The organism is Leptolyngbya sp. AN10 (assembly GCF_050565645.1).
Taxonomy (GTDB): Bacteria; Cyanobacteriota; Cyanobacteriia; order Leptolyngbyales; family Leptolyngbyaceae; genus Leptolyngbya.
This window is the reverse complement of the sequence record NZ_JBNXVP010000004.1, coordinates 115,343-341,635: the sequence shown is the minus strand read 5'-3', so window position 1 is coordinate 341,635 and position 226,293 is coordinate 115,343. Positions and strand designations below refer to the sequence as shown.

253 protein-coding genes and 1 pseudogene (2 of these 254 only partly in view) are annotated in these 226,293 nt (G+C 46.8%); 129 read left to right on the top strand and 125 right to left on the bottom strand.

What is annotated here, in order from left to right:
• From ACQ4M5_RS08240 to ACQ4M5_RS08120, 25 genes are all read right to left on the bottom strand, one after another.
• Nucleotides 1-368, bottom strand: the 5' portion of a protein-coding gene (locus ACQ4M5_RS08240; protein ID WP_430675096.1) for a hypothetical protein. 268 nt of this gene lie to the left of the window's left edge; 368 of the gene's 636 nt are visible here — the first part of the coding sequence; the start codon lies at nt 366-368; its stop codon lies beyond the left edge, outside the window.
• Nucleotides 365-1,096, bottom strand: a complete 732-nt coding sequence (locus ACQ4M5_RS08235; RefSeq protein WP_430675113.1) for an IS1 family transposase — start codon at nt 1,094-1,096, stop codon at nt 365-367. Before ACQ4M5_RS08235 ends, ACQ4M5_RS08240 begins: the two co-directional genes overlap by 4 nt.
• 31 nt (nt 1,097-1,127) lie before the next feature.
• On the bottom strand, nt 1,128-2,258 hold the full coding sequence (locus tag ACQ4M5_RS08230; RefSeq protein WP_430675095.1) for an ABC1 kinase family protein: 1,131 nt from the start codon (nt 2,256-2,258) through the stop codon (nt 1,128-1,130).
• A gap of 237 nt (nt 2,259-2,495) precedes the next feature.
• A complete protein-coding gene (locus ACQ4M5_RS08225; protein ID WP_430675094.1) occupies nt 2,496-2,786 on the bottom strand; it encodes a cation transporting ATPase C-terminal domain-containing protein in 291 nt (96 codons plus the stop codon).
• Nucleotides 2,787-2,789: 3 nt separating this feature from the next.
• Nucleotides 2,790-2,990, bottom strand: a complete 201-nt coding sequence (locus ACQ4M5_RS08220; RefSeq protein ID WP_430675093.1) for a cation-transporting P-type ATPase — start codon at nt 2,988-2,990, stop codon at nt 2,790-2,792.
• A 413-nt stretch (nt 2,991-3,403) separates the two neighbouring features.
• Nucleotides 3,404-5,785 (bottom strand): phosphoketolase family protein, encoded by a 2,382-nt coding sequence (locus tag ACQ4M5_RS08215; protein ID WP_430675092.1) that lies wholly within the window; start codon nt 5,783-5,785, stop codon nt 3,404-3,406.
• Nucleotides 5,786-5,874: 89 nt separating this feature from the next.
• Nucleotides 5,875-7,734, bottom strand: a complete 1,860-nt coding sequence (gene glgP, locus ACQ4M5_RS08210; RefSeq protein ID WP_430675091.1) for an alpha-glucan family phosphorylase — start codon at nt 7,732-7,734, stop codon at nt 5,875-5,877.
• Entirely contained in the window at nt 7,731-8,420 is a 690-nt protein-coding gene (locus ACQ4M5_RS08205) for a class I SAM-dependent methyltransferase (protein WP_430675090.1), read from the bottom strand. The genes glgP and ACQ4M5_RS08205 overlap by 4 nt, the downstream gene beginning before the upstream one ends.
• 35 nt (nt 8,421-8,455) lie before the next feature.
• The gene (locus tag ACQ4M5_RS08200; protein ID WP_430675089.1) at nt 8,456-9,679 is read right to left on the bottom strand and encodes an HhoA/HhoB/HtrA family serine endopeptidase; all 1,224 of its coding nucleotides are present in this window, start codon (nt 9,677-9,679) and stop codon (nt 8,456-8,458) included.
• A 39-nt stretch (nt 9,680-9,718) separates the two neighbouring features.
• Nucleotides 9,719-10,855, bottom strand: a complete 1,137-nt coding sequence (gene cfa, locus ACQ4M5_RS08195) for a cyclopropane fatty acyl phospholipid synthase (protein ID WP_430675088.1) — start codon at nt 10,853-10,855, stop codon at nt 9,719-9,721.
• Between the two features lie 117 nt (nt 10,856-10,972).
• The gene (locus ACQ4M5_RS08190) at nt 10,973-12,223 is read right to left on the bottom strand and encodes a hypothetical protein (RefSeq protein WP_430675087.1); all 1,251 of its coding nucleotides are present in this window, start codon (nt 12,221-12,223) and stop codon (nt 10,973-10,975) included.
• Nucleotides 12,224-12,350: 127 nt separating this feature from the next.
• The gene (locus tag ACQ4M5_RS08185) at nt 12,351-12,860 is read right to left on the bottom strand and encodes a universal stress protein (protein ID WP_430675086.1); all 510 of its coding nucleotides are present in this window, start codon (nt 12,858-12,860) and stop codon (nt 12,351-12,353) included.
• 35 nt (nt 12,861-12,895) lie between these two features.
• Nucleotides 12,896-13,426: a universal stress protein gene (locus tag ACQ4M5_RS08180; RefSeq protein ID WP_430675085.1), complete on the bottom strand. Its 531-nt coding sequence runs from the start codon at nt 13,424-13,426 to the stop codon at nt 12,896-12,898.
• A gap of 21 nt (nt 13,427-13,447) precedes the next feature.
• The gene (locus tag ACQ4M5_RS08175; RefSeq protein ID WP_017292198.1) at nt 13,448-13,966 is read right to left on the bottom strand and encodes a DUF1269 domain-containing protein; all 519 of its coding nucleotides are present in this window, start codon (nt 13,964-13,966) and stop codon (nt 13,448-13,450) included.
• A gap of 39 nt (nt 13,967-14,005) precedes the next feature.
• Nucleotides 14,006-14,320 carry a DUF5676 family membrane protein gene (locus ACQ4M5_RS08170; protein ID WP_430675084.1) on the bottom strand — a complete coding sequence of 105 codons (315 nt, stop codon included), beginning with the start codon at nt 14,318-14,320 and terminating at the stop codon, nt 14,006-14,008.
• Between the two features lie 36 nt (nt 14,321-14,356).
• Complete coding sequence (locus ACQ4M5_RS08165; RefSeq protein ID WP_430675083.1) at nt 14,357-15,010, bottom strand: methyltransferase family protein; 654 nt, start codon at nt 15,008-15,010, stop codon at nt 14,357-14,359.
• Nucleotides 15,011-15,066: 56 nt separating this feature from the next.
• Entirely contained in the window at nt 15,067-15,321 is a 255-nt protein-coding gene (locus ACQ4M5_RS08160; protein ID WP_430675082.1) for a DUF2933 domain-containing protein, read from the bottom strand.
• A 61-nt stretch (nt 15,322-15,382) separates the two neighbouring features.
• Nucleotides 15,383-17,581, bottom strand: coding sequence for a heavy metal translocating P-type ATPase (locus ACQ4M5_RS08155; protein WP_430675081.1), 2,199 nt, complete (start codon nt 17,579-17,581; stop codon nt 15,383-15,385).
• A 134-nt stretch (nt 17,582-17,715) separates the two neighbouring features.
• Nucleotides 17,716-17,913, bottom strand: coding sequence for a YHS domain-containing protein (locus ACQ4M5_RS08150; RefSeq protein WP_430675080.1), 198 nt, complete (start codon nt 17,911-17,913; stop codon nt 17,716-17,718).
• A gap of 210 nt (nt 17,914-18,123) precedes the next feature.
• Nucleotides 18,124-18,810 (bottom strand): DUF305 domain-containing protein, encoded by a 687-nt coding sequence (locus ACQ4M5_RS08145; RefSeq protein WP_430675079.1) that lies wholly within the window; start codon nt 18,808-18,810, stop codon nt 18,124-18,126.
• Nucleotides 18,811-18,948: 138 nt separating this feature from the next.
• Nucleotides 18,949-19,479, bottom strand: coding sequence for a universal stress protein (locus ACQ4M5_RS08140; RefSeq protein WP_430675078.1), 531 nt, complete (start codon nt 19,477-19,479; stop codon nt 18,949-18,951).
• A gap of 137 nt (nt 19,480-19,616) precedes the next feature.
• Complete coding sequence (locus tag ACQ4M5_RS08135) at nt 19,617-22,004, bottom strand: response regulator (protein ID WP_430675077.1); 2,388 nt, start codon at nt 22,002-22,004, stop codon at nt 19,617-19,619.
• A 224-nt stretch (nt 22,005-22,228) separates the two neighbouring features.
• On the bottom strand, nt 22,229-23,635 hold the full coding sequence (gene rppB / locus ACQ4M5_RS08130) for a two-component system sensor histidine kinase RppB (protein ID WP_430675076.1): 1,407 nt from the start codon (nt 23,633-23,635) through the stop codon (nt 22,229-22,231).
• Between the two features lie 471 nt (nt 23,636-24,106).
• Nucleotides 24,107-25,459: a glutathione-disulfide reductase gene (gene gorA / locus ACQ4M5_RS08125; protein ID WP_430675075.1), complete on the bottom strand. Its 1,353-nt coding sequence runs from the start codon at nt 25,457-25,459 to the stop codon at nt 24,107-24,109.
• Nucleotides 25,460-25,661: 202 nt separating this feature from the next.
• A complete protein-coding gene (locus ACQ4M5_RS08120) occupies nt 25,662-26,888 on the bottom strand; it encodes a DUF305 domain-containing protein (protein ID WP_430675074.1) in 1,227 nt (408 codons plus the stop codon).
• On the opposite strand from ACQ4M5_RS08120, the gene ACQ4M5_RS08115 reads away from it, so the two are divergent.
• The 5 genes from ACQ4M5_RS08115 (at nt 26,880) to ACQ4M5_RS08095 (ending at nt 29,530) form a co-directional block, all read left to right on the top strand.
• Nucleotides 26,880-27,083: a hypothetical protein gene (locus ACQ4M5_RS08115; protein ID WP_430675073.1), complete on the top strand. Its 204-nt coding sequence runs from the start codon at nt 26,880-26,882 to the stop codon at nt 27,081-27,083. The two genes, ACQ4M5_RS08120 and ACQ4M5_RS08115, sit on opposite strands and share 9 nt — an antisense overlap.
• Before the next feature lie 630 nt (nt 27,084-27,713).
• Nucleotides 27,714-27,989 (top strand): thioredoxin family protein, encoded by a 276-nt coding sequence (locus ACQ4M5_RS08110; RefSeq protein ID WP_430675072.1) that lies wholly within the window; start codon nt 27,714-27,716, stop codon nt 27,987-27,989.
• A gap of 52 nt (nt 27,990-28,041) precedes the next feature.
• Nucleotides 28,042-28,494 (top strand): heavy metal-responsive transcriptional regulator, encoded by a 453-nt coding sequence (locus tag ACQ4M5_RS08105; RefSeq protein ID WP_430675071.1) that lies wholly within the window; start codon nt 28,042-28,044, stop codon nt 28,492-28,494.
• Nucleotides 28,495-28,804: 310 nt separating this feature from the next.
• Nucleotides 28,805-29,179, top strand: a complete 375-nt coding sequence (locus ACQ4M5_RS08100) for a four-helix bundle copper-binding protein (RefSeq protein ID WP_430675070.1) — start codon at nt 28,805-28,807, stop codon at nt 29,177-29,179.
• A gap of 18 nt (nt 29,180-29,197) precedes the next feature.
• A complete protein-coding gene (locus ACQ4M5_RS08095; protein ID WP_430675069.1) occupies nt 29,198-29,530 on the top strand; it encodes a four-helix bundle copper-binding protein in 333 nt (110 codons plus the stop codon).
• Nucleotides 29,531-29,862: 332 nt separating this feature from the next.
• On the opposite strand, the gene ACQ4M5_RS08090 is transcribed toward ACQ4M5_RS08095, so the two are convergent.
• The 7 genes from ACQ4M5_RS08090 to ACQ4M5_RS08060 all read right to left on the bottom strand — a co-directional run bounded on the left by ACQ4M5_RS08090 (nt 29,863) and on the right by ACQ4M5_RS08060 (nt 38,950).
• On the bottom strand, nt 29,863-33,015 hold the full coding sequence (locus tag ACQ4M5_RS08090) for an efflux RND transporter permease subunit (RefSeq protein ID WP_430675068.1): 3,153 nt from the start codon (nt 33,013-33,015) through the stop codon (nt 29,863-29,865).
• 27 nt (nt 33,016-33,042) lie between these two features.
• On the bottom strand, nt 33,043-33,315 hold the full coding sequence (locus ACQ4M5_RS08085) for a hypothetical protein (protein WP_430675067.1): 273 nt from the start codon (nt 33,313-33,315) through the stop codon (nt 33,043-33,045).
• 87 nt (nt 33,316-33,402) lie between these two features.
• A complete protein-coding gene (locus tag ACQ4M5_RS08080) occupies nt 33,403-34,539 on the bottom strand; it encodes an efflux RND transporter periplasmic adaptor subunit (RefSeq protein ID WP_430675066.1) in 1,137 nt (378 codons plus the stop codon).
• Between the two features lie 48 nt (nt 34,540-34,587).
• Complete coding sequence (locus ACQ4M5_RS08075; RefSeq protein WP_430675065.1) at nt 34,588-35,382, bottom strand: hypothetical protein; 795 nt, start codon at nt 35,380-35,382, stop codon at nt 34,588-34,590.
• Between the two features lie 61 nt (nt 35,383-35,443).
• The gene (locus ACQ4M5_RS08070) at nt 35,444-36,271 is read right to left on the bottom strand and encodes a MauE/DoxX family redox-associated membrane protein (RefSeq protein ID WP_430675064.1); all 828 of its coding nucleotides are present in this window, start codon (nt 36,269-36,271) and stop codon (nt 35,444-35,446) included.
• Nucleotides 36,272-36,664: 393 nt separating this feature from the next.
• On the bottom strand, nt 36,665-37,903 hold the full coding sequence (locus ACQ4M5_RS08065; protein ID WP_430675063.1) for a multicopper oxidase family protein: 1,239 nt from the start codon (nt 37,901-37,903) through the stop codon (nt 36,665-36,667).
• A 51-nt stretch (nt 37,904-37,954) separates the two neighbouring features.
• Nucleotides 37,955-38,950, bottom strand: a complete 996-nt coding sequence (locus tag ACQ4M5_RS08060) for a DUF4396 domain-containing protein (RefSeq protein WP_430675062.1) — start codon at nt 38,948-38,950, stop codon at nt 37,955-37,957.
• 323 nt (nt 38,951-39,273) lie between these two features.
• Here ACQ4M5_RS08060 and ACQ4M5_RS08055 point away from each other — a divergent pair, with 323 nt between their 5' ends.
• The 5 genes from ACQ4M5_RS08055 to ACQ4M5_RS08035 all read left to right on the top strand — a co-directional run bounded on the left by ACQ4M5_RS08055 (nt 39,274) and on the right by ACQ4M5_RS08035 (nt 43,304).
• Nucleotides 39,274-39,627, top strand: a complete 354-nt coding sequence (locus ACQ4M5_RS08055) for a four-helix bundle copper-binding protein (RefSeq protein WP_071596270.1) — start codon at nt 39,274-39,276, stop codon at nt 39,625-39,627.
• 151 nt (nt 39,628-39,778) lie between these two features.
• Nucleotides 39,779-39,973 carry a heavy-metal-associated domain-containing protein gene (locus ACQ4M5_RS08050; protein WP_430675061.1) on the top strand — a complete coding sequence of 65 codons (195 nt, stop codon included), beginning with the start codon at nt 39,779-39,781 and terminating at the stop codon, nt 39,971-39,973.
• 26 nt (nt 39,974-39,999) lie between these two features.
• Nucleotides 40,000-42,306: a heavy metal translocating P-type ATPase gene (locus ACQ4M5_RS08045; RefSeq protein WP_430675060.1), complete on the top strand. Its 2,307-nt coding sequence runs from the start codon at nt 40,000-40,002 to the stop codon at nt 42,304-42,306.
• Nucleotides 42,307-42,315: 9 nt separating this feature from the next.
• Complete coding sequence (locus ACQ4M5_RS08040; RefSeq protein ID WP_430675059.1) at nt 42,316-42,888, top strand: cupredoxin domain-containing protein; 573 nt, start codon at nt 42,316-42,318, stop codon at nt 42,886-42,888.
• A 2-nt stretch (nt 42,889-42,890) separates the two neighbouring features.
• Nucleotides 42,891-43,304, top strand: a complete 414-nt coding sequence (locus tag ACQ4M5_RS08035) for a heavy metal-responsive transcriptional regulator (RefSeq protein ID WP_430675058.1) — start codon at nt 42,891-42,893, stop codon at nt 43,302-43,304.
• A gap of 8 nt (nt 43,305-43,312) precedes the next feature.
• Here ACQ4M5_RS08035 and ACQ4M5_RS08030 read toward each other — a convergent pair whose 3' ends face one another.
• Entirely contained in the window at nt 43,313-44,455 is a 1,143-nt protein-coding gene (locus ACQ4M5_RS08030; protein WP_430675057.1) for a precorrin-8X methylmutase, read from the bottom strand.
• A 54-nt stretch (nt 44,456-44,509) separates the two neighbouring features.
• Between ACQ4M5_RS08030 and ACQ4M5_RS08025 the strand changes: the two genes are divergently transcribed.
• Together ACQ4M5_RS08025 and ACQ4M5_RS08020 are read left to right on the top strand one after the other, a co-directional pair.
• Nucleotides 44,510-46,426, top strand: coding sequence for a heavy metal translocating P-type ATPase (locus tag ACQ4M5_RS08025; RefSeq protein WP_430675056.1), 1,917 nt, complete (start codon nt 44,510-44,512; stop codon nt 46,424-46,426).
• A gap of 232 nt (nt 46,427-46,658) precedes the next feature.
• Nucleotides 46,659-46,853, top strand: coding sequence for a hypothetical protein (locus tag ACQ4M5_RS08020; protein WP_430675055.1), 195 nt, complete (start codon nt 46,659-46,661; stop codon nt 46,851-46,853).
• 36 nt (nt 46,854-46,889) lie between these two features.
• On the opposite strand, the gene ACQ4M5_RS08015 is transcribed toward ACQ4M5_RS08020, so the two are convergent.
• A complete protein-coding gene (locus tag ACQ4M5_RS08015) occupies nt 46,890-47,300 on the bottom strand; it encodes a hypothetical protein (protein ID WP_430675054.1) in 411 nt (136 codons plus the stop codon).
• Entirely contained in the window at nt 47,267-48,370 is a 1,104-nt protein-coding gene (locus ACQ4M5_RS08010; RefSeq protein ID WP_430675053.1) for an ImmA/IrrE family metallo-endopeptidase, read from the bottom strand. Before ACQ4M5_RS08010 ends, ACQ4M5_RS08015 begins: the two co-directional genes overlap by 34 nt.
• A gap of 278 nt (nt 48,371-48,648) precedes the next feature.
• Between ACQ4M5_RS08010 and ACQ4M5_RS08005 the strand changes: the two genes are divergently transcribed.
• The 3 genes from ACQ4M5_RS08005 to ACQ4M5_RS07995 all read left to right on the top strand — a co-directional run bounded on the left by ACQ4M5_RS08005 (nt 48,649) and on the right by ACQ4M5_RS07995 (nt 51,376).
• Nucleotides 48,649-49,791 (top strand): nucleotidyltransferase domain-containing protein, encoded by a 1,143-nt coding sequence (locus tag ACQ4M5_RS08005; protein WP_430675052.1) that lies wholly within the window; start codon nt 48,649-48,651, stop codon nt 49,789-49,791.
• A complete protein-coding gene (locus ACQ4M5_RS08000) occupies nt 49,781-50,242 on the top strand; it encodes a hypothetical protein (protein ID WP_430675051.1) in 462 nt (153 codons plus the stop codon). Before ACQ4M5_RS08005 ends, ACQ4M5_RS08000 begins: the two co-directional genes overlap by 11 nt.
• Before the next feature lie 111 nt (nt 50,243-50,353).
• Nucleotides 50,354-51,376, top strand: a complete 1,023-nt coding sequence (locus tag ACQ4M5_RS07995) for a CBASS cGAMP-activated phospholipase (RefSeq protein ID WP_430675050.1) — start codon at nt 50,354-50,356, stop codon at nt 51,374-51,376.
• A 6-nt stretch (nt 51,377-51,382) separates the two neighbouring features.
• On the opposite strand, the gene ACQ4M5_RS07990 is transcribed toward ACQ4M5_RS07995, so the two are convergent.
• From ACQ4M5_RS07990 to ACQ4M5_RS07970, 5 genes are all read right to left on the bottom strand, one after another.
• A complete protein-coding gene (locus tag ACQ4M5_RS07990; RefSeq protein WP_430675049.1) occupies nt 51,383-51,880 on the bottom strand; it encodes a hypothetical protein in 498 nt (165 codons plus the stop codon).
• On the bottom strand, nt 51,843-52,091 hold the full coding sequence (locus ACQ4M5_RS07985; RefSeq protein ID WP_430675048.1) for a hypothetical protein: 249 nt from the start codon (nt 52,089-52,091) through the stop codon (nt 51,843-51,845). The genes ACQ4M5_RS07990 and ACQ4M5_RS07985 overlap by 38 nt, the downstream gene beginning before the upstream one ends.
• A 114-nt stretch (nt 52,092-52,205) precedes the next feature.
• A complete protein-coding gene (locus ACQ4M5_RS07980) occupies nt 52,206-52,877 on the bottom strand; it encodes a hypothetical protein (protein WP_430675047.1) in 672 nt (223 codons plus the stop codon).
• 9 nt (nt 52,878-52,886) lie between these two features.
• On the bottom strand, nt 52,887-53,426 hold the full coding sequence (locus tag ACQ4M5_RS07975) for a hypothetical protein (protein WP_430675046.1): 540 nt from the start codon (nt 53,424-53,426) through the stop codon (nt 52,887-52,889).
• Between the two features lie 174 nt (nt 53,427-53,600).
• Nucleotides 53,601-54,116 carry a hypothetical protein gene (locus ACQ4M5_RS07970; protein WP_430675045.1) on the bottom strand — a complete coding sequence of 172 codons (516 nt, stop codon included), beginning with the start codon at nt 54,114-54,116 and terminating at the stop codon, nt 53,601-53,603.
• Nucleotides 54,117-54,242: 126 nt separating this feature from the next.
• On the opposite strand from ACQ4M5_RS07970, the gene ACQ4M5_RS07965 reads away from it, so the two are divergent.
• The 3 genes from ACQ4M5_RS07965 (at nt 54,243) to ltrA (ending at nt 57,084) form a co-directional block, all read left to right on the top strand.
• Nucleotides 54,243-54,551 carry a transposase gene (locus ACQ4M5_RS07965; RefSeq protein WP_430675044.1) on the top strand — a complete coding sequence of 103 codons (309 nt, stop codon included), beginning with the start codon at nt 54,243-54,245 and terminating at the stop codon, nt 54,549-54,551.
• Nucleotides 54,552-54,601: 50 nt separating this feature from the next.
• Entirely contained in the window at nt 54,602-54,823 is a 222-nt protein-coding gene (locus tag ACQ4M5_RS07960; RefSeq protein WP_430675043.1) for a hypothetical protein, read from the top strand.
• 545 nt (nt 54,824-55,368) lie between these two features.
• Nucleotides 55,369-57,084 (top strand): group II intron reverse transcriptase/maturase, encoded by a 1,716-nt coding sequence (gene ltrA / locus ACQ4M5_RS07955; RefSeq protein ID WP_430675042.1) that lies wholly within the window; start codon nt 55,369-55,371, stop codon nt 57,082-57,084.
• Between the two features lie 437 nt (nt 57,085-57,521).
• Here ltrA and ACQ4M5_RS07950 read toward each other — a convergent pair whose 3' ends face one another.
• Both ACQ4M5_RS07950 and ACQ4M5_RS07945 read right to left on the bottom strand, forming a co-directional pair.
• A complete protein-coding gene (locus ACQ4M5_RS07950; protein WP_017292085.1) occupies nt 57,522-57,671 on the bottom strand; it encodes a hypothetical protein in 150 nt (49 codons plus the stop codon).
• A gap of 94 nt (nt 57,672-57,765) precedes the next feature.
• Nucleotides 57,766-58,749 (bottom strand): AraC family transcriptional regulator, encoded by a 984-nt coding sequence (locus ACQ4M5_RS07945; protein WP_017292084.1) that lies wholly within the window; start codon nt 58,747-58,749, stop codon nt 57,766-57,768.
• 358 nt (nt 58,750-59,107) lie between these two features.
• On the opposite strand from ACQ4M5_RS07945, the gene ACQ4M5_RS07940 reads away from it, so the two are divergent.
• The 11 genes from ACQ4M5_RS07940 (at nt 59,108) to ACQ4M5_RS07890 (ending at nt 69,513) form a co-directional block, all read left to right on the top strand.
• Complete coding sequence (locus ACQ4M5_RS07940) at nt 59,108-60,199, top strand: alpha/beta hydrolase (protein ID WP_430675041.1); 1,092 nt, start codon at nt 59,108-59,110, stop codon at nt 60,197-60,199.
• 250 nt (nt 60,200-60,449) lie between these two features.
• Nucleotides 60,450-60,878: a (R)-mandelonitrile lyase gene (locus tag ACQ4M5_RS07935; protein WP_430675040.1), complete on the top strand. Its 429-nt coding sequence runs from the start codon at nt 60,450-60,452 to the stop codon at nt 60,876-60,878.
• Nucleotides 60,879-60,952: 74 nt separating this feature from the next.
• Nucleotides 60,953-61,402 carry a cyclophilin-like fold protein gene (locus ACQ4M5_RS07930; protein ID WP_430675039.1) on the top strand — a complete coding sequence of 150 codons (450 nt, stop codon included), beginning with the start codon at nt 60,953-60,955 and terminating at the stop codon, nt 61,400-61,402.
• A 21-nt stretch (nt 61,403-61,423) separates the two neighbouring features.
• On the top strand, nt 61,424-61,918 hold the full coding sequence (locus ACQ4M5_RS07925) for a (R)-mandelonitrile lyase (protein WP_430675038.1): 495 nt from the start codon (nt 61,424-61,426) through the stop codon (nt 61,916-61,918).
• A gap of 116 nt (nt 61,919-62,034) precedes the next feature.
• Nucleotides 62,035-62,805: an SDR family oxidoreductase gene (locus ACQ4M5_RS07920; protein WP_430675037.1), complete on the top strand. Its 771-nt coding sequence runs from the start codon at nt 62,035-62,037 to the stop codon at nt 62,803-62,805.
• Nucleotides 62,806-62,856: 51 nt separating this feature from the next.
• Nucleotides 62,857-63,600 (top strand): SDR family oxidoreductase, encoded by a 744-nt coding sequence (locus ACQ4M5_RS07915; protein WP_430675036.1) that lies wholly within the window; start codon nt 62,857-62,859, stop codon nt 63,598-63,600.
• Nucleotides 63,601-63,718: 118 nt separating this feature from the next.
• Nucleotides 63,719-64,726 carry an aldo/keto reductase gene (locus tag ACQ4M5_RS07910; RefSeq protein WP_430675035.1) on the top strand — a complete coding sequence of 336 codons (1,008 nt, stop codon included), beginning with the start codon at nt 63,719-63,721 and terminating at the stop codon, nt 64,724-64,726.
• A gap of 143 nt (nt 64,727-64,869) precedes the next feature.
• Nucleotides 64,870-65,712, top strand: coding sequence for an aldo/keto reductase (locus tag ACQ4M5_RS07905; protein ID WP_430675034.1), 843 nt, complete (start codon nt 64,870-64,872; stop codon nt 65,710-65,712).
• A 99-nt stretch (nt 65,713-65,811) separates the two neighbouring features.
• Nucleotides 65,812-67,191: an APC family permease gene (locus tag ACQ4M5_RS07900; RefSeq protein ID WP_026149123.1), complete on the top strand. Its 1,380-nt coding sequence runs from the start codon at nt 65,812-65,814 to the stop codon at nt 67,189-67,191.
• A 17-nt stretch (nt 67,192-67,208) separates the two neighbouring features.
• Nucleotides 67,209-67,847 (top strand): SAM-dependent methyltransferase, encoded by a 639-nt coding sequence (locus tag ACQ4M5_RS07895; RefSeq protein WP_017292073.1) that lies wholly within the window; start codon nt 67,209-67,211, stop codon nt 67,845-67,847.
• Nucleotides 67,848-67,893: 46 nt separating this feature from the next.
• Nucleotides 67,894-69,513: a Na+/H+ antiporter gene (locus ACQ4M5_RS07890; protein ID WP_430675033.1), complete on the top strand. Its 1,620-nt coding sequence runs from the start codon at nt 67,894-67,896 to the stop codon at nt 69,511-69,513.
• Between the two features lie 493 nt (nt 69,514-70,006).
• On the opposite strand, the gene ACQ4M5_RS07885 is transcribed toward ACQ4M5_RS07890, so the two are convergent.
• Nucleotides 70,007-70,246 carry a hypothetical protein gene (locus ACQ4M5_RS07885; RefSeq protein WP_430675032.1) on the bottom strand — a complete coding sequence of 80 codons (240 nt, stop codon included), beginning with the start codon at nt 70,244-70,246 and terminating at the stop codon, nt 70,007-70,009.
• A gap of 259 nt (nt 70,247-70,505) precedes the next feature.
• Here ACQ4M5_RS07885 and ACQ4M5_RS07880 point away from each other — a divergent pair, with 259 nt between their 5' ends.
• The 6 genes from ACQ4M5_RS07880 to ACQ4M5_RS07855 all read left to right on the top strand — a co-directional run bounded on the left by ACQ4M5_RS07880 (nt 70,506) and on the right by ACQ4M5_RS07855 (nt 76,759).
• The gene (locus tag ACQ4M5_RS07880) at nt 70,506-71,573 is read left to right on the top strand and encodes a tyrosine-type recombinase/integrase (RefSeq protein WP_430675031.1); all 1,068 of its coding nucleotides are present in this window, start codon (nt 70,506-70,508) and stop codon (nt 71,571-71,573) included.
• An 877-nt stretch (nt 71,574-72,450) separates the two neighbouring features.
• Complete coding sequence (locus tag ACQ4M5_RS07875; RefSeq protein ID WP_430675112.1) at nt 72,451-72,783, top strand: tyrosine-type recombinase/integrase; 333 nt, start codon at nt 72,451-72,453, stop codon at nt 72,781-72,783.
• A 14-nt stretch (nt 72,784-72,797) separates the two neighbouring features.
• Nucleotides 72,798-73,070 carry a hypothetical protein gene (locus ACQ4M5_RS07870; RefSeq protein WP_430675030.1) on the top strand — a complete coding sequence of 91 codons (273 nt, stop codon included), beginning with the start codon at nt 72,798-72,800 and terminating at the stop codon, nt 73,068-73,070.
• 943 nt (nt 73,071-74,013) lie between these two features.
• The gene (locus tag ACQ4M5_RS07865) at nt 74,014-74,862 is read left to right on the top strand and encodes a ParA family protein (protein WP_430675029.1); all 849 of its coding nucleotides are present in this window, start codon (nt 74,014-74,016) and stop codon (nt 74,860-74,862) included.
• Nucleotides 74,862-76,025, top strand: coding sequence for a ParB/RepB/Spo0J family partition protein (locus tag ACQ4M5_RS07860; protein WP_430675028.1), 1,164 nt, complete (start codon nt 74,862-74,864; stop codon nt 76,023-76,025). The genes ACQ4M5_RS07865 and ACQ4M5_RS07860 overlap by 1 nt, the downstream gene beginning before the upstream one ends.
• Before the next feature lie 488 nt (nt 76,026-76,513).
• Complete coding sequence (locus ACQ4M5_RS07855) at nt 76,514-76,759, top strand: helix-turn-helix transcriptional regulator (RefSeq protein WP_017292067.1); 246 nt, start codon at nt 76,514-76,516, stop codon at nt 76,757-76,759.
• 176 nt (nt 76,760-76,935) lie between these two features.
• Here the strand turns inward: ACQ4M5_RS07855 and ACQ4M5_RS07850 are convergent, their stop codons facing one another.
• The 14 genes from ACQ4M5_RS07850 to ACQ4M5_RS07785 form a co-directional block, all read right to left on the bottom strand.
• Nucleotides 76,936-77,181 carry a hypothetical protein gene (locus ACQ4M5_RS07850; protein WP_430675027.1) on the bottom strand — a complete coding sequence of 82 codons (246 nt, stop codon included), beginning with the start codon at nt 77,179-77,181 and terminating at the stop codon, nt 76,936-76,938.
• 113 nt (nt 77,182-77,294) lie between these two features.
• Complete coding sequence (locus ACQ4M5_RS07845; RefSeq protein ID WP_430675026.1) at nt 77,295-77,585, bottom strand: hypothetical protein; 291 nt, start codon at nt 77,583-77,585, stop codon at nt 77,295-77,297.
• 71 nt (nt 77,586-77,656) lie between these two features.
• Nucleotides 77,657-78,244: a hypothetical protein gene (locus tag ACQ4M5_RS07840; RefSeq protein WP_430675025.1), complete on the bottom strand. Its 588-nt coding sequence runs from the start codon at nt 78,242-78,244 to the stop codon at nt 77,657-77,659.
• On the bottom strand, nt 78,222-79,229 hold the full coding sequence (locus tag ACQ4M5_RS07835) for a tyrosine-type recombinase/integrase (protein WP_430675024.1): 1,008 nt from the start codon (nt 79,227-79,229) through the stop codon (nt 78,222-78,224). Before ACQ4M5_RS07835 ends, ACQ4M5_RS07840 begins: the two co-directional genes overlap by 23 nt.
• Before the next feature lie 5 nt (nt 79,230-79,234).
• Nucleotides 79,235-79,678, bottom strand: coding sequence for a hypothetical protein (locus ACQ4M5_RS07830; protein ID WP_430675023.1), 444 nt, complete (start codon nt 79,676-79,678; stop codon nt 79,235-79,237).
• A gap of 345 nt (nt 79,679-80,023) precedes the next feature.
• Entirely contained in the window at nt 80,024-81,160 is a 1,137-nt protein-coding gene (locus ACQ4M5_RS07825; RefSeq protein WP_430675022.1) for a calcium-binding protein, read from the bottom strand.
• 104 nt (nt 81,161-81,264) lie between these two features.
• Nucleotides 81,265-82,830, bottom strand: coding sequence for an FHA domain-containing protein (locus ACQ4M5_RS07820; RefSeq protein ID WP_430675021.1), 1,566 nt, complete (start codon nt 82,828-82,830; stop codon nt 81,265-81,267).
• A 3-nt stretch (nt 82,831-82,833) separates the two neighbouring features.
• Complete coding sequence (locus ACQ4M5_RS07815; protein ID WP_430675020.1) at nt 82,834-84,546, bottom strand: hypothetical protein; 1,713 nt, start codon at nt 84,544-84,546, stop codon at nt 82,834-82,836.
• Nucleotides 84,543-86,414 carry a protein kinase domain-containing protein gene (locus ACQ4M5_RS07810; protein ID WP_430675019.1) on the bottom strand — a complete coding sequence of 624 codons (1,872 nt, stop codon included), beginning with the start codon at nt 86,412-86,414 and terminating at the stop codon, nt 84,543-84,545. The genes ACQ4M5_RS07815 and ACQ4M5_RS07810 overlap by 4 nt, the downstream gene beginning before the upstream one ends.
• 48 nt (nt 86,415-86,462) lie before the next feature.
• A complete protein-coding gene (locus ACQ4M5_RS07805; protein ID WP_430675018.1) occupies nt 86,463-87,299 on the bottom strand; it encodes a CHRD domain-containing protein in 837 nt (278 codons plus the stop codon).
• A gap of 9 nt (nt 87,300-87,308) precedes the next feature.
• A complete protein-coding gene (locus ACQ4M5_RS07800) occupies nt 87,309-88,232 on the bottom strand; it encodes a hypothetical protein (RefSeq protein ID WP_430675017.1) in 924 nt (307 codons plus the stop codon).
• Between the two features lie 15 nt (nt 88,233-88,247).
• Entirely contained in the window at nt 88,248-89,204 is a 957-nt protein-coding gene (locus ACQ4M5_RS07795) for a hypothetical protein (RefSeq protein WP_430675016.1), read from the bottom strand.
• A 40-nt stretch (nt 89,205-89,244) separates the two neighbouring features.
• A complete protein-coding gene (locus ACQ4M5_RS07790) occupies nt 89,245-90,096 on the bottom strand; it encodes a hypothetical protein (RefSeq protein ID WP_430675015.1) in 852 nt (283 codons plus the stop codon).
• A 344-nt stretch (nt 90,097-90,440) separates the two neighbouring features.
• The gene (locus ACQ4M5_RS07785) at nt 90,441-91,922 is read right to left on the bottom strand and encodes a hypothetical protein (protein ID WP_430675014.1); all 1,482 of its coding nucleotides are present in this window, start codon (nt 91,920-91,922) and stop codon (nt 90,441-90,443) included.
• 227 nt (nt 91,923-92,149) lie between these two features.
• Here ACQ4M5_RS07785 and ACQ4M5_RS07780 point away from each other — a divergent pair, with 227 nt between their 5' ends.
• Genes ACQ4M5_RS07780 through ACQ4M5_RS07765 form a run of 4 tightly spaced genes read left to right on the top strand, consistent with a single transcriptional unit; the run spans nt 92,150 to nt 97,938 of the window.
• The gene (locus ACQ4M5_RS07780) at nt 92,150-92,908 is read left to right on the top strand and encodes a peptidylprolyl isomerase (RefSeq protein WP_430675013.1); all 759 of its coding nucleotides are present in this window, start codon (nt 92,150-92,152) and stop codon (nt 92,906-92,908) included.
• Nucleotides 92,905-95,907: a peptidase domain-containing ABC transporter gene (locus tag ACQ4M5_RS07775; RefSeq protein WP_430675012.1), complete on the top strand. Its 3,003-nt coding sequence runs from the start codon at nt 92,905-92,907 to the stop codon at nt 95,905-95,907. Before ACQ4M5_RS07780 ends, ACQ4M5_RS07775 begins: the two co-directional genes overlap by 4 nt.
• A gap of 13 nt (nt 95,908-95,920) precedes the next feature.
• On the top strand, nt 95,921-97,390 hold the full coding sequence (locus ACQ4M5_RS07770) for an HlyD family efflux transporter periplasmic adaptor subunit (protein ID WP_430675011.1): 1,470 nt from the start codon (nt 95,921-95,923) through the stop codon (nt 97,388-97,390).
• Between the two features lie 32 nt (nt 97,391-97,422).
• Nucleotides 97,423-97,938 carry a DUF1822 family protein gene (locus ACQ4M5_RS07765; RefSeq protein WP_430675010.1) on the top strand — a complete coding sequence of 172 codons (516 nt, stop codon included), beginning with the start codon at nt 97,423-97,425 and terminating at the stop codon, nt 97,936-97,938.
• A 108-nt stretch (nt 97,939-98,046) separates the two neighbouring features.
• Here the strand turns inward: ACQ4M5_RS07765 and ACQ4M5_RS07760 are convergent, their stop codons facing one another.
• From ACQ4M5_RS07760 to ACQ4M5_RS07735, 6 genes are all read right to left on the bottom strand, one after another.
• Nucleotides 98,047-98,337: a hypothetical protein gene (locus tag ACQ4M5_RS07760; RefSeq protein ID WP_430675009.1), complete on the bottom strand. Its 291-nt coding sequence runs from the start codon at nt 98,335-98,337 to the stop codon at nt 98,047-98,049.
• Between the two features lie 292 nt (nt 98,338-98,629).
• Nucleotides 98,630-99,397: a DUF2182 domain-containing protein gene (locus ACQ4M5_RS07755; protein WP_430675008.1), complete on the bottom strand. Its 768-nt coding sequence runs from the start codon at nt 99,395-99,397 to the stop codon at nt 98,630-98,632.
• Nucleotides 99,394-99,816, bottom strand: a complete 423-nt coding sequence (locus tag ACQ4M5_RS07750; RefSeq protein ID WP_430675007.1) for a DUF1326 domain-containing protein — start codon at nt 99,814-99,816, stop codon at nt 99,394-99,396. Before ACQ4M5_RS07750 ends, ACQ4M5_RS07755 begins: the two co-directional genes overlap by 4 nt.
• Nucleotides 99,817-100,134: a hypothetical protein gene (locus ACQ4M5_RS07745; protein ID WP_430675006.1), complete on the bottom strand. Its 318-nt coding sequence runs from the start codon at nt 100,132-100,134 to the stop codon at nt 99,817-99,819.
• 96 nt (nt 100,135-100,230) lie between these two features.
• A complete protein-coding gene (locus ACQ4M5_RS07740; RefSeq protein WP_430675005.1) occupies nt 100,231-101,256 on the bottom strand; it encodes a hypothetical protein in 1,026 nt (341 codons plus the stop codon).
• 182 nt (nt 101,257-101,438) lie between these two features.
• Nucleotides 101,439-102,149 carry a tyrosine-type recombinase/integrase gene (locus ACQ4M5_RS07735; RefSeq protein WP_017292043.1) on the bottom strand — a complete coding sequence of 237 codons (711 nt, stop codon included), beginning with the start codon at nt 102,147-102,149 and terminating at the stop codon, nt 101,439-101,441.
• A gap of 126 nt (nt 102,150-102,275) precedes the next feature.
• Here ACQ4M5_RS07735 and ACQ4M5_RS07730 point away from each other — a divergent pair, with 126 nt between their 5' ends.
• The gene (locus ACQ4M5_RS07730) at nt 102,276-103,253 is read left to right on the top strand and encodes a SpoIID/LytB domain-containing protein (RefSeq protein WP_430675004.1); all 978 of its coding nucleotides are present in this window, start codon (nt 102,276-102,278) and stop codon (nt 103,251-103,253) included.
• Here ACQ4M5_RS07730 and ACQ4M5_RS07725 read toward each other — a convergent pair.
• Nucleotides 103,248-104,111 carry a PAS domain-containing protein gene (locus ACQ4M5_RS07725; RefSeq protein WP_430675003.1) on the bottom strand — a complete coding sequence of 288 codons (864 nt, stop codon included), beginning with the start codon at nt 104,109-104,111 and terminating at the stop codon, nt 103,248-103,250. The genes ACQ4M5_RS07730 and ACQ4M5_RS07725 overlap by 6 nt on opposite strands.
• 337 nt (nt 104,112-104,448) lie before the next feature.
• Between ACQ4M5_RS07725 and ACQ4M5_RS07720 the strand changes: the two genes are divergently transcribed.
• From ACQ4M5_RS07720 to ACQ4M5_RS07710, 3 genes are all read left to right on the top strand, one after another.
• The gene (locus ACQ4M5_RS07720; protein WP_430675002.1) at nt 104,449-105,861 is read left to right on the top strand and encodes an AAA family ATPase; all 1,413 of its coding nucleotides are present in this window, start codon (nt 104,449-104,451) and stop codon (nt 105,859-105,861) included.
• 48 nt (nt 105,862-105,909) lie between these two features.
• Entirely contained in the window at nt 105,910-107,625 is a 1,716-nt protein-coding gene (locus ACQ4M5_RS07715) for a protein kinase domain-containing protein (RefSeq protein WP_430675001.1), read from the top strand.
• A gap of 150 nt (nt 107,626-107,775) precedes the next feature.
• Nucleotides 107,776-108,723 carry a hypothetical protein gene (locus ACQ4M5_RS07710; RefSeq protein ID WP_430675000.1) on the top strand — a complete coding sequence of 316 codons (948 nt, stop codon included), beginning with the start codon at nt 107,776-107,778 and terminating at the stop codon, nt 108,721-108,723.
• Here the strand turns inward: ACQ4M5_RS07710 and ACQ4M5_RS07705 are convergent.
• The 3 genes from ACQ4M5_RS07705 to ACQ4M5_RS07695 form a co-directional block, all read right to left on the bottom strand.
• Entirely contained in the window at nt 108,684-111,167 is a 2,484-nt protein-coding gene (locus ACQ4M5_RS07705; RefSeq protein WP_430674999.1) for a CHAT domain-containing protein, read from the bottom strand. The two genes, ACQ4M5_RS07710 and ACQ4M5_RS07705, sit on opposite strands and share 40 nt — an antisense overlap.
• 5 nt (nt 111,168-111,172) lie before the next feature.
• Entirely contained in the window at nt 111,173-113,653 is a 2,481-nt protein-coding gene (locus tag ACQ4M5_RS07700; protein ID WP_430674997.1) for a filamentous hemagglutinin N-terminal domain-containing protein, read from the bottom strand.
• A 102-nt stretch (nt 113,654-113,755) separates the two neighbouring features.
• A complete protein-coding gene (locus tag ACQ4M5_RS07695; RefSeq protein ID WP_316426199.1) occupies nt 113,756-114,913 on the bottom strand; it encodes a transposase in 1,158 nt (385 codons plus the stop codon).
• Nucleotides 114,914-115,301: 388 nt separating this feature from the next.
• Here ACQ4M5_RS07695 and ACQ4M5_RS07690 point away from each other — a divergent pair, with 388 nt between their 5' ends.
• Nucleotides 115,302-116,093, top strand: a complete 792-nt coding sequence (locus ACQ4M5_RS07690; protein WP_430674996.1) for an FkbM family methyltransferase — start codon at nt 115,302-115,304, stop codon at nt 116,091-116,093.
• A 52-nt stretch (nt 116,094-116,145) separates the two neighbouring features.
• Here the strand turns inward: ACQ4M5_RS07690 and ACQ4M5_RS07685 are convergent, their stop codons facing one another.
• Nucleotides 116,146-117,816: a ShlB/FhaC/HecB family hemolysin secretion/activation protein gene (locus ACQ4M5_RS07685; RefSeq protein ID WP_430674995.1), complete on the bottom strand. Its 1,671-nt coding sequence runs from the start codon at nt 117,814-117,816 to the stop codon at nt 116,146-116,148.
• 93 nt (nt 117,817-117,909) lie between these two features.
• Between ACQ4M5_RS07685 and ACQ4M5_RS07680 the strand changes: the two genes are divergently transcribed.
• Nucleotides 117,910-118,146, top strand: coding sequence for a helix-turn-helix transcriptional regulator (locus ACQ4M5_RS07680; RefSeq protein WP_430674994.1), 237 nt, complete (start codon nt 117,910-117,912; stop codon nt 118,144-118,146).
• Nucleotides 118,147-118,452: 306 nt separating this feature from the next.
• Here ACQ4M5_RS07680 and ACQ4M5_RS07675 read toward each other — a convergent pair whose 3' ends face one another.
• The 3 genes from ACQ4M5_RS07675 to ACQ4M5_RS07665 all read right to left on the bottom strand — a co-directional run bounded on the left by ACQ4M5_RS07675 (nt 118,453) and on the right by ACQ4M5_RS07665 (nt 123,055).
• Nucleotides 118,453-118,779: a hypothetical protein gene (locus ACQ4M5_RS07675; RefSeq protein ID WP_430674993.1), complete on the bottom strand. Its 327-nt coding sequence runs from the start codon at nt 118,777-118,779 to the stop codon at nt 118,453-118,455.
• 335 nt (nt 118,780-119,114) lie between these two features.
• Complete coding sequence (locus ACQ4M5_RS07670) at nt 119,115-122,300, bottom strand: plasmid replication protein, CyRepA1 family (protein WP_430674992.1); 3,186 nt, start codon at nt 122,298-122,300, stop codon at nt 119,115-119,117.
• 623 nt (nt 122,301-122,923) lie between these two features.
• Nucleotides 122,924-123,055: a hypothetical protein gene (locus ACQ4M5_RS07665; protein WP_430674991.1), complete on the bottom strand. Its 132-nt coding sequence runs from the start codon at nt 123,053-123,055 to the stop codon at nt 122,924-122,926.
• 688 nt (nt 123,056-123,743) lie between these two features.
• On the opposite strand from ACQ4M5_RS07665, the gene ACQ4M5_RS07660 reads away from it, so the two are divergent.
• The 4 genes from ACQ4M5_RS07660 (at nt 123,744) to ACQ4M5_RS07645 (ending at nt 127,872) form a co-directional block, all read left to right on the top strand.
• On the top strand, nt 123,744-126,179 hold the full coding sequence (locus tag ACQ4M5_RS07660) for a hypothetical protein (RefSeq protein ID WP_430674990.1): 2,436 nt from the start codon (nt 123,744-123,746) through the stop codon (nt 126,177-126,179).
• A 46-nt stretch (nt 126,180-126,225) separates the two neighbouring features.
• Nucleotides 126,226-126,795, top strand: coding sequence for a hypothetical protein (locus ACQ4M5_RS07655; RefSeq protein WP_430674989.1), 570 nt, complete (start codon nt 126,226-126,228; stop codon nt 126,793-126,795).
• A gap of 148 nt (nt 126,796-126,943) precedes the next feature.
• Nucleotides 126,944-127,132, top strand: a complete 189-nt coding sequence (locus tag ACQ4M5_RS07650; RefSeq protein WP_430674988.1) for a hypothetical protein — start codon at nt 126,944-126,946, stop codon at nt 127,130-127,132.
• Between the two features lie 44 nt (nt 127,133-127,176).
• Nucleotides 127,177-127,872 (top strand): DNA-methyltransferase, encoded by a 696-nt coding sequence (locus tag ACQ4M5_RS07645; protein WP_430675111.1) that lies wholly within the window; start codon nt 127,177-127,179, stop codon nt 127,870-127,872.
• Nucleotides 127,873-128,015: 143 nt separating this feature from the next.
• On the opposite strand, the gene ACQ4M5_RS07640 is transcribed toward ACQ4M5_RS07645, so the two are convergent.
• Together ACQ4M5_RS07640 and ACQ4M5_RS07635 are read right to left on the bottom strand one after the other, a co-directional pair.
• Nucleotides 128,016-129,203, bottom strand: coding sequence for a relaxase/mobilization nuclease domain-containing protein (locus ACQ4M5_RS07640; protein WP_430674987.1), 1,188 nt, complete (start codon nt 129,201-129,203; stop codon nt 128,016-128,018).
• Nucleotides 129,204-129,209: 6 nt separating this feature from the next.
• Nucleotides 129,210-129,593 carry a hypothetical protein gene (locus ACQ4M5_RS07635; RefSeq protein WP_430674986.1) on the bottom strand — a complete coding sequence of 128 codons (384 nt, stop codon included), beginning with the start codon at nt 129,591-129,593 and terminating at the stop codon, nt 129,210-129,212.
• 474 nt (nt 129,594-130,067) lie between these two features.
• Between ACQ4M5_RS07635 and ACQ4M5_RS07630 the strand changes: the two genes are divergently transcribed.
• From ACQ4M5_RS07630 to ACQ4M5_RS07620, 3 genes are read left to right on the top strand one after another with little or no spacing between them, the layout of a single operon-like run.
• A complete protein-coding gene (locus ACQ4M5_RS07630; RefSeq protein ID WP_430674985.1) occupies nt 130,068-130,625 on the top strand; it encodes a hypothetical protein in 558 nt (185 codons plus the stop codon).
• Entirely contained in the window at nt 130,622-131,395 is a 774-nt protein-coding gene (locus tag ACQ4M5_RS07625; protein WP_430674984.1) for a hypothetical protein, read from the top strand. Before ACQ4M5_RS07630 ends, ACQ4M5_RS07625 begins: the two co-directional genes overlap by 4 nt.
• Nucleotides 131,382-132,002 (top strand): hypothetical protein, encoded by a 621-nt coding sequence (locus tag ACQ4M5_RS07620; RefSeq protein ID WP_430674983.1) that lies wholly within the window; start codon nt 131,382-131,384, stop codon nt 132,000-132,002. Before ACQ4M5_RS07625 ends, ACQ4M5_RS07620 begins: the two co-directional genes overlap by 14 nt.
• A gap of 691 nt (nt 132,003-132,693) precedes the next feature.
• On the opposite strand, the gene ACQ4M5_RS07615 is transcribed toward ACQ4M5_RS07620, so the two are convergent.
• Nucleotides 132,694-132,891, bottom strand: a complete 198-nt coding sequence (locus tag ACQ4M5_RS07615; protein WP_430674982.1) for a transposase — start codon at nt 132,889-132,891, stop codon at nt 132,694-132,696.
• Nucleotides 132,892-132,921: 30 nt separating this feature from the next.
• On the opposite strand from ACQ4M5_RS07615, the gene ACQ4M5_RS07610 reads away from it, so the two are divergent.
• Nucleotides 132,922-133,086, top strand: a complete 165-nt coding sequence (locus ACQ4M5_RS07610) for a hypothetical protein (RefSeq protein ID WP_430674981.1) — start codon at nt 132,922-132,924, stop codon at nt 133,084-133,086.
• A gap of 152 nt (nt 133,087-133,238) precedes the next feature.
• On the opposite strand, the gene ACQ4M5_RS07605 is transcribed toward ACQ4M5_RS07610, so the two are convergent.
• The 3 genes from ACQ4M5_RS07605 to ACQ4M5_RS07595 form a co-directional block, all read right to left on the bottom strand.
• Nucleotides 133,239-134,000, bottom strand: coding sequence for a TIGR03943 family putative permease subunit (locus tag ACQ4M5_RS07605; protein WP_430674980.1), 762 nt, complete (start codon nt 133,998-134,000; stop codon nt 133,239-133,241).
• A 483-nt stretch (nt 134,001-134,483) separates the two neighbouring features.
• Nucleotides 134,484-134,939, bottom strand: coding sequence for a vitamin K epoxide reductase family protein (locus ACQ4M5_RS07600; protein ID WP_430674979.1), 456 nt, complete (start codon nt 134,937-134,939; stop codon nt 134,484-134,486).
• Nucleotides 134,940-135,151: 212 nt separating this feature from the next.
• Nucleotides 135,152-135,523 (bottom strand): hypothetical protein, encoded by a 372-nt coding sequence (locus ACQ4M5_RS07595; RefSeq protein WP_430674978.1) that lies wholly within the window; start codon nt 135,521-135,523, stop codon nt 135,152-135,154.
• A 131-nt stretch (nt 135,524-135,654) separates the two neighbouring features.
• On the opposite strand from ACQ4M5_RS07595, the gene ACQ4M5_RS07590 reads away from it, so the two are divergent.
• The 11 genes from ACQ4M5_RS07590 to ACQ4M5_RS07540 all read left to right on the top strand — a co-directional run bounded on the left by ACQ4M5_RS07590 (nt 135,655) and on the right by ACQ4M5_RS07540 (nt 146,955).
• A complete protein-coding gene (locus ACQ4M5_RS07590; RefSeq protein ID WP_430674977.1) occupies nt 135,655-137,628 on the top strand; it encodes a heavy metal translocating P-type ATPase in 1,974 nt (657 codons plus the stop codon).
• Nucleotides 137,629-137,761: 133 nt separating this feature from the next.
• Nucleotides 137,762-139,120, top strand: a complete 1,359-nt coding sequence (locus ACQ4M5_RS07585; RefSeq protein ID WP_430674976.1) for a cytochrome P450 — start codon at nt 137,762-137,764, stop codon at nt 139,118-139,120.
• A 53-nt stretch (nt 139,121-139,173) separates the two neighbouring features.
• Nucleotides 139,174-139,803, top strand: coding sequence for an isoprenylcysteine carboxylmethyltransferase family protein (locus ACQ4M5_RS07580; protein WP_430674975.1), 630 nt, complete (start codon nt 139,174-139,176; stop codon nt 139,801-139,803).
• Nucleotides 139,800-140,429 (top strand): cation transporter, encoded by a 630-nt coding sequence (locus ACQ4M5_RS07575; protein ID WP_430674974.1) that lies wholly within the window; start codon nt 139,800-139,802, stop codon nt 140,427-140,429. The genes ACQ4M5_RS07580 and ACQ4M5_RS07575 overlap by 4 nt, the downstream gene beginning before the upstream one ends.
• Before the next feature lie 163 nt (nt 140,430-140,592).
• The gene (locus ACQ4M5_RS07570; RefSeq protein WP_430674973.1) at nt 140,593-140,826 is read left to right on the top strand and encodes a hypothetical protein; all 234 of its coding nucleotides are present in this window, start codon (nt 140,593-140,595) and stop codon (nt 140,824-140,826) included.
• Between the two features lie 71 nt (nt 140,827-140,897).
• Nucleotides 140,898-141,464: a DUF421 domain-containing protein gene (locus ACQ4M5_RS07565; RefSeq protein WP_430674972.1), complete on the top strand. Its 567-nt coding sequence runs from the start codon at nt 140,898-140,900 to the stop codon at nt 141,462-141,464.
• A gap of 10 nt (nt 141,465-141,474) precedes the next feature.
• Nucleotides 141,475-142,116, top strand: a complete 642-nt coding sequence (locus ACQ4M5_RS07560; protein ID WP_430674971.1) for a class I SAM-dependent methyltransferase — start codon at nt 141,475-141,477, stop codon at nt 142,114-142,116.
• Nucleotides 142,113-143,768, top strand: a complete 1,656-nt coding sequence (gene lnt / locus ACQ4M5_RS07555) for an apolipoprotein N-acyltransferase (protein ID WP_430674970.1) — start codon at nt 142,113-142,115, stop codon at nt 143,766-143,768. Before ACQ4M5_RS07560 ends, lnt begins: the two co-directional genes overlap by 4 nt.
• Nucleotides 143,769-143,779: 11 nt before the next feature.
• Entirely contained in the window at nt 143,780-144,268 is a 489-nt protein-coding gene (gene lspA / locus ACQ4M5_RS07550; RefSeq protein WP_430674969.1) for a signal peptidase II, read from the top strand.
• Between the two features lie 23 nt (nt 144,269-144,291).
• Entirely contained in the window at nt 144,292-145,905 is a 1,614-nt protein-coding gene (gene murJ, locus ACQ4M5_RS07545; protein WP_430674968.1) for a murein biosynthesis integral membrane protein MurJ, read from the top strand.
• A 102-nt stretch (nt 145,906-146,007) separates the two neighbouring features.
• Nucleotides 146,008-146,955, top strand: a complete 948-nt coding sequence (locus ACQ4M5_RS07540) for an FTR1 family iron permease (RefSeq protein ID WP_430674967.1) — start codon at nt 146,008-146,010, stop codon at nt 146,953-146,955.
• A 130-nt stretch (nt 146,956-147,085) separates the two neighbouring features.
• On the opposite strand, the gene ACQ4M5_RS07535 is transcribed toward ACQ4M5_RS07540, so the two are convergent.
• The 10 genes and pseudogenes from ACQ4M5_RS07535 to ACQ4M5_RS07490 form a co-directional block, all read right to left on the bottom strand.
• Nucleotides 147,086-148,018 carry a vitamin K epoxide reductase family protein gene (locus tag ACQ4M5_RS07535; protein WP_430674966.1) on the bottom strand — a complete coding sequence of 311 codons (933 nt, stop codon included), beginning with the start codon at nt 148,016-148,018 and terminating at the stop codon, nt 147,086-147,088.
• 222 nt (nt 148,019-148,240) lie between these two features.
• On the bottom strand, nt 148,241-148,915 hold the full coding sequence (locus tag ACQ4M5_RS07530) for a serine/threonine protein kinase (protein ID WP_430674965.1): 675 nt from the start codon (nt 148,913-148,915) through the stop codon (nt 148,241-148,243).
• A 24-nt stretch (nt 148,916-148,939) separates the two neighbouring features.
• A complete protein-coding gene (locus ACQ4M5_RS07525) occupies nt 148,940-149,278 on the bottom strand; it encodes a hypothetical protein (RefSeq protein ID WP_430674964.1) in 339 nt (112 codons plus the stop codon).
• A gap of 108 nt (nt 149,279-149,386) precedes the next feature.
• Nucleotides 149,387-150,175, bottom strand: coding sequence for a TIGR03943 family putative permease subunit (locus ACQ4M5_RS07520; RefSeq protein ID WP_430674963.1), 789 nt, complete (start codon nt 150,173-150,175; stop codon nt 149,387-149,389).
• Entirely contained in the window at nt 150,165-151,019 is an 855-nt protein-coding gene (locus ACQ4M5_RS07515; RefSeq protein ID WP_430674962.1) for a cation diffusion facilitator family transporter, read from the bottom strand. The genes ACQ4M5_RS07520 and ACQ4M5_RS07515 overlap by 11 nt, the downstream gene beginning before the upstream one ends.
• Nucleotides 151,020-151,154: 135 nt before the next feature.
• Nucleotides 151,155-151,898: an MBL fold metallo-hydrolase gene (locus tag ACQ4M5_RS07510; protein ID WP_430674961.1), complete on the bottom strand. Its 744-nt coding sequence runs from the start codon at nt 151,896-151,898 to the stop codon at nt 151,155-151,157.
• A gap of 118 nt (nt 151,899-152,016) precedes the next feature.
• A complete protein-coding gene (locus ACQ4M5_RS07505; protein WP_430674960.1) occupies nt 152,017-152,655 on the bottom strand; it encodes a peroxiredoxin in 639 nt (212 codons plus the stop codon).
• Nucleotides 152,656-153,083: 428 nt separating this feature from the next.
• Nucleotides 153,084-155,594: a heavy metal translocating P-type ATPase gene (locus tag ACQ4M5_RS07500; protein ID WP_430674959.1), complete on the bottom strand. Its 2,511-nt coding sequence runs from the start codon at nt 155,592-155,594 to the stop codon at nt 153,084-153,086.
• A 2-nt stretch (nt 155,595-155,596) separates the two neighbouring features.
• A complete protein-coding gene (locus ACQ4M5_RS07495; protein ID WP_430674958.1) occupies nt 155,597-155,941 on the bottom strand; it encodes an ArsR/SmtB family transcription factor in 345 nt (114 codons plus the stop codon).
• 83 nt (nt 155,942-156,024) lie between these two features.
• Nucleotides 156,025-156,645, bottom strand: a pseudogene (locus ACQ4M5_RS07490) (transposase); the annotation flags it as partial.
• A gap of 103 nt (nt 156,646-156,748) precedes the next feature.
• On the opposite strand from ACQ4M5_RS07490, the gene ACQ4M5_RS07485 reads away from it, so the two are divergent.
• The gene (locus ACQ4M5_RS07485) at nt 156,749-157,228 is read left to right on the top strand and encodes a hypothetical protein (protein WP_430674957.1); all 480 of its coding nucleotides are present in this window, start codon (nt 156,749-156,751) and stop codon (nt 157,226-157,228) included.
• 301 nt (nt 157,229-157,529) lie between these two features.
• Here ACQ4M5_RS07485 and ACQ4M5_RS07480 read toward each other — a convergent pair whose 3' ends face one another.
• The 3 genes from ACQ4M5_RS07480 to ACQ4M5_RS07470 form a co-directional block, all read right to left on the bottom strand.
• On the bottom strand, nt 157,530-157,667 hold the full coding sequence (locus ACQ4M5_RS07480) for a hypothetical protein (RefSeq protein ID WP_430674956.1): 138 nt from the start codon (nt 157,665-157,667) through the stop codon (nt 157,530-157,532).
• Nucleotides 157,668-157,805: 138 nt separating this feature from the next.
• Nucleotides 157,806-158,144 (bottom strand): hypothetical protein, encoded by a 339-nt coding sequence (locus ACQ4M5_RS07475; protein ID WP_430674955.1) that lies wholly within the window; start codon nt 158,142-158,144, stop codon nt 157,806-157,808.
• A 327-nt stretch (nt 158,145-158,471) separates the two neighbouring features.
• Complete coding sequence (locus ACQ4M5_RS07470) at nt 158,472-158,627, bottom strand: hypothetical protein (protein WP_430674954.1); 156 nt, start codon at nt 158,625-158,627, stop codon at nt 158,472-158,474.
• Nucleotides 158,628-158,787: 160 nt separating this feature from the next.
• Between ACQ4M5_RS07470 and ACQ4M5_RS07465 the strand changes: the two genes are divergently transcribed.
• Together ACQ4M5_RS07465 and ACQ4M5_RS07460 are read left to right on the top strand one after the other, a co-directional pair.
• The gene (locus ACQ4M5_RS07465) at nt 158,788-159,024 is read left to right on the top strand and encodes a hypothetical protein (protein ID WP_430674953.1); all 237 of its coding nucleotides are present in this window, start codon (nt 158,788-158,790) and stop codon (nt 159,022-159,024) included.
• On the top strand, nt 159,021-159,644 hold the full coding sequence (locus ACQ4M5_RS07460; RefSeq protein WP_430674952.1) for a hypothetical protein: 624 nt from the start codon (nt 159,021-159,023) through the stop codon (nt 159,642-159,644). Before ACQ4M5_RS07465 ends, ACQ4M5_RS07460 begins: the two co-directional genes overlap by 4 nt.
• Before the next feature lie 192 nt (nt 159,645-159,836).
• Here ACQ4M5_RS07460 and ACQ4M5_RS07455 read toward each other — a convergent pair whose 3' ends face one another.
• The 4 genes from ACQ4M5_RS07455 to ACQ4M5_RS07440 form a co-directional block, all read right to left on the bottom strand.
• Entirely contained in the window at nt 159,837-160,589 is a 753-nt protein-coding gene (locus ACQ4M5_RS07455; RefSeq protein ID WP_430674951.1) for a hypothetical protein, read from the bottom strand.
• Nucleotides 160,590-160,652: 63 nt separating this feature from the next.
• Nucleotides 160,653-160,943, bottom strand: a complete 291-nt coding sequence (locus ACQ4M5_RS07450) for a hypothetical protein (protein WP_430674950.1) — start codon at nt 160,941-160,943, stop codon at nt 160,653-160,655.
• Nucleotides 160,944-161,038: 95 nt separating this feature from the next.
• A complete protein-coding gene (locus tag ACQ4M5_RS07445; RefSeq protein ID WP_430674949.1) occupies nt 161,039-161,323 on the bottom strand; it encodes a DNA sulfur modification protein DndB in 285 nt (94 codons plus the stop codon).
• A gap of 10 nt (nt 161,324-161,333) precedes the next feature.
• A complete protein-coding gene (locus ACQ4M5_RS07440) occupies nt 161,334-162,050 on the bottom strand; it encodes a hypothetical protein (protein ID WP_430674948.1) in 717 nt (238 codons plus the stop codon).
• Nucleotides 162,051-162,176: 126 nt separating this feature from the next.
• On the opposite strand from ACQ4M5_RS07440, the gene ACQ4M5_RS07435 reads away from it, so the two are divergent.
• The 12 genes from ACQ4M5_RS07435 (at nt 162,177) to ACQ4M5_RS07380 (ending at nt 168,252) form a co-directional block, all read left to right on the top strand.
• Nucleotides 162,177-162,347 carry a hypothetical protein gene (locus ACQ4M5_RS07435; protein ID WP_430674947.1) on the top strand — a complete coding sequence of 57 codons (171 nt, stop codon included), beginning with the start codon at nt 162,177-162,179 and terminating at the stop codon, nt 162,345-162,347.
• 12 nt (nt 162,348-162,359) lie between these two features.
• Nucleotides 162,360-162,947, top strand: a complete 588-nt coding sequence (locus ACQ4M5_RS07430) for a hypothetical protein (RefSeq protein WP_430674946.1) — start codon at nt 162,360-162,362, stop codon at nt 162,945-162,947.
• Between the two features lie 83 nt (nt 162,948-163,030).
• A complete protein-coding gene (locus ACQ4M5_RS07425; RefSeq protein WP_430674945.1) occupies nt 163,031-163,585 on the top strand; it encodes a hypothetical protein in 555 nt (184 codons plus the stop codon).
• Nucleotides 163,586-163,647: 62 nt separating this feature from the next.
• Nucleotides 163,648-163,968 carry a Lar family restriction alleviation protein gene (locus ACQ4M5_RS07420; RefSeq protein ID WP_430674944.1) on the top strand — a complete coding sequence of 107 codons (321 nt, stop codon included), beginning with the start codon at nt 163,648-163,650 and terminating at the stop codon, nt 163,966-163,968.
• Between the two features lie 15 nt (nt 163,969-163,983).
• Entirely contained in the window at nt 163,984-165,060 is a 1,077-nt protein-coding gene (locus ACQ4M5_RS07415) for a DNA sulfur modification protein DndB (protein ID WP_430674943.1), read from the top strand.
• A gap of 29 nt (nt 165,061-165,089) precedes the next feature.
• Nucleotides 165,090-165,644, top strand: coding sequence for a hypothetical protein (locus ACQ4M5_RS07410; protein WP_430674942.1), 555 nt, complete (start codon nt 165,090-165,092; stop codon nt 165,642-165,644).
• Between the two features lie 380 nt (nt 165,645-166,024).
• Nucleotides 166,025-166,306, top strand: a complete 282-nt coding sequence (locus ACQ4M5_RS07405; protein ID WP_430674941.1) for a hypothetical protein — start codon at nt 166,025-166,027, stop codon at nt 166,304-166,306.
• Nucleotides 166,307-166,385: 79 nt separating this feature from the next.
• Nucleotides 166,386-166,589 (top strand): hypothetical protein, encoded by a 204-nt coding sequence (locus tag ACQ4M5_RS07400; protein ID WP_430674940.1) that lies wholly within the window; start codon nt 166,386-166,388, stop codon nt 166,587-166,589.
• Between the two features lie 36 nt (nt 166,590-166,625).
• Nucleotides 166,626-166,922 (top strand): hypothetical protein, encoded by a 297-nt coding sequence (locus ACQ4M5_RS07395; protein WP_430674939.1) that lies wholly within the window; start codon nt 166,626-166,628, stop codon nt 166,920-166,922.
• Entirely contained in the window at nt 166,919-167,119 is a 201-nt protein-coding gene (locus tag ACQ4M5_RS07390; RefSeq protein ID WP_430674938.1) for a hypothetical protein, read from the top strand. Before ACQ4M5_RS07395 ends, ACQ4M5_RS07390 begins: the two co-directional genes overlap by 4 nt.
• A complete protein-coding gene (locus ACQ4M5_RS07385) occupies nt 167,119-167,397 on the top strand; it encodes a hypothetical protein (protein ID WP_430674937.1) in 279 nt (92 codons plus the stop codon). The genes ACQ4M5_RS07390 and ACQ4M5_RS07385 overlap by 1 nt, the downstream gene beginning before the upstream one ends.
• A 12-nt stretch (nt 167,398-167,409) precedes the next feature.
• Nucleotides 167,410-168,252 carry a DNA adenine methylase gene (locus tag ACQ4M5_RS07380; RefSeq protein WP_430674936.1) on the top strand — a complete coding sequence of 281 codons (843 nt, stop codon included), beginning with the start codon at nt 167,410-167,412 and terminating at the stop codon, nt 168,250-168,252.
• A gap of 215 nt (nt 168,253-168,467) precedes the next feature.
• Here the strand turns inward: ACQ4M5_RS07380 and ACQ4M5_RS07375 are convergent, their stop codons facing one another.
• From ACQ4M5_RS07375 to ACQ4M5_RS07275, 21 genes are all read right to left on the bottom strand, one after another.
• The gene (locus ACQ4M5_RS07375) at nt 168,468-168,854 is read right to left on the bottom strand and encodes a hypothetical protein (RefSeq protein WP_430674935.1); all 387 of its coding nucleotides are present in this window, start codon (nt 168,852-168,854) and stop codon (nt 168,468-168,470) included.
• Entirely contained in the window at nt 168,855-169,211 is a 357-nt protein-coding gene (locus ACQ4M5_RS07370) for a hypothetical protein (protein WP_430674934.1), read from the bottom strand. It abuts the gene before it with no gap.
• A gap of 51 nt (nt 169,212-169,262) precedes the next feature.
• On the bottom strand, nt 169,263-169,451 hold the full coding sequence (locus ACQ4M5_RS07365) for a hypothetical protein (RefSeq protein ID WP_430674933.1): 189 nt from the start codon (nt 169,449-169,451) through the stop codon (nt 169,263-169,265).
• Entirely contained in the window at nt 169,451-169,690 is a 240-nt protein-coding gene (locus ACQ4M5_RS07360; RefSeq protein WP_430674932.1) for a hypothetical protein, read from the bottom strand. Before ACQ4M5_RS07360 ends, ACQ4M5_RS07365 begins: the two co-directional genes overlap by 1 nt.
• A 31-nt stretch (nt 169,691-169,721) precedes the next feature.
• Nucleotides 169,722-170,210: a hypothetical protein gene (locus ACQ4M5_RS07355; protein WP_430674931.1), complete on the bottom strand. Its 489-nt coding sequence runs from the start codon at nt 170,208-170,210 to the stop codon at nt 169,722-169,724.
• A gap of 95 nt (nt 170,211-170,305) precedes the next feature.
• Nucleotides 170,306-170,587 (bottom strand): hypothetical protein, encoded by a 282-nt coding sequence (locus ACQ4M5_RS07350; protein WP_430674930.1) that lies wholly within the window; start codon nt 170,585-170,587, stop codon nt 170,306-170,308.
• 59 nt (nt 170,588-170,646) lie between these two features.
• Nucleotides 170,647-171,591: a sigma-70 family RNA polymerase sigma factor gene (locus tag ACQ4M5_RS07345; RefSeq protein ID WP_430674929.1), complete on the bottom strand. Its 945-nt coding sequence runs from the start codon at nt 171,589-171,591 to the stop codon at nt 170,647-170,649.
• A gap of 8 nt (nt 171,592-171,599) precedes the next feature.
• Nucleotides 171,600-171,812 carry a hypothetical protein gene (locus tag ACQ4M5_RS07340; protein WP_430674928.1) on the bottom strand — a complete coding sequence of 71 codons (213 nt, stop codon included), beginning with the start codon at nt 171,810-171,812 and terminating at the stop codon, nt 171,600-171,602.
• Nucleotides 171,809-172,189 carry a hypothetical protein gene (locus ACQ4M5_RS07335; RefSeq protein WP_430674927.1) on the bottom strand — a complete coding sequence of 127 codons (381 nt, stop codon included), beginning with the start codon at nt 172,187-172,189 and terminating at the stop codon, nt 171,809-171,811. The genes ACQ4M5_RS07340 and ACQ4M5_RS07335 overlap by 4 nt, the downstream gene beginning before the upstream one ends.
• Before the next feature lie 267 nt (nt 172,190-172,456).
• Nucleotides 172,457-174,070: a hypothetical protein gene (locus ACQ4M5_RS07330; RefSeq protein ID WP_430674926.1), complete on the bottom strand. Its 1,614-nt coding sequence runs from the start codon at nt 174,068-174,070 to the stop codon at nt 172,457-172,459.
• Nucleotides 174,071-174,174: 104 nt separating this feature from the next.
• A complete protein-coding gene (locus ACQ4M5_RS07325; RefSeq protein ID WP_430674925.1) occupies nt 174,175-175,101 on the bottom strand; it encodes an AAA family ATPase in 927 nt (308 codons plus the stop codon).
• A 143-nt stretch (nt 175,102-175,244) separates the two neighbouring features.
• Entirely contained in the window at nt 175,245-176,591 is a 1,347-nt protein-coding gene (locus ACQ4M5_RS07320) for a hypothetical protein (protein ID WP_430674924.1), read from the bottom strand.
• A gap of 437 nt (nt 176,592-177,028) precedes the next feature.
• Nucleotides 177,029-177,226: a hypothetical protein gene (locus tag ACQ4M5_RS07315; protein ID WP_430674923.1), complete on the bottom strand. Its 198-nt coding sequence runs from the start codon at nt 177,224-177,226 to the stop codon at nt 177,029-177,031.
• Nucleotides 177,226-177,453, bottom strand: a complete 228-nt coding sequence (locus ACQ4M5_RS07310) for a hypothetical protein (protein ID WP_430674922.1) — start codon at nt 177,451-177,453, stop codon at nt 177,226-177,228. Before ACQ4M5_RS07310 ends, ACQ4M5_RS07315 begins: the two co-directional genes overlap by 1 nt.
• 9 nt (nt 177,454-177,462) lie before the next feature.
• Complete coding sequence (locus tag ACQ4M5_RS07305; RefSeq protein ID WP_430674921.1) at nt 177,463-177,873, bottom strand: hypothetical protein; 411 nt, start codon at nt 177,871-177,873, stop codon at nt 177,463-177,465.
• A gap of 57 nt (nt 177,874-177,930) precedes the next feature.
• Nucleotides 177,931-178,080: a hypothetical protein gene (locus ACQ4M5_RS07300; protein WP_430674920.1), complete on the bottom strand. Its 150-nt coding sequence runs from the start codon at nt 178,078-178,080 to the stop codon at nt 177,931-177,933.
• Between the two features lie 72 nt (nt 178,081-178,152).
• Nucleotides 178,153-178,875 (bottom strand): IS1 family transposase, encoded by a 723-nt coding sequence (locus ACQ4M5_RS07295; RefSeq protein ID WP_430675110.1) that lies wholly within the window; start codon nt 178,873-178,875, stop codon nt 178,153-178,155.
• A gap of 59 nt (nt 178,876-178,934) precedes the next feature.
• Nucleotides 178,935-179,234, bottom strand: a complete 300-nt coding sequence (locus ACQ4M5_RS07290) for a hypothetical protein (protein WP_430674919.1) — start codon at nt 179,232-179,234, stop codon at nt 178,935-178,937.
• A gap of 16 nt (nt 179,235-179,250) precedes the next feature.
• A complete protein-coding gene (locus ACQ4M5_RS07285; protein ID WP_430674918.1) occupies nt 179,251-180,276 on the bottom strand; it encodes a hypothetical protein in 1,026 nt (341 codons plus the stop codon).
• Nucleotides 180,277-180,318: 42 nt separating this feature from the next.
• Nucleotides 180,319-180,468 (bottom strand): hypothetical protein, encoded by a 150-nt coding sequence (locus tag ACQ4M5_RS07280; protein WP_430674917.1) that lies wholly within the window; start codon nt 180,466-180,468, stop codon nt 180,319-180,321.
• Between the two features lie 410 nt (nt 180,469-180,878).
• Nucleotides 180,879-181,394: a hypothetical protein gene (locus ACQ4M5_RS07275; RefSeq protein WP_430674916.1), complete on the bottom strand. Its 516-nt coding sequence runs from the start codon at nt 181,392-181,394 to the stop codon at nt 180,879-180,881.
• A gap of 327 nt (nt 181,395-181,721) precedes the next feature.
• On the opposite strand from ACQ4M5_RS07275, the gene ACQ4M5_RS07270 reads away from it, so the two are divergent.
• From ACQ4M5_RS07270 to ACQ4M5_RS07200, 15 genes are all read left to right on the top strand, one after another.
• Nucleotides 181,722-182,189, top strand: a complete 468-nt coding sequence (locus tag ACQ4M5_RS07270) for a hypothetical protein (RefSeq protein WP_430674915.1) — start codon at nt 181,722-181,724, stop codon at nt 182,187-182,189.
• A 29-nt stretch (nt 182,190-182,218) separates the two neighbouring features.
• On the top strand, nt 182,219-182,467 hold the full coding sequence (locus ACQ4M5_RS07265; protein WP_430674914.1) for a hypothetical protein: 249 nt from the start codon (nt 182,219-182,221) through the stop codon (nt 182,465-182,467).
• Nucleotides 182,451-182,675 (top strand): hypothetical protein, encoded by a 225-nt coding sequence (locus tag ACQ4M5_RS07260; protein WP_430674913.1) that lies wholly within the window; start codon nt 182,451-182,453, stop codon nt 182,673-182,675. Before ACQ4M5_RS07265 ends, ACQ4M5_RS07260 begins: the two co-directional genes overlap by 17 nt.
• A 206-nt stretch (nt 182,676-182,881) precedes the next feature.
• A complete protein-coding gene (locus ACQ4M5_RS07255) occupies nt 182,882-183,238 on the top strand; it encodes a hypothetical protein (protein ID WP_430674912.1) in 357 nt (118 codons plus the stop codon).
• 36 nt (nt 183,239-183,274) lie between these two features.
• Nucleotides 183,275-184,207 carry a sigma-70 family RNA polymerase sigma factor gene (locus ACQ4M5_RS07250; protein WP_430674911.1) on the top strand — a complete coding sequence of 311 codons (933 nt, stop codon included), beginning with the start codon at nt 183,275-183,277 and terminating at the stop codon, nt 184,205-184,207.
• A 10-nt stretch (nt 184,208-184,217) separates the two neighbouring features.
• Nucleotides 184,218-184,673 (top strand): hypothetical protein, encoded by a 456-nt coding sequence (locus tag ACQ4M5_RS07245; RefSeq protein ID WP_430674910.1) that lies wholly within the window; start codon nt 184,218-184,220, stop codon nt 184,671-184,673.
• Complete coding sequence (locus ACQ4M5_RS07240) at nt 184,670-185,263, top strand: hypothetical protein (protein ID WP_430674909.1); 594 nt, start codon at nt 184,670-184,672, stop codon at nt 185,261-185,263. Before ACQ4M5_RS07245 ends, ACQ4M5_RS07240 begins: the two co-directional genes overlap by 4 nt.
• Nucleotides 185,264-185,274: 11 nt before the next feature.
• Entirely contained in the window at nt 185,275-185,904 is a 630-nt protein-coding gene (locus ACQ4M5_RS07235) for a hypothetical protein (protein ID WP_430674908.1), read from the top strand.
• Nucleotides 185,905-185,950: 46 nt separating this feature from the next.
• Nucleotides 185,951-186,418 (top strand): hypothetical protein, encoded by a 468-nt coding sequence (locus ACQ4M5_RS07230; protein ID WP_430674907.1) that lies wholly within the window; start codon nt 185,951-185,953, stop codon nt 186,416-186,418.
• 1,067 nt (nt 186,419-187,485) lie between these two features.
• Nucleotides 187,486-187,809: a hypothetical protein gene (locus tag ACQ4M5_RS07225; RefSeq protein WP_430674906.1), complete on the top strand. Its 324-nt coding sequence runs from the start codon at nt 187,486-187,488 to the stop codon at nt 187,807-187,809.
• Between the two features lie 443 nt (nt 187,810-188,252).
• On the top strand, nt 188,253-188,687 hold the full coding sequence (locus ACQ4M5_RS07220; protein ID WP_430674905.1) for a hypothetical protein: 435 nt from the start codon (nt 188,253-188,255) through the stop codon (nt 188,685-188,687).
• Nucleotides 188,688-188,697: 10 nt separating this feature from the next.
• The gene (locus tag ACQ4M5_RS07215; RefSeq protein WP_430674904.1) at nt 188,698-189,210 is read left to right on the top strand and encodes a hypothetical protein; all 513 of its coding nucleotides are present in this window, start codon (nt 188,698-188,700) and stop codon (nt 189,208-189,210) included.
• Nucleotides 189,207-190,529, top strand: coding sequence for an IS200/IS605 family accessory protein TnpB-related protein (locus ACQ4M5_RS07210; protein WP_430674903.1), 1,323 nt, complete (start codon nt 189,207-189,209; stop codon nt 190,527-190,529). The genes ACQ4M5_RS07215 and ACQ4M5_RS07210 overlap by 4 nt, the downstream gene beginning before the upstream one ends.
• A gap of 452 nt (nt 190,530-190,981) precedes the next feature.
• Nucleotides 190,982-191,854: a hypothetical protein gene (locus tag ACQ4M5_RS07205; RefSeq protein ID WP_430674902.1), complete on the top strand. Its 873-nt coding sequence runs from the start codon at nt 190,982-190,984 to the stop codon at nt 191,852-191,854.
• Nucleotides 191,855-191,867: 13 nt separating this feature from the next.
• Nucleotides 191,868-192,116 carry a hypothetical protein gene (locus tag ACQ4M5_RS07200; protein ID WP_430674901.1) on the top strand — a complete coding sequence of 83 codons (249 nt, stop codon included), beginning with the start codon at nt 191,868-191,870 and terminating at the stop codon, nt 192,114-192,116.
• Between the two features lie 15 nt (nt 192,117-192,131).
• On the opposite strand, the gene ACQ4M5_RS07195 is transcribed toward ACQ4M5_RS07200, so the two are convergent.
• The gene (locus tag ACQ4M5_RS07195) at nt 192,132-192,926 is read right to left on the bottom strand and encodes a RecB family exonuclease (RefSeq protein ID WP_430674900.1); all 795 of its coding nucleotides are present in this window, start codon (nt 192,924-192,926) and stop codon (nt 192,132-192,134) included.
• A 345-nt stretch (nt 192,927-193,271) separates the two neighbouring features.
• Between ACQ4M5_RS07195 and ACQ4M5_RS07190 the strand changes: the two genes are divergently transcribed.
• Nucleotides 193,272-193,628: a Mo-dependent nitrogenase C-terminal domain-containing protein gene (locus ACQ4M5_RS07190; protein WP_430675109.1), complete on the top strand. Its 357-nt coding sequence runs from the start codon at nt 193,272-193,274 to the stop codon at nt 193,626-193,628.
• Between the two features lie 202 nt (nt 193,629-193,830).
• On the opposite strand, the gene ACQ4M5_RS07185 is transcribed toward ACQ4M5_RS07190, so the two are convergent.
• The 6 genes from ACQ4M5_RS07185 to ACQ4M5_RS07160 form a co-directional block, all read right to left on the bottom strand.
• Nucleotides 193,831-194,730: a transposase family protein gene (locus ACQ4M5_RS07185; RefSeq protein WP_430674899.1), complete on the bottom strand. Its 900-nt coding sequence runs from the start codon at nt 194,728-194,730 to the stop codon at nt 193,831-193,833.
• 545 nt (nt 194,731-195,275) lie between these two features.
• Nucleotides 195,276-195,413 (bottom strand): hypothetical protein, encoded by a 138-nt coding sequence (locus tag ACQ4M5_RS07180; RefSeq protein WP_430674898.1) that lies wholly within the window; start codon nt 195,411-195,413, stop codon nt 195,276-195,278.
• Between the two features lie 27 nt (nt 195,414-195,440).
• The gene (locus ACQ4M5_RS07175; protein ID WP_430674897.1) at nt 195,441-195,893 is read right to left on the bottom strand and encodes a hypothetical protein; all 453 of its coding nucleotides are present in this window, start codon (nt 195,891-195,893) and stop codon (nt 195,441-195,443) included.
• Complete coding sequence (locus ACQ4M5_RS07170; RefSeq protein WP_430674896.1) at nt 195,890-196,075, bottom strand: hypothetical protein; 186 nt, start codon at nt 196,073-196,075, stop codon at nt 195,890-195,892. Before ACQ4M5_RS07170 ends, ACQ4M5_RS07175 begins: the two co-directional genes overlap by 4 nt.
• Nucleotides 196,076-196,297: 222 nt before the next feature.
• The gene (locus tag ACQ4M5_RS07165; RefSeq protein WP_430674895.1) at nt 196,298-196,522 is read right to left on the bottom strand and encodes a hypothetical protein; all 225 of its coding nucleotides are present in this window, start codon (nt 196,520-196,522) and stop codon (nt 196,298-196,300) included.
• A gap of 237 nt (nt 196,523-196,759) precedes the next feature.
• A complete protein-coding gene (locus tag ACQ4M5_RS07160; protein ID WP_430674894.1) occupies nt 196,760-196,960 on the bottom strand; it encodes a hypothetical protein in 201 nt (66 codons plus the stop codon).
• 304 nt (nt 196,961-197,264) lie between these two features.
• Here ACQ4M5_RS07160 and ACQ4M5_RS07155 point away from each other — a divergent pair, with 304 nt between their 5' ends.
• Both ACQ4M5_RS07155 and ACQ4M5_RS07150 read left to right on the top strand, forming a co-directional pair.
• Nucleotides 197,265-197,534: a hypothetical protein gene (locus ACQ4M5_RS07155; RefSeq protein ID WP_430674893.1), complete on the top strand. Its 270-nt coding sequence runs from the start codon at nt 197,265-197,267 to the stop codon at nt 197,532-197,534.
• Nucleotides 197,527-197,772 carry a hypothetical protein gene (locus ACQ4M5_RS07150; protein WP_430674892.1) on the top strand — a complete coding sequence of 82 codons (246 nt, stop codon included), beginning with the start codon at nt 197,527-197,529 and terminating at the stop codon, nt 197,770-197,772. The genes ACQ4M5_RS07155 and ACQ4M5_RS07150 overlap by 8 nt, the downstream gene beginning before the upstream one ends.
• 131 nt (nt 197,773-197,903) lie before the next feature.
• Here the strand turns inward: ACQ4M5_RS07150 and ACQ4M5_RS07145 are convergent, their stop codons facing one another.
• Together ACQ4M5_RS07145 and ACQ4M5_RS07140 are read right to left on the bottom strand one after the other, a co-directional pair.
• Nucleotides 197,904-198,602 (bottom strand): hypothetical protein, encoded by a 699-nt coding sequence (locus ACQ4M5_RS07145; RefSeq protein ID WP_430674891.1) that lies wholly within the window; start codon nt 198,600-198,602, stop codon nt 197,904-197,906.
• On the bottom strand, nt 198,599-198,979 hold the full coding sequence (locus ACQ4M5_RS07140; protein ID WP_430674890.1) for a ribbon-helix-helix domain-containing protein: 381 nt from the start codon (nt 198,977-198,979) through the stop codon (nt 198,599-198,601). The genes ACQ4M5_RS07145 and ACQ4M5_RS07140 overlap by 4 nt, the downstream gene beginning before the upstream one ends.
• A 208-nt stretch (nt 198,980-199,187) precedes the next feature.
• On the opposite strand from ACQ4M5_RS07140, the gene ACQ4M5_RS07135 reads away from it, so the two are divergent.
• From ACQ4M5_RS07135 to ACQ4M5_RS06995, 29 genes are all read left to right on the top strand, one after another.
• The gene (locus ACQ4M5_RS07135; RefSeq protein ID WP_430674889.1) at nt 199,188-199,394 is read left to right on the top strand and encodes a hypothetical protein; all 207 of its coding nucleotides are present in this window, start codon (nt 199,188-199,190) and stop codon (nt 199,392-199,394) included.
• Between the two features lie 70 nt (nt 199,395-199,464).
• Nucleotides 199,465-200,052, top strand: a complete 588-nt coding sequence (locus ACQ4M5_RS07130) for a hypothetical protein (RefSeq protein ID WP_430674888.1) — start codon at nt 199,465-199,467, stop codon at nt 200,050-200,052.
• Nucleotides 200,012-200,191 carry a hypothetical protein gene (locus ACQ4M5_RS07125; protein WP_430674887.1) on the top strand — a complete coding sequence of 60 codons (180 nt, stop codon included), beginning with the start codon at nt 200,012-200,014 and terminating at the stop codon, nt 200,189-200,191. Before ACQ4M5_RS07130 ends, ACQ4M5_RS07125 begins: the two co-directional genes overlap by 41 nt.
• A gap of 5 nt (nt 200,192-200,196) precedes the next feature.
• On the top strand, nt 200,197-200,604 hold the full coding sequence (locus tag ACQ4M5_RS07120) for a hypothetical protein (RefSeq protein ID WP_430674886.1): 408 nt from the start codon (nt 200,197-200,199) through the stop codon (nt 200,602-200,604).
• A gap of 33 nt (nt 200,605-200,637) precedes the next feature.
• Nucleotides 200,638-201,597 (top strand): hypothetical protein, encoded by a 960-nt coding sequence (locus tag ACQ4M5_RS07115; protein ID WP_430674885.1) that lies wholly within the window; start codon nt 200,638-200,640, stop codon nt 201,595-201,597.
• Between the two features lie 5 nt (nt 201,598-201,602).
• Nucleotides 201,603-202,064 carry a hypothetical protein gene (locus ACQ4M5_RS07110; RefSeq protein WP_430674884.1) on the top strand — a complete coding sequence of 154 codons (462 nt, stop codon included), beginning with the start codon at nt 201,603-201,605 and terminating at the stop codon, nt 202,062-202,064.
• A gap of 4 nt (nt 202,065-202,068) precedes the next feature.
• Nucleotides 202,069-202,677 (top strand): GIY-YIG nuclease family protein, encoded by a 609-nt coding sequence (locus tag ACQ4M5_RS07105; RefSeq protein WP_430674883.1) that lies wholly within the window; start codon nt 202,069-202,071, stop codon nt 202,675-202,677.
• A gap of 70 nt (nt 202,678-202,747) precedes the next feature.
• The gene (locus tag ACQ4M5_RS07100) at nt 202,748-203,107 is read left to right on the top strand and encodes a hypothetical protein (protein ID WP_430674882.1); all 360 of its coding nucleotides are present in this window, start codon (nt 202,748-202,750) and stop codon (nt 203,105-203,107) included.
• Between the two features lie 10 nt (nt 203,108-203,117).
• Complete coding sequence (locus ACQ4M5_RS07095; protein WP_430674881.1) at nt 203,118-204,881, top strand: hypothetical protein; 1,764 nt, start codon at nt 203,118-203,120, stop codon at nt 204,879-204,881.
• Between the two features lie 66 nt (nt 204,882-204,947).
• Nucleotides 204,948-205,226 carry a hypothetical protein gene (locus tag ACQ4M5_RS07090; RefSeq protein ID WP_430674880.1) on the top strand — a complete coding sequence of 93 codons (279 nt, stop codon included), beginning with the start codon at nt 204,948-204,950 and terminating at the stop codon, nt 205,224-205,226.
• 91 nt (nt 205,227-205,317) lie between these two features.
• Nucleotides 205,318-205,704: a hypothetical protein gene (locus ACQ4M5_RS07085; RefSeq protein ID WP_430674879.1), complete on the top strand. Its 387-nt coding sequence runs from the start codon at nt 205,318-205,320 to the stop codon at nt 205,702-205,704.
• A gap of 32 nt (nt 205,705-205,736) precedes the next feature.
• The gene (locus ACQ4M5_RS07080) at nt 205,737-206,948 is read left to right on the top strand and encodes a hypothetical protein (protein ID WP_430674878.1); all 1,212 of its coding nucleotides are present in this window, start codon (nt 205,737-205,739) and stop codon (nt 206,946-206,948) included.
• 84 nt (nt 206,949-207,032) lie between these two features.
• A complete protein-coding gene (locus ACQ4M5_RS07075) occupies nt 207,033-207,269 on the top strand; it encodes a hypothetical protein (protein WP_430674877.1) in 237 nt (78 codons plus the stop codon).
• 32 nt (nt 207,270-207,301) lie between these two features.
• Nucleotides 207,302-207,631, top strand: coding sequence for a hypothetical protein (locus tag ACQ4M5_RS07070; RefSeq protein ID WP_430674876.1), 330 nt, complete (start codon nt 207,302-207,304; stop codon nt 207,629-207,631).
• Nucleotides 207,632-207,668: 37 nt separating this feature from the next.
• Complete coding sequence (locus ACQ4M5_RS07065) at nt 207,669-208,139, top strand: hypothetical protein (RefSeq protein WP_430674875.1); 471 nt, start codon at nt 207,669-207,671, stop codon at nt 208,137-208,139.
• A 39-nt stretch (nt 208,140-208,178) separates the two neighbouring features.
• Nucleotides 208,179-208,493: a hypothetical protein gene (locus ACQ4M5_RS07060; protein ID WP_430674874.1), complete on the top strand. Its 315-nt coding sequence runs from the start codon at nt 208,179-208,181 to the stop codon at nt 208,491-208,493.
• A 90-nt stretch (nt 208,494-208,583) separates the two neighbouring features.
• Nucleotides 208,584-209,114: a hypothetical protein gene (locus ACQ4M5_RS07055; RefSeq protein WP_430674873.1), complete on the top strand. Its 531-nt coding sequence runs from the start codon at nt 208,584-208,586 to the stop codon at nt 209,112-209,114.
• 6 nt (nt 209,115-209,120) lie between these two features.
• The gene (locus tag ACQ4M5_RS07050) at nt 209,121-209,948 is read left to right on the top strand and encodes a pentapeptide repeat-containing protein (RefSeq protein ID WP_430674872.1); all 828 of its coding nucleotides are present in this window, start codon (nt 209,121-209,123) and stop codon (nt 209,946-209,948) included.
• A 228-nt stretch (nt 209,949-210,176) separates the two neighbouring features.
• Nucleotides 210,177-210,674, top strand: coding sequence for a hypothetical protein (locus ACQ4M5_RS07045; RefSeq protein WP_430674871.1), 498 nt, complete (start codon nt 210,177-210,179; stop codon nt 210,672-210,674).
• A gap of 537 nt (nt 210,675-211,211) precedes the next feature.
• Nucleotides 211,212-211,820: a hypothetical protein gene (locus ACQ4M5_RS07040; RefSeq protein ID WP_430674870.1), complete on the top strand. Its 609-nt coding sequence runs from the start codon at nt 211,212-211,214 to the stop codon at nt 211,818-211,820.
• A 315-nt stretch (nt 211,821-212,135) separates the two neighbouring features.
• Nucleotides 212,136-212,477, top strand: coding sequence for a hypothetical protein (locus ACQ4M5_RS07035; RefSeq protein WP_430674869.1), 342 nt, complete (start codon nt 212,136-212,138; stop codon nt 212,475-212,477).
• Nucleotides 212,474-215,386, top strand: a complete 2,913-nt coding sequence (locus ACQ4M5_RS07030; protein WP_430674868.1) for a hypothetical protein — start codon at nt 212,474-212,476, stop codon at nt 215,384-215,386. Before ACQ4M5_RS07035 ends, ACQ4M5_RS07030 begins: the two co-directional genes overlap by 4 nt.
• Nucleotides 215,383-216,495, top strand: coding sequence for a hypothetical protein (locus tag ACQ4M5_RS07025; RefSeq protein ID WP_430674867.1), 1,113 nt, complete (start codon nt 215,383-215,385; stop codon nt 216,493-216,495). The genes ACQ4M5_RS07030 and ACQ4M5_RS07025 overlap by 4 nt, the downstream gene beginning before the upstream one ends.
• A gap of 12 nt (nt 216,496-216,507) precedes the next feature.
• Nucleotides 216,508-217,581 (top strand): hypothetical protein, encoded by a 1,074-nt coding sequence (locus ACQ4M5_RS07020; protein ID WP_017291935.1) that lies wholly within the window; start codon nt 216,508-216,510, stop codon nt 217,579-217,581.
• Nucleotides 217,582-217,595: 14 nt separating this feature from the next.
• Nucleotides 217,596-218,363, top strand: a complete 768-nt coding sequence (locus ACQ4M5_RS07015; protein WP_017291934.1) for a hypothetical protein — start codon at nt 217,596-217,598, stop codon at nt 218,361-218,363.
• 8 nt (nt 218,364-218,371) lie between these two features.
• Entirely contained in the window at nt 218,372-219,904 is a 1,533-nt protein-coding gene (locus tag ACQ4M5_RS07010) for a TrbI/VirB10 family protein (protein WP_430674866.1), read from the top strand.
• 9 nt (nt 219,905-219,913) lie between these two features.
• Nucleotides 219,914-220,675, top strand: coding sequence for a hypothetical protein (locus tag ACQ4M5_RS07005; RefSeq protein ID WP_430674865.1), 762 nt, complete (start codon nt 219,914-219,916; stop codon nt 220,673-220,675).
• Nucleotides 220,676-220,703: 28 nt separating this feature from the next.
• The gene (locus ACQ4M5_RS07000) at nt 220,704-223,157 is read left to right on the top strand and encodes a hypothetical protein (protein WP_430674864.1); all 2,454 of its coding nucleotides are present in this window, start codon (nt 220,704-220,706) and stop codon (nt 223,155-223,157) included.
• A 59-nt stretch (nt 223,158-223,216) separates the two neighbouring features.
• Complete coding sequence (locus ACQ4M5_RS06995) at nt 223,217-223,609, top strand: hypothetical protein (RefSeq protein ID WP_430674863.1); 393 nt, start codon at nt 223,217-223,219, stop codon at nt 223,607-223,609.
• Between the two features lie 2 nt (nt 223,610-223,611).
• On the opposite strand, the gene ACQ4M5_RS06990 is transcribed toward ACQ4M5_RS06995, so the two are convergent.
• Nucleotides 223,612-223,776, bottom strand: coding sequence for a hypothetical protein (locus ACQ4M5_RS06990; RefSeq protein WP_430674862.1), 165 nt, complete (start codon nt 223,774-223,776; stop codon nt 223,612-223,614).
• Between the two features lie 15 nt (nt 223,777-223,791).
• Between ACQ4M5_RS06990 and ACQ4M5_RS06985 the strand changes: the two genes are divergently transcribed.
• The 3 genes from ACQ4M5_RS06985 to ACQ4M5_RS06975 all read left to right on the top strand — a co-directional run.
• Entirely contained in the window at nt 223,792-224,433 is a 642-nt protein-coding gene (locus tag ACQ4M5_RS06985; RefSeq protein ID WP_430674861.1) for a hypothetical protein, read from the top strand.
• Nucleotides 224,434-224,529: 96 nt separating this feature from the next.
• A complete protein-coding gene (locus ACQ4M5_RS06980; RefSeq protein WP_430674860.1) occupies nt 224,530-225,231 on the top strand; it encodes a DsbA family protein in 702 nt (233 codons plus the stop codon).
• Nucleotides 225,228-226,293, top strand: the 5' portion of a protein-coding gene (locus tag ACQ4M5_RS06975; protein ID WP_430674859.1) for a type IV secretory system conjugative DNA transfer family protein. It continues 833 nt past the right edge of the window; the window shows 1,066 of its 1,899 coding nt (coding positions 1-1,066); it begins with the start codon at nt 225,228-225,230; its stop codon lies beyond the right edge, outside the window. Before ACQ4M5_RS06980 ends, ACQ4M5_RS06975 begins: the two co-directional genes overlap by 4 nt.

Genomic DNA, 226,293 nt, shown 5'->3' with positions numbered 1-226,293 from the left:
ATATACTTTAATTTTCGTGGTAACTCCACTCCCCACTGAGCAGCATACAAACTGGCTTCACCGATCCGCTGTGCCCAAAGAGTTGGGGAATATTGCCGAAGTAGCAATTTCTCAACATAGGGCATCAATAATGTTGTGATGCTAACAGATGGGTCAAGGTCTGCAACTACTCCCTCATTGATCATTCCTGCCTTGAAAAATAAACTCAAGTTTGATGGCAACTGTAAGTGATGACGGCGCACAATCTCCAAGATATTGTTAAGAACCCTACTGATTGAGATTTCTCCCAGTGGCTGCCCATAGTAGCGAGAAATCAAATATTGGGTAGTGCCTTTTAGGAAATGCTGTAGAAAATAGGCTGATTTCATGCAAACATGTGTCGGCATTGCTCATTGTAGTAGTGGATGAAGTTCCAGATGGCAGCAATATGATTGTTGACATCCTTCGAGAACGATAAAGTTTTCCGCACTAACCGAGACACTCGTTGTCTTAAAGTGTTGTTGAAGCGCTCAATATAGCTCGTCAATCCACTTGCTTTTTCCACGGCATGATGTCGGTTGCTTGGCAAGGCAACGGGGTAAGATGTCCAAAAATCGGTATGGCACACAGCGCACTGACGATAGACCGGAGGCAAGGAGTCCCATAAAGCTTTCGCAGATTCTCCAGAACGATCACCGATATAGCATCCAACGATTTCACGGGTTTCAGCATCCAACGCCAACCAGATCCAGAATTCATGGTCTTTGTCCTCTACAAATGACCACAGTTCATCCATTTGCACGGTCAATCGCTTTTGCGGCTTGGGTTGCACTTGCACCTGGCGAGAAACGGTTGCATAGTAAGCATTAACAAACTGCTGGAGCCAGCTTTCACTCACTCGCAAGCTTCGAGCAATCCCAACCAGTGGGATCTTCTCTCGCAGCATTCGCTCAATAGTTGATTTCGTGTCATCGCTAATTCGTCTCCACTTGGGATTTTCCACAAACTGCCGTCCACAGTCCCGACATTTATAGTTCTGGTTACCGTGCCGAGTCGTTCCGTTTTTATTGATATCGTGTGAGCCGCAGTTCGGACAGGTTAGTAAGGGTTTGATCATCAAGAGTCAGTCAAGTCAATCTCCTTTTCTATTATCGCTTCCTCTCTTTTCTACGTCCTTCCCTATAAAGCACTACCAAATATTGCAAGTCTCGCCGTAACAAGGAGCGGTCTACTGTTTGTTGGGCGAAACCAAGCTCTAGGAAGGCGTCCACTAAACGATCGGCATCTTGACTAATCACTGCTAGAAGTATTCCCGCAAGGTGTTCTTGAGTCTGTGAGTCTAGGCTACCCACCATGCCGAAATCAATTAATCCAATTCGTCCGTTGGGTTCAATGAAAAAATTGCCTGGATGCGGATCTGCATGGAAAAAGCCGTCCTCGAAGACCATTTGCAGATTCAGTTGGGCAATTTGTTCAGCCAGTGTCTTGCGGTTAATTCCAGCCGCATTTAGAGCGGATAAATCGCTAACTTTAATTCCTCGAATGCGTTCCATTGTTAGCACCCGTGAAGTTGTGGATTCCCAAAAAATTCGCGGGATATGAACATTTGGATTGTGAGCGAAATTTTTAGCAAAGCGTTCAGCGTTTCGTCCTTCACGTAAGTAGTCTAGTTCCGATCGAAGAGTTTGCGCGAATTCCTGAGCCAACCCAATCACATCGTACTGCTTGGCAAGTTCCCAACGATAACTAGCACTAACTGCTAGATTTTGTAGAATTTCTAGATCCTCTTCAACCTGCTCAACAATCCCAGGTCGGCGTACCTTGACGACAACTTCTGTTCCATCATGCAGCGTTGCTGTGTAAACTTGACCAATTGAGGCTGCCGCGATCGGAGTAGGATCAAATGTTGCAAACACAGCATTGATTGGTTTTCCTAGTTCTTCTGCCAAGATGTCCTCCATTGCATTGGTTAGGACAGGTAAGGCTTGATCTTGAAGTTTGGCAAACTCAGCCTGATACTCAGGTGTCAGCAGGTCAGCGCGTGTAGAAAGAATCTGCCCCAACTTAATGAAGGTTGGACCTAATTCCTCAAATGCCATACGGATATGTTCAGGCTGAGTGTAAGGCTCTGTCCGGCGGGAATGACCCAGTAATCCCTGATGAAAAGGAACAAAGCGTTCTAATCCGAGGATGCCAACAAAATACCCAAGCCCATGACGAGCAACAATGTTAGCAATTTGGCTATATCGGTTGAAGTGAGAATTTTTAGAGCGTCCCATGACTAGTCCATAGCAGGAGCCTGGTTAAAACCGCTTCTTAGGTGATCTAGAAATGACCAGGATTTAAATGGATGATTCCAGCAAAATGGCAGACGGCTAAACAGGCTATGAACATGACTACTGTTCCAAGCAGACGATTGATCCAAATCAAGAAGTTGCTATGTTTTTTCTGTTGATTAAACGTTACCGAAGCTTCTGCAAGATTGTGTTCATGCATTGAGTTAACCTCTAAAAATTTCAAAACTTGACTCGTTGATAGAAGCGCTTCATAGTATCTGCCACTACAATATAAACTATAATAATTATGCCTATCAGTAAGAAAAACGAGATAGGCATAAGTTGAAAATTAAACGGGGTCGCTAGTGGAGTAAATGGCATAAGGAGCGTGCCTCCTGCAACTAGCAGGGTTGCAATTAATAAAAGTCTGCCAGGTTGACTTTTGAAGAATGGCTTGCGAGTGCGAATCACCAGTACAATCATCGAAGCAGAAATGACCGATTCAATAAACCATCCAGTTCTAAGCAGCAAAGATCAGAATGAGGATATCAGACTTTTGAACCGTGCCAATAGCAACATGAGGATGGATGATCGCTGTTTAGGTTTGAGCCAATTAAACCCGTAGCGAGTAAGCGGTCGTGCTACCTCGTCATTCATTAGCCCATTCGAGGTAGTTTGCAATCGTTGAAGCAATTCCTCAATCGAACTATTAAAAAGCAGTGCAGGGTGATTCATTTACTTCCTCGCAGAATCGTTTTCAACGGTTACTCCTAACAATTGGATCATAATCCTGACAATCAATGGCTTTCTCAGTCATTGTGGTTGTCGGATGAACGCTGCATCGGAGGTAATAGTTGTGGCTAAAATACCGACAATGACGACACGGGACTTTGGAACGGCATTTCAAGTCAAGTGCAGCTTGATGTATCTGTTTAGGTATGAGGACATAAATTGAAATCGCGATCGCTGAGAGGATGACAAAACCAGCCGGAATCAGCAGACTTGGATCTGGGGCAGAGGATGTTACCGCCCCACGATCGCCTGGAGAAGGGGAATGAGATGGCAGTGTTACTAGCAATTTTGGTTCCATGACTTCATTTTGCTCCCTATTCACTTCCAAACAGGTTTATCTCCAAAATAGTGATCAATTAGTGCTGCCATTTCCAGTTGCGGATTTCAGGCATATCCTCTCCATATTGAGTGATGTACTGTCTATGTTCAATCAGCTTGTCGCGGATGAATTGCTGAGTATAGGCGGCTGTGTAACCCAGTTTGGGCACTCGATCAATGACATCAAGAACGAGATGAAAGCGGTCTAAATCATTGAGTACCACCATATCGAACGGAGTGGTTGTGGTTCCTTCTTCCTTGTATCCCCGCACATGAAGATTTTTATGATTGGTGCGACGGTAGGTCAAGCGGTGGATGAGCCAGGGATAGCCGTGATAGGCAAACACGATAGGTTTGTCAGTTGTGAAGATGGTGTCAAATTCTTTATGGCTTAATCCATGAGGATGTTCCTCCTCAGGTTGAAGTTTCATCAGATCTACCACATTCACAACCCGCACTTTTAAGTCGGGAAAGTGTTGACGTAACAGATCAACGGCTGCCAATGTTTCAAGGGTTGGCACATCTCCGGCACATCCCATCACGACATCAGGTTCACTACCTCGGTCATTGCTCGCCCATTCCCAGATGCCAATGCCAGCAGTGCAGTGTTTAATTGCGGCATCCATATCTAGCCACTGTAGCTCTGGTTGTTTTCCGGCAATAATCAGATTGACATAGTGACGACTTCGTAAACAATGGTCAGTCACTGAAAGAAGCGTGTTCGTGTCTGGAGGTAGATAAACTCGAATGACATCTGCTTTTTTGTTAACCACATGATCGATAAAGCCCGGATCTTGATGGGAAAATCCATTGTGGTCTTGTCGCCAAACATGGGAGGTTAGCAGATAGTTCAGAGACGCGATCTGTCTGCGCCAAGGAATATGACGAGTGACTTTCAACCATTTAGCGTGTTGATTGAACATCGAATCGATGATGTGGATGAATGCCTCATAGCAAGAGAAAAATCCGTGGCGACCCGTCAACAGATATCCTTCTAGCCAGCCCTGGCACATCTGCTCACTCAGAACTTCTATCACTCGACCGTCCGGAGAAAGATGGTCATCAGTCGGCAAAATTTCAGCCGTAGAAACGCGATCGGTCACTTCCAGGATTGCATTCCATCGATTTGAGTTGTTTTCATCGGGACTCATAACTCGAAAATTCTGGCGATCGAGGTTGAGTTTCATCACATCGCGCAAGAACTGTCCCATGATTCGAGTTGATTCTGCTGTTGTTGTGCCAGGGTTTGGAACTTCAACGGCGTAGTCTCGGAAGTTCGGCAATTTCAGATCTTTGAGCAGCAATCCCCCATTGGCATGAGGATTAGCCCCCATTCGACGATCGCCTTGAGGCGCAAGTTCTGCCAGTTCCTCAATCAGTTTGCCAGTCTGGTCAAATAGTTTTTCAGGTTGATAGCTTCGCAGCCAGTCTTCTAGAAGTTTGAGATGCTCAGGTTGACTTGCCAACTCAGCCAAAGGAACTTGATGCGATCGGAACGTATTTTCGACAGGAACGCCATCGACTATCTTAGGACCTGTCCAGCCTTTGGGGGTGCGTAGAATTAACATGGGATGGCAAGGACGTTTAGAGAAGCCATTGATGCGGGCATCCTGCTGAATCGTTTTGATTTCGGCAACGATCGTATCCAGCGTCCCTGCTAACAGTTGATGTACCGTTTCAGGATCATCTCCCTCCACAAAATAGGGTTTATAGCCATATCCCACAAATAGAGCCTCTAGTTCCTCCTGGTCGAGCCGCGCCAGAATCGTTGGATTGGCGATCTTGTAGCCATTCAAGTGCAAGATCGGTAGAACTGCGCCATCACGGGCTGGATTGAGGAACTTGTTAGAATGCCAACTGGTTGCCAGTGCTCCTGTTTCAGCTTCACCGTCTCCCACAACACAGCAAACCAGCAAATCAGGATTATCAAACGCAGCACCATAAGCATGAAGCAAGGCATAGCCCAGTTCACCACCCTCGTGAATAGAGCCAGGTGTTTCAGGAGCAACATGGCTGGGAATGCCTCCAGGAAAGGAGAACTGCTTAAACAGTAGTTTCATTCCCTCAAGGTCTTGAGAAATGTTGGGGTAGAATTCGCTATAAGTACCTTCTAGGTAGGTATTGGCAACCAAACCAGGACCGCCATGCCCCGGACCTGCAACGTAGATGACGTTTAAATCATGGCGTTTGATCAATCGATTGAAATGCACATAAATTAGATTCAGTCCAGGCGTTGTTCCCCAATGTCCCAGGAGTCTGGGTTTAACGTGTTCCAATTTGAGCGGTTCACGCAAGAGCGGATTATCGAGAAGATAGATTTGTCCAACTGAAAGATAGTTCGCTGCTTGCCAGTAAGCCTGCATTTTACGCAGTTCTTCTGCGGTAAGGGAAGCGGTCTGTTTTACAGGAATGACTGTCATAATTTATTGAGAGTAATAAACGACTGTGATGAAGATGAAAGCAGTTGTCTGGAGGAATGGTCTAGCTCAACTAGAGTGTTTCAGCCATTTCACGATAGATAGGCATTCGTGACGTATTGTTGTACCATTCGGTGCGTGTTAAAAAACGAAGCATTCAAAGCGATCGAATGCCGCATTACATCTACCCAGCGTTCACGTTCTCGATAAAATAGTGGCACAATGACGTTCTTCAATTTTTGATACAAGTCCTCTGCATCCTCACGATTCAAGTCTTCTGAGGGATTGATTGCTGACCCTTTTGCACCAATTGACCAACCTGTGATTCCCTCGATGTGCCCTTCGATCCACCAGCCGTCGAGAATACTAAAGCTTGGAACACCATTATGAGCAGCTTTCATGCCAGACGTTCCAGAAGCTTCGAGCGGTCTTTGCGGTGTGTTGAGCCAAAGATCAACGCCAGATACCAGGAATTTAGCGAGATCCATATCGTAGTTTTCTAGAAAAACCACTGGGATGCGATCGCGCAGTTGACGCGAAACGTCGAAGATATGTTGAATTAACTCTTTACCTGCTTTGTCTTTAGGGTGGGCTTTCCCAGCAAATACAAACTGTAAGGAACCTACCTCTTGAGCAACGTCTAACAATCGATCGAGATTAGAGAAAACTAAATCTGCCCGTTTGTACTGAGTTGCGCGACGGGCAAAGCCAATCGTGAGAGTATCTGGGGATAATGAATTATCTGTGTGTTGTTGAATATAGTCCAGTAGTTGTGCTTTCGCCGTTCGGTGGGCAGTCCAGATATCAGGTTGGGGAATGTTGATCGCGTGTCTCAGCATGGATGGATCATTGCTCCAGCCCGGAATATAGCGATCGTAGAGCGCTCGAAAACTATCGCACGTCCATGTCCAAGAGTGAACGCCGTTCGTAATATGGTGAATCGGATAGCCAGGGAACATGGCTTGCGAGACTTCTTCATGCCGCTTTGCGACTCCGTTTACGTAATGACTCAGATTGAGTCCCAGTAAGGTCATATTCAGTCGATCGCGTCCTCCCAACATTTGCAGTACCTCGAATGGCACCAATTGACCCAATTCATGCTGGACTAAACCATAGTCAAACTGGTCGTGCCCTGCGGGGACAGGGGTATGCGTCGTGAAGACACACTGGTTGCGGATGCTGCTAAAATCCCAAGTTTCACTGGCTTGTCCATTCCGTTCCCTCAACATTGCAATGACCAGTAAACTAGCGTGTCCTTCATTCATGTGAAATCGTTCAATGCCTGTGTAGCCCAGCGTCTGAAGCATCTTGATTCCACCGACTCCTAGAACAACTTCTTGAGCCAGTCGATAGCGTTCATCTCCACCATAAAGAAAATCTGTCAATCCTCGATCGTCGTTGGTGTTGCCTTCCACATCGGTATCAAGCAAGATTAGGGGAACGCTGTAACCATTGAGTCCTACAATGTCATACTGCCAAGCTCGAACATTGACGCTGCGTTGCTCAAGCTTGATCGAGACCACTTCAGGCAACAGGCGAAGGAAGCGACCGGGGTTCCAACTCACTGGACGTTCTTGCTGCTCCCCCCACGCGGTTAATGCCTGATCAAAATAACCTTTACGGTAAAGTAAGCTGACTCCAATCGCAGGAACCCGCAAATCAGCTAGAGATTTTAACGTATCGCCTGCCAAAACACCCAAGCCTCCACTATAGGTGGGCATCGTTGATCCGATCGCAACTTCCATTGAGAAGTAGGCAACTCGTCTGCTAGTTTTTGCCTCATTGATCTGAGCGGTCGTGAGCGTTGTAAGATAAAGGTCTGGATGCTCAAAGAATTTAGTTTGGCAGAACTCTGAGCAGAAATGAAGGGTGCGATCGCGGTAAGAAGCGGTTATTGCTTGTTCTGCTTGAACAGTCATGCCACAAACCGGATCTTTTAAAATAGCGTTCATCCTACGTTTCCTCTACTTGCTAGCGGAGCAGTGTAAACAAAACCTGTACAAGGCTTGCTTAATGAAGCGTTTCCCAGGTAATTCGGAATCGGAATCCATGTCATCCACTTTTCTTTGCTTGCAATTTCTCCGAGCGATTGATTCATAAAGTCACTGAGTAAAGTTGAAAGCACCGAAGTTTCTGATGTAGGGGACTTGAGATCTAGAATGATCCATCGTTTTCCGGGCGCGAGTGCTGCACAACCATCCCCAACAATTTGCTCAAATTGGTAAAGTAACGGGATGACAAAGGTTGAGAAAATTCCATCAACCTGATTTGGAAAACGGAACAAACCACTTCTGCTATCAACTAGTTCAACATTCGACCAATCTTCAGTTTGTACTCGCTGCCATGCTTGTTTTAACATCACGGTGGCACTTTCCACATCAATTATTTTTCCTTGAGATCCTACAGCTTCTTGAAATAGAGGAAAGTTCAAACCTGTACCACACCCTAAATCAACAACTGTGTCTCCGAGTTTTAGCGAAAGCACCTGAGCCGCTTGCCGGCGGTATACCCAACTCTCGATCGCGATATTGCTACGTAATTGTGCAGTAACATCGTCATAAGCAAGATGTGCTTGATAAAGCTGAATTAATTCTTTCTGAACGCTGATGGTGTCTCCCTCTTGCTCAACTAACTTCATTGTGTGACCTCCAGCTAGAAAAGTTGTGAGTTACATTACTCATTGGTTGCGTCACGTAAATTCCCAACCCGAATGGATAGAGCAAGCGTTTGATCGCCCCGACGAGCTTTGACCCGTAAGGTTTGACCAACCTGGCTTTTTGCTAGCACTTGCTGTATTTGTTCTGCCTTAGTAATGGGCTGTCCATTCAGTTCAACAAAAACATCTCCAGGGCGTACTCCTGCTGTTGCTGCTGGTGCGTTTGGCTGTACTTGTATAACTAGTACTCCAGCAACCTCTGGTATTTGAAACGGTAGATCCGATCGTCGATTGTTCATTTGAGCAATTTCTGGTGTGATGGTTGCCATCTGAACTCCCAGATAGGGATGCGGAACACTTTTTCCATCGGCAAGGAGCGGTTGAACAGCTTTTACGGTATTGATAGGAATTGCAAATCCGATTCCTTGTGCATCAGAGCGAATCGCAGTATTGATTCCAATGACTTCTCCGGCTTTATTGAGCAAGGGACCACCAGAATTTCCCGGATTAATTGCAGCATCGGTTTGAATAAAATCTAATCGTTTTTCTGGAATGCCAACCTGATTGCTCGATCGACTCAAATTGCTGACGATTCCCAGGGTTACGGTGTTGTTTAAACCAAGTGGGTTGCCGACCGCGATCGCCCAGTCTCCAACCTCTACTTGATCAGAACTTCCTAATGGCACAACGGGTAACTCTTGACCTTTTGGATCGATTTTGACGACTGCTAAATCCATCAACTCATCTGTGCCTTGCACTGTTCCTTGAAAAGTTCGCCCATCAATCAAGGTTACAGTGACTTTATCTGCGCCTTTGACGACATGAGCATTGGTCAGAAGAATGCCATTACGATCGACAATAAATCCAGAGCCAATGCCCCGTCGTAATTCCCGTTGCTGAGGCATTGGAGCATTCTCCATGCCAAAAAAGCGGCGCAGAATCGGATTCTCTAACGCTGGATCTTGCGATAGCTGGATCACTTGTTCTGTATCGATGCGAACAACGGCTGGTTCTACTTTTTTGGCTGCTACCGCAACAAAATCGCCATCTCCGCCTCTACCCATGACATTGAGCCGATGGTTGATAGCAGTCATGTTAGGAGATTGAGCAGTAGATTGTGCAGAATTACTAGGATTGGAAATTGACGATCGCTGACTGACAACTGCAACCCCAGCACCAACTAAACCCGCTAATCCGTAACCTAGAATTTGCGACCAAGCAAATCGTGATTGTTTTGTCATCGTCTAACTCTCCTAGCGAAAGAATCGTAAACGCACTCGTCAACGTACTGATTGATATCCGCCTAATACACCATGTTTAGAAAAGACAATCTGCCAAAGGTGAATATTTCTCGTTCTAAAAGAGCCTGCCATTGAACACAGGTAATACCGCCACATTCTGTAGAAGCGATCGCTATAGTTGGATCGAATTTTCTCCCAGTGTTTTTCAAAATTGTTGAGCCAAGCCATTAACGTAAGATCATAATCGCGACCAAAGTTATGCCAATCTTCAACAACAAATAAGCCCTCGGCTGCGGTTGAAATTTGCGCGGCTGATGGCAACATTCCATTGGGAAAGATATACTTGTTAACCCAGATCTCTCCGTAATTATCACTTTCAGCATTACCAATAGTATGTAATAAGAACAAGCCATCATGATGGAGACAGCGCTCAACTATCTCCATAAAAAGCCGATAATTTTTATAGCCCACGTGTTCAAACATTCCGACCGAGGCGATGCGATCAAACTTACCATCAAATTCCCGATAGTCTTGCAAAAGGAACTTGACGGGCAAGCCTTCACATAATGCTTGTCCTAGTTTTATTTGTTCTGCCGAAACAGTTAAGCCGACGCAAGAAACACCATATTTCTCGGCTGCATATTTCATTAAGCTGCCCCAACCACACCCAATATCTAAAAGGGTCATGCCTCTCTCTAATTGAAGCTTGCGACAAATCAAGTCTAGCTTGGCTTCCTGGGCTACATCTAAATCGCTTGCATCTTTCCAATATCCACAACTATACGTAAGTCGCGGATCTAGCATTGCTTGATAAAGGTCATTTCCCAAATCATAGTGATGTTGACCTACTTGAAAGCTTCTGGAACGACTTTGCAGGTTCCATAACTTAGATTTGGCAACCTCTAATAGATTAGTCAAATTTTTATTAATTGAATGGTGATGCAATCTCGCTCTTAATATTCGGTAGAAAAATTCATCTAGCTGAACACAGTCCCACCATCCATCCATGTACGATTCGCCTAACCCTAGAGAGCCATACTTCACAACTCGCTGATAGAGTAATTCATTGTGAACTTGTAGATCCCAAGGACGATCGCCATTGATTTTTACGTCTACAGTTGATAAAACATCTTGAATATAACCCTGAAGTTGATTTTTAGCTGCTAGTAAAACCATTGCTAAATCTCCTAACTGCGCTGGAAGAAAGTTCTTCCTGTAAACTAGCGATGAATTACGAAGAAATCATGAGATTTACCTACAAAAATGATCGCTCTCCTACTTTTAGTCGTCGTGTTAACAACCTCTACGATGATGAGAACTACTGCGTTGATCGCTAGAAAACGGTGAGCAGTACTCCATATCTTCAACGGGTTGGAATGATCCCACTAACAGTTTTCGTTTGAACTCTCCGCCTCTAGAAACTGCTTCGGCTGAGATTTCTAATGTGAATTCTTGGAACGTGCGAAGATGGCGATTTGCGATCGTGACTGGATGTTTCACAACATAGATGGGTGCCCAAGGACAGCAGTAGTAGTGTCCTAAGCGATCTCCAAACCGATCGGTGGCATAGTCAATATCGTGTTGTTCTAAAGCCCCATTGATGTCTGCTTGAATCGCCAATGTTTTTTCTGGTTCGGGATCGTACTTCCAGATTAGTGCGATCGCCGCCTCAGTATCACTTGGACGATTTGGATCATCTCGAACCACAGGATCAGTTAAACACCAACGATCAAAGCCTGCCTCTTCGGGAAGTGGTAAACGAGAAGTCTGTCCAGAAAATGCTTTTTTACTGGCTTGAGTGGAATACCTACGATCTAGCAGTTGCGGCATTGCTAAAATTTGCCCAAGCTGATAGTACTGCTCCAATGCTGTTCTAGCGTGTTGCTCAACTTTTTCATGCACAACTTGAGCAAGCTTGGGTGCCCAGAGTTGCTCGGCATATTCTGCTTCAATCGTGGCGCTGGCTAACAGTTGGTGAATTTGGTTCAGAGCGGTTTCATGTTCAGAGGCGATCGTATCCGATTCAAACCCTGCGATCTCTGCCTCAGTATGAGTTCGGATCAGTTTCGTCGCACTAATCATGCCATCCAAATGTGAATTTGGACAGGGCTTTTCTTCTCCCCAGACTGGTAGATCGGCGGGGAGTGGAACATCGAGCCGATAGGTGGGATTGTTACTTGCTTGGTGTGCCCGACTTAACCATTTTCCAACCTGGTTATAAAAGTTAAGTGCTTGTTCTGCGGTCATTGGTGGAACATATCCGATCGTCGCGGGGTCAGCACGATAGTCCGCTTGCAAAAGCTGATCCCCCACACTTTGCAACACAAACGCATTCCAAGCGCAAAGAAATTGTGTCTGAGTTGCCGTATCGAACTGCCAGGGATTTAAGCCCTGAATTTTGAGCGATAAGCGATGGTCTTCAACTTGCTTCAGGAGATCGTAAACGGCATTGCCTGCACGCTGATAGGCTTCAAGAGTGTCGGCAGGAACCTCTCCTTGGATTAAAGCAAGGAATCTATTTAAAAATCGCGGTTGTTCTGCCATTTTTACTTAAACTATTTAGTAAAATGAATGACTCATTGAGATGAAAAGATCAAAGCCAGAAGAATGATGACAGCAATTAAGAAAACTGCTGCCAAAAGGAGAAATGCAAGAACGCTGGACAACGCTTCTAAACTTTTGCGGGAACAGATCTCGCTCGAATTGGCGATTGATCAGCCAACACAGAACAGGGAGCATTTTGAATCACATAACTGCTGACACTGCCAAGCAATGCTTTCTCCCAACCTGAAAGCCCGCGCTGACCAATCACAATCAGATCCGCCTCCCAATTCCGGGCTTCTTCGCAGATTGTCTGACTTGGTTTTCCACTCGGTTGAGCAAACTCAGCTTGAACCCCCTCGGTTGTCGCTATCTGTACGAGCGATCGCAATCGTTCTAAGCATTTCTGAGAATATTGCTCCCATCCAATTTGTCCATGTTCTGTGGCTTCATCATCAGTGCCTGGATAGTAGTAAGTGCCTAACAGTCCTGATGTATCTGGGCAACCTTCTTCGTCTGGACATAGAACGTGCAAGACTTTCAGATTTGCACCTGTTGCCTTTGCAAGTGCTAAAGCGGTTTCAAAAACGTGCCGACCTGCTTTTGACATCTCGATCGCAACGAGAATTCTACTAAACATAGATTCCTCCTATCGTCTAAAGTGCGTTTCTAATGCTAATGATGATGGACTTGAGCAATGTGAGGTGCTTCAGGAGTAGATTGTAAAAGGGGCTGAACCGTTAGAACCGAGCAGGGTGCATGGTGAATCACATAGTTGCTCACACTTCCTAAAATCATTTCCTTCCATCCCGAAAGCCCGCGTCGTCCAATGATAATTAAGTCTGCTTGCCAATTTCGGGCAACGTCGCAAATCACATGACCTGGATCGCCAAAGCTTTGTGTGATCTCTGTTTTGACTCCTGCTTGGGTCGCGATCGCTTGCTGAGATCGGAGCAATTCCAAGCCGTGCTGGTTGACTGCTTCTACTTCTTGTTCATAGCGTTCCAGAATGGTTTGGTTTGCTTCTTGATAAATGCTATCAACCATAGGATAAACAGGCGGATCTGGATAGCCTGAATAGAAAGGAGACGCAACATTCAGCAACATCAACTGAGCATCGATTGGTTTTGCAATTGTGATTGCTTTTTCCATCAATTGCTCACCCAGATCGAGCTGGTCGATCGCAACAAGAATTTTGTAAAACATAATCACCTCTTGAATCTAAAGTTATCGATCGCTAGAAGCTTCTTGGAGAGCTTGATGAGACTTTGCTAATGCTGCCTGCAATTCCGCTTCATCATGCTTTGAGAGTGAAGTCCGGATTACTTTTCCTTCAAACTTGCTCAAGTCTTCCAGAACTTTGTCCGGAGTAGATTTCCGTACCAGAATGAATAGAGCAGAGGTTCCAGGTTCGATTGTCTCGCCGATTTCACGAATAAAGTTGTCATCGATCCCAATGTCGGTCAGTGCCCCAGAAATTGCTCCAACGGTTGCTCCAAGTGCCCAGCCTAACAAAGGGTTGAAAAACAGAAATCCGAATAGGAGTCCCCAGAAGCCACCGCTCAACACCCCAGAAGCCACAAGTTCTTGAGTTTGTTTGATCTTGACTTTGCCTTGTTGATTTCTCACCACAACAGCAGCATCTTCTAGATCAATCAAGTATTCGAGTTCGAGTTTTCGCAGATCAATGAGAACTTCATCTGCTTTGAATTCATCTTTAAAGCCAATCACGATTAAATCACTCATGGGTCTTCCTATTCGTTGTGCATCGTGTTTTTAAGCGAACTATCTGGTTGAGAATGAATTGTAGAAGCGGGCTACGAGGGCAGCATATAACGCAGGCGCGATCGACCAAAACAGCAGACCCGCCACAAAGCTTCCGAAGTTCACCGTTCGCATGATTCCGCTTAGATCAGCGTGCAGAATATAGCTAAAAAATCGCATTGCTGCTTGGGGAGCCAGCGCAATGAAGAGAATGCAGAGCAGATAGGCAAGACCTGTAGCAACTCCGACAGCAAATGCTAGCGATCGAACTCTCAGTCTTGTACTCGTGTTACGAGTGAGATGGCGTTCTTCATGGTCATACGTGGGCATTGTCATATCAACCTCCCATAGTGTTAAACTATCATGCAAAAACTATGATGTCGTGCGACTTCTAGAGCTTCCCCAGCGTGGGAAAAAGCCTGATGTATTTGCCATATAACGGCTGTATTCGTCTCCAAATTCTGCGCGTGCTTCTCGCTCTTCTTGCCGTGCTAGTCGGACATACATTACCACTAAAATGGGAAACATGATGAGCGTGATGATGGTGGGCCATTGAATTAAGAAGCCCAGCATAATTGTGATGAACGCCACATACTGCGGATGGCGAATCACTGCATAAGGACCTGATGTGGCTAATGTATGGCTGCGCTGGGCTTTGTAGAGAACTTCCCAAGCCGATCCCAACACAATTAAGCCGCCCACAATGAAAATATTACTGAGCCAGTGAATCGGATTGAGGTGAGGATCACCCTTCATACCGAGAACTGTCCACCACAGATGTCCAGTGTCATGACCGAGCAAATTCATTCCTGGAAATCGATTTTGCAGCCAACCCGACAGCAGGTAAATCGTGAGCGGAATCCCGTACATCTCTGTGAATAGCGCAACAATGAAGGCAGAAAATGCTCCAAACGATCGCCAATCACGCGCAGTTTTGGGCTTCGTGAAACTAAAGGCGAACACAATGAAAATGAGTGAATTGATTAGGACTAATCCCCATAGTCCATAAGCGGGCATCGTATTCATCAGGTGAACCTCATTGACAGTAAAGTTGAACAGAATGATTGCCTAGTAAATTGTGCTTAACGCGGTTGGTTATTGTTCCCTCCACCGTGTCCGCCATGTCCACCGCCATGCATGAATAGGTGCATAAACAAACAAATAAACAAAAGCGAGTACGGCAAAAAACCGATTAAATGGGCTGTGTGTTCTGTGATCAGAAAAAACACAATAACGCCGATCGTGACATACATAACAATCCGAATAAACGATCGGCTTGGGCTAATCTGTTGATTGCCGCGTGGGGCGTTAGAAGAATGATCATGTTGATGAGTCATTGCAGCCTCAGTAATTAAGAGAACAATAGATTAGGAACAAAACGGTGTTTCACGAAGCTTCTTAAGTTGTCGCGATCGAATGCTCATCAGGTTTGACCTTGAATCCTTTTAAGAGCGATGAATTGACGATGACCGACAGCGAACTAAGCGCCATCGCCGCTGCTGCAATAATTGGACTCAGAAAGCCAAAGGCAGCAATCGGAAGCCCGATCGTGTTGTAGATGAACGCCCAGAAGAGATTTTGTTTGATCTTCCGCAAGGTGGCGCGAGACAATCGAATCGATGCAACCACATCCCGGACATCGTTTTTGACGAGAATAATTCCACCCGTCTCTTTGGCAACATCTGCCCCTGATCCGATCGCAATCCCAATATCAGCCGTTGCCAGAGCCGGAGCATCATTAACTCCATCTCCGACCATTGCAACAACCTCACCTCGCTTCTGCATCTCTTTGACGACTTGGGCTTTATCACCTGGTAGCACTTCTGCAATTACGCGATCGATACCCAATTGCCGAGCGATCGCATCTGCCGTGCGCTGATTATCTCCGGTCAACATCACAACTTTTACTCGTTCTCGCTTCAAACCTGTGACTGCCTCGATCGCTTCTGGTTTCAGGGTATCTGCAACCGCAATGACACCCACTAATAAACCATTACAGCCAACCAGCATCGCCGTTTTGCCCTCGGTTTCGAGTTGAGTTAATAGATTTTCAACCGCAGAATTGATCGCATATCCTTGTTCTCGAAACAATCGCCGATTGCCTAAGACGACGCGATCGCCATTCACCTCACCCCGAATCCCATGTCCGGGAATGGCTTCAAAGTTTTTTACGCTAGGAAGGTCTAAGCGATTTTGTTTTGCAGCCCGCACGATCGCTTCACCTAATGGATGTTCTGATCCTGCTTCTACCGAAGCCGCTAATCGCAGGACTTCATCTCTAGGACGGTCTGTAAATGTTTCAACATTAGTGACACTCGGTTCCCCACGTGTCAAGGTGCCCGTCTTATCAAAAATCACCGTTGAGAGTTTTTGTGCTTGTTCCAGTACCTCACCCCCCCGAATCAAAATACCAGCTTCTGCACCCTTGCCTACACCAACCATCAACGCTGCTGGAGTTGCAACGCCCAATGCACAAGGGCATGAAATAATTAATACTGCGATGAATGCCAACAGAGCTTGTGGGAAATTTCCGACCAATAACCAACCAACAAAAGCAAGAACTGCAATAATGACAACAGCCGGAACAAAGTAGCCTGTCACTGTATCTGCCAAGCGCTGAACTTGTGCCGTACTGTTTTGGGCTTCTTCCACAAATTTGATAATCTGTGCGAGTGCCGTTTCTGACCCTACGCGAGTTGCCCGAAATCGAAATAATCCGGTTCGATTCAAGGTGCCACCAATGACCTCAGACCCTGGTGCCTTCTCGACTGGGATTGATTCTCCAGTCAGCATCGATTCATCGATCGAGGAATTGCCCTCAGTAACTATGCCATCCGTTGGAACTTTTTCGCCTGGACGCACAACAATGGTTTCCCCAACCATGACAGTTTCTGCGGGAATTTCCATCTCTACTCCATCTCGGATGACTCTAGCGATTGGTGCTTGCAAATCCAGTAGCTTTCGTACCGCCGCCGAAGAGTTTTTCTTAACGATTTCCTCCATGTATTTGCCTAATAGTACAAAGGCAATAATGATCGCAGAGACCTCAAAGTAAACCTCACGCTCTGCAACTCTGATAGGCAGAATGTTGGGAAAGAAGACAACAACAACACTGTAGATGTATGCCACTGTCGTTCCCAAAGCAATGAGAAAATCCATGTTAATGTGGCGTGTCCGAATCGCGTTCCACGATCCTACATAAAATGACCATCCACCGATAAATTGCACCGGGGTCGTCAGAAGAAACAGCCACACGCCCCAAGTAAACCAGGGAAGTGCCGGAATCGGAACCCAAGTGACTAGTGTGACTCCTGCGGCTAATCCCAGGAAAGCAGCCGCTCGCATAATGGCTAGTAGCACAACTCCGGTAAGTGCGATCGTCACCCGTCGTCGCATGGATTTCAGTTCGTGTTCCGGGTTCTCAAACGTATTCAGGCAACTCTGACTACAGAAGTAGTAGGTGCGCCCAGCCCGTTCAGTTTTAAGCGCGGTTGCCTTTTCAACGACCATTCCGCAAATGGGATCTTTCGCCATTTTGTCTGCGGTTAGGGTTTTCGTACCGCCATGTGAATGGCTGTGATGTCCGTGTGTGGTCATGCTCTAACAAACTCCTTATATCAAGGGGAAATTTAAAGAGGCAATTGATTAGATGTGAAGGTTCGGAACACGAAGCTTAGGGTTAGGCGTGGAAAGGGTTAAAACTCAAAGCAACAGGAAAGCGATCGAGCGTCTCATTCGCCGGATTCAGCTTCTTCCTTGAGTTGTGCGACAAAAATTTGCTGGCAGTGGGGGCTACAAAAATAGTAGGTTTGTCCCTCATACTCACCTTTGATGGCAGTCGCTTTCTGAACCGTCATGCCACAGATTGGATCAACCGCAGTCTTCCCGTCGTTTTGTTTCCGTCCAAAAAGCCCAGAAAATACAGACATAATCAATCTCCACGTTGTTTGTACTCTTCTTCAAATGTGTTGCACAGCGATCTATTTATCGGAGGGATCTGCCGTTGTGAGTGTAGGGATCGGGATGCGAGTTAACTCGTTTAGGGGGTTGAGGGTCAATTATGTTCACCACAGCGACACCAAGCAACACGCCAAAACTAGCAGCAACAACCCCCAGAATTAGCTTTGTCCACATCACGCTTACCTTGTTTGAGATTGGCGACTAGCATTGGGATACCAAGCTTGATACCACTGGCGCATTTGATTGATTTCAGCCGTTTGGCTTTGAATGATTGATTGAGCCAGGTTTCTCATCTCAGGGCGATTTGTCCCGTTGAGCAACATTTGAGACATCATTACTGCCATTTGGTGATGCGGAATCATCTCGCGGATAAAGGCTTGATCAAAGTCAGGGGCAGTTCTCAGAGTCTCCAACTGCATCTCAGTGTCCGCCATCATGCCTGAGTGCGTAGACATATTTCCCATGCCTTGTCCGTGCCCCATCATGCCCATATTTCCCATCGACATTTTAGGGACTTCGGTTCCATACCATTGCTTGTACCACGTCCGCATTTGCTGAATTTCACGGGTCTGATCTTGCTTGATCGTTTCAGCCAACCTCTTGATGTCTGGGCGCTTGGCACGAGTCAAGGCTAAATCTGCCATTGCGATCGCGCTTTCATGATGCGGGATCATCATCTGAATAAAATGCTGATCCATCTGCCCCATCATCATCCGTGGCTGAGAAGGATTCGTGCGCGTAGCAGGACGTTGAGCAAGCATCGAGTTTTGGGGATCGGCTTGTGCGTTACTCATGATGACAAGTCCAACAATCGCACTACTAGCTAATAAACCTGCTAGACCATAAGTTAATGTTTTTCGACTCATAATTTCTCTCCTTTCCTTCAAGTAGAAGGGGATGAAGACAACAGGCGTGAATTGAAGAGATAGCATCCTGATATCTTTTATCAATACGCTAAACCTTACAGTTCACTGGAGGGACAAGTCTTTGCAATCAATCTTTACTTAGGGAGATAGCTCTGTGGCTTGAAGCGGTTCTGCGTGAACATTCTTCTGCACAATAGATTGCACCGTTAGAACATTACAGGGCGCATGATGAATCACATAGTTACTCACACTACCCAACACTAACTCTCGCAAGATTGATAATCTCCGCCGTCCAATCACCACTAAATCAGCGCCCCACTCCCGTGCATTCGCACAAATGCAAGCACCAGGACCGCCCAAACACTGAATGTATTCGGTTGGAACTCCGGCTGCGGTTGCAGTGGTTGTTCGCGATTTCAACATCTCAATCCCCTGGTGTTCATAGGCTTGCCATTGCTGGTCAAATTGCTTTATCGCTGAGTCCATTCCCTCCGAGTTATAGTTCAAACTCGTATGTCCAACCACGATCGGATAGTCTTCTTCCTCAAATGATAGAACGTGCAGTAACAGCAAGCTGGCGTGATCCGATTTCGCCAAATCTAGAGCCGCTTGGAACACCTGATTACTAACTTCTGACTTATCTAAAGCCACCAGAATTTTTTGAAACATAGGCTCAACCTCTTCTGAGAGAGCGCTGAATTTCCTTACACTCCTGAAGATAGTGAGAAAATCCGAGAAAGTTATGAGGAACCTGGCAAAACCGCATTCGGTGCAATAACTTGTTACAGAAACAAGTTGCGTTTGCGTCAGGTTGAATGAATGGTTCCGGGAGTGCCAGCCGAAAAAATACAGTCACAGCCTGCCAATTTGGACTGATGGAGAGCAGTTTGCGCCGCACGATTCAAAGCGTCCAAGTCATCTCCATCGTCGGGGTATTGGGCAACACCAGCACTAAATGTCACTCGAAATGGACTGCCGTTGCTAGATGTGAATAAATGTTGCCGAAGCGTTTTCAATACTTCAGAAAGCTGCTCGATTCCTTGAGCTTTTGTCACGCCATAAAGCACAATTACAAACTCTCCACTTCCCCAACGGGCAACGATCGATCGCTGGTTAAACGTTTGTCGAAGCATCTGCCCGAATTGGCGCAAGACAGCATCGCCAGCCATCTGACTGTGGACATCGTTCACTTGCTTGAAGCGATCGAGATCTAGAATCGCGAAACACAACGGTTGCTGATTCTGATTTGCCAGCCGCAGAAATCCCTGAATGGCTCGGATGGATTGTGGACGATTTGCAACCCAAGTTAGCGGGTCAATTTCTGCCCGACTTTGCAACAGCTTGATGCGCTCCAACCGCTTGATAATGCGGGTCACGAGTTCTGCACCCTCGATCGGTTTACTGACAAAATCGTCCGCTCCTACAGCAAGGACTTGATTCACCGTAGTAGTGTCAGTATGAGCCGTTAAGAAAATGACGGGCAACCCACTCCAATCTGGGTCATTCCGAACCGTTCGACACAAATCAATCCCGCTAATATTCGGCATTCGGACATCTAGAAGTAACAAGTCTGGATGGGCTGCTTCTAATGTTTGCCAAAAGCGTTCTGGCTCACTCAATGTCAGGACTCGAAATCCCCACGGCTCCAGGAATGTTTGCAGTGCAACCAAAATTTGAGGATCATCATCGACTGCTAAAACGGTGATTCCCGCAGATGCCGGTAGTGTTGCTCGTTGAAATGCATCAATTCGCTGCACCTCAATGGCAGTTTCTAAAACCTGTGCTGGTGTCGTTGGCTTATGCAGAAACGCTTTAGCGCCCAACCGTGCTGCGTCTAATCGATCGGTCAGTTGATGTTGTGCTGTCCATACCAAAACTGGGATTGAAGGGGATTGACGGCTTAATTCAGCCAGCCACGTCAAACTCTCTTGAATCGAGTGTGACACAGTTGGATCAAGGACAATCACAGCGGGAGCATCTTGCTCCACCAGGGTTTGAGCTACCGTTAAATTACGTGCGATCGCTCCTCGGAATCCCCAATTTCCAGCTTCATGAACGACTTGTTCTGCTGTGATTGGATCGCGATCGACAATCAGTAACAAAGGGCAATTTTCTTCGCGTTCTAACCCGGAATCCTCTGAGTCGCTTTCCTCTCTTGGTGTATTAATTTCTTGACGCAAGGCTGCAACTAATTGACACAGGCAAGCAATCTCGTTCTGCTGAAGCGATGCTCCGACTTGCAGCATTTGCTCAATTTGTTGGGCGAGCCGAGATCCTTCTGAAAATCCAAAGGTTCCGAGAGCGCCAAACAAGGTATGTGCTTCTCGAACCGCCTGCTGTTGTAGCGTTTCGTCCAGGGATTGGTTTGCGATCGCTTTTGTCGCTCGATCCAACAGCGCCAGTTGTTCTTCGACCTTTCCTCGAAACCGATTCCAAACCTGGGTCAGTGATGCCAGCATTTGTTGAGGAGTCTCTGGGGACGAACTCAGTTCACCTTCCAACGCTTGAGACGCTGGCTGATTCTTCAGCGGGTTAAGACGGTATCCAATCCCATAGACGGTTTCAATGAAATCATTCGCTGCGCCTGCATTTTTCAGCTTTTGTCGTAATCCGCGAATATGCGCTCGAATGGCATCATCGCTAGGTGCTTCTCCAGCCGTCCATAAATGATCCAAGATGACGTTATAGCTGAAAACTCGCTGCGGATTGCGGAGAAATAATTCTAGCAGCGCATATTCTTTGGGAGTCAGTAATAAAGCGTGACCCGCGTAACTCACTTCTCCTGTTGCAGGACTGAGGCGTAAGTCACCCCATGTCAGAACTGGCGATGCAACATTTCCCCGGCGCAATAATGCCCGAATCCGCGCCAAAAACTCCTGTGGATTAAACGGTTTAACAAGGTAGTCATCGGCTCCCGCATCAAGTCCTGCTGCTTTGTCTTGGCTACTATCACAACCTGTTAACAGGAGAATGGGCATTTTATACCCTCGCGATCGCAGCCGACGACAAAGGCTGATTCCATCTAAGCGAGGCAATAAAACATCTAGTATCAATAAGTCATACTCATACACCTCAACGAGTTGCCAAGCGGTTTCTCCATCCGGGGCAATTTCAACAATATAATTTTGACTAGTCAGCAATAGACTCAGGGAACTGGCAACCGCTTGATCATCTTCTACAATTAAGATTTTCATGGCTGACCTCAGAAAATAGAAAGGATTGTTCTTTCTAAGAAAAAACGGCTCTCATTTCCAAGCTCTCAAAAAAAAATGAAATCAGCATGAAATCGAGGATTCAAGAAATAAATTGGAACAAATCAAAGAAAGCTAAGGATTGTAATTCCATTCTAATTTCATAGTTGACGAGTAGAATTATCGGTGAGAATCCAAGCAAGGTTTGACATTACTTTGTCTGGGTCTCACACCATTTTCGAGTCTGTGGTTTTCCATCTGAAAGTTACAGGCTTTTTATTGCTGGATAGGTGATGTGTGTTTTGCAGTGGGAGGCGAACGGTGAATGTGCTACCTTTGCCGACAGTACTTTCCACCTCAATTTTGCCATCATGAGCTTTTGCGATCGCTTGAGCGATTGCCAGTCCTAAGCCTGATCCACCCGTCTGCCGAGAGCGATCGCTGTTGACTCGATAAAACCGATCAAAAATTCGAGCTTGATCCTTGGGCGCAATCCCAATTCCCGTATCGCGAATTTGAATCACAGCCTGATGCTCATCTTTCTCTAAGGTCACAATCACTTGACCGCCAGGAGGAGTATAGTGCAAGGCATTTGTGATTAAATTTGAAAATAAACGAATCAGTTGATTCTCATCGCCCATCACATAAAGTTGTTCTGAAACTCGAATTTGAACACTCAATTGAATCGGGGCTGCGATATTTAATGTTGATAGATCTTCAACCAAATCACTAATGAGATCATTTAAACAACACAAGCGTGTTTGAGAAAATAGTGTTTTTTGATCCATTCGAGAAAGTAGCAACAAGTCTTGAACGAGTTGGGCTAATCGATCTGACTGACGATTCAAGATTGACAGCAAATTTTGCGTTTCTTGTTCTGATATCGGTTGGCTATCTTGAGCCGTCTCAACGGTGGCTCGCAGCGTTGCGATCGGGGTTCGTAGTTCGTGGGCAGCATCAGCAGTAAACTGCTGCATTCTTGCATACGAATCATACACAGGCTTCATTGCCAGTCCCGCTAACCACCAGCTTGCGATCGCAATGATCAAAACAACTCCTGGAAACCCAAAGAGAAATAAGATCCGAAGCATCGCTAAGTGTTCGTCGTATTCCCGCAGCGATCGTCCAATTTGCAGATAACCCCACGGCTGTCCTGTCGAGGTTTTTAGCGTTAATGAATATTGATGATAGCGTTGTGATTCGTGATCGCGAATCACTTGCCATGTTTGAATATTCCCCGGCGAATTGGATTGACCTGGAGATGCTCCAGCCGTTGCTAATAAACGACCCGACAGATCAAGAAAACGAATATAGTAACCGCCATTCTGAACAATACCGAGAATGTGGCGATCGCCATCCGAAGCCGTTGAGCAAGCTGTATCAACTTGACACAACCCAGGTAGGACTTGTTCAACCATTGGCTCTAATTTTCCGGGTTGTTTCAGCTTTGGCTCTAAACTGTCATGAAGCGTTCCAGAAATAGACTCTAGCTCTCGATCGACGGCTTGCCAATGAGCATATGCCACCATCTGATACGTTATAAAGCTAGAAGTACCCAAAATTAAGCCTAGAATGACAGCATACCAGCCTGCCATTTTTGCGCGAGTCCGGTTAAATAAGCTACTGTGGCGCATGAGGCAAATTTAGGCAATAGCCCACTCCATGGACGGTTTCAATCAGAGTAAAGTAAATAGCTGAAGTAGTGGAATAACACCGACTTCGAGACCGAACACTCGAATCATTGCATTATTATACCGCTATAATCCAAGTGTTAGTGCGATGGTTCCATGATTGTTACACTATACTGATGCCGACGATCGGCATCAGTATAATTTGCCTTCAAGCTAAATGAGTAATTCAGCGATCTCTCTGCGTGAAAGACTTGCTAAGCCAATAAAGCGCCGTGATGTAAGTGGCATCCGCGATCAAAGCTAGTCCACAGAATCGCCATGTTTGAGCAGCAGATTGACTAGACGGTGCATAAGGGAACATTTGTAGCATTTTCTAAACAAAGCTTAGGTGGAAATGCGGCTCCGAGGGGCAGCAACAAAAGCCCTCTAGAACGTAGTTGGGTCATAAGCATTACTCACGGTTCGGTCAATCTGCTACAACTTTTCACGCATTGTGAAAAACTCCTCCCCTAGCGAAGGATGAATCCCGATCGCTTGATCAAAATGCTTTTTGGTGACTCCAGCTTTCATCGCAGGCGCAATCATTTGAATAATCTCACTCGCATACTCACCCACCATATGAGCGCCTAAAATCCGGTCAGTCTGCTGATCGACCACAAGTTTGAGCAATGCTTCTTGCTTCGATTCTCCAATTAGATTAAACAGTGGTTGAAACGTTTTGCGGTAACATCGAACCGCATCTCCAAACTTCTCGCGGGCTTGTGTTTCGCTAAGTCCGATCGTTGCTGCTTCGGGTTTTGTCGAAACAACAGCAGGAATATTCTCATAGTTCACAGCACAAAGCTGATCACCAAATTCTGTATCAGCAAATGCCCGACCGGACGCGATTGCAGCGGGAGTCCAATGCGGACGAAGCGTACAATCTCCGATTGCGAAAATGTTTGGTTGCGAAGTGCGGCTGTACTCATCAACTGCGATCGCACCTTGATCAAGGTCAACATTGATTTGCTCTAGATTCAATCCATCCAAATTCGGGGTACGATTCTCAATCCAAGCAACCGTTGTTGTAGAAATTTCATCTACGGCTTCACTAGAAACACTAATTTTGATGCAGGACTGTTCGCGCTCAAGTTGTTGTACTTGCGATCGACACAAGATTTGAACTCCAAGCTGGGAAAGTTGAGTTTGAATAGTCGAGCGCAAATCATCGTCATAGCCTGGAAGAATTTGAGTTTCCGGCGTAATCAGCGTGACTTTAGGGATCAAAGCGTTCATGATACCTGCGGCTTTCACAGCGATATGATTGCTGCCTACGATCGCTAGATGATCCGGTCGAGCATTCAGTTCTAACAGTTCGCGAGTTGTGATTGCATTCTCAATTCCAGGAAGATTCGGTTTAACCGCCCTTCCACCCACCGCAATCAGAATCTTATTTGCTGTAACTCGACGATCGCCAATTTCTAACGTATAAGCATCTAAAAAACGAGCTTGTCCATTGATCAGTTCCGCCTTTGCTTTTGTTAAATGCTCGATGTGAACTTGGCTTAGATGCTCAATGTGCTGCTCTTTGGCTTTCATAAACTGAGACCAATCGAACTGGGTGGAGACGTTACCCCAACCATAGTCGTCAGCATTCTGAAAGAATTGCAAAAAGCTGGCAGCATAGGTCATCAGTTTTTCAGGAATGCAGCCATGAACCACACAGGTTCCACCCACTTGATCGCATTCCACGATCGCCACCTTAGCGCCATAGCTAGCGGCTCGCTCTGATGCCGCTAGACCACCCGGACCCGCTCCAATCGCAATTAAGTCATAGTCATAATTCATAGAATTCAATCATTCCATCATGAAGAGAACAATTGCTACTAATCTTCAGTTTCTAACATCAGCATGAAACGCAGATGAAATGGCTCTGTATCCATAGGACGAGATTGAAAGGTTCTAGGCAAAGTAAAACGAACTTTAACGCAAGCCTTAGAAACTAATACCTGCGTTAAAGCGAGATCAGCAGAAATTGCAAGACGATTGTTTAGGCAGAGACAAGTTTGAAGTTATCTAGCAGCACGGCAGAGTCAAACAACGGATCGCCAACATTCGCAACGCCAATTCCTAACGTATAGGTACCAGATTGGGTGATTCCAGCTGAGAAGGTTTGATACCCGGTTTCATTCGAGAACATGGTTCTCGAAGAGTTAGAAGCTGAGTTAGGATCGGCTGCGGTGAGTGCTAACGGTTCGAGCGTGACGAAAAGGAAGTCTATGCTAGGATCAACCAGGGTTGAATCTAACTCATTGGTCAGGAAATTCCAATCAAACGACACAGTGTCTCCTGCTTTTGCATCAAAGGTAAGTTTGATTGCGGAGCCTTGATCAATGTTGCCGTCGCCAAGATTATTCAACACGCTTGAATCTACGCCTAGAAACGATGCGAGTTCTGAAGGAGAAGCGGTTTCTCGCTCAGTGGTCAGAAGCGCCTGAAAGATGCCGTCCGTTGGGAAGACTCCGTAATCTAAAGGTTGAATTTCAGCTTTTCCAACTGTTGACCAACCTGTAAAATCTCCGTTCTCAAAACTACCGTTCGGAATTGAGGAATCGTTGTAGTTTTCTAGTCCACCCATTGCAGGCATCATCATGTCCACGGAGGTTTGATAGCGATCGCGTAACCACTGCCGCATCTGATCGGATTCACTCTGCTGAGTTGAAGCAATGTTACTACACAGATCTTTTAACTCGGCGTGTCCTGCCCGTTCAGTACAAGGAACTGCATCACTGATGCCCGCCTCATGGTGCATGGTCATTTGACGCATAAAGTCGATTTCAAACTCGGCACCTTCCATACGAGACATTTCTCGGATCATGCGTTCTTCGCCAAAGTTGAGATCAGGACTGTAGTTGAAACCGTACCAATCTCTGAGCCAAGTCTGCATTTGCGATCGCTCTTCCGTTTGGGTATCAACAATCCCTTGCGCGAGGGACCTCAAATCGTCATTCACTGCCTTATCGACTGCGAGTTCTGCCATCTCGATCGCCATTGTGTGATGATCGATCGTCTCTTGCAAGTAGCGCACATCAAACCGGGCTGCTGAGTCGTTCGGTGCAACCGTTGAGGCAGCGCGAGGATCGGCTGAGCTTGGAGTATGGCTTTGTAATGTAGAATTCGCAGTAGTTAGTGGGTCAAGCGTCAAAGAATTCAAGGAAGAAACCTTTGTCGAGAGCGGAATATCCGTTAGACTTGATGCGCTATTGCTATGAAACATGCACTTTCTCTTGAAGATTTAAAGTTTGTAGAATATGAGAAGCAAGATTGGAAGTGGAACAAGCTGAACTATCGTCATTGTTCAACCCGTCGTCTTGCAGATTTTCAGTTTAGTAAGCAATCAGCTATTCGATTTACGGCTGTCGCTTGTGTTGCTCTAAGCTCATCGCTGCTATATTATCTACTGCTCTTGTAATATTCAATGAAGTACGTAAAAATGAAATTGGAATGAAATGTAAGTCTATCAAAAGTAGGAATGTTGCTGCTAAAAAATGCACTTAAACTAGCTTGGAGTGCCAAGAAACACAATTGTTTCTCTGAGATCTAGGAAAGCAAGCAGTCTGATTTCTAATTGCGTGGTCTTGATCGTGTAAAACAGTGATAGCGGTACATACAAAGTTTGTCTAATTAAAGCTATGGGAGCTAATCTAACAAAAATGTAGAGTATTCGAGCGAGTGAACCCCCGAATGCACCAAAATGAAGCGATTTAAAGCTCTGTAAAATATAATCGCTCAAGACTAGCAATTGACTATCGTGAAGCTGCACAACTTCACCTCGATATTGCTCAGGAAGTTACATTTGTGCCCATAACGAGAAATTGTCCAATTCTCAGAGCTTTTCTTTACCCTTGCCTGTGAAACGAGAAATTCTCTAGAAGTCAAAACTGAAAGTAAAAGTTGCCCAAATGCCTGTGGGGTCAGAAGCTTCAAAAAAGACTGGCTCAAGTTTCTCCTTATACTTCGTTGGTGACAACACCTACCCCTTGACCTTGAAGTTAGGTACAAGGTTTAGACTAATTTTAGAGTTCGTAAGGAGAAGTTTGAGATGGCAAAGCGTATAGTCGAGGTCTTTACGGCTGGATGTCCTTTATGTGATGAAACCGTTAAGTTGGTTAGGGAGTTAGCCTGCCCGAACTGTGAAGTGCAGGTGTATGACCTGCGCGAGGGTTGCGCTACCAATGAGTGTCGTGAGAAAGCAAACCAGTATGGTATTCATCGCGTTCCTGCTGTTGTTGTGAATGGCAAGCTTGCTGAATGCTGCTCCAACCAACAGGCAGTGTCGCGCGAAGCACTCGTGACTGCTGGCGTTGGACAAGGATAGAGCAAGTATGGGGAAGGGTAGCTTCCTTCCCCATCAGAGCAAAGGAGACGGTATGAAAGTGAAAGAAGGATTGTTGATTGGTGAATTAGGTCAGCAAGTAAACCTCCCTACCCAAACCATTCGTTATTATGAACGCTTGGGCTTACTTGACCCACCTGAGCGAACACAGTCACGATATCGTGTTTATTCAGAACAAACTATAGAGCGTCTGCGGTTCATCCAAAAAGCTAAGCTCTTCGGGCTTTCCCTTGATGAAATTAAACAGCTAATTGAAATTAGGAATAGAGGTGTTTCTCCCTGTGCCAATCTCAAGGCAATGGTGAAGGAGCACCTCGACGAATTAGACAACCATATCCAGGAAATGCTTGCATTCCGTCAGGAATTAGCCAGTCGGTATGAGCAAATCAATGCCTTGCTTTTAGCCTCACCTGCTGCACACTCTGAGGCAAGCTTTAATGGCAGAATCTGTGGATTGATTGAGCGAGAAAAAGAGGATAAGACCTAGAATTGTACATTAATGAATAATTACTTTGATTTGCTGGAGAAGGTAGGAGAAAGTGAAAGCACAAAGTGTCCAATTTGGACAAGTTCTTCCTACAAGACATTTATGTTCGGTAAGTAATTAGATGTGCAGATTTTAGCGAATTGACAATGTGCTTCAACGAGGACATATCAAGATGAAATAAGGATGAAATGCTGCTCCTCCCAATGCCAGAGATTATCTGTCTATCGGTAGAGAGACGCGATCGTAAATTGCTTTCCCTACGGTTATGGCTGAGAGATGACTCTCGAACAATTTCACCCTGGAGAACTTTATGACTGTTCAACAATTGACTTTCAGCCAAACTAGCCCAGATATGCTGAAGTGCATCCAAGATTGCCTTGACTGCCACAGCATTTGTCTCAACACGGCAACCTATTGTTTACAAAAAGGTGGACATCACGCAGAACCCTCGCACATCAAGATTCTGATGGATTGCGCTCAAATCTGCCAAACTGCCGCAGACTTTATGCTAAGAGGATCAGAGTTGCATCGCGAAGTATGTGGTGTGTGTGCTGACGTGAATGAGCGTTGTGCAGATGATTGCGATCGACATAGCGATAACGGTAGTGATGCCCAAATGAAAGCTTGTGCAGAAACTTGCCGTCGCTGTCTAGAATCTTGTCGCAAGATGTCAGGCATGGCTTAATCATGGAGTAAAAGAACAATGCCCCATCAAGATTATCAATCAATTTTGGATGCCGCAATTCACTGTGCTTACGAATGTGAACACTGTGCAGATGCTTGTTTAGGTTCAATGCCCGACTGTGCGAGAGTTTGCACAGATTGCGCTCAAATTTGCTGGGCTTCAGCTTCCTATATGAGCCGTGGATCTCGCTTCATTCCTCAAGTTGTTCGCGCTTGCATTGAAATTTGTGATGCTTGTGCAGCCGAGTGTGAGAAATACCCAGACAATCCGCATTGCCAGAAGTGTGCCCAAGCTTGCCGTCAAGCTTCTGCGGAGTACAAGAAAGTGGCAAGTGTTGCAGGAATTGCATAGCACATTTTCCAGACTGTTCTACTCAAACAGGTTGCCTTTCGCTGATAGATAGGCAACTTTTTCCTAATACAGCAGATTCATTTCAAGATGCAATAGGGATGCTAGAAGAAAAAATTACTGAACAAGGCGGCAAAACGGTTGGCTACTGATCAACGAAGGTTACGACTTTACCGAGTCGAAAGCAGTGCGGGATGGCAAGTTTATTGAACTTGAGATCGACAAAGATAATCAGTCCGAGATGAGCGACGTTTATCGTGAAGCGCAACTCAGTAGGAACCGCATTAAAGCCTTAATCGCTCACTTAAGCAAGAGCATAAGGTTTGATCGAACTGTTAAGATGGTTCGATGGATTCTCGTTTGCGGCGTGGTAGCCCCATCAGCTTGAATTGAATCGACTTCACCACAATGTACAAGATGGGAACCACAAATAAGCTCAGAAACGTTGCGACAAACATTCCACCAAACACAGCCGTACCGAGCGATTGGCGGCTGGCGGCTCCGGCTCCAGTTGCTACTAATAACGGATAGCTTCCGAGCAGCGTAGAGATGGCGGTCATCAAAATCGGGCGCAAGCGTTCTTGAGCCGCTTCGACGACTGATTGAACGAGCGATCGTCCTTGAGATCGCAGTTGATTCGCAAATTCCACAATCAGAATCGAGTTCTTGCTGGCAAGCCCAATCAGCATTACCAGCCCGACTTGGCAATATACGTCGTTATACAATCCTCTCAAAGCCTGAACCGATAGCGCACCGAGAACCGCGAGCGGAACCGACAGCATAATGATGAGGGGATCGATAAAGTTGTTGTACTGTGCTGCTAAAACGAGGAACACAAAGAAAATTCCTAAACCAAAAATAATGGGTGCTTGTCCGCCAGATTCGAGTTCTTCTAGCGAAATTCCTGACCATTCAAATCCCATATCAGGCGGAAGGATTTCAGCCGCTAGTTTTTGCATTGCTTGAATGGCTTGCCCAGAACTAAATCCAGGTGCGGCTGCTCCGTTGATTTCGATTGATCGATGCAAGTTGTAGTGATTAATCGTTTGCGTTCCGGTAGTGGGAACAAGCGTGACTAGAGTTTTCAATGGAATCATTTCACCTCGCCGCGATCGCACATACAACTGCTCGATATTTTCTGGAGTCGAGCGAAACTTCTGATCCGCTTGGACATACACGCGGTAGGTGCGACCAAACGCATTAAAGTCATTCACATAGCGAGAACCAATGTAAGTTTGCAAAGTGCTAAAAATTTCATCGACTGAGACTTGTAATGCTTCAGCTTTGGCGCGATCGACTTCAAGTAAAAGTTGCGGGGCATTGGCAGTATAGGTACTGAAGACCGCTTGTAGTCCAGGCGTTTGATTTGCTTTCTGAACTAACTGAGTTTTGATTTGATCGAGCTTCTGAATATCAGTTGTGGTGCGATCGCTGCGATCTTGCAATTGAAACACAAATCCGCCAACACTTCCCAAGCTTTGAATCGTGGGTGGATTGACTGCTAAAACAGGTGCTTGAGGAATTGACATCAATCCTGCTCTGGCGCGATTCAGAATTCCAGAAACGCTTTGATCTGGGTTTTGCCGCTCGTCCCAAGATTTAAGCGGCGCAAACATAAATCCACGATTCGGAGCATTGCCGCTAAATCCTACGCCCCCGACTGCAAAGGTGGCTCGAACTTCTGGAACCTTGAGAAGCTGCTGTTCTGCTTGACCTACAATTTGCTTTGTATAGTTCAAAGATGTTCCATCGGCTCCTTGAATCAGATTGATAAAGTAGCCTTGATCCTCTTCGGGTAGGAATGATTGAGGCAGGGATAGATAGAGCCAAGCTGTAACACCTAAAGAAGCGATAAAAACTACCATGACGATCGCTCTAATGCGCGTCAGTTTTCCCAATACCTGAGCATATCCTCGACGTGACCAGTCTAGAAACCCATTGAATCGAGCCGCAAGCCATCCTAACCAACCGCTTGGTCTGGGTTGTCGGCGCAGCAAAAGAGCCGAGAGTGCGGGCGTTAACGTCAAAGCGTTGATGGTTGAAATCGTGACAGAAAATGCGATCGTCAACGCAAACTGCTTGTACAACTGACCTGTCACACCTGGGAAAAAGCCAACTGGAACAAAAACCGCCATCAAAACTAGCGAAGTCGCAATCACTGCTCCGAATAGTTCGCGCATTGCCTCAATCGTGGCTCGAAACGGACTCAGATTCTTCTCCTGAATCAATCGAGTTACATCTTCGACAATGACGATCGCATCATCCACCACCATGCCAGTTGCAAGCGTTAATCCAAACAGTGTCAGGCTATTGAGCGAGAAGTTAAAGGCTTTGACAAAGATAAATGTTCCAATCAACGAAACTGGGATGACGATCGCTGGAATAATCGTCGTTCTCCAGTCTTGCAGGAACACGAAAATCACCAATACAACGAGAATAATTGCCTCAAACAAGCTTCTAATGACTTCTCGAAATGACGCTTCAACAAACAGCGAAGAATCATACGGGATATCGTAAGTTAGTCCAGGTGGAAAATTTTTAGACAGTCGCTCCATTTCTGCCTTGACTGCTTTGGCAATATTTAAAGCATTGCTTCCTGGGATCTGGATCACCTGATACCCAACAGAAACACGACCCCGATAGCTGGCAAATGAACTGTAGTTTTCGGCTCCAAGTTCAACGCGCCCGACATCTTTGAGCCGAACCAGTGTCCCATCTGACTCGGCTTTCAGCACAATCTCTTTGAACTCCGTTGGCTCTCTTAATCTACCGCTTGTCTGTAAGTCAATCTGATACAGTTGCTCACTTGAAACAGGCGGCTGTCCAATGCTTCCGATCCCAAGCTGTACGTTTTGCTGATTTAGTGCATTAATCACGTCTTGAGCCGTCAGATTTCGGCTCACGAGTCGATTCGTATCGAGCCAAACGCGCATTGCATAACGTCGTTCACCAAAGGTCAGAATATTGCCAACTCCCTTGATACGTCGCAGCGCGTCTAAGACATAGAGATCCGCATAGTTGCTAATGAAAGTGTCATCGTAACGATCGTCTTCGCTGTATAGCGCCATTGCGAGAACGATCGCGGTTGATTGCTTTGAGACACTCACTCCAGTTTGTTGAACTACTTGCGGCAGTTGAGCTTGAACTTGCAGCACTCGATTCTGAACATCCGATGCCGCTACATCAATGTTATAGCCTTGCTGAAACGTGACCACGATCGTACTTGTTCCATCATTGCTACTGGTCGAAGCCATGTATCTCATCCCTTCAACGCCATTGATTTGACGTTCTAAAATGGTTGTTACCGTGTCCTCGACAACTTGAGCATTTGCACCCGTATATCTTGCCGTGACTGTAATCTGAACGGGACTGATATCTGGATATTGTTCGATAGGTAGAGTGGGCAGGCTAACGAGTCCGACAACGACCATCACTAAGGCAGTGACGATCGCGAAAACAGGTCGCTTGATGAAAAAATCAGCAAACATACAGCTTATTCAGATGAAGTGGATAATTTAAGATTCAGGCGTAACTGGCATTCCATCTCTAAGCGCCAGCACACCGGACACAATCACTCTTTCTCCTGCACGCAAACCATCGAGAACCTGATAATCGTTACCCTCGATCGCGCCTAATTTCACAAGCCGCTGTCGTGCCACAAACCCAGACTGAGCAGGCTCAACGACATAAATAAAAGCCTCTCCGCCTAATCGCGTAATCGCTGTTGTGGGAACAACGACACCTGGACGCTGACTCTGGATGATTCTTGCTCGAATATTAAATGACAACTACGATCGGCGGGACGACAGCCAGAAATCCTGTTCTAAAAGTGCGATCGACAAATGATACTCCTAAATGTTGATAACTCAGATTCCCTACCATATATACCTTTCGGCTCCGATCATAGTTGTCGCGACAATCATGATCGGTCGTTGGGCAGGATTCCTAGCTGTCGCCAACCCGCCAGTGTTGCTGTCACTTGATACTCGAACAAATTGTTCAGTTCTTAAGCGTCCATCAGGATTATCAATCAACGTTTTCACTAAAATCGATTGAGTTGTCCCTGTTGCATTAGGAGCGATGAAGAACACGCGGCTCGTTCCCAAGCGCTGTCCGCGATTGTCTACTAGCTCAACTGAATCCCCGATGTTCACTTGAGAAATCTGCTCGGCTGGAATTGAGAAATTAACTTCTAGGGCAGTGTTATCAGCAACCATTGCGATCTGAGTTGAAGGATCAACTAAATCGCCAACTTTTGCAGGAATGTCTCCTACTGTTCCTTGAAAGGGTGCAGTAATTTGAAAGTACTGAAGCTGAACTTGCTGTTCTTGAGTGCGCGATCGCGCTTCTTGCACTCCTTTTTCTGCCTGAATCACAGTTGCCTGCTGTGCTTGAACTTGTTCTTCAACCGCCCCAAGCCCCGCTCTCGCCACTTCTAATCGATTGGCATACTGATCACGGGTTTGCTGTGAAATCGCGCCTGCTGCTGCTAACTGAGAATAGCGGTTATAGTCTTGTTGAGCCAACTTCACGTCAGATAGTTTTGATCGCCGTTCTGCTTCGAGCGATCGCAAAGTCGCTCTAGCGGTCCCCACCTCTGCCTGAGCCGACTCGGTTGCTGCACTGCTACTGTTGACGGCTGCTTGTTGTTGAGCCGGATCAACTTGAGCTAAAACCGTTCCAGCGCTGACTTGCGCTCCTGGCGTAACGAGAATACGGGTGACTCGGCCTTGGATCTGGGGACGCAGCGTGACAGAACGGCGCGATCGCAGATTGGCAATAAACTCCGATCGTTCTTGTAGCAGGCGCGATTGTAAGGTTAGAGTCTTAACAGGCATTGCAGGCGGCGGGGCAGTGGTTGGAACTGGCTCCCGCCTTGCCAAAACTTGCCAAACTCCTAAACCTCCACCACTGAGCAACAACAACCCAAGCAACCACCATACGCGAGGGCGACGAGAATTAGATGCTCTTTCAGAAGGTGAGTTTGTGGCTGAAAAGTTAGATGAATCCATGACTTGATTGTTTGGTAAACGCTTGCTTCTGAAACGCGATCGAATAAATTACTCAGCAACCCGCACTACAAAAGAAACTGTGATCACTTGCCCATGACGCTGGAACTGTGCCCAAATCTTGTACAGTCCAGCGCGAGGAAAGCGAGTATGGGCACTAATTTGGGAGGCGCTAGAGTGAGAGGCGTGATCAGTCGAAGAATCTGCATGATTGGAATGATCGGAGATTAAAGGCTCGTGATGCTCCATTGGGTGAACATGCAGAAACTCGCTGCCATCTTCACTGATCACGACGAGGTGAGCAAGAGCGCCTAAATAGGGTTGAAGATCAGACACGGGCTGGCAAGTCTGCTCATCTTCAACCGCAAAATCGAGCATGATTGCTTTACCTGCGCGTAACGGTTGATTCGCTGTTATGGTGAATCGTAAGCCATTTACACTCTTAGTTAGGATGTCATCTTCAATCAGCGCGATCGCGGCTCGTGCTTCTCCATCAATGTGTAAACTCAACTGATCCACAATTTGATCAGCACCAAGCGGAGCGTAATCCGCATAAAGTCGATAGTGACCAGCTTGCGGAAAAGTGTAGACAAGATGAAACCGACCATCTGCTTCTTGCTCTGGATGCAGGTGATAGAACTCGCTGAGATCTTCAGAAACAACTAGCAAATGGATCGCTCGCTCATGCACGATCTTCAGATCATGGGCAATTTCTCCAGTTGAGTTCCGAATCGTGAATGCTAGTTCTACGGGTTCACCTGCTTGAATGCGGGTAGGCTTAGATTCAAATTCAACGTGATAAGCGGTAGCTGAAACTGAGATCGTCGTATTGTGATGTACTGTCATAACTCCAATCCTCCGACAATGACTTTAATTTCCTGAAATCTCTTTGATAAGACAATGAAGCTCACTGTGCTTGATTCGGCTTACTGTCTTGCACCTGCACAATGGCGGGTGGCAGTGCTTCTAAGGCTCTCATCGGCTGAATATTTGCCTCTGATAATGATGAGAAGGTCAACATGCCCCCCATTCCTGCCATGATTGCGTTCTCAGCAAAGCTCACAACACCCAACGGTGCTTTGGAATTGCCACCCACACAAGCACAATTCAACGCCAACTTATCAATGTAGACTGCTTTGAACACTGAAACTGCTCCACTAACCCCGACAACCAATGAGCTAATGCCAGTCGTCAACGGTGCAATACCAGAAAGAAATCCAAGCCCGATTAGCAACTCAGCAAACGGGTAAATTTTTCCGTAGGGCTTAAAGCGCTTAGTTACGAGATCATACTTCTCGAAACTCTCAGCAAACGCATCTAGATCCATCAACTTGAGGGAAGCCAGCATCGAGAGCGAAAATCCCATGAAGCCAGGAATTCCGAGCGATGTTGCGAGTGCCATTAATCCAGCCGTTGAGAAAACTGCGGCGACTGGTGTGTAAGAATATTCAGCTTTTTCAGCTTCTACTTTTAGCCGTTCCGCGAGATCTGTGTAGCCTCCGATTCGCTCTGCACCAAAGAAAATTTGAGGCGTGGTTGCAACTCCATGTTTTGCTTTAAATTGATCGACTTCTTCGCGCGATCGCAGTTTCACATCCTCGAATTCGATGCCTTGCTCTTGAAGGAGCTTGACCGCTCGAAGTCCCCAAGGACATTCGTGCTCAGGCATCGACATCCGATAAACCGTGACATTTTTCGTATTAGTTTCTGCCGTTTTATTGTTCAGCATCGTCATATAAACCTCTCAGAAGTAGTTAGGGAGTAGCATTGGAAGCTTTGGAGAATGATCTCAGTTCTGCAAGTTCAGACAGTGCTTCTAAGCAGCGCATACTTGCAGTAGGATTCTTTTCTCAACTGCTCATTACTGTAAAGTATCCGGTGAACTGGAGAGTCAAGCAGTCTTGCAAATGATTTTGAGAAAGTAGAGATCACCTTTTCAGCACTTTCAGGCGCATCTTTACAGGAACTCGATCGAAATTAGAGGCTGCTAGTTTGACATGACACATCAAAATGAAACTGAAGTGGAATAATGCTCTACTCAAAGATAGAAACACTCAATTCGTCCTACTGAAAAAGGTTGCCTTTCACAATAGATAGGCAACCTTTTCTCAAAAGAATAGAATTCGCTTTAGGTAACGTTGATCAACATCGTTAATCCTCCTGCACCTTGCACTTCAACATTGTCATTCGTGGCATGGTGAGCAATGTGACAATGCAGTAACCACTTTCCTTTCTCTCGTGCTGTCCAAATCACGTCGTAGCGCTCACCTGGAGCAACATTGATCGTGTCTTTCTCAATCTGGGCAGCGACAGGAACCGGATTCCCATCGGTTGCAACAATTTTGAAAGGTCCGCCGTGAATATGCATTGGATGAATGAACGCATTGTTTGAACCGATAAAACGGAAGCGAATCTTTTCGCCAACTTTAGCATTCACAGTTTCAGTAGAAGGATAAGCTTTACCGTTGATGGTGAAGAAGTTGGGTAATAAACCTTCCATTGGCATTGAGGGAAAAGTGTAGCCTTGTTTCACCGTCCATTCTTGCAGTTGCACAGTCACATCTTGATCGAATGCAGGAGTACTGGCTTTATTTTTCGGTTCAACAATCAACGCACCATACATTCCTAATGTTTGCTGCCGATCGACATCTTTGTGCGAGTGGTAGAAGTAAGTGCCTGATTGCTTAACCGTGAATTCGTAGGTATAACTTTCACCAGGCGCGATCGGCTTCTGAGTCACATCGGCAGGTCCATCCATGTTATTTGGCAAAATCATGCCGTGCCAATGAACCGTTGTGGGTTCAGGTAGATTGTTCTTGACGATCATCCGAATGCGATCGCCTTCTGTCACTTGAATTCGCGGCCCAGGAACTTGGCGATTAAACGCATAGGCAGCCACTTGCGTTCCGGGGAGAATGTTCCAATTAATTAAAGAGACATCTAGATTAAAGACCTTGAAACCCTTTTCTACCTTGGGTTCTAGAATTTGATCACCCCGTGCATCCGCAGGAGCAGTATAGGCAATTTTAGTTAAATCGACTGCTGCCATATCTTCCATCGCTTCCATACTCGTATCGGCAGTCATGATCATTCCCGGCGGCATCACCAGTCCGTTCATTTGAGAAACGCTACTCATGAGTGCAGTGGGCAGTGATGCAACTGGCGCGGGAGCAGTTGTGCCTTTCATGTTCATTCCCGGCATCGATCCATTACTTTGGTTCATTCCTGGCATTGCAGTCTGAGGCATATTTTTGCTGCTCATGCTGAAGTTGCCATAGAGAGCCGCGATCAGAACGCCGATCGCAAGTGCTAACAACGTTAAAAGCATGACAGCGAAAATCTGCGCTCTTGTCGCTTTTGGCTTCATGCTCATCTCCCTATGCGAACTTGCAGATTGCTGATTTGAGTGAGCTTTCATTTATTTTCGCTCCGTATTAGAGATGTCAGGCTGCGATGCTTGGTCAGGATAGTTGTTGGTAGAGGTGTTAGATGTGAGTTGTTCACCAGAAATTGCAGCAATCCGCTGTCGTTCAGCAGTGAGGCTGTGACCGCCTTTACCCAAAGCTCTAACGGTTCCCATGCCATGTTTTAGACCAACAGCAACCAGCCACATATTGACCGGAAAAGCGACCACCAAACCAACTAATGTTGCAAGTGACATTACACCCCAGAAGCGAAGAGATGTTGCTTCCATTGCCTGCATATCACGACTCATCAGAATTACCATCACAGGGATCATGCCTGCCATGACCGCATTCATCGAAAGCCATTCAGGAATAAAAGACCGTCGAACGGCTTTTAGATACGAACCACCGAGCATATCTTTCATAAACAAGGATTGAAAGATCAATAGCCCAAATGCAAAGCCAAAGACATACTCAGAAATGACATCCAGCCACATCGGTAGTCCTAAAACTGCTGTGATAGCCGCCGCGACAATAATCCCTGTTGCATCTCCCGCCATACAGTGAATTGTTGATCCGAGTGTTTGCTTCCATAAGGGTTTAACAAACTCTTCGTGTTCTCCGGGGGCTGGTTCTTGGCAAGACAAGATGTATAGGGCAGCCCCAACGATTCCAGTGTAGAGTGTCACTAATATCCATCCCCACTTCATAATTGTGAGTTCAGGATTGCGGGTAAGGGCATCCCAAGCAACGTAAATAACCGCGATCGCGCTTAGACTAAACCAAACCAGCAAAACTTGATCGATCAGCATTGTGCTTTGAGGCTGTGGTGCGATCGCGGGTGACATTTCAGGCATATTCATTCCAGGCATACTGGAATCTGTTGGAGATTGAGCAATGAAGCGATGAAGGCTGGGTAAGCTTTGAGTTGATCCCAGTTTGGGAGTGAGAAAGACAACTGCAATCGTTGCTGTGAATAAAATTATCCACAAAGCGAGTTTAGAGCGCATATCTACATTGCTGAGGTGAGAATTGAGATTCAGCAGCAAAAACGATTTTTTATTACTGAGCAAAAGACTGCTAACTAATATCTTGATACAAAAAGATGAAATGAGTATGAAGTGTTTTAATTGAATCAGAATTCTTTCATTCTATTTAAGTTCATACCAGGCGAAAATGAAATCAGCATGAAATGGAATTCCATCAATAGTGTTGATTTTTTATAGAAAATTGTACTTCAGACGCTAGAGGCGACTGGAATCAGTAACCTCCTACCGTGAAAGCCGAGGACTAAATCGTAGTTCTTTGAACTTTACATTTTAGGAGTTTCATCATGACTGCAACCCAATCTCATCAATCTCAACTCGATGCTTGTATCGAAGCTTGTCTGGACTGTTTGCGAGAGTGCGAAACCTGTGCAACTGCTTGCCTTGATAGCGATATGGTACAAATGATGGCGCAGTGCATTAAGACCTGCCGCGACTGTGCCGACACTTGCGATATTTGCGCTCGGTTTATGGCACGTAATTCTGATCTTCATGCTCAACTCTGTGGCGTTTGTGCTGAAGCTTGCGATCGCTGTGCTGCCGAATGTGAAAAACACGATCATGACCACTGTAAGCGATGCGCCGAAGCTTGTCGTCGTTGTGCTGAATCCTGTCGCCAGATGGCTACAGCAATGGCTTAATCAACGGGTTCGATCAAGGCTGTCTCCTAATTGAAGAGACAGCCTCTTCTCATTCTATGGAGGGATTTTGAAGCAACCGCTTGACTCTCCAGCCCACTAGAGGGTTCAAGATAGAGACAGTTCAACTTCTCGCTTCAAGGAAGCTTCAATTATGTCCCTTCAATTTACCGTCCCGAATATGGCTTGTTCTGCTTGCAGTGAAACGATTACCAGTGCAATTAAAGCGATCGATCCCACTGCAACCGTGAGCGCTGACCCGAAAACTAAGCAAGTCAACGTTGAAACCCAAGCTTCAGAAAACCGCGTTAAAGAAGCGGTAACAAATGCAGGCTATACCGTCGCGTAGGTTCATTTCTCGTTTCTTCTTAAATCATGGAAACCAATACGCTCAAATTGCAGGGCATGAGTTGTGCATCCTGTGCCCGCAGTGTCGAAGTTGCGATTCGATCAGTTCCCGGTGTGGCGGATGTTAGCGTCAACTTTGGAGCCGAACAAGCCACGCTGCAATATGATCCCAAGCGCACGAATCTAGAGCAGATTCAAAGCGCGATCGTCGATGCTGGATACAGTTCCTATTCCTTACAAGACCAAGAATTCATCACGGATGAAACCGAGGCTGAAAAAACCGCCCGATTGCGAGAATTTCGGCATCTCAGAACAAAAGTGATTGTTGCAGGCATCATCAGCGCTGTTTTGGTCATTGGATCATTACCGATGATGTTAGGATTGCCGATTCCATTCATTCCCGCATGGCTGCACAATCCTTGGTTGCAATTGATTCTCTCCACTCCGATTTTGTTTTGGGCGGGACGAGAGTTCTTCGTCAATGCTTGGAAAGCCTTAAAGCGTCATACGGCAACGATGGATACGTTAGTGGCGCTCGGTACGGGAGCCGCTTACCTATATTCGCTGATCGCAACGCTGATTCCGAACTTTTTTCTGTCGCAAGGACTGAACCCGGATGTTTACTATGAAGCAGCGAATGTGATCATCACGCTGATTTTGCTCGGTCGGTTGCTCGAAATGCGGGCGCGGGGGCAAACTTCTGATGCGATTCGCAAGCTGATTGGATTGCAGGCGCGAGATGCTCGGATCATTCGGAATGGACAGGAACTTGAAGTTCCGATTCAAGATGTCCGCATTGGTGACATTGTGATCGTGCGTCCGGGTGAGAAAATTCCGGTTGATGGTGAAGTTGTCGAGGGCAGTTCGCAGATCGATGAATCGATGGTGACAGGTGAAAGCGTCCCGACGAAAAAGCAACCCGGTGATGAAGTGATTGGAGCCACAATCAACAAAACGGGAAGCTTCAGATTTCGAGCGACTCGCGTGGGGAAAGATACGGTTCTCGCTCAGATTGTTCAACTTGTACAACAAGCACAGGGGTCAAAAGCGCCGATTCAGCGACTAGCCGATCAAGTTACTGGATGGTTTGTTCCGGTAGTGATTGCTATTGCGATCGCAACCTTCCTGATCTGGTTTAACGTGATGGGTAACGTGACGCTTGCTCTTATTACCACTGTTGGCGTATTAATCATTGCTTGCCCCTGTGCATTAGGACTTGCCACTCCGACTTCGGTGATGGTTGGCACTGGCAAAGGTGCAGAGAACGGCATCTTGATCAAAGGAGCCGAAAGCTTAGAACTGGCACATCAGATTGAAACGATCGTGCTCGATAAAACTGGAACCCTGACCGAAGGCAAGCCCACAGTCACCGACTTTATTCCCACAGTTGGAACTGCAAATGAACTGAAGCTATTAAAGTTGGCGGCATCAGTCGAGCGCAATTCTGAGCATCCTTTAGCTGAAGCAGTTGTTCGATACGCTCAGTCCCAAGAAGTCACCTTAGAAACGGCTCAGAATTTTGAAGCGGTTGCTGGAAGTGGTGTTGAAGGGAAAGTAAATAACCACCTAGTTCAAATCGGCACACAACGCTGGCTAAATGAATTAGGAATTGATACCACTCTAGTGCAAGCGGAAAAAGCCCGATTAGAGTCATTGGGTAAAACAGTGATTCTAATTGTGATCGATCACCAACTTCAAGGCTTAATGGGCATCTCTGACGCGCTTAAACCGTCCTCGGCTCAGGCAGTCCGCGCTCTACAACGATTAGGGCTTGAAGTCGTGATGCTTACTGGAGATAACCAACAGACTGCAAACGCGATCGCTCAAGAAGTTGGGATTCAAACCGTGATTGCTGAAGTTCGACCCGACCAAAAAGCCGCTGTAATTTCAGCGATTCAAAGTGGTCAAATCGGCAAGCAATCAACGACTCAAACAAAGTCACGACGACACGCAAAATCAAAAATTGTCGCAATGGTCGGAGATGGAATTAATGATGCACCTGCATTGGCTCAAGCAGATGTCGGAATTGCGATCGGGACTGGGACAGATGTGGCGATCGCGGCAAGTGACATCACGCTGATTTCTGGGGATCTGCAAAGCATCGTGACCGCGATTCAACTAAGCCGCGCTACCATTCGCAACATTCGGCAAAATCTGTTCTTTGCCTTTATCTACAACACCGTAGGGATTCCGATCGCCGCAGGCATTCTCTTCCCGATCTTTGGCTGGTTGCTGAATCCCATCATTGCAGGTGGTGCAATGGCACTCAGTTCAGTATCCGTTCTCACCAATGCGCTGCGACTCCGAAATTTTAAACCGAAAGCAACTGCATAAGGAGAAGTCATGACGCGAAAACATTGGATGATTGGAAGTTTAGCGGGATTTGGATTGGTGCTGGGTGTTTCTAGTACCTCAATCGCACAAATGCCCCATGATGAAATGCAGCCGTCTGGAACCGCACAAACAACGAGCTTTCGCCGCATTGATCAGCCGCTCTGGTTAAAGAGTGCGGTCACTGCCGGAGGCATCGGATTAATCGGTGTAGAACTCTGGTGGTTTTTGTTCAGTAAATCTAAGTCTCGCAAAGCGGATACAAACCAGGGAATTCAAGAAGTGACGATTACCGTTGATGATGGCTATGAACCCAATCGAGTCGTGGTTACTGCTGGACAACCTGTGCGATTGAGCTTCGATCGACGTGATCCTTCTAGCTGTCTTGAAGCCGTGCGAATTCCTGGCTTTCACATTGCCAAAGATTTACCACTGAATCAAGTGACCACGATCGAGTTCACTCCAACTGAACCCGGAGAATATGAGTTCACCTGTGGGATGAATATGTTTCGTGGCACGATCAAAGTACAGGGCAATGCTACACCTATCGAATCCACTCAAACGTTAGTTTCTCAACGGAGTTAATCATGATTGTTCAAGATGAGCCGAAACTGATCGGCGCGATTTCAAAGGAAAGTGGGCTTCCGGTAAAAACGATTCGATACTACGAGGAACTAGGACTCCTCAAGACGATCGGACGAACCGAAGGCGGCTATCGATTGTTTCGCTCAGACGCACTCTCGCGATTGCATTTCATCAAACGCGCTCAAAGTCTCGGATTAAGTTTGTCAGAGATCAAAGCTTTTTTAGAGGTTCGAGAACAAGGAGAGTTACCCTGTGTTCATATCAGACAAACTCTCCAAGAAAAGCTGAGTGACATCGATCGACAAATTCTAGAACTACAACGATTAAAGCTAGAACTGACGGAACTCTTGAGCGATCAGACTTCCCAGTCGAGTGTTTCTGAAACCATCATTTGTCCGATTCTTGAATCGACTTGATTCTAACTTTACGGTGAGGATAAGTAGCAATGACAGTCCGGCTTTTCAATTAATGATTCAACCAGTGCATTCAGCGAGACTGCTGCTAACAATCCACCGCCCAATGTTCCTGCGATCGTCAGGTAAGGAACCTCTGTTTTCATCAATCGCCGTTTGGCAGCAGGGGCATGACTAAACCCAATCGGCATTCCAATCACCAGTGCAGGTCTGATTTTTCTCTGTTCAATCAAGGTACAGGCGGACATCAGAACCGAAGGAGCATAGCCAATCACTAAGATGCAATGCTCCGGAAGTCGCTCTAAACGGTCTTCCCATTGCTTATGATTCCAGAACGCTTTTTCGGCTTCATCAGCACTATTGATGTGAGCATCCGCAATCAGGGTTTCAACTGAGCAGTTGAGATGAGCAAGGCGAGTTTGATCCAATGCCGAAACCACCGGGAAGATATCCCCGATGATCGTACATCCAGCTTTGAGCGCATCACGAGCGGCTACAATCGCATCTCGACTCCGACGCACAAACTGAATTAAACTCACATCTCCACAAGCCAGTACAAGCTTCGATAACAGATCAACTTCAATCTCCGAACGATCAGACAGATCCGGCAAGAGTCGTTGCAACGATTCCTCAAACGCTTCAGGATGCGATGTAGTTTCTGAATCCAAATGCTGCCAGAGTTGTTCCAATTCTCCGAGTCCGCTTTGAGTTTCGGCTTCCAACCGTCTCAATTGTGCCAGAGCTTCTGCCTGAACCATCTGACAATCCCGATCCCGCCCCAGTACGCCTTCTAATGCTGCCGCCGTTTGGCGTAATCGGGCTAACTGTTGCACGATCGTTTGATACTGTTGTTGTAGTTGCACCATCAAAGTGGGTTCAGCTTCGGTTTCGGACTTGTTCTGGATTAACTGCTGAATATGAGAAAGCTGAAACCCTTGCTGTTTGAGTGCGACAATCTGCTTGAGTTGCTGAACATCTTTTTGGCTGTAGAGACGATAGTTACTTGCAGAGCGCGAAGGCTGGGGGAGCAACCCCAAGGTATGGTAGTGCCGTACCATTCGCGGTGTAATACCACTCCCGACCGCCTCAGTTAATTCTTTAATCGTCAGATCCTGTGTTTTCATACCTTCGATTTTAGGCGAAGAGGTTGACATTAACACTAATGTCAAGGTTTAGAGTGAAAGCGTGGTTTGCCTCGATCAATACCAATGTTTTCTCTCATCCTTCCTCGTGTTCCGACGCTGCTCAAAAATCATCCTGATGCCATTGCAGCACTTCTTTGCGGCGTTTTAGTTCTGCTCGGCTGGTTGACGCTACAATCGGGCTGGCTGAGTCTCGCACTGCTGATCTTACCTGCTGCTTATGTGATTGGCGGCTATGAAAGCGCCCGTGAAGGTCTGATAACCTTGTTTGAAGAAAAAGAGCTTGATGTTGATTTGCTGATGATTGTGGCGGCTTTGGGAGCGGCAGCATTAGGATTGTGGCAGCGAGAATATTCTTTTATTGTCGATGGTGCAGTTCTGATTCTAATCTTCTCGATCAGTGGTGCATTGGAAGGTTACGCGATGCAGCGCACTGAGCGAAGTATCCGAGGATTGATGAATTTAACGGCGGATACGGCACGAGTTTGGCGTGACGGGCGAGAAGTGGAATGTGCGATCGCAGATCTCCAAATCGGCGACGAAATCATTGTCAAACCCGGCGAACTCGTTCCGACTGATGGCTTGATCATCGAAGGATTCAGTACCCTCAATCAAGCGCCGATTACTGGGGAATCAATGCCCGTTGAAAAGACGATCGGGGATGAAGTCTTTGCTGGAACGATTAATAGTAACGGTGCATTGCGGCTTAAACTGCATCAACCGCCAGAAAGTAGCCTGATTCAGCGTGTGATCCGCCTCGTTGAGCAAGCCCAAACCGAAACGCCACCGTCACAACAATTTATCGAACGGTTTGAGCGGCGATATGCAAAAGCGATCGTCATTCTCGGAATCTTGTTGACCCTACTGCCGCCGTTTCTTTTGGGGTGGAGTTGGGAAACGACGATTTATCGTGCTTTGATTTTTCTGGTGGTTGCTTCGCCCTGTGCATTGATGGCAGCGATTATGCCGACATTGTTATCTGGAATTGCAAATGGAGCAAGGCAAGGAATTTTATTTAAGAATGGTGCTCAATTAGAATTAATCGGACAAGTGAAAGCGATCGCATTTGATAAAACTGGAACCCTCACCACTGGCAAGCCTCAAGTGGTTCAAGTTATTGCGGTTGAATCTGAAACACAGTTGCTGCAAGTGGCGGCAGCTTTAGAAAGCTTGTCTGAACATCCGATCGGAGAAGCAATTGTAAGATTTGCCCAGCAACATCAAATTGCCTGGAGCCAAGCAACGAATGTTCAGTCTCATACAGGTCAAGGAATTACTGGAGAACTGGATCAACAGCTTGCGATCGTCGGTAAAGCCGCCTTTGTTCAAGAACATTGCGACAATGGGTCAGAAAAATTAATTGCTTCTGCACAGCAACTCGAAGCCACTGGAAAAACAGTCGTGTGGGTGGCTTATGCTGGAGAGCTACTAGGAATGATTGCGATCGCGGATCAAGTTCGCCCTGAAGCAGCAAGCACGATCGCTCGATTAAAACAGCTTGGCATTCAAGAGATAGTAATGTTAACTGGCGATAACGATCGCACTGCTCACAGTATTGCCGCTGAACTCGGAATTGCTCAAGTCTATTCAGAACTGCTGCCTGAGAACAAAGTCGATGTTATTCGATTATTGCAACGACAATATCGCACCGTTGCAATGGTCGGAGACGGCATTAATGATGCGCCTGCATTGGCTCAAGCTTCGGCTGGAATTGCAATGGGAGCGGCTGGCAGCGATGTGGCACTCGAAACGGCGGATATTGTATTGATAGCAGATCGGCTCGAACGCTTGATCACTTCAATCCGTCTCGGTCGCCGCGCTCAGCGGATAGTCAAACAAAACATTACGTTCGCACTGAGTTTTATTGTGCTGCTATTGGTGACGAACTTTGTGAGCCATATCACCTTACCTTTAGGAGTTGTGGGACATGAGGGATCGACGGTGTTAGTGACGCTGAGCGGGCTAAGACTGCTGAGAAATTAGCGATCGTTGTCACCCTGATGCACCTTGAGAATCAAGATAGGATTGAATCATAGGGTGCGTCAATTTGCTCAATGTATAGTCCGCTGCTTGCCACAAAATTCTATGTTCCGTTAACCTGATCGCTCTTAGTAAAGCGTGAGTATTTGATTGAGCAATTGAATCAAGGTATCGATCGCCGACTCATTCTGATTTCGGCTCCCACAGGCTTTGGCAAAACAACATGGTTAAGCGAATGGCAACAGCAAACAACCTGCAAACCAAGTGGCTATCTCTTGATGAAAGTGATAACGACTCTACCCGGTTCTGGACTTACACGATTGCGGCACTGCAAAGAACGCATCCGAATCTCGGAGCCAGCACCCTTGCAATGCTACATTTGATCAATTATCCTTCGTTTGAAACGTTTCTCGTTCCACTGAATCAATGAAATAACCGATCTCACCGATGAGAAGCTGGGGAAAAATTAGACCTTGCAGCCAGAGTACCGCTCCATTAACCAAAGCATTGTTTGTGTTTGAACTTTCTCTTGTTGACACTTGACCTGCAAGGGTGGCTCATCTGTGATTAAAATTTTTCTCACAAGTTTGGCATAGTGAAGGTTAAGCGCGTCTTGTAGGCTTAAACATCCGTCGCAATAACTTCGAGCAGGTTCTAACCAGGCAGTTTCACTGGGCACTAGACAGAGTTGAAGATGATTTGCCATACCTGATAGATCACAGCAGGATGGGCAAAACTCAGCTAACACAATGTCTAGTACTGCGATCGATACGTGTCCAGCGATGATTTTTAGTTGGTTAAGATCGTGCAATTCGATCAACGTTAATGTATCCAAGAGATAGTTCAATTCAGTTCCTCCCCATCTTGGTGCAGCCATTCCAGCAAATCCTTTTGCACGATTCTTAAGTTTTCTTCCAAAATCTCGGCGGCACGAGAGGCTGTAATCTCTTCTTTTACCAATGCCGTATACACTAGACGTTTTAAGCGCGTGAGACGCTGAGGCGATGGCAATTTTGGTAGTTCTTCTTCGGCTCCATATTTTTTATTGAGGATGCCAATCTGTTGTCCTTTCTGTTGTTTTGTGATTAATCCAGCTTGCTCAGCACGGTATAGAGTTGTGCGAAGACTAACACCATAGCGACGCTTGATATCTTGTAGAAGGGGTTCTGGCAACCATCGATTTTTGTAAGCGTGTAATTCTCGCTGAACTGCTCCCAATGGCAGAAGAACAGCTCCGGCTAAATGATTGGCAGCTTTTTCGCGTGGATCAGTTGGACGAGATCGCCCCTGTGGTTGTCGATATTCCCGTCGGTGCAAGATTAGATGAGCGAGTTCATGTAGTGCCGTGAAGAATTTACGCTCAGTCGGATGAGAGGTATTAATGAAAATAACCCCACCCCAGTCATCGGTATAAGCTGAAAAACCAGAGATTTGATTTTCTAGAGAATATTCAATTATCTTTAGGCTCTTCGCTTCTAGTAACGCTAAAACGTCTCCGATTGGGGCAAACTCTCCAACACCCAGCCAGTTACGAACCTCTTTAGCAAGGTCTTCTACTACCGTTTCTTCATACTCTTCAATTGGTCGCGAGACGGGCAGAACAGGAACTTCTCCAACCATCTTCTCAATTTGGCTAAAATCTACTGCCTTGCGAGTTAAATGTTCTCTCACAATTGAAGTCAGCGCCAAGGGATCATCTGCTCGAAATAGTAGACTTAGACTGCCTGTGGTTATCGGAGTAATTTTCTGTACTTCGGGTTGCAGCAGCAGATCAGGCGGAACTCCGAAAACTTTTGCCACTTTTGAGAGCTGGATAAGAGAGGGTTGTCGATCACCCCGCTCCCAAGTCGCTATCGTTTGACGAGTGACTCCAACCTGCTCACCCAACTCTTCCTGAGACAAGCCATACTGCTCTCGGTAAGTTCGGAGCGAGTTAACATCTGACATTAGTTTTTTGTGATATTATAATCTGTAATGTTAAGCATAAACGATAACTGCTGTTCTGAAAACCTAATTTGAAGCCGATGGCACTTCCTTACGAAGTCTGAGTTAGTTTGAATAAACGAATAGCCTTACAAGAATTTAGCGTTATTTCGGGCACTCAGTTGGGAAACTTAACGGAGAGCCGATGAGAACTTAGATTACTTGTTAACTTATTCTCATGATTTAGGCTCGTCACCCGCAACCTTGTTGTCTCAAGTTTAGTTACATTGGAGAAAATTTCTATGTTCCAAACGTCACGAACTGATGCAGAGTTTCTGACAGCCTTAGACAGGCTGCTCCAACTCATTTGTCAAAAACTGCAACTCACGAAGACCCAGTATAAGCTTGCTGAGAAACACTATCGTGCAGTAGGACGATGGCTGGAGCAAGAAGGCTCGATTCTGGCTCCCTACCGTCCTATCATTTATCCTCAAGGTTCGCTACCAATGGGCACAACCAACAAGCCGCTAGGTCGTGAAGAGTACGATTTAGACTTTGTTTGTGAACTCCTAATTGGATGGAGGCAAATTAAGCCAGACGATCTTCTGTCGAAGGTGGAGTTCCGCCTACGAGAGCATGAAGACTATCGATCGAGAATTGAACGGAAAAATCGATGCGTCAGTTTAAAGTACGCTCACGATTTCCATCTCGACATCGTTCCAGCGTGTTCAAATGCAGCTTTGGGTCAAGGACAAATCCGAGTTCCTGACCGAGAACTAAAATCTTGGCGTGACAGCAATTCCAAAGGGTATATCGCTTGGTTTGATCGCATTGCTGAAACTTATTCGATTAGTGCTAGGCGTTTGGATCATGCTGAACCTTTGCCTCAACAAGAATCTTTGGAAGAGAAAGCACCACTCAGATGTGCGATTCAGCTTGTAAAACGCTGTCGAGATTTAGCCTTTGTCGGCGAAAAGTCAGATTTAGCGCCTGCAAGCATTCTGCTCAGCACCCTTTGCGCTGAATCCTACCAGGGACAAAAATCTGTCAGTGAAGCAGTCTTTGGAATTTTGCAAGGGATTGTTAGTCGAATTGCAAATACTCAAGGGCGACTCCAAGTGTGGAATCCTGCCAACCAAGTTCCAGAAGATTTAGGGGAGCGATGGGATCGTAATCCTCGTGCTTATCAAGAGTTCGTTCACTGGATCGGAGATTTCTCCCGATTGTGGGAGCAACTGATGAGTACAAGAGGTCATGCTGCAATTGCAGGCATTCTTGCAATTCTATTTGAGGAAAATCTAACTCAAGCTGCCATGCGTGACTCGGCGAACTGGGTTGATCAGGGGCGTTTAGCAGGTCAATTAGGAACTGTTCCAAAAACGGGTGGTTTAACAACTCGCCCTTGTCCGATCGTTGTTCCAAAGAATACGTTCTATGGCGATTAAAGTTACGTTTCCGCCGGAGAAACCCGTGCCAATTCGCGAGCAGATTGCCTTCATGAAGCTGCTTTTTCCGAACTTTCAAACCCGATGGAGAAAAAATCTCGTCACTTGGATTGGAGAAGTTCAGCCGGATGCTTTAAGCGATAGCTATCGCGTGAAGATCACATATGGACTTCAACAGCGCCCGATCGTATCTGTTCTAAAGCCTGCTTTGCAAGCGGACGAACATATTCCTCATCTCTATCGAGATAGTAGTTTGTGTCTGTACCGTCCTAGTAAAGGCGAATGGACTCATAGAAGGCACATTGCTACAACGATCGTTCCTTGGACAGTTCTCTGGTTGTACTACTACGAAATTTGGCAAGCAACGAAGGAATGGCGAGGGGGAGGCGAACATCCTGACCAGACTAACGTTTCAAGGCAGACCAACTTTCAGCACATTCAGGGTCTCTAGCAATCTGCTGAGAAAGAGCAGCTTGTGGTAAGTTAACGTCTGGAGTTTAGCCATAGCGCATCATATCTAGGATGAGCTATGGCTAAATGATTTGCATTCAGTGAGCATCTTATGATGAGTAACAGTGTCGAACAGCTAAGCAGGTTTCAGATCCTTTCGCTAAGCGGGGGCGGTTATCTAGGACTTTATCAAGCGACAATTCTGTGCGAATTGGAAGAAAAAGCTGGAAAACCGATCGCTCAATGCTTCGATCTTTTAGCGGGAACGTCGATCGGTGGAATTATTGCACTAGCTTTAGCATTAGAAGTACCCGCGATCCAAATTCGACAAGCTTTTGAAAAACATGGACAGCACATTTTTTCTAGTCGTTCTGCGCCCAAATCGACGATCGCAAAATTGATTGACTTATCGCGTTTGCTATTTGGAGCTAAGTACCAACAAGAAGGACTTCGGCAAGCATTAAGGGAGTTCATTGATCCTTCGACGCTGATGGGAGACTTAAAGCACCCCATTGTTGTCCCAACGATTAATGTCACAAAAGGCAAGCCCCAGATTTTCAAAACCCCGCACCACATCAGGTTTGAGCGAGACCATCGAGAACTTGTTCATAAAGTGGCATTAGCGACCTCAGCAGCACCAACATTTTTCCCGCTTGCAGAAGTTGGAAATGAATGGTTCACGGATGGTGGGCTGTACGCTAATATGCCAGATTCAGTCGCGCTTCATGAAGCTGAGCATTTCTTGCAGGTTCCAACAGAGCAAATCTCGATTCTAAGTATCGGCACAACCACATCTGACTTCTCCTTTTCGCACAATGTAGGGCGAAATTTAGGAGTTTTAGATTGGTTCTACGATACACGATTAATATCAGCAATCATGTCTTCACAGCAAGCAATGACCGGATATATGTTGCAGCATAAGCTTGCAGAGCGTTATGTTCGCATTGATTCAGTTCAATCAGTGGCTCAAAAACAAGATTTGGGACTAGATATTGCAACGTCAGCCGCTCAATCAACACTCAAAGGATTAGCTTGTGCAGCATTACGCGAAGCTATCTCTAATCCTGAACTTCAAGCCATCCTGAGTCACACCGCTCCAGTTCCTCAGTTTTTCTATGGACGATTTAGAAGTTAATTAGAGTTATGGTTCAAACCCTTCAACGTCATCCCCTCGTTCAGCAATTGATCGAATTTCTGTTCGGTGTTTGCCCAACAGGAAAGCCAGCCACAGCTCGATCAAACAGTCTTTGCACTTCGACTGGATTCGGGAAAGCTCTAGCGTACAGATCAAGTCAAGCAGCGAGATCGACTTCCGTTTCCGGCTTTGCAGTTTTTCCAGCATTGAGACGAGTTCTTTCGTCCAAACTTCAATCTCCCCACCATGTAAGAGGTGCATGAGCGCATTAAAATTCTGCTGCTCTACGTTGCGGTCAGCTTGCGCTGTGCCAGAGGCATCGGGTAACGCATCGAGCAGTGCCGCTGCATCATCGATCATCGCATCGCGAGTCACCTGCACCATCGCGGATTCTGAGATGTAATTCGCGCTCGGAGTGTTGAGCATCGACCACTCCACCTCTGACTGTGAAGGCAAGGGCAGCAGATCAATCGGCTCGATAAACTGCTCGAAATTTACCACCATCGACTGCCGCAGAAAGCGTTGCCTTTGGCACACGCAAAGCGTGACCGAAGAAGTTGATCGGCACAATTGGATCTCTCGATGCACTTGATCGCAATCGTGCCTTCACTTCTTCGATGACACCGATGTACTTTGCTTCTACGATCGTCGCCAGTTGCAGAATTGCATCTGCCGCCACTTCCAGTTGATGTTGACCTCTATTTCCAGTGTACAACTCTATTTAAGTTCCACAAATCAGACCAAATGACCTCGCTACCAACATAGCCAACACTTAGGGAACAAAAATATCAGACTGTTCCCTAAGTTAGCAATTTAGAAAAAGGGCTGATCAGCGGTGAGTTATCCATACGTCTGACTCATAAAACTGCCCGGATTGCTGCAACTCAAATCCGCCTAACACCAACCCTAACCAGACTTCGACCCACGGCACCTGTAGCTGCTGCCAAAGTTCTCGCAATGAAATCGGGTCTTCAGCCTTATAGTCTTGGAGCCATTGATGAATCATCGATGCCCAAGCTTTCACATCTTCGTCACCTGCTAACGATCGCACCATGTCTGCTGCACTTTGTTCTCGCTCCATTTCATCGAGCATCTGCACAATTGCAGCAGGTTCTACTTCACCGACAATTGAATCGGTCGGTGCCAGCTTTACCTTCACAGATCTTCGCCGAGTCGAGCGCGGCTGCTCCACGAACGCATCCAGGTTGACTGCCATCGATTGACGCACCCACGCATCCACCAGTGCCATTTCAATCGTCGGCGCTTCTCGTTCTATTCCAGAATGTGCGGCTTCCCACTCGGAGATTAGTATTGTGGAGCGCAATCGAATAATCTCTGCCATCTGCTCGATCGCCCGTCCTGCGATCTCTAACTGTTGTGCTTGGGGCAAAGGTGCGATCGCATCTTCCAACATCGACCACAACAAATCGAAGTTCACGAACCGAGGCGCTTGCGTTGCCTCGTCGAGTTCCTGCCAAAGTTCGAGGGGTTCAGAAGGCATCTTCTCTCTCTATGATCGTGAATCAGACTGAAACGGAGAAACAATCGGACAATCGCGAATGTGACGATGGATTTTTGCGGCAAACTTATAGAACGGTCTGCCGTCATTGTAGGGCTTGGCAAATTGCTGCGTGAACGCTTCGAGAATTTGCGGAAACAGTGCCGTGACTTTATCCCCGCGCATTCCGAGACACACGATCGGTTCAATTTCCGCTTGCTTTTGCGTCCCTGTCCAGAGTTCGGCTGCGATCGCATGAATCGGGGTATCGTCTCTGAATCGTTCTGGCTGCTCACTGTAGATAATCAGAACAACGGTTGCGATCACAGGCACATTGATCGAGAACCGCGCCACTTCACTGATCGAATCTTGCACTCGTCGTTGTACCACTCGTTTGGCATTCCGATCACTTCTGTGCCGATAATGCGATCGTCGTTTCTTGCAGCGTTCGGCATCCCAACAACCGTCTCCTTCTGCTCCATGCAATTGCTGCGCTTCGTCGGCTGTGAGCGCGGCACAAGCTAAACATTTGCGGTTAATCGATCGAGCCATACCTGCAAATTCATTGAAGACGAATTGAAGACGAATCGAACATCAGAGCGAAATTCTTGAAGTTGGTCGCAGCTAGTGGAGATTGCAGCTTCGAGAATCAATCTCAGAAGAATTACAGAGTCAAATCATTTCTAGCATCTTGATAAACGAACCGAGAATCATCGATTCACAAGATTAGGCTTCCAATAAAGCTTCAAATTCCGCGATCGCATTCGTTGTCACCGCTTCACGCAAGAGCTGATCCAATCGTTCGCTATCCGACACTTGCTCTAATCGCTCGATGATCATCGATGGCACCGGACCGAATCGAGCCTCTAAAACTTGTGCGATCGAGCGCTGTTGCGCTCGCATTTGGGCAAATCGCTCAATGGTCGTTAGATAGGGCATAGCATTTTCAGCTCCAAAGCGACGAATTTCCGCATCAAACGCTCGGTCAAGCTCTGGTGGTAACGTCATCATCAAATCGATGAAGCGATATAACTCCAGAATCGTGTCTTCACTATAGCCCAATCCTTGCATTCCTTGAACCAGTTGCAGTTTCCACAACAGGCGCTCCTCAGCATTTCCCACGGTTGCCTGCGTTTGCAGATGGGCATAAACGACTCTTGCAAATGGGTTGAGACTTTGCGCTAATTCCTGAGTGCGAGTCGCATAGTCAAGCAGCTTGACAATTGGAAATTCGATTCCCACGCGGCACCCCCAGCGGTCGATATGATACGAATTCGGTCGCCAGTTTTGCTCTGCGTTGAAATGACCCCAAAAATCTAGACCACTCCAAAAGCAACAAAGAACCGTTTAAGGAGTAGGATCAAGTGCATGTCAAATCAAGCGAAGAAATATACGCCCCAATTCAAAGCCAAAGTTGTGCTCGAACTGCTGCGTGGAGAAAAGACGCAAACCGAGATCAGTCGAGCACATGGCGTACATCGCAGTGTGTTAACGCGATGGCAAAACGAATTTGTCGAACGATCTCCGTCGGTGTTTGGCGAAGTTGGGCAAGCTTCGGAAGTCGAGTCGCGGATTGCGGATCTCGAACAGATGGTGAGAAAATTGACCATAATGCAGTTAGAGATCGCAAAAAAAGCATCGAGCATCTCAATGACGAAACAAAGTGGCAAATCGTAGTTGAGCTTGAACCGAACTATTCAGTGCGGCAGATTTGTGAAGTGTTATCGATGAATCGGAGCAGCTTGTACTATCAACCTGTTGAGCAAGATCTTGAAGCAGAGACAGAACTGAAAAGCGCGATCGACAAAATTGCAGGTGAGTTTCCCAGTGTAGAGATCGAAACAGATCGAGATCCGGAACTAAATCGATCCCTATGCGCGACCTTCAGCGTTGCGCCTCTACTGGGAAGCCGTCTTCCCCTTGGGTTCCTGCCCCATGTTCCCGTGTAAAAGGGTCACTGACCCCGCCTACATCAGCAGTAAGTAATGACCCTGATGGAGTGCAAGGCACAAAAGCCTGAACCATTCCTAACCTCCAGGAATGTCAGGGCAAGGGAAAGCTGGATAAGGTGAACATCTGTGAATCAACATCAGTTCCGTTATCGACTAACAGGTGAAATGAGGTTGTCACACCTGAACCAAAAGGTACGTGAGCAAACTGAATCACTCGCAAGAGTTTCAGGAGAGGTTTGCTAGTTATAGGAGTAGCGAACAGCAGGTCTCAAGTCTCACCGGAATAGAGTTGGCACCTAAGTCCGAAGCGAAGGTAGAGCGCAGCGAAAAGGGTAAGCCCGATAGATTCTCAAAGCTAGGTCGAACCTTTGAGTAAGTCAACCGTAAGGAAGGCAGAATCATCTAGCGGGTAAAGGAAACGGGAGAAAGCGAAGGCTCTTAGTAACTTAAGAGATAGGGGTTCTAACTTTGCCCCATCCTGAAAGGGAGCAGACTTCCCAATGGTCTCAAACGATAAACCAACGTAAAGGAATTGAACCAGAGTGAAAGATAGATTCAACCTTGAAATCGGAGCAAAGGCACCACTGACGGATTGGACAACCATTCAATGGAAGTTGATCAAAAAGCGGGTGAAAAACCTGAGACAGCGGATTTATCGTGCGACACAGAACCACCAGTGGAATCGGGTGAGAAGCCTGACAAAACTGATGTTACGCAGTTACGCCAACCTGCTGCTATCGGTGCGACGAGTCACACTCGAAAATCAGGGCAAGAAAACGGCTGGGATTGATGGTCAGCGAGCCTTAACACCCGCTGACCGAGTGAAGCTAGTTCATCAGATGCAGGAATATACGATGTGGAAAGTTCGCCCAACTAAACGGGTTTATATTCCGAAATCGAACGGAAAACAAAGACCGCTCGGAATTCCTGCTCTGCAAGATCGCGTCGCCCAAGCAATGGTCAAAAATGCACTCGAACCGAGTTGGGAAGCTCGATTTGAAGCCAACAGCTATGGGTTTCGCCCCGGAAGAGGATGTCACGATGCTCTAGTGCAATGCCACAATCGGTTTAGCAGAGCGCGGGATAGCTGGATTCTTGATGCGGATATTCAGGGTGCGTTTGACAACATCAGCCATGAATCGATTCTGAATGCTATTGGAGCAACACCAGGCAGAGAATTGATCAAACAATGGCTGAAAGCAGGGTATGTAGAATCCGAAGTCTTCTACCCAACCGTAAAGGGCACACCGCAAGGGGGAATATGTTCGCCACTTTTGGCAAACATTGCTCTGACCGGATTAGAAGACCTTTTATCTCAATACCAAAAATCTAAGCCTGCTCCGTTCTTTGATAAAGGTCGGGGAAAAGTCAGAAACAGAACGAGAAAGTCTAACGCATACGGTTATATTCGCTATGCAGATGACATGCTGGTAACTGCAACGACGAGGAAAGATATTGAGAAGATTGTCCCGGTGATCCAGCAATGGTTAGCGGAAAGAGGGTTAGAACTGAATCCAGAAAAGACAACCATCAGAAATATCAATGATGGCGTGAATTTTCTAGGAGTGACTTTTCGGCAATTCAAAGGTAAAACTTTGGGAATGCCTGAAAAACAAAAGGTTCTCAACAAGTTGAAGGAGATCAGAACCTGGCTGAAAAATCATAAACAAGTCAGTCCGGAGACGGTCATCAACTACCTCAATCCCATCATTCGGGGGTTTGGAAACTACTACCGCATTGGCAGCAGCAAACAGGTCTTGTCCTACTTTGACAAACAAGTCTGGCAAGCACTCTGGCGTTGGGCAAAACGAAGACACCCGAACAAAGGTCGAAAATGGGTCAAGGAAAAATACTTCCGCACTCATCAAAACCGAACATGGGCGTTCTTCGCACGAACACGCAATCGACGGGGAGAGACGACCTTCATCTACTTATTTCGAGCAGCATCGATTCCCATCGAGCGGCACGTTAAGGTTGAAGGCATTGCTTCTCCAGACGACCCCAGCTTAAACGACTACTGGATGAAACGCTTGACCAAGTTCGGCAAGATCCGGTGGGAGAATGGCTCGAAACTGAGGAAAGTGGCAGAAAACCAGCAATGGCAATGCCCCCTCTGTGGAGAGCATCTGTTCAATGGGGAAGCACTGCATACCCACCATCGCAAAGCTGTGAAAGTAGGCGGCACGGATTCGATCGACAATCTTGTGCATTTGCACGTCGCCTGCCACAAACATCTTCATGCAGGTGGAGTTCTGTGAAGTATGAGGCTTGAGCGGCTTGATGCGAAAGTATCACGAGTCGTTCTGAGGGGAGGGAGACAGGGCGACCTGTTCTCTCTTACCCGACCCTTGATCGAAACTTTAACATTTCAGTCTCTGATTGCTACAACTCTCAGCAAACAAGCTTTTTAACCCATATTCACGGCTTTAACGTGGTTGAAGTTAACCCGCTCGAAATGCCCATTCTTGCGGGCTGACGAGATAGTTTTAGATCCAGGTTGAGCATAGCACTCTTTCTTAAATCCTCACTGCGTGAGCGTTTCCAGATGTAGCTCAATTCAAAAAACGCATCAATGCAGCGTAGCCCTATCTCAAACTCTATCTGTCCGTTTCTAAGTCTATCTTGAACCCTATCTTTCTCTATCCCGGTTACGATTCTCGGTTAGTGCCGCTTCATAGGGTGTTCGTCAGTTCCATCAGGCCGAATCCTGCTCGTCTTTTCGCACAACCTTGATGCCCACCTCACTGTAGAAATCGTCGTGCTTGCGCCGCAGTTCATAGGGATGGTCGCCCAGCAGCAGCGCCAGCCGAATTGCACTGGCTGGAAGATCCAATGCCTCAACCAACGCTGAGAATGACGTTGTTTCTTGAGGACGGGATTCTAAATGGGCGCTCAATTGTGCTGACCATCTTTCTACGTCTTCTTCATGCGACAGGAGATCATGTTGAACTCAGGGTCTCTCTAGCGGTTTCCCGCAACCGAGCCACATCTCGCATCGGTGGTACACCGAAGAGCCGTTTGTACTCCCGATTGAAGTGCGAAGCGTCGTCATACCCGACTCGGTAAGCTGCACTAGTCGCGTCCAGGTTTTCCCCCAGCATAAGGCGACGAGCCTCCTGAAGCCGTAGTTGCTTCTGGAACTGCAAAGGACTCATCGCCGTAACCGACTTGAAGTGATGATGGAAGCCCGAAACACTCATGCCTAACTCCCGTGCGATCGCTTCAATCCGTAGCGGCAGGTTAAAGTCTTGACGCAGCCGATCAACAGCCTTAGCAATGTGGTGGGTGTAGCCACCGAGAACGGCAATCTGACGCAGCCGATTTCCTTGCTCTCCCATTAGGAGTCGGTAGAGAATCTCCCGCTTAATCAGGGGTACGAGCACATGCGCTTCAGCCGGGGAATCTATTAGCCTGACGAGCCGTACAGCAGCATCCAACAGGTCTGCATCTAATGGACTCACATCGATGGCTTTGACACTCACCCCCCTTTGTCCTGAAGGATAGCCCGCCTCAACCATGACTGAACCAACCAGAGTGGGGTCGAGATCGAGACGAAGACCCAAGTACGGTTTCTCCTGGGTTGCTTCTAGAATTCGGCTGGCAATCGGCAGTTCGACTGTCCCCAGCAAATAATGCATTGGGTCGTACTGGTAGCGATCGCTGCCCAAAAGCACTTCTTTGCTGCCCTGAGCAATCACACAAAAGGAAGGAATCGAGACACTATGCAGGCACTCCGAAGGGAAGGAGGTGCGATAGAAGTGCAATCCTTTCAGCGGTTCGATAACGCCATCGTGACGAATCGCCCGTGCCATTCGCTCGGTCAGTTCCTCCCGGTTGGCTTGCGATCGGTCTGCCTCGCGCTTTGCCTGAGGGTCATTCATCAAAGCTCTACCAGACTTTTCACTCGTTCTTGCAGCGTTCATTTCTTATACTCGTTCCAAATAGATTTATAGACACATCAAGGTCTAGAAAGGGTTTGGCAGTTAAGCCTGTATAGAATCTAGCGTGGCTTGAATCGAAGTTGGTGCAAGTTTGCAGGATTGTACAACCATCCTAGACAATCATCCTATTGCTTGCTTTCCAGGATGCCTAGAATGAGGTTAAAGCAATGAAACGTGATTCCGGCTTCTTATAATCGTCTGGATTTCTCTTCAAGAGAACACTCAGGTTTGTTTGGTCAAGCGCTTCTCAGAATTGCACGAGAAGCATCCTCAAATCCACGGCAGGCATTGGTCGCTGTGGGAAAGCTTTGCGTGATAAAGCATCAACATGGAGAACTCAATGAAACACCGCGTTCTAATACCAACCCTCTTGATGAGTGCAATCTGCACAACAGCAGCATTTGCGATCGACAAAACACCCGTCTCGCGTCAGAGCGCTCAAGCACCCGTGCAACAGTCCGCTGTGGTCGAGGGAGCAAACAATTTCTACAAAAGCGACAAGGTGAACATGCAGAAGATTACGTTCAGAAACCAATACAACATGCAGGTTGCCGGGAATCTCTTCATTCCCAAAGACTTAGATCAGAACACCCAGAATCCGGCAATCATTGTTGGGCACCCAATGGGCGCAGTCAAAGAACAGAGTTCAAATCTATATGCCCAAAAGCTGGCTGAGCAGGGATTCGTTACCTTGTCCCTCGATTTGTCCTTCTGGGGCGAGAGTGAGGGGCAGCCTCGCAACGTTGTTTCGCCGGATATTTATGCCGAGGATTTCAGTGCTGCGGTCGATTTTCTGGGCACCCGACCCTTCGTTGACCGAAATCGGATTGGCGCGCTTGGGATTTGCGGCAGCGGCAGCTTCGTGATCAGCGCCGCCAAGATCGATCCACGCATGAAAGCCATTGCGACGGTCAGCATGTATGACATGGGTGCAGCCAATCGTAACGGGCTGAGGCATTCTACGACCCTTGAGCAGAGAAAGCAAGCGATCGCAGCGGCAGCCCAGCAACGCTATGCGGAGTTCACGGGCGGCGAGACCCAATACACAGGCGGAACCGTGCATCAACTAAATGAGAACTCCACTGCCATCGAGCGTGAGTTCTATGACTTCTATCGCACTCCCAGGGGCGAATACACCCCCAAAGGTTCGTTGCCGAAACTGACAACACATCCGACACTGACCAGCAACGTCAAATTCATGAATTTCTACCCGTTCGATGACATTGAGACGATTTCGCCTCGTCCCATGCTGTTCATCACGGGTGACAATGCCCATTCGAGGGAGTTCAGCGAAGATGCATACAAGCGTGCAGCCGAGCCGAAGGATCTCTACATCGTTCCGAACGCGGGACATGTCGATTTGTACGATCGGGTGAACCTGATCCCGTGGGATAAGCTTGTGTCCTTTTTTAATCAGCATCTCGGTCGGTAAGCGAACTAGCAGGAGAAACCATACTACCCAACTCGAATGGAAACTTCACAGGCAAGGTGGCTTTTGTCACCAGAGCAGCAAACGGCATTGGCCGAGCTACAGCGCTAAAGCCTTCAGGTTTGATTGAGCAAGGATTTGCTGATTGACAACTCGAACGGTAGAAAGGCTAACCTTGCTGCTTAACAATTTTCATCCCTGCTTATAGAGGAAGCAGCCAGTACTCAATCTCTACGATTGGACAGCAGCCCGTGTGGCATTAAGTAACCCAATTCAGACAATGGACATCAAACGAAGTGGCTCACAGCCTTCTGCCAAAGGATCAACCGAATATTTCACGGGCACGGTTCGCATTGATCCCCTATTCGAGGCGCATGATCCAGCCCGCACGTCCGGTTCCAGTGTCACGTTTGAGCCTGGTGCTCGAACGGCGTGGCACACCCACCCGTTGGGACAGACCTTGATCGTGACAGCGGGTTGCGGTCTAGTACAGCGATGGGGTGGAGCGATCGAGCAAATTCGACCCGGAGACGCGATTCAGTTTGCGCCGGGTGAGAAGCATTGGCATGGTGCCACACCTACGACAGCCATGACGCACATCGCCATTCAGGAAGCACTCGACGGTAAGGCGGTGGATTGGATGGAACAGGTCAGCGACGAGCAGTATGAAGGAAAATCCTAATGCTTTTCAGAAGGTTCTCTACCCAGGGAAAAAACTACCAGAAGAGGCTGCTAATTTGGGTTTTTGCTCTAGCGATGTCTCTAAGTTACTCAGCCTGCCATGCCGATAACAGGATGCCGAGCAGTGCCGCATCGAAGCTGCCGACTGAACTATCAACCCCGCAAGCAAACAGCATGAAGATCAACATCAAGGTCGGAAACCAAGTTGTGACAGCTACCTTGATCGACAGCAAAACGACGCAGGATTTTGTTTCCCTGCTGCCGTTAACGCTGACGTTAGAAGATTACGCGAAGACCGAAAAAATTAGTAATTTGCCCAAAAGATTATCGACAGAAGATGCACCCCCAGGCAGTGATCCATCTGTTGGAGATATTGCTTATTACGCTCCCTGGGGGAACTTGGCGATCTATTACCGAGATTTTGGATACTCAGACGGACTCGTGATCCTCGGAAAAATAGACGGTGACATCAAGGCATTGAATGTGCCTGGCTCTGTAGAAGCGATGATCGAGCGAATTCAGTAGAAACCGTTAAAGGAGATAGAAATGAAATTGCTTGCGACCGCGATCGTGTCATCTTCTCTGCTGGCTTTGGGTTTCGCTCCGGTGGAACAAGCACAAGCCCCGTCGAATAACACACCAATCGTAGAGGTGAGGCGAAACGGCTCGCAGCCCTCCACGAAAGGACTTGCCGAAAACTTTACAGGGGTTGTCCGCATCGACCCGTTGTTCGCAGCACGCGATCCAGCCCGCACATCTGGCGCAAATGTAACGTTCGAGCCGAATGCGCGAACCGCGTGGCATACCCATCCGTTAGGGCAGACGCTGATTGTGGCGGCTGGCTCCGGATATGTCCAGCAATTGGGCAGACCCATTCAGGAAATTAGACCCGGTGATGTGGTGCAAATTCCGCCAGGAGTGAAACACTGGCACGGTGCCACACCGACGACAGCCATGACGCACATTGCCCTTCAGGAAGCACTTGATGGCAAGAATGTGGACTGGATGGAACAGGTCAGCGACGACCAATATCGCCCTTGATCTCCGTGCTCGAAATTCTTGGGCATCGAGATGCACGTCCTTGGCTCCACCACCCAGCAATAAATCGTAGAAATCCCGGTAAAGACTTTCCGAATTAGCAACACAAGGAGTAGAAAATGACAACGAACGAGAATGGAAACTACATAGGAAAGGTTGCGTTTGTAACCGGAGCAGCGAACGGCATCGGTCGAGCGACAGCACTGGCATTTGCCCGTAAGGGTGCTGATGTGGTGGTCGCTGACGTTTCAGAACAGAGCAATCAAGAAACGGCACAGATGATCGAAGAACTCGGCGGACGATCGCTCGCTATTAAATGCAACGTAGCGCAAGCCGAAGACGTGAAGGCGGCTCTGGACAAGACGATCGAAACCTTTGGGCGGCTGGACTTTGCCTTTAATAACGCTGGTGTGGAGCAGAAGAATGCAGCAACAGCGGAAATCGAAGAGCAAGAGTGGGATCGGATCGTAGACACCGACCTGCGCGGCGTTTTTCTGTGCATGAAGTATGAAATCCCGCTGCTCCTCAAGCAAGGTGGCGGCGCGATCGTCAACACATCTTCAGGTGCCGGGGTCATCGGCATCAAGGGTGGAGCTGCATACACCGCCGCCAAACATGGCGTGGTTGGACTCACCAAGTCGGCGGCTCTTGACTACGCCTCGCAGAACATCCGCGTTAATGCCGTTGCCCCTGGTTATATTGATACCCCGATGATGGGGCGCTTCACTGGCGGCACTGCTGAAGGACGCGAACAGGTGATCGCAGAGGAGCCGATCGGACGGATGGGGCAGCCCGAAGAGATCGCCAATGCTGTCGTCTGGTTGTGTTCGGACGCGGCTGCCTTCGTCGTCGGACACGCCTTGGTCGTCGATGGCGGTCAAACGGTGTAGTGATGGTCGGAGCAGAGAACTTAATAGTTACTCAACAAACAGAGGAATCAGATGATTAAAGACAAAGTTGTGATTATTACTGGCGCATCATCAGGCATTGGTGAAGCAACTGCAAAATTGCTTGCCAGCGAAAGCGCTAAAGTCGTACTAGGTGCGCGTCGTGAAGACCAACTAAGACAACTGGTTGATGAAATTCAAAGCGCTGGCGGACAAGCAGCATATCAAGTGATGGATGTGGTGAACCCATCAGATAACACTGCGATCGTTAAGCTTGCTCAGGAAACCTTTGGTGGCGTTGATGTTATTTTCTTGAACGCTGGTATCATGCCAAATTCTCCACTGTCTGCCTTGAAAACCGATGAATGGAATCGAACCGTGGATATCAATATCAAGGGTGTCCTCAATGGTATCGCTGCGGTGTTGCCAACGTTTATTAGTCAAAAGTCTGGGCATGTGATCGCCACTTCATCGGTGGCTGGATTAAAAGCTTATCCAGGAGGTGCAGTGTATGGTGGGACGAAATGGTTCGTGCGCGATTTCATGGAAGTTCTCCGCCTAGAGTCGGCTCAAGAGGGAACGAACATTCGGACTGCGACCCTTTATCCTGCTGCCATCAACACTGAGTTGTTAGGTCAGATTACCAATCAGGATATGGCTGAACAAATGACAGCCTTGTATCAGCAATATGGCATCTCACCGGATCGGGTCGCCAAGGTGGTGGCGTTTGCGATCGACCAGCCAGAAGACACAAACGTGAACGAATTTACAATTGGACCCACCCCGCAGCCTTGGTAAGGATGAAGACGCGCTCCGTCTTGGTGCTGATGAGTTGCCGTTTCCCACAATCAAGATGAGATGCAGCTGCACAGCAACCAAGGTGGAACCTCCCACAGCTACCTGATGGAGCAAAACAATGCAAAAACGCAAACTTGGAAACAGCAACTTAGAAGTTTCGGCAATTGGCTTGGGCTGTATGGGCATGAGCTTTTCCTATGGTCCGCCCAAAGACAAGCAGGAGATGACTAATCTGCTTCATGCGGCTGTTGATCGCGGCATTACATTCTTTGACACCGCTGAAGTTTACGGTCCGTACTTGAATGAGCAACTGGTAGGTGAAGCCCTTGCTCCCTTCCGCAACCAAGTAGTAATTGCCACCAAATTCGGATTCGACCTCAGTCCTGATAAAGATCCTCGTGGAATGGCGGGTTCACCCGGACTCAATAGCCAACCGGAACACATTAAGGCAGCCGTGGAAGGCTCGCTCAAGCGCCTCAAAGTAGAGGCGATCGACCTGCTCTATCAGCATCGGGTTGACCCGAACGTGCCCATTGAAGACGTGGCAGGAGCAGTCAAGGAGCTAATTCAGGCAGGCAAGGTAAAACACTTTGGACTCTCGGAAGCAGGTGTGCAAACCATCCGTCGCGCCCATGCCGTTCAGCCAGTCACCGCGCTGCAAAGCGAATACTCGCTGTGGTGGAGAAAGCCTGAAGCAGAAGTAATCCCGACCCTTGAAGAACTTGGAATCGGTTTGGTTCCTTATAGCCCACTGGGTAAGGGCTTTCTCACAGGTGCGATCGACACAAACGCAACCTTCGATAGTTCCGACTTCCGCAGCACCCTGCCGCGCTTCACATCAGACGCGCTCAAAGCAAATCAGAGCCTGATTAATCTGCTCAACAACATCGCGCAACGAAAGCAGGCGACTCCGGCTCAGATGGCGCTTGCGTGGCTCCTAACTCAGAAGCCGTGGATAGTTCCGATTCCAGGAACTACGAAACTGCATCGCCTAGAGGAGAACATTGGGGCAGTGTCAGTCGAACTCACGCCCACCGATCTGCGGGACATTGATGATGCCGCTGCCAAAATCACGGTGCAAGGGGCAAGATACCCCGAAAAGTTGGAGCAACTGACAGGTCGCTGAAGCTGATTGCAGGATTTGGGTCTAGCATAACTGCCCCTCAGACCAGATCATCCTGACAGATTGAGCCGAATGGCAACGGTCAGCCCTGAACCATAGCAGGCTTGCTAACTGCTACGGAAAAAAGCACAGCTTGGAGAGAAACGATGCAAAAGGTTGTCTTAAATAATGGTGTCGAAATGCCCATTTTAGGGTTCGGTGTTTTCCAGGTACCTGATGCTGAAGAGTGTGAAAGAAGCGTGTATGAAGCAATACAGGTTGGCTATCGCTTGATTGATACCGCCGCTGCCTATCAAAACGAAGAAGCCGTTGGCAAAGCGATTGCAAGAAGTGGTATCGCCAGGGAAGAGATCTTTATCACCACAAAGCTTTGGATTCAGGATGCTGGCTACGAAAAGGCAAAAAAGGCTTTTGAACGATCGCTCAAGAAACTGCAATTGGACTATCTAGATCTCTATCTTATTCATCAACCCTTTGGGGATATCTACGGTTCCTGGCGAGCAATGGAAGAATTGCATCAAGCAGGCGAGATTCGAGCGATCGGGGTGAGCAACTTCCAAGCGGATCGAATCATGGATCTGATGGTTTTCAACGAAGTGGTTCCTGCGGTCAATCAGCTCGAAACCCATCCCTTCAATCAGCAAATTGAAACCCAGAAATTTTTACAGGAAAACAAAGTTCAGATTGAATCCTGGGGACCGTTTGCTGAAGGCAAGCACAACATTTTCCACAACGAACTCCTACTTTCGATTGCTGGGAAATATCAGAAGACGGTTGCCCAAGTGATTCTGCGCTGGCTAGTCCAAAGAGAAGTCGTTGCGATTCCAAAATCCGTTCGGAAGGAAAGAATTGCTGAAAACTTCAACATTTTCGATTTTGAACTGAGCGCTGAAGATATGAATACGATCGCAACGCTGGATACGAAGAAGAGCAGCTTCCTCGACCATCGCGATCCGGAGATCGTGAAATGGTTGGCTACCCTACACTAAAGCCGGATCAAGAAATGATGCAAGGACTCCAGCCGAAAGCGATCGCATCGAAAGCACAGAAACGACTCGTCGCAACTGTTCGCATCAAGGAGCAGAATCTTGAAGTTACTCTCTCGTCAAATGACTACGCTAAAACCTACACTGTCCTTGCTGGATGCGATCGCACTAATCGTCGGCTTAGTGATCGGTGCAGGGATCTTTGAAACACCTGCATTAGTGGCTGCGAACGCGGGCAGTGCAACTGTTGCACTCCTCACCTGGGTTCTAGGTGGAGTCCTATCGTTGATTGGGGCACTTTGCTATGCTGAACTGGCGACCGCCTACCCCCATCCCGGCGGCAACTACTATTACCTGAGACGTGCATTTGGCAGGGCGATCGCGTTTCTATTCGCTTGGACGCGGCTGAGTGTGATTCAAACCGGGTCGATCGCATTGTTAGCGTTTGTATTCGGCGACTATGCTTCGCAACTTTGGCGGCTCGGCACTTATTCTGCTTCGATCTATGCTGCGATCGCGATTGTTATTTTCACCGGATTAAATATTCTGGGCGTTCAACAAGGCAAGTGGGTGCAGAATGTTTTAGCCGTAGCTCAAGTCGCTGGGCTGTTAATCGTATCCGGGATTGGTCTTGCCTTCTCATTTGGAGCAACTTCGGGGGTTCCGATTGATCCCGCAACTTACACCTCTGTTCAAGCGTCGATCACCGCTCAAGCCAGCCTTCCCGCTTCTAGCAATCTTGGGATTATTCTGGTCTTTGTGTTGCTGACTTATGGCGGTTGGAACGAAGCAGCCTACATTTCGACAGAAGTGCGAAACGGACAGCGCAACATTGTTCTTGCTCTGGTTTGGAGCATTGCAATCATCACAGGGGTCTACCTGTTGATTAACTGGGCATTAGTTCGAGAATTAGGATTGGTTCGGATGGCAGCATCGGAGGCAGTCGTGGCTGAGTTGATGCGATCGACGGTCGGGATTGTTGGGGTGGTCTTGATCAGTGGATTAGTCGCGATCGCAACCCTTTGCTCGATCAATGCCACCATTTTTACAGGCGCTCGAACGAACTATGCACTAGGGCGGGACTTCTCAATTTTTTCCCTGCTGGGACGCGGACGCGAAAGTAATCCGACCAATGCACTGCTGGTACAAAGTGCAATTGCCCTGTTGCTAGTCCTTGTCGGGAGTATCACCCGACAAGGATTCGAGACAATGGTAGACTACACGGCTCCTGCGTTTTGGTTCTTCTTTTTACTCAGCGGCATCTCGCTGTTTGTCCTACGCAGGCGCGAACCGGATGTTGAGCGTTCATTTAAAGTTCCGTTGTATCCCCTGACTCCACTTTTATTTTGCGGAATTTGTCTCTATATGCTGCAAGCCAGTTTAGCTTATACCGGATGGGGCGGTTTACTTGGGGTGGTTGTGCTTTTGCTGGGATTACCTTTGCTGTGGTGGACGAATCGAACTTCATCGAGTCAACGTTAGAAATCTGGAGAATAGTTATGATTTCACTGTACCGAGCGATCGTGATCTGCGCGATCAGTATCAGTCTCATCAGTACTGGCTGTAGTAGCCGCACTAGCGATGCAACGGTTGAATCTGCTCCGGCTGAAGCACAATCGCCTCCTGTCCAGTCTCCACCGTTACGTTCGCCCGATGTGGTGTATGTGCCAACTCCACCCCAAGTCGTTGAGCGCATGTTAGCAATCGCCAACGTCAATCAAAACGATGTGCTGTATGACTTAGGGAGCGGCGATGGACGCATTCCGATTACGGCGGTGCAACAACGGGGGGTACGCCGTGCAGTGGGAATTGATATCAATCCGGAGCGAATCAGCGAAGCAAATGCGAATGCCCAACAAGCAGGCGTAACTGACCGCGTTCGCTTCCTCAATCAAGATCTCTTTCAAAGCAATTTTAGTGACGCAACGGTCGTCACGCTGTACTTGCTACCCGAATTAAATGTCAAACTTCGACCCCAGCTATTGAGTCAATTGAAACCTGGAACGCGGATTGTCTCCCACGATTTTGATATGGGCGAGTGGAAACCCGAACAAACAGCACAAGTAGAAGTGGATGGACGAACTCACAATGTCTACTTTTGGACTGTGCCTGCAAACCCACCTGCTAACTTACGTTAGGAAAATTTGTTCGAGAAAACCTTGGTGTGAATAAACTCAACTCCTAATGCAAGACATTTTCATTCAATATATTTGCCTGATCTTGATTATTCTCGGACTGGTCATGCTCGCGAATAAGCTGCAATTGGCTTACCCGATCGTGCTTGTATTGGGTGGACTCGCGCTGAGTTTCGTTGCTCCGTTTTCAAATATCACCATTAATCCAGAGCTAGTTTTCCTTATTTTTCTCCCGCCCTTGCTCTATGAGGCAGCGTGGCAAGTCTCGTGGAAAGAATTCTGGAAATGGCGAGGGCTGATCATCGGGTTTGCGTTTCCGATCGTCCTCTTAACTTCGTGCGTAATCGCAATCGTCTCTAGTGCAATTATTCCCGGTTTTACTTTAGCGCTGGGCTTTTTGTTGGGTGGCATTGTCTCACCCCCTGATGCTGTTTCCGCAACGACAATCATGCGGCGGGTCAGCGTGCCGAAATCGCTCGTCAGCATTGTCGAAGGCGAAAGTCTACTGAATGATGCCTCGTCGCTGATCGTGTTTCGCTTCGCATTAGCGGCAGTCCTCACCGGACAGTTCCAATTTCAAGCCGCAGCCGTTAACTTCGTCGCTGTTATTCTCATCGGAATCCTGAGCGGACTCGTGGTTGGCTTGATTTTCTACGGCATTCATCGCTTATTACCGACAACGCCTAGTATCGAAATCGTCTTAACACTGGTCACGCCCTACTGTCTGTATTACTTTGCTGAACACTTTCATGTTTCGGGCGTGCTAGCGGTCGTTAGTGGTGGACTGCTCTTATCGAGCAAGCGCAATAGTTTACTGAGCTACCGGAGCCGGATTGAAGGCGTGAATGTATGGACGAATCTAGTCTTTGTCTTGAATGGGTTGATTTTTCTGCTCATCGGACTCGAATTGCCGTTTGTCACTCAGCAGCTTGGCAACATTAGTTTAGGCAGTGCTGTTGGGTATGGATTGATCATCGCGATCGTGCTGATCGCAACCCGGCTGCTTTGCACGTTAGGAACTTCTGTTTGGATGAGAGTGATGAGCCGTTTTATCCCGGTGTCAGACCCGAATCCGGGATGGCGAGGTCCGCTGATTTTTGGCTGGGCGGGAAAGCGCGGCGTGGTATCGCTCGCATCCGCGCTTTCCGTCCCGATACTAACTGAAGTAGGACAGCCGTTTCCCTACCGTGAACTCATTCTCTTCATCACGTTCATCGTCATTCTCATTACTCTAGTATTTCAAGGATTAACGCTGCCCTGGCTGATCCGCAAAGTCCATCTCAGAGATCGCTTCACTCTTATCCCTCAACAACAGCAGGAGATCATCATTCAGAAGAAAATCGCACTGGCTTCGCTTCGATTTTTGGAAGAAAAGTATGGTGCAGAGCGATCGCGAAACGAACACTTGGATAATTTGTTCTCGAAGCTCGAAATTGATCTGAAGTTTTTCGATCGGCAACTCGCAGAATCAAATTTTGCATGGCAGAACTCATTAACAGGCTACCAATCGATTTACCTGAAAGTGCTGGAGCGACGACGCGAGTTACTGAACAAAATGAATCGCCGTGCCGAGTTTGACGAGGAGTTGATCAGGAAGTATCTTTTATTAACCGATGTGGAAGAATTCAAAGTTCGGGAGATAGGGGCACAGGAATCCGATACCGAGTAAGGAGAAATGATAAGGGGTTGGAAGCAACGCCTGAAGTCGAAGAAATTGACCTCGAAGTGTAATGCACTAATGGAAGTGTATTGCACTAATGTATGAGGAGGACATAGAAGCGTAGGCAAGGCGATTTCAGCGTATTTTGGAAGTGGCTGAAGTAGAGTTGGTTTCTTTATAGACGTTTGGGCAATCGATCAACTTGCCGTGGATTGAAGTGTGGATAGGGCTGTTACTCGGTGGCGATCAATTAGAAGACCAAGGAACGGACTGCTATGCTGGCGAGATTTAGGGTCATCATCGACTGTCAGTTCCGAAAGAGCCTGAGTGCTGAATGAAACGAATGATAAGCTTAGATCGATTTAGATTCGGATCTGGATCTATTTCGACATCATCTGATGAAATACTTGCGGTGCAATGATTGCAACATTTATGAATGGAACAGTTCTAAAATCTTGAGCTTCTAAAACCAGCTCACAATTGAGGTTCTAAAAACGATAAATCAAAATAGATCTGGATCTCGATTTGTTTCGATCTCCACAACCAACTTATCGACAAACCGCTTGCCTACCTCAGCATCTCTCACCACTTGCTGAAACTCGGAATCTAAAAATTCACAACCGTGCTGCCAATCCACTTCGATGTGAATGTTTGGAAAGAAAAAGGCAAGAAATTGCTCGAAGTAGCGTTCAAGCGCCTCTTTCCAAGATGCGTCGTAATTGGCGGGTGGAGATGAAGTCATGATGGAAAAGTCGAACAAATGTTCTGTATTCTACCGCAGTTCGCCGGATTGCATTCAAGATTAAAGTCAGAAGACCTGATCTAAATCCCCTCAAACTGAGAAATATAACGATATTGCCTTAGTAATACATTTGTACTAAAATTTCTTATTGTTTTGTATAGTCAGACTTTAGTCAGACCGAGATATTGGTCACATATCTTACACGATGGTCATGGTACATTTGATTTGTAAGCATTAGGTGAGCCAGACGAGAGGCGGTATGACAGCAGATTTTAATCCCTTAATTCGGATGGTGGTTGCCAATTCAGAAGCGCGAGCATTCGTACCAATCAGCGCTCGAAAAGTCGATGGGGCAGAGCGATCGCGGGTTGAAGTCCCAGATTTACGTCTGGAGCGGATCAAGGAGTTTTTGCAAGCGAGTAATCTTGCTCCCAATAGTCAAAAAGCTTATCGCATCGAGCTAGAACGATTTATCGCTTGGAGCAGCAAAGCATGGATCGATGTGACACCAAGAGAGATTGCTCAGTTCAAGCGATATTTGATCGAAGATTGTACGACTCGACAGGGAAAACCTCTGTCTCCGGCTGCGATTAATCAGGCACTGACTGCACTCAAAAGCTTTTACCGCTGGTTTCAATTGGCGGGCTATATGGACATTACTGCGGTGTTACCGACTGCTGCGGTGAAGTTTCAAAAGTTGGGCAAACCCTTGCCCCGGCATTTGAGTAAGGAACAGATGGAAGCGATTTCACAGGCGATCGCACAAGAGCTTTCCGGCGATGAAGAAGTGAATTGGCGCGATCGAGCGTTGTTAGCGGTGCTAACGCATGGGTTAAGAGCTGAAGATGTGGCGCAATTGAACGTTGGGAATTACGACGGCACGCGACTGCGATTCGTGAGGAAAAAGGATGGCGAGGAAGCGATCGTTCCCATTCGGCAAGCGGCGCGAGAACAGATTCAGGCTTATCTAGAGCGCAGAAGAGGGCAGCGCGAAGTTTTGAGCGATGACAGTCCAATGTTTTTGTCCTACGATTTCCACCATCGCGGGAAACGCCTCGGCTATCAAGGCATTTACTACTTTGCCAAACAGCGGTTAGGGGAAGCAACAGGGATTGAGAACTTGACTCCTCATCGGTTTCGCCATACTTATGCCTCAGAGTTAGTGGAATTGGGTATTGACTCGCTACTGGCGCGGACGCTCACTGGGCATCGCTCTGAGAAGGTGTTTGAACGCTATATTCAGGGCAAACGGTTAGCAGCAGCGGAATCTGCTTTTTATCAAGCAGTTGGGGAGAAAGCGCCGGACGTGGAACTGCTGGAGAGATAATGTTTGTCGTGGAGAGATTTGGGGTCGCAATCGACTTCCGACTTCAGTCGAGTTAGAACTTTGAACAAAATAACGGATAGGGTTTGGACACGCTTCGCGCGAGCCAGAGGCAACGAAATAGATCCGGAGCTGGATCTATTTCGACACTTTCGGGTAAAATGCTTACACAGTAAGACTTACAGCTTCTACGAGTGTAACAAATCCAAAATCTCGAACTTTTGAAACTGGCTCAGAGCAAAGGTCCCAAAAACAGTTAATCGAGATAGATCCGGATCTCGATTTGAATCAAAATCCACACGCTCTATTGTCTTTAGAAAATACTGCTCTGCATCGGTCAGATAATCTTCAGAAGAAGTATTCTCAAGCAATCCTTCATCTATAACTTAACGAATTTCTGAACTGTCTATTAGGACAAACAGATTTAGGCACAACTCGCCGTACTCCATCCCAGTGCAGCAAGGCTCTCTTTAAGCTATTGACATCTTGATTTCGATGTAAGGATAATAAAGCGCTTTTCCGAATTGGGAGGCTTGTGGGGTACTTATAAGGGAGTGAAGCAATGATTAATAGAGACAATATCTAAAAACAGCAGTGTTGACAATGGCTCATTATTGCATCAGCATTAATTTTCCCTGCATATCACTCTTGATTGATTGAATATAATTTGCTCAAGTTGCATAATTCACCGATTGGATAAATGCACCTTAGGCAATGGTAAGTCCTCGACTTGTAGCACAGTTCAACGAACATTTGATGCGCGAAAAAAGTGATCAATGAGTGCTATTAGATACGACTGTAGGGCGAATCTTAGGCACATTAAGAACTTTTTCGGTTGAATGATGCGGAAAGCTTTGCTTAGCCGAAGGCACCGCGCTACATCGACTTTGATCCCACACTGGAAATCGATCTACCGAAACTGCCCGAACCCGAAGCGAGAAATTTCTCGGACAAAGCAGTTGAAGAAATCCTGGCAGCGGTACTTTTAGAAATAACTCTATCAGAGCGAAACTTGGCGATTCTGCTGCTCCTGCTGTATGGATTGCGAGCTAGTGAGGTGTGCAAGCTGAACATGGAGGATTATATTGATCGCACTCGATTACGAATTCGTAAAGCAAAATCAGATAGCAAAAGGACAATTCCGCTTAATCAGGAAGCGCGAGAAGTCCTCGATCAATATCTGGAATGGTGTGAGGCGCAAGGACAAGAATAAGTCCTGAAAATCCGATGCTTGTGTCTTACTCGCCTCAGAATGCAGGAGCGCGACTCACGTATGGAGGCATTCTTACCCTGGTGGACAGATTGCGTCATCGCACTGGCATTGACTTCACATCTGACCAAGGAAGGCATACCTTCGGGACAAATCATGTTTTGATAGGCATGAACCCGCACCACATCATGACAATTATGCGCCAAAAGAACCCAATTAACTTTCGTCGTTATACCAAAGCAGCCGAACAAGCAGCGGCAGAGAGCGAGTTTTATAAGTTTGAAAAATAATGTTTAGGAAGTTCGTCTGCGCTCTGTACAACGTACCGACGCTCATTGCTAGGCAACAGAGCGCAAGCTTATGATGCTGTGTAGAGAGGTCAAAACTTCCTTCGAGGTACTGTTCATCAAGATTCCTAGCTACATTCCTAAAACTGATATATAGCTGTGAGACTGTAGCTGAGCTTCGAGCCACTGCGACAATTCACTTATGAGACAGATTAAGTTTGCTACATTCAACCGAAAGTTAGTTGCGAATCGGCTCCTTGAATTTTTGAGGAAAAACCCGATTTTACCTTCGAGGTCTTTGATCGTTTGAGCTTGCTCCAATACAGGGATCAACCGCCTAAAATCATGAATAATCAATACCTAAATGTCTTTGCCAGTCTCCATCACTGCGTAGTGATCAAAACCTGGCTTATTTCGCTTGAACATAGGTTCAAGATAACTAAAAAGTTCTTCTGCAATAAATACGGAATTTAATTCCAAAACTTGCCCTTATATTTACCTGGCACGAGTTCAAGATAAGCTGTGCCGTGTAGATTATTCAAGTTTAGAATAAGGCGTATTCGTTCGATGCTTGCTTCTTCAATCAAGTGTTACCCTCCTTACAAGACAGACTTTCCATTAAGCAGATTGAGTGTGGCTCTATATTCTATGATGTTTGCCTATACATAACAACGCACATACGGCTAAACTGTCGCTTGGTCTCGCTGTGAATTCTGGTATTCCACATGAATTTAGAAAAACATAGTAGGAATTTAGTTCAGCATTAAAGAAATGATGATATTGTGTATTTCATCTGTGGAATACCAGAATCCACATCCTTCAATTTTTGACCTGATGAGACTGCAAACCGTTGCTCATCGGAACTTCACGGTCTGTCGCTTGACAAAGACAAATAAAGCACTGTCTTTCAGAAATTTAGTTCGGCAACTCTACAAGTAATAGCTCTATGGCATCTTTAAAGCAGACAACGTTCAAAAAACCAGTCGTTTTGTCGATCGAGACGAACGCAGGTGGTGTCAGTAAGTCTACCATTGCTTACAATCTTGCTTATGAGCTTGGAGTAATGGGATTTCAAGTCGGTTTAATCGAACTCGATCCAAATCTATCCCTTGCCTTATTCTGTGGTCTGATAAAACAAGGGAAATTAGCAAAAGAAATTCCTGGAACAACGGCTGACGTTCTAGATTCCGAGTTCGACGGAACCTACCCCTGGCTCGATATCTGGGAGGACAAAACGAAAAATGTTCAGATGTGTGTTGGTGGAGATCCGCTCTATGGGAGCATTCGTCAGATCGATCGTGACCCACTGGGAATCATGACGCTGGCAAAGCGATTCAAACAGTACCCGATCAACAAAGATTTCATTATCATCGATTGCCCCGCAACGTTGGAGCCACTCCCTTTCGTCGCGCTGGCTGCCTCGACGCATGTACTCTTGCCTATTCATCCAGAGTACAAAGCAGGATTTGGCACTGCGACAATGCTGGCATGGTTTGACAAGAAGATTAATGACCTCGATCGCGATCCTCCTCCAAAAATCGTTGGTATGGTTGTAAGCCGAATCAAATCTGAGTGGGAATTTCAGCAAAAGATTGCGAATTCAATCGAAGTTGTGGCGAAACGAAGAAAGCTCCGATACTTTACTCCAATTCCAGAAAATGCCTATATTGCCAAAGCCGCTGGAAAAGGACTTCCGCTGGGCTTATACCGTCGCAACGAACCTGTGAGAAAGCAATACTTAGAAATTGCTCAAGCTTTGGTTGACGAATTGAACACAAGTCGAGGATTGGTGTAATGGTTAAGGAAAAAAGTCGTCGAGTCGATGAAGACTTCTTAGGGCTGTTTGGAAGTGATACAGAGTCTCAGGTTGAAGAATTACAGGCAGAAATCCAACGGCTGAAACAAGAGAATTCTCAACACCAGTTGAGTGAAATTGATCGTCAGAAATATGAGTCTCTACTCGCTGACCTGCGCCAACAATTAAGCTCAAAAGGAGTCGTCCGAGTCTCGATTAAGGCGATCAAACGGAATCCCAAGCAGCCAAGAGAAACTTTTACAAGCGCGATGATTGCTGAAATGGCAACCTCGCTTGAAGAAGAAGGGCAGCTTGATCCAATTATTCTGCTACCCGGAGAGATTTTATTCGATGGGGAATGCCGTTGGCGTGCAGCGACTGAAATCCTGTTTCCGACAAATCCAGAAAGATGGTCAGAACTCGATGCAGTTTATCTAGGTCAAGAATTATCTGAAGAAGAACTACATGGGAAGGTTTTAGCTGCAAGTATTCGCAATGGGCTAAATCCTCTAGATCTTGCCAAGGCACTTATGCAGCAGTGCCGATACGTTGTCAATTTAAGCGATGACGAAGTTGTAAGAGCTTTGAGAAATGCGGTGCGACGACTAGAGCGGCATGGAGGGCTTGCTCAGTTGAAAGAGATTATGGGACTTCCGCTTAGTGATCGAGAGACTCGATTAAAAGCTTTGGATCTCGATGAAGCAGAATTGAGAATTTTTCAAGTTCTCATGCGGTTTAAGCAAAATCCCAGCTCTGTCAATGCTAATGTGTTTCCTAAACTTAAACTTCCTGAAGATTTGAAGAAAGCAATTCGACTTGATGGACTAGAGGTATTTGCAGCAGATGCACTTCAACGTGTTTCTGCAAAGAACTTAGGGCTTGAGTCGGAAGATGAAGTTGTTAAAATTCGAGCGGATGCAACTGCACACGTCATCAAACACAAGTTAAGCAAAGCAGAGACACAACAGTATGTTGCAAACTTGATTGCAAATTACAGCCCAACTGCTATGTCTGAAGCGGATAGAAAAGTCGAGCGATTCATTCAGACGATCGAGCAAGTGAGCTTCAATGATTTTGAAGAAAGCCATCTCAAGAAGATTCTGGCAACCTTCAATGCAAAAACACGCGAGCTAAAGCAGTATCTGAAATCCGAAAAAACCTGACTAATCCCATCTAGCTAGGCAATCGTATGTCGCTCAATTCGAGATGCCCCTGCTTGAATATGAATTCAAGCAGAATTGTTTTGCCGTGGCAAACTACTCACAAACCCTTGATTAATTTACGACAAGGAAGCAGTTACGTTCTGATTTTCGTCAAGACAAGATCTGAGCTTGAATCAATTAGAGCGCTTGAAGTCAAAGCGATGACGATCACGCTAAAAATCGATTCGCTCAAAACTTTTATGCCAGAGCGATCCCCAAACTGCTATATAATTTTCCGCAACTTTCAGGAAAAAGCAAAATCTCTGTAATTATCGATAAGTGATCCACTCTAGGAGGATAACGATAAAATTCTGGAGTCTTCCAGTGGATCAGAGAATCTTCAACTACAGCAAAACGTTTCAAGCATTTTGTTAAAATTTGCGGTATTCTTATGGCACGTCTTTTGTCTCCATTGGTATGAAGGTATGAAGCTGCCCGTATCAACACCTATGGCTTTTAACGAATGGCTCCGACTCAAACGATGCCGGAGCGGTTTAAGTCAGAAAAAATTGGGTGAGGCATTAAGTGTCAGTTCTCAAACTGTTAGCAGTTGGGAAACGGGCGAAAGTTTTCCAAAATTAACTCCTCATCAAATGAGAGAACTCTGTCAGTTGCTGTCTTGCTCACTCGATGAGCTTGCGGATTATCAAATTGGAATGCTCGGCATTGAAAATTTTGCTCAGAAAGCATCTTGAGCAAAAATAGGCATTGAGGATTAGAATTATTTTTTCTCTTTAATATTCAAAGATATGCGATCGTTGATCGATCAGTTCGTGGGACACCGAATATGGATGAGGTCGTTCGATCGACGATTAGCAGTGCCTCTAAGTTTTAGGGATAAGGCAGTTTGCACACGACGGGTTAACACTGCCTATGCCGGATTCGCGACTGTCAATGGGTTCTTCAAATCGAGGGAGGTTGTATCGTATGTCTTCCGTCCATACGAAAACAATAAAAATTGCCAATAGTTCCTCAAGTTGAGGGAAGTCGCACAGCACGATCGCACAAAGCGAGCAAGGCTAGTCGTATAGTCCTGCAACTCTCCTTCTAATTCTTGAGGAGCCGGATAAATTTGATAAGGCTGCAACTGCTTCTGCTCAGGGGACAGCATCGACATTTGCAGCAAGTCTGTCGCCTAGCTTTGAGTGTGCAGGCGGTTTCTCAACATTTGCTTTGAATGAACGCTTTCAAAGTGCCAAAGCAAGTGATGTTGATGCACATAGGAACCGATTAATCCTTCGATTTCGGCAAGCATTTTTCGCCCCAACCGTATAGGCTAGTGTTCAAACAAGCAATAAAGCTATCGTTTGCGAGCAGTCCTGCAACGATCGGGTAAAGTTCGCGATCAACCGTCGTGCTACGGTTCAGTAAGCCACTAATCAGTTGGTGCTGCGTCCCAATTAGAATAGCTGGACACTCTGGTTGCTTCACCCAATCGATCGATTCGAGAAACCAAACTTGAGTGTCAAGCGAACGTGCTTTGATCAAGCCTTTTAACTGATCTCGAATTGGGATCTTCATTCTGAACTCGTGCAGTTAACCATTCTTGCGTGATCGCATCAATAACCGTGCGCTCACAGCCTTGAATCATATCATGACTCAGAAATTGTTTCATTGCTGTTTTCCTTCGATACATTAAACTGAGGCTCAGAGTGCTGTAGATTCAAGATTAGCTGTGCAGCAAGTTCTGTCATTTCTGTTCCTGAGTTGTAAGGGAGCATCGCAGAAATGATTAATGCAACATCTTTTTGGAAAGAGATATCGATCGCATACCCACTCTCAAGCTCAAAGTAGAAATCTTCTAAAGCCTCTTTCAAGCGAAACGTTGGTTCTGAGGCATTGTTCGGATAAACTTCAAGAAAGGCTTCTACATTTGGCGGATGATGACCAGGGCTTGGCAATGGTGCTGTTGGATATGCAGGAGGAGTTAGCGACACGACAAGCCTACCAATCCCTTCAGCTAAATTATCTATTTGAGCTACGATGACTTTTAAAGTAAGCAACTGGAATTTAAAGTTAAAACGAATCTTATAATTTGCACAAATTAGTGATAAACAATGCACATTTAGATCTAGCAGGAAAATTGGCGTATCATCAACCGTGCCACCTGTGGGACGAAACAGATCATTAGGATGAGTACCGATTGTGTGAACTACATCACTGGAGGATAGAGAGTCCATAGGCGTTTGTAATGATTCGCAGTCGATTGAGTGTGACCAGATTTGCTTCGACAACATAAACAGGCTCATCGTCCCAGAACATTGCCACATTCGTTAAGTTTTGAGCAGCCAATGGGCGATTCGCGTCGAGCAACTTTCCGTTTTCAATCCGAATAACCTCAGTTCCGCCAACTTGGATGGAAGCCGTGCGTGGAGCGTAGTAGGGCGGAAGTTGACTGTAACTTGGAGACTGAACTTCAGTCCAACTCGCAAGATGATAGTTTCGGTCTTTGCCTTTAACGCTAAAGCAAACGTCGCGAGGCGTTGCATTAATCCCAACTCGATGCAGTGCTTGTGCAACAATTTGATTTAATTGAGCAGGGGCGAGTCGGGTTCCCCTTGCTCCATGAAAAACATGCTCATCGAGCGATCGTCCTTTTCTCAGCGCAATCAGTTCTGACCAAATTGGATTACAGAGAAACGCCTTGCGCGGTGCTTCATTTTGGCTTGCTGGTAGAGTATGGTCACGCAAAATTAGACAGCGTTCTTGGGGGTCAACATCTTGCCATCTGAGTCCTAACACTTCGATCGTGGTGCATCGGACGACGATCGTTAACCAGAGCAACACTCGATTCCGAGCATTGTCTTCTTTTTGCATGACTTCATTGAGCCGGAGATCGATGTATAAGTCGGGGAGCTTGCGCCGAGGTGGATGAGCAATGCTCAAAGGATGAAGCAGATCAGGACGAGCTGAAATGTATTTTAGAAATGAGCGAATTGCAGCTTTATACGATCGCAACGAATTAAAGGCAAGTTTTGAATCGCCTTCTAATTTCTGCACAAAACGCTCAACGTCTTCAGGTTGAATTTCGGTGATCGAGCGGTCTCCCAAAAAACGAGTAAATAGCTCCCCTGCTGTTCGATATGAATAGAAGGTTGAGGTAGTCTCTCGATATTGTTCTAGCCACTCTGATAGGAGACGCTCATTAATTCTGCTAGTCATCATTTGAGTTATCCGGCTATCGTTTTGGAATGATGTTGATTCATCATTGTTTGACGGAATCTGTCTTTCTGAGCGGAGTCTGGAGATGTTGCGAGAAGCTCGACAAAATCATATTTGCTAATAGTTGGTTGCTGTTGCAGAATTGTGAGCACTAGCATTCCAGCTACCCTGTCAACATATCTTTCGAGAATCTCCTCACACGTTTTAATGAACGCTGGATCATCGATCGCTCTTTCAACTAGCCAAAGAGTTTGTTGGTGAAATTTATTTCTCGTAGCTTCTGGAATTTGCTGTTCTAGCTTGGATAAGAGTTGTAGCAGCGATGTACAGTCTGCGAGTGAGGCTTGCAGCAGGGCTGGCGCAATCGGTCCAACGATCTCTCTTAGGACTTGAGTGAGTCGATCGACTTGAGATTTTGCAAGCCAACTTGATTCAGGGCTAAACTCTAACATTAGTAAAAATCCTGGCTCAATTGTGCTAACCGAGCAACTTATCAGCACAACTGAGAATTAGAAGGGGTGAGAAGCGTTGCTCGACCGCTACCCGATGCAAGCCTTCAACTTCGCTTCAAGGTGATGCGAGAATTTCGATCGCAGTAACGAGAGATGTCTTTACCACACTCATTGAAAAGCTTTTCGTTAAGCGATATCTTTCGGTAGAACGCCTCAGAGCGATATCTGGTCGTTAGACGCTCTTTATGACGTAAAAAACGCTTTCCGTAGAATTCGCGCTTTTGATCCGCCTGAGAGAATTGGAGGTTTTTCCAATTCTCCCTGAAAACGACGATCGGATCGCGGCTACGCGACCAGTGCGAAATTTTGATCGCTTAGTGCTGGAGCGCCTGCAACTACGGCAAACTGCGCCCCATTGCCCAGTCCAGCTTCAGCACCGTTAGCATTATAAAACAGCTTGCCAGAGCTACTGCCAGTCGGTTGAACATAAGTAATCTTGGCAGCACTTAATGCTGCTGCTTCGTCGCTATCCACACGCGCGAAGTCAGAGACTCCGAGTGTCTGTCCGGGTTGAGTCGCAATCGAAGCAAACGTCGCTTTACTCAAATGAATCTTGTCTTGAGTCGGGTTGAAGTTTGTGATCGTGTCTACGCCGAGGTCAGTTGTATTGAACGGCTTGCCTGAACTCAACACGAAGCGATCCATCCCTTGATTGCCAACGAGAAAATCATTGCCGCTGCCGCCCTCGATCGTATTCATTTTCTGACCGCCGATGAGGATATCATCGCCTGCACCGCCTGTTGTGGAAACCTCGGTATCCACGGTTCCAGCAAACAAGACATCGTTGCCTCCGCCGCCTGAAAATGCGAGCAGCGACGCTCCTGAACCTGCAATTTTGTCTGCGATCAAAATGTCATTCCCTTCGTTCGACTCGACCTGAACAACCTCAGTTCCGTCGTGCGTTACGCTAAACGGAGTCTGAGTCAAGCGATTGAACACAGCGGTTCCGTTGTTCATTCGCAGCATGGAGATCTCGCCTTCAGCGCCACCATTGATCACCGAAGTATCTAACCCTGCGCCACCATGAACAATATCTGGTCCGTCGCCGGGGTTCCAAATAAAGAAATCATTACCACCATTCCCAAAGATCGTATCTGAACCTTTACCAGCCGTGATAATCTCAGCCTGCTCGGTTCCATTCAGCGTATCATTGCTCGGAGTTCCTGTGAGCGGTTGAATTGCGGGTGTCGTCGGTGCAGGCGGTGTTACCGAATCTGGAGCCGTAGGTATCAGGGTCGGTAAAATGAAGCTAGAAGCATCGCCGGATAACAGCACATCGTTACTGCGCCCGCCAACGATGCGATCGCTACCACCGTTGCCGACCAAAGTGTTACCGCGATTGGAGTCACCGAGCAAGACATCGTTATTGCGGGTTCCACCACGAGTGGGAACTGTGGGAAAAACTGGAGGATTCTGAGCCATGATGAGTTTCTTGATTTGTACAAAAAGTTTGCAAAGTGGAGGATTGAAAGCTGCTCGACAGGATAACGAGCATCAATAAAGATTTTGGTGGATAGAAAATCTGCTCAAGCGTCTACTTCAACGCTGCCGATTGGATAAGCAATGCAAGATAAGACGTAGCCGTTTTGATGTTCTTGTGCAGATAAAGCAGCCGGATTGGGCTGTTTATTCGGATACTCGATCGTGCCGCAGACCTTAACCTTGCACGCCCCACATCGTCCTGCTCCACAGCCATTCAGGTTAATATCGGCTCCGAGCTTTTCAGCCGCATCGAGAATGCTCGTTTTTACATCAACTGCCATTGACTTGTTGGATCGCTTAAATCGAACGGTGGGCGCAGTCGTCGATGACGGACTTGATGCAGACGGAGCAGTACTCGGTTGAGGGACTGGCTCAGGCACGATCGTGTCGGGTGAAGCTACCTCATTAGAGTTAAGTTCTACGGTTGGAAGCGGAGCCGGATCGAGAACAGGCACGTCATCGATCGTCTCCGGAATTGGCTCTACCGGAATGCCTTCAACTTCACCAAAACTTTCTTGGTGATACTGCGCGATTGGAAAGTCGATTGTTCCAAACAACTGCCTGACGTGATTCATAAAGCCATCGGGACCGCAGACAAACACATGACGTTCTGTGACATCCGGTGCGATCATTTGCAGCATCGCTGTATCTAAATGTCCGGTAAATCCAAGCCAAGCAGATTTAGGCTGTGGTTGCGTCAACGCAATCTTGAGATTGAAGTTGACGTTTTGACTCGCAATTAACGCTAACTCGTTGCGAAAAATGCAGTCGTCAAGCGTCCGGGCGGAATGGAAAAACACGACATCGATCGTCGATCGCAAATCAGACAGATACCGAGAAATCGACATCATCGGCGTAATGCCTGAGCCAGCAGAGACAAGCAGTAATTTTGGTGGAAACTGCGGTGCGGGCGTAAATGATCCTTTCGCACCTCCTAAAATCCGAATCGAATTGCCAACCTGAAATCGATCGTGTAGCCAATTCGATATCGAAATGTCAGTTTCAGAGCGCACAGCACGTTTCACCGTGAATTGTAGCAGGTCAGGTCGAGATGGGCTTGACGACATCGTGTACGCCCGAACGATTCGCTCTCCCTCGATTTGAAACTCTAGCCGCGCAAACTGTCCAGGACGATAAAGAAACAGAAGTGCAGGATCTGCAACGAACGAGAACGTTTTCACATCCGGGGTTTCATCAATAATATCAACACAGTGAGCATCGATATCTTGATTAATCCACCAAGAAACATTCACGCTTGATGTGTGAGTCGCAGATGGAAGCAGCATGACTTCATCAACGTGCAACAAGGTTTCCCCTACTGCAATTTCGTCCCCTACTGCAATTTTATGCAAGGTGTTGGGGGGCAACAGGTCGCCGTTGACGATCGAGCCATTGCTACTTCCCACATCCATAAAGTAGAAGTTGCCGTCGATAAACTGAACAATCGCATGAGTACCACTAATTTTGGCATCATTCAGTGTTAAGTCACACTCCGGAGATCGCCCAATTTTCCAGGTGGTTTGATTGTGGTCATTCTGAGCTAACAGATGCTTTCCAAAGCTAGAGCCTGAGAATAAATCTGGAAGATAGCTTGATCGCAGTCTTAGCATGGTCTATTTCCGTTGATAAGGAACGGTCTGCAACGCAGTCGATGTTGGACGTTGACGGTCTTTAAACACCACGGTTGCAGTTTGTGTGGAAACGGGCTGCGGAGCGGGAATGCGATACAGCAGATGACTGGGGATCTGTCGAATTACATCTTGGTGATCCCCGTCCGAGAGTCCCAAACTTTGACGGAGATTGCGGCAAAAGTGGAGCGAATCTGATGCTTCGATCACCCCCTGTTCAAGCAGTTCTTGCACCACGCCAAGATATGCCTGTATGCGGGACCCATGCGAAGCTTTGATTAATAAATGGACTTCATCGGCACTCAAATCCTCGATCGATCGACCATCGAGCCAGGAATCAGGAAGATCAAAATGGTGTAGCTGTCGGCGCAGCATGATCGAGGTACGTTCACGATCATAATGAGCGCGTTTACGATTGATCGTTTTCAAGAGCCATAATATCCCAACAATGACAATGACGACATTAATTGCCGGAACAATCATCGGAAAGCGGTTCAGAGTCGGACGTGAGCCAAAGACAAAAAATGCCCAGAACGAAACCACAGTGAACAAGCTGAAAATGACGTGCTGTGCTTGCTCTTTACTCACAGGCTGCTGACAACGACGACGATACGATCGATACTGTTTTTCTAACCAAATTCCCAGGGAGTAAGTAGCAGTCACAGTAACTGCAAATAGCAACAATGGGGCAATAATCTTGGGAATTGGAACGGCAACGCCACTGATGTAAAAACCAGGATCAAGTAATCGATCGAGCAAGGTCTCTTCATGTGCCCAAGCCCCACTAAAGTAATAGTTCCAGTTGCCAGCGTACAGATAGAAATACCAGTAAAACGCTAGCACCATTCCTAAATAGCCGTACTGAATTAATTTGCGTCCTGGCTTGTTCAACTCCGTCCAGTATGTATTTTCTGAATCAGTATCGATGCACGAACGCTTACAACCCACACAAGCAGATTGTTCAACGCCGTCAGTACCGACAGTACGACACATTGACTGCGTTACAGTTCCTCTAGGCTGTAAATGAGCTTTAGACCCGAACAGTGCTCGCGGTCCGGTGTAAACCATCTGTACCGGAGCCATCGGACAGAAATACTGACACCAGGATTTCCCGGCATATAGATAGCCCACGACGATCGCGCTAATGATTGTGGCAATCAAAAAGCAACCCAGCGTGAATCGATGCCCGTTCACAAATACAAGTCGTGCCCACAATCCCAGAATGAACAAGCCAAACTGAACGATTAGATGGTTTTTACCCAGCCAGGAATTCTCGTTGATGATCACAGGTTCTCGTCGAATCTCGCCGCTGATCGGATCGATCAGTTTGCGTGTGCGTTGAATGCCCAATGCACGGGGGATCTGCGACACAAATGACAACGGACAAATGCGCCGCCAGAATTCATGTCCAAGCACGAGCAGAATGAGAATTGCCGCTGGCACAATCGCTGCCCACCAAAGCAAGGTTCCAAGCGAAAAAGGTTGTTCAAGAATGCAGTCGGTGCGGATTTTGACACACCGATCGACGTTCAGGTAGATGTCTGGATTGAGCCGAAACGGAGATCCGATCGCGATAGGGTTAGTGAAGTGAGGCGTGATCGGGTCCCAAAACATCGATAGGATGATTGTTGCCCAACCGAGAAGCAAAGCAGTGCGAATCCAATGGAGTTTACCTTCGCTAACGCGGAAAAAGTTCATGGTTCTGTTTTAGATAGCTGCCAAATTTCGAGTTGTTGAGGCGTGATTTGCACGACATAGTGAGCGTTAGCAGTCATTGCAACTTTGCTTTGAAGATAAGCGAGGGACTTAACCAGTTTTCCAGTTGATTCCCACAGCCGGACTGTCCCATCTTCATGCTGAGTTACAAGATAGTTCGGCAAGATTGCAGCCGTTCTTACCTTGGTCGGCAACACGCGCAGGAGTTCTGAAGTCTCCAGATTCCAGACGATTGTGCCGTCGCTCGCTGTACTGGTTAATCCAGTTCCATTCTCACTAAAGTTAAACGCTGTAATATTGCCGAGATGTCCAGCTAAACTTTGCTGCAATTGAGTGTATTCAGCATCCCAAATATCAATACGCGATCGCGTGGTTGCACAAAACAGCCGATTATCTAGGGCGTACTGTGCGGCAGTGATCCCAGGAACAGTTCGCAGTAACTTTCCGGTCGTCATGTTCCACACTCGCAAAGTGTGGCTAGGACTTACGGTTGCGAGGTGCTGTCCATCTGCACTCAGCGATGCAGTGTTGGCAGGTTCGGGCAATGCAATCTGGTGAAGAACGTTTCCGGTGGAGAGTTGCCAAACGGTCAACGACTCGTCGCGCTGGCTCACTAAATGATTGCGTGTCATTGTTAGCATTTCGATCATGCCTGGAGTCGTCCAGCCTTGCTGAACTTTTCCGGTTGATAAATCCCAAACTTGAACCTGATTGTTGCGATCAAACGTCACGAGCTGACGATCGACAACGAGAAACTGATCGATCGTGCTGGAGAGCGGGAGCTTGTGAATCAGCGATAAATCAACGGCTGGCTGATTTTGTATCATGCTCATTTGTGCAGCGATTGTATCGGTCATACGCGGGAGCAGTGGAACAAAGCCAAAGCCACAAATAATCGCCAAACCGAAGATGGTTGGAGTTACGAGTGATTGTGACTGTATTGAACGGCATTTCGAGAAAATGGGCTGGGAAGCTTGGAGAATCGAACGAAGCACTGAATGACTGATTCGATTCGGAAGTGCCGCGAGCCGAGACTCAACGCGCAGTTGCTGTAAATCTGCCAACACATCGATTGCTCTTGTGTAGCGATCCGCAGGACGCAAAGCAACTAGGCGATCAAGGATTGCTGCAACTTTTGGATGAATCGATGCACCGAGATGCTCCTGCCACTGTAGCTTGCCTGAATTTGGATGGCGTTCAAGCTGTTGTGGCGCGACCTTGGATAACAACTCTATCGCCGTCATGCCTAGTGCATACAAGTCGGTATGAAAGTCAATTTTGCCGTCTTGCTGTTCGGGTGGACTATAGCCAGGTGTGCCGTAGATTGAACTGTCTTCGACGAATTCATCTAAATCGATCGCTGCGCCAAAATCGATCACCGAGATCGACCCGTCGTTGCGACGAATCAGGTTGCTCGGCTTGATATCTTGATGAACGACACTATGGCGATGAATCACATCCAGAACCGACAACACATTTTGCAGGAATGAAACAATTTGTGCTTCGCTAAAAGGCTGCTGCTTGAGAACTTCCAGGACGTGACCTTCGATGTACTCTTCAACAAGGTACACGGGATGATGATGTTCGGGACATGCCAGAATGCGTGGAACATTGGCAGTTGATCCTTTGAATCGCTCTAGAATGCGAGCTTCTTGAACGATTAACTGTCGCCGCAATTCCGCCATGTTGCCAACTTCGTTTGCCGCATCCAGAGTCAGGCACTTGACGACGCAAAGTGGGTACCCAACCATTTCGAGATCGCGAGCGAGAAAGGTTCGGCTGAATCCTCCAGAACCGAGTTCCTTGATGACGAAATAGCGATCGCAAAATTGTTCAATTTGCTCAACCATTGCTTTGAATGTGTGGCGACAGTACGCAATTGCTCACTGAGCAATTGACTATTTTCTAACAACGTTCTGATTAAAGTTGACGCGATTCTCCCCAGTGGGAAAACCTGCATTCCCATCTTTATTCACGTCAACGTTCGAGTGAACATTGACGTAAAGATTTCCTGCTGCAAAGGCGGCTTGTTCTTCTGGCTTGAGTTTAAAGTCGCCGGAAATCGTACCAGATTTGCCATCGCTGTTCACTTTGTTATCCAGGAAGCGAACAACAGTAGCATCCGCATTGTTTCCGCGTTGATCACCAGAAGGCGCGAAGTGCAAATGTGTTCCAGAAAGTGGATTACCTTCAACATCGTGCGGCACTTTCAGAAATCCATCGACTAGCGCCTTCGGATCTGATCCATTGAGAATCTTAGCTTTAGGATCAATCTCCTTTTCTTCCTGGCTAAACAACGGAGCGCCATCAAAATCTTTGAAACTGCCGTCGATCTTTAGGTTGCCATCTGCTTTCAATGCAGCAGTGAGGGTTGTCGTTCCTTTTGAGTCGTTGGGAAATGGAAACTCTCCAGATCCAGTGCCTGTTGCCGTTCCTTTAATTTCTCTTTTACTTGCGTTCAGAAAATCATTGCCATCGCTACCAAACAGCTTGCCTTGTTTCAGCAAATCTTGCTGTTTGTAGCCACCTTTGTCGGTGCGCTGTAGCTCGATCGTTCCCTCTGGAATGGCATGATTATGCTCGTCTCCGCCCAAAGCTTTATTCAAGCTTTTTGTCGCATCTTCTTTCTGAATCGACGACCCCTGGCTGCCATGACTGTGACTGTCCGATTTGTGTTGTTCGATGCTAGTATCAGCGCCAAACTGAGTTCCTTTTTTTTCTAGGGTTGCTGCCATGTGTCCCTCCTAAACGGTTTGTGCAACTTTATTCAAGTCATTGTCCCGAACCACAACGAAATTCTTCTCGCTCAAATCAACAGCTTTGGTGAATGCGAGACTGCCTAAGATGTGGTTTTCGCCGTTCTTGTCAAAAATCACTGTGGCATTGCTGTCTAATGGCGAGTCAATGCCTGCTTTCGTAGGATTTGTCCCTTGTCCAAACTGAATGTCTGCAACTTGCAATCCGTCTGTTAATCCGAAGCGGTCTTTGGTCGGGTCAAAGTCGAAAATGCGGTTAGTCGTTTCAGAACCGAGGATGAAGAGGTTTTCACCACCGCCACCTGCGATCGTATTAAAGCCTCCACCATCACCGCGAACAATATCATTGCCGAAGCCACCGATCACGGTATTAATTCCACCGCCAGGATCAAGGAAGTCTCCGTCTTTTCCAAGCTTCTTCTCAAGGTCTCGCTCAATGTTGACTTTGCTTGCATCGAGTGACTTCACATCTTTGAGCTTCGCCGGATCAATGTGGAGGGCTTCTTCGGGAATGCCTAGATCAGTTTCTTTAGATTTTTGATCGCTGGACTTTCCGGATGGTTTTGATTGATCTTTACTGTTGGTGTTCGATTTAGGGTCAAAGTTGGCATCGAGCTTTTTCGTTTCTTCTTTGTTCCCGGTCGATGGAGCTTTCTTGTCTTTGTGGTCTTTATTGTCTTTGAAGGCAGCATTGATCGACTTCGATTCGTCTTTCTTCTGCCCAGATGACGATGATTTATCTGTGTGGTTTTTAACATCAATATTGATGTTAAAAACATTGCCAAGTACTCTTTTGATCTCTTTATCTTGGCTAGCGAATCCGCTAGAAGAATGATTCTGGCTAGAGCTATGTAATTGCTCTAGTGTGACCACTCCCGCGCTGTTGCGGTCGGTCTTGGAGTTTTGTTGCATTGTTACGTCTAACCATCATGAAGTGGGCGTTTGAAAATTGAACATACGGCGTTGCGGGGTTGCTTCTGGGATTTGAATCCACATCGGTGAGCGATTTGCGCGAATGGTAGCGCGTAGAACACCACCAGGTCTAACCACAGTTCCATGCACTAAGCTTGAAAACTGAACAGGAATGCGACGCTTATTCCGATCAAAAGCCACGATGCGGTTGGGAAAAACCCCAAAATCGCTTGTAGTATTGTTGCTAATTTGAATGTCAAACTGATTTGCTTTCTTCGGAACAACTGCGATCGTAATTCCATCAATTACTTGAATCATGCCGCTTGGCTTGTTCGCTTGCGGTATCATTGCAGGCTGATTTACATTCGCAGAACAACCAGCGGCTGAGAATTGAGCTTTAATGGCATCAGCGGTTCGCCCTGACGGAAGGAAGGTATTCAAGTCAGGTGGAACATTCTGAAATGCCAGGGTGAGAAAGCGCGATCGGGCTTTGTTCGGATCATACAATCCCCACACCAAAAAAGACTTACCGCGATACTGTACTGGAATGAATAGATCTGAAGCAGCATACCGCAAGAACTGCTGACGTTCATCAGTAAACAGTGGATTCGAGGTTCGGATCACTGCGCCTTCAGTTTTTCCGTCTGCATAAGCGACGGTGCTGCTCGACTTTGTGATCAAACACACTTTTCCAGGTTTTGTCGCTGGGTAAACTGCCACGAACCCGTCTTCGGTTGCCCATTGCCCGATGTACCAAGCAGTCGTCGAATCGCGCTGCTTCAAAGTTTTGACCAGTGCTTGATGATCAACTTGTGAACGAACGTTGGGCAGCGATCTTGTACTGATGCCTGCAAGATAGTGCCGAACATCTTCGAGGCTAACTTGCGGTTCAGCCGCCGCAGGTGGGTGAAAACTGAACATAGCTAATAACGCCACTACCGGAGTAATCCGATGCCAGTTAAGTAGAGCCATAATCGAGTGAGGTAATAGAACAAGGAACAAACAGGCTCAACTAATTAAAGCCTGCAAACTCGCATTCTGGACGACCGCAAGAAGACTGCACGGAACGGGGTTGGACAATCGATTCGCTACGCTCTGGGGTAGAAATCGCTGAATGATAGGGAGACTGACTTGGAACCGACCAAATTGATGCCGATTCAGGTTCAGTCTCCGAAGGCGGCTCTACTAAGGGTTCGCTTTCGATTGAAGCTTGTGGCTCGTGTGATCCGGGCGAGGCAATTTCGGGTTCGATGATTGATTCGGGCGGAGCGACCGCTGCAACAGGTTGACTCGCTTGCATTTCGGCTCGCAGAGATCGCACTAATCTGCTCGATTTTAGAGTTGGGTCATGGATTTGATCAATCAAATCAAGCGCGATCGAGAATTGACCTTGGCGAAAATAAGATTGCGCCAAATCCACAATTGTTCGAGATCGTAGCCAATCGGCTTGCACTTTTTGATAGCGAGAGCGACTGGGTGCATCGGATGGAATCGATTCTGCAATTTGAATCGCCTTTGCAACATTGCCATTACAATACTCATTCAAGGCACGATCGTAGATTGATTGAGCTAGCCGCTGCTTCAGCATCACTAACTGTAATGCGACAGACGGTGATGCCGATTGAATCGGCTCCAGCACATTCAGCGCTTGCTTGAACTGTGATTGCTTTTCCAAATGAAGGATTTGAGCGATTAGTTCAGGTGCAAGCTCAGATGCTGTTGCTTGATTCTCCGGATTGATCGATGTTGATGTTGGTTCAGATGGCTTTGTTAGCGCAACTGAACCAGCAGCAACACAACCAACAGACAACAAGAAGGCAAAAGGAACTTTTACCGAAGAAATAGCAGCGACAAACTGTTTCATAGTGTTGATGAGTGTCCAGCAAGGACTGCTAAGCGTGACGCAAAATCAGAAACCTACAGATTTAACTGATCGATCCACAGTTGCTCAAATCATTCAAACCGGAGACCGCTGTTCTCTAGCGATTTCTATGTTGAGTATATGGGGGACATCTCTGCATTCGCAACCCCAAAGCTTAAGCTTTTTCATCGAATAATAAACAATATCAATTGATATTTTATAATTTTAGAAAATCTTAAGATACAGATAAGCTAATTTAGAAAATATCAATTGATATTTTCTAAATTTAAGTAAAAGAAAAGCCGACTCTAGCGCTAGAGTCGGCTTGCATAATGGAGCAATGCACATCAAATCGAATTGTTTAATTCCTCAGAATGCAACCGAGGTTTTGGCTCAGCGAGATCAGTCACTTGCTCAGGAATTTTAGCCGTCGTTGGTGGGATAAGCGGTTTAATCGATAGGGTTGCAGTCGTGTTATTCTCGGTCAATTTTCTCTGCATTTCAATTAATAGGCGACTTCCAGAGGTTTGTCTCGCTGGATGTTGGCTCGATTTAAAGGTGGAGGCAGATAGCATCTCTTCAACCGATGCTGCGGGTAAGGGAACCGTTTCATATTTCACAAGCGTAGTCATGTTCGATCGATCAACGACGGGGGCTGTAATGGGGCTAGGAGCCTCATTCAGCCTTGGAGCTTTTGCGGTTGCTGCTACTTCACTGGATGCTTGCGAATGATTCGGTCGGGTAGACACCGTAACGGTTGTCGGGGTCGGTGGTAGTTCCCGTTGTACAGGCGGCTTAGAAGCTGTGTCCGCTGTTGGACGAGGAAGATCTGCAATTGAACGATCGTGCGGCTGCCAATGATTAGAAACGTGGGGTGGCTGCGTGTAAGTAGCAGTCCTCATCGGATCAGGCACAGTCGAGATCGGGACTGAGTTAACCGATGCTTGATCGAACTGCGGTTCAGAACGAGGCGATTTAGAAGCAACGGCTTGAATCGAACTCGAAGTTGGGGCTGCGGCAACTATTGAGGGCGGTAGAGGGGGTAAAACGCGAGCAATCGATACAGGCGGATCTGGAGGAGCGATCGGGATGGATACAGGCGGATCTAGAGGAGCAACTGGGACTGAGCCATCAAGCCTTTCTGCCGTAGATGCCAGTGTTCGATCAACATTCACAGCGGTTGCGTTTTCTGGTGGAGGAGGGGGAGGAACGGCATCGAGAGTTGGAGCCTGCGATAGCGTGATAGGAAGTGGAGCCGGAGAAGTTGTGGCAATGAGTGAATTTGGCGTTTCACCTGTTTGAGCGATCGCTTGTTGCAGAAGTGCTTGGACAGGCGGGGTGTTGAAGACTTCGCTTGATCGCAGTTTTTCAAGATCCTGCATCGCTTGGTTCCAGTTGCCTTGCGAGGCGAAGTGTTGAATTGCTTGTAGCTGTTGCTCTTCTGTTGTCCAAGTTCGCCGTAACTGCTGCGACTCAGAAGCCGCAGTGGTTGCTGCTGGAATCACTTGAAGCGCAGTCAGAGCTTCTTTAATGTTTCCACGACGGTATTTTTCTTTGGCTTGAGCCAAGATTTGCTGTGACAAGGATTCTTGTAGCACTTGCGCGGATTTGAAGTGCTTACTGTTGCTTGGGACTCCGATCGTATTTTTAATTGCATCGAGCGGTAGATTCTTTCTGTTTAGAGCCTGAGCTTCGTTCAGTTGATCCTGAAAAAGCTTTTCACGGTTGGGGGGAATTGCTTTTGATGACAGCGGGTTCTGCGATAACGCATAAACGCCTAAAGACGCGATCGATACAACAGCACTACCGCCGAGTAGCAAACGACTCATAGATTTTGTTTCTCCATTACTTTTTGCAAAGCTTGCGGGGCAAGATCGATTCAATCGATCCAATATCAAATAGGGTTGAAACTTGTAGACTTATTGTAAGCACAATTTTCGTGTTCCAACGCTAGCATTAAGAAAAAATTGAGCCAGCTAACTGGATTGATAATCTTCAAAGACTGGCAACAATGTCAGGATTGATCCTACTGAAATTTCAGCAAAACAGTTTCAATATGTCTATTTGTCTTACATTCGGCAAATTAGAGCTAACTGGTGAGCAGCTTTATAACGCGATCGCGCATTATGGATTACTCAGCACCTTGCTCGAACAACTCTTTCTTGACTTCCAAGTTCTTCCTAATATCGAAGTGACTGGAGCAGATTTATTTGAACTACTCAGTGGACGCGATCGTGCGTCAATGCCTGATCCTGAAGCATTGGAGCAATTTTTGAGCGAGCGGGCACAACAGTATGAGATGTCGATCGATCAACTAAAGTCCAAGGCGATGCGCGAAATTCGGATGCAAAAACTCAAGCAACAGTTTGCACCCCAGGTTGAATCAGAGTTTTTGCGATCGCGATCAAACTACGACCAAGTAGAATTTTCACTTGTGCAAACGAGCGATGCTAACTTTGCCGCAGAAGTTTTGTTTCAAATTCGCGATGATGGCAAGGATTTTGGTGAGATTGCTCAGCGACATTCAGAAGGATCTGAGCGATCGACGCAAGGATGGGTGGGACCGATGAAGCTAGCAAACTTACCGGAGTCGATTCGAGTGTTGTTTTGCACCGGGGAAGTCGGCAAAATATACGGACCGATCGAGATTAACGGTCAGTATTGTATTGTTCGGTTGGAGCGATTTCACGGCGCGCGATTAACCGAAGTCCTCCGTACAGAGTTAATCAATTCTTTATTTACGCGTTGGCTGAGTGAGCAAACCGTTCGGGCGCGACAAGCTGAAATCGCTCAAATCAATGCGGGTGACTTATGAGTGAAATGCCGCTTCAGCCGCGATCGTTTCTGCCGACCTTTTTCAGTGCAGCGTTGTTCGAGGATTTGCTGCCAAACACTTGCTATCAGATTTCGTCAAAAGTTCGGATTAATAGTTTTCGCCCAGGACAGGTCATTCAGCCGGAACATTCATTGCCGATCGAAGTATGTTGCGTTGTCCAAGGACAAGTGCGAGTTGTCGGACCTGCGGATCAAGAATCACCAACGCTTGGAGTTCTGCATGAAGGGGAGGTGTTTGGATGGGAAAGCGTTATTCGGCGGTCTACGTTCGGATCAGTACGTGCCGCGGGTCTCGAAGAAGTCATTACACTCGGTTTAACGATCGAGGATTTTGAATCGATTCTGCAAGAGTTACTGCCGACGCTCTCAAAACACGTTAGCTTCGTTGAAGTGTACGATGTGCTACTGCGCTTTTGCAATACCATTCCGACGAAACTCAATCTGCCGGATCTAAGCGAAGTGAGTCGTCATATTGTGACTCAAAGTTGTGCGACCGTGAGGCATTGGTTTGGACAAAACGATCCGACGTTTCATCTTTCATCTAGATGTTTATGGTTTGTCAGCAGCAGTACACATCAGTCGTTACCGATTGGAACGATTGTTGAATCGATCGCAGACTTACCGCAGTTCAAATCTCGATCGCTCCCAATCCGGCTGCTAGGCATTGATCGCACCTTTTTGAGCGCAGCACTTTCGACCGGATTGTTGCCTGCACCAGACGTGATTATGGCAGATTCAGGAAGCGGAGAGTTAGTGTTGGCGCGACTTGAAGCGTTGGCAAAAACTTCTGTTCCGAAGCCTCTGCCTAATCGAACTCCCAAACTTTATCCAGCGCACACAGCGCGGAATCAAACGTTTGCGGAATCAGTCGTGACCGCGTTCTGGAATGCGTGTGAATTATTAGAAATTCCATACAAACCAGAATTTTTGCGGCAGTGGAGTCAACAGCTTGAATCGCAACCGCGAGATCGGATGGATTGGTACGCTGCGATCGCAGATGCGTTTGGATTAAGCGCTCAAACAGTAAAGTTCCCAACGACCGCAGGCGGTATATCCCGGCTACAAACGCCTGCTTTGATTCAGATTCGAGATGAATTGTGCGTTTTGTACGAAGTCAGCGATCAGGCGGTGGTGTTTGCGGCTCCATCGGGATTAGTGCGGCGTTCTTCGCGTGAGATTGCCGCTGTTCTTCAGAAGAATACGACTGGCACTGCGATCGTTCTCGGTCGTCAAGCCCAAAGCCGTACTGATCGGTTCGGTTGGTGGTGGCTAATCGGCGCATTTATGCCACAAATGCCAATGCTACTGTCCGTTTTGATAGCTTCGATCGTCGTGCAGCTTCTAGGATTGGCTAACCCGCTTCTGACGCAGCAAATCGTTGATCGTGTGATCATTAATTCTAGTCCTGGAGCGCTGCCAGTTTTTGGGGTTTTGCTGATGGGATCAAGTGCGATCGAAGCGGCAATAACTGTAGCCCGAACCTACTTGCTAAATAACACGACGAACCGCGTTGATTTACTGTTGGGATATCAGATTATTGAGCATCTGTTTAATCTACCACTGCCCTTTTTTCAAAAGCGCCCTGTGGGTGAAATTGCTGCCCGGATTAATGAACTCGAAAAAGTGCAGCAGTTTATTACAAGTACATTCTTTACAGTTGTACTAGACGTACTGTTTTCGATCATCTATGTCTGTGTAATGCTACTTTACAGTGGCGTTCTAACATTCTGTGTACTGGCGACAGTTCCCGTGATCATCGGTTTAACGCTGCTTGCGGCTCCAGTGTTTCAAGAACTGATTCGCAAGCGATCCGATCAGCACGCTCAAATGCAGTCTCATCTAATTGAGATGCTGAACGGAATGTTTACTGTCAAATCGCAGCGCATGGAATTTGCCATTCTCGCAACTTGGCGGCAACAGTATCGGGCATATCTCAAAACTGGACTCAAAACGACGATGTTAGGCACATCGTTTCAGGCAGTGAATAGTTTCGTCAGTAACTTTAGTAGCCTATTGGTGCTATGGGTCGGCTCAAATGCGGTACTCAATGGCGATCTCACACTCGGACAGTTAATTGCTTTCCGCATCATTGCGGGATACGTCACACAGCCATTGGTCCGGTTATCTGGGTTATGGCGCAATGCTCAAGAAGCTGATGTGTCGATGAATCTGTTGGCAGATGTGAAGAACGAACCGCCAGAGTTTTCAGAAGCTGATGCGCGGCGATTGGCACTTCCTCAGATTGTGGGTCATGTACAATACGATTCGGTTGAGTTTGGCTTTCAGCCTGGTCAGCTACAGCTTAATAAAGTGTCGATCGACATTCCGGCTGGAACTTTTGTCGGAGTCGTCGGGCAGAGCGGCTCCGGGAAAAGTACACTATTAAAACTGCTACCGCGCTATTACGCGCCGATGAGCGGGCAGGTTTATATCGACGACATTGATATTGCCAAAATCAATCTCAAATCCTTGCGTGAGCAGATCGGGGTAGTGCAGCAAGAACCCAACCTATTTCGGGGCACGCTGCGATCGAATATTGCAGGCGGGAACGAAGATGTTGATGAAGCAGCCGTTGTAGAAGCGGCAAAAATTGCTGAAGCGCATGATTTTATCTTAAGTTTGCCTGATGGGTATGGAACAGAAGTCGGAGAACGAGGCTCATCGCTGTCTGGAGGACAACGCCAGCGAATTGCGATCGCGGCAATGGTATATCGCAATCCGCGATTAGTCATTCTCGACGAGGCTACCAGTGCGCTCGATGCTGAAACCGAGCGGCGAGTTGTGGATAATCTCATGCGGCGATTTGCAGATAAAACTTGCTTTTTTATTACTCATCGACTCTCAAATTTGCGACGAGCGGATTTGATTTTGTATATGCAGTCCGGATTGATTGTCGAGCAAGGCTCACATCTGGAATTGATGGCTCGACGGCAGAACTATTACTGCTTGTATCAACAGCAATCACAACAACCGAGTTAACTGGAGAAGAATTATGCTGAAACGTTGGCTTTGGCAGTTGACCTATCGCATTAAGCGTCCATTAAGTTTAATCAAGCGATCCGAAGCGGAACAAGAGCAAGTTGCATCGACGTTTGAGCCGGAATATGACAATCGCCCCCGGTGGGTAATGATGGTGATCGGATCACTTGTGCTGACACTTAGTGGAACCGCTGTTTGGGCGTGTGTAGCTGAACTGGATGTCGTTGTTTCGGCGCGGGGTCGGATTGATTCATTATCCTCGGCGCAAACGCTCAAATCAATTCGGGGTGGGCGCATCACAGCAGTTCTTGCCAAGGACGGCGATGTGGTTCAATCTGGGCAACTATTAGTGCAGATTGATAAGTCAGAGTTGTTTAATCAGCTATTGTCGCTGAAGAAACAGCGCGAACCGTTTGCAGCGCAAGCAGCAGTGCTGCGGCAGGCAAGTGCAGTGCTATTCGTGAATCCGCAAGATTCAGTGCTGGCAACATTGCCAGAAATTGCAGCACTCTTGCGGCAACGCAACTTAATTAATGCTCAATTGACAAACAATCCATCGGCATTGGCTCCGGATCAATTGATTAGCTATAACTTGTTTGTGCAGCGATTAAGAACGATCGAATCAGAGCGACAAATTCAAATTGCTCAAGCGCAAGTGCAATCGATTGGCACCAATGCACAGCTCGAAAATGCAAGTGCCCAATTAAGGATTGAGCGCGATAAGCTCTCGCGTCTAGGGCAACTGTTCGCGCAAGGTGGCATTTCCCGCAACGGAGTACTTGATCAGGTTGGGGCAGCTAATGAAGTTCAAAGCCGGATTATTCAAGCACGGACGCAGCAAGCGCAAGTGCTGGCAGAACAGCAAAAGACTCAAACAACGACGCAGCAACAGCTTGATGAAGTTTATCGTCAACTGCTTGACGCGAAAGTTCAGGCAGATAGCCAAATTGCTAACAAACTCCGTGAAGCGCAAGAGCAACTGATCAAGCTTGATGCTCAGATCAGGCAAATTGATCTTGACTTAAAGGCTCAAGAAGTTGTGGCTCCAACTGCCGGAACGGTGACAGGATTAGAGGTCACGCTGCCTGGAGGCATTGTGCAACCGGGTCAGCCGTTGCTCCAAGTGATTCCGAACGAATCGATGGTTGCAACAGTTGAAATTAGTCCAACAGATATCGCCAATCTCAAAATAGGAACTCCGGTGGAAGTGCGGATTGATGCGTTGCCGTTTACTGAGTTTGGTGCGATCAAAGGGTCGATCTCGAATATCAGCAGCAACACGATTCAGAGCCAGAATGGGCAGCCTTTCTTCCGTGCTCAGATTCGACTAGATCAACCGATACTTGAGCGAGGGGCACAAAAGCATCCGTTAAAAAATGGCATGACCATCAGCGCCCAAATGAAAACGAGAACTCAACGCCCGATCGAATTAGTGTTGGGGTCGCTGATGAATTTAGCAGATTCGGCAAAGTCCGGGCGATAAGAATTGATTTTTTGTAAATCCAACTTTCAATCATGCAATACACAGATTCACTCGCACAGCCAATGGTTCCGATCGAACCATCGCTACACCACAAAGTGTTAACGCTCTCTACGCTAGATCAAACGCTTAACCCTCAAGTTCAATACCAACTTTATCTTAATCACATTGCCTTAGAGATGGGTTTCGACTGGTTGAGCGACGATCTGATGCCATATCTAACGATTCCTTATCAGAACTGGAAGCAGGTCGATGGCAGTGCTTTGCGATTCAGAAGTCGAAAGACAGTCGTAATCATTCCTGGAGATACGATCGATGCAGAAACGATGAGCATCCCCGATTACTGGTTATCAGGAACGAATCAGGGAGACTACTTTCTCTGGATACAGATTGACTGTAATGAGTTATGGCTAAAGTTTTTTGGATTCACCGATCGCAAGACGGTGGAACAATCGCCCTACAACTCGGAAAAAGAGTCTTATACAGTCCATTCAAATAATCTGGTTGCGGACATCGCGGTACTTAGCGTTATCAATCAAATTTGCTGTTAATTCACATCATTAGGCATGAAATAACAGCAAGGCTAAGTCTGGTGATTATTTGCCACATGCGCCAGTTGTGGAGAAATGTCCACAACTAGCGTTTCTTTAAGCTGTGCTTCAAATCTTGGTTGAAAAAGAGCTAGAAGAAGCAAACAAAGTTGTCTGCGAGAAACCACCAGGAATCTCGGTGGTTTGAGTCGTAGACTGCGGCTGACCTGTAGCCTTCGACTTCTCTAACAGACTTGAAAGCTGAGAACTGACATCGCCTCCAACAAAGCTAGAGCCAGCCGAAGTCGATAAATTAACAGAATACTGCAATTGGTTGCCTGCTGGCAGGAACACAGCATTCGAGCTGGCTCCTTTAGGTCCAACCGAAACGGAACCATCAGAACTGGTAATTCCACTCATAATAACTCTCCACTGATAATGTAGTGACGCAGCAGCTATGGGATTACAAGCCTATGCTTGCTTATTCAATCTTTGTCTAGGTGAAGGGATGGATTTCTAAATTGATGTCTTGCTGCTTGCTCACAATTGTAAGTCAGTTTAGTAAAAATGCAAGTATTTTGTGCTGCTATCAATAACATTGTTAACGTTTAAAGTCGATCGAAGCCGCTTGAAGTTATTAATGCGGGAGCGTGACTATCTTGATCAAAGCGATCAAGAAAAGAGTAGAAGATTCAGCAATGGAAGTCACTGCTTAGTTAATCTGAGGATAGACCACAAGCACGATCCCAAGAGCGATCATAACAACACCAATCCAGATGGATAAGTGTTCTCCGTACTTCCAAAGTCGCTCTGAAGTCATAATTGCGGTGAAAATTAGCATGTTGCTTAAATTCTCCATGCCAATCGCCGCGCATCCAACCATGAGTGCCCAACAACAGCCAAGGCAGTATAATCCATGCTGCCATCCTAAATTCCAGCTACCAATCATGCCTTGCGGATAGTACTGAGCGATAAAAGCAGACACAGAACGGCATCCTTTTAAGCAGGCTTGTTTCATTGGAGTAAATTGAAACGCTCCAACTCCGATTAGAATCAGAGGCGGAAACAATACATGATGTTTGAAATGAGGAGAAAGCCAGAAATCAAGTCCAATGTTGATCGCAATCATCGCGATCGAGAAGCTTGACCATATCACTAGATATGCAATCAGAAACAAGATTTGATTACAGGTAGCTTGAGTTGTCCCTTCAGCTTGTCGGGCATTAATTTGTACAAACTTCTCAGCGATTGGCACTGTACTCGGCAACATCATCGCAACGGTCATGAGCAGCCAGGAAGCGAAGGATCTGGTAATCGTTTCCGTCAACGGTGTGACTGATTGGTGATGCCTCGTGAGGTGCTGATGATCATGTCCAGTGAGCATTAATAGAAGCCACGCGATCGCAACAATAGTCCAAATAAGTAGGCGACTGCTCCAGTTAATCCAAGCAGTAGATCCGAATGGACGTGATGAATTCATGATGAATAGGTAAAAGGTTTTGACCGATTTTTTTCACGGATGCAACTGCCGCCCATCCATAGTTGGGCGAATCCATGCTGTGGTTTGTATTGAATTGGAAAGACATTTACCGATTGGCAGGGCGGAAGTGCAAGATTGATGTCTGCAAGAATGCCGCCCAGAGAACCATTAAATGCTTGCACTAATTGAGTAATCTGTTCGCTTGTGGCGCGGTCGTCGATCATTAGAATTGAGGTTTGATTCGCTTCTTGTATCCATCGCACGATCGTCAAAGAATCAACTGAAACAGATTGAACATTGCCAGACTCGATGTAATAAGCGACAAAGCTATCACAAGCGGTGAATTGATCCCAGCACGCGCAATTGATTTCTATTCGACAGCCGCAGCTTCCGATGCTTTGCCCGATTAGCTCGTACATTTAGAACAATTTGGGAGAATACCACTCAGAGGGTGAAGTAGAGTCGAAGGAAAGCGGTTGAGTCGTTGAATTACTGCTAGAACAGCCACAACTACATCCTCCACACGCGATCGCGCAGCCACAGGAACTCATGCTTGAGATTGCAGAATCATCAATTCTGCTACCACCGAAAATGGAGCGAAAGCTGTCTAAAACTTCTTGATTTTGATCAAACGCTCCTAGTGAACTTGCGATCGCAGCGAGAATTTCCAGGCGCTCAGTTGGTAAGACAATATTTTCAAACGGATGAGAGTCCGTTCGAGCAGGATCAGAGTTCATAAATTTCTTGAAAGCTAGTAACGAATTGGAATCGCTGTTTGTTCTAATCCTAAATCGAAGTTCTAGAACTTTGACGCTTAACTTAAAAAAACATTATTAAGAAGATCGCTTTTTAGGTTTGTGTGCAGGCTTGAGCTTAAACACTGACTGCATGAAACTAGCTATTGTGTCGGTGGGTGCATCTTGTACGCGAACGAGAACTTCGTTCGCATATTCAATCAGTTGTCGATCGTGCATTGAAGATAATTTATTTGGAGCCTTGAGTGCAATCTGAGTCATCTTTTCTTGAAGAACCAGCCCTGACAGCGAGGACCCGATGCGGCAAGATTCTTCAGTCGCTTGATACTCAAAGATGAGTCGATTCGAGTGATCCCGAACGACGAAGCCTGCATCGTTAAATTCAATCTGCCAGGAGTCTGAAGTTGCTTCCGATAATTGTACCCAGCGCTTAAGAATTTCTCGAACTCGATCCTTATCAGATTTTATAAATTCAAACTGTTGTTTAGCACCAACAGGGGATGGCTTGGGTGCTGGTGGTGTGGAAGCAGAATTACGCTTAGCTTGCGTTTTTTTCAGTTCAACAATCTCTAACCCTTTGTTGGAAGGTGAGTTCTTTTGAGTTAGGTTCGATCCGAAATCGCGAGTCGGAACAATCGGCTGAGTCGATACGGAAACAGCGCCTGCGGGGGGTCTCAGCGGATCAACTTGACTAGATTGATGCGATAAGGGTTCAATGGCACCAGGTAATGGAATAATCACGTCGTTCAACGATGCAGCCTGTTCAGGAGCATGAACGGTTTTAATTTGCCAGTTTTCCGGCGATAAACTGCCATCAAGACATCGCGGAAACCGCACACGACTTAATGAACGGGGGATGTGAGTATAAGGATCAAACGACCTGATGACTAAATCGACTTCGACCTCAGACATGTCTTCAGGAAGATGGTACTCCAAAACTGTGAATAACTTTGGCGTTATTGCATTGTTTCTATGGGTAAGTGCATAAGTTTTCCCAGGAATGTACACCAATCGACCTAAATAGCGATCGCGAATCGATGCTGCGGGAAAGTCGATAAAAATCGCAGCGTCTTTCGCATAGATTTTTGCTTGAGGAGAAGACATTGAAGAAACTCTAGGGAAAGGTCTTTAAAGCATATCTATTGATATAGTTTCCCCTATAAATGGCAGATCTAAGGGCGACGAGTGAGGAAATGCTACACGTCAAAAGGATTTAATCTACATACTATCAAAGGTTTCTCAATCCACAAGTAATTTTTCCTTGCTCTTCATCATTCGCTAGTGAGCTACAAGAGAATATATTCACGCTTTTTTGTGCTCGTAGCGCCGTAGAGTTCTCCAGGCTCGGCATCAATGCCTACTCTTTTTAACGCGGTTTCGATAATGCCATAGACTTGTGTGGAGCTGAGCTTTCTGCCTCTAGCGCCATAAAATACATAGTCATCGAGCGATCGACCTTGACGTAACTGGATGAATTCCGACCAAATTGGGTCATCTAAGACAATGGTGCGCTCGTACTTTTTGTAGCGTACTTTGATTGATTTCTTGTCTGGATCGACATCAAACCAAGTGAGCGGCAAAATCTCGGAAATCTTGCACTTGGCGATCGTTAGCAATAAAATTACTCGGTTGCGGAGTTCTGGTTCACCATTGATGAGCAAATCTTTTTTAAAGACGATATAAGTATCGGGTCGCTGTTTGCTAAAAGATTTAGGGTTAACTGAAACTGCTTGATATAAAGCGCTGTCGCAGAGTCCTTTACTCCCCATATCTTTGAGGAACGCCCGAATCGCCGTTCGGTAGGTACGCAAAGAGTTTTCAGATCCATTCAGATCACCAATTTTGGCTTGAACGGATTTTGGTGACAATTGCCTTAGCTGGTCTAGATCTAAACTTAAGCAAAATTGCTTAAGTCCTCGTTCATAAGTGGTCTTAGTGTTAATAGTTCCAGGATGGTTTTCGAGCCACTCTGAGAAAACTTGTTCTAATGACAACATAATGAAATGGATTGATTACATATCCCATGATATTGAATATTTTTTGTTTTCTGATCGTCGTTATACAATGAGTCCAAGCAGAGAAGCAACATTACCGCTCTGTCCCTAGTCTCGCAGTTTTTTATCATGCCTAGATCTATCGCTGATTCAGCGGGAAATTTGCTGTTTCTTGGATTCAGTGCTGTTCTTCAATTAACAACACCGATTGCAAATAAAGAGCCAGCTTCCTCAACGATAATTCCACCGTCAGTGTCAAAATCGAGTTTGGATCAACAGTCTCGATCGACTTCAACCCAAAAAATGGTTGATCGTTCAGCAATGTCTGTAGCTCAACCAAAGTTTTCACGATTGGGAGATCGTCCTTCGCCAATGGGGTTACAATCGCCTGCTCCCCAGAAGTCCATTCGTGACGTTCGCATCCTGGTTGCTGAAGCACAAACAATTTCGATCGGAGGAACAAATTCTGTTCTCATCCGCGACACATCTGGAAGGGGGATCGCAAAATTACAGCCGAACCAGGCATACTGGGTAAGCCAGAATACAGGTGGAATTCAGATTGGCAACGGACAACTGACAAACGATCTGTGGCTTGAATCAGACGGACCGATTTGGGTTAACGATCGCGCTTATCACGGTCGAGTTCGATTAATCAACAATGGTGACGGATTATTAGCGATTAATACATTGGATTTAGAAACTTATCTAACGAGCGTAGTGGGCGCAGAAATGCCATCAAGCTGGCATACAGAAGCTTTGAAAGCGCAAGCGATCGCCGCTCGATCCTATGCAGTTGCGCTGATGCAGCAGCCACCGAGCGATTGGTACGACTTAGGGAACGACGAACGCTTTCAAGTGTATCGTGGACTTGAAAGCGTCACTCCGGAAACGATTGCTGCTGTTGAATCAACTCAGCATCAAGTGTTAGTGCAAGATGGGAAAGTACTCATGTCAGAATATGCTTCAACTGAAGAAGTTACACAGGAGGCTCATGCTGGACAAGGAATGTCACAGGCAACAGCGCAACAATTAGCAAATATGGGATATTCCCACTTGCACCTCTTAGGGAACTTTTACCGAGGAGCTGGACTCGCTCGACTATTATGAATGAGACGATCGTGGAATTTTTGTGGTTAATGAACCTACGTTAACTTTGCATGATCGCAGAACGAGACCCCCAACAATCGATCGTTCATCACAGACAATTGTTTCTAAATACACCCAGTCATTTTGACGACTTTGAAGGCGGTAAAGGATTTGAGGATCAACCTTTTGAGATTGATGAATTGCTTTGAGGGTTTGAGCAACGCGCGATCGATCTCTTGGGTGAACAAAGGCTAGAAACTCTTCGCCTAACAGGGCATCCGCAGAAGCGCCAAGCAACCCCTCGATTGTCGAATTAACGTAGGCAATGCAATTGTTTTCATCGAGAACAACGACTAATTCAACTCGACTTTGCATTAATGTTCGCCACTTCGTTTCTTGGCGGCGATAAGCTGACTGTAACTGATTAATCCGGGTCACGTCGCGCGTCATTTCGATCAGCATCGGGTTCCTGCCTGTGATCAAAACTTTGCCTTTTGATCGTAACCAGCGCTCTTCGCCGTCGCAATCCACAATGCAAAAATCTAATTCAAATTCGTTTCCACTTGAGATTGCGCCTTGGATTGCTTGATCCAATCGCACTCGATGGTCTGGATGCACAAATTCTAAGTACTGTTGATAGTGCCCTTCAAAGCGATCGTTACCCAGGGCATACAACTCCGCCTGTCGCTTTGACGCTTTAACTGCGAGAGTCTTCAAATTCCATTCCGCAAATCCGGTTTCCTGGGCAAGTTCAACCAGTACAGCGCGATTGTAGCGTGCCAGTTCGGAGGGTTTGAGAGAGCGGACCTGAAAGTATCGCACGAGGTATCCAACGAAGATACCCAGCAGAATACCGAGCAGAAGAATAAGGAAAGACATTATTACTGGCTTCTAGGGGCTAGGCTCATCAAGCAAAACGGATTGCTCTTGGACATTTATTTGTACTGGTAGTCTCTACTTCTAAAAATCACCTGATTTTATTCTTATAGCGTAGCTAGCAGAATTCCGTAAAGACTCTCAATATTCCTTCCATAAAATTAAACGGTTTTTAGGCTGAGATTACTTGCTTAATACGAGTAAAATCAGCTTGCCTGCTTTTAATTCTCGGTCAACTTACGAAGTTTTGAGAAGCATGGCAAGATAGAAGATAAATCTGAGTGTTAAGAAGGGAAACCTTATTTTAATCAGGTGATTTTCTATGAGTAGGGTTTGAAGTATGGAAAAACCGAGAAAAACCGCCATTTCTAGTCAAGCCCCTACTTTAGAAGAGCCGCAAATCGATGCGAATATTCTGATCCGATTGCTACAAGTCGCGATCGGTCGAGATTTTGAAGCGGCAGAGGTAGCGCTACTCAAGACCCTGATTCAAGATCCGTGCCTGAATTTTCAAGCAGTAGCAGACAAAACCGGATATCAGATGTATTATCTGCGGGGACAAGTTGGACCGAGACTCTGGGCAGATTTCACAGAGGTCTTCGGTCGATCGTATGGGGCGGAAATCGGCAAGCGAAATTTTGGCGACTTCATTCATTGTTTCTCCGAGAAGTTGTCACTGATGCCCAACTCCTTTCTACAGCAAGACTTAGAGCAGCATCAGATTGCCCAAATCTTCGAGCCTGGTGAAGGCGAATGGGCAATCGCCCCCTTAGAGTCTTGGTTTTACGGCAGGTCAAAAGAACTTGATTCCTTGGGTGAGTTGCTGAGCCAGTATCGGCTTGTCGCGCTCATCGGTGACGTAGGTGTGGGAAAAACAGCCTTGGCTGCGCGTTGGACTGAGCGGTTTGGCGCAAAGAGTTTTGATCGTGTTATTTGGAAATCGATCGCTCACGCCCCGGAACCAGACATACTACTCAATGAGCTGCTTCAGGAGTTTGAAGTCAAAGAATTGCCTCAGAAGTTATCTGAGAAGATGAGCGCTTTGATGCAGATCATGAAGCAGCAGCGGTGCCTTATCGTGCTTGATAGCGCGGAGAGTCTGATTAAAACCACTGCGATTACGGCACTTGATCCCTATACGTCACCAGATTATGGGCGAATGATTCGGTTTTTTGCCGAAGAGCCGCATCAAAGCTCCTTACTGTTCATCAGTCGTCGCAGATTCAACGATGTGCTGCGATTAAGTCGTGCAAATCGGGCGGCTGCTACAATGCGGCTAGAGGGATTACAGCCAAAGGAGGCACAGCGAATTTTTGAAGCTTACGGGTTAAAAAATTCAAGTGACTGGCAAAGGTTGGCTCAAATTTACTCTGGAAATCCAGAGTACTTAATTTCTATTAGTGAATATATTCAAACTGTTTTCAGTGGAAACGTGCAAGAGTTCTTGCGCTGCGACACTGTTATTGTGCCTGATATCGCTTGTCAAGAGTACATCAATCAAATTCGGGAAATTAATGCAGAGCATCGTGCGCTTTTATTTCATCTTGCAGCGCTAAAGGACCCGGTTCATTTTGATCAGTTGCTCGTTAGTCTGGCTACTTCAATGAAGTCGCAGTCTGCTTTAATCAAGGCACTAAACGATTTAGCTGAAATGAATTTGGTTGAAAAACAGCAGAACAACGCGCTACTATTTTGTTTAAATCCTATTGTAAAAAAAGTAATTCTGTCGTTTCCATTTATTGATGGATCTTGATTTGTGTGTTTCAAGCTGTAGTGATTGATATAACCACTAAACAATCGTGTGTATTGCATTAATCCAAACTGTCCTGATCCTCAACGCAGCGCTGAAGCAAATCAATGCTTAGCTTGTGGCGCACCCCTGTTGTTTCATGGCTATCAAGCCATTGCGTTGATTGAGAAAACGCAGCACAGTGAGATTTTTGAAGTTGTAGCAGAGAATAATGACGGTGGGACGATTCGCCGCATTATGAAAGTAATTCAAGCGGAGACGAGCGATCGCAAGCGCATCGAGTTGTTCGAGCGAGAATATGCGGTACTGTCGTGGCTGAATCATCCAAATATTCCTCGTGTTGATCTGGATGATCTCTTTCGAGTTTCAATGCCAAATGGTCATGAGATGCTGTGTCTTGTGATGCAGAAGATGGAAGGTGAAACACTAGAGCAATGGATTACTCAGAACGGACCAATCTCTGAGAAGATGGCTCTAGAGTGGCTACGACAATTAGTTGCACCTGAGATCGAGCAAGATCCAGAGTCGTCTCCGGGCGTACTGGCGTACTTACATCAGAACCACATCGTGCATCGAGATCTCAAACCGAGCAATCTGATTTTGCAGCCGAGCGGGAAGCTGGCACTGATTGATTTTGGTGGAGTGTGTGAATTAACGAACACTTACCAAGCAGAGATTGCTGCAAATCGTCGCAGTGTTACTGTCATTACATCACCCGGATATTCAGCCCCAGAACAAATTAACGCTCAAGTCTTGCTTGCTTCGGATTTCTATGCGTTGGGTAGAACGTGGGTCCGTTTGCTGACGGCACAACTGCCGATTGATTTGATTGATCCCCAAACCAACCAATTGCAGTGGCATCGGTGCGCGCCCCAAATTTCAAGACCGTTTGCACGTTGGCTTGATACGTTAATGTCACCCACTCCGGATCGTCGTCCTCCGACAACGATTGCAATTTATGAAACATTAACTTATCAACTGCCACAGCGAATTCGCGTGAGTCGAATTCTCAATTCTTGGGCGTTTAAGGTAACTGCAACCGGAGTTTCTGTTGCGATCATCATCGGGGCGGGCATCATTTTTAATTCCTGGAGATCTGATGAAGCTTTGCGGCGCGGTCTTCAGAATCTGCAAGCTGAGCAGTATCAAACAGCACGTAGGGAGCTTGAAGTCGCGGTTCGCCTCAACGATCGCTCCTCAGATGCTCACTCAAATTTGGGGCTGGCGTGTTACTACCTCGGCGATGATCCTTGCGCGATCAAGCAGTACAGGCGGGCGATCGATCTAATGCCGGACAACTGGCAGGCACACTACAATCTAGGAGCACTTTACGATCGTCAAGGTAAGATTCCTTTAGCAATCGAGCACTACACAAAAGCCACAAACGGCTCGAATGACCTAAAAGCCCTAGCAATCAACAACATTGCCCGTCTGAAGAACCGACAGCGGCAGTACGCCGAAGCAGAAGCACTCGTGCGATCAGTCCTTGACTTAACACAGACAAACTCGACCTTGGCATCTCTGTATAAGAATTTAGGTTGGGCATTGTTTGGATTAAAACAGTATACCGAAGCACAAGTGGCACTGGAAAAAGCGTTGCCGCTCGATCCAACCCGGATTGACACTTATTGTCTACTGGCGTTTGTTAAACAAGCACGAAATTTTGACGCTGAAGCTGAAAGAAGCACCTGTAAGTTCTCGGTTTCGAGATTGCCTTTGCCCGAAGTTAAGGAATGGCAACGACAGCTTGATAAGCAAAAGGGATAATTGATTTATGCTTTTAGAGCTATGGTGAAATTTAAAGAAGGATAAGAATATTGACTTGGATAGATTGTCTTTCTTTATGAACATAGATTAACTAATCAAGTAGTATCTGCCATCGCTCTGTTCGTAAGTCGTGTAAGAATTGAGAATTTCGTGATTTATCTGGAAAAACGCAATCCATTTTTGTTGATTGGACTGTTTGCCGCTGCGATTGTTGACCTGCTTGCTCCCCAGCCTGCGTATTCTATTCCTCGGCAGTGTATTCCGATCGCGTATGTCCTCAGCGATGGCGATCGCAATTTCAAACGGGGATCGCTCTTATGCCAAGGGGATACAATTCAGCGATCCCTCACCGTATTATGTTTTGCCACTGGGAAAATCGTCGCTCTCGGAAGCGGAAAAATTCCGCCAACCGGATGCGGACTTCCGAAAGAAACCGGACCGCAAGCGTGTGGAACCCGCTTCCAATTTTGTGTACGCCCACGAGGAACCAACGCCGCGAACTTGCAAATTTTACAGCCTTACGGCAGCAACACCACCAAATTACGTCCGCGATTTAGCTGGCGAAGCGTTCCGGGAGCCACAAGTTACCGGGTTCGAGTTTTGGGAACTGTATCGTGGAGCATTGCAACGACTCAATCCCAGCTTGCTTATCCTGAGAATCAACCCGCATTCAAGCCAGGGGGGGCTTATCGAATTGTCATCACGGCACATCGCGAGAATCAGACGTTGCTGAGCGGTGAACAAACGATCAACGTCTTGCCGCAATCGCGAATTTCAGAGATAAACCGCGCGATCGCAGCGCTGCAACAACTCAACCTTGACCCCGATGAAGCGACAGTACTGGGGATCGATTCAATTTACCGAGCGAATGGACTAATCGATGAATCGATCGGGGCACTCGCGGCACGAGTGAAAGCAGGCAGTCGTTCCGCTCAGGTGTATCGGTTACTAAGCGAACGGTATCGACTGGTGGGAGAGGATGAAATGGCAAAACAGTTAGACCAGGCAGCGCAACGCCTAACTGTATCAGAAAGCTTAGATTCGCAACAATCCGCAGATCAAGCCGCCCCAACCAGCACGAACGCACTCCAAAAGTAAGGGTTTGAATACGGGGAGTTTTGCAGGCTAATTTGAGCTTGTTGTAAGGCGATCGCCTTTGACTGTCCGGCTGCCAGATTTCTGTAGAAATTCTGCACCAGTAATGCGGTCGCCGCATCATCGACCAGCCAAAGACTCGCGACTGTGCTGCGAGCGCCTGACTGTGCCGCGATTCCAGCCAGTCCGAGTGTAGAGCGAACGTCGCCCTTCGCCGTTTGGCACGCGCTTAACACAAGCAGATCAATCTCAGCCGATGTCCGGGATTTCAGTAACACGCTTAGTTGCGGAGCGGTAATTAACCGATTCCAAGCAACGACAAATGTTTCGTCAGGGACTGAGCTAAATTGCCCGTGGGTCGCAATGTGAATGATGTTGTAGTTGCCCTGCTGGATTTTGTCCTCCAATCGCTCCAGAGTGAACTCTTGATTAAGAATTTCGCTACCCGGAAATGCAGATCGAATTGCTTGAACTTCTGACTCAACGTTTGTAAGTGGCGGTAGTATCTGGTTGATTCTGCGATCGCGAAGGCTCGGACTGCTTTCGCTCAGAGCGGCAATCAATGTGTTTCTTCCTCTGGAACGCTGATCTTGAGCAATTTCAGAGCCGATTGAGAGTCGTAGGGGATACCGTTGACTCAAGTAAGTCTTGCCATCATATAGAAGTCCAACTGGCATTCCTTGTAACGTGTTATCCAAAACAAAAGCAATCCGACCCTTCTTCGCTAAAAATCCAGCGCGTTCAGCCGGAGCAATGATCTGGTCATAGAGGGTTTGACCATACTCTTTAAGGATAGTTTCATCGGGCAGCACGACACGATCGTTTTGAACAACATTTTGCAGATTAAACGTCAATCCATTCAGCGCATTTTGAACAGCATCCGCATCTGCGCGATAGAAACGCTGCGTTCCTAGAGCGGATTGCACAATTACGCCAATGCTTCGATTCAAATTAAGAATATAAAAAATCGTCTCATCCGGAGATTGCGGTTGCTGCGAGAGTGGAACCAGCGCTAAACGTCCACATTGCAAAAAATTTTCAACTTCTGCAATTCTCAATCGATTATACGTTTCGATAATCGGCGATAGATTTGATTGGGACTGCTCAACCAGTAAATCCATATACTCACGGTAGATGGGCTCAACTTGTTCGCGGAAGGACAATTGTACGTCAGAGGAGATCGGCAGTAGATTCCCACGGACCCGATCTAAATTCTCGATCGCTGACTGGTAATACCTTAATGCGAGGGCTGCGTTTCCTTGCTGTTTGGCAATTTTTGCAAGTTCTTGCTCCCACTGGTAAGCCGCATCGCTGGCTTGCGCGGATTCCGCCATTGACAGCGCTTCACTCAGTTGCGATTGTGCTGTTTTCAAATCTTTGCGCTGATGTGCCAATTGTCCAAGCGTTCCGAGGCTATATGAAATCGCACGGGGGTTTGAGAGTGTTTTTGCAGTGACGAGTGCTTCAGTGGCAAGCTGAGTGGCAGCAGGATTAATGGATTGCCCGACCTGCGTTTGCTCGATTAAACTGTTCACGACATTCAAGCGAGCGTACACCTGCTCGATCGGCGAAAATGCAGCAAAGTTCGTTTGAACCACGATTGAGGATAACTTAATGATTCGATCGCGAGCCGCTTGATCGAGTGCCACAATTTCAGGAAGCTGATTATTTTGCTCTTGCTGAGTTGTAATCCATTGCGATAGATCAGCTAAGAAGCTGAATTGATTGATTTGGGCTTTCAATTTGCTCGAATCAACAGCGGCAGCTTGTTCATAGCGCGTTAGAACCGTTTCGGCTTGCGATTTTAGCTCGATCATGCCCGTTCCCAAGGTTTCTGAATCGCTACTCCGAGAAACGCGATCGCGTAGTTGGCTATAAATAGCACGTTCCACATTTCCCAGCGCTAGTTGAATTTCTCCACGTCGTTGTGGCGCGGCTGTTTTTTCGATTGATTGCAAGGCAAGCTTTGCATTCGATAAATCCCCAATAAGTTGCAGCGCTATTCCTAAATGCTGCACAGCAAGCTGCTGCGTTAAATTCGGTCGAATACGCGACAAATCGAGTGACGACACTTCAGTAGAGCGAAGCTGTTTTGAACACAATGTGTTGGCACTTGGCAACTGCAGCGCTTCCTGCGCCAACACTTGACAAGCCTGGGGATATTGTCCGAGTGATCGCAGCGCAAGGCTTTGATTGATTGCGCTCCCAATCACTCCTTCTTGATTTTTGGTCTGGCGGTATGAATCACTTGCAGCTCGCCAGAGTTTTAGGGCAGCCGTCGTATTGCCTTGATTAAATTGGGTAAAGCCCTGAGCAGTCAACTCATCAGGAGCAGTCATACTCGCACTTACGTTATTTCCAAAACTCACGGAGAGTGCTGAGCAAGCAAGTACAAGCGCCAATCCAAGCAAAAACTGAACGAAGCGAGTAAACAATTTATACACCATAAATATTACGGTTTTGCTGAAGTGGACGAGAGTTGACACGGAGAAGTGTTGGACTGAGCTACATCAGCCGCGCCTGGTGATGCAATTAGCTCGACAGTCTTTTTGTCTGGGCTAAATCGCCAACTTCTAAATTCAACGATTGGCGATTTTGTTCGAGTTGTTAAAGAGCGAACGGTTGGATCGGCTAACGTAATATTTCGAGGCATCCAACCAGCAGAATCTGTGAGCGGAGTGCTAGAGCTTAGTGGTATTCCACCTGTACCATTGTTAATAAATTGGCTCACGTTCGGATCAGATTGCGTGGGGCAAATTGCTTGCACGCTCATAGTGGATGGTGCCGCAGGTTGTCGAATCGCCGTTCGATTAACGCCCGACTCGATCGTATTAATTTGAACAGTTCCATCAAAAGTACGACCGAGGGCAGAGGTTGCTGTGATTCTACTATCTGGGGCAATGAATACCCCTTTGCTGTTAATTGCGATTTTGCCACCCCTCCCATCTGCTGCATTGGCTGAGATACTGCTTTGACGCAGAGCGGCAAAAACACCGCTCTCGATCGAGATATTGCCACCTTGTCCACTTGTACGCGATGATGCTGAAATCTCACTATTACTTAGGTTCAGAGCTTTACCAATACTCAGAAGAATATTGCCACCTTGCCCTGTTTGCGTTGCAGCGGTGATAGAACCACCATTTGTTAGAGCAAGTCGATTCGTTTGAACTTGTAAGTTTCCACCATCGCCAATTCCTTCATTGATGACTCGAAGTTGAGCGGAATCGCTAATTGAGATTTTTTCAGATTGAATTCTTAGCGTCCCTCCACGTCCAATAGGTGTGCCGCTCACGTTAAAAATAGGACGAACAGTGGGTTCAAGCAGTACGATCGAAGTCCCAACTGCACTAGGCGTAGTTAAAATCGGATTTCGTCCCCGGAGGATGATCTCTGAGGCTCGAATCGAGATATCGCCGGAATCTCCAGCCCCTGACGCAATTGAGGTCAGTTGTCCCCCATTCAGAACATCGAGGCTGTCAGTATTAAGCAAAATATTTCCAGCGTTGCCTGTTCCAATTGAACCTGTTGAAATCACGCTTGCCGTGAAGGGTGAAGCAACACCCTCGATGCGCGTTCTCTGTGTGTTGATGACAATATCGCCAGTGTTTCCACTTGAGTTTGAGGAATTTACATTAAATACAGCCCCACCCTCACTGAGATTAAGCTCAGGAGTGCTAATTGTAATATTGCCAGCTCTCCCTGCACCAAAAGTCGCCGATTGAATTGAACTCGGACTGATGAGTGGACCCCTTAAGGAGCTTCTCTTTATATCAATTTGATCTGTAGCATCAACGCGAATCGTTCCTGCCGATCCTGAAGCAGAGGTCGCTGTTCGTACTCCTGCCCCCTGATTCATTGAGAGAAGCTTTGTACGAATGCTAATATCCGCTCCAGTGCCAAATAGTGTGTTCGTAGCAAACCCAGCGCGATAGTAGTTATCAAACGAGGTCGGGCGTTCAATTAAGGCATCAGTTGTCCCAGTAATGTCGAGGCGATCTTGAACGGTTGCTTGAATAATTCCACCAGCACCAGCACCTTGATTCAGTAGAGTGACAAACGAACCATCGGAAAGACTGAGCGACTGAGCTTGAATGTTAATTTTTCCGGCAAGCGGTCCGGTAGCATCAATGAGCGATAATTTTGTAAGATCAACGGGTGCAAACTGAGCGACACCCATGTAATCGAAGTTCCATCCCTGCACATCCGGTTGCACGGTAACGACACCACGATCGATAGCCCCAACTTCAATTCGACCAGATGGTGCAATCAGGACTCCACCAGTCAAATTGACAGGTCCACCGATCAGTGTTAGAGAGCGACCAGGATCAACGTGTAGTCCAGGTGCATTTTGTCCAGCACTTTGAGATTGAGGATCTTCGATGTTGAAAGCATACCCACCACCCTGAACAGAAATTGGCTTTGTCTCACCATCAAAAATTAAGCCTATCGGTGCAGCCACGGTCAAAAGTGGCGGGGTTTGTGGATTGGTGGCGCTGAACTCACCATTAGGAAATTGGATTGATTTTGCAGTACTGGCAAGGAATGAGCCACGTAAATCTAGCCGTGCCTCTGAACCGAATTGAATTCCATTGGGATTGATAAAGATAAGGTTAGCTTGTCCAATCACTCCAAGCGTACCGTTAATCGTCGATGGGTTAGCACCTGTTACTCGCGTAAAAATCGTTCCAATTCCAGTTGGGGAAGCGAAATATACTCCTCGTCCCGTTCCAACATTAAATTCGCGAAAGCTATGAAAAAGAGAGGTTCCGTGAGTGAGTCCTCCATCAATTCGTCCTGAAGGTACGCCGTTGATAACTAAGCCAGAGGTTTGCTGCGACGAATTTGTACCGAGCGTCGAATCAGGAATAACTTGAGCAAGCGTTACCAAGGGAGTACTCAGTAGTAATAATGAGACAAGAAGCGGTCTGATCATAGTGAAATGAGTAGTAGAAAAACGATCGGCACAGCAGATCAACTTACGAATTCATCGAAATAAGTCGCTCATCCTTAGTGATGTAGAAAACTTTTTGCTGTCTCACGATGAGAACGTGGTGACTTTGGAGAATAGAATCCTTTGATTTAAACGGTCGCGCTTACTTTGAGAAGCACATGCCGTCGGTGGACTCCGACGTGGCAGAGGCTCAAATCGGGGCAAGGGTTGACCCAAATGACGAAGTTGTTTGAGATAGCGCAAACCAAGTTGCAGAAAACTCAAGCCTCGCTCTGGATGGGAATCGAGCCGTTTGCGTTGACCGCAACGCACGAGCAAAAAGCCCAAAACCAAAGCAATCAGCGTTGCCATATCGAGCAGCATGAACAGACGGGTAAGCCCTGTGGCATCGCGTAAATGAGAGCCAATGATGTCAAAGGCAGCAGATTTGTAGTCTTTAATGTGCGGTTCAATTCCGCCAAAGCGATGACCATAGCGCTCAAACGTCTGTAATGAAGGGGGTTGGCTACTGAGGACAGCCCAAGGCTCTTGTCTCCCTGGCAGTGTAGCAGTGGCGAGATGGCAGGGGATGTCTTCGAGAATTGTCACGTTCGGGAACAAGTAAGCCTGCTCGACTGGAGACAGCAATTGAGCAACGGACTGAGATACACCGGGAGCGAGGGTAATCGTGAGATTGCTTTTAGCCCGAATCAACCAGTCCCATGCGTGTCGATTGCACCACCGCATCAGTTCGCCATGCTCAAAGCCACGGTCTGCCAGCAGCGTCACCCGACAATCAGAGGGCAACAGGCTGAAAACTTGCTCTAAGACAGGAAGATAAGCTTCAAAAGCAACTGTTGCACTGCCATGTTCCAAAACCATCTGAGCTAAGGTGAACGAGCGTCCACCCCAAACAAAGCAGACCCCAATCCAACAGAACTGATCCCACAACACACTGGTATCGAGCGTCAGCAGCAAGTCTGCCCCGGCAAAGGCACAGAGCCATTGCTGCAATAATGGAACATAGAAGGTTTCAGCATTGACCTGCGGATTGGTCAGTAAGTAATTCAAGCGAGCATGGTGGCTGCGGGCGGTACAACCGCGATGGCTCAAATAGGGCAGCCAATGATTCAAGCAGGCACTCTCGGATTGTAGAATTGCAGCAACCGCTTCGGATACGCCCTCTAAGTGCCGTTGGTCACGCGGTTGAATCCATTGACGGAATTGGTCGATTAGTTCACGATACAGATGGGGCAGTTGCATGAGATTGTTTTTGTGTAGGAACTTAAGCCTCTCACAATTTGCCCCGCCTAAGCCATTCTTGTCTCACATGAGACTCTCGATAAATCAGACGTTTCAGGACTTTTCTACATCACCAAGGTCGCTCATCTTAAAATGATTTTGCCTTCAAATCAATTGGCTTACAGACTGATTCAATTAGAGAATTAACTGTGTTCTCAAATTGGATACTAGAATTGCATTTTGCCAAAAAAGCGATCGTGTTTCATCAGAGCGTAGAATTATAAAATGTTTGATCTGGGTACAGATCCACGACAACAGACAGCTTTGCTTAGACATATGTCCAAAGCAGTAGTTCTCCTAAGAAAAAGGGACTGATATGGGAATCTCCGAGACGAAACTTCCTAATGGCATGAGAGTATATTATTTACGTGAAGCGGAGGTACCAGTCTTATATGAACAGGTTCAAGAGTATTTGCGTTATGGCATTGAACTGAACCCAGGCGATACTTTGTTTGATGTTGGAGCCAACATTGGATTATTTAGCCTCTGGGCATATGAACGATGTCAACGTAATTTGCAGATTTATGCGTTTGAACCTATTCCGGAGGTATTTGAGGCGTTAAAGCTCAATGCTCAACGACTTGCTCCGGTGACAATGAAGGCGTTTTCTTTCGGATTGGCACAAGAGAGAAAATCTGTTGTATTTGATTACTACCCCAACGCAACAGCTCTATCTACGGCATATCCTGAAGGTAATCAAACACGAGCTACGGTTGAGCAAGCAATTAAGACAGCGCTTGCAAATCCAGACCCAAGAGAACCCTTCGATATATGGTTGCTGCGACTGTTTCCGTCATTCATTCGGTCATTGCTCATTAACTATAAATTAGACGAATTATTTCAAGCCAAACCTGTGTATTGCAAGATGCACAGATTATCTGACGTTATTCGGGACCATTCAGTGCAGCAGATTGACCTGCTTAAGATCGATGTAGAACGAAGTGAACTCGATGTTCTGATGGGAATTGAGCCGCAAGACTGGTGCAAGATTAAACAGATTACAATCGAGGTTCATGATCACTCCCAACGGGTTGATCGCGTGTGTGAGCTACTAAAAAGTCATGGCTTTAGCAAGATTACAATCAAGCAAGACCCGCTTTTACAAGGCTCCGATATTTTTAACTTGTATGCCATTCGTTAGTTTCGCAGAATATGCTTCTCATAGAATCTGTAGTAGAGTGCTTCGATTCTTCTCAGAAAGAAAAGTTGTAGCGTACAGAAAAATCAAAACCCCGCTCTTGCAAACTGTTACCCTCGTTTGGAAAAGTCGCCAACGGAATTGCGTAGTTAGCTCTTAGCTGTAGTTCATTCTGAATCCATTGCAGCCCGACTCCGACAGAGCTAATTGTATTGTTGCGAATTGAGCCACCACTAGCATTCCAAACAGTCCCTGCATCAATGAAAGGAATTATCTGCAAGCCACCCGCAGAACTCCGAGTCAGGTGAATGCGAAGCTCAGCGGAACCGAAGATTCCGTTATCACCAATCAACGCATTTTGAGCATATCCGCGCACAGATCCAGGTCCACCCAAACTGAACTGTTCGATCGGAACAAGCGAACGATCGCTCAGTTGCAAATCGGATCGCAATAACAAATCTAAGGTTTGGTTGATGCGTCGGAACCACAGCGCTTGTCCCCGCCATGTGAAGAATCGGCTATCTGGAGCATTACCATTAATCGTTGAGTTAAAGGCACCTACACCAAAACTAAACTGTGATCGCAGCGACAATACTTGCTGATCAGTGCTGTTCGTGTACTCCTGAAATAGTCGCAACGCTGAGATGCGTGTGCGTCCCTGATCGTCACTACCCGCAGATAATGGAAAACCAACGCCGAGAATCGAACTCTGGCTATCTGATCTTGAAGCCGTGATGCCAACAGCAAGTTCTTGGGTTCGCCGCTCATTCGATCGCTGAAGAATCGGTTGGCGAAACGTCAACTCGTAAACGTTAAACGTAGATCGAATATCTAGCGCATCGAATGGAGAGCGAATGATGCGGCTATTAAGCCAGGTGTAATTCAAACTAACCGCACCATTGCGGGGATTAATTGGAATCGTGTAAGCGGCTCCAACTCGATTCGAGCCATCGGTATTGCCGTAATCTAGGCTAAGAGTATCACCGAGTCCAAGCAAATTTGCGTTATTGTATTGAATCCGCCGCTCGAAGCTTCCTGTGAGCGGGGAGCGGGCATTATTCAACTCAATTTCTACTGTTGAAGTGGGATTGGTTCCGATCTCCACATCTAGAATACGAGTATTCGGCTCTGTGCCAGGGTTGAGCGCGGCGGAAATTCTTCTAATTCGCGAATCGCGCTGAAGCAACCGGAGCGCTTCGAGCAGGCGATCGTATTGCAAAACAGGCTGAGTCGCAGCATTGAGTCGTTCACGCACATATCTAGCAAGGCGATCACCGCCGACGATATTGATTCGTTCGATTTTTCCTTCGAGAACCTGAATCACAACAGAGCCATCTTGGATGTCGATCTTTTGGGGTGGAACGATCGCGCCTGAAGAAATGTAACCACCATCCGTATAGAATTTTGTGATGGCTTCGCTTACCTGTTTCAGATCCGAGACATTAATATCCCGGTTTTTGAACGAAGCAACTACTGCTTCGAGCTGCGATTGAGTAAAAATAGTGTTTCCTTGAAACAGGAATCGCCTCACTCGAATTGTGCCCGACGTGTTTGTGTCTGGTGCAATAATTGGGGGCGTTGGTGACGGAATGACCGGAGACGGTAATGGCTTTACGGTCGGTGGAGATGGAGAAGGAAGTCGATCAGAGGGTGTAACTGGAGGTGGAATCTGAGGGAAGACTTGCGCGACAAATTCTGTCGCGGGCAGCGAAGGAAGAATAGGCACGGTTTTTTCCGCTAAAGCTTAGAGCATCTGAATCGCAAATGTCGTTGAAAAATCATAGCTGCATAAACTCGTTTATGCAATACTTTTGAACTTGTGGACTTTAGAGAACTACGTCAATCGAGGAGACTTTCCCAGCGTCGAGTTGCGGAAGCGATCGAGGTATCTACACAGACGATTCGGAATTGGGAGAAAGGGCGATCTGAGCCATCACTGAAAGTGGATCAGATCGAATCCCTGTGCCAAATCTTGCAGTGCTCGCTTTCAGAGCTTGCTGAAGCAATTCGAGAAAGTAAGCGGAATCGTTCAAGTCAAAACTTGAATCAAGATTGAATTGAAATAGTACCGAGATCGCAAATTTGCTTGTAAGCAACAGGATTCACTGTCCTCAAACTGATTCCATATCACTTGATATGGAATCAAACTTTAAACAAAATGGTCGCTCTTACTTATGCTGGGGACTGAATTCTGAGCAACTTCAGATTTGGACTGTAATCGCAGTTTCAGAATACGATCGCAGTGTGGACAGATCCAAAAATCAGCGCCTTCGAGAACAGAAACTCTTACAAGCGTTGTTCCTCCTCCAGAGCATAGATTTTGCCTGCGTCGATTCAATCTTCCAGCCATTCTCCCTCCTACTTAAACTAAATGTGCTGTGTCGTTGACAGCTTGGATAAGTTCTTCTAAGCTCCGACACTGCTTTATTCGCTCTAAAAATGTCTCCTTTAGATCATTCTTAGAAGCAACTTCACATGCCAGAACAATCAAGGCAACTTGTAACAATAGCTGCCGTTTATTGCGAAGCAAAATAGGCGCATCCGATGCAAGCTCAGACAAAGCCATTTTTGCAGCAATTTCAATTGCGTCTTGTGACGCAAGATAGATTGAATTTGCGTGGTCTAGCGTAAGAAATGTTCGATGTGCTGCTGCACAGTCTTGCAGAGTTCGAGTTGCTGAACGCTGCAACGCTTGTGCTTTCGCCGCATTTGAGCAAGGCTGATATCTTCTAGAAGTATAGAGTGAAATGAAATTGAGTTTCTACGACTACGATCGTCTCCCCAGAGAAGACGCAGAGCGGTTCTTTTAACTGACGCATCGCCATAACTCTGAGATAAATACTGTTTAAGTGACTTCAGACTGTTCGATGCCTGTTGCAACAGGTTAGAAAATCAGGTGATTTTCTGAAATCCTAACGAGTGTCTCGAAATTTGTAAAGGTTAGCAGATTTCTTTGCTGCCTACGTTTCCTTTTCTCGCTTTGCATTAGTCTTAGTCAAAAAACGCTCTTCACCTCACTCGCATTCATCTTGTCTCCTGTCTAGGTACGTGTGAGGCTTCTGCTGTTTGAGCTAAATACCGCAAGACTGGCTCCGGTATTGATTCTCGGATTGCGGCTAATTGCTCCGGATCTGATTGTGCTGCCTCAAGCATTTCGCGAACATCATCTAAACACTCCTCACCAAACCAGCCAGAAGGATCACCCCCTCCTTGAGAATTTTCTAATGGAGGGGATGATCCAAAGCCCTCTGCGCTTCCGGTTTGCATTTGTGCCTGAAACTGTTGCCGTTTGAGATCCCGACGCTGAAGAATGCCCCAAAGATTCTGCCAATGCGCTTGATCGAGCGAGTAAACCCGCAGCTTCTCGCCTTCGTGTCCGGGGACTGAGCGCGACCACTGTTGCTTGAGAACAATGCCCAATTGGGACAATAGTTGGTGAACGATTTGGACATCGGAAACGCGATCGCTAATCGTGAAGTGTAGTGTGAGTTTGATATCGGCGCTAAACTGCCGCGCACGATCTGCATACCCTTGCAGATCGTATTTGCACCATTGCTCTCCATTGCGAGCACGATCAAGAAGTTCAGTTAACCCAATTTGTTCACGCACCCGTCGCCGCAGCTCAGTATGAGAGAAGTCCCAAGGACAATAGCCTTGATTCCAGGTCGCTTGCCTTTCTAGAGACTTTGCTGATCGATCAAGCGCAACATCTGGAAACAAAAGTGATTCTAGGTTCAGAATCTCTCTGCGCCGTCGTCCATTGTTGTCCCGGAGGCAATCGTCGATCGTCAGATCCTCAAGGCAGTAGAAATCTATTAGGTAAAACTTGGAGAGTGCTGCTTGCTCTTCCGGTGTGATCGCAGATCCAGATGCTTGCCTTTCTTCGAGTTGCCGAACTTGTAGATAGGTGAGTGATGGCACCTGCACGAGGGTTTCGGCTTCCAACATTTGTGCTTCTTGGCGCGATCGCGCCAATTCCCGCCTAATGACAGAATTTGGGATTCGTTCTTCGATCATCACATGATTGCCCTCGAATCTGATTCTGGCTAACACGGCATCTCGAAGGTGCTGCATTGAGCGATTCTGTGCGGCTGCTAGGTGGCAATACAGCGAGATGTGGGGATCAGACTGCCAATCATATTGCTCGATGCCAGAGATCGCCTCAGTTCTCAAGCTAGTCCGAATCAGTTGCACGGTTGCCGTTGATAGAGTTTGGAGATGGTGACGCACTTCGAGGGGATTTGCAGAACGGCTAACTTTTGAACGGTTCGACCCAAACCTTGCAACCCACACCACCCGATCTACAGGCTCCCGCACTCGGCTCAGTGATTGAGCAATGTCGCCATCGTTCGAGCTTGCACCTGTAAAAATGCCATATACGCGATGGACAATTCCTTGACATTCGATCGAGACCCCAGTGGCTAATGAAGGTGAGCAGATAATAATGTCGTAGTGCTGAATTTCGGCATCCGGTGCAGCAGTAAAAGCTCGCTCACACTCGCCACCACTGGTTTCAGAGTTAAGCAGCAATACCCGTTTTTGAGGGTGCTGTTCGGCTAAGAGTCTTGTCAGCGATTTGCTTGTGGCTTTGCTATCGGTGGCAACAAATAGCACTTTTCCTTGGGGTAGCGTTGCGACTTCTTCGAGAAAATCTGCGGTAATGACGGTGCGATCGCGAGCCATGATGAATCGACAATCATAAGGCTCAGGCTTGAATAGATTCCGAATTAGATACGGTTTTTGCTCCTCGCCGCGCAGGTCTCGCAGATAGTTTAATGCAGCGTTGTCTAAATCTGCGTCTGCGACAATAATGCGCCGTGCATTGCGAACCAGTTCGGTGAATCGTGCCAGAATCACTGGGCGCTTGCCATCGGTGGCACAAGTCGCAGACGTGAGTTGATGCCGCAGCTCCTGAGTTACTTCGTCTAAAATCAAGTCGCAATCTGTGAATTGTGCGGGATCGATCGCAAGTAGCCCATCGACGACTGAAACAATCCGCTGAGTAAATCCGGCTTCTGAGATAAATCGACCTTGCACTTTATCGGCATCACTGCGATAAGTCAGATTTAAGCGTTCTCCTAAATTTCGTGCTAGAGCAATTCGATGAGACAGTGACAGCACTTTGGGATTATCCTGGATCAGGAGGTTGAGCAATTTGGTTTTACCTGTGCCCTTTTCGCTGGAAATGCCGACGATTCCTGCTTCGGGAATTTGCTCGATTTGGGCGATTGGCAGTTTTGAGAGATCCCCGATATCTGTGAGCAAATTAGCCGGGTACGTTAGTCTGCGCTCTAGTCGCTGTGTAAATTCCCATTGAATTAAGGGGAGCGCATTATTGTAGGCGGTGTGCCATGCGTCTGCACCAGCATTCGCGACTAAATCATCCAGCCCTTTGCCTTGCTGCGATCGCCAGGTGGCAACCAGAACTTCGCAGCCGCGCTCAGCCAACAATCGACCGAACCTGGCGATCGCAACGCCGACCTGCCGCCTAGTCTTCTCGCGCTCGTCCTGGTCAAACGCCAATACAATCCGACGACCTGGAACTGCAAATCGCTCTATATCAGGAATGAGATAGGGCTTTACTGGATTACCCAGTGCATCTTTTGAGCGATAGCCGCCTGTACAGCCGAACAATGCAAGCGCGATGTAGCCTTGTGACAGAGCGCACTCTGCTTTTTTCCCCCCTTCGGTAATGACGATCGGGATCTGAGGAGTGTCTGCGACCCACCTCCAGAAGCTGCCGTCTGTTGGAACCGGAAACTGGAGATGTTGAGTTATAATCTCTCGGATCGCCGGAGGAATTGGGGGCAAGAAAGCGGTTGAGCCTCCACCTTTTCGACATTCATATTTGCGCTCTTTTCCACGATCGTCGATGCGGGGATGGCTGAGTTTGCTTTGCCAGAACGATCCATCTTCGTTCTTGAACAGTGCAGCATACAAAGTCGGCTGAACAGAATTGCCGAATCGGGTGTAGTTCCATCCAAGTGCATCGTGAATCGGAGTGCTAACTTCTCCGCCAAACGCGACTTCAAGATCTCGAACCAGTCGGATCGAGGCTTGGTAGAGTGCCGGATGGATTACGCTGCCCGTTAAGAACTCCACAGCCATCTTCTCCTTGAATTGCTCAAAAGAGAGAGAGTCAGCAGTACCGGAGTGACCGCTAAACAGTTTAGGGTTGACATTGAACCCACGTGGAACGGTTGCAATCATGATCCCCCTCCAAGCAGGCTCAGTTGGCTAGCCACTGTGAGTTCTAGGTTCGTTGACTTAGAGCAGGGCTTACTCGGTGAGAGCGATGTCTTGACAGATGAGGATTGGATTATGGGTGCCCACTCAAAATTTGCATCATTGGGCATCCACCGCTCACAATCTTTATAGAACGAGCGTTTAAGTCCAGGAATAACTTTCCTAGACAAACAGGTTTTACAGTGAATCATGGTTCTAAGTCCAACAGGGGGCAGTTGGACAAAGAGCAATGAAGTAGAGATGCCATGCTCAAGGCAGCATCGCGTTCATAAGCAATTACAGCGACGAGATACGTTCGCTTTCACTGATTTATCGATTTAGCCCGGATCTCAAAAACTTTCAATTGCTCTCTATCCCGGTAACGAAGTGAGGGGGAGAGAACCACGCAGATTAAATCTTGAAAAATGACCAGCAAAAACTGTTGCCAAGTTGGTCAAATTACCGCATAATACTAGACATGGCACTTTGGGAGACCTAACTTCTCGCCGTCCAAAGCTTTCGGTTAGTGTCCCCGCCCTCGGTTATTCAAATTGAATATTTGAGCTTTCAAATCCCTCTCTGCTGCAAACAGAGGGGGATTTTTGCTCCTAAAGTTCTAGAGCATGATGTTGACCTCCTGCTTCAAAGGTGAAAACTTGGTGCGTCATGAAAGCTCCTTCACGCTTCTGAAGTGAGGCAAAGCGTGCCAGAACAGTTTCTCTAGTCGCAACTTGTTTCATGACCGATATCTTTAAAGGAAATGGCTTCTCTACAGCAAAGCGAATTGACCTTATAACTTGGCAATCTTTCACTTTTTCAAAAGAGGCACTGAAAGTTCTAGAGAAGTGTCTGCCTGATGAAAAAGCACAATCCCAGTACAAACCCTATCCACGCAGCAAAGAGCAGAAAAGGACAAGCTATTGTTCTAACTTTTGCTAGAGATTAAGAGCATGATCACAAGGATCAATATCTCTCCTCTTCCTATTCTTTGCTGCTTAGATAATTCAAGCAATTAGTTTCTAGACTTGTTCGGATCGCTTCGGCTAAAAATTATTTGTGGGTCAAGTTACTCCTTGTTATCAATAAACTACTTCTAATCCCCAGAGCGTTTAACTGGCACTGAATACTTCCTCAATCGATCAGAGGTCTGCCATATAAGACTCTTAATCGACTGACTACAAAGATACATCAAAATCACCTGATTTTAAACCGACTTCTAAAAGTCTCTCTTTAGAAGGTCGATCGTCTCTAATCGCTCTAGATTACTCCTGCTTTTGTACGAAATCACGATGCTGAATCTACTTTAATGTTCAATAACCTTGGTTATTGCATTATTTGAGCTTGGTGTTTAAGTTTTGATCTTCCACTACGATGTTAGAGACGCATTGCCTTTCCGGGTCATTTTATCGTCCTCCTTTGGAATCATTTGTGCCGTTGCAAACCTCCTCAACTGCTGATGTCTCTCCAGATCTCAACAATCCTTGGGTGATTATTTTTGATGCACTGAGATCGCAAGAGTTGCAGCAGTATCGTTCCCAAGCGATTGCCGAGATCGCCGAGAGGTCGCAATTAGCAGGAGCAGATTTGACTCCTCCAGACTTCGTTGCGATCGCGCCCTACCCGGTACTTCTCCCTGATGTTCATGCTCAAGTAGCTGATACTCCTGGAATTCACCCCAACGGAAAAGTCCATAGCTGGAGTCCCGCGATCGCAACGCTAATGCGTGATGGAACAGGAACAGCAGTGGGGATTAACTTACGGTTTCTGAAGGCGTATTTAAACGAAGACGATATCAAAACCGTTCGGCTTGGCGGTGCTGGGAAGCTTTGGCAAGAAAGAGCTGGCTTTCTGCCTGGGGATTCTCATAGTAAAATCTGCCTTGGCTGTGAGGGTGCAGATTTTCAATCGTTTTATCTGAATCGAGCGTTTCGCCTGCCCACTTATCAAGGATTAGGAAGTGCAGGTGCAATTTATCGAGATATTGAATCGATCAAGGTAGACAAAGAAGCAAACGGATGGACTAAATTCATTCTTTGCCTTGATCGTCCCTTTAGAAAGGACTCTGACACTGAAATTAATCGTTCTGTTGCAGCAAATACAGCAAAGAATATTATTGCTTTGCGGAAAATTGGATACGACGTAAAGCTGATGGCATTTTACGATCACCAAGGACGATGGGTTGCCTGTGATGATGGATGCGATCACTTTATTGAAGTAGAGCCGGAAAATTTCAAGTGGGTTGCCGAAGCAATTCAGGAACAACAAACCAAAGAAGCTAAAGCTCAAACAGAACGTCAGTCGGTCTATGTTCCGAGTCTGCACGCATCTCATCCAGCCGCCGACAAAAAAAATCAAGACCTAATTAACGCGATCGCGGATCGGATTGATGTAGGTGAGTTTGATCGAGAAGAGCGAATTTTAATTGCCGCCTTCTACAAATCGATCAATGATCGCCCTGGTTTTGACAAAGCTTGGGCAAACAAACTTCCAACAGAGCGCAAATATGCGACTGAGATGGAGTGGGACTGGAAGCGAGCTGAAGTGTCATCTGGCAACAAACTAATCAGTTTGACCCTTGCAATTGCGAAAAGACTTCAGTTTGACTTATCGAGTTGGTCGAAACAATGGTGGGCGGATCACCCAGAATTTAAAAGCTCAAATCGAGTCTCTCGCTCTAATTCAACTTCTTCAAAAGTGCGAACACCGATTCTGAGAACACGACCGACAAACACCAAGGTTGCACCAAGCAGTTCGCAACCTCTAGCCGCACCATCTTCTCAGCCTGAACCAGCAATTCTATACAGGCAACCTAAACCGATGACTCAAACAACGCTTCAGTCGCCATTAGCGCCCCTGCCGCTGTTCAATCTAGCTTCAGAGCTTGTACAGAACATTATTCAAGGGAAACAGCTTTACAAGAACAATACCGAAGACTCTTTGTACCAGGTGGCGCGAGAACTACGAGGCTGGCAAAACTGGACTCAAAGCAAACAGATTCGCCTTGATCAAGCTGCTCAAACATTCGTTGATCAAGCTGCCAATGTTCTTGAATTGTCACCAGAGAAAGTCACAGCAATTCTTGATCGAGTTGATGAAATTGGGGATCAGCATATTCCTGGTGTGATTTACAAAGCGGATGGTTCAGAAGTGCCTGCATGGGTTCAAATTCATCACCTCGATAAAATGGTCTTTCAAGCAGCGTGTCCGGACGAACTCAAGCCAGCAGTCCTTGATGCTATCCGTCAGTACCGAGAGCGAGTGGAGAAGACGGTTAGTGTCGAAACCTCTGAGCCAAAGAAGCGAGTTTTGCCTCCTCCGACGCGCATTGCATCGATTCCGAACTCTCAAACAAAGCCATTTGAACCAAGCAGTGAGGAAGATGTCGAAGATCGATCTCCTGCTGTCGATGTTAGTACACAGGAACACGATCGTTCAGAATCTGCTAGCACAGATCACGCAGCAGTGAGTGAAGCTTCTAGCAGCAATGAGCCAACTCAAGAACCATCGGAAATAAAAGTTGAGGTTCCCGTCCCTGTATCAACAGGACAAGCAAAGTTAAATACAACGCTGGCTCGATTGGGTAGAAGTATTGCAGCACTTAAACCTTCCGACCCAGATGGTGATAAAACCATTGCTGGTAAAAACAAATATACGATCGTGCTAAACGTGCGAACGAATACGTTGAAGATCTACTCGAACGATCGAGGCAAAGAGCCGATACTGTTCGATGCTGATGGAAAGATCGATCACGCGAATTCAAAAGTGACTCAGGCGGATGTAGATGCTTTTCGTGAAGCGTTGAAACAGGGCAACGAAAAAAAAAAGATAAGTGAAAAAACAGTAGTCACTAACTTACAGCGCTAATTTTCACCTTTAGGAAAAGTGATTTTATGAGCTGGAGAGGTCTCTTATGACTGATAGTGGCATCCGTTCCTATGTTGAAGCAATGTCGCTCAAAAATTTACGGAAAATTGCAATTAAAGCAATTGATCCCGATTATGATCCGATCGAGCGAGTCATGAATATTCCGCTCGACGATCGTATCTATTACGGACTTGATCTCGCTCAACGTTTGACTCACGCCTTGGCGGAAAAAGAATCAGCAAACCAACCAATTCCTAATCCGAATGCTTTACCACAGGCTTGGCTGCTTGTTGAGCAAGTGTATCACTTGATTGCGAATGGTCAATCTGAGCTGCTAACTAAAAGCTCTCGACTAAAACGCTACGGTGATGATTACTATATTGCAAATCTCATTGTTATCTTGCAAACGCCTGCTCATAATCGCGAAATGTTTGGCGATCCAACGGAGGTTGAGATTTGGGATGACCTATTGTGGCGGATCGGCTCAAACGCTAACCTATTTCCGAGTACCCAACGCTTAACGCTAGAAAATCGTCAAAAAGCGATCGATCTCGTTCGTCAACGCTTTGATGTCGTTCTGATCTGTCCATCTGACACGAATTCACCAGCTAATTGAGGTTTCTTGCGATGATTAATCTTGAAGGGCGTTGTTGCATGAATAGGGGTTGCGGATGCGGTAGCTCATTGCTGTGAAGGTTCGTTGGTGGTACTTTAAACCTATCACGCTGCTGCTCTGATTAAAGGCGCAGGTGTGGGGTGTGTGGATGCTGACTGCGTTCATGTCTGGGGGACGCGGCATGATTATCATGAAATTCGGGAAGAAGTGCGACAAGGTAAGAGTCGCGCGAGCGATCGCTTTTATGGCAAAGCATCTCGCAGGTTTAATGGAAACCACCAAAAGCATTTTGCTGGAAGCTTCTGTACAAAATGCAATGCTTAGCTGGGTCAATTAGGACAAGAGCCACAATTAAGTTTGTAAGTTGATCATCTTGTTGAAATCTTCAACGAGGTGTGGCGAGTGTTGCGGTCAAACGGAACAGTGTGGCTGAATCCTGGAGATAGCTACGTGAGTGCAGATGGCTCGAACAATGAAGCAGATCACTTCCAGAACAAAGACCTGATGCTGATTCCCCATCGCGTTGAGATCGCGCTACAAGACGCAGGGTGGTGGGTGCGAAACAATAATTTCTGGATTAAAGACAACTGTATGCCTGAGTCTGTCCGGTCACGATGCACTCGCAATCATGAATATGTGTTTCAACTAGCAAAATCCGAGCAGTATTACTTTAACGCTGAAGCAATTAAAGAGCCTGCGAAATGGGAGCGATGGGGCAATCAAACCATCAAAAAAGATTACCGGGGAATTCGCCCCATTGATATGAAAACTCTCGACGATCGGCGCAAGGCAGGAAGAAACAAACGATCAACCTGGCACATTAATACTGTGCCTTATCCTGAATTTCATACAGCCGTTTTCCCGCCAGAGCTTCCACGGCTTTGCATTTTGGCAGGTTGTCCTGAAGGCGGAAGAGTGCTGGATCTGTTTGTTGGAAGTGGAACGACGGCTTATGTCGCGGCAGAGCTTGGACGCAAATGTATCGGTATTGATCTGAGCTTAGATTATTTGAAACTTGCAGAAAAAAGATGCCAGCAGTTAACGATATTTGGAGCTTTGCTAGAGACAGAAGAGTGATGAAGCTGTTGCCTGCGGAGATCGCAATGGTCTTTCAGGAATCGTGGATTTGTACAAAATAGGGCTGGTGCGACATCTTTTTAGCATAAAACTTAGGGTACAAACCGCCTCTTGTGTTCCCTAAGTTTAGAAGAGTTTGCTTGCTAGTAGTGCTCCTGATCAGATCTTTTAACGTTTCCTAGTGTTTTGAGATAATTAGTCCCGTCCCGCATCAGTAGCTCTGCAAAAACGATCGCTTGCTGAATAATTTGGTTGACGTATGCGATCGCTGAACGTCGTCCTTGCTGCTGATCAACTTTCTGGGCTTTGTCCCCGTAGAATATCATCAAGCTTGTCTCATCTTGATGGATGTCAGAAAGCGATCGAGCCGCGACGATCACATCACGGCGTTCTGCCTCAATTTCCGCCAAATTAGTCTCTGACTGCCGCAAGACAGTCTGCCAGTATTGTCGATACAATGCTTGATACTTTTTGCGCTGCTCTTGACCTCTCAGCCACTGCTGACATTTCTCTCGCGTCATTTTCTGCATCAGCAAGAGTAACTGGTCTTGAGCGGGGTCGTACTCGATCTGTCGGTGTGCTTGCAGTCCTCCAAAGCTGTAGGCAGGTCCCAACTTATAGCCAGCGAACGCGACCCCATCAATTTTATAGCTAATCCCTTGAATCATGCCCTGTGCTTGGCGAAATCTGACTTCGACTTCTTCTTCTTTTAAGCGAGCCACGAATTCTGTCATCGACGGGGGATCGGCTGACACTCGATCAATGATGTCCCACAGTTTTTCCTTCGGAATCGGCTTTCCTGTGCGCTCTTTTAGTCGGTACTCTCCAGTGCTGAGATTCTGTCTTTGAGCCTTTGGACGAATCGGGTGATTGCTCAATCTGAATTCTTCCTCCAATTGGCGTTCAATCTGTAGAAGTTTGAGCTTGACAAAACTATCTCTAACCCATCCCGCTTTGAGGGAGACAGCAGACGTTGCAATGTGCCAGTGCTGCACATGATTTCGGTGTTCGCGATCGTGATGTCGCACCACAAGATACTGACAATCTTGATGCCCAGTTTTTTGCAGCAGCGATCGCGAAATCTGAGCAATTTGATCGTGTGACACAGTTTCTCCAGGTGGTAGTGAAACTGCAAAGTGAACCATTGTTTTTTTCACTCTAGGGTTTAGGTCATGCGAAAAGCGAAACTCTTCGGCTCGCTCCTCACAATCACGCCCACTCATGTTCGTTCCTAGGACTGGATTCGCTTCGGGAGTGATCTGCTTTGCTGGCTCATGTAAGTACAGCATCAGTCCCATCGGGTCATTGCCTTTAGCATAATTAATTTTCATCCCAACTCATAGGCGATTAACGGCGTTCTTTAGGCGATTCAAAGCAATCTCCCGCCTTGTCTCATGAATTTGTTCAATCAGTTCTTGCAACAGCGATTGAGCATCTGGTGATGCGCTGAACAGAGAATCTTTTGAAGTCGCACATAACCTTGTCTCTAAAAGTTCAATCATTTCTCCCAACCGCTGGTACGTTGCTGCATTTACCAGCGGACCGTCAGCTTTTCGACGCATAAATCCATAGTCATCGACGTTGCCTTTCAGCGCGATCGTCAAGAGGTATTCAGAGACCGATTTTGCCCCGACTGATTGAGATCGAGCTTTAATTGCTGTCTTCTGGCTCGGTGTGCAGGTGATCTCGATCGATGCGGTCTTTCCTTCTCGCTTTGCCATATTACCCGGTAACTTGCCACGACTTGCTGCGGGGCTAGCACTATTGCAGTTGTCTATTTCTAGATTGACGAATCTGCGATCGCGTACTCATACAGCATTGCCAGTATAACGCCAATCAAACAGGTACATTTCGTTTAGATGAAACGTAACAAATCAACCCCAAGAAATTGATTCATTAACCTGGATAAAAGACAAAAGAAAAAACAGGAGCAAGGCGTTACTATGCCGAAAAACTAACTATCTGTTGCCGAAAAGCCTTGTACCTGTAAATGAGAACGATCGTGCAATCACAGGCGACTCAAATGTTATTTTAACCTTGATAAAATTGCAGTTTGTTAAATTAATTCAATGCCATTTCCTATTCAGCATTACAGGGATAAGATGGCTAACAAGATAGATTTTGACGGAAGGTGAATTTTGCCAATCAAAGTTAGTAAAAGTTCCTTCCACAGCGCACTACAGAAGCTAGCGGAGATGAGAAAGGCTTCGCCAAGTCAGTTAAATCTGCGCCAAATTGTTGATCAATCATTTTCGATTCTGAAGCGATTGCGCGATCGAGGATTCACCTGGGAAGAAATTGCATCTAGTCTTGAGGAGGCGTTTGAAGAAGAGGTTAAAATCAAACCCAAAACGTTGCGATATTACTACTGCCAAGCTGCCAACAAAAAGCAGAAGAAATCAACGGCATCGAAGAAGCCGAGGGGTGCAACGCAGGTTGATCAAGGTGCAATTTCGGAGCCGACAAAAGTGCCAGCGCGAGATGAACATCAGGGACGATCAAAATCAACGATCGCAGAAACTTCTTCGCCTGAAGTTCCCGTAACATCAATGAGCGAAGTAGAAGAAAAAGCGTTTGATCTAGAAGCGCATTTTGCCAGCATTCCAGAAACATCCCCGAAAGCGATTTTATCTGAAGCGTCATCAAAGTCAGATGCGATCTCGGAAAACTCAGGCTGGGTCAACGGGGAATGGATAGAGCCAAACTTTAATATCAACCGAGTTCGACCCAAACGAAATAGGACTACATCATGACAACTTCCGCACAAATGAAACGAATTATTATGATCCTGGGCGGCAAAGGAGGGACAGGGAAAACCCTGCACTGCCGACAGTTGTATTTCTTTCTGATTCAATCCGGCGTGAACTGTTTAGCCTTTGATGCCGATGTCGAGAACCCGGAGTTTCAGGAATATCACACCGAGGCATCACAGTCAGTGACCTTGATCGATTTTGTTCAAACTGAGCAAGCGAAAGCCTTTTTTACCCAGATTGAACAGCAGAAACCCGATGTTGTCTTGATCGACATGCCAGGTGCGTCAGGACGGGCAACGCGCGATCAGATCAAGCGCTTTGGCATGTTTAAAATTGCTCAACAGTTGGGCTATCGCGTCACGCTTGATACGGTCATGAACAATGCTTACAACACGATTAATAGTTTGCAGATGATGCAATCTTTCTGCGGCGATCGCGCGGATTATGTGGTAGTCAAGAGTGATCTTTGGAATCAAGGAGCACTTAACTTTGATCGCTGGGAGCGCTCTGAGACTCGCAAACAGTTCCAAGCGCTTAAGGGCATTGAGATTTCAATGCCTGTTCTAGAATTGAGTACGTTTGACGTGATTCACGAACAGGGGCTGTCATTTTTCGAGCAGGATCAGTTGCCGTTTGGTGATCGCATTTTGCTCGAAAGCTTTCTCGATCTCAGCCGTCCGCAGCTTGAAGCTGCCACTGACTATCTGGGGCTTGGATTCAAAACGCCAAAGCCCATCAAAAAAGCTGAGGTGAGCAATGCCGGAAAATAGCAATCCCCTCAGCGACTTAGAAAATGAAGTGGCTGAATTATCTCTCGCTCTTAGCCAGCAAACGACCTCGATCGGCGAACTCAAAGAAGTGGTTGGCAGGCTTTGGAAAGAGGTTGATGCCAGCAAAATTGCATCTCATCAAGATGCGGTCAAAATTCACGACAAAATCGATCAATGGATAGAAACCAACCGTCTAATTCTCCAATCGAGCCAGCACCTGATCAAAGTCATCATGGTGAATTCCGAGGAGACCCAGAGATCCGCGAACTCCTACGACAACGTTACGAAATGGGGCGAAGAATTCAAGCCGCAACTGATCAAATACGACGACACAATGACTCAATTGAACGCAGCATTAGGCGGATGGAAGAGCTTTCACGAAAACCTGAAAACAACCAACGAGAAGCTCACCAAGCTCAATCAGAAGAGATCGGCAGGCATTTTCCCTATTTGGAGAGCTGATTCGTTTGTGGCACTGGGGTTGTGCGGGGCACTTGCGATCGTAATCTGTGGCTGTTTCTTGTGGGTCACTCCAGTATTGAATCGCATCAATAATCAACTTGCTTCAACTGCTGCCCGGATTCAGAAACTTGAACAGAAACAGTAACACGAAAGCTTTTTTATTCAGATTAGTTGTTTTATCCTACCATGTTGTCATGAAAGTCCTGAAGTTAAAGTTCTACGGCAGTACACTGCCCACTACTAATTCCGCTCCGAATACTGTTCCGGTTTTGTAAAGCAACAATGTTAGAACCTGCTCATCTTCAGAATTGCACATTCCTAGCTGTTCACACGTTGTGGGAGCAATAAACCCGATCATCCCTCAGAGGACAATCACAGAAAGCAAACTGCTCACTTGTAAGATGAAAATCATGATGCTACACAGTCTACGATTAAAGGGTTGCTATCTGTGCTCCCACGGGATGTGCAACGAGGTTGAGGGGAAGTGTGTGAAACTGTTGCTAGAAGGGCGATAGAGGGAAGGATTGCATTGAGAATGATCCCTGAAATGCCGAATTCAGGAGACTTCAGATAGGTCGGAAAAAACCGATTTCTGGAATTAAGGTAGAAGCGGGAACGGAAAACCAGCCGCGCATCCCGTCCTGGTTTAGCGAAGCGGTACTATTTGGGAAATACTGGATCGACAGTGGGTTAGTCGGGTATTTAGAAGAAGAGGTTCGGGTCGAGCGCGGACGGATGGGTATTGTGCGATGAATTGCTCCACCATCGACTCCGCATCTTCGAGACTTCGGCTTTGCTGACATGGTTCTCTAAGCGAGTCATCGTCGGTTGACTGGCTAGCAAGTCTTGCTGCGCAAAGGCAATCGCGCACAGGCGAGTTTGTAAATGGGGTCATGCCGCAACCGATTACTATCGTTAGCATCTTCGCCTCCCATCAATTGATACACCCGTTGGCTCACGAGTTGCTCCAGACTGTGCATAATTTTTGAGGGGTCACGCCACTCCTCGATACAGGTTGCCAATCCCTCACACACTTTGACGTTTCATATCCACTCGATGTTCAGATGACGACGCTGAATATTATTGGGATCTGTACGTTTTACGCCAATGCTTATGACAGCGTGAAGCATCTCACGTCCGATGGGGATCTATTGAGTCAGGAGATGATTGAACGCTATACACAAGCATCAATCAAGTTGGTACTGAGTGGTGTTCAAGCAATTGCTTAAACACAGTTTCTGGATGCTTTTTATAGTCAAAGCAGTATTATCGTACTCCCCTAACCTATTTATTCGCCCGTTTGACCTTTATATAAATTTAGATAACAGTTGCTAAAGAGTTGAATTAACCCTATCCCTCAACGAAATCTTAATCTTAGTTCCTAGTACTCGTAAGGATCTTTAGGTTTTGGAACAGGTTTCAGCAACTTTGCATCAATAGCAAGTTGACTTTGACCTTTCACATCAACCGTGATCATTTGTCCCTCAATCTCCAACCAAGAAGCTGGTGGATAGTCTTGGCGGTTTTGGGTTAGTTGAACCAGCAAACCAACCGGGTAAGCATCCAACGCGCAATGACCAATGACAAATCGGGTGATAATGAAATATTGCTCCGGCAGATTGGGTGGATGAACAATAAATCCCAAAACTTTAGCCTTCTGCCCAACATAAGCACTAGGTTCGGGATAAACAGCGAGTGTTTTCGCCCAATCCAGAAGGGATTTCTCCTTACTTCGTGTTGAACCATAAAATGCTTGCCTCTGAGTCCGAGTTAAAATTGATAAATCAGTAATTCCCCCTTGCATTGCAGCTTGACTATTGAGTACTTGTGGGGAGGTTATCAACCCTAAAGTTGCAACAAATATTAATAGTCCACTTGATAAATTCGGTGGAAAGTAAGTAAAGTGTTGCGCTTTAGCAGTAGGACGTTTTCGTCGAAATCCTGCAACTTTGAAGCCAGCAATCAGCGATAGAAAAGCACCAGCAGAGATAACGATCCAGAAATACCTGCGATGAACCAGGAGTCTCAATTCTCCAGTCAACCAGTATTTCAACAACAAAATTCCCCAGAGTGCGACCATCAAAGTGTCCAATAAATCTGAAATAGGGACTGATTGAGTGAGTCGAATTGGTTTTGTCGTCATTACTCTGTGCAGTGAATTGATTGGTTGTATTGCTGTTCGATGTCCTACGCTATATCATGCTGTATTGATACTGATTACAGGCTATGAACCAGGTAGAGTATTGCTGAAGTACGAGGACCCGAATAGCCTGATGCATTTGCTAAAGCTTCAAAGACTGGGTTCCAGACTGAAGCAACTGCCCCTTGATTTCCCAGGTGGGAATCCTTGAATACCTCGGTCTATACACACTTGTGCTGGAGGGGCACCTTGACCATTCGGAGAACACTCAACGTAATCAATCTTGCTAAATGCCTCTCACCCAAAAAGCTGCTTCTGCTCATGGCAGTGAGGACACCAAAATGCTCCATACATCTTAGCTCCAATCTGCTGTAAATGAGCTGCCAAGGCTAATTCTGCCTCTCCCGAAGGTGTTGTGATCGGTGGACCTGCTGTTTCTGAGGCAGACTGTTCTGCTAGAGATGGATTGTTAATGTTGGCATATACTCAGAGTGTTCCGACCAACACGACGACTGCCACAATAATGCCCGTGAAGAAGAGTTGCCCGATTTCCTGCCAATCGCGTCCAATGATGGCTAAGACAAACAGACTGGTAGATAGAATGGCTGACCCGACACAGTAAACACAAACTGCTTTAATTTCAGCCGTGAGTAGATACATTAGATAGCCACTGAAGATCATCATGGCAGTTGCGCCCATGAATAGCAGCAGCCCAGTCCATGTGTCTAGTTTCTCCCGAAATTGCTTTTGCTCTGGAGATCGCACGAGGAGGGAAGCGATCGCAAAAATGACCATGCTGATATAAGCAAGAAAGCCAAATAAAGCTAGGGGCACTCCAAACACAGTAGCGTAGGGGCTGGAAAGTACAATATCGTAGCCCCCAGTGGGGCAAGCCGTTGAATTTCCGGTCAATTTAGCAATCGTCAGATAAGCAGTCACCACTGCTCCAATCGACGCGATTCCTGCCTCAACGGACGTGACCAGCGATGAATTTAGGGGATAGAACGTTTACGTCTCATATGGAGAAAAAGTAAGCAATAAAACAAGAGTTGAGAGGGAGAGCGATGATGCACTTCCTGCATCGTATCCGGCACAATGGCATCTGCTTGAGTAGTTACGACCTTGTGTAAGATATCTTTTGATAAGAAGCAGATTTACAAGTAGGGAGCCTGCCCTCGTAACTGGCGAAGTGCATTGACACAAGCGGGACAATCGCATCCAAACAACGCGATCGCTGCATTACTCTCTTCAATGGTCATAGGATACTCACTGTACGTCGGTTGTGCAGCCGCAACGATAGTTGCTTGCTCAAAAACGACTTCTCGAATAGGTGCTGTTTGAGTGGATGCAAGCTGGCTTGATGAAACACAACGAGCGTGAGAACAAACTCGCTGTTCAATAGGTGTAGACCCGGCTGTTGTGGATTGAACTGAAACAGCCGCAGCATGAGCCGCGTTTGCATTCAGCACAACCGAACTGAACAGACTGGGGCTGGTTAATAAAGCCGCTACAAGCTTTTTGTTCATTGTTTACTCCTCATATCAATAAATTTCTTAACGAGAATACATCAGTTTATCCAACGCGCCTCGATCATTCACTGAAATTAACATATCATGATCTACTGATATACTGTTTGTGAACTTCCAAGGGTGATGCTATGTCTTCAGACGAAGAACGGAGAGCGCTCCAGTTGCAGCGGTCTGACAACCACAATCACGACGCTGACCATGACGTTGATGATGACGACGTAGAAGGGTTTGAGGGTCCCTGGTATGCGTTTCCTCCCATTCGGAATGCGTTGATTGCCGGAGCGTTACTGGTTACAGGCTGGTTGGTCAGCCAGTTTCAGATTCCGGTTTACGTCCCCTATAGCATTTTCGGGCTGGCTATTTTGATTGGTGCTTATTACTGGGCACGAGAAGGTTGGGAAGAATTTGTGGAAGAACGGGAGATTGGTATTGAAGCATTAATGGCGTTTGCTACTTTGGGAGCTGTCATTTTGGGGCAATGGTTTGAAGCTGCCTTTCTGGTGTTTCTCTATGCTGGAGCTGAGTCAATCGAAGAATACACGTTTGCCCGCACTCGTACTGCTATTCGAGCGTTGCTGGACTTAGTGCCAGAAACCGCGGCTCTTTTGACCGATGCGGGAGAAGTACAGATCTCTGCGAAAGAGCTTGAGGCTGGCAACCTGTTTCTGGTTCGTCCGGGTGAACGCATTCCAACAGATGGAGAAATCATCGAGGGAGCCAGCAGTATTGATGAAGCAGCCGTTACCGGGGAATCAGTTCCAGTTGAAAAAGCTGTGGGTGACAAAGTGTTTGCCGGAACGATTAACACGACTGGCATTCTCAAGGTGCGAGCAACGACCAGCTTTGCTTCTAACTCCCTGCAAAAAATTATTCAAACAGTTGAGGAAGCTCAAGGTGTAAAGTCCAGTGCTCAACGCTGGATCGATCGCTTTGGACGCCGCTACAGTCCTACTGTCTTGGTTGTTGCCCTGCTCCTGGTCGTTATCCCGTTCCTGTTGAAGGCTAACTTCGCCCTCTGGTCGGTTCGAGCGGTCGTCCTGCTTGTGGCAGCGGCTCCCTGTGCTTTAGTGATTTCGACCCCCGTTGCGATCTCAGCCGCGATCGGTCGATCGGGTCGAGAAGGTGTGTTAATCAAAGGCGGAATTCACTTGGAGAACCTGGCAAAAGTCCGAGTGGTGGCGTTTGACAAAACTGGCACCCTCACTCGCGGCAAGCCTGTTGTAACGAATGTTCTCTCAACGACCAATGAAACTGCCTCATTACTGCGTTACGCTGCCAGCATCGAGCATTTGAGCGAACACCCGCTGGCGAAAGCTATCGTAGAAAACGCGCAGGCGGAAGGCATTGCAATTGCAGCCGTGCAGAATTTCCAATCGCTCACAGGAGCAGGTGCAAAAGCCGACATAGACGGGCAGACAATTTATATCGGTAGTCCAGGTCTATTTCGACAACTGCGCGTTCCCTTAGAACGATTAGAACCTGAAATTGAGCGATTGCAGGTAGAGGGTAAAACAGTTGTTCTGGTTGGAACTCAAGATCGGATTGAGGGCTTATTCGCTATTCGAGACGAACCCCGCCCAGAAGCGAAACGAGCGATTCAACAACTGCACAAGATGCAGGTCAAAGTTGCGATGCTAACTGGAGACAATGCCCGAACTGCTAAAGCGATCTCCGCTGAACTCGGTATTGACGAAGTTCGAGCTGATCTCAAACCCGATGACAAGGTGAAGGCAATTCAGGAGCTTGAACAACAGTATGGTCCGGTTGCGATGACTGGAGATGGAATCAATGATGCGCCAGCACTGGCAACGGCAACAGTCGGCTTAGCAATGGGCACAGCCGGAACCGATGCAGCGATCGAAGCTGCTGACATCGCCCTCATGGGGGATGACCCTAGCCGGGTTGCCTATGCATTGAAGCTTGCCAAAGCTAGTCAGCGCATCAGTTTTCAAAACATTGTCTTCTCTATTCTGGTCCTGGTCATTCTAATTCCCGGTGCAATTCTTGGATTGTTGGGAATTACGGCTGCGGTATTTGCCCATGAAGCCAGTGAACTGTTGGCGATCGCCAATGGCTTACGGATTACTCGGCAACGGGTATAGCGGTTGCTAGACACTCATGCTCTTGTCGATCGCACCAATATTCAGCGCGGTTTAGAACGATCGCTTTGATACAACAAAACCCTGCTTCATCTAGAAGTCTGAATGTTTGTCGTTCATCAAAAGGAATTTTTCCATGACTCAAGATATCTTCGACCTGCCTGGACCTCAAGGTAATTCCATCGTCGGGAGTTTGGTTGATTTAGGTAACGATCCATTAGCCTTTTTAACTCGCTGTGCCCGTGAGTATGGCGATATTGTGCCGCTGCGATTGGGCTTAACACCTGCCTGCCTCATCACCAATCCCGACTACATTGAGCAAGTGCTGAAAGACCGGGAAAAATTTATTAAGAGCCGAGGATTTCGGATTCTAAAAACTTTACTAGGCGAAGGATTGCTCACGGCTGAAGGGGATTCCTGGCTGCGGCAGCGCCGTTTAGCTCAACCTGTATTTCATCAGTCGCGCATTCAAGGCTATAGCGAAGCGATGGTGAACTATGCCGAGCGCATGGTTAATACTTGGCGCGATGGAGAAGAGCGTGACATTCATGCTGATATGATGCGTCTCACGCTCAACATCGTCATGAAGACGATTTTCAGCCAAGATGTCGATGAGGGAGAAGCAAATGCGGTTGCCCGTGCGCTAGATGTAACTATGAACTGGTTTGAAAGTAAGCGCAGGCAGGGCTATCTGGTACTGGAATGGTTTCCCAGACCAGAGAATATCCGATACCGTCAGGCGATCGCCGAAATGGATGAAGCCATCTACACCCTGATTCGTCAGCGCCGCTCCAGCAATGAGGAGACTGGCGATTTGTTGTCAATGTTGATGCAAGCTCGTGATGAAGAAACGGGCAATCAGATGGATGACAAGCAATTGCGCGATGAGGTGGCGACTCTGATGCTAGCAGGGCATGAGACAACTGCCAACGCTCTCTCATGGACCTGGATGCTCTTGTCAGACAATCCAGAGGTGCGAACCAAGTTGCAGAACGAGTTGCAAGAAGTGCTGGATGGTCGCGCTCCTACGGTCGCTGACCTGCCTCGTTTGAATTACACGAACATGGTCGTAAAAGAGGCAATGCGGCTCTATCCGCCTGTCTCCCTTTTTGGACGAGAAGCTGCCGAAGATTGCACGATTGGAGATTACATTGTGCCTGCTGGAACTGTTGTGATGATCAGTCAGTGGATCATGCATCGCAGTCCTAAGTATTTCGACAATCCAGAAGCGTTTCAACCGGAGCGATGGGCAGACGATCTGGAGAAAAAGCTGCCGAGAGGCGTGTACATTCCCTTTGGCGATGGTCCGCGCATTTGCATTGGCAAAGGCTTTGCCTTGATGGAAGCCGTTCTGCTGCTGGCAACGATCGCACAGCGCTTCCAACTCGATGTCACGCCAAGCTGTCCCATTATTCCCCAAGCTTCCATTACACTTCGTCCTGAATGTGGCATCTTGGTGCGGCTGCGATCGCTAAATCTTCAACCTCAGTCCTAAGAACTTCCGTTCATTTACGCCTGCCAGCAAATAAACCATGAGGGTTCAGAAGTATGTTGAACGAAACCATTTTTCAAATTATCCTTGCAGCCGCTCTTGCTATATTGGCGATCATGCGAATTTACTACCGCGTCAAGAGTGGAGCTTTTCGCGAGAGCCAATTTACAGAAAGGGAAAGCAACTGGTTTCCGGTACTAGCAACCTTAATCAGTATCACCTGGTTTGGGAGCCTTTTGGTTTGGATCGCCAATCCTGAATGGATGAGGTGGTCTGCTCTAAGTCTTTCAACGTGGCTTCGTTTGAGTGGAGCCGGTTTGATGGTATTTGCGCTGGCTGCATGGGGATGGGTTCACCATTCCCTGGGTAGGAATTTTAGCCCCACTTTAGTGGTACGAGAACATCATCAGTTGATTACGCATGGATTGTATCGTTGGGTTCGGCATCCCATGTATTCAGCTTTTTTTCTGTTTGAACTTGGCATTTGTCTCCTAACTGCAAGTTGGTTCATCGGACTAATTGGGACCCTATTGATATTGCTAATCGTTGTTCTACGGGTTCCCAAAGAAGAAGCAATGATGATTGAAACGTTCGGCGATCAGTATCGTGAGTACATGAAACACACGGGTCGTTTGATTCCGCGCTTTACACACAGGCAAGCATTCTCAAATCCAGAATCATTATGAGCAAAGTAACTAACGACTCAAACAAAGACAAAGCCGATGATGTGACGACACGCCGAAAGCGCCGCGTTCTATTTCAGGTTCTGGGATTGAATCTGCTATTGTCACTTTCACTATTCATAACCGGCTTACTGGGTAACTCCAGTGGGTTGATTGCTAATGCCTTGGACAACTTATCCGATAGTGCTGTTTACACAATTAGTCTTTTGGCAATCGGGCGATCGCCAAAGCTGAGAATTGTTGCCGCACGGGTATCGGGTGTGCTCTTGATCGTCTTCGCGATCGGAGTTTTGATCGACGCAGTTCGTCGGGTCACGACAGGCACCGAACCTTTAGGAATCTTCATGCTTGGAATGAGCGTGGTCTCGATAGCGATAAACCTGCTCAGCCTCAAACTGCTGAAACCCCTGAAAACTGCTGATGTCAACCTTCGTGCAGCCCAAACCTTCAGCATCAACGACTTTGTCTCTAACCTGGGCATTCTGGTCGCTGGTGGGCTGGTTGCCTGGATTAATCAACCTTGGCCCGATCTGCTCGTCGGTGTCGCGATCGCGGTGATCGCCGTGAAAGGTGGAATCGATATTCTGCGCGATGCGGCACGAGAGTCACGCTCTGGAGCAAGGCGATGATTTGCATGAAAACCAGATATATCAACACGATGCTGAGAACGTTTAGTTATTACAAAGGAGTGCGATCGTAGCCGATGTCCAATTTCTGAGGCTACTGTATTAAGCCAGTCGTCAATTCAAGTGATTTTACGAATAGAAATTTTAGTACTTGAGGAACACCAAAATGAAACGAAGAATTGCAAGTCTGTTTCTCGTAACAATTACACTAACGATTCTAGTTGCTTGTCAGCAGCCTAGTAATAGAGATACTGAGAACAAGCCTAGTCCTTCTAATAATGAAGAGGTGAAACCAAACAGTAGTCCCAGTCCCTCTGGAGATCAAGATGATGACAATCCGAACAAATCTAATGGCGATCGCGACCAAGATAGAAATGATGACAACAAGCCAGACTCTTAGTTATTCCAGTTCATGTAATAGGTCAAAGTCAAAGGGTTAATCCATCATCTAATTTTTGAGGTGTTTGAACAATGGATTTTTTAAATAGTTTATGGACGTTTGAAGAGCCAGTCCTAGAGAAAGTCATCCGGTCAATTCTGATTTATCTTTTCTTGCTGGTGGCACTTCGTTTAGGAGGTAAACGAGAATTGGGTCAAACAAATAATTTTGATTTGGTAGTACTGCTAGTAATTTCAAACACGGTACAAAATGCGATTATTGGTGATGACAATTCTTTGATTGGCGGAATAGTTGGTGCAACAACTTTACTCATTATCAATTACCTAATTGTTCGGATTGCCTACCAATTTCCCAAATTCCGAAGATTGATTGAGGGGAAGCCAAGACTTCTGATTCAAGAGGGTCGAATCATTGAAAAAAACTTGAGAGCAGAAGCGATTACTGAACAAGAGTTACTCACGAGCCTGCGCCGTCAAGGAATTGAAGGTCTTTCCGAAGTTAAGTCTGCCTATTTGGAAACAGACGGTGACCTTACTGTCGATCGCCTCAATCTAGGCGATGATGCTCAGAAAAAAATCATTGATCGCCTTGACCGAATAGAGTCAGCTTTGAATCAAGTTGCTCAACAAATGAAGTGAATTTAGACATATGAAAACAATTTTGTTTGATATTGGGATACCCTTTGCCATTCTGATTGGGATAGGTCTATGGTGGCGGTTTGCTGCTCGACAACGATCGCTGCCCTGCCCACCCTGGCTAGGCTGGTCGTTAGAAAATGGATACGTGAATGCCGTTGCCAGCAGTGCAACCCTTCTCGACCGGCTTGAAATTGCTTCCGGTATGCACGTTTTAGATATTGGCTGTGGACCGGGGCGAATCACCATTCCGGCGGCTGAACGGGTAGGAACCAACGGCGAGGTTGTCGCATTAGACATCCAGCAAGGCATGTTGGATCAGGTAGCAAAGCGAGTGCGTGAACGAAACCTGACCAACGTGCGACTGATACGGGCTGGAGCGGGCGAAGGCAAACTGGAGCATCATGCCTTCGATCGGTCATGGCTAGTGACGGTGCTGGGAGAGATTCCAGACCGGGAAGCGGCACTACGAGAGGTCTATGAAGCGCTCAAACCTAACGGTGTCCTATCAATCACCGAAGTCATTCCCGATCCCCACTATCAAAGCCAGAGCACAGTTCGCCGTTTGGCTGAAGAAGTTGGATTTCGCTTCGATCGCCTCTACGGAAACTGGCTTGCATTTACGATGAACTTTGTCCGCCCGACGAATCCATGACTGAACCTAAGCCCCTGAAGCTGAATCTCAAAAAACGGCTCTGGCAGCATCAACCTCTCATCATTGTGCTAACAAGTGGCATTTTAATGGGGTTAGCACCTGCTCCCCTTAACTTCTGGGTTCTGGCATGGGTTGCACTGGTGCCGTTATGGGTTTTAGCGGTGAAATTCAAGAGCAGTTTCAAAGCATTGCTCTTACAAGGATTGGTTTGGGGAATCGGGTATCACGGACTGGCACTGTTCTGGATTACTGGCATTCACCCCATGACCTGGATGGGAGTCAACTGGTGGGTAAGTCTGGCGATCGCCCTCTTCTGCTGGATCTTCATCACGTTGTGGGGGGCTGTCCAGGTGGCACTGTGGGTAGGAATATTTGGATTTGTTTGTCGATCTCTGTCTCAAACATCCAAGTTCAGAATTGCTCTCAGTCGTGTCCTGATTGGAACAGCCCTTTGGTGTAGCCTGGAATTTCTCTGGAGCCGAGGACCGCTTTACTGGAGTTCTCTGTCCTACACGCAAAGTCCCTTCAACTTGCCACTCCTGCATCTAGGGCAAATTTCAGGTCCTCTCACCGTAACAGCCGCCATTATTACTGTAAATGGATGGATTGCTGAGGCATGGATTAACCGCAAAAATGTAACTCGCCCTATCTATTTCAACTGGAAGTATTTGTGTATCGCGGCTGGAACAGTCATCACTCTGCATTTAATCGGCTTTACCTTATATATTCGTCCACTCGCTCAACCTCCAGAATCAGCACTGAAAGTTGGCATCATTCAGGGCAATATTCCAAACGAAGTCAAGCTCTACGAAGAAGGCTGGCAACGCGCTCTCAAAAACTACACTAAGGGGTATCAGATACTGGCAAATCAAGGGGTTGATGCCGTTCTCACTCCAGAGGTTGCTTTACCCTTTCGATGGACTGAGCCAAACCGCATTCAAACTCCCTTTTATCAAACCATTTTGGAAGAAAAAGTTGTGGCGTGGGTTGGAGCCTTGGGTACGCAAGGAAATCGCTTGACCAATAGCTTGTTTACCGTTGCGGGTAATGGGCAGACCCTCAGTGAATACCGGAAAGCCAAGCTAGTGCCATTGGGCGAGTACATTCCCTTTGAGCAATGGTTGGGTCAATTCGTGAATCGCCTCTCACCGCTCAAAGCAAATCTGATTGCAGGTCAATCCAACCAAACCTTCGATACTCCCTTCGGTCGAGCGATCGTGGGAATTTGCTATGAGTCTGCCTTTGCCGAGCATTTTCGCGCTCAAGCAGCGGCAGGTGGGCAGTTTATCCTGACCGCTTCTAACAATGCCCATTACAGTCCAGCCATGCCTGCTCAACATCATGCTCAGGATGTCATGCGAGCGATTGAAAGCGATCGCTGGGCAGTACGTGCCACTAACACAGGTTATTCCGGCATCGTAGACCCGCATGGACAAACCCTATGGCGCTCCAGCTTAAACACCTATGAACTTCACATCGATACCATTTATCGCCGCTCAACTCAAACTCTCTATGTTCGGTGGGGAGACTGGCTTACCCCCTTGTTGGCAGTAGCAGGATTGACAGTCTGGTTGCTCAACAGTTTCAAACGAAACCGCAACCGATTATCACATAAAGCAAAAAGTTGTCCGAATGTTGTTTTTATGAAGTAGGTCTGAACCAAGTGAGGATAAGAGTTAAAAATAAAACCTTCTGGTATGCAGCTTTGCTCAGTTTCACAATCGATCAAGCCAGCAAATTTTTGACCGTTCAATTTTTTGATCTGGGTCAGACTTTGCCGCTTCTTCCAGGTGTATTTCACCTGACCTATGTCACCAACAAAGGTGCTGCGTTCAGCTTGTTCTCTAATAATGGTGGATGGCTGAAATGGATTTCTTTAGGAGTCAGTTTGGGTCTCGTTGTGCTGGCGCTCCGCGCTAATCTCAATCGTTGGGAGCGCGTGGGTTACGGTTGCATTTTAGGAGGAGCTTTGGGAAACGGGATCGATCGCTTTGTCAAAGGGGAAGTCGTGGATCTTCTAGACTTTCGCCTCATTCATTTTCCAGTTTTTAATTTGGCGGACGTGGCAATCAACATTGGGATTGGATGCTTACTGATTGCCGCGTTTCGAGAAGGGCAGCGCAGTGATCGAGCACAAAGAAACAAGCGTTAGAAATTTAGCTGAACCCTCCTCGAATGGATAAACATCAAAAATTGTCTCGTTCTCTGGTTAACGTTGCTGGAATTGTGGCGTTTGCAACCTTAATCAGCAAGCTTTTTGGGCTGGTGCGTCAGCAAGCGATCGCAGCAGCATTCGGTGTTGGAGCCGTCGTTGATGCCTATAACTATGCTTATGTGATTCCAGGTTTTCTGCTGATATTGTTGGGTGGCATTAATGGACCCTTTCACAGTGCAATTGCAAGCGTTCTATCCAGGCGCGAGAAAGCGGAAGCAGCACCTGTCGTTGAAACCATCACAACCTTGGTGGGTGGAGTACTGCTGTTGGTCACGGTTGGACTAATCTTCTTTGCTGAACCATTAATTGACCTGGTGGCTCCAGGGTTAAGCCAAAATTCTTATGGATTAGAAGTGCGGACGATCGCGGTTCAACAGTTCCGCATTATGGCACCAATGGCATTGCTTGCTGGCTTGATTGGTATTGGGTTTGGTGCACTCAATGCCGCACATCAATATTGGCTCCCTTCACTCAGTCCCCTGTTTTCCAGTGTTACGGTACTACTGGGCTTGGGAGTTCTGACGCTTTTTCCAGGAAGCAAAGTCACAAATTCTCAATACGCCCTGTTGGGCGGATTGGTGCTTGCTTACGCAACACTGGCAGGAGCGTTACTGCAATGGATCGTGCAAATTCCTGCTCAGTGGCAGGCTGGAATGGGTACGTTACGGCTCCGGTTCAATTTCCGCCATCCAGCCGTGCAAGAAGTTATTCGAGTCATGGGTCCCGCAACTTTCTCTTCCGGTATGTTGCAAATTAATGTTTACACAGACTTATTCTTTGCCTCCTACATTCCTCAAGCGGCGGCGGCTCTGAGTTATGCAGGGCTGCTTGTGCAAACCCCACTCGGAATTATCTCCAATGTTATTCTGGTACCGCTGTTGCCTGTATTTTCTCGACTGGCAGACCCCAGTGATTGGACAGAGCTAAAAGTACGGATTCGGCAAGGACTAATTCTCACGGCTTTGACCATGTTGCCTTTGAGTGCGTTGATGGTGACATTAGCTGTCCCGATCGTGCGAGTTGTTTATGAACGCTATGCCTTTGATCGATCCGCTTCTCAAGTTGTTGCCTCTGTTCTGGTTGCTTACGGGATTGGAATGTTTGTCTACTTAGGGCGGGACGTGTTAGTGCGCGTGTTTTATGCCTTGGGTGATGGAGATACGCCTTTTCGGATCAGTGCGATCAATATTTTTCTGAATGCGGCATTGGATTATGTTCTAGTCAAGCCGTTTGGAGCACCTGGCGTAGTTCTGGCAACGGTAGGTGTCAATCTGATTTCAATGATCATGCTGCTATGGGTTCTCGATCGTAAACTCAAGGGTTTACCGTGGCGAGAATGGAGTTTGCCAATTTTAGGATTAACGGTCGGCAGTGTCATTGCAGGGTTTGTCTGCTGGGGCACCCTTTGGGCTAGTAAGCAGGTTTGGGGGGCAGAGGGACTACTAGTTCAACTTTCTGAACTGAGCCTGTCAGGATTGGCAGGTTTAAGTATGTTCGCCTTTCTTGCCACCCGATTGAAACTACCAGAGGTTGATCTGTTGATGGTTCGCCTACGTCAACGCTTTACCAAGTAAAGCAAACTCAGAAACGTCTCTTCACTGAGCAATCAGATTGCCCCCTTTTTGAAGACCCCTTTTTGACTAACATTCTTAATAACTGAACTCGAAGGAGCGTGTATGGATTTCAGCCCTGCCTTACCCACTTTCATCATTACCTTACGTGAAGGTGTTGAAGCTGCTCTGATTGTTGGCATTGTGCTGGCTTACCTCAAGAAAGCCAAACAGACTCGCTTGAATGTATGGGTCTACGCGGGAATTATTGTTGGTATTCTAGCGAGTGCATTCGTAGCAGTGCTATTCAGTTGGATTATTCAAGGATTGGGAACTGCCAGCAAGCAATTTGCACCAGTCATTGAGCCACTGATCGAAGGGGGTTTTTGCGTGTTGGCGATCATCCTCCTCAGTTGGATGCTGATTTGGATGACTCAGAATGCACGACAGATGAAGATAGGGGTAGAAGAAACGGTTGGAACCGCTTTGAGCCACAATTCCAAAGCTGGATGGGGAATTTTTATTTTGATTTTCTTCGCCGTATTACGGGAAGGATTTGAAGCGGTCGTTTTTATTGCAGCTAAATTTCAACAAGGGGTGATTCCAACGTTGGGTGCGCTGCTAGGTTTAGCAACAGCGGCAGGAATAGGAATGCTGCTGTTTAGATGGGGCATCAAAATCAATATCCGTCGATTCTTTCAAGTGATGGGACTGCTGTTGATTCTGATTGTTGCAGGACTGGTTGTGACTGCGTTAGCTCATTTTGATGCAGCAGTCAGTGCTTTAGCCCAAATGGATCGTCAATCCCAAGCGTTCTGTGTCTATTATCAACGGTTTGCAAAACCTCAAGACCGTGACTGCATTCTGGGTCCAATGGTGTGGAATACCAGTAAGATTTTGCCGGACGATCGCTTTCCTGGCATCATTCTAAATGCTTTATTCGGCTACACCCAGCGGTTATATCTGGTTCAGGCAGTAAGTTATGTTTTCTTCTTAATTACAGTTGGTGGACTTTATTTTCAAAGTCTATCTGGTCGTGTGTTTTCCTTACCTAGAAAGCGTAAGTCAGCATGAAGTTCTTGAGGAGTCTCAAAGTCCTTCACATTATCCTATGCAGAATTTCGCGATCGTTAACAATGAGCGACTTGACCTGCGACGGAAGAGAAAACAGTAACTTTTGCGAATCTAAGCGTTAAAGTCTACCCTAGCGTTCAGGCAAAGCATTCTGGAAATCTTTTGCTCCCGAATAGCCTGACATTGCTGCTAACTTCTCTAGCGACTGCGTACCTGATTCCGTTTGCCCATTGACAACCCAAGTTGGATACCCTTTCACGCCTGCTGCCTGACATTGATCCGGCTGTGGGTTTTTTCCGGCAGGATCACATTCCACATACGTGATTCGACTAAACGCTTCTTTGCCAAACAGTTGTTTTTGGGCATGACAATGGGGACACCAGAATGCTCCGTACATCTTACCTCCGACCTTTGTGAGATGATCGGCGAGGGCAATCTCAGCCGCTCCAGAAGTTGTTGTAATCGGTAAGCCAGATTGTCCGGGGGTCGATCGTTCTGCAATTTCGGGATTTTTTACACCTGCGTAAACGCCGAGCGTCCCGACTAGTACAATCATGCTGACTACAATTCCGGTAAAGAACAGTTGCCCGACATCTTGCCAGTTGCGACCGACGATCGACAAGATAAACAAACTTACAGACAAAATTGCAGAGCCAACGCAGTAAACACAAACCGCCTTGATTTCAAACACAATCAAGTACATTAAGTAGCCGCTAAAGACTGCCATCGCAGTCGCGCCCATAAACAGCAGCAGCCCTGTCCGCTCCTCAAGTTTGGAGCGCAATGATTTATTTTTTTCGGGATTAACTAGCAACGGCGCGATCGCAAATCCGATCATGCTGATATATGCTAGAAAACCAAACAACGCTAACGGTAAGCCAAACACGGTGGCATAAGGACTTGCCAATACAATATCACAGCCATTCGTTGGGCAAGCCGTTGAGCTTTGAGAGAATTTGACGATCGTTAAGTAGCCAGTCACGACGGCTCCGATCGTTGCCAATCCTGCCATGATCAGACGCGACCAGCGATAAATCCAGGGAATCGTTCGTTGTTTTGGCATAAAACACCACTCTTTCGCTAAATACAAGTAGGGACGAAAACTTTACCCCTAAGTTCAATCTGATTAAAGTCGAGAACCGCTCATTAGCAAACTTTATTTCGTGGCTTAGTAGAATTGCGAACAGCGCTAATCATTTTCACAACATCAGACGTTTTGCAGCCCTGTTCAGATCAAAGCACAGCTTGCATCATATCCAAGATCTCGCCATTGTTAATGCAGTTGCTAATGCAGTACGTGCCGATAGCCCGGTGAACGACAGAAAAGACGGTAACTTCTGCGAACCATATCCAAGAGAAAGTAGGGAACTTGGAGTTTAAATGGTGCAAGGATAGGACGGTACACCCAATAGTAAGCTCGCTTTAGATGAGTCCACTTCAAACAAGTGCCCTGACGCAAAAAATCTGATACGTCCACCACGAATCCTCTGCCCTTCCACATCATCACATTGCGTCCATGCACATCATACGGATTTAGCCCTTGACTTCGAGCATATTTCAGGGCTTGGTCAATATCTTGAATCACTTGCTTTGGAATAGTTAATCCTTTGTGCAAGCAATCATAGAGCGTCGTTCCATACAGCCGCTTAAGTACCAAAAAGTTCTTCCCAACATACAAACAGGTAGAAAAGGTAGGGTGAGCGCCAAGGCGACGATAAACTTCTACCTCCTCATCAAATCCTGGACGACTAGAAGCATAAATCTTGATAACTTGATCTGGAAACTCAGGGTGACAAAATACGGCAGCATAATTCCCTGCACCAAGCAGTTGCCAAGGAGCAGGAACAGAATGAACTTCTACTGGATTATGGGGAGTTATGCTATTGATTTGAATCGTAGGCAGTAACTCTTGATCAACCCGCTGAACCAGCAATCGAAGAATTTGGGCTGACTCAATCATATTCTCAACCCTCCGTAATCCTTGCTACCAAAATGACTGCTCTTGCTGACTTGTTTCGGCTTCCATTGTGGAGCCACAGATAGCCGCATACCCTGCCGACACTCCTAGACCAAGCACAACACCAAAACTAATTAACCCCACCTTTAATGATTGCTGCCATCTGCGAGTTTTGCTTTGCTTGACTTGAGTCGCTTGAATTTGTTGTACTGCCTGATGGATAAACTCTGGCTGAATATTCGCCTCCGCGCCAATTTGGGTTAGCTCTGACAAAGAATAATGCTCCTGTTGCGCCTGTAACCGGGCTGCCAAAGCAAACACTTCTGGAAGCTGTTCGGGAGAGATTTGGGGTTCAGAGTTGTTCATGAGAGGACTCCAATAAGAAAGTTTTCCATTACATTATTACCAATTTTTTAACGTTTGCTCTCCGATTTGCAGCCATGTAATCCAATGGCGACGCTCTTCTATTCTGTGCTAATACTCATAAGGCTCTTTGGGTTCAGGAATAGATTTAAGGGAATTTGCTTGGATCACAAGTTGTCGCTCATTTGCCACTGTTTCTACAATCATTTGCCCTTCAACCTCCCACCAGGTATCAACCGGGTAGGCTTGCCGACTTTGAGTGAGTTTCACTGGAATTCCAACTGGGTAGGCATCTAGTGCACAGTGGGCAATCACAAAACGACTGATGACAAAGTACTGATCTGATAAGTTAGGCGAGTGCAAGGCAAAACCTTGAAGCTTGACTTTCTGTCCTAAATAGCTATCAGGTTCAGGATAAACGGCTAGTGTTCTTGCCCAATCCACTAGCGATTTATCTTCTGAACGCACAGAAGCTCGGAATGCTTGAGGTTTAATGCGAGTTGAGGTGATAAGAGAGTCCGGCAATCCCTGCTGCATTGCCGCTTGGCTGCCAAGCGTTTGAGGTTGTATCAGCATTCCTAAAAGTGCCGCAACTAAAAGCACTCTGCTCGTCCATTCTGGAGGCAAAGTTGATAGATGTTGAGTCTTTATAGTAGGCGGATTGTATAGAATCCTCCAAGCTTTGAATGCTGCAAGTAGCAGTAAAACAATGGCTGTGACTAGACAAACAACAACATATCTAGGATGAACAAGCAGGCTAAGTTTGCCAGTAATCCACAGCTTTAGTACCAATATACCCCAAGCTGCAATGCCCAAAGCCTCTATCCAGTCATTGATGTAGGAAGACTGAATTGGTCGTTTAATGGATTGTTGTCTCTTGCTTACTCGATTAGGGTTCATTGCGATCGCACTCCTGAAAGGCAGTAAGTTGCAGAGTTAGCTCATGAATACCAAATTCTTGATTCAGATAAGTTTGGAGTTGCTTCAACAACTGGTCACGCTTCTCGGTGGTCATCAATTTCACCCCTAGATGAGCATTGAGCGCAATTTGATCGGACGTAATTGTCCAAACATGGAGCTTCTCCACTTGACACACTTCAGGAAAGGAATGCAAAGCAGCTTCGATCGCAGTTACATCAATTGAGTCAGGGGCAAATTCTAGCAAAATTCTTAAACTATCCATCACCAGAGGAACTGCACTAATGCACAAAAATGCAGCAACTAGCAAACTTGCCACAGCGTCTGCCCATAGCCAGTTGAAGTAGTAAATGCCTAAAGCTGCCAAAATAACACCTATAGAACCAGTAGCATCGGCAAGGATACGGAGAAAAGCACCCTTCAAGTTGAGGTCGTGGCTGCTCTCGTCATGCAAAAGACGAATAATAATGCTGTTAAGAACCAAACTTACACCTGCTGTAATCAGCATAGGTAGCCCTCGAATGGAATCTGGTTCTTGAAAGTGATTGATTGCTTCCCAGGTGGTTAGGGCAGCGATCGCAAGAATTCCTAGTCCGTTGAGCAATGCTACCAAAATTTCAATGCGTCGATACCCAAACGTTGCCGTCTTCGTAGCAGGACGTTGTGCCAATGTTGTTGCACCTAGCGTCAGACTGAGGGCAACCATATCGGAAAACATATCGCCAGAGCTAGCTAATAGCGACAGGCTGTGAGTCCAAAACCCGATCATCAAGACAAACAGAAATAGGCTACTCCGCAGCCCCAAAACGATCCAAAGGAGCCGCATCTTCAGTTGACTTGATGCGACCTTTGAATCGTTTGAAGAGGAATTAGCGAGGTTTGCTTCGGCAACTGAGTGACAGCTTTCAGCAGCCTTACCAGAAGAAATCATAATATTCACGCTCTAGCAAAGAATAAATCATTAGCCCTGTTTGCTGGATGAGAAGTCTATTGAAATAATGTTGGTTGTGTCAGGAGAGGCAATTTTGCCACATTGCTCGTTGGCTGGAACCGCTTCCATGATCTTTGTGGGCATCGGTAAGCCTAGATTCGCCATGAATTCAATGAACTGGTCACGATCGCGTCCGACAAATCGGGAATTCCATCGTTTTTCTTCGCCAATAGTAGATACTGTGTGACCTCGATAGTCATGTGCTGGATAAACTAGCGTGTCGTCTGGTAACGTGAACAATCGCTGCGTGACTGAATCAAATAACGTTCCCGCATCGCCGCTCTGAAAGTCGGTTCTTCCACAACCTCGAATGAGTAAAGCATCCCCAGTCAAGATTCTGTCATGATTGACCCGATAAGTCATGTGGCTGTCGGTATGACCTGGTGTGGCGATCGCTTCGATCGCAATGCCATCTAACTGCAACGTCTCACCATCTTTAATATGGCGATCGGCACAATTGGCTTGAGCTTGGTCTGGAACAACGCCGAGACAACCCTTCACTTCACGCAACTTGGCAGTCCCTGTGATGTGGTCAGCGTGAATATGGGTTTCTAAACAGTAGCGAAGATTTAATCCTAACTCTTCAAGCAGCTTGATGTCTCGCTCCACCTGCTCTAGGACTGGATCGACCAGGAGGGCAGTCTGAGTCGCGGGGTCTGCAATTAAGTACGTATAGGTACTGGATTCTTGATCAAACAGTTGTCGAAAAATCATATTTAGCTTTCCTTGAACGTCAGTTTAGGACAAGCAACACCAAACAAGTTCTATCTGGGCGGAGTCAGCAGCACATCTGAACCGAACTGCTGACTTCGCCCAACAACCTGGAATCAACTTACTTATTCGGTTGAGGAGTCATTCGCAGGTAGGGCTTCACCGCTTCGTAGCCCTTGGGGAATTTCTGCTTCAGTTCTTCCGGGTCTTGAATCGAAGGAACAATCACACAGTCTTCACCATCCTTCCAGTTAGCTGGAGTCGCCACGCTGTAATTGTCTGTTAGCTGCAATGAATCAATCACCCGCAGTAACTCATCAAAATTACGCCCCGTACTAGCCGGATAGGTCAAGGTCAGACGCAGTTTCTTGCTAGGGTCAATAATAAACACCGAACGAACAGTTAAAGTATTGTTAGCGTTGGGGTGGATCATGTCGTAAAGGTTGGAAACCTTTCTATCTGGATCTGCCAAAATCGGGTAGTTAAGGTTTGTATGCTGGGTTTCTTCAATATCTCCCACCCATCCTTTGTGAGATTCAACATCATCAACGCTAAGCGCTAGTACCTTAACGCTGCGTTTGTCAAATTCTGGCTTAAGCTTGGCAACTTCTCCTAACTCCGTGGTACAAACCGGAGTAAAGTCAGCGGGGTGGGAAAACAACACAACCCAGCTATCTCCTGCCCACTCGTAGAAATCAATTTCACCAGCAGTCGAAGCTTGAGTAAAGTTTGGCACGGTATCGCCTAATCGAAGAGACATAGAAAAACTCCTGTGATGTAAGGACAAATGCGAACTCAGACTAAATTTTTAGTCACGCCTGCCAATACACTGACTCTGCTTAGTCAATTGGGGACACTGGCAATTTGGCTGCCTTCCTAGCATTCAAAGGGCTAGGGATGTTTTTCATTTCTTCACTCGAAAGTCAAGTGAAATACCTGTGAATCATCATATCATTGTATGCTGATATAACTCAGACTGCAATGGATCATTCGTTATGTGCTTAATTCTCACTTGAATCTTTTAACAAAGAATTGTTCTCTGATGCCCATTGGATTAAGGGTTCCTAGCGCGCGCTCTTTGAATACCAAATCACCGATTCAACGAAGGGGCAACCCCCACCAAAGTTTAGTGAAACTAGATATTGAACTTGGCGAGAGTTGAGAAAATATGCCCTAACCAAATTGCCGCTACTTCTGACGCAGCAGGCGTGCTGAGTTCGCAAGAATGCCTATATCTGGAATGGATTGCGCTGCTGCTGCAAAGATGGGTGGCAGGAAGCCGAAGGCAGCCAGCGATAGCCCCGCTAAGTTAAATACAGCCGTAAATGCAATGTTCAAGTTCACTACTCTCATCGTGCGACGAGCGATTTGCAACACCTCTGGTACAAGCTGCCAATCGTCACGCATCAGAGCAATATGAGCCGCTTCGATCGCCACACTGGTTCCCGCTGCTCCCATTGCAATGCCAATGTCTGCTTGTGCCAAAGCTGGAGCATCATTCACGCCATCGCCAACCATAACCACCGTGTGTCCCTTCGCCTGGTACTCTCGCACGATCGCAATCTTGTCTTCAGGAAGAAGATTTGCCCGATAGCGAATTCCCAGATTGCCAGCAAGAGCAGCGGCTGTCCGCTCGTTATCTCCTGTCAATAGCTCAATCTGTTTCAGTTGCAGTTTACGGACCTGAGCAATGGCAGTAGGAACCTCGGTACGTACTGCATCCGTCGCAGCTAGAACCCCAACCAACTCACCATCACGGGCAACAAACAGCATGGTTTTGCCCTGCTCCTCAAATCGCTTCACAACAGTCAGGGAGGCTCCGCCTGGAATCATACGATGATTGCCAACAGCAATGACGTGCCCATCGACTAGTGCTTGCACCCCCATGCCTGGAAATGCTTCAAATTGTTCTGGCTTATTCAGTGGTGCGTTGCGTTCCTCTGCAAGCGTTAGCACCGCTTGAGCCAGTGGATGTTCGGAGTATCGTTCTGCACAAGCTGCCCACGATAAAACATCAGTCTCAGATACTCCTGATAGGGGCACAACGTCGGTAATTTGAGGACGACCTAGCGTCAGGGTTCCAGTCTTGTCAATCAACAGCACATCGGCGCGAGCGAGAGACTCTAAATATTTTCCACCTTTAATCAGTAGACCTCGTTTTGCTCCTGCCCCAACCGAAGCTAGCATGGCGATCGGCGTTGCTAATGCAAATGAGCAGGAACATGCCACAATCATCACTGCTGCAGTTGCTAACGGATCACGGCGAACGGTAAAGGTGAGTGCCGCAATCCCTAAAACCACTGGAAGGTAATAAGCCGAGAATTTGTCTGCGATCCGTTGCACATCGGCGCGACGGGCTTCGGCTTCTTCCACCAGTTTGATCACGCGCCCGAATGTTGTATCGGCTCCAATGGCTGTGGCTCGAATCCGTAAACTGCCCAACGATGCCAGAGTTGCTGCAAACACGTTTGTTCCAGATCTGGCTTCGATCGGCATTGACTCGCCTGTAATCGCTGCTTGATTGACCGTTGCCTGCCCACTGATGACTTCTCCGTCTACAGGGATTTGTTCACCGGGACGCACAACCACAATCTCACCGACCGCAACCTGCGAGATTGGCACCTCAACCTCTTGTTCACCACGCTCAACCCGTGCCATGCGAGGGGCAATGGATTCCAGATCGGTGACCGCACGCCGCGCCCGTTCTGTGGTGAAGCGTTCAACGTACTCTCCTAGATACATAAAGAACACAACTACCGCCGCCGTTGCCCATTGCCCGACAACAAGGGCAGCAATCAGCCCTGCTGTCATCAACGTGTGCGAAGTAATCTTATTTTTGAGTGCTGCCCGTACCACATTAATCAGTAACGGATAGCCTCCCGCTAAAACCAGAATCGTTCCAACAAACCAGGGAACACGAGCCGTCAAGGATTCAAACAGCCCTAACCGCTCACCCACCAGCACAACAAAGAGGACAGCCCCGATCACAATACCAAATAGTGTGAGAATAGGTCGGGTGATATCGTCGATCGACGCTTGACTACGTGGTTCTTTGGGTTGGTCAGCAACGGAGTAGCCTGCACCTTCAATCGCTTGGTAAATCTCTTGACGAGAAAGTTTTACCGGATTCAGTTTCACGACCACCTTTTTAGAGGTCACAAACGGCTCGACTGATTCCACACCATCAAGCTTTTCAAGTGCCTGTTGCACATGACGAGCGCAATCCGAACAATCCATGCCATTGACAGAAACTTCAAGGATCGTTGTTGGCTCGGCAACGGAGTAGCCTGCGGCTTGGACAGCCTGAACAATCTGTTGCCGATTCACTTGCGTCGGATCTAGCTCTACGACCGCTTTTTGGGATGCCAAAAACACCTCAACCGATTCAATACCATTCATTTTTTCGATCGCCTGTCGAACATGCCGCACGCAATCCGAGCAGTCCATCCCGTGAACCGTCAATTCCAGCGTTGTGGTTGGCTTGGTAACCGCATAGCCTGCGCTTTCTACGGCTTTGTAAACGGTTCGTCGATCGATCCTCTCTGGATCGAATTGAACGATCGCTTTTTGAGAAGACAAAAGGACATCCACCGACTGCACGCCCTCTAAGTTCTCGATCGCTTGCTGGACATGCCGCACGCAGTCAGAACAATCCATTCCCTGCACCGTCATCTCGATCGTTGTTTGCTGTGGCTTCACGGTCACTTTTCCTCCGGTACGTTATAACGAGTACACTCGTAAATTCCTTTCATCACATCGGCTAGAAACTCATCAGCTAGGTACAGTAGTCGTACTACTCGCTCATCGCTCAAGCCATAGTAAACATAGGAGCCTTTCTGCTCCCGATAAACAAGATTGCAATCGCGTAGACAACCAAGATGATTGGAAACATTTGATTGAGTAAGCCCTGTAGCTTCCACAATCTCAGTCACCGTCAAAGGTCCATTGCGGAGAGCTTCCAGAATGGAGAGGCGCGAGGGGTCAGAAAAACCTCGAAATAATTTGGCTTTCAGGTTTAGTCCAGTGGTACGGGCGTTCGGATTCATTGATTTGGGAAGAGTTTCTTATATCAGAATATCACTTACTACTGATATGACAATCTTCTTGTCGAGTCTCAAATTGACAGGACTTACGCAAAAGCCATCTGAACCGAGGGAGCTTTGAGCTGTGCCTTCAAGTAATCGGATAACATGCCGTGTTTGATCTGATAAACAGTACGATTTGTCTGATAGGCAAGGGTTTTTAACCGAGACCAGACCAAAAGCGCACAAGCAATGTGATTGCGTTGAATGCGAGCTTTGCGACACTGGCAAGCTTCGATGCCCGTCAGTTGTTTGAGTTCGCGGTGAAACTCCTCAATCTTCCATCGGATACTGCTCACTTGTTGAACCCCATCTGTCGAATCTTGAGACAAGTCGTTGGTGACGACAAAGTCCGTCCGGTTGGTAGAAACCGTGACCCGGAATAGCTTCACCTTTTTGTCTTTGGGGAACCCGCGCACTTTGATCAGTTTGCCGTGTTGCAATTCTGCGTCACTCCAAGTGAGTTCATCAATGCGCTGGTAGGGCAGTGTTGCCTCGCTGTCATCGACGCGGCGATTCGTCTTCAATGGGCAGTAGTAGACTTTACCGAGTTGCTCGACCTGCGTCATCAGCTTTTGAGTCGCATACCAGCTATCCATCAGCACGGTCGCAAATGGCAGCTGTTTGCTGTACACCACGCCATTCAGCATCGCGGCGACATGCTCTAGCCCTGCTGGAAATACGATGCAGCACCGTGTGACTCGACCAAAGGCAAACGGTGACTTAAGCATCCAATTTGGGATTCATGCCAAAACTTGTCAGAGTTGCCTGGTGAAAAAGCGATGTCTAGCACCGAAAAGTAAAGGGATTGTCGGTCGGCGTGTGACTGTGATTCAACAGATGATCAGTGAAGAAAAACCGGGGCTACCCGCGATGGAAGTCCCAACGACTTCCGCGATCGTACGGTCGGTCCCACGGTGGTTATGGGAGAAATCGTCAAAACGAGGACAGCCAATCTTTTGGTGCGATATTGCTGCAACACGAATGCGTCGAGCTTGGCATCAAGAATTAGCATTACATGAGATTAAAATTGAAGCGATTCCAGGAACAATGTTGCAGCGAGGTGATGAAGCGAAACTGCTAAATCGACGGCAGCGCGAGCATCATCGATTAAGTTGGTGGGAACGCAACCAGCGAAACGCACGAACGAAAGATCAGGCACGATGGAAAGTTGTGATGTCAGAAGTAGCAACAGTGCTGCTAACTGGGTTAGTAAAATTGAGTCAGCGATCATTTATGGCAACGGGATAAACTGAAGTGAACAGAGAGTATCAGTAATATTTAAGTCAAATAGCTGGACGGCATAAGTATTAGTTTTATGCTGATGTTTTTCATGTTTTAACTTATTTAGGTCATCAAATCTTAAACAAATAGTGATAAAAAACGAAAATGCAATTAGGAATTAAAAGAAAGCAAAACAATCAATAAAACTGTTAGTACTAGAAAAGCAAAATTTAGCGAGGTCTTCAGGGGCTATAATGCAGTGAAATCAATAGTTTTAGGCTTCTAATTGTCACCCGTCGCACATCTCATGGGGTGCTCTATTTATTTTTCAAGCGATCTCTGCAAGTTCACGCGCTAAATACTCGATCAAAGCTTGATCTTGAACCCGATGAAGCGATGCAATGGCTGTGTTTAACTGCGCGATCAATCCAACTACTCGTGGAGCAATTTCTGTGTCTACTAGCATGATTGGAAATCTCTTATGAAGCTTTCTCTATTATCTTTGTAAGTATATACGCATGTAAATACAAATCTAATTAATTTTAGTTGTGTTTTGATTGCTGATGTGCGATCGGATAAAGACTCAGCAATTTGTACAAAAGTGCTAGGTGCTGCTAGCAGGTGCGACTTTTCCTAAGTAGACGCTGAGCAAGGCTTGCTTTCCTGTTTTTCGACTAATTCCTCGATAACGCAGATAGCGATACGGACCGTATTCCCTTCCGGTTTTGCTGTCGCGAATCATCTTATGCTCGATGTGCCCCTTCCCGCCGCGTTTCCCGACGGCGGTTCCGTCCAATCGCATATTCGGTTCCGCGTCGTTCGGCTCCCGTCGCGCCTCTAGCAAGCCTTGAATCATCGCTTGCAAATCTTCGAGATCGCGATCGTCCCATGCTTGGATCTGCTGAATCAGTTCTTCTGCTGGGCTACTAGGTTGGCGTGGCATAGATCCCTCTGAGGATTAAGCTTAGGGAACAAATAAGCTCTTTTGTTCCCTAAGTCGCTAAACGTGATGTCTTATCGATCTGTGGTTAAACGGATTGTAAGTTGAAAATAAAGTTCTATACTAAGCTGATTTTCCCACTTCACAAGGCTTTGGCTGATTGAGTATAGACCTTTATCCCAAAACCATGAACGAGAGAACAAGGGTTTCAAGCTTTGACAGAATAGAACTTTATTTTCATTCCACACGGATCTCCATTCGGATCTCATTATGCTCAGTGTCTGAACTTAGGGAACGTTCAAGATTATGTTCCCTAAGTTAAAAGTCCGTTTATTCTGCTGCGTCGTACATATCTTGTAGAATCAATAGCTGCTCATCACTTAGACCCAGTTCGCTCAAAACGGTGAATTGTGCTTCGGCATAATCTATGCCACGATCGATGAGTTGCTCTAATCGAACTAACGCTGTCGATAAATCGCCTTTCATAGTTTACTCCTTCCGCTATGAGACTATTATAGCGCATATATGCGCCAGTATACCGATTTAGGCGCTGAGTGTAATTAGAATAACTAATCGCGTTAGCCTTTTGTTTAGATGTAGGATAAGATACGCATATATGCGCTAATTAGCAAGGAGGAGTTAATGTATGGCAAAACAATCGACCGCCGAGCATCTACGCGATCATCGTTTCCAAGGAGATGGGATCGGAATCAAGCACAGCCACGCGCCTGTGAGCGTCAATTTGCCTTCCGACCTCGATCGTTATGTGAGATCGAAGCAGAATCGATCGGCTTGGTTGCGATCAGCGATCGAGGCAGCGGCTAGAGCCGAAGGGTGGGCTGCAAGCGATGATCAAACGCAGGCGAATCCGTCAGCTTTATGAGCGATCGCGTCAAACAAGAAGCATTGAAGATTCTGAAGCTGCTATCGAGTCTTGAGTTTGAAAACTGCTACCTGCTCACTAAAGACTTCAAGGAACTGCCGCGTCAACCTGGACTGTACGCCATTCGACAACGTGACACAGTGGTTTATTTAGGGAAAGCGCTTAATCTGCGCGATCGCTTCAAAACTGGACACACCGCACTTGTCAGCGCGTTCATCGATGGCGCAACTGCCGAAGATCTTCGCATTGCTGTTGTGACCGTTTCTCCATATTGGCTTGCGAGTCTTGAAGAACTCGAAACACGGATGATTCTGCATATTAAACCACGCTATAACAGTCGTGTATCCTCAATTAAGGCTGAAGCCATCATGCTTAGTACGGATAAAGTCAAAATCCTAGATTCTCTACCTCCTGCCATTCGGGAAGCTCTGGAAGACTACGGTGCAGAAACAGGACTCAACCCAGATCAGGTCGTCGAGTTAGCGATCGTCAATTTTCTCGATGTGGACGCAGCAACGTTCCCTAAGAGTTTCAAAAGTATTGGTCAACTGAAAGAAGAAAACGCCATCCTCAAGCTGAAGCTTAGAGCAGCGGGTATTGAGGTTGACGAAGACAAGTAATGACAAAAGCCGCAATCATCGATAAGTTGATGTCGTTATTTTGTACAAAAAAGCTAACGCGGCGACTGATAGGGGCGATCGCTTCAGCCTACAAACTGAATGCTCTACAAGGCACTGCTCTCGCCCTGTTTCATTTTTTAACTTAGGGAACGAATCTAATAAATGTTCCCTAAGTTAAGTCATGCCGCACCTCTAGCAGCGGCTCACTGCCCAGACTGCAATCGAGATCGCTACCACAATCCCTAGATACAGCCATCGCTTTGCACGCCGGAGCGCACTGTTCTCCCACAGCAACCGATCGTTCTCGCGTTTTATCAGATCTGCCTCTGCTGAAATTGCAACGGTTACATCAGAAAACGCTCGAAGAAACTGCCATTGACTCATCTTCTCAACCTTATGAGAATTTCGATACTGGTGAAGCTCTAAAACATTTGCTGCCGATGCAGATCCCTCCCGTTCTTCTGCATCGGTGAAATGAAGTTGGAACCCGAATTTGCGGTAGAAATGATTTCTCAAATCTCGGCTTTTGTTGTCGATCGCATCGTTAGCTGACAGATGAAGACGTTTAACCGTGAATGGAATGTCATAGTTCTGCGCCCACTCGATCAAATCGCTAAACATAGCAGATCCTAAGCCGCGATTTCTAAGATCATCGATCACTTCGATTCGCCCAGCCTCGTTGAAATCAACCTGATTCAAGTCAAACCTAATTTCTGCTGTCCAGGTTTTAGGCTGCCATTGCACTGGATACAATCGATCTCGACTGATCATGCAGAAGGGAATTGCTGTAATGCTCAGCGATCGGTGATAGCCAATCTCGCTCAGTTGTCGGTGCAGCAAAATAAAGTAAATCTTCTCATTAGGTTGAGTCGCATTCAGTCGAAGATACTCGAAGCCTTCAGTGTGCCGCTCATCGTCGCGATAGTGTTCTGAGTCCGATCTCATGAGAGGGTTCACCTCCAACAGTAATTTAGGGTTGTTTGATCATCGATGTAAATGAGTAAGCAATCAGTCTTCCCAAGCAATTGTGCAAATCAGATTGATATCTGCTTCATCCTTGCAAACTTGAATTCGAGGAATGAGCCAAGCTTCAAAATCTGCAAACGAGGAAAATGTATGTAGCAATAGTGCAACTTGATTCGTTGTGCAAGGAGCATGGTCAAACGGAATCAGGGTGTAAGCTTTTAAATAAAGATGCTCCGCTTCGTCTCTCGTAATTCCGCAGCTTCCTGCAAGAACCGTTAGCATCGATTCCCGCACGATCGATGCCGTTTGCAAATCCATATCTTTCTGATTCATTGCTTCCTCTTCTCTTTGCTAGCTCCTGTAAGCATGATGTCGCTTACAGGAGCAACCGCCGATTAATAATTGTCGCACTTGCTTATCAGCAAAATCTACAGCGCACCTGTTTGTGTCGCAATGTACTCCGCTAGCGCTTTAGTTGTGTGCGAATTTTTGACAATTCGTTGACTGAAACGAATCAATCCGTCCCACTCTGGATTGGTCGCGCTCCAGTCAATAAGACCGAGCTTCGTTAGCCATTCATTCTGATCGCCCTGCTGATTGCCGACGATCGCGATCGCATTTAGGGTCAGCGCCAGAAAACTAATCGTCGATTGTCGTAATGTCAGTCCATCATCACCCACTTTCTGCCAGTTAGGATGGTGTGCTGCAACCATCCCCCAGAATTCAATCGCTCTCGCTCGCCGATCTCCCTCGTACCGTAGGTAGTTTTAGCGGAAGATTGAGCGGTTGAATTCCATAGTATTCTGGATTCTTCGCCAGTGCTGCCTGGAGCGCTTCTTCGTAGAGTTCGGGAATGGTGTATTTCTTCCAAAGACGTTGTTCCAACAGTCTCAGTCGGTTCTTGATTTTGCGCTCCTCTGACCATTTCCGCGCTTCAACAATGTGGTCATGCTCTAGCGTCGTTACGCCGAAGCAATAGCCTGGAATGCGAACGAGAATGGCATCGATCTTCTTTTGCTGATTGACTGTCGGATGACTCGATTCAGAAACATATCTGAGTAGCTCTCGCGGCAGTCCTTTCGGTGGTTCTGTATATGGATTTTGCCATCTTACTGTGAAAACTTTATACCAACCTTTTTTGCAAGGTTCAGGTTCATGATGAACGGGCGGAAGGACTTTTTCAGGATACCTGCGATAATACTCTTTGCAGATAGTACGATGCTGCTCTAATGGAAAATCTTTTAATCTTTCATGTTGATGCCCTGGAAACAATTCATGAGCGATCGCCATGAATTCCGCCGCTTCTGCTCTTATCTCAGCAAGCAACTGCTCAAACTGTGGGTCTTTTGTCAGAGTTGCTTGAGCTACCTTGAACAAGCTTAACTGCTGCTCGTTTGACTCAGGGAGCGTTTCTAGATAGTCAGTTTTGATTTTTCCCATGCTCGAAGCCCTTTCTCTTTCTAATTTTTAGATTGACGTTTGTGTATACAAATGTCAATATAGTAAAGCAGACTAAAACAAGAAATTAGGAGCAAAGCAATGGTTAATCGTTAGGTTGTAAAGCAGATGGAAACAGACTTTTATTATCATGGAGACTATCTTCATTCCATCAATCATCAAACAATGTCAGCGTTGTGGGTTCCGTTCAATCAGTGCGCGACGTTTGAGTATCATGACGACGCTGATGCAGTTGCAAAAGCCTATGGTGGGGTCGTAGTTCAAAATCCGCTCTACTAAGGTTAAAACACGATGAATTTGCAGTCTCCCCACAATCCAACCTATTCTTGGCTACGTCCATACATCGAAGAGACGTTGATTCCCAAAAAGACTACCCGTGATGCTGTCCCTACGCTATCCGGGTGGGCTGATAACATTAATTGTTTGCTCTTCGAGCCGTTTGTACGTTCTGACCCAACTATATCCTTACGGGTTCAGGAGCGCTGGCATAGCTTTCTTCATCTCAACCATCTAAGCCTCGAACGATTGAAGGCAATCGCGAATTTTATGCGCGATCGTGAACAGATCTGGCAACAACGGCAAGCACTAGCAAGCGTAAAAAACCGTCAGCATTGGAAAAATCACCTGGTCTTTCATCTGCATCAACCGTATGCAACCTCCCATGTAGCGCGAATTATTGATCATGCGGCAAATCGCTATCACAAACACTTGGGAGACTGCTGGTTAGTACAGTTCAAACGGGATGAAGGATGGGGCAATATTTACTATGTCGAAGCTTCGGAAATCTTTTCGATGTCGCTTCCTCGCTGGCAAACTGACTTAGAGCCGCTACCTGAAGCAGAACAAAACTATAGCTTTGATCAGCGATCGATATTCTAATTCAATGCTTTTGCTGAAGATCCGCAGTAATCTCCTCAACTAAGACCGATCTCTTCTGAAACCTTTATCATTCAGACGTAACGATGCAGGACTACACAATCAAACAAGGCAAGCCAACTGAGCAAGACATCAATTCGCTTGCTGATTTTCTAGAATGGCTTGAGACTGAAGCTCAAGAACCTAGCTCGACCATGCCTGATGAAGTTTGCGATCACCTCAAAAACATTTCTGGATGGCGACGAGTTATTTACGCCTGCGTCACCTTAATCGATCAGTGTTGTGATCCAGCGCTCGACTATCTAGACTGGAAACCGGAAATTAAGCAAGCTCAAGAACAACACGCACTAAGTCAGCAGTGGTCAGAATCTATTCCAAATCAACATCCTGAGCTAGTTAACGCTGATTCTGACGCGATCGAGGGCGAGGCTTATGAAATTGAGCTTTATGTATTAGCGCATGAAGGAAACGCTCATATTTGGTGGGAGGGAGAGTATGTTTACGTCTCCACTAAGATTCCCGAAGCGTGTGCCCGACAGTTCGCGATCGCTGCACTCAAATCTGAACTAGACCGAGAAGAGAAAGATTACGTCGATGTTGGTGTTTATCACTTCAATCCCGACGACTTGTACGAGCAATGACAGGGTGAGAACTTAGATCTGTCCGAAGCTGAAATTTTGGAGACATAGATGGAGGAGACAACATGGCGCAATTTCAAGCGATCGATCAATTCAGTCTGCTTCCGTGTCCTTTCTGCGGAGGTGTCGATTTGGAGTTTTTCGAGTCCCTATGCGATACAGATGAATTTGGCTATGGAGTAGAAGTTTGTTGTGTTTGCGGTGCGTCTGGCGCAGCCGGAGCGACTGAAGCGATCGCAGCTCAACGCTGGAATCAGCGAGTTCCAGACAGTAAGCCGCACTCAAAAGGGAAAGACTTATTGAAGCTTGCAACTGGGTGGGCAGGAGATGATTTGCGATCCTGCATCGAAGCGGTTGAGCAAAACAAATCTGAGTCAGAATTTTAGAGGAGAAATCTAATCATGGAACTCGTTCTTCAAGCTGTCCCGGTACGGCGAGGACAACTGAATGAGCATCAAAGCTATATTGTGAGTCTATCGTTTGGTGACATTGCTCGGCTTCTCAATGTTGATTGCCTGTATGTGCCAAACGATCCAGCGCTGCCTGATTTCGCTCAACGCAAGCTCAATCCAAAGAAAGTTAAAGCGATCGCGCAATATATTCTAGATTCCTATGCAGATGGCAGTATCTTTTTTCCGCCCATCTGTATTAATGTTCAACCTTTTCCCCTCTACCGAGACGGCAGCATCGTTCTGCCTTACTTCTCTGTCAGCCTTCGTTTGACTGATGGACAACATCGCTGCCTTGGAATTTGTCAAGCACTTAAAATCCTTGAAGATGATCCGATCAAGGCGGCTGAACTTGCCAAGCTAGAAATCGGCGCTTTAATTTATGCGGGTCTTTCGCTAGAGCAAGAACAACAAGCCTTTCGCGATCAGAACTTATTAGTACAACGACCCAGTGCCTCGCTCAATCATCTATTCGATCATCGCTCTCCCGCAGTACTGATTGCGAAAGCGCTGTGCGATCGCGTTCCGCAATTTCAGAACAATGTCGAGATGATCGAGAACAGTCTGGGCAAGCACAATCCCAAATTGATGACCTTTTCAACGTTAGTGACTGCAACCCAACATCTCTATTTGCGATCACCATCAGACATAGAGGGTCAATGCGCCTGGGCAGCGGCTTTCTGGATTGCAGCGGCGATCGCGTTGCCTGATAATCCCTGGAGGATTGTTAGCAAAGCGGAGCGAGATCGACAACGACAGGAAAACTTAGCTGTTGCAGCCGTGACCATTCAAGCTTTGGGGTTGATCGCACGCGATTTGTGGATCGAGGGAGTTCCCATTGAGGATTTGGGTAAACGTCTGTTTTGGCTGAACAAGATTAACTGGCAGCGAGAAGATTCGCTCTGGCACGATCGTGGGATCACTCAAATTGGAGCAAAGGGTAGCCCGATTTTGCAGAACACGCGCACGACGATCGATGCCTGCCATCGCGTACTCCGCGAGTTTCTTGGCATCGTTCCTGAGATTTAGCAAAAATATCATTCACAAGGACATCAGTTATGCCAGATCATGATTCGATCACAATCGCTCTCAAAACCGCTTCGCAAAGCATTGATTTACCGATCGTCCCCGGTGCTACGTCTGAAGAAATTCTTTTTCTCGGCAACGATCGTAGCTATCGAGTTATCTGGGACAACGGCTATGCCCTTGAACAAGAGCAGAATTATCAATGGGTGCGATTAATCGACCCAGGCATGACCGTAGACGATTTTGTAACGGCTGTGATTAATGAAATTGTTAGCGTAGAGCCAGAACCATCGCAGCACAGTCCCTCTCCCTGGCGAGTGGCTAGCGATTGGATCGCAGATGCGGAAGGACAAACGATCGCCTACCTCAGCGAACATCACAAGCAACTATCTCCCGATGAGACGGAGATAAATGCGCGTCTGATCGCTGCTGCACCTGAGATGTTTGAGGTTCTGTGTCTCGCTCAGCCTGTCATTAGCAAGATGGAAAGCACTTCGGGAGAACTGCTACTAAAGGCAATCAAGGTGATTAAAACGATCGAGCAGATTCGTGCGAAAGTAAATCCACCACAAAACGAAAGTATTTGATAACGATATACCTGCTAGCTGCGTCCGAAGTCCCACTGCTCGTGTATGGCTTAACTTAATAAGGTATGTATATACAAATATCAATATTAAAGTATTGACACATTATGAATAAAGCCTTATATTAATGGTTGAAGGATAGCGTCTAACGACTTGCGAACCTTACAGGGACGTGCAAGCCCTCAAGCCGAGAGAGGATATGAAAGCTTGAACCGGATCGTTGACTTAGAGTATGCCGGGAAGCAGGGAAAATGGTGAAATGCCGTAGACTTTCAAAAGTAGAAAAGACGTAACAAGGAGATCTGGCACTCCGTCTGCATTCAAGGGGCTTACTGCTCAACGCTCCCAACTGCGTAGAGCAACTTCCTTAATCAATTAGCCGCATGACTATCATCGACTTACCTCAGCCTAGTGCTACAGATCCGAATGTAGATCCCAGTCGAATTTCAATGATGGTTGTCCCGGTGTTTGAGAGAACCGGAACTTCCGTTAGCTCTAAGCAAACTTGGCTCTACGACGCTTATTCATTATGGTATCCTGGATTGCCTTCGGTTTCGATTCAGTGTGACGTGGCGGATAAGAAGATGAAGCAATGGACGAGTCAAGGCTATGGATACCGTCAGCAAAAATGGTTTTTGTGGCAGGAACTGAACGGCTGCAAATAAGAAATCGTGAGTTCGCTCACAGCAGAATCGCAACTTGAGCTTTGTAGACAATCGCACTCACTTATTAATAGGAATAGCTATGCAAGGTAAATACGCCGAAGAACTACAAAATGGGGATTCAGTCAAAGTAACTCATTACGATCAACCCGCAATCGCACTTGTTGAAGATGTTGAACTACAAAGCCATCGCGTTATTCTTTCTGTTCGAGTAAACAGTGTAAAAGAAACTCTATCCGTTCCTCATGACGCTTGGGCTGAATTTCCCGCAGGTGTCGAAGTTTAGATCAATCTTGCGAAGTGGCGCTGTATTAGAGAAATCATGAAAGAACTTCAAGTAAAAATTCTCATGTTTTGGTTTTGGGTTCGATTTTCTGTGAATCGATCGCGTAAAAACTGCCAAAACTGTGCGCTTGCGTCTGCCTCTGCTTACGGAGATGGTTGGAACGAACCTCGATTTTATGAGTGGAAATGTCCGCATCAAGAGCGTGAATTAAAAACGCTGGTTGATGCCTACGAGTATTTTGCAGGTGAAGTGGAATGGGAATTTGCAACAGTCTGCCCTTTATACCAGGAACTAACTGAAGCCGAACAGCTTGCAGAATCGTTGAGTGAATGATGTGGACTAACAACCGAAACGGGGACTGGCAAATTCTAAAAGATACTTCAACCTTCAATCGCCCCTTTGTGCTTGAGTTTCAGAATAAAGTGATCAAAACCAAGAATGGTCGAGATCGACGGTTTAAAACCGAAGCTGCGGCAAAGAAGTGGGTAGATGACTGGATTGCTAACTCCGATGACTCAGGAGCAGATTGATGTTTAGAACTAGCCTTAATCACTTAGCATCGGTTGATGCAACTAAGTTAAGAGTGCTGCCGTGGTCGCATCAAACAAAGCGCTATTACATCAACGAGTGGATTACTGCGGGGATCGAAGAGATCGCAACCGCAAAGGCTTATGTCGATCGCATCAATGCGGTCGGGTTTGCATCATTTCCGCTCGGCGCACAACGGCTGTGTCTATGGTACGAAAAATGGCTGACTAGCGCTGAGGATGGATTGCAAAGGCTTCATGAGTTTGAGAAAGAACTTTAGGTGGCGTAAGCGATGCCAGTTCCTTACTTCGGCTGCAAAATCAAGCTTGCACGATGGATAACAAGCTATTTCCCAAATCATTCTGCTTATGTCGAACCTTTTTGCGGCAGCGCTTCGGTATTTCATACAAAACGACGATCTCGATCTGAAACCTTGAATGATCTCTACGCTCCACTAATCAATTACCATCGCTGTTTGAGAGACGATGTGGAGCGATTGATTCGGACGATCGAAGCGAGATCTCTAACGTATAAACTGATGCTGCCAGAATACAATCCTGCTTCTCCCTATAATTCAGCCTCAGAGTTTTATCTGTATTGCTGCCGCAGTTTTTACGGTGGTGGGACACGATGGGCTACAGGAAAGCGAAAAAACCCACGCAAACTCAACCTCAATGGGTTGCGTGGTGAATCGCTGCGACTGCAAAACGTCAGCATTACGCAACTCGATGCGATCGACGTTATCGTATCAAGCAGCGATCCAGACACATTGATGTACGTTGACCCTCCATATCGAAAAGAGGTCCGCAAATCCAAGGACAATCGAGTAAAAAATCAGGTGCAATCACAACCGAGACGGCAGTACGCTCACGAGTTAATGCAGAGCGATGAACATCAGCGGTTATTAGCCGCGATCGTCAAAAGTAATTCAATGCTGATTGTGAGCGGTTACGATTCGCAATTGTATAACGATATGCTCGACGGCTGGATGATTGTGCGGCAGAAAGCTCAAAAACTTTCTGGCGAAGCTGAAGAAGTGCTATGGATTTCGCCGAATGCTTGGAGTCGGCTACCAAAAGCCCAGCAAACACGGCGTTCACCAAAATTACATCAGTTCACTTTGGATCTGAGCTAGTTTTGCCGCTCGATCCAAAGTGAACTGATGAATAATACTAGCATCAACGCGAGTATGGCAAAGCCTGTGATCGACATCAGCGCGATCGCAGGCTCCGAAGAGGAGAGGATCTATCACTCACACGACCGCGAAGGAAATTCCTCGCCGTCTTCGGACTGCCTGAGAAGTCTGCACCAAACTTGAAAAAGTTGGTGCGGGAGCGTCACTTGTCATTGCTATTGCTCCTTGAAAAATTCAAACTCAATCCGGCACTGAATCACTTTCCCGATCACCTGTCGTCTATGCGGTTGCGCCAACATCTCGTTTGAGGCTTGCGCCGATGATCCCATCTCCCAACTGATAGTGAGATGAGGATGCTCATTCTGGCAAGGAATGTTCACGGGCAGCGCAACCGCGATCGCGTGATTCCAGTGATCGAAACACTCAGCAATTGCGATCGCCTCAAACTCAACTCCAATCCAATGCTGTACTTCGTCGATTTCAACGTCATACTTCAATGTAATGTGCAGCGTTTCTGGTTGGTTCCGATAGAGTGGGGCACAGCAGAAAGGGAGTTGAGGCACTGCCCATAGAATGCCTTTAGTTTGCATCTGCTGATTCATTCAGAGATTTCTAATCAATTTTGCGTAGCGATCGTCGTAATCTTTCTGGTTGTTTTTTCCAAGAATCCAATTAATTTCACCTAGAGAGCATTCTTCAGGATCAAAATCAGATGTAGTTAAGTTTTCGAGTTCTTTGAGAAATTCATTAAAGCGATCAGTTCCAGTGCAATTTCTCCGATAGTAGTGATCTTCTCCAAGTTTCTGAACAATGCACTGATGTGAATGTCGAATTAAGGGATCGATATCGGTTGCATACGAGACTTCTAGCAAGAAGTCGATCGCATCGCCAACGCTTCCCTGATAATGTTGCAATGCAGCTTTGTGCAGGTTGTTGCAATAAATTGAAAATTTAGTCATGGTACAGTTCTTAAGCCTGGGATGATGCCTAACCCTAGTTAGTGAGGTTGTTCACTCATCGAAGTCGTTTGAATTGATTGATATCCGAAAGATTGTGCCTGCGATGAATCCAATCATACTAATGACAGCGGCATGAATGACCATGAGCGATATTTCTTGCGCTGAAGCGGGTAGACCGTTTCCCAAACTTCCAACAATTCCGATCGAGATCGAGGCGATGAGATATTTTCGATTCAGCATTACAAGTTCTCCACTTTGTAATTCATTGCCGTAATCGTCACAGTCACGCTCTGTCCTACTAAAGCAGCAGGATCAAATCCGTTCCAGTCGATATGCTCGTCATGTTTGCCAGTATAGCTATCTGCAAATTGAAGCCCATCGCGTATCGGTTTCGCTTGAGTTCTCCCCCAACCTGATCCGAGCGCAGCTGTTGCCTTAAGTAAAATGACTGTAGCTCGTTCTTGTTTTGCGCCTGCCATTGGTTTTTCCTGTGAGGACGCTTCTAATGTTCTAGAGAGTTACGATGCCAAGTTCGTCAACACCTTCGATCCATTGAATTGTGCTGACTTTTCCGGTTGTGAGATCGCGCCATGCTCCAATAATCTCATCATTCTTTGGAAGCTCTGAGCGACATTCATTCATCCCGCTCACCATACAAGAACTTGCAACATCCGAGATATCAACGTCGTCATCAGTAACCCAAATGTAGTCGGCAACTTGATTCAAGTGGTCAAGCACTTCGCTTAAACCCAGATAGAGTTCTGTTACTTCAGGACACTTGACGTTTTTCTTGAGAACAGCAAATGCGGCTTCATCTGGTCCAAGAGTTTGATTCCAATCTCCACCCAAGCTTTCTGCACATGAGCCGTAGATAGTTACTTTCCCAGTTTTACTATCTATGTGTACATCTCTCACATTCCACGGGGAACCGATCGGTGGATTAAGCCAGTAGTAATCTGCTGTTATTTCAGACAGAAGGATTTTTTGTTGATTGATCACAGTTCGCATTCGATTAGACGACTTATTTAGAGAACAAGAATCGATCTTCTTTCGACAGTGCTAGTGGCTGCCAGTGCGATCGTATTTTCCTGCAATTAGTATGGAACGTTATTTAGAATTGCGTTCAAAATCGCTCGGTCTTCATAATGTTCTTCTTGAGAAGTAGAATCGGTGAATTCTGCTGCTAGTTTGTCGATCTCGACGCTCATTGAATCGACAAAAGCTTGAATATTGCGCTTGCCGAAGATTGTATATTTTCCCTTCTCGAAAACAACATTCCCAGAATAGCTCACTTTTTGCAATTCTGTATCCACGAGAGCTTTTCCGAAACACCGGAAAATCATTGGATCAAGAGTGGTTTCATTAACTTGGGGCATTTTTTATCCTATTTCGTTCACTGAATTGGTGCAAGCTAATGTTTCTTCTCACGCTTTGCTCATAAGAGGTCTCTTAATCGAGGATCTCTCACTCTTAGCTTTCGCAGTGCTTTCGCTTTGAGCAATCGAACTTGATTATAGGTTAGATTCATATGCCTGCTAATCTCCTCATGCTTCTGCTTCCTGCATGACAATCCAAATGCTCGATTAAGAAGTTCACACTCTTGATCCGTGAGCAGCCGTTCCATTGCAGATTGAAGCAAAATTCGTCTTTCTCGATCGCTTTCGGTCGTAATCGGGTCGCCGAAGGATGAGGGCAACAACTCGCCAAGCGCTGTATCTTTATCGTCTCCATTACTCCCAACCAAATGATCGAGCGAGGCTGGAGCTTGCGTGAACAACAAAACATGGGTCACTTTTCCGGGCTTCCATGCCAGCCTTGCCTCAACCTCCGCAATTGTAGGTCTGCGTCCTAGCTCTTGGCTCAACTGACGCTGAGCTTTCTTAATTTTGTTCAGCTTTTCTGTGATGTGTATAGGCAGTCGAACTGTGCGAGATTGTTCAGCGATCGCTCTGCGGATTCTTTGTTTAATCCAGAACGTTGCATACGTTGAAAACTTATAGCCGCGTGTTGGATCGAATTTTCCTGCCGCTATCTCTAATCCCAAATTTCCTTCCTGAATCAGATCCTCGAAAGCCACTCCACGATAGAGATATTTTTTAGCGATCGAGATAGCAAGGCGTAGATTGGATTCAATCACTCGCTGACGAGCGTGTTCTCCCATTTGCATGGTTCGCTGCACGCTCTCTTCCGTCGCGTTGATCTTGCTTGCGATTTCAGAGATTGTCGGTTCTCGGTTAAACTCTTTTGCCAAGTTGGTCTGCACAGCTTTGATGCTGACCATTGCTTGAATGCTTCGGCAGTAAAGAAGTTCTTCTTCTTCTGTTAGAAGCTCTGAACTCACTGCATTGCAGATCTGCATTTGCACAACGTTTGATGCCATTCTTCCTCCTACCCTCTGCTAAATCGCAAATTATCAAGCAATTCCTGCAAGATTTGTGACAGTTGCCGATCGTGCCGTAATCGGCAAATTAATTGACTTACAAGCACGATCACTTCGTCTTCTTCGATTGAGATTCCGTGAGAATCAACGGTTTCACGAACTCTATCTAGAAGCTGATGAAGTTCCTTCTTTAAAGGATTGGCTGGAGCCTCGGTCTTCATAATCCACTCTCCCATATTGAATCGTACTCCTGCCACATGAGAGTTCTGTTCCCCTGAAGCCAACCAAACAGAAAATGCCCTGGTTGCATTTCCGCAATGATTTCGGCTCCGTTTCCATCACTGATTGCTAGCGTGGTTTCTGAAGTCCAGTTCTCAAACGACTCAGAGAAGCTTAAGCGGATGCCGTCAACTTCAGTTTTCTGTAAGCGTGGCTTGTCGTCATCGCCGCACATCTCTGAGAATGCTTCTACTGCACGATCGAATGCTTCAAATCGAATCAACTGGCTTGCTTGAGTCAGTGTCAGTGACAAGTCTTCCTCGTTAATCTCAGCCATAATTGTTGGCTGGTTTTGTTGTTCAATCTCAGTGCAGTTCATCTGAAGCGCTCCTATTTGTACCTTCCTTATAATCTTAAATGTATACACTAATGTCAATACTAATTTCTAGGCTGCTAGCTCTATCGCCTATTCTTTGTGTCGCGTTCTTCTCTATCCATTGCTTCTCCCATTGTGATAATTCCTATTTGATCCAGTTGCGGTGCGTGATCGCCGTTGATCGAGGCGTTGTATGATGGTCAACGCTCTACACATAGATTGAGAAAAAGAACCACGATAGTAACGTGGTTCTTTCTAAACTCCCTCCTGCTATGTCGGATCTTCACTTGCTTTTACAAAGTCAATCATTTTCTTCAGGTCATCTGCCCCAAAACCGTTAGCATCTTGGATGTGTAGAACTGGATGGTTCTCAAAGACGGTTCTAAAAGCACGATCCATGCTGGGAGCAATTAAGACCGGAAGCACCTCGATGTTAGTATGAAGCGCCATTAAAGCTTTTAGCTTTGCGGCTTCAGTCTCCGTTTCTCTACCCATTGTTAGCATTCCACCGTCTGACATGAAGATGATGGAAACTTTCTTTCCAGCTTGTCGAGAAACTTCGTGAAACACCTCGGTAAACGTTGTAACTTCATCGTTCTGTCGGGCTTGCGATCGTTGATAAACAGCAATCTTCTTCGCTTGAATTGACGCTTGCGACTCCGAAGGAGTAAATGTTTCAACTTTTGTCGTACCTTCGTTGTACCAATAGATCGTGATCTTGCGATCGCTTTTAATTGCCGCATCAATCAACGCAATGTTGATTGCCTCTAGCAGATTACAAAGCCCGTAGCATCCGTCCGGCAATGTAGAGCCAGTGGCATCACACAGCACAATTACATCGCCTCCAGTCGCAATTGATTCGCTTTCGCGATACTTTTGGCGCAAGCTGCGATTCTGCATTTTCTGCTTAATGATCTGCTCTCCGACTGGCGATCCCCCGTGCATCTGCTCACGGCGCGTCATTTTAGCTAGACTTGAACCATAAACGACAACGCCAGGTTTCGCCGCACCTACACCTTTGATTGTGTTTTTATGCACACCAAACGTTGCAACTTTCGCACCGATCGACAGTTTGATCAATCTTTGAGTAAAAGCTTCGATGTTGCGGATTTGCGCTACGCCAAGCAGCGTAAACAATCGCTCAACCCGCGCACTGATCACAGCTTCAGCATCCTTCGCATCGCTGAGCGATTCAGGATTACGCTGAATTAAGCCAAACTCTAGATCTACAATCCCAACGATCGACTGTTGATATTGACGTGGCGTTCGATCAAAATAGCTCCAGTTATTCCAGCAAAGCGACCGTAGCATTTCGTGAATCGTCAGCTTGAGCAATAGACGAATAAACTCAATCACTTCGCTGCGCGTGTTCAGACCGTTCTCGTCTTTGAACTCTGGATGAATTTCTACCAGGTACGACAGTGCATTTTTGATCGAGACTTCCACACAGCCACGCACTGAAGTCCAATAGTGATCGTAGTAGTCCTTCTGTAAGTTGCTATTTGGAAGCGTTGCGGGAACAGTATCGATTCTTAAAAGAACGTAGATGGCATCCCACGCAATCATTTTCACAAGCATTGAAGCGGCTGTGATGTAAGCGTTGTAGTTCGCAACTACGCTTGGATCGTTCGTTGCACGTCCAGAGATGTATCTGTACTCCGCAAGAACTTCAGGTAACTCGATTCCGGTTAAACGCTGAATTAGTTCCCGATCGCGCTCTAAACGCTCAAACGCAACGTACTGGTCATAACGAATTAGTTCTGCTGCTGCTTCGCGAAACTCACGATCGCTCAAAATTGTGCTGAAAAAAGCTTGATCAATTCTCGTCACTGGGTACAAGACTGGCGTAACGTTCAGTGGCGCATCGCTGGATGAATCAGGCATTACAAAACTCCGTTTTTTGTCTTGTTATTAGTATATACAAATGTAAATACACATAAAAGAGGATCGAAGATATTTTTGTACAAAATTTTCAATCCTCTTTAGCTTCACGAATGAGTTAGCGTCCCGATCGCTTCTTTAACACACCGCCGCTGTTCGGGATGCTGCCAGAGAGCGTAAGCGCCAACCTTGAGATGACGAATCTCTGGAACGGTGGCATAGTCAAGCCATGTATAGGCTTTCACAAAATCCATATACTGATCTAGACTGCGCGAATCGACATCAACGTTGAGCGCTAGAATCTCACCCAAACTCACCATCAAATCGATCAATTCTTCAGGCAGTTCCATTTGGCGAATGGCAGCTTGTGCCAATTGAACCGTTTCAAGGTCAATCTTGTACTCCTCTGGCATCGTTAGGACAATGCGCTTATTTCGTCGTTGCATCATTTCTTTACGCTGTGGAGCGGTCAGTCGATCGCATTGCAGCTTTAACGGAAAGCGCGAGTTAAATCCTTGAATGTTGTTGTGAATTTCATTTGAGGCAGCGATCATCGAAATCAGTGGAATTTCAACCTTTTCAGTTCCATTTACGTAAACGCGCTCGTTGAGGACAGTGAACAACGACTTGTGGAGATCGTCGCTGCCTTTATAAATTTCATCGATAAACGCCAAATGACAATCTGCAAGGGTGGATTCAAGATTGCGGCGGACTCTGCCTGCCTGCATCTCAGCGTAGATCAGTGTACCGAAAACTTCATCTTCGTCGGTTCCAGGCGACAGCGCCTTGAAGAACGTTTTAACCCCTGTAATGTTGTTAATGAGTGTGGACGCTAACATCGATTTGCCTTCCCCGGCGGGACCCAGCATCAGTATGTTTGATCGCGTTAGTAGTGCGACCATCAGTATTGTGATCTCGTTCGTCCTGCCAATAACGATACGATCAACACATCGAGCATAATTTACCACTTTCGTTCTTAACTCAGCGTCGGTCTTGGTCAGTGAGACTTTTCTTGTACTGGTACTCGTTGCCATGATCACTTCCCAATATGTCTTTTGTCTTCCTATAAGTATACACAAATGTAATTACAAAATCAAGATAAGCGAGAATAGTTTGTACGAATTTCTTATTGCTTAGTCAAAGCACCAGTTCACAAACGGACTGGTGCATCGAATTACTAAATCAGTAGATTGTTTGAATCGAGCGTTAATTCAATCATTTCTTCCCTTTCAGGGTTGGGCTGAGACGGCTCAACGGCGAGTTCTACCCAGTCGGGCAATTGATTGTCGATCGTAATTTCGATTACGTCTTCTGCGCTCGTTTGAGGTGCTTCGTCTACTTCAACGGTCATTGACTCAACCACTTTACGGCGACTGCGGGCTTTCTTTCCGGCTTTTGCTGTGTTGTAGTCATCAATCCACTGCTCTGCCATCTTCTTGAACACTTGAAGATTGTTGATCATCGTGTGAATTTCTTCTAAATCCTCGCGCTCTAAAACTTCAGAAAGCTCTGGTAGCGATGCCGTTAAATTTGTGATCAAGGTGTCTGACTCTCGCGCTAGAAGCTGATAAGAATTCACGCCATATCGTTTATCCTTCAGGTTTTCAGCATGTGCAGTGATTCTAATCTGTGTCACGTTTGCGGGTGGTTGGGGATCGGTGCGATCTGCGTGATCTTCACAGTCGTCTTCTAAGGTTAATCCTTGCAAGTCGCAGTCGTCTTCCTCCGAATCTGGCAGTTCAAGTCCGTTTGGGTGAGCGATCGCGAACGCAAGCTCTTCATCGAGAAAACGCACCGTTAATGCCCCGACCGCAGAAAGTTGCTGAAACGCCTCGATAAACCCGATCGCAGCGCGACTTTCAAGATCCGCATAGTTTTCGGCTAACAAGTCACGAATGCGTTTTACGTTGTCACGCTGCGTCGCTTCGTAGGCAGCTTGGGCTTCTCTGCTCAACCCTGGCGGCGTTGCTTGCTTGAACAATCGCGGCGGCTCCACAACGACGCGGCACTTTTTCTTGATCTTCTCTTCAGTGGGGAACTTTCGGCTCATATAGAACTCAACGAGTTCATTCGCCTTCGCTTCGACATCCGTTCCTTCTTCGCGCAGATGCTTCTTTCTCGCCGTGCAAATCTCTTCCCACAATCGAGTTGCAAAGTCATCGCGAATCTCGTCGTAGTCGTCCAAAATACAGTCAATCTCATCGGCTAAATCGTGCTTGAGCTGATCGCACTGAAGCAAAAACTGCTCAAGCTGCGACTGAAAAACTAAATATTTCGCTCCATCAAACAGTAAGGATTGCAGAATTTCAGTTCGCCGATTACGAAACACCTCAATCATCTGCGTAATCCTTTCACTAATCTCTAGGGAATATTTCGACTTGCCACCTTTGCTTTCCCAAGATTGATGAAATTCTGGATCAACCAGATCCTGTGCATCGACCGTAATGACCGCTGTGGGGAGCGGTACTGTTAGGAATGTGACATAAATTGTTTCTTTCAATTCCTCGCTCAGCAGGATTGCCATGTCTCAACTCCAATGCTGTGTTTTTGTCTATAAATTAGTATATATTTTTGTAGTTACAATTTCAAGGCGTTTTTGTACAAAAAAACGAGAAGCAACAATAAAAAACCGCCTGATCGCTCTTGGTGAAAAGCGCAGGCGGCAAATTAGACAAAAAACACAGACATCACCAATATTCAATTAGCGCTTAATGCAACGATTCGGAGGAACCGGACAGGCTTGGCTAAAAGCGTTCGTTTATTTTAGCGGAACTACCTGAAGTTCCGTGAGCAGTCTCACCGATAGCGGCTCCTAATTGCCGCTTCATAGTTCCGTTGAGCAATCGACCCTGGTGCTTTGCCCCCACTGCACCGCTTCTGGGTCTAGCAATTGCTCTAGCGTAACGCGGATTCCAGTAGTTGATTCTAAAACCTATATTCAGCCTTCCTGTGATCACTGGATTATGGTTTGGAGCAATTGACGATATATTGAGCCGCTTTTGCGATCGCTTTTGGTCTGCCATGACTGCGCGAATGCGAAATTCCAATCTCTTTGAGTTCTGCGATCAATTCATCGATCGTCAGCGCGTGAAGCTCTTCGGTCACTTTTGCTCCATCTCCAGCTTTGTAGCGATCGTGAAACTCCTTTAACTTGCTCATTAGTCGAAGCTCAATATCCAAGTGCAAATCGCTCCAATCGCCACTCTACTCCAAACGGGTAGCCGATCCATCGGACAAACCGCGATCGCTAACCCGAAAAACGCACATCCATACCGTACACCACCGCCATAAATGGCAACAATTCCCAATGCCACACACAGAAAGACTGCTGTATAGCCCAACCCTTTATGCAAGACGATGAGTGAATGTTGTATTTTGGCGTTCATACTCCCTCTCTACTCTAGAGTTCCATTTCGCGCTCGGTGGCTTCGCCTAGCCGTAGGCAACGCTTTCGATTCCGCAGGAGACAGAATTTGATAGCCACAAACACTGCCTCGCTTGAGCAAAATCAATTCATCCAGACAAAAATCAACATAACAGGGAATGACGCATCTGCGATCGCTCCGCTCCACGAAGTGTTCGCTCATGTGAATTAATTCGCTTGGATGAAGAGATGCAGCGCACCACCGACCGAGATAGCGGAAGCTAAACGTTTGTGTTAGCGATTGAAGCGATCGTCGCCGCAATAAGCGAGAAACTTGCAAAAGAGCAACTCGCCCACGTACACCGCTCGATTGCTGCGTTGATAGAGAATCTGATCGAACGGATTGAAGTTGCTCAAGACGGCAATTCGCGGAAGATCCCATACCAGCGTTCGCCAGCAAAGACCCAAGATGATGAATTTACTTGCAATACCCGTTTCATCAGTTTCTTCCAAATCCGGTGGTGATTCGATAGTAGTCGAGGATAAAGCCTTCATAGTAGAACTCAATCTCAACTGCGGTTTCCGGAGTATATCGACGATCGATGTCAAGTACTAATCCAAGCCGAGTTTGCAGTTCAGTGAAAATCAAGCCGTTTTGAAACTATCTAGCATCGCGACGCTGGTAGTACTATTCTGTAAAGGATGTAGAAAAACATCTACTTCAGCAACTGGATAGTGCAGTGCGAAGGCTTTGATTGTAGTCATGGATGAAGTTCCAAATTGCGCCAATGTGATTGTCCAACTTCTTCGAGAACGACAGCGTTTTTCTAACAAGTCGCGACACCCGCTGGCGTAAGGTGTTGTTGAAGCGCTCAATGTAGCTTGTCAATCCTGTTTCCTTGCCGACTGCTTGATGTCGAGTTTTGGGCAAAGCACCTGAATAAGCAGCATACTGATCTGTGTAGAACACGGCACATTGTCGATATACTCCTGGTAACGACTCCCAAAGCGCGGATGCCGAGTCTCCAGAACGGTTGCCAATGTAGCACCCAACAATTTCGCGAGTGTCGCAATCTAGGGCGAGCCACACCCACTGCTCATTGCCCTTGTCATCGACAAACGACCACAATTCGTCCATCTGCACAGTTAATCTTCCTTTTGCTTTGGCTTGCACCTGAACCTGCTGCGGCATGGTGGCATCGTGAGCGTTGACGTAGTGCTGCAACCAATCCTCAGACACCTGCATCGCTCGTGCAATGCCTGCAAGCGAGATCCGCTCCAGTAACAACCGGTCAATTGTGGCTTTGCTATCGGGTGGAATCCGCTTCCATTGTGGGTCTTCCACGAACTGTCGTCCGCAGTCGCGGCACTTGTAGTTTTGCTTGCCTCGACGAGTGGTGCCGTTTTTGACGATATCATCTGCTCCACAATTCGGGCATTGCAAATAAGGTTTCATAGCTGATCAATCATGCGATGACTAAGGATAGTTCCATTATGTGCAATTCAACTTTTCTCTGTCCTGTACACAATTGCACTACCGCGACGCTGGCAGATGACGGGATGTGATCCCCACTCAGATTTATACTCGACGAGAACCGCATTCTCATCGAACAACAAAAACTCTCCGCTTCCTGGCTCAGTTTTGAGCGACGAGTTTAATCGAGTGCTGCTGTGCCACCAATTAGCGCAAGTAGCGCCGTTTGAATACTCAAGATGAATTTGATGAATCTCATCAAACATTGCTTCGAGGCGGGAATCTCCAATCTCCTGACCTAGCGTTATTGTGGCTTGTTCAATATTCATTATTTGGTGACTCTCGCTATTTGTTTACTTGAATTGCTTCAATTTCGTCATCATCTTCAGGATAAACATCATTCAGAACTTGCTTCACTGAAATACCAAGGCTCTCAGCGCGAGTACGGGCAAGACTGAGAATCGTGTCTTTCAGTCCATCGATCGGACGAGTCTCTTCACGAAGAACAGCCTTGATGTTAGTATCAAATCCCGATTTGAGCAGTCCTTGAATGTCTAGCAGCGTTTTGAGGCAGAGATCAGGCAATGGAACTCGGTCAGCCTTAAGCCGTTTGATCCAGACAGGATGCTCGAAGCATTGAGCAAGTTTGTTCAATTGCTCTGCCACTGTATCAGGAAGAGTTTCTGGGCGATCGTCATCAACGTTAAGCGCTTCAATCAACTCAGCAGCATTGGCGGCAGTGAATTGAAGAGCGAGATGAATCAGACGGTGCTGCTGTGGAGTGAGAAGATGAGCATCCTCCTCCTCATCTTGTGTTAACGCTGCGACCTCGCTAACCGTTCCTTGATACACAAGCGCTTTGCTTGGCTCAGACTTCTCGTAAATTTGCCACTCTCCGTAATAGCTCATTACACGCTCGTCACAGTCGCCCATCCGTGCCAAAGCCTCAGTCTTAAATCGCTCGATCGCATCCTTGAGACTTGTGCCTTGAACACTTCTGATTGAATCATGATCAATAGAAGGATTAGGGCTAATCAGCAGAAAGGTTCTGAGCGGACGATCTCCCCCAACCTTTTGCCGAATGAGCAACTCAATTTGAGTCCACTCCTTGATCGAGCAACCAAAAGCATTCGCCCACCATTCAGGAGAGTCAGGCAAATCGGAGCGAAGCTTTTCTGGCTGAAAGAGTATAGTTGCCGTATTAATTGCTTGCCGAGCTTTTTGAACAATATCTATCGGGAGCCGAGCCTCGTCTTCGTTTATCTCACCGCACCAATTGAGAACTTCTTGAAATACATCCAAGACTCCTTGGATTGAATCAACTTCAACTTGGCGCAACTTCGGGTTCTCTTGTTCGGATGACATTGACATCTGTGAATCTCCAGTAATTATTAGTAAATACGGTCAAATTCTTTAGTTATCGTTGAACGGTTGAATGTTTGCGTTTATTGTCAACAGCTTCGCACAGTCATCAGAAACGACAGCAGGACCAATTAAGCGAACTTTATCTTCTGAAACAGCGACATACTCAGTTGCGTAGATTTGCCCATGCAGCGCTGGCATTGAAACTGATTGATCGAGTTTGACATCTACAATGCCTTGATAAAGACTGTCGCCGCTTGCATAATTGGGATTCTCCCAGGGGTGAACAACAACCCGGCGCTATCCCAGTGATCGCAAGAACCATCATCTCAAATTCCGGTTGCTTTGTGTCAAAATGCGCCTACCCGTAACCATCGTAAATGCCGCGTCCAACGATCGTGCGGGGGCGGTAAATGGCATCAACATCAGATTTGTCGTAATAGCCCTTGAGAAGCTGTTCAACAAGCATTATCCCAACAAGATCGCCCTCTCGAATCGGGCAGTTTGTGATTCAACAGACTTCGCCATAACTTCCCATGTTTATCCTTAATCAAATTCGACTGGAACACTTTCTTTCTCGAATGACTAAGCGGAGCAGAGTTTGAATTCATCTAGCTCAAAAGATGTTCGCTCCAGAATTCTGCTTGCTGTAGGTTTCCATTAGTCTTTAATCCATTAATTCCAGAACTATCTTCAATTACCTCCTCGATCGTGCCGTATTCTGTTTTCTTGGAGTAATGCCAATCAAGAAATAAGATTGCTATTTCATCCGTAACTTCAGATTCAAAGCCGTACAACTTAGCATTATCTCTTGCTGCTTGAATTTGCTGTTCTGAATAATCCCTTTGGATCAGGTACGGGCACTTTGCAACGAAAGAATTGAACTCCTCAAAAAGCGATTCTAGCGATTCGTCACTCGGAGCAGTTTTGCACTCTTGAACCTTCCAGCCGAGTGGAAAGCCATCCCAGGCGTAATAGTGAATCAACGCGCCTACTTTCATATTGCGCCCTGACTGAATCCGGGTAGCCGCACAGTTTCCGTCCTCGGACACATACTCAACGACCGCGACTCCCTCTTTTTGCTCGTCTACCCAGACTTGCCCGACGTAATACTCTCCGTAGCTCATTGCTGCTCTCCTAGATGCAGTCTATGTTATTAATCAGCGTAATTTTTGTATATACAAATGTCAATACTAAATGTTAAAGTACTTGCATTCATAGTTCGTACTTGAGCTTTTGAACTACTCACTTAAAAAGTTTGTACAAAAAACTAGCAGTTCAGGAACGACACGTATCTCGCTTCATTTACTGAATTCCCTATCCCTGATTTTATTGCTTAGAAATTTTATACAAAATAATATTTGAGATTATTTATATTAGTGTTGACATTTGTGTATACAATTCGTATATTGATACTCATGAGGGTTAGTTAATATCCTCGAACCTAAAGACAGATGATGAAAGACGAACAGTACTACTCAATTCAGGGGCTTGTGCCCGCAACCCACAGTTTGAGCGGGAAGGCTTACTGGCACGAGCTTCGTCTCCCCGATGGTTGCTCTCGAACCGAAAACCTGGAGTATGCAAAAGCCTGTTGCGAGATCGCTCGCAAGCATCAGAAAGTTCGGCTTGTCGTCGTTCGCACGACTGTGATCAGCGGTGAATCGAACACTCCACCGATCAACGACGGAATCCAAGTAGATTGGGAAAACGTTCAGCATCTTGTCCACAACAAGGCAAACAAAAGAGATCGTACCGGACTGAGCTACGGTGAGAAGAAGATTGGTCTGCATCTCCCCCTCACAAACACCGCTCTCCAGTGGCTCGAAGGGATCGCAGATCGAACAAAAGTCAATCGTGGCGATGTTCTTGAACTGTGGGCACGCGGATTGATGAGCTTCCCCACAAACAATCAAAGTTGATGAATCATTGTAACGATTGGAGTACGTGAATGAACGGGCAGCAATTAACTAAGAACAAGAAAAAGCTCGACGCAGAACACGCAGCAGCGTGCGATGTTTGGGATAAGTGCAAGGATGCCTTTACGATTGCATCAGACAGATTCAGTCGAAAATCTACAGATAGCAATTTTATTGCTCTAACTGAAGCAACTTTAGCCTTATACAACGCCAACAAAGTTTGTGATGCTGCCTTTGAAGCTTTGAAGACTGGTGGAAAACATCATGCACCCAACACCTAACTTCTCGATCGGAAGGTCTGGAGAAACGTGTTACCTCTCAACGACCTATACAACTGATTTAGGCAACGAGCGCATCATCGAAATTGCAATTTCTGACGCTGGAGTAAATATTCCGGCAACTGAAACACTTAATAACGATGGATTGAGTAAATTTCTCAAACTGCTAACGATCGCAGCCAACATCAAACAGCTAGGAGAGAAGCCGTAGATGGCGAGATCAAATAACTGGTGCATAGGAAGTGGTTCTACCTCCGATCGCGCCTCTGACTTTAGGATTATCGAGAGTTCACACACCGCACCTAAACAAGTCATTTGCCCGCACTGTAAACGCACGCTCAAGCTTACAAAGCACTTTGGGCATCCCCGGTTTTACTGGATGATTCCGCGCCACAAAACATCGATCGGAGAAACGAAATGAAGGACAGATGGCATAAAACCGCACTGACATTGACGGGCATTGCAGGTGTGTCACTACTTGCAACTGTCATTCTTTTTGTCACAGGTAATCGGCTCTATCGTTTAAGCACTATTATGACTGCCATTACTTTTGGAACTGCTGTTATTGCCCGCATCATCGACGATGCACAAGATGAAGCCGTTGTTCTCGAACTAATGGCGGCATCTATCTCGAAGAGAACCATTGCGCCTGGTACTCGTGACAAAATGGGCGCACAACGCGATCACCGAATTTGGATCGAAACTCACACTCGATCGACCGCTTTTCCTGATGGAACTCAAACCGATCGCGCCATGAACATTAAACATTGTTAGAACACAAATTTTTAGTCAGGTTAAAGGCAATCTGCAATGAGTAAATCAACCAAAGTAGAGCCAGAATTAGAGGTTGAATCCCTAGATCTCGCTGATTTAGAAGGAACACTCCGTCAACAGTCTAGCGCAGATTTAGGACTGACAGATGACTCAGTTGGAATGTTCCTGAGAGAGATGGCACGATATCCACTGCTAACACAAGCCCAAGAAATTGAGCTTGCTAAGGAGATTGCGAAAGGTGGAGCGACAGGAGAACGGGCAAAACGTTGCATGGTGCAATCTAATCTGCGCCTTGTCGTCTCGGTTGCTAAGAAGTACCTGAATCGGGGTGTTCCATTCCTCGATCTCATTCAAGAAGGTGCTGCTGGATTAATGCGAGCCGCTGAGAAGTTTGAACATGAGCGGGGCTACAAGTTTTCAACTTATGCGTACTGGTGGATTCGTCAAGGCATAACTCGCGCGATCGCTGACCAATCTCGCACGGTACGGCTTCCGGTCTATATAGTTGAAAATCTTAGTAAGCTTAAAAAGGTACAGCCTGAACTTCGTCAAGAACTCGGACGCAAACCGACTCAGCAAGAACTTGCTACTGCGCTCAACATGGAGGAAGGCAAGTTTGAACAAATGCTGACCGCAGCCCAAAAAATACAATCGCTCCATAGCTTCGTTGGACGTGATGAAGACACCGAATTAATTGATCTGATCAATGCCGACGATGCGACTAGCCCGAATAATCGTCTCGACTGCCATCTGCTGCATGAAAAACTTAATGAGATTTTGTCGGATTTGAGCGATCGAGAACGCGACATTATCGAGCTTCGATTTGGCTTAAATGGACAAACACACACGCTCGAAGAGGTTGGTCAACTGTACAATTTGTCCCGTGAGCGAGTTCGGCAGATTCAGGCGAAAGCGATGCGAAAACTCCGCCATCCTCGTCGTCAAGCATTGTTGAAAGATTGGATGTAAGGAGACACAAATGACTACAATGATCGAAGAGTACAAATTTCCTCCTGGCGAATACGTTATCGGAGATCCGAGTTACTGCTTCAACACTGTTGACTGGAACGCTGTGAAAGAAGCTTCACGACATTTCTATGAGTCGATCGTCAACTTTAAGAATACAACAATCTTCATGGTTAGCACCGCTCATGGCGATGGTTGCTACACTTGCGCCTTGACCGAACAAGTCTTTCTAGTAGATGCAGGATTAATCGGGATTGTGCCGATCAAGGTCGTTTTCGGTGGGCGCAAGGAGATTGATTCAAAGGGTTTGATTGTTTTTGAGAGCAAGCATGGCGGCATTGCTTTCTACGAGGAAGGCACGTTTTACATTGAGGGATTGTACGAGATCGAAACTGATCCCCAGATTGATTGTGAGGATGACTTACAGGACGACGATGAGGAGATTCAAGACGAAGGAGAGATTGCGTGACTCGCTTAGATAATCGACAAACGGTTGCGATTCTTGCGGCACTGCGCTGCTATCAACAATACGCGCCGGGGATTTACGATTCGGAGACTAGAACATTGCTCAGGAACATTGCTAATGGTGGTGGACAGTTCGAGCCGCTCGATTTTTATCAAGAACTCGATACTCTCTATGAAACGATCGCTGCGGCAGATGCAATTGAAATTGTTTCATCTCAGGACAATGTTTGCTATACCTTGGCAGAAATTGAAGTGCAGGACGGAGAGCATCAATACACAACGCCCATTCTGTTGCAGGTTGAACCCAGTCAAAATGCTATCGATGTCGCCTGGGGAGCAGTGATCAATTGGAATGAAGATTTAGACGATCGTCCAGTCGATCGCGACAAAATGTATTTCTCGCCAGAGTACTGCATTGCCGTTTGCGTCGCAAGCTGTATCGAAGTGAATGCTTTGCAGTTCCAGCATCTCCAACTCGCTTGCGCGGTTCATACACCTAGTGAGACCGACATTCAACGCGCGATCGCTTACCGCTCCGGCGCAGCATCAGAACTGTGGCATCGAGAAGCGGAAATTAATTCAACCAATCAATGAGGACAAATACTATGGCTAGGCGAGTTATCAACTTTGGCGGCGATGAACAATTCCCATCTGGAGCGATGCCGGGATCGCCTGAATGGAACGATTTTTTTGGGAAACTGAAGCAACGCGCAAATCAACACTCAGGAAGCACGGACAAGGTTGCAGGTGATGAAAGAGTAATCATCGGTGACGGGAATTACAGCTACACACAGCATATCGAAGGGGACTACGTTCAAGGCAACACTAGCTTCACACCACGATCGACCTGGAATGAAAACACTCAAGCAAATTGCAGCAATTCCGCAAATTATACTGAGCAGATTAGGGTTCATGGTCGAGTAATTAAAGGCGATATGATTAATGGGGTTGCGGGTGGAGATAGCTATGCTTGGGACGAAAATAACGGAGCGCAAGCTCCTGGAACTGCGGCATATTCGATCAATCCGCTCACCCCTGATTCACCTTGCTATAAAGCACTTCTTTCAGTTGCGCTTTCACCAGAAAATCCAGAGAACGTCGTTCGTCTTTATCAATACATGAAGGAGAACTATCCGGAGGTTGCCGCCGACGAAGCCGGAAATGACCTTGAAGAAGATGAGTTTTGGGAGAAAACGCTTGAGTTTGTTGAAACGATCGGATTACGAATTGTCTAAGGCATAAGTAAGTTTGTAGCGTCAGGTTTTAATACAAGGTTTCAACATGAGCAAATTTGAACTTTCACAGTGGCAATTCAAACTACTGATTCGAGTTGGGTGTCTTTGCTCGATCGCGACAATTGCAGGATTCATTATCAGCGTCGGCGCTTATGCAACGTCGATCGCGTTTAAGTCTTCTAACCCGTCTTACTCAGAACAGGCATCGGCACTTTCAGAGAAAACCACGAACATTACCCTAGTATCTTTGATTGGTGCGATCGCCGTCGCTCTAACTGCCAGCCGTCAAAGCGACCCAGACAATGAAGAAACTCGCGTTAGGCAGAATATCTCATTTCTCGACGATGAAGATGTCTCATTCTTTGAAGAATCTGACCTTTTTCCTGTCGATCAAGGAATTCCTTATTCATCGTGCCGATTTCTAAATCCTGATACAGTTACTCGCTGTTACTTGTGGTGTTCCGAAGAACCTCTACGAAAGACCTGCGATGGATGTACGAAGTACACAAATTAAACCCTGATGACTCGATCGACTTTCTGAAGCGCTCTTATTGGTAACGGTTAGAAGTGCTGAAAATACTATTGCTTTTCATCGTTCAACCACTTGTACAAAATAATTCTAAAAATTATCAATAAATGTATTGGCATTTGTATATACAAACTATATATTGATATTACGGCGGGGGAGGAACCCCAGACCGGGGAGAGCAGGACTCTCCAGCAGGGCGAAGCCTGTAGCGAAGTGAAATTCCTCACAAATCTTGAACCATTACACTGAACCGTCGCAACAGAATGACCCCGTAAAGCGAGATGAGGCGGCATCAAGCCGATAAGTCCAGGGACAACAAGACAGCCAGCAGTTTTCTGACTGGTGTTTCACTTGGGGGTTAGGCTCCAAGCGTTTTATGTTTGCCGTGTTTCCTTGCTGCGTGAACAAGCGAAACCGGGTAGCCAGAAACGCAGGCTTTAGTAGTGCGACTCAGGGAACTGTACCCACAATTCAGTAGCATCGCCTTAGCCTCTACCTACAGGGTATGTCAAGTCGAGACTAAGAAAACGACAATTCCGACCCTAACATTGGTGCTTGTACTCCGATACATGAGCTTTATAGGACTGCAGATCGGAATCGCCGTGAGTGCTTTGGGCGATTAATCAAATTCTCTCTTCCTACTGCGCCAGACAAGACGGTAACGAGAACTGGCAATCCTCTCACGACCAGGGGAGGTTAAGCAAAAGATGAGAAGCGGGTGTGAGTTGACGCTAATGAATGCAACTCCCTGAGAATAGGCACGACATCTAACATTAAATTTGTAGGCAGTCAATCACTTATCAACCAGCGAAAGACAGCAAATGAAACGCACTCAAAGCCAAGACAACGTGAAGCAGCGTGAATGGTCGCCGCTAGAAAACCGCTCGGTTGAGTCGGATGCAGGCATCGAGTTCGAGTCTCGATCGCGCTTTTAATCTTTTAGTCAAGTAGTTCTTATTACGGTTATTAGGGTTCAGCGATCGTGCTTCTCTAAGCAGAAGTCGATCCGCTGGACTCTCCAGCCACCGAATACTATGGAGGATTTTCTTCTCATGTTTACATTCATCATGATCACGTCTCTTGGAGCGTACCTAAGCCGTAGAATCGATGTTGTCTCCAACCCGAACTCGGCAGATATTTCGGTTAACCATCATCAGATGTGGCAAGACCTAATTGCCATGTTCACTCTGATCGGTTCTATCTCTAATTGGCTCGTCAATGCAAGTCGCAATGCTCGGAAATATTGCGACTTGGCGCTTCTGCCCTGGTTAAGTAAGTACGGTGTTCAATTGAGCATTCCAACGATCGACCTTCCAAGAATGCCAGCATCAAGCACGTCCAACAGCTTGAATGAACTGGTTAAGCAAGACATCTAAGCTTCGTAGAAAGCCGTCTCTACTCAACGGGCGGCTTTTCTGAACTCAAAGATGAGACTGAGTATAGATTCGACAATACATTTCCTGTAGACAGATCGATCGACTTCATTGCTTTGAACGGGAACAGCCCGCACTCTCCAACCTCGCGGAACGCAGAAACAGCGTAGCGTCTTTCGGAGTGGAGCAGGTTGGAGTCAAGGGCGAAGCGGGTGACGAATTGACCTCTTGATCAATGGCAAGCGTAGCTTGTCGAGGAATTGAGGTCGATGAGGAATCCGCTAAACTTCTAGAACGTAGCGAGTATCAAGATTCGATAACGTAGCCCGATTTTGTACAGGCGTACTGTTATAATCTCTAAACAAATGCGCCTCGGTGTTGTGCGTCAACACAACATCGAGACGACTACCCCAAAGTCCGAAATCACCAGACTGCGAGGCAAATACATGATACGAAAAATTCAACAAATCACAGCAGTTGTTTTGGTTGGGTCTATCGCGATTACAGCAACCCCAAGACCTGCAAAGGCTCAAGTCCAGATTCTTGCACCTGCATTATGTTCAACAGGCGTAGGGTGTATTTTTGTCGGCGTGGCGGTTGTGGGCGGGATTGCCTATTATGTGTGGCAAGGTCGCAGTACCGGAAAACAACACTACCTGAAAATCGAAGATCCCGGAAATATTGAGGGGCAGAGAGAGACTCATGCGGTTGCGACGCGCTCTGCTTGTCGAGAGATGGAGAAGCGATTTCAGCAGCAAGGAAGAAGAGTTACGCTAAGCGAAATCCTCGACTCAGGAAACCCAAGAGATCCGCTAAGGTTTGTTTGCGTGTTTCAAGGCAAAGACGCAACACCTGGATACTACGACCGTTATCGTCGATAGGAGAAACAGTATGAATTTGCTCATTTACTTAGCCTGCCAAGAATCCGTCTGCCTCGAAGGAGAGACAAGCATTCGCGTTGAGTGGTCGGGAGTTGAACCCAGCATCGAAGATCTGATTTCGATGTGGAGAGACAAGAACTGGAGCGTTGTTAGAAAGGTTCGGTATAGCAAACAAGGAAACGATATAACGCCCGTCGTTGTTTTTGTTCATCCAAACTCGCTTGATGTTCCACCTACGGAGCAGTGGGATCTGTTTGACACAGAAGAAACCTTTGAGGTTGCGATAGAGGCGATGGGTAAGCCTTCCCTTCAAAACAGTTTCAAGGTTTTGGGACAAGCACCCACGGTCGGAACACGATTAATGAACTACAGCCGAACTGATCATGAAACGCTGGTAGAACCTACTCCGAGAGACTGGATTGTTGAGTCATTCGACGAGTTTATACCGCAACAATCAACGACTCCTTTCAAGGCGGTCTACTTGAGTTGGTGTAAAAACGTCTCTCTGGGAATTGCCGCATGAGAAAGACGGTAAGAACTGATAAGTGGCAACTTCGCCCCAGTGCTGATGATTTATTAGCACTCAGTTCTACCGTCTCTCTTTTTCGTTCCTATTGCCGAGCGTTGATCGGTGTTGTCTATACGCATTGGGATACGCTTGGTTCGCTCGATTCTGACAGGGTTGTGCCTGCGGTCGAAAGACTCATTCATAGCACAAAAAAGAATCCGGGCGCTAGATATGCTTGGTACTTTGCTAGACGCTTCTACAAATTTCCAAGCTACTATCGCCGCTCCGCAATCATGTTTTGCATGGGGCAGGTTTCATCATTTGTTTCACGCTATCGAACTTGGCAAAGCGGCGATCGCAAGCGACGTGATGCACTTCCACCCAGACTCAATGCTGATACAGGCTGCTATCCCGCTCTCTATGCAGGTCAGTGCATCAAGTATCAGAAAGATGCGGTAGAAATCAAAGCATTTAAGAATGGCGATTGGGTGTGGATCACAATCCCAGTCGCAAAAAGAGGATTGCGTCATCAGGTCGAAAGCAATTCTCAACAGTCTCCCCACCTCATCGTGAGAGACGATCAAGCAACCTTGTCTGTGCCGTTTTGGTGTAAGCCTCAAAGTCGAACTGAAACCAATTCTGTTGTTTCAGTCGATCTAGGTATTAACATCACGGCAACCGTAGCAGTCGTTAGTCTTGATGGCACTGTAAAGCACCGTGAGTTCATTCACATGGGCAGAGACATAGACCAGAGAGATCAACGCCTGCAACGGATTAGCAGCAAGGCATCGCTCACGATGGGGAAAGGAGGCAAACTGCACAAAGGCTTTAGCCAAGCCTTGTACCGTAAATCTCGAAACATCAACACCCAGATTAGTCGCACTGTTGCCCGTCGCATTGTTCAGATTGCTCTACAGCACAACGTCAAGACGATCGTGTTTGAGCATCTCAAAGGATGGCGACCGACAGCCGGAAAACGCGGCTCCACCTTGCGGCAACGCTTTCATGGTTGGCTGCATCGTGGCATCGTCAATCAGACTGAGCAAATCTGGAAAGAGCAGGGTGGAAAGGTTGCGTTCATTAATCCTCGCGGTACAAGTAGTTATGCTTACGATGGAAGCGGCAAACTCAGACGCGATAGTGATAATCGAGCAAATGCGACATTCAGCACTGGGAAGCGCTACAACTGCGATCTGAACGCTGCTTATAATATCGGTGCAAGATATTGGCTAAAGCTTAAGCCTGTGGCGGAAACGACCCTAGGGAATCAAGGGACAAAAGTTATCCCTACTTCAGCGAGAATCCCGCCTTACCTTGTCTGGACTATGGATTAACTCAGGTGATATTGATGTTAATTCTAGAGGATCAGGACACCCCCATCTCAGTGACCGAAGCGCGTAGCGCGTAGGGAACAGATGGGGGAGGATTCATCTGTGATTAGCATAACTGGGCGAGCGCAACCGTCCTCTAACCTGCCCTGAGCGCCCTAAACGCGAGCAAAAAAGCCATTCATGCGCGTGCGCGAGGTAGCCGTCACCAATCTCATTGATAACGCTCAATCCTGAATTTGTACGAATTATTGAAGCCCTTTTCGTCAATGAGCATTTACCCGTCATTTTTGGTCCACGCCGAAATCGGGCTTCTGGAGATTTACCCGTCATATCTGTTAGATAACCGTCACGTCAGTTGAGTAAAGCCATAAGACAGCTAAATTTTTGTGCAATACCTGATTGACGAATTAAACTAAGTGCATCAGGTGTGTGACCTCAATCGAAATTTTGAGCTTATGGCACAGTATTCAAGACAAGAACGAACTGAAGACGGTCGGATTATCAGTCGCGCTACGATCGAAGAAGCGCTCGGTGAACTCAAAAGCTATGCGCGTCGTCCTGGCGTTTGGCGCGAACCTGAATACTTTTCCGGCAAGGTACGATTTTGGCTAGGAACCATGATTCTTGGGCAACCCATTAGCGATCGCCGATGGAAGTTGATTCGTCGCCTTGCAACGACTGTGATCACTCGGCTTGATAATCCTGAACCCAGTAAGCTCAAGGCTGGAGATACGATCGTCACGGAAGTGCGCCCGGACACTTTCAGTGGGAAGCCGATTCAAATCCATCGCCCCCGCCGTAACGGTGTGCGATCGCTCTATGTCCTCGATCTGCGCTGGCTGCTGTATGTTTGCGTATATGCGTCTGAAGTGCGGCTTAACAGTAAGTTTCATGGCGCAAGCTACACCGATCGTTTCCTTGCTTGGTACAACAACGATGCTCGGCATCGCTTGTATCTCTGTGAGATTGCGCTAAATGCACCGATCGGAGAATTGCCGTGGAATAAGTATGGCGCAACTTATCAAGCAACCTGGGAAGAGTTTAGTCAGGCATTGGGGCTAACGTATCCGCAGTACGATGGCACTGTGCCGAGCGAAAGCTATTTGTACAAAATGTTTCGCTCAGAAAAGCGCTCAGTGCATCCGCATCCTCGCAATAACCATAAGTTCACGGGACTGCACGACTGGACGTTTAGCATGGCGGACTTTAACCGCGTGTGCCAAGCGATCTCCACTACTCCACGATTGCGAAATCGATTGCTGATTGTGAATGACCTTCAATCTTGTGATTCACAATCTTCGACAGTACGCGAATTGACTGCTGTTTGATTTGTACAGAAAAATGCCAATCAGAGGGCACGATCGCTCTAGAGCGATCGTGCCCTCTGCCTTGATTCTGTTCTATATGAGACGCAGTTGCAGCAGAACTTCAGGCAGCATTTCAACGGCTCAAAGTAGATGTCAATTCGGCGTGATTCTCTGGGCACGGTACGATCCACGCTCCTCTACCAAGCAGGAGATTTCAACTGGTCTCATGTCGATCGCTCCAATCGAACCTACACCCTCAAAGCTGCACGATTCGCTCACCTAGAAAACGTCATGCCCTTTAGAGTGTTAGCGACAGTTGCAATTTTCTTACAGACCTTGCTTGCTCTGGCAGTGGTTCTGGTGCATCTGTAACTGCCGAACAATGAGTAGTGTAAGCACAGCGATTGCAGTATTCTCCTGGTCTTGCTTCCCAGATCTCTCCGTCTCGCAGCTTCACGGCGAGTTCACTTAGCTTTGCTCGAACCTGCTGAATTTGCACCTCACCCGCCTGAAACTCAAACATTTGACCAGTCCGAAGGTGAATCAGTGTCATCTGCTTTAATGCTTGCTGATAGCGTTGCTGGAGCGCCAACGCATAAAGCCCTAACTGCATATCGACTTCTTGCGGATCAAGCGTCGGCAGATTTTGACTCGACTTGTAATCGATTAGCGCTAATCCCTCTTCGAGCCAATCTAATCGATCATACCTGCCACTGATTATGAATTCGACGCTCTCAACCAAGATTGAAGCTTGAATGCGTCCTTCTACGGCTAATGGTTTTGTCATCTGACGATCGACAACGAAAGCTGCGTAATAATCTTGCAGCATTTCTAAGCCTTCTTGCTGCTGCTTGGGAGTGAGATCAGTTCCGCATGAATTCCAGCATTCCTCAATCCAAGACATCGAAGGATAGGATTCAGAATAATCCCAATTCCAGTAAAACTGAGCTAAAGCTTTATGTAATGCTGTTCCTAATTGAGCAGCCCCACCGAACATCGTTACTTTATTGAGGCGACATTCATATCGAAAGTAGAACGCCTGTGGACAGCGATCAAAAAGCTGTAATTTTGTTGCTGATAACGGATAACTCATCGCTCATCCCCTCGACAACTCCTTAATCCCTAGAATAGCTCATTTGCTCTACTCTGATTTTGTACAAATCTGACTTAGCTTAGTTTTGTACGAATCTAGTGGCTCCCTCCATAGGTTCTCGATCTCAAAGGAGACGATGAACAAAAGAATTTTTATTAAATTTGTATTGACATTTGTATATACAAAACGGTAATATAGAAGAGTTAAAAGACTGTTGGGCAAGAGATGTACACCGCCTCGGCTCGGTTCCCCTCGCTGCGTTAAAAATGTCTTTTTGAGACTACGCAGATTGCTATCAGTCGCATTCAGATGCTTGAGTGTGCCGTGCTGCTTCCATAATCATCTCTGTTACTCTCACCATCACTTTCAATCTCGCTATCTCTACCGCTTCCACCTTCAATCCTACTCCTGCTCCGGGTCCTGGGCAGTGACTCGTCAACACTGCCCACTCTTTTACTCATATTCAGGGGACACTACTATGAATCTGTTTGTGCTACTTCGGCAATCGATCATCTTGAAATCAGGAATGATTTAACCGCGAAGATCATTACCAAGCTTATTCTTTCCGCTTGCCCCTTTGAGCGCAATATTGTCTTTGGTAGACACACGATCGCTCATGTCCCGCCACTTTGTAAGCTTAATCCCTTCTATGAGCAACTTGTCGGGTTGCGCTTCAGGGCACTACAAAAGCTCGAACATTAGTTCTTTAGAGGAACTATCTATTTCTCGCAATCACTATAAGACCTTTCCAGAAATTTACAAGCGTTACTATTCCTGGATTTGAGGGCGATCTCACCAGGATAGTTGCCGAACGCAATCATGCAGGTTTGCGGCAGTTTCTATCAGAAATGAACCATCAAGATTCAGCACTTACATCGGCATCACCTCCAGTTTTTTCTCATACTTAAACAGGTAGTTCAATCGCGCCTAATCGCAGTCGAACTAATCCACAGATGGCTAAGATCACATCTGCATAATGGTCTTTTCTCAACCGCACAACCTCTTTGGCAGCCCGGAAGATTTTCAGGTGACGCATCAGATGTTCAATCACAATCCGTTCGCCTGCAAAAATGCGATTGGCTTCGGTTTGCGCCTCACTCAATTCTCGTCCCTTCGGCTTTTTATGCGGGGTGCGAGTGCGGTCTGCTCCTTGATAGGCTTTGTCTCCTGCAAAGGTCTGAGCGGTGCGAAACCGCGATTGTTGTTGCCGAAACAAGGTGACATCAGCGCTCGGTCCGGGATGAGCAACCGTGGCATCGACCATATCACTGCCATCGGGAAAGCCAATCACCGATTGCTTGTAGGTCGTTTGCTTTTTCTTGCCAGAGTCGTGTTGCTTCTGAAGTTCTGAGTCACCGGGACGTTGCCGCACCTGCTCGGTACTATCGACAATCAACTCCCATTCGCTCAACATTTCTGTGACAATAGACCAAGCTGCCTCGCAGTTCTCAAATTCCTCGCACAGACTCGCAGGCAACGCTTGGCGCAAAAACTGCATCCAATAGTACACCACTGCATGAGCTTGACTCGAACTCACCTCAAACGTTAAGTCCAGAATCTCAAAGGTCGGATAGTGCCGCAGATAGTACAAGCACAACAGAATCTCAGTTTCGGCACTCAACGCGGTTGGACGACCTGCTCCGGGGGCATTGACTCGAATCTTGCGGATGTTCTGTTGGGCTTTGTGGTCTGCTTCTAACTGTTGAAGATAGGTGATTAAAGCGGTCAATTGCTCATACTCAATTCCTAAAAGTGAGCGACTGCGATGCGGGGAAGTGTGGATATAATCAAATAAGTTTTTCATTTGATGGTGAGCGGTAAAAATTCCGTTCTACCATCTTTTTTCTGCCTCATTTAATTTTTGAATACGTCTATTGTCTGTTATTAGTTCAAGAAATTCGCCGCCCTGCTCCATGATCGCTACAAGACTGCTTAGCATAGTATTCTGGCAAACAGTCTGAATCTGACGATGAATGTCCAGAATTAGAAGCCTGTTTAGCGCAGTGTAAGCGGCACTACAAGTACAAGTAGCAGAACAGTCTCTGCTGCTTGCAAATCCCCGCAGGTGATTGTTTACTCAGTCATCTGCTTTCTATAGACTTGTTGGGTAATAAGTCCGAAAACCCTTGAAACCCTCTTCTGGTAGGCGTTTCAGCGATTTTTACTCAAAATCCTTGAAACACAGTCAGCGTAAGCATTTCAGCGATTTTTCTCATTATTTCCCAACAGGTCTATTGCTAAGTTCGACGATCGTGAGAATTACGGATCGTTTTTGAATTGAGCCACAAGAGCTTTCTACGATGGCGTAGCTCGACAGTGGAGCTTCACAGTCGATTGCTGTTCTTGCGGTTAAATGAGCTTGAAATGAACAAAAATTTGCTGCTGCTTAAGCACGAATTCAATATGCGAAGCATGAGGAATATGTAAGCTTGGCAAAGTTACAGATTCTTTCCATCCCGCGACTAATTGATCTGACTGTTTTTTCATTATCTTGAAACTGTAAGGGCAGTAAACTTACTGCGACGCTTCGCGAAGAAACACCCCATTCTGTAGTGTCCCAAAGATCGAGTTCAGACAGAATGGCTGTCTTTCAAGACTTGCTAGTACCACGGGTTTATAATCAGGCTGAAAATACACTTCGACCCAACCGCGATCGCTGTTCGCGTACCCTCCAGATGTTGCTGAGTGAACGACTTGCGAAAATTGTTTGAGTAGAGTGGCAGCACTCATCGCATCACGAACTGTTGGGCAATACAAACTTGCTCCTAGCGACCAAAAACTAAGCTGATCGACTTTGATTCTGTAAAATGGCAACGCTTGCAGCGTAATGGCAATTTTCATGCTGTAGCACCCACTATACCCACAGATTTTTGCTCCAGCAAGTCGATCTCCCACCGTATAGATTGCAGATCGATAATGAATAGGAATAGGTTGCACTACCGTTCCGTCTGTAATTTCGTGTCTCATGAAGGGTACAAAATGACTGCTTTTTGACCGTCGATTACATCTTCTTCAGTGTAGCTATTAGCAACATCTGCTTCTGTGAGTTCTAGCAACTCAACATTCTGAAAATTTGAGTTCCAAGCTCCAACGTCTACTTGACACAGCGGTGAGTAACGATTGCCTTCTGCATCGCTGGATAGAATCACGATCGCGCCTGGATCTTTTGCTGAAGTTGTTCAATTAATTGCTGTACAGTTATTGAGGTCATTGGTCTTTTCTCCAAATGCTAGAAGAGGGATAGTTAGCGCGAGTTAATGCGAAGTGGATTTGTCAACCTCAAATTTCTCTCGGTTGAACTACAAAATACTAGTTAAAAGCAGCTCCAGCAAGGAATGCAAGAAGAATGTAGAGCAAAGTACGATTCCTAATCATTGATCGTTATTTTGAGGGGGTAAAGGTGCAGGCGGGCGAATCTGTTCAATGTTTGGGCTGGGAGCAAGTGCAGGAGACTTGTGATTGCGCGAACCAAGCCACGACAGCACCACGCTTCCAACAATCGTACCAATCGCTCCATATATCAGAATGACTTTTACATCTTGAGGTGTGATTCGTCCTGCGGTGTCGGGAAATAAAAACTTGAGAATCCTTAACACGATCGTCTCCGGTTAGGTCTATGGGGTTTGCAAAATTGTTGGTGCAATCGTTTTAACTCACGATCGCTCCCACAGATAACAAGCTTTGCAAGGTGGGGTAGCCACTCTTGCGATCGTTGCGACGGCTGCGTATGAGAATAGATTTCGTCAGCAAGTTGTTTAAGGCGGGAATCGATAAAGCAAGATTCGATTGTGTTCATCGGGCTAACTCTCATGTGCAAGAACTGGGGTTAAGCGTTATTCAAGTGTTTGAACACGCTGATCGACTCCCCATTCTGCTGCTTTCAATAAACTGAGTTCCGTTTGCAGTGCTGTCCTTAGTTGTTGCAGCGCTGCTCCATTAAGTTGCGTTTCAAACAAAAAGCGTAGCTTCTTTACAGGTTCGATCGCGGTTTCGATATTGTCTTCAACCTCTTTCGCTAGTGTTTCTAACGGCATTCCTTTCTCCCACAATTTCTCTGCTTCGGAAGCGTTACTCGGCAATTTCGTTTTTGCTCGTAGCTCTACTGTAGCCGAATTCTTTTCAAAAGTAACTACTTTTGATATTTAATCCCGTTATCAATGAAATCTGCTTCAGAGAAAGCCCGATCGTGCGCTGCAACAGGATTGAGTTAGATTGCAGCGACATTAGAAATCCTCACATCAAAAGTAGTTGCTTTTGAATAAATGACGAGTATGCTGGAGGTGTTGATTCAATCTGTGTTAAATGAGGGGGAGGAACTATATTAGGTTAACGATCGCGATGGCTCGACAACTCATTACTTACAGACTTGATAAGCGGGTAGTTGAAGCCTTAGAGGTCATTGCGAACAAACACGGAACAAATGCCAACCATTATCTAGAAACACTGCTGTTTTTGCACGCTCAAGCCGAGGGCGAGATCGCACCAGAAGCCCAACCGTTAGGTGAAATGCGAGGCGGAAAGCGTAAAGGGGCTGGGCGAAAACCAGCCCGCCAGAAAAAGTCAAAAGATGATCAGACCGAAGAAACCTACGGAGAAACCAATGACTGAAATTACCAATATTACTGCCGCAACTCACCCAGAAGTTTGGAACCTTTTAGAAGCTCCAGCAGTCTCGACGATCGCAAAAACTCGAATTGGGATGATTCGGGAAATTGGTGGTTTGTTATCCAAGCATTTGTCTGGTATTGGCTGTGACAATGTGAGCATTACGATCGCTGAAACCAATTATGTCCTCACGACCTATCCAGACGGGTCACTTGAATTGATCGTGCGTGAACCTGAGTGAGCGGGTGGGTTGGATGCAGCCGCAGATCTGTCTGGACAGCAGTATCGTTATGTTCCACCGACAGGAAGAGAGACGATCATTGCTTTCTATCAATGCAATCAATTTTTCGTACAAACTGATCAGCAGATTTTCTAATCTTGATTCGTGATCGTAGGTGGGTCAATCTCTCGCATCCCCAAATTTTCACAAAGCTGGTAAAACTCACCCTTGCCTCCGTCAATTAGGAAGTAGCGCGTTGAGAATTCAAGCCAATTTCCGGAGCGACGATCGTATAGTCCCAAATCTGGATCGAAACTCCGCCAGGTAAATTCCAAGTTCGACGACAATCGGCACTGCTTCCGAAAGTCAATCAAATCCTGTGGATGCCAAAATTGAGGACGGCTCCAAGTTGTGGCTTCGCTTAATGTATGCCCCGGATTCAGAACGCCACAGGCATCAGACATAATAATTTGTCGTTCGCTTCCGAGATGCGTGACTCCAGCACAACGCGGATTCTCGCTTAAATCCCGGACCGTATCAATCAGAGCGGGTGGGACGGGACCATGAGCAAACCATAGCAGCCCTGGTTGGTTTGACTGTGGTAAAACTTCGGGAGCAAATTCTGTAGATACCCCGATCGCGAAGCTAGCGGGCAACGAGATATTTTCTTCAGGAGATCGAATGATCATTTCAAACTTGCCCATGCTTAATGCCCAATAAGCAAACTCCAGTTCAAAATCTTCAACCCAGTTCCAGGCAATTTTCGAGCTGGGGCAATCCAGCAGTAGTTGAAAGTCAGCAAATTTTACCGAAGCTGCGATCGATTGTAAGAGCGTTGTTTTAGTCGTCATGGCTTCCTCTCCCGACTGTCGTGATCTGTTTGCTTGCACGTTTCAACCAATTTGTAGAGCGCATCTAAATCATGGTGGTTAATTCCTAAAACTTTCCCTAGCTTCGCAAGCGATAAGCCGTTGCGCTCGGTTCGTTCTCCGGTCAGCAGCTTGATGTATTCGGCAACGATCGCTAGGCTCTCAGACTCAGACACATCTGGTTCGTTGACTGTTTCATCTGGCGGTGGAATTTCACCCCGCTCCCTTGCCTCCGCGATTGCTCGTTCAACGAAGAAGCTTGCAAGGCGTGCGGCTGTATCGTCGCGAGACTTCGCAAGTCGGTCTAACTCTGAATACGTTCCGTTGGGAAGGGTAATCCCAAACTTTTTCCCAGCCATAACAGTCCTGTTAACCCACGACCTTTTACTTACCTCATCTTAAGGGCACAATTGGGATCTAACGACACCCTCAGTAGAAGTTTGCTTACTAATTGTTTTGTACAAAGCCACAATACTTTTTCTATTAGCACCCGCATAGGATACAATTAGGTACTTGACAGATCCCAATTAGGATACTAAGTTTGAAAAGTCCCGAAACGTTAACGCAATGGAACCGCTAGAAAAATTAGCGATCGCACCGATTGACGAGGGGGTAGAACCAAAACAACCATTAATTCCCACTCATATGCGGGTGAGCGAAGATGTCTATCTGTTAGGGCAGCAAGTGGCAGAAGCTCGTGGCTTCAAGAATAGTCGTACCGCGATCGAAACGATAGTTCGCGCTCATGCCCATAAGTGGATAAACCCCGGTTGAAAGGCAATCCTCTGCGCGACGGTCACGTTTTCCTGAATTCGTACAAGTCTTTCACCCCAAGGAATAATTTATGACCACTGATAAGAACCAGAACGGAAATTCTGCGAACGGCAAACTTGCTAAATCATCTGAACCACAAGTTCCAGTCTCGGTTCAACCTGCGGCTCAAGTTCCGACTGCTCCGTTGAACTCATCGACTACACCGACTTCGGCAACGAATAAATTACTATACGTTACCCAGAGCGGTGCGATTCGCCGTGATCATCAATGCGATGTTTCTCAACAGATCACCCTCGAAGAACTGTGTAAACTGCTCGGAGTTTATGTTGATCCGATCATTGCACCAACACTGGCGCAATATGGAAAGCAATCCATTCAAAACTGGCTTGCTTATTTTCGCGATAGCGTTGTTTCTCTGCAAGCGGTAATCCAAGCGCACGTCACTCAAGCAGTGGCGGCTGGTGTAAGTCCAGAGATGAACGAGATTGCCAAACAAATGCAATCAAATATGTTTCAGTATCCAACCAACTACCTTGGCGCACACGAAACGATTCACGGCGAACCCATCTTTCTCCCCGCTTCCCCAGGCGAGTACATCACTCCCGGAGCAGTCGCCAATGAGTCCCTTACCCTCAACACCACCGCTCATTCAACTTAAAGCGCACACGGTCGCGGGCAATCCCTTATATCAACAGGCGATCGCTCAGGCGCTCTATCTCCATCGAGTCTTTTCAAATAAGCCCCTTTCGCCTGGGGCTTACCGCCTCGCCGCTACTCAATACACTGCCTATCTTTGAGCGTTATGCAGCAGTATATTTCTCCAGGATCAAAACTGTTCGGACAACCTGCTCCGATACCATTTCACCCACTAGAAAGCGTTCCCAATGTTTCGGTATCTGTTGTGACGGATACCGGGGTTGAAACCTTGAATGTGCGAGAAATGCTCTCGTACTACATCAATCACTGCATCAAAATTCCGCCTGAACTCCGGGCGGTTCTGGTCGCAAATCTTGAGCCGAATGTCACACGGCGACTCCGATTAGAATTGCCGTTCCTCTCCTTGTACAAGACCTATGCAACAGAAATCTTCTGGGGTGAAAGTCGGATTTTCGTCTACGACGATCCGAACTATCCAGGAGTGCTTCGCTGCATTCCAATTCCATTGGATGAATCAGATCCGGAGCTGTACTACGCACCCCAAGGCGCTTAACCGATCAATCGTTCCCTATGCCGACAAAACGCTATGCAAGACCTCGAACAACTCAACCGGATAGCAGCTAAATTCGGGATCACACCCGAAACCGTGCGGAATGAAACTGAAGCAGATTCGCGTGTCAATTCTGAACCACCCCCCACTGCTTCAGCGAATATTCCACCCTCTTCCCCTGCACCAGATCCCTCGACCGTACCACCCGTTCAGCTTCAATCTTTAAGCGCTTCTCAAGCGCTATTTGCGATGGAAAACGGTTCTAATCTTAAGCTGTTGCCGAGCGGCAAAGCGATCGACCAGCAAGAGTTAGCGTTGTACAACATGGTGCTTCAAACGGAGTTAAGTGAGCCAGTGAACTCTACTAGCACTGCCGCGATCGTGCCACGACCGACGGCTCCGATCACGTCGCAAAGCGCTGACTTGCATCCCGGTGGTCGCGAATCAAACCCTGGTTCCGCACCTGGCGGCTCCTCCATCGAAATCGCGTTTACCCAAACAGGCATTATTGCCCTCGTCTGTCTGGCAATGGGATTTACCCTAGTTATGATGAGCATGATCAAGATTTGGGGCACCACGGACACGGCTCGTAATGAGGAGTATGCGGCTCGTATGGAGCGATCGTTTGACGAACTGGGGAAACGATACGATCGCTTGGCAAAAGCAACTGAAAAAGTCGGCAAAAAAGCCGATGTTTGTGTCGCTTTTGTTTGTGGCGGGGCAAAAGACGACACAGCACAAGAAGCAAGCACCGACGCTGTTTCTCCTGCTCCCATCAAGCCTGGTTCAGATGTGTCATCCGACTATGACCTTGCGTTACAGCAAATTCGCGCGTGGCAAAGTCAGAGCGCCTCTCCGAAAACCATTCAAGCTTACATTGCTTGGATTGAGCAAAATCCCGGACAAGGCTATCCTTCAGCGCACGCCCTACGCCGTGCGTATGCCGCGATGAGTCGTCAGCCTAGTTCTATTTCCGCCCAATACTTTAGAGGATAAACACAATGGCGATCGTTCAATTTCTTGAGCATGGCTTGACCGCGCGTGGATTGGGGCAAAGTGCAGCAGGCAGGGCGCGTGGATTTAACATTAACGCTGATACGATGCACTCGTATTGGCAAACCAGACTCAACACGATAGTTCACGACCACAACCGAAATCCCACTGAGCAAACAGTTGAGGAAATGGCTCAACTCGCAGGGGAGGCAAAAACAACCGCAACCTCCTTTAGGGATTACATGAACTATAAGGCGGAATTGCTGAGGCACACTACGTCGATGGTTCAAACCGAGCTGCGCTTTTACGGAACTGCGGCTCAGCAATCTGCTCAACTTGCCAAAGCCCAAGATCAGATGGTACAGCAAATGGGGCAAGCTGCTTATACCGCCAATATATCTGGGAAGTACACCCAGGGCATCATAAACGGCTATCAGAGCGGAATGAGCGTTGCAAATTCAGTCTTGTAGGGCAATGCGAAAGAGTCCCTTCTCACTCCGATTCGACCAACAGCGCGATCGCGTTTATCTGCTCGCTGAATTAGAAAATGGCAGCCCGACTGGACTGTATAAAATCGGCAAAACGCGATCGACTACGGCTTCGCGCAAACGGCAGTATCAAGCAGGCAATCCGCGCCAAGTGATTATCGCTCACGAGGCGTTTGTATTGCCTAATAGCGCCCAAGCGATTGAAACCGCATTGCAGCATCAATGGGCGCAATATCACGAAAACAACGGTGGCGGTGATGAATGGTACCGTTTTCCCGCTGAAGTTATTCCCGATGTGATTGCATCGTTCGATCAATATCACATTGACATTCATTCATCGACGACCCCCGCAATCAATGCTACATCCCGCTTTCCTTTGCCTCCAGCCCAACCTTCTCGCCCCGTTGCTCAAACAACCTTACAGCCACACAAACTACCGTTGATTCAGGCTGTTCCACCAACGACTTCGACACTGCCAGTTTACCTACTCCAGATCGAGCCGCTTCGCTACACCAAACCTCAGCGAAACGCCACCCTGGTTCGATTGCTTCTGATTCTCTCGATCGTCCTTCTAACACTGGTATTCCTGCTATAGTACGAAATAGTGTTGCATTTTGTAATTACATTTGTATATACTAATAGTCAATCAAGACCTAACTAAGCTAATGCTGCAAGAATTTTTAGATGCAATGTCTGGCAAGTCCCAGCAGCCAGCAGTCGATCCGAAGGATATGTTGATCGACAAGGAGAGATTAGGAGACCGCCCGTATCTCCCCGTTTTCTATGGTGCGATCGTCGTTGGAGTATTTTCCCTTGTCGTGACCCTGACCAGTGTGTATGAAATCGCGCACTGGTTAATTGCGCTGATCTTCGTCGCGCTAATCATGCTGCTAATCACCGACATCATGATGGATTATCGCAAACACAACCACATGACGCGAGCGCGGCTGGCAACGGTTGTAATTTTCTACAGTGCGATTGCGTTGGTAATTGGTTTTCTAATTGCGCTCATTAGTGTGATCTAAAGGAGTCGCCATGTACAGAATTGACTTAAGAACACAACCATCTCCTCAAGCATCGTCACGTCGCTCTAGGGTTCGCCGACATCTACATGCTATTTATTTTGCGATCGCCTTTATCGCGTTCTTCATTCCGCTACTCACCAATCCACTGTTAAAAGAAGAAGACCCAGAGCTTCAAACACGAGTGAAGCTTTTGTCGTATTTAACAATGACGATCGCAGGAATACTCGGCGTTGCAAACGAACTGAGTACGGCAACGCTACGTGAACGGCGATTGTCTGACAGTGATATGAATGCCGATTTTTACTTAGAGCGGCAACAGCGCAAGCTGAGATTTTCTGGAGATTCTCACAAGCTAACGATTCAGCAAGATTTAAGGACACTAGGAACAGCACAATCTGGAGGAGTGCTAGGAGCAACATATATCCCTGGTCAGTTTCAAGGCGCAGTTGGATTTCCGGCAGTAACAACAATCGATATCCAGCCCACAGCGCTACCGATATCTAATCAAGTGAAGACACTTGCAAATTCGTTTACGATTCCGACTGCTAATGATACGGCTGATCAGGACAATGAAGAAGTTGTTCGCGCATACAAGCACATTCATGATCGCAGCAAACGAACTTCGCTCAACACATTAATCTTTGGAAGTACCGGAGATTGCAAAACCACTGCGATGCACATGATGCTGCATAGCTGGCTGCAAGATGAGCCGCTATTAGTGCCAATGATTTGTGATCGTAAATTCTTTAGTTCTAGCGATCCCAATTGGAGATCGAACTGGTGTGGGCTTCCAGTTTATCGAGATATTGGAATTTTTACCTCATTCCGTGTCCCATTTCCATCGATTTACGCAGCTTTCAAACCAGATCTTGAAGAATGGCTTCATCCACTTTACAAGCTGGTGGAATTTCGCTGCGGCGGTGGCAAGCTTGAAGACGATCCGCTTTATGACCCGAACACTCGCACTCGCCGTCCAGTGATGGCGTTGATCGATGATGCAAGCTTGATCATGTCAAGTTATCCCAACGATAAGCGCACACGCACAATGGAGAAGCTCAAGGAGATTATGTCTTTGGGTCGGTCGGAAAAGATCGATATCTTTTTTATTGCTCACACGAACATTGATTCTGAGCTGCAAATTGGTTCACTTGCGTTAGAGATGATGGAACCGATCGTTGGTTCATCGTTTGTACAAAATACCAATCGGATGCAGTGGAACAAGCGACCCATCGAAGCTGAGGGAATTCAGCGAGCTGCGGAATCGCGTAAGAATAAAGCGCGTGGTTTTGCAACCAGTTGGGAAGAAGCACCGTATCTTCCTCCTGCAAACATCTCTGGAATGGAAGATTTCATCATTCCAGAGCTATCGATCGCATGGCACAAAACCGCGCCTCTCGGATTTGAAGTTCAGGAATACCATCAAAAGTGCTTCCTAGAGTACAGCTTTGACTTCACAAAGCGCGATGAGTTCGATCTAGCAACGATGCAGAAATTAACTAACGCTAGTGAGACAGTTCCAATGTCATCAGAAAATGCTACTCCGGAGCGTGATCCTTGGGAGAATGACACGATCAGTTCGCTGGTTGCTGTCCGCCAATGGTATCGCAGTCAAACTGAAGCTCCAACTGACGAAGCATTGCTCAACACAATGTCTCAGGTGTTCGAGCAATCGATCGCGCAAGTGCAGCCCTATCTCGCCACGATGAAAAGGCTAATCCATCTATCTGACTCAGAGTTTTCCCAAGCCGTTCAGTCTCCTGACAGTGCTTCATAGAGAGCAGGTTCACTTTAAGGAGTTTCACTATGACTGATATCACTAATCAAATCAATAGGAGTTGAGATGAATACTTTACATTGGGTTGTTGTTCAGGTTGCCTGTGAAGCTAAAGAAGAAGCAAGACGTTTCCTCATGCAGCTTATTCCAGAGATTGAAATTGAAGACGCTGAAGAAGCTGATTCTGCGGTGTTTGGAACCGCAATCGAGGTGCATCTAGACCTAAACGAAGAGCAACTGCAAAAACTCTGCGATCGCCCGAATGATATTGAGTACGATTACCAGCCTATTGACTGGGAAGAAAACAATCCTTATGCAAGCCAACTACAAGCCTTGCTTTACTAACCTGACAGCGAGAGAACGGACAAGAAAGGGTTCAACTAGAGAATGACACAACCGGTTCTGTCCAGCGAAATTTGCAGAATTACGAGGTTTTATGTTCAATTCGATCAATCCCAATAGCTCTAGCGATCAATCTGCTGCTTTTGCTGATTTTCTTGCAGTTCGCCAGGAGATGTTCAATCTGCTCAATGAGTCAATGCGACAAGAACTGAAGATTGTGATCGAAAGCAACAATCTTACTGATGCAGCAATCATTGACGCAATGAGTATTGATGATCTGAAGATTCTACTAACAGTGCGATCCTGGTATCTCCGTCAACCTGTATGTCCAGGTGAGGCTGCGCTGCTTGATGCGATCGTCCAGCTTTTTGAGCGCTCCGTTGATCAAGTATGCGGCTATCTAGAAATTGCTAAAACGCTGGTGAGGTTGAGCGATGTTGACTTGCTCTGCTTGTCGGTTTTCACCAACAGTACTCTTTGATAACGAACTGTAAATACTCGGAGGTTTTTATTATGGCTCGCGCGATTCCTTCTAACGTCTCGGCTTCAGCTTTAAGCATTGATCAAGTTAATGCTCTCTACGATGCCATTGCTGCATCAAGCACAATCCTGCTTGCCCCAATGGGATGTGGAAAAACAACATCGCTCCATTACCTGCTGCATCGCTGGTTGCTGCGGGTTCCCACTTTGATTCCGTATGTCTATGACCCCTATCTTTTTAGTGCATCCGTGCCAAGACGGGCATCCTGGTGTGGCTTACCTGTGTTTTATGATTCAACAGCGCTGACCGCTCAAGAATATCCCTGTCCTTCAGTGTTATCTGCCTACAGATCAGATTTAGATGCGTGGCTTGATCCGGTATACCGACTGCTCCAATTCCGTCAGGGTAGCAAACTCGAAGATGACCCGCTGTATGATGTATCGACTCATGCCCGTCGTCCGGTTGCTGTTGTCGTTGACGTTTACTTGCCGATTCTACAGGCTCGATTCGCATCTTATTCGTCTACGATCGACAAACTGAAAACCCTCATAGTTCGAGGGCACAGTCAGAATATATTTGTTTATCTTGTGGCTAACGTAGCGTCCAAGTCCGAAATGGCTCTATTTGGATTGCAGCAGTTGAATATCGCAATCCGCCAATCTGATAAACCTAACTCCTACCCACCAATTGCTTCTCACAAAGGTTCAGTCAGTTTTCTTCCGCCTGCTCCGATTTCAACTTTAGAAGAGTTGCATCTGCCAGAATTGTCGATCGCGTGGCATCAAGCCGCAACACCAGCGCTTGATGCTCAGCGTTTCAATTCAATGAAGGCTTTAGAAGAATTTCAATCATTGCGTCAAGAAATTCCCGGTTATGTCAGCGACATGATTCAAGGACAAAAGCAAGCTGAAGCAATCATTTCTCATATTGAGAACGATCGTTCCGTAGGAGTGATCGAATCAGTTACCGCTTATCGCGACCCTGAAGCAGAAGTAGAACTGGCGCTCGTCGAACACTCAACGAGCGGCTATTGCTATGTGGCAAGTGTGAAATTTTGGGAAACCCTGATGAACCTCAAGTTTCCGGTTTGCGCGTCTGGTTACGCAAAACTTGAAAAAGCATTAAATGTCTACAGAGATGTTAAGGGTTTCAATGATGCAAGCGCTGAGCAAACAAGACGAATGCTGGTCAACAGGTTTCTTGAATGTTTCAATCAGTTGTCCGAAACACAATCCTTGATCTAGTTGAGATTTGCTGACAAAAGATCGAACTAAGTTTGGAATCTCTTTCTGAGATAAAGTCAATCTGATATTCGTTGGAGAAACACAATGACAGCCGAACAAATTGCTACCGAAAAACCAGAATATAGTTTTGACCAAGCCTTGGCAGTCCTTAAAGCAGCTTGTGCAGCAAAAGAATACAATCCTGGCTGGATCGCCAATACGCTCCTTGAAATCTATGACGAGGCAGATCTGACGATCGAGCAGTGGCTGGCAATAGCTGATGCTACGAGCAAGCCGAAAGCGTGGGCGTACAGTCGTGCTGAGGAAAACGGATCGCTTTGATTGCAACAGGCAAAAACTTTACTAACTTGCAGATGATGTACAACCAAACGATCAATCAAGGTTCCGATAACGATTTAACAGTTAGTCTAGATGAAAGTGGGTTGACCCTAGAGGACAGCTTCGGCATGATTACATTTCAAATCGGCGACCTTCCTACTGTATTTGAAACGATCGAGGAATTTCAGGTTGCAGATTTCGATGTAGACTCTTTCTCTAAAACGCTGTCACTCAGTAGTGGCGAGTTCATGTTCGATCGGCGCGGAACTTCTGCTTTTGTGATTCAAAATAATTCATCATTTGAGTGCGTTCTCATTGATAGGCAGAAGCTTGACTGGGTAGGAGACATTCGTAATCTACTGTAAGCGTTTCTCGACAAAGAATCTTCGCAAAGAGGGGTATATGACAGTTAAGGTGCCTGAATTCAATGTTGAGCCAAAGGAGTCAGAACTTTTTGGAGGCTACACTTTCTATGAAGCACGCCTTTCAAGCGAACCGGAACAAGCGTTTCTGGGACAGACTGAAGATGATGCAATTGCAAGACTCAAACAATCCTGCCCATTCAAGTTCTCGCAATACGATCAAGTCGGGTTAGAGCCAATCTCTGAGCATTTCTTTTCCAGCCCTGACTCATTAAGTGAAATCTTGCTTTCGCAGGAAGAGCTTGGAGATCGCTTTGATATAGAGACCCCTTCTGGTTTGCTGCAACGATCAATGGCAGACGGTGGTGTTGAGGTACTCTGGGACGCGATCGCTCACTTTATCCCGATCGACAGCGATGGTGGATCGATTCGCTCTTGCTTTCTTGATTCCCGTCGCTATGCTGAGTTTTCTTTGGGCGATTCAGGGTCTTATCTACTTCGGTTTTATTAATCTCGACAGTTCATACACTTCATTGTTACTAGGAGTATTATGTTTCAACAAACGATCGAGCAAGGATACGCGGATGAATTGACCGTAAATCTGCAAGACAGCGGGTTACTTCTAGATCATCCACTTGGCAACATTTTGATTGAAATTGGCGATTTGCCACTATTTTTTGTTACCGTCGAGCGACTTCAATCTGGTGAGTCCAACGAGGAAGTTTTAGAATTGAATAATGGCTTATTCACGTTCCAAGACCAAGGGGAACAGTCCTTTTCGATTTTGCATGAGACTGGCGATCGTGTTGTCATATCAACCGAGACGATTGATCAATGGATGCCAGAAATTCGCAATCAACTTTGATTCGCCTTCAACCCTTTTGAGTGGGATTCCGTTGACCTAAGCCGGAAGGTCGCCCTTCCGACTTAGCTTCAAAAACTCAAATTAATCTAAATGCAGCCTGCAACTGTGCGACAATCCTCAACAGACTACGTTGAGGAACGATCTCGCGTCGAGGATGAGATGGCTGCTAAAAAATCGAGAGGCAATGTTTGGATCTTTATTTTTGGCGGAATTATCCTTCTAACGCTCTTCTCAGGATTTATTGTTGCGGGAGTACAGGCAATACAAAGTTTTTTGGTGCTCCAGCAATCTTCTGCGAACGTGAAAGACAAATTTAGTGCTTCTCTAGAAATTTCTAAAGCGACCGTCGCGACCCTTGGAACCTACGCAACGATCATGGGCGGGGTTGTTTTGTTTCTCAACTTTAAGGTTGCCGCTCAAGGCGCAGAAACCGCCAAGGCGCAGCTTAAACAACATAGCGAAGCACGATTTCTTCAAGAAACAGAGCTTGCTCAATCCCGGTTAATCTCAGATCGCTTCTCTCATGCTCTTGAACTGTTTGGTAGTCATCAGCAAGGGCTTCGGATGGGGGGAATTTATCTACTGGAGCAAATCGCTAAAGAATCTCTATTCTACCACTAGACGATTATGGAGCTTTTGACAGCCCGTTTACGCGAAGCTTCTCTGAAGCCAGCAAAAACGCAGCAGGAACGAGTGCAAAGCCGCGATCGCATATTTGATACAGAATTTGAAGCGATTCTAACCGTGATTGGCAGGCGCAACGTTGAGCAAGATCAAGGTCAGCGGCTGAATTTAAAAAGAGTTGATTTGCGCTCACTGTACATTCCACCGGAAAGCAACTTTGCAAATGCGGATTTAAGCGAAGCGAATTTTCAAAATGCAATCTTAGCAAAGGTAGATTTTGCAAATGCGATTTTGCGAGATGCAGATTTGGAGCAAGCAAATTTAGTCGCTGCGAATTTGACTAAAGCGAATCTAACTGATGCAAATCTTGAAGGCACTCAGTTGATGCAGGCAATTTTAGAGAACGCAACGCTCGAACGATCGTTCTTCTATTATGCAAATCTTCGAGGAGCGATTCTCAAAGCGGCGAAGCTACAAGAGACCTACTTGCGAGGAGCAAACTTGCAGAATGTGGATTTAACAGACGCATCGCTCAAGAACGCTGCGTTTTATGATCTTTGCCCCTTATGGTACACGAGACACTGGACAGATGAAGATTTTGACGAATGGAGGGAAGTGAATGACGAAATCTACCCTTATCACGAAGATGGCGCTCCTTACTACAAACCAGATTTCAGAGGAGCCAAGAACTTGACGATCGCTCAACTAAACACCGTTCAAGATCGAGAAAACGCAATCAACGCAATCTACGATCCGCAGCTTCGGCAGGCGTTAGGACTGCCCGATCCTGATCCTAAAGAGCTAAGGGAGTCGGAGCGCACGCCGCAGTAAGCCTAAATTTCATCAAAGATAAAATCATCGTAAATTTGTACAAATTCACAATCGCCGCTGAAGGTTGTAACATAACAGGGGTTAATGTGTATAAGCGGGTAAATATCGATCGCCTTCAAAATATCGTGTATGCTTTACACAAGCTGTAAATACTTTTGTATTGCAAAATGTATTCTCAGTGTGTTTTGAGCAATACAACGCCCACGGTGACTTGGAGATCGACCTTATATGCCGACTGATACGCAATCTGTTCTCAATATCGACATGCCTAGAAAAGCCAGGAAGGAAGTTCAGAACGATAGCAATGAAGCCCAGGCTTCTTCAGCATCTTCAGCGAAAAAATCTGTCTCGGCGGGTGAAGCCAGCCGCGCAAAAAGTGCTGTAAAAGAAAAAACACAATCAAATTCGCCGCGATCAGCGCAGTTCTCGATTAGCAGTTTCGATCAAACCTTGCTTAAGGTTCTCGCCACGATTGGTGGAACTGCGGTTTCTGCAATGATTCGGGACATTCTCAGTCCATATCTTGAGTTTGCTAAACAAACGCTTAAAGAACAAGGCTGCATTAATGACATCGGACTTTTCTCTATGACACCTGAAGAAATCACCAAGCGCTTTGAAGCGGAAGTTACCGAAGATCCAGAGAAGTATTTGCGTTTGTTGTATGCCTACGGCGAGAAGCACAAACTTGATATTGAATCCTGGGTTAAACCAGAGAAACTGATGTAGCTCATCTTGCACAATCACTTTGTTTATTAACTGCCTTTGATCCTCATCAGAGGCAGTTTTTAATTAGATTTAGAAAAGATTTCAAACTGTGTTAAAAGCAGTTTTTAACAAGGATAAAATCACAAAAATCAAACTGCATTAATCTATATAAAATATTGAAGTTCATATAACTTTAAGCAGTATTTGTGCAGTTTAAGTTAAAACTCAAACTGCACAAATTACCGAATTCTAAATACTAGAAATTGCAATGTTTACAGGCTTTTATAAGTTTAGTGAATCAGGAAAAATACCATAACCGCTGATATTGGATATTGCGAATTTACTTGCTCAGTCCCTTCTATATATCGTAGGATGCAGTCATCTCGCAGGCACTCTTTAGTCATAGTTTCGCCTCAAGAAATCAACGAGATCGCTGTCCATTTGAAAGAAATAAATAGCCTGATTAACACGCTTTGATTGACCAGCAAATCGAGCTTGTTCAGAGCTTTTTTGCCTTTTTTTCTGTCAAAAAACTCCCTCCACTCACTTCTTTGACTTATGGGTATTGCTCTTTCCCGGTCGTCAGCTTTACAAAAGCTGAATTTGTGGTCGCAATTACAAGCACCGTTGCCAGCGACTAGCATCATCATTGGCGCTGTGCTATTGACACTCAATTTGTCAATGCACAAATTAATTTCAACTCCACTGTATTTGCTTTCAACGATTCCGTTTCTTTTTCCAGTTGCGATCGCAAATGCTTATGCTTACCTCGATCATTGCTATCAGCGAGCGCGGCTTGATCGCACCTTTAATCTGAGCTTCGCGACTATTTTTGGATTAATGATTGGAATTGGGATTGTTGCACTTTTGACTGTGCAAGCAGATTCCGCTAGTGCTCAGTTCTACGTCAATGCTGAGAAATGGATGACCGCAAATTTCAAAGGTCAAGGCGGACAAGATCTTACACCTGTCATTTCGCTCATCTTTAACTTTCTGCGTGCAATTCTATTGATCTATCTTGCGGTGTCTATTATTCGAGTCGTTCAAGCAAGGCAGCAAGAATCGGATTGGCAAGAGCTAGCGAAAACACCGATCGTCATTTTGGTTGTCTTGATTGTGGGTGATTTTATGGCTGGATTAATTATCGGGAACGCCGCAGGTGCGTAAGCATGAATCCACCTGAATTTCGCACCGTTAATCGGATTCTCGATTCTCGCCCCAGAGTAGGTCCAATTCCTGCCGATCTGATTATTCCTTGGTTTGCAATCGCAGTAGTGTTCTACACGGTGCTACAGGGACTCTTGCACGTTGGCTATCTCTGGACTGGGTTGAGCGTCGCCGGGGGTTGTGCAACTTGGTGGCTCCTGAATGGCTCTCGTCCCTATCAGTTCTTATCCAAGTTCATCCAAACACCGAACTGGACGCGCGGCTATATCCGTTATCAGTCGCTCGCAGCATACCGATCTTCTACCAGACAGCGATATGAAAAAACCAAATCATCTCCAAACAGCAGAAAGAAAAAGGGTAGAAAAACATCCAAACCCCGATAGTTCACAAGTGTCTCAAGCTGATGCGCTGAGCAGAATCGAGGCTGGACTGAAAAATCTGCCCGTAAGCGATCGCATCGCGTTCTACATGAGCCATTTTCTCTCAGAACCTAAATGCCAACCTTTTCTTGCTCAACGAAGCGAGGATAGCCAAAGCCTTGAACTGTTTGGCACAACTCGATCGGGTAAATCCCGACTCATTGCCAGCAAAGTTCAGTCATTCCTAGCTTCGAGCCGCAAGAAACCCAGTTTCACCTTCCTCAATCTTCAACCATGAAGCTAGAACGCAAATCACAACACACGATCTCATCGAGCGATCAAGGCAACGCCAAGTGTCGTGCGATCGAGAACGAATTCAAAGCAGAATGCTTGATTCGCTATCAGCTAAAAGACGGCTCCACGGCAAGCTGCATTATGCTGCAATCCGGTAAAAAAGGTGCTGAAAGCTTGCAATTCATCTTCGGCTGGACATGTAAAGGCTTGCATACCTCGCTTACACCACGTCAAGAAGAAGATGCGTTCGATGCGATCGAGGCTGGACTGAAAGACCTTCCCGAAGGAGAACGTATCACCTTTCACATGGGCAGTTTTGCATCAGATGCTCAACGTCAATTGCAGCTTGATCAACTGATCGAATTAGCACCTACCCCGCAACTTAAGTTCTTGATCATGTCAGAAAAGCTGCGGATAAAGGATTTAACTTGGAAAGTTGATCACAATGGCGTTCGTCACCCAAAAGGGCTGCGAAAACCAAAGTTCTTAAGGGTCTACGCAACCTACACGATTTCATCAGAAACCGTAAAAGGCACTGATATCTGGGAAAAAATACTGCTTAAGCTTGAGAGCTTATTTCACAAATTCACTGGATTTGATACCCAAGCGGTGCAGCAAAGCTATGAAATTGCGTTTGAAAAAGCCTTTACCGATGGCTATCTCAACTACCAGCAGCTTCTCGATACTAAGATGCATCTTGAGACCTACCCAATGGATGTCGTCGATCTCTGGGTTTCGCAGTGGCAAATTTTCAATAAGACTGAGGCTCCACCTGTTCCCCAAATTCTGCACGTTACAGAAACAGGAATTCGTGAGGAAATCAATAGCGATGTTCACTTCACAACATTGCTACTGCACTCAGGTAGCCCCAAAGACGATCGAGCTTGGGTTCATATCAATGGCAACTACGTTGCTCCGCTCGTATTTCTCGATAAGCCAGGGGGATGGAGCACTAAATTTAACCAACTTTCTTACCTATGGCAAACACTCTCGCGTGAGCCTGTTGTCGATACAGAAGTCTTCTGTCAAATCTCTAAAGCAAACCAAGGCATTGTCAAAGACAATATGCGTCGAGTGATGAAGCAAAGCTTGCTCGACCAAAGCACATCGATTCGCAAAAACACGATCGACGTTGCCGCATCTTTAAGACAAACCAAAACCGTAAAAGCGCAGGAAGCTTTGTATGAAGGCGGTGTTGTTCTACAAACGGCAACCGTATTCTTGGTGCATCGCCCGACCGTTCATAAGCTCGATGAAGCGTGTCGCTATCTGAAAAGCTGCTTCTTGCGTCCAGCTTGGGTTGATCGCGAACGTGAATATGCTTGGAAAATTTGGCTGCAAACGCTCCTCATTACTTGGGATGGACTCTTAATTAAACCGTTTGATCGTCGGCTTGGCTATCTCACGAGCGAAGCTCCAGGCATGATGCCTGTCGTGACTCCGCGTGAAATTGATCGATCTGGATTCGAGCTAGTTACTGAAGAAGGTGGCGTACCACTGTACCTCAATTTCTACACTCAGTCACAGCCGCGAAATTTTGCTTTGTTCGGAACAACGCGATCGGGAAAATCGGTTCTGACTTCTGGAATTTTATCTCAAGCACTCGCTTATAAAATTCCAGTGATCATCATGGACTTTCCACCGTCTGAAGCTGCTTCAACGTTTCGGGACTGGTGCCGTTACCTCGGTGGAAGCTACTTCGACATCAGTAAAGAAGCCAATAATCTATTCGAGATTCCGGATCTATCTGGCTTTAACGACGAGGAATACGCTGAACGAATGCCGCAGTACATCGACTTTTTGCAAACTGCGGTGATGACTTTGGTGTTCGGTGGCAAAGAGCCAACGACTTCTGACGATCGCAACTTCCGCCAAAGCATTCGAGCGATCGTTGGTCCAGCCATTTCTCGATTCTTTGATGATTCAGACATTAAAGCGCGATACGCAGAGGCACATCGAGCCGGACTCAACACCGAAGCATGGCTAAATATGCCCACGCTGAGAGATTTCTTCGAGTTCTTCAAAGCACATAGCACTGATGGACTCTCCGAGTCAACGCGGCAAGACGATACGACAAAGAAAGCTGTGAGCCAAATCGAGCGGCAGCTTGTCCTCTGGATTGATTCAACGACGGTTGGACGAGCGATCGCTCGTCCCTCAACTTTCCGAACCGATAATCCATTGTTGGTATTCGCACTGCAAGGACTATCCGATTCTGAAGATGCAGCCGTTTTAGCATTGTCTGCTTACGCAGCAGCCTTACGGCGTACATTGTCTCATCGCCGCAGTATCTTCTTCATTGATGAATTCTCAGTTCTGATGGAATGGGAAGAAATTGCCAATTTAATTGCGCGTCTGTGTGCAAACGGAGGAAAAGCAGGGATTGAAACTGGGCTTGCGGCTCAAGACCCGAACACACTCCTGAATTCGCCCGAAGCAGGACCAAAAATTATTCAAAACATTAGTACACGGCTTATTGGACGCATTCAGCCCGTTGCGATTAGCAGCTTCTGCAAATTCTTCGGATACCCGCTCGAACTGATTTCCGTCAACGCGGGTGAGCGCTTCTATCCCCAAGCGTCGGAGATGTATTCGCAGTGGCTCCTCGACGAAGGAGGTCGTCCAACCTTTGTGCGTTACTACGGTTCACCAATCTTAGTTGGGGTCGTCGCAAACAATCCGGATCAAACCGAATGTCGTCAAGCGTTTCTACAAGCTTATCCAAATCCTTACCAAGCGCTAGCCGCTTGGTCGAAAGAGTTTATTGCAGCAACTAAGAATCAGCGCCCCTACCGTAAACCGGAGTTGGCACCTACACCAGTTGAGACAGAGCCATTACTGAATACGCTGCCTTCAGACAGCAGTGTGCAATCAAACGGAACGAAGCACTTACTTACAGGGAGGATTTTATGACACGAACTGTTCGACCCTCACGCAAACCATGTTTTGATCGGCGATCGATGATCATCGGCAGCACCGTGATTGCAGTACTGCTACCTTCGATCGCGCTAGCGGACGTATTTCTACCGAATGATGGCATTCTCAATCAAGCAGTTCAGGATGTCCTTGGCAAAGCCCAAAACCCGATCGGTGATATAAGTTCTACAATTTCATCGATTCAAGATCCAATCAACGGTGTGAGAACTCAGGTTGACGGCTTAATTGGTCAAATTCAAGCCTACATTCAGCAGTTTACGAAGATTCTGCCAACGCAAGCCGTTCTGCAAAGTCAAGTCGGCGAATACCTAAAGCACATCGAAACTGCAATTCAAAGAAATCAGGGCAGTTTAGGACTGCCCGATCCTAGTGCCACCCGCTCAGATGTTCTAAACACATCGCCACAAACGACAAACATTGATGGCTTATATCCAGCAATTCTCGAAGATGGACAAATAACCTTACGAGCAACGAATCAGTTTAATCAAACGATTCTTGGCAGCGATGCTCAAAGACTGCATACTCAGGCGATGACATCGATCGCGCAGTCTGCCGCAGATGTCGGCATGATTAGTAAAAACTCCCTCCAAATTGCTCAATCTGTTGGACAGATTGCTCAAGGAACTCAGCAATTTGCTCAAAGCTCTGGGCAGATTGCTCAAACATCCATGACTCAAGCAGGCACCGTCAACACACTTGCAGCGAGGGCAAAAGCAGCGATATCAACCCAGGATGCAATCAAATTTCAGGCTGAGCAGAACGGGCAAATTGCCAACATTTTATCTGGGGTTTCGACGCAGCTCGCAGGTCACTCTAGCGGACTATCAAGCGTTGCAACTGAACTCTCTGGCATCTCTAATCAGCATGGACAAGCTTCTGCTCAGCTTGAAAAGATTGCAGCAATTCAAGGGGATCAAGCTGTGTCATTGCGATCGATCCAGGTCGGAACTGCTGTATCAATCGCAAATTTGAGTGATATCAGCCAAGGAATGCAAGGTGATCGTCAGCGGGCAGAAATTGCACGTCATGATGAAACTGCCAGTTTGACTGAAGCAAATAACAATGGATTCAGAATGCTCCGTTGAGCTAAGAAACTTATGCAACTTCTAGGACAAATTGTAGATCCCGATACAAGCCTGAATATCAACGAAACGTTGTCCAGAGCCACGGCTGCTGTCTGGGATTCAAGCTGGCAATCTGCACTCAACGGACCACTTTATACTACGCTCACTCGACTTGGATTAACGCTTGCTGTGTTGTGCGGTGCGGTCTTCTTGCTACAATTTACCAAGAATATGCTCGAAGACGAAACAAATCGCCCACTCAGCGAACTATTCTGGATTGTTGTTGTGTTTGTACTGTTGTTCAACAATGGTGCTGCACTTGCTGGAGTCACAACGTTGATGCGCTCAATGGTCAACACGACCAACGAACAGGTCATCGGTGTGATTTCTCAGGATATTCGTGTTGATAAAATACTGTCAGCAATGGCAAACTATGCGTCGGTGCGTGGACAAATTGCAGAACTGAGCCATCGTTGCGATAGCTTCACGACAAATGACAAGGTGCAGGAGTGTCTCAAAAAGGTTGAGCAAGACGCACAAACAGCACTCAACGCAGTTCCGGCTGATGAACGAGCTGGAGCATGGTATGAGCAACTGGTAAAATTTGCAGCCGCTGCGATTCAAAATCCATTGGGGACACTAGCAGATGCCGCGACGACCGCTGCCGCAACTGCACTTAAAGCAACGACTGCCCCATTACTGACACTCGTTCAGATCATCTTGATGGCATGTCAAGTTGCCTTTCAACACCTCATCGAAGCATCACTGCTGCTAACAGCCTTGCTTGGTCCAATCGCGGTTGCAACATCCCTACTGCCGATCGGCGCAAAACCCCTATATGCCTGGATAACAGCTTTCTGGAGCTTAGGCATCTGCAAATTGAGCCTCAACATCATCACAGGTCTCATCGCAGTTGCAACTTATAACACCGGACCAAAAGATTTGTTTCCTGCCTCGATCGCGCTCGGTATCTTTGCACCCGTTGCGGCACTAGCTTTATCAGCAGGTGGAGGAATGGCAATTTTTAATGGGATTGTTGCTGCCATTGGCACCACCACTACGATTATCGCAAGCGGGGCAGCCGCTTTTGTCGGGGGCGGCAAATAAAGAGGAGAAATTTAATGCAAACGATTCAAAAAATCCGGCGTGAAAGCCGCAAGACAGCAAATCCACTCAACACCTTTGGCATTTTCGTCTTGGTTACGGGTGCGCTGAGTGTAATTAACACACTTGTAACGTTGCTGTTAGTCGGAGCTTTCTTTTCACTGGCTCACAAAAAGCCACCAACGCTCGTTCAGCTTGTTAATGGTAAGGCAATCTCGGTGGCAGCAATGTCGTCGAGCAACGATCGCGCTCCTGCTGTGGTTCGGCAGTTTGTAATGGATTCGATGATGGCTTTACTCAGTGCTACTGGTAAGCTTCCGCTTGAACCAGGTGCAAAACTAGGCTCAGAAGCGAGCGATGCTGGAATTTCTATCCGTACCAAATCCGGAGATCGGCGAATTTCAACGCTCTCTTGGCAAAGTAGCTTTGCGCTATCTCAAGATTTTCGTCCTCAAGCGATCGCAAGCATTGCTGACTTAACTCCTCCCGGAGCCTTCAATGGACAGGCACAAATGACCTTGATTACTGACAAGCTATCTGATCCAGAAAAAATTGCCGATGGTCAGTGGAAGCTCATTTTAATTGCTAGGCTTGAAACTTTTTCAAGCAACCATCCGGAGGGTATCAGCGTTCCCTTTAATAAAGAAATTTTTGTACGAGCGATTGATACTCCAACTCCTGGAGATTTGACCTCAACGCTGCAAAGAGCAGTTTATCAAACTCGACAAGCTGGGCTGGAGATCTATGGAATGCGCGACTTTCAACCTGGAAATCTCAAACCGTAGGAGGCAAAATGACATCTGAACATCCTACAAGTACCATTGAGCCAAACGAAGCCCAGTTGTGGGAGTTTCTTGATTCCCAAACGCAACGCTCTGCGCCCACTGCTGAAGCTGCTTCAACCGACAAGGGCACTGATGAAGAATTTGACCCGGAGCTTGATCCGGATGTTGAAGAAGATCCGACTGAATACCAAACGCAGGTGTCCTGGGTCTCCAGTCCCTACTCACGACTGTTACTTGGTGGTGGACTGGTGTTTGCGGTGATCGGTTCACTTGGTGTATTCCTGTCAGGCGTAATGAATAGCGTGAATTCGGCAGCGCAACAGTCATCGCCGAAACCCGATGCTAAATTTGCGTCTCCAATGGTGCCAGGGAGTAACGGTGATGCAGTTGGGGACTATAAATCTGCACTTGCGTTTCAATCGCAGCAAGAAGAACTCAAGCGCCAAAAGACATCCGCGAAAGCACAACCCAAAGTAAAGCAACCCGCACAACTGCCGAGTTCAAAATCCAGTCCTGAACCGATCTCGCCTACGATCACAGAGCGGGGTACAAGCATTCCCACTCCTGTTAGAGTCGCAACATCTAGTTTACCGAGACCTGTCTCACTACCCTCCCCGGTTCTGTCGCAGCCGCCTTCGGTTGTCAGATCGATCCCGCCCGTTGCGCGGGCAACTAATCCAGACGAAGAGTGGGAGCGTCTTTCAGGTGCAGCAACGTTTGGCAGTGTTCCTACGGCATCAGCACAATCCCCGATCGCAAATGCTTCAGATACGGTATCTGACATCCCGACTGAAACAACTCCGCGCACAAGCTTAGACAAAACTTCCACAGGACAAGTTGATGCTACCGCGAATCCCACCACTCTTGCTGCTTATGTCGCTCAGTCAGGTACAGGCGCACGCAAGTTGCTTGTTGGAACCCACGGCGGAGCAACGCTGTTAACTCCAGTCGTTGCAACTGGCAGCGAAACTTCGGCGACAACTCCAAAATTTATCCTCAAGCTAAACGAAGCAATGCAAGACGCGAACGGACTCACAGTACTGCCGCAGGGCACTCAGATTGTCTGTACTGTACGATCCCTTGATGCTAGATCCGGACTGGCTGATCTAGTCGCCGATACTGTAATTATCAACAATCAGGAGTATTCGCCGCCGAGCGGAACCATCACGATTCGCGGCGGTGACGGCGGTGCAATTTTAGCTGATAAGCTGAATGATCCAAAACGTGAAATGGCAGCACGAGATCGCTCACTCATGCTATCCGGCGCGTTATCGAAAGTCGGCGAAATTTTAAACCGCTCGACTTCAGAGACTTCAATTTCGTCAATTAATGATGGCAGTGGTAGTTCAGCTACCTCGGTTACAAATTCGCGCCCGAATGTTGCTGGTGCGGTACTTCAAGGTGCGTTTTCTGCTTTGTCGCAAATCCAAACGGCGCGTAGCCAAAAAGTGGCTGAAGATCTCGCAGCGCGTCCAACGCTCTGGTATATCCCATCTGGAAAAGCGTTACAGGTTTATGTTAACCAAACGATCGAGTTCTAGGAGGCACACATGAATGTTCGCCTCGCTTGCTTACTGTCCACGATTTCACTTTGCATGACTGTTCTTCCGATTCGAGCTAGCACAATTCAATCGATCACCAGCCACGATGCTCAAGGCTTAAATGGCTTACCCGCGATCGAGCTACCGCTTGGTCATACTGTCAATTTAAGCTTTATTCCATCTGGTGAAATTGTGCGGCAAGTTCGTCTCGACGATCGCTCGAAGGTAGTTCTAGGCTTTGATTCTCCACTTTGCTCAATCACGGCGAATTCAGGGAGTGGATCAGGCTGTAGTTCCGGGGCAACAGTTATCTACCTCCGCCAGCTTCGGAATGCTCTTGCCTTTCCAAGAAACGCAAGAGCATCTTATCAGGCGGCAGGAATCCAAAATACAACGTTGATAGTGATTACGTCGCGCTCTAACGGCAGTAATCGAAAACTTTACGAGTTTGAACTGCGATTAGTCAAACAACCTAAAACCAATATTAGAACAATACAGATTGTGGCTGATAATGGTCAGGCTTCACAGTCAATTAGAACTCGCCCTAGTCAAAACCGAAAGAGTAATGTTGATCAGCAAAATATTCAAAAAGTTCGACAAGGGCTTGCGATCGCAGAAGCGAAGTCTTTGATCGCACCAAACAGTCTGGTTCGTGACAGCTTGAAAAAGTTTTTTTCACTTGTTGAGTCTGGGCGATCGTTTGATGATGCCGTATCTAGTTCTGGCGTTCCGACTGAATTTATTGATTGGCTCATAACGCTTGCTTTATAAGCTCCCTTTTCTACCTAACGATTCCGCTATGTTTAGATTAATTGTTCGGGTCGTTTTACTGTTCATAATTTGCCTAAGCGCCACGCTAGGACCCGTAAACGTCGCCCAAGCTCAAACAACCGAGGCAGCAATGCCAACACAAACGCTGCAAGTTCAAACTAATGCGGGAATGCAGTCAGTTGAAGTTCCTGATTTTGGTGCAGTCAGCTTAAAGCAATTTCCACAGATTCAGGTTGATCGTGACCTTCTCTCTCAGCTTCAACAAATCTCACCGAATTCTGATTTTAGCCAACTGGTTCCAGGTGCGTATGTCGATCCTACGCAGTATCTCCAAATTGGCTCAATTTCTGGAGGTGAGGCATTTGGAATTGGGCAACTCAGTATCAGTCAGATTGCGCGTTTATCCAGAACGAATTTACAATCGCTCAACCTCGCTCATCTTGGTGATGTAGTCAAGCTGCAAACGCCTACAAGCCTCATCGAAGATATTCCCGGTTTTGGCAACTTACCCATTCAGCAGGCAAAACCACTGGTACAACTGGCAATGCAAAGCCTGCAAACCAAAGTTGGTGTGCCGATTGATCCCACTCGAAATATCGATTTTGAGCATTTACCACTTCAGTTTGAACAAGTAGCAACCGTATCAGATTTAGTCAAAGCATTTCCAGACATTGCCAAATTGCCTCTTAAAGCGCTAGGAGATTTCAAACTGACATCATTCAAACTCGATGATTTACCGGGATTATCGACTGCCCCCCTCGATCAGCTTAAGGTAGCAGATCAAGCATTGCTCAAAGACCTTAACTCGGTTGGACTTGGTAATATTCCGCTATCAAAATTCCCCGTTGCACCAAAACTCGCTCAAGGAGTGCGGTTCGCTGAGGTCGATGTGGTGCTCGGACCAAAAGAGCAAAACCGTTTGCGGGTAATTAGTGGAACCATCCCCCGTCGAGACAAATTCGAGGAGGTTGAATGTCCAGGTAAGTCATGTCCGCACATTGAGATGCACGATATGATGACAACGCAGTATTCTGGCTTTGCGTGGTTAGACGGTCGATTACAGGCTAAAGACGGTTATGGACCACTTTGCATTCCATTTGGCTGCAAGGGACCTGTGGGTAATCATCCGTTTGGCAAAGCATTTCGTGTTGTGGTAACTCGTCCACAAGAAGACAAAGGCAGCATTACCGTAGGATTAAAGTTTCGTGCCTGTAAACGACTGCCTTTTGTCGGAAAGACCTGTACGCCTTACTTCTTCCCGCCCGGTGACGCAGGAATGCCGATCGGCTCATTCCGCGAAAAGCAAATTATCCCATTTTTGCCACCAAGCACTGGAAAGGATGTCACCGGAGACGACTATACACCACCAGAGATAGCGACAGAAGAAGATAGCGGCAGTGATACTTGTTCTGCAAGCTTGCCGATCGACCTTAAGCACCTCGATGCTGTCACTCAGGCTGTAATTAATGCAACCCCTACAGATCACGGAGAGCGAAAACGTGCAGCACAGTACATTCCCTACATTATGCGGTCTTGTGCCAAGGCTGGATTGACTGATTCTGCACAGCTTGCTTATGCTTTGGCAACTGCCCGTCACGAAACGGATCACTTCAACACAATGGAGGAATATGACAAGCGAGCCTATGATGCGTGTGGCATAGGCGAGGGCATGATTCAAGTGACGCACTGCTATGAAAAAACCAAAATTATGAAGCGCCTCGGAATGAAGTATGGGGGTGTTTCCGACAAGCGATTACAAGATTTCAATACGGCTGCTGATGCTTTATGTGTGGGACTAAAGGAAGGCTTCTATGGTCAAGCTCGCCCGATCGCCCAGTGCTTTTCAGGTGGGAGAGCAAACTATAGCTGTGCCCGTCAACAAGTCAACGACCATGACCAGATTGAGTTGATTGCAAGCCATGCTCGCAGCTACCAATCCGCACTTGAACGAGCAAGAGCAGCAACCCCTGGAACTCCTCCCTCGATTAATGCCCCAAATGCTCAACTGACAGGCGCAACAACTTGCCTTGCATCGGCTCCGGCAAGTGGATCAGTGAACGATCGCGTCCTCAAGTCAGCACTCGCCAACAAAGGAAAAATCAATCAGTGCAATGACCCAGCAACCGATTATGGTCGCAACGGCTGTATGGTTGCAGTAGACACAGTGCTCAAGCGAGCAGGATTGCCAATGTTTGGTGGTAGCCAACCTGCGCTCAGCATTACATCAGCTATAGACGGCTGCAAAAGTGGAGGTCGCGGTACCCTTATCAACGCAAGCGATGCGAAAGCAGGCGATATTTTAATCATGGATGACGGCGTTGCAGCCGGACATATTGGGATTTGCACCAGTGATGGCTGTAAAACCACAATATCTAACTCATCAGGTCGTTGTAATTTCGTTTGGGAAAGCGATGGTTGCTTTAGCGGGTCGTATGGCTGCAATGGTAGATTTACTCGCTACCTCTGCCGAGTCAAAGGTTAAGTTTCAAGACATGCCACGATTTTGACATTAGAATCACGTCATTCTACAGGAACAAGCTCATGCAAAGACGACTACTATTACTAGCTTTGTTTTCGCTTCCGATCACGATGAGTATTGCGTCAAAAACTTCTGTTCAAGCTCAGTATGTACCAAAGAATCCGGATGAAGCAGCGATCGTTCAGCTTGTTAGAAGCCGATATCCAAAAGCTACGGTGACACGACTGGCGATCGCAGATCACTATGGGCTGTATTCGTGGATAGATGGAGAAACGGGTGGACAAACGGTGGTGTTAAAAGATTTAACTGCAAATCAATGGCAGTTTGTACGTGGAACTGGAGGAATGCTGAGAGCAGAAGATATCACAGGCTTCGGTGTTCCGCAACCAACTGCGCTCAAACTTGTAGACGCAATTCAACAGCAAATCCGATCTAGCTCCCGTACTAGAGAGTGAATTTATCCGATATCTCCCACGGTTGCATCCATGCACACCCGTAGGAATTCAAACCCCATCGCTTGAAGTTCTGCTTTCTCTGTTTCATCATTCACCACAACCGCTGTAACAGCACTAAAAAACCATGTTGTACTTTCTTTACCTGCTGCTGTGTCATAGAATTTCACACTCCTGGAGAATTTATGAAGTTGATTAATCAATGGATTTGCCGCTATCTAATCATGTTTCTGTGTGCTTGTTTACTGATATTTAAAACGACACCCGTTCTTGCTCAGGCAACAAGCATCGAACCTAGTATTCCGGATGCCACTAATTTGTTCAATCCGATTCTAGTTCAACTACAAATGACCGGAATTCCGCTGCGATTACCTACTTATATTCCAAGTAGTGGACAGCGCAGCAAAGACTCAACGTCAGAAGCTGAGGCGCGACGACTGAAAGCTTATGCTGTCATCGATCGTGCCACCCCGAATGGATACGCTGTGATACTAGGCTATAGTCCAACCTGTTCTGGTGGAAATGCTTGTCGGTTAGGAACCGTTTCGGCAACTCGCAAAACAGACGGCACACCCACGATCGAGGAAGCTTATGGATTCATGAAAGACCCAGCCTTCAAAGGACTGCGTTCAAAGCAGTTGATGGCAAAAGTACAGCTCACGAACCAAATCGAAGGCTATTTCATCCCTTGGATTTGCGGTGCGAACTGCAACGATGCCAAGGTCGTCTGGGATGAGAAAGGGGTTCGGTATGTCGTTGGAATCAAAGTCGGAGATCGAGACTCCCTAGTTGCAATGGCAAACTCTGCAATTCAACCTCGTACCTAAATTTCTTAAGGAACGACAATCATGATAAAGCAAATGACTTTTGTACAAAAATTTTATTGTACGCTGGCTCTCTCGATCTCACTGTGGACAATATTCTTGCCACAGTCAGTTGTTCTTGCAGCCCAACCACAGACCATTGATTCAACCAATATCGAAGCGGAGGTATTAAGCATTATCCGAGCGCACCCGGATGTGTTAATCGGCGCAATCACAGCCTATCAATCCGAACAAGAGAATCAAAGGACGCAAGACCAATCTCAAGCATTAGAGCGCTTCAAGCAGTCGCCAACAACGGTTTTAGGTCAATCTCCAGCAATAGGTGCAGGGCATGGGAAACTACTGCTAGTTGAATTTTCAGATTTTGAGTGCCCGTTTTGCGCCAAAGCTCATATTGACCTTCAGAAACTGGTCGCTGACCGCTCCGACGTACAGCTTGTTTACAAACATCTGCCGTTAGTGAGCATTCATGCTCAGGCGATGCCTGCGGCGTTAGCAGCATGGGCAGCCGCGCAGCAAGGAAAATTTTGGCAGTATCACGATGCCTTGTTTGCTCATCAATCTGATCTCGGTGAACCGTTGTATCTCGATATTGCTCGCACCCTAGAGTTAAATTTAAACCAATTCGATCGCGATCGCAGATCGAACGCAGCGCTCTCCGCCGTTCGCGCAGATGTTGATCTCGCAAATCGACTGGGCATTTCAGGCACACCCTCGTTTGTTGTCAGCCAAAATCAAACGGTTGAACTGTTTTCTGGTTCGGATCTATCGCCGATCAAAGCTGTCCTCGATCACGCATGAACAAGCTAATTCGCCCATTTCAACCAACACTATTCGGTCTCGGTATCGCACTCTCACTAAGTTTATTGAGTGCGACCTCGATGCAGGCACGTTCGCGTGTGCCAGAGGCATCGCAATCTCTAGCAGCCGCTACGCCAAATAGTCCAACCGTCCAGGCGATTCAAAAACAACTTTTTTCACCGAATGGTGCAGTCATTCTCACGGCTGTGGTGGGCTTGATTTGGCTCAATCGTCAAGATGGAGGGCGAGTCAGCAAAAAAAATCGGTTGGCAACCGCACAATGGGCAGGCAAAAAAGAGAAGCGTGCTGCCCGCCGACTCGCTCATCGCCAAATCAACGATCGTCGGCGCAATGCCGTCACGCTGTTTGTCGTCAAACCTCAACTTCAGTTTCTTCCGACTGCGGTTTCAAAACCTGGTCAGCCGACACCGACTGAACCTGGGGCAACGGTCGTCCGGATCAAAGATGATACCAAAACGCTTTGGCTTACCGAAGCTCAAAGCGGAACGGCAGTTGTCGGTGGACCTGGAACCGGAAAAACCCACTCAATCATTGATCCCTCACTGAGATCGGTGATTGATCAGGGGTTTCCGCTCATTCTTTACGACTTTAAGTACCCGATTCAAAGTGAGCGCATCGCAGGCGTTGCAGCGAAGGCAGGATACGAAGTGCGAGTCTTTGCTCCTGGCTTTCCAGAGAGCGATGTCTGTAACCCACTCGACTTTATTCGGGACATCGATGATGTTGAGATGGCGCGGCAGATCGCGATCGTTCTCAACCGCAACTTCAAACCCGGAACCCAAACGGTTGAAGATCCATTCTTTACTAATTCTGGCGATCAACTGATTCAAGCCGTTCTGCTGCTCGCAAAGAGTACCCCGTACCCAGACATTATTACCTGCGCTAAAGCACTCGGTGCCCCGAATCTAGCCGCACGAATGCAAGCAGCCGATTTACCGACCTGGATCGAAACAAGCTTTGGGCAACTCATCTCAATGGCAGATAGTGAAAAAACAGTTGCGAGCGTCATTTCGACAGCAAGCATTTTATTCAGTCGATTTA

Coding starts and splice junctions, on each gene's coding strand:
- ACQ4M5_RS08235 (WP_430675113.1), bottom strand. CDS start 1,096: ATGATCAAACCCTTACTAACCTGTCCGAACTGCGGCTCACACGATATC.
- ACQ4M5_RS08230 (WP_430675095.1), bottom strand. CDS start 2,258: ATGGGACGCTCTAAAAATTCTCACTTCAACCGATATAGCCAAATTGCT.
- ACQ4M5_RS08220 (WP_430675093.1), bottom strand. CDS start 2,990: ATGAATCACCCTGCACTGCTTTTTAATAGTTCGATTGAGGAATTGCTT.
- ACQ4M5_RS08215 (WP_430675092.1), bottom strand. CDS start 5,785: ATGACAGTCATTCCTGTAAAACAGACCGCTTCCCTTACCGCAGAAGAA.
- glgP (WP_430675091.1), bottom strand. CDS start 7,734: ATGAACGCTATTTTAAAAGATCCGGTTTGTGGCATGACTGTTCAAGCA.
- ACQ4M5_RS08205 (WP_430675090.1), bottom strand. CDS start 8,420: ATGAAGTTAGTTGAGCAAGAGGGAGACACCATCAGCGTTCAGAAAGAA.
- ACQ4M5_RS08200 (WP_430675089.1), bottom strand. CDS start 9,679: ATGACAAAACAATCACGATTTGCTTGGTCGCAAATTCTAGGTTACGGA.
- cfa (WP_430675088.1), bottom strand. CDS start 10,855: ATGGTTTTACTAGCAGCTAAAAATCAACTTCAGGGTTATATTCAAGAT.
- ACQ4M5_RS08190 (WP_430675087.1), bottom strand. CDS start 12,223: ATGGCAGAACAACCGCGATTTTTAAATAGATTCCTTGCTTTAATCCAA.
- ACQ4M5_RS08185 (WP_430675086.1), bottom strand. CDS start 12,860: ATGTTTAGTAGAATTCTCGTTGCGATCGAGATGTCAAAAGCAGGTCGG.
- ACQ4M5_RS08180 (WP_430675085.1), bottom strand. CDS start 13,426: ATGTTTTACAAAATTCTTGTTGCGATCGACCAGCTCGATCTGGGTGAG.
- ACQ4M5_RS08175 (WP_017292198.1), bottom strand. CDS start 13,966: ATGAGTGATTTAATCGTGATTGGCTTTAAAGATGAATTCAAAGCAGAT.
- ACQ4M5_RS08170 (WP_430675084.1), bottom strand. CDS start 14,320: ATGACAATGCCCACGTATGACCATGAAGAACGCCATCTCACTCGTAAC.
- ACQ4M5_RS08165 (WP_430675083.1), bottom strand. CDS start 15,010: ATGAATACGATGCCCGCTTATGGACTATGGGGATTAGTCCTAATCAAT.
- ACQ4M5_RS08160 (WP_430675082.1), bottom strand. CDS start 15,321: ATGACTCATCAACATGATCATTCTTCTAACGCCCCACGCGGCAATCAA.
- ACQ4M5_RS08155 (WP_430675081.1), bottom strand. CDS start 17,581: ATGACCACACACGGACATCACAGCCATTCACATGGCGGTACGAAAACC.
- ACQ4M5_RS08150 (WP_430675080.1), bottom strand. CDS start 17,913: ATGTCTGTATTTTCTGGGCTTTTTGGACGGAAACAAAACGACGGGAAG.
- ACQ4M5_RS08145 (WP_430675079.1), bottom strand. CDS start 18,810: ATGAGTCGAAAAACATTAACTTATGGTCTAGCAGGTTTATTAGCTAGT.
- ACQ4M5_RS08140 (WP_430675078.1), bottom strand. CDS start 19,479: ATGTTTCAAAAAATTCTGGTGGCTTTAGATAAGTCAGAAGTTAGTAAT.
- ACQ4M5_RS08135 (WP_430675077.1), bottom strand. CDS start 22,004: ATGAAAATCTTAATTGTAGAAGATGATCAAGCGGTTGCCAGTTCCCTG.
- rppB (WP_430675076.1), bottom strand. CDS start 23,635: ATGCGCCACAGTAGCTTATTTAACCGGACTCGCGCAAAAATGGCAGGC.
- gorA (WP_430675075.1), bottom strand. CDS start 25,459: ATGAATTATGACTATGACTTAATTGCGATTGGAGCGGGTCCGGGTGGT.
- ACQ4M5_RS08115 (WP_430675073.1), top strand. CDS start 26,880: ATGAAACATGCACTTTCTCTTGAAGATTTAAAGTTTGTAGAATATGAG.
- ACQ4M5_RS08120 (WP_430675074.1), bottom strand. CDS start 26,888: ATGTTTCATAGCAATAGCGCATCAAGTCTAACGGATATTCCGCTCTCG.
- ACQ4M5_RS08110 (WP_430675072.1), top strand. CDS start 27,714: ATGGCAAAGCGTATAGTCGAGGTCTTTACGGCTGGATGTCCTTTATGT.
- ACQ4M5_RS08105 (WP_430675071.1), top strand. CDS start 28,042: ATGAAAGTGAAAGAAGGATTGTTGATTGGTGAATTAGGTCAGCAAGTA.
- ACQ4M5_RS08100 (WP_430675070.1), top strand. CDS start 28,805: ATGACTGTTCAACAATTGACTTTCAGCCAAACTAGCCCAGATATGCTG.
- ACQ4M5_RS08095 (WP_430675069.1), top strand. CDS start 29,198: ATGCCCCATCAAGATTATCAATCAATTTTGGATGCCGCAATTCACTGT.
- ACQ4M5_RS08090 (WP_430675068.1), bottom strand. CDS start 33,015: ATGTTTGCTGATTTTTTCATCAAGCGACCTGTTTTCGCGATCGTCACT.
- ACQ4M5_RS08080 (WP_430675066.1), bottom strand. CDS start 34,539: ATGGATTCATCTAACTTTTCAGCCACAAACTCACCTTCTGAAAGAGCA.
- ACQ4M5_RS08075 (WP_430675065.1), bottom strand. CDS start 35,382: ATGACAGTACATCACAATACGACGATCTCAGTTTCAGCTACCGCTTAT.
- ACQ4M5_RS08070 (WP_430675064.1), bottom strand. CDS start 36,271: ATGACGATGCTGAACAATAAAACGGCAGAAACTAATACGAAAAATGTC.
- ACQ4M5_RS08065 (WP_430675063.1), bottom strand. CDS start 37,903: ATGAAGCCAAAAGCGACAAGAGCGCAGATTTTCGCTGTCATGCTTTTA.
- ACQ4M5_RS08060 (WP_430675062.1), bottom strand. CDS start 38,950: ATGCGCTCTAAACTCGCTTTGTGGATAATTTTATTCACAGCAACGATT.
- ACQ4M5_RS08055 (WP_071596270.1), top strand. CDS start 39,274: ATGACTGCAACCCAATCTCATCAATCTCAACTCGATGCTTGTATCGAA.
- ACQ4M5_RS08050 (WP_430675061.1), top strand. CDS start 39,779: ATGTCCCTTCAATTTACCGTCCCGAATATGGCTTGTTCTGCTTGCAGT.
- ACQ4M5_RS08045 (WP_430675060.1), top strand. CDS start 40,000: ATGGAAACCAATACGCTCAAATTGCAGGGCATGAGTTGTGCATCCTGT.
- ACQ4M5_RS08040 (WP_430675059.1), top strand. CDS start 42,316: ATGACGCGAAAACATTGGATGATTGGAAGTTTAGCGGGATTTGGATTG.
- ACQ4M5_RS08035 (WP_430675058.1), top strand. CDS start 42,891: ATGATTGTTCAAGATGAGCCGAAACTGATCGGCGCGATTTCAAAGGAA.
- ACQ4M5_RS08030 (WP_430675057.1), bottom strand. CDS start 44,455: ATGTCAACCTCTTCGCCTAAAATCGAAGGTATGAAAACACAGGATCTG.
- ACQ4M5_RS08025 (WP_430675056.1), top strand. CDS start 44,510: ATGTTTTCTCTCATCCTTCCTCGTGTTCCGACGCTGCTCAAAAATCAT.
- ACQ4M5_RS08020 (WP_430675055.1), top strand. CDS start 46,659: ATGGCAACAGCAAACAACCTGCAAACCAAGTGGCTATCTCTTGATGAA.
- ACQ4M5_RS08015 (WP_430675054.1), bottom strand. CDS start 47,300: ATGGCTGCACCAAGATGGGGAGGAACTGAATTGAACTATCTCTTGGAT.
- ACQ4M5_RS08010 (WP_430675053.1), bottom strand. CDS start 48,370: ATGTCAGATGTTAACTCGCTCCGAACTTACCGAGAGCAGTATGGCTTG.
- ACQ4M5_RS08005 (WP_430675052.1), top strand. CDS start 48,649: ATGTTCCAAACGTCACGAACTGATGCAGAGTTTCTGACAGCCTTAGAC.
- ACQ4M5_RS08000 (WP_430675051.1), top strand. CDS start 49,781: ATGGCGATTAAAGTTACGTTTCCGCCGGAGAAACCCGTGCCAATTCGC.
- ACQ4M5_RS07995 (WP_430675050.1), top strand. CDS start 50,354: ATGATGAGTAACAGTGTCGAACAGCTAAGCAGGTTTCAGATCCTTTCG.
- ACQ4M5_RS07990 (WP_430675049.1), bottom strand. CDS start 51,880: ATGGTGGTAAATTTCGAGCAGTTTATCGAGCCGATTGATCTGCTGCCC.
- ACQ4M5_RS07980 (WP_430675047.1), bottom strand. CDS start 52,877: ATGCCTTCTGAACCCCTCGAACTTTGGCAGGAACTCGACGAGGCAACG.
- ACQ4M5_RS07975 (WP_430675046.1), bottom strand. CDS start 53,426: ATGGCTCGATCGATTAACCGCAAATGTTTAGCTTGTGCCGCGCTCACA.
- ACQ4M5_RS07965 (WP_430675044.1), top strand. CDS start 54,243: ATGTCAAATCAAGCGAAGAAATATACGCCCCAATTCAAAGCCAAAGTT.
- ACQ4M5_RS07960 (WP_430675043.1), top strand. CDS start 54,602: ATGAATCGGAGCAGCTTGTACTATCAACCTGTTGAGCAAGATCTTGAA.
- ACQ4M5_RS07945 (WP_017292084.1), bottom strand. CDS start 58,749: ATGAACGCTGCAAGAACGAGTGAAAAGTCTGGTAGAGCTTTGATGAAT.
- ACQ4M5_RS07940 (WP_430675041.1), top strand. CDS start 59,108: ATGAAACACCGCGTTCTAATACCAACCCTCTTGATGAGTGCAATCTGC.
- ACQ4M5_RS07930 (WP_430675039.1), top strand. CDS start 60,953: ATGTCTCTAAGTTACTCAGCCTGCCATGCCGATAACAGGATGCCGAGC.
- ACQ4M5_RS07925 (WP_430675038.1), top strand. CDS start 61,424: ATGAAATTGCTTGCGACCGCGATCGTGTCATCTTCTCTGCTGGCTTTG.
- ACQ4M5_RS07920 (WP_430675037.1), top strand. CDS start 62,035: ATGACAACGAACGAGAATGGAAACTACATAGGAAAGGTTGCGTTTGTA.
- ACQ4M5_RS07915 (WP_430675036.1), top strand. CDS start 62,857: ATGATTAAAGACAAAGTTGTGATTATTACTGGCGCATCATCAGGCATT.
- ACQ4M5_RS07910 (WP_430675035.1), top strand. CDS start 63,719: ATGCAAAAACGCAAACTTGGAAACAGCAACTTAGAAGTTTCGGCAATT.
- ACQ4M5_RS07905 (WP_430675034.1), top strand. CDS start 64,870: ATGCAAAAGGTTGTCTTAAATAATGGTGTCGAAATGCCCATTTTAGGG.
- ACQ4M5_RS07895 (WP_017292073.1), top strand. CDS start 67,209: ATGATTTCACTGTACCGAGCGATCGTGATCTGCGCGATCAGTATCAGT.
- ACQ4M5_RS07890 (WP_430675033.1), top strand. CDS start 67,894: ATGCAAGACATTTTCATTCAATATATTTGCCTGATCTTGATTATTCTC.
- ACQ4M5_RS07885 (WP_430675032.1), bottom strand. CDS start 70,246: ATGACTTCATCTCCACCCGCCAATTACGACGCATCTTGGAAAGAGGCG.
- ACQ4M5_RS07880 (WP_430675031.1), top strand. CDS start 70,506: ATGACAGCAGATTTTAATCCCTTAATTCGGATGGTGGTTGCCAATTCA.
- ACQ4M5_RS07870 (WP_430675030.1), top strand. CDS start 72,798: ATGCTTGTGTCTTACTCGCCTCAGAATGCAGGAGCGCGACTCACGTAT.
- ACQ4M5_RS07865 (WP_430675029.1), top strand. CDS start 74,014: ATGGCATCTTTAAAGCAGACAACGTTCAAAAAACCAGTCGTTTTGTCG.
- ACQ4M5_RS07860 (WP_430675028.1), top strand. CDS start 74,862: ATGGTTAAGGAAAAAAGTCGTCGAGTCGATGAAGACTTCTTAGGGCTG.
- ACQ4M5_RS07855 (WP_017292067.1), top strand. CDS start 76,514: ATGGCTTTTAACGAATGGCTCCGACTCAAACGATGCCGGAGCGGTTTA.
- ACQ4M5_RS07850 (WP_430675027.1), bottom strand. CDS start 77,181: ATGTCGATGCTGTCCCCTGAGCAGAAGCAGTTGCAGCCTTATCAAATT.
- ACQ4M5_RS07845 (WP_430675026.1), bottom strand. CDS start 77,585: ATGAAGATCCCAATTCGAGATCAGTTAAAAGGCTTGATCAAAGCACGT.
- ACQ4M5_RS07840 (WP_430675025.1), bottom strand. CDS start 78,244: ATGGACTCTCTATCCTCCAGTGATGTAGTTCACACAATCGGTACTCAT.
- ACQ4M5_RS07835 (WP_430675024.1), bottom strand. CDS start 79,229: ATGATGACTAGCAGAATTAATGAGCGTCTCCTATCAGAGTGGCTAGAA.
- ACQ4M5_RS07830 (WP_430675023.1), bottom strand. CDS start 79,678: ATGTTAGAGTTTAGCCCTGAATCAAGTTGGCTTGCAAAATCTCAAGTC.
- ACQ4M5_RS07825 (WP_430675022.1), bottom strand. CDS start 81,160: ATGGCTCAGAATCCTCCAGTTTTTCCCACAGTTCCCACTCGTGGTGGA.
- ACQ4M5_RS07820 (WP_430675021.1), bottom strand. CDS start 82,830: ATGCTAAGACTGCGATCAAGCTATCTTCCAGATTTATTCTCAGGCTCT.
- ACQ4M5_RS07815 (WP_430675020.1), bottom strand. CDS start 84,546: ATGAACTTTTTCCGCGTTAGCGAAGGTAAACTCCATTGGATTCGCACT.
- ACQ4M5_RS07810 (WP_430675019.1), bottom strand. CDS start 86,414: ATGGTTGAGCAAATTGAACAATTTTGCGATCGCTATTTCGTCATCAAG.
- ACQ4M5_RS07805 (WP_430675018.1), bottom strand. CDS start 87,299: ATGGCAGCAACCCTAGAAAAAAAAGGAACTCAGTTTGGCGCTGATACT.
- ACQ4M5_RS07800 (WP_430675017.1), bottom strand. CDS start 88,232: ATGCAACAAAACTCCAAGACCGACCGCAACAGCGCGGGAGTGGTCACA.
- ACQ4M5_RS07795 (WP_430675016.1), bottom strand. CDS start 89,204: ATGGCTCTACTTAACTGGCATCGGATTACTCCGGTAGTGGCGTTATTA.
- ACQ4M5_RS07790 (WP_430675015.1), bottom strand. CDS start 90,096: ATGAAACAGTTTGTCGCTGCTATTTCTTCGGTAAAAGTTCCTTTTGCC.
- ACQ4M5_RS07785 (WP_430675014.1), bottom strand. CDS start 91,922: ATGAGTCGTTTGCTACTCGGCGGTAGTGCTGTTGTATCGATCGCGTCT.
- ACQ4M5_RS07780 (WP_430675013.1), top strand. CDS start 92,150: ATGTCTATTTGTCTTACATTCGGCAAATTAGAGCTAACTGGTGAGCAG.
- ACQ4M5_RS07775 (WP_430675012.1), top strand. CDS start 92,905: ATGAGTGAAATGCCGCTTCAGCCGCGATCGTTTCTGCCGACCTTTTTC.
- ACQ4M5_RS07770 (WP_430675011.1), top strand. CDS start 95,921: ATGCTGAAACGTTGGCTTTGGCAGTTGACCTATCGCATTAAGCGTCCA.
- ACQ4M5_RS07765 (WP_430675010.1), top strand. CDS start 97,423: ATGCAATACACAGATTCACTCGCACAGCCAATGGTTCCGATCGAACCA.
- ACQ4M5_RS07760 (WP_430675009.1), bottom strand. CDS start 98,337: ATGAGTGGAATTACCAGTTCTGATGGTTCCGTTTCGGTTGGACCTAAA.
- ACQ4M5_RS07755 (WP_430675008.1), bottom strand. CDS start 99,397: ATGAATTCATCACGTCCATTCGGATCTACTGCTTGGATTAACTGGAGC.
- ACQ4M5_RS07750 (WP_430675007.1), bottom strand. CDS start 99,816: ATGTACGAGCTAATCGGGCAAAGCATCGGAAGCTGCGGCTGTCGAATA.
- ACQ4M5_RS07745 (WP_430675006.1), bottom strand. CDS start 100,134: ATGAACTCTGATCCTGCTCGAACGGACTCTCATCCGTTTGAAAATATT.
- ACQ4M5_RS07740 (WP_430675005.1), bottom strand. CDS start 101,256: ATGTCTTCTCCTCAAGCAAAAATCTATGCGAAAGACGCTGCGATTTTT.
- ACQ4M5_RS07735 (WP_017292043.1), bottom strand. CDS start 102,149: ATGTTGTCATTAGAACAAGTTTTCTCAGAGTGGCTCGAAAACCATCCT.
- ACQ4M5_RS07730 (WP_430675004.1), top strand. CDS start 102,276: ATGCCTAGATCTATCGCTGATTCAGCGGGAAATTTGCTGTTTCTTGGA.
- ACQ4M5_RS07725 (WP_430675003.1), bottom strand. CDS start 104,111: ATGTCTTTCCTTATTCTTCTGCTCGGTATTCTGCTGGGTATCTTCGTT.
- ACQ4M5_RS07720 (WP_430675002.1), top strand. CDS start 104,449: ATGGAAAAACCGAGAAAAACCGCCATTTCTAGTCAAGCCCCTACTTTA.
- ACQ4M5_RS07705 (WP_430674999.1), bottom strand. CDS start 111,167: ATGGTGTATAAATTGTTTACTCGCTTCGTTCAGTTTTTGCTTGGATTG.
- ACQ4M5_RS07700 (WP_430674997.1), bottom strand. CDS start 113,653: ATGATCAGACCGCTTCTTGTCTCATTATTACTACTGAGTACTCCCTTG.
- ACQ4M5_RS07695 (WP_316426199.1), bottom strand. CDS start 114,913: ATGCAACTGCCCCATCTGTATCGTGAACTAATCGACCAATTCCGTCAA.
- ACQ4M5_RS07690 (WP_430674996.1), top strand. CDS start 115,302: ATGAGAGTATATTATTTACGTGAAGCGGAGGTACCAGTCTTATATGAA.
- ACQ4M5_RS07670 (WP_430674992.1), bottom strand. CDS start 122,300: ATGATTGCAACCGTTCCACGTGGGTTCAATGTCAACCCTAAACTGTTT.
- ACQ4M5_RS07665 (WP_430674991.1), bottom strand. CDS start 123,055: ATGAAACAAGTTGCGACTAGAGAAACTGTTCTGGCACGCTTTGCCTCA.
- ACQ4M5_RS07655 (WP_430674989.1), top strand. CDS start 126,226: ATGACTGATAGTGGCATCCGTTCCTATGTTGAAGCAATGTCGCTCAAA.
- ACQ4M5_RS07650 (WP_430674988.1), top strand. CDS start 126,944: ATGCTGACTGCGTTCATGTCTGGGGGACGCGGCATGATTATCATGAAA.
- ACQ4M5_RS07640 (WP_430674987.1), bottom strand. CDS start 129,203: ATGAAAATTAATTATGCTAAAGGCAATGACCCGATGGGACTGATGCTG.
- ACQ4M5_RS07635 (WP_430674986.1), bottom strand. CDS start 129,593: ATGGCAAAGCGAGAAGGAAAGACCGCATCGATCGAGATCACCTGCACA.
- ACQ4M5_RS07630 (WP_430674985.1), top strand. CDS start 130,068: ATGAGAAAGGCTTCGCCAAGTCAGTTAAATCTGCGCCAAATTGTTGAT.
- ACQ4M5_RS07625 (WP_430674984.1), top strand. CDS start 130,622: ATGACAACTTCCGCACAAATGAAACGAATTATTATGATCCTGGGCGGC.
- ACQ4M5_RS07620 (WP_430674983.1), top strand. CDS start 131,382: ATGCCGGAAAATAGCAATCCCCTCAGCGACTTAGAAAATGAAGTGGCT.
- ACQ4M5_RS07610 (WP_430674981.1), top strand. CDS start 132,922: ATGACGACGCTGAATATTATTGGGATCTGTACGTTTTACGCCAATGCT.
- ACQ4M5_RS07605 (WP_430674980.1), bottom strand. CDS start 134,000: ATGACGACAAAACCAATTCGACTCACTCAATCAGTCCCTATTTCAGAT.
- ACQ4M5_RS07595 (WP_430674978.1), bottom strand. CDS start 135,523: ATGAACAAAAAGCTTGTAGCGGCTTTATTAACCAGCCCCAGTCTGTTC.
- ACQ4M5_RS07590 (WP_430674977.1), top strand. CDS start 135,655: ATGTCTTCAGACGAAGAACGGAGAGCGCTCCAGTTGCAGCGGTCTGAC.
- ACQ4M5_RS07585 (WP_430674976.1), top strand. CDS start 137,762: ATGACTCAAGATATCTTCGACCTGCCTGGACCTCAAGGTAATTCCATC.
- ACQ4M5_RS07580 (WP_430674975.1), top strand. CDS start 139,174: ATGTTGAACGAAACCATTTTTCAAATTATCCTTGCAGCCGCTCTTGCT.
- ACQ4M5_RS07575 (WP_430674974.1), top strand. CDS start 139,800: ATGAGCAAAGTAACTAACGACTCAAACAAAGACAAAGCCGATGATGTG.
- ACQ4M5_RS07570 (WP_430674973.1), top strand. CDS start 140,593: ATGAAACGAAGAATTGCAAGTCTGTTTCTCGTAACAATTACACTAACG.
- ACQ4M5_RS07565 (WP_430674972.1), top strand. CDS start 140,898: ATGGATTTTTTAAATAGTTTATGGACGTTTGAAGAGCCAGTCCTAGAG.
- ACQ4M5_RS07560 (WP_430674971.1), top strand. CDS start 141,475: ATGAAAACAATTTTGTTTGATATTGGGATACCCTTTGCCATTCTGATT.
- lnt (WP_430674970.1), top strand. CDS start 142,113: ATGACTGAACCTAAGCCCCTGAAGCTGAATCTCAAAAAACGGCTCTGG.
- murJ (WP_430674968.1), top strand. CDS start 144,292: ATGGATAAACATCAAAAATTGTCTCGTTCTCTGGTTAACGTTGCTGGA.
- ACQ4M5_RS07540 (WP_430674967.1), top strand. CDS start 146,008: ATGGATTTCAGCCCTGCCTTACCCACTTTCATCATTACCTTACGTGAA.
- ACQ4M5_RS07535 (WP_430674966.1), bottom strand. CDS start 148,018: ATGCCAAAACAACGAACGATTCCCTGGATTTATCGCTGGTCGCGTCTG.
- ACQ4M5_RS07530 (WP_430674965.1), bottom strand. CDS start 148,915: ATGATTGAGTCAGCCCAAATTCTTCGATTGCTGGTTCAGCGGGTTGAT.
- ACQ4M5_RS07525 (WP_430674964.1), bottom strand. CDS start 149,278: ATGAACAACTCTGAACCCCAAATCTCTCCCGAACAGCTTCCAGAAGTG.
- ACQ4M5_RS07520 (WP_430674963.1), bottom strand. CDS start 150,175: ATGAACCCTAATCGAGTAAGCAAGAGACAACAATCCATTAAACGACCA.
- ACQ4M5_RS07515 (WP_430674962.1), bottom strand. CDS start 151,019: ATGCGGCTCCTTTGGATCGTTTTGGGGCTGCGGAGTAGCCTATTTCTG.
- ACQ4M5_RS07510 (WP_430674961.1), bottom strand. CDS start 151,898: ATGATTTTTCGACAACTGTTTGATCAAGAATCCAGTACCTATACGTAC.
- ACQ4M5_RS07505 (WP_430674960.1), bottom strand. CDS start 152,655: ATGTCTCTTCGATTAGGCGATACCGTGCCAAACTTTACTCAAGCTTCG.
- ACQ4M5_RS07495 (WP_430674958.1), bottom strand. CDS start 155,941: ATGAATCCGAACGCCCGTACCACTGGACTAAACCTGAAAGCCAAATTA.
- ACQ4M5_RS07480 (WP_430674956.1), bottom strand. CDS start 157,667: ATGCTAGTAGACACAGAAATTGCTCCACGAGTAGTTGGATTGATCGCG.
- ACQ4M5_RS07475 (WP_430674955.1), bottom strand. CDS start 158,144: ATGCCACGCCAACCTAGTAGCCCAGCAGAAGAACTGATTCAGCAGATC.
- ACQ4M5_RS07470 (WP_430674954.1), bottom strand. CDS start 158,627: ATGAAAGGCGATTTATCGACAGCGTTAGTTCGATTAGAGCAACTCATC.
- ACQ4M5_RS07465 (WP_430674953.1), top strand. CDS start 158,788: ATGGCAAAACAATCGACCGCCGAGCATCTACGCGATCATCGTTTCCAA.
- ACQ4M5_RS07460 (WP_430674952.1), top strand. CDS start 159,021: ATGAGCGATCGCGTCAAACAAGAAGCATTGAAGATTCTGAAGCTGCTA.
- ACQ4M5_RS07455 (WP_430674951.1), bottom strand. CDS start 160,589: ATGAGATCGGACTCAGAACACTATCGCGACGATGAGCGGCACACTGAA.
- ACQ4M5_RS07450 (WP_430674950.1), bottom strand. CDS start 160,943: ATGAATCAGAAAGATATGGATTTGCAAACGGCATCGATCGTGCGGGAA.
- ACQ4M5_RS07445 (WP_430674949.1), bottom strand. CDS start 161,323: ATGGTTGCAGCACACCATCCTAACTGGCAGAAAGTGGGTGATGATGGA.
- ACQ4M5_RS07440 (WP_430674948.1), bottom strand. CDS start 162,050: ATGGGAAAAATCAAAACTGACTATCTAGAAACGCTCCCTGAGTCAAAC.
- ACQ4M5_RS07435 (WP_430674947.1), top strand. CDS start 162,177: ATGGAAACAGACTTTTATTATCATGGAGACTATCTTCATTCCATCAAT.
- ACQ4M5_RS07430 (WP_430674946.1), top strand. CDS start 162,360: ATGAATTTGCAGTCTCCCCACAATCCAACCTATTCTTGGCTACGTCCA.
- ACQ4M5_RS07425 (WP_430674945.1), top strand. CDS start 163,031: ATGCAGGACTACACAATCAAACAAGGCAAGCCAACTGAGCAAGACATC.
- ACQ4M5_RS07420 (WP_430674944.1), top strand. CDS start 163,648: ATGGCGCAATTTCAAGCGATCGATCAATTCAGTCTGCTTCCGTGTCCT.
- ACQ4M5_RS07415 (WP_430674943.1), top strand. CDS start 163,984: ATGGAACTCGTTCTTCAAGCTGTCCCGGTACGGCGAGGACAACTGAAT.
- ACQ4M5_RS07410 (WP_430674942.1), top strand. CDS start 165,090: ATGCCAGATCATGATTCGATCACAATCGCTCTCAAAACCGCTTCGCAA.
- ACQ4M5_RS07405 (WP_430674941.1), top strand. CDS start 166,025: ATGACTATCATCGACTTACCTCAGCCTAGTGCTACAGATCCGAATGTA.
- ACQ4M5_RS07400 (WP_430674940.1), top strand. CDS start 166,386: ATGCAAGGTAAATACGCCGAAGAACTACAAAATGGGGATTCAGTCAAA.
- ACQ4M5_RS07395 (WP_430674939.1), top strand. CDS start 166,626: ATGAAAGAACTTCAAGTAAAAATTCTCATGTTTTGGTTTTGGGTTCGA.
- ACQ4M5_RS07390 (WP_430674938.1), top strand. CDS start 166,919: ATGATGTGGACTAACAACCGAAACGGGGACTGGCAAATTCTAAAAGAT.
- ACQ4M5_RS07385 (WP_430674937.1), top strand. CDS start 167,119: ATGTTTAGAACTAGCCTTAATCACTTAGCATCGGTTGATGCAACTAAG.
- ACQ4M5_RS07380 (WP_430674936.1), top strand. CDS start 167,410: ATGCCAGTTCCTTACTTCGGCTGCAAAATCAAGCTTGCACGATGGATA.
- ACQ4M5_RS07375 (WP_430674935.1), bottom strand. CDS start 168,854: ATGAATCAGCAGATGCAAACTAAAGGCATTCTATGGGCAGTGCCTCAA.
- ACQ4M5_RS07370 (WP_430674934.1), bottom strand. CDS start 169,211: ATGACTAAATTTTCAATTTATTGCAACAACCTGCACAAAGCTGCATTG.
- ACQ4M5_RS07365 (WP_430674933.1), bottom strand. CDS start 169,451: ATGCTGAATCGAAAATATCTCATCGCCTCGATCTCGATCGGAATTGTT.
- ACQ4M5_RS07360 (WP_430674932.1), bottom strand. CDS start 169,690: ATGGCAGGCGCAAAACAAGAACGAGCTACAGTCATTTTACTTAAGGCA.
- ACQ4M5_RS07350 (WP_430674930.1), bottom strand. CDS start 170,587: ATGCCCCAAGTTAATGAAACCACTCTTGATCCAATGATTTTCCGGTGT.
- ACQ4M5_RS07345 (WP_430674929.1), bottom strand. CDS start 171,591: ATGGCATCAAACGTTGTGCAAATGCAGATCTGCAATGCAGTGAGTTCA.
- ACQ4M5_RS07340 (WP_430674928.1), bottom strand. CDS start 171,812: ATGAAGACCGAGGCTCCAGCCAATCCTTTAAAGAAGGAACTTCATCAG.
- ACQ4M5_RS07335 (WP_430674927.1), bottom strand. CDS start 172,189: ATGAACTGCACTGAGATTGAACAACAAAACCAGCCAACAATTATGGCT.
- ACQ4M5_RS07330 (WP_430674926.1), bottom strand. CDS start 174,070: ATGCCTGATTCATCCAGCGATGCGCCACTGAACGTTACGCCAGTCTTG.
- ACQ4M5_RS07325 (WP_430674925.1), bottom strand. CDS start 175,101: ATGGCAACGAGTACCAGTACAAGAAAAGTCTCACTGACCAAGACCGAC.
- ACQ4M5_RS07320 (WP_430674924.1), bottom strand. CDS start 176,591: ATGGCAATCCTGCTGAGCGAGGAATTGAAAGAAACAATTTATGTCACA.
- ACQ4M5_RS07315 (WP_430674923.1), bottom strand. CDS start 177,226: ATGAGCAAGTTAAAGGAGTTTCACGATCGCTACAAAGCTGGAGATGGA.
- ACQ4M5_RS07310 (WP_430674922.1), bottom strand. CDS start 177,453: ATGAACGCCAAAATACAACATTCACTCATCGTCTTGCATAAAGGGTTG.
- ACQ4M5_RS07305 (WP_430674921.1), bottom strand. CDS start 177,873: ATGGGATCTTCCGCGAATTGCCGTCTTGAGCAACTTCAATCCGTTCGA.
- ACQ4M5_RS07290 (WP_430674919.1), bottom strand. CDS start 179,234: ATGAATATTGAACAAGCCACAATAACGCTAGGTCAGGAGATTGGAGAT.
- ACQ4M5_RS07285 (WP_430674918.1), bottom strand. CDS start 180,276: ATGTCAATGTCATCCGAACAAGAGAACCCGAAGTTGCGCCAAGTTGAA.
- ACQ4M5_RS07280 (WP_430674917.1), bottom strand. CDS start 180,468: ATGCCAGCGCTGCATGGGCAAATCTACGCAACTGAGTATGTCGCTGTT.
- ACQ4M5_RS07275 (WP_430674916.1), bottom strand. CDS start 181,394: ATGAGCTACGGAGAGTATTACGTCGGGCAAGTCTGGGTAGACGAGCAA.
- ACQ4M5_RS07270 (WP_430674915.1), top strand. CDS start 181,722: ATGATGAAAGACGAACAGTACTACTCAATTCAGGGGCTTGTGCCCGCA.
- ACQ4M5_RS07265 (WP_430674914.1), top strand. CDS start 182,219: ATGAACGGGCAGCAATTAACTAAGAACAAGAAAAAGCTCGACGCAGAA.
- ACQ4M5_RS07260 (WP_430674913.1), top strand. CDS start 182,451: ATGCACCCAACACCTAACTTCTCGATCGGAAGGTCTGGAGAAACGTGT.
- ACQ4M5_RS07255 (WP_430674912.1), top strand. CDS start 182,882: ATGAAGGACAGATGGCATAAAACCGCACTGACATTGACGGGCATTGCA.
- ACQ4M5_RS07250 (WP_430674911.1), top strand. CDS start 183,275: ATGAGTAAATCAACCAAAGTAGAGCCAGAATTAGAGGTTGAATCCCTA.
- ACQ4M5_RS07245 (WP_430674910.1), top strand. CDS start 184,218: ATGACTACAATGATCGAAGAGTACAAATTTCCTCCTGGCGAATACGTT.
- ACQ4M5_RS07235 (WP_430674908.1), top strand. CDS start 185,275: ATGGCTAGGCGAGTTATCAACTTTGGCGGCGATGAACAATTCCCATCT.
- ACQ4M5_RS07230 (WP_430674907.1), top strand. CDS start 185,951: ATGAGCAAATTTGAACTTTCACAGTGGCAATTCAAACTACTGATTCGA.
- ACQ4M5_RS07225 (WP_430674906.1), top strand. CDS start 187,486: ATGTTTACATTCATCATGATCACGTCTCTTGGAGCGTACCTAAGCCGT.
- ACQ4M5_RS07220 (WP_430674905.1), top strand. CDS start 188,253: ATGATACGAAAAATTCAACAAATCACAGCAGTTGTTTTGGTTGGGTCT.
- ACQ4M5_RS07215 (WP_430674904.1), top strand. CDS start 188,698: ATGAATTTGCTCATTTACTTAGCCTGCCAAGAATCCGTCTGCCTCGAA.
- ACQ4M5_RS07210 (WP_430674903.1), top strand. CDS start 189,207: ATGAGAAAGACGGTAAGAACTGATAAGTGGCAACTTCGCCCCAGTGCT.
- ACQ4M5_RS07205 (WP_430674902.1), top strand. CDS start 190,982: ATGGCACAGTATTCAAGACAAGAACGAACTGAAGACGGTCGGATTATC.
- ACQ4M5_RS07200 (WP_430674901.1), top strand. CDS start 191,868: ATGCCAATCAGAGGGCACGATCGCTCTAGAGCGATCGTGCCCTCTGCC.
- ACQ4M5_RS07195 (WP_430674900.1), bottom strand. CDS start 192,926: ATGAGTTATCCGTTATCAGCAACAAAATTACAGCTTTTTGATCGCTGT.
- ACQ4M5_RS07185 (WP_430674899.1), bottom strand. CDS start 194,730: ATGAAAAACTTATTTGATTATATCCACACTTCCCCGCATCGCAGTCGC.
- ACQ4M5_RS07180 (WP_430674898.1), bottom strand. CDS start 195,413: ATGAAAAAACAGTCAGATCAATTAGTCGCGGGATGGAAAGAATCTGTA.
- ACQ4M5_RS07175 (WP_430674897.1), bottom strand. CDS start 195,893: ATGAGACACGAAATTACAGACGGAACGGTAGTGCAACCTATTCCTATT.
- ACQ4M5_RS07160 (WP_430674894.1), bottom strand. CDS start 196,960: ATGCCGTTAGAAACACTAGCGAAAGAGGTTGAAGACAATATCGAAACC.
- ACQ4M5_RS07155 (WP_430674893.1), top strand. CDS start 197,265: ATGGCTCGACAACTCATTACTTACAGACTTGATAAGCGGGTAGTTGAA.
- ACQ4M5_RS07150 (WP_430674892.1), top strand. CDS start 197,527: ATGACTGAAATTACCAATATTACTGCCGCAACTCACCCAGAAGTTTGG.
- ACQ4M5_RS07145 (WP_430674891.1), bottom strand. CDS start 198,602: ATGACGACTAAAACAACGCTCTTACAATCGATCGCAGCTTCGGTAAAA.
- ACQ4M5_RS07140 (WP_430674890.1), bottom strand. CDS start 198,979: ATGGCTGGGAAAAAGTTTGGGATTACCCTTCCCAACGGAACGTATTCA.
- ACQ4M5_RS07135 (WP_430674889.1), top strand. CDS start 199,188: ATGGAACCGCTAGAAAAATTAGCGATCGCACCGATTGACGAGGGGGTA.
- ACQ4M5_RS07130 (WP_430674888.1), top strand. CDS start 199,465: ATGACCACTGATAAGAACCAGAACGGAAATTCTGCGAACGGCAAACTT.
- ACQ4M5_RS07125 (WP_430674887.1), top strand. CDS start 200,012: ATGAGTCCCTTACCCTCAACACCACCGCTCATTCAACTTAAAGCGCAC.
- ACQ4M5_RS07120 (WP_430674886.1), top strand. CDS start 200,197: ATGCAGCAGTATATTTCTCCAGGATCAAAACTGTTCGGACAACCTGCT.
- ACQ4M5_RS07115 (WP_430674885.1), top strand. CDS start 200,638: ATGCAAGACCTCGAACAACTCAACCGGATAGCAGCTAAATTCGGGATC.
- ACQ4M5_RS07110 (WP_430674884.1), top strand. CDS start 201,603: ATGGCGATCGTTCAATTTCTTGAGCATGGCTTGACCGCGCGTGGATTG.
- ACQ4M5_RS07105 (WP_430674883.1), top strand. CDS start 202,069: ATGCGAAAGAGTCCCTTCTCACTCCGATTCGACCAACAGCGCGATCGC.
- ACQ4M5_RS07100 (WP_430674882.1), top strand. CDS start 202,748: ATGCTGCAAGAATTTTTAGATGCAATGTCTGGCAAGTCCCAGCAGCCA.
- ACQ4M5_RS07095 (WP_430674881.1), top strand. CDS start 203,118: ATGTACAGAATTGACTTAAGAACACAACCATCTCCTCAAGCATCGTCA.
- ACQ4M5_RS07090 (WP_430674880.1), top strand. CDS start 204,948: ATGAATACTTTACATTGGGTTGTTGTTCAGGTTGCCTGTGAAGCTAAA.
- ACQ4M5_RS07085 (WP_430674879.1), top strand. CDS start 205,318: ATGTTCAATTCGATCAATCCCAATAGCTCTAGCGATCAATCTGCTGCT.
- ACQ4M5_RS07080 (WP_430674878.1), top strand. CDS start 205,737: ATGGCTCGCGCGATTCCTTCTAACGTCTCGGCTTCAGCTTTAAGCATT.
- ACQ4M5_RS07075 (WP_430674877.1), top strand. CDS start 207,033: ATGACAGCCGAACAAATTGCTACCGAAAAACCAGAATATAGTTTTGAC.
- ACQ4M5_RS07070 (WP_430674876.1), top strand. CDS start 207,302: ATGATGTACAACCAAACGATCAATCAAGGTTCCGATAACGATTTAACA.
- ACQ4M5_RS07065 (WP_430674875.1), top strand. CDS start 207,669: ATGACAGTTAAGGTGCCTGAATTCAATGTTGAGCCAAAGGAGTCAGAA.
- ACQ4M5_RS07060 (WP_430674874.1), top strand. CDS start 208,179: ATGTTTCAACAAACGATCGAGCAAGGATACGCGGATGAATTGACCGTA.
- ACQ4M5_RS07055 (WP_430674873.1), top strand. CDS start 208,584: ATGCAGCCTGCAACTGTGCGACAATCCTCAACAGACTACGTTGAGGAA.
- ACQ4M5_RS07050 (WP_430674872.1), top strand. CDS start 209,121: ATGGAGCTTTTGACAGCCCGTTTACGCGAAGCTTCTCTGAAGCCAGCA.
- ACQ4M5_RS07045 (WP_430674871.1), top strand. CDS start 210,177: ATGCCGACTGATACGCAATCTGTTCTCAATATCGACATGCCTAGAAAA.
- ACQ4M5_RS07040 (WP_430674870.1), top strand. CDS start 211,212: ATGGGTATTGCTCTTTCCCGGTCGTCAGCTTTACAAAAGCTGAATTTG.
- ACQ4M5_RS07035 (WP_430674869.1), top strand. CDS start 212,136: ATGAAAAAACCAAATCATCTCCAAACAGCAGAAAGAAAAAGGGTAGAA.
- ACQ4M5_RS07030 (WP_430674868.1), top strand. CDS start 212,474: ATGAAGCTAGAACGCAAATCACAACACACGATCTCATCGAGCGATCAA.
- ACQ4M5_RS07025 (WP_430674867.1), top strand. CDS start 215,383: ATGACACGAACTGTTCGACCCTCACGCAAACCATGTTTTGATCGGCGA.
- ACQ4M5_RS07020 (WP_017291935.1), top strand. CDS start 216,508: ATGCAACTTCTAGGACAAATTGTAGATCCCGATACAAGCCTGAATATC.
- ACQ4M5_RS07015 (WP_017291934.1), top strand. CDS start 217,596: ATGCAAACGATTCAAAAAATCCGGCGTGAAAGCCGCAAGACAGCAAAT.
- ACQ4M5_RS07010 (WP_430674866.1), top strand. CDS start 218,372: ATGACATCTGAACATCCTACAAGTACCATTGAGCCAAACGAAGCCCAG.
- ACQ4M5_RS07005 (WP_430674865.1), top strand. CDS start 219,914: ATGAATGTTCGCCTCGCTTGCTTACTGTCCACGATTTCACTTTGCATG.
- ACQ4M5_RS07000 (WP_430674864.1), top strand. CDS start 220,704: ATGTTTAGATTAATTGTTCGGGTCGTTTTACTGTTCATAATTTGCCTA.
- ACQ4M5_RS06995 (WP_430674863.1), top strand. CDS start 223,217: ATGCAAAGACGACTACTATTACTAGCTTTGTTTTCGCTTCCGATCACG.
- ACQ4M5_RS06985 (WP_430674861.1), top strand. CDS start 223,792: ATGAAGTTGATTAATCAATGGATTTGCCGCTATCTAATCATGTTTCTG.